We start from the raw sequence: 224,224 nt of genomic DNA, 5'->3' as shown, positions 1-224,224 counted from the left end.
GCATCAGCTGAATGAGCGCGAACGTTCCCGCCAACCAGAGCGCCGCAAGTCCGGCTTCGGCGATCATTGCGCGACGCTATCCGACTTGTGCATCTTGCCCGCGACCTGCGGCGGCATGTAGCGCTCGTCATGCTTGGCGAGCAGATTGTCGGCGGTGAAGCTGCCGTCGGGGTTGAACCGCCCTTCGGCGACCACGCCGGAGTCTTCCTTGAAAAGGTCCGGAGTCACGCCGCGGAACGCTACCGGCACGGTCGCCTTGCCGTCGGTCACGGCGAAATTCACCGAGACGCCATCGGGTTGCCGCTTGAGCGATCCCGCTGCGACCATTCCGCCCAGCCGAACATGTCGGTCAAGCGGGGGCGGCTTTCCCGCCACGTCGCCGGGCGCATAGAAAAAGGCTGCCTGATCCCCCAGCGCCGAAAGCGCGAGGCCAGAGGCGCCGCCGATCGCCGCCAGCGCGAGCAACCCCAGAACGAGCCGTTGATGTTTGGGCTTCACGCGTCTCGCCTCAACGAACCCAGCGCCCGCTCGGCCCGGCGCATTGCCAGCCAGCTTGCCAGCGCCAGTCCGCCGGTGCCCAGCAGGGTCACGCCATAAGCGGCATAGACGAACAGCCAATGATTCATGTCGAGGCCATCCGCCGCATCCTTGCCTCGAGTTTCTGGGTTGCGATCGCCGCGCGCATGCGCATCAGTACGACGCCCGCGAACAGCAGGGTAAAGCCGCCCAGCGTGAAGAAGAGCGGCCACAACATCGTACGGTCGATCGACGAGCTGGTCAGCCCGATGCTCTGCCCCTGATGCAGCGTGTTCCACCAGACGACCGAATAGCGGATGATTGGCAGCAGCACCGATCCGGCTACGCCGAACAGCGCCGGCAGCCGACCGTCGCCGCCGCGCTCGGCATCGGCCCGGGCAAGCGCGATATAGGCGATGTAGATGAAGAAGAGCAGCAGCATGCTGGTCAGCCGCCCGTCCCATTCCCACCAGGTACCCCAGGTGGGGCGGCCCCAGATCGATCCGCTTATCAGGCAGATCGCGGCAAACACCGCGCCCGCAGGTGCGATCGCGCGCGCCGCGATGCTGGCCAGCGGATGCCGCCAGATCAGAAAGCCGAGGCTCGCCGCGGCGACGCCGCTCCAGCCGCCCATCCCCAGCCAGGCGGCGGGAACGTGGATGTAGAGGATGCGGACGCTTTCTTTCTGCAGATAATCCGCCGGAGTCTGCGTGAGCCCCGCCCAGGCGCCGAACAGCGCAAGCGCGACCCCCGCCCAGAACAAGAGGGGCGTAAGCGGCTGCGCGATCTTCAGGAAGCGCGCTGGATTGGCGAGTGCGTGAAGTGCGGCCACAGGCAGGTGATAGCGAGGTTTATCGGGGGAATCCATCGGCGCGATTGCCCGTCGGTTTCGGCATATCCCTTGGTCCGAACCGAAACATCAGTCCGCTCAGCGCTTTAGCGGTTGAAGGACGTCGGAATGTGAGCCACGGTCATTTCATCATGGAAACTGCAGATACCGTCTCGCCGGCCCCGGACTCACCGGCCTTCACGGGAAGCCCCGAGCATCTTCGGCTAGCGATCGAGGCGGCTCGCGTCGCCTTATGGTCCTGGAACGTTGAGGACGACAGTTTCGCGATGGACGAGCTGGCGTTCGATCTCTGGGGATTGAAGCAGTCTCCGCGCGTCGCGTTCGAAGAGCTTTCCGCGCACATCCACCCTGCCGACCGCGATCGCGTCCGCGCGGCCTTCGTCGCCACCCGGTCGGTCGCCGGACCCTATGAGATCGACTTTCGAATCATGCTCGGCGATGAAATCCGCTGGGTCTCGGCCCGGGGCCGTGGGGCGGACGACGGCATCATCGAGGGAATGATGTTCGGCATCTTCCTCGATGTAACCGGCCGGAAGCAGGCCGAGGAAGGCCATGAGCTTCTCGCGGGAGAAATGAGCCATCGCGTAAAAAATCTGCTCGCGGTCGCGGGCAGCCTCACCCAGCTCTCGTCACGTACCGCGCATACCATCACCGATATGACCAAGGAGCTCACCCAGCGCCTTTCGGCGCTCGATCGTGCGCACGACCTGGTCCGCCCGATTCCCGGCGAACAGGGCAAGGCTGCTCTGCTCGGCGATCTGATTACCGTGCTGCTGGCACCCTATGACGAGTCGGCGGCCTTTTCGGGGAGGATTCGCGTCGCAGTCCCGCGCATGGGCGTAGGAGAGAAAACCGCCAGCACGCTGGCGATGGTCTTCCACGAACTCGCGACAAACTCCGTCAAGCATGGCGCGCTTTCCTCGACCGACGGCATGCTCGACGTCTCGGCGAAGCTCGATGACGATTGCCTGCAACTGGTCTGGGCGGAGACCGGCGGTCCCGAAGTCGTCGGTCCTCCCCAACATCGCGGTTTCGGCCGCGAGATGATCGAACGCACCGTCGAGACTCAACTGCGCGGAAAATTGCGGTACGATTGGCAGGGGAGCGGGCTGGTCGCCACGCTCAGCATCCGCACGTCGTTGATGACCTTCTAGCCGAGGCGCGACTCGATAAGGCTCAGCCCCGTCCGATCAGCTTCTGGGCGAGCCTGTCGGCGACTTCGCTCTCTGGATCGCCGGTGCGAGCGCTCTCATCCCAGACTTCGATCAGACGATCGGGGATCCGGTTCACCCGCGCGTCCACTTCGGCGCGATCGCCTTGCCCGAGATATTCCAGCCCGACATTGATGATGCCGCCGGCGTTGATCACATAATCGGGCGCATAGAGGATGCCGCGATCGTGGAGCCGATGGCCATCCTGGCGGAGAGCGAGCTGATTGTTCGCCCCGCCGGCGACGACCTTGGCACGCAGCAGCGGAATAGACGTCTCGGTAAGGATCGCGCCCAGCGCGTTCGGGCTGAAGATATCGGTCTCAAGTGAGAGGATCGAATCGGCATCCACCGCCTCGGCTCCCAGCTCTGCTGCGAGCGCCTTGGCGCGTTCGGCATTGACGTCGGCCAGCACCAGCTTCGCACCGTCGGCCGCGAGCAGCCGGGCGAGCCCACCACCCACCGAGCCCACGCCCTGAATCGCGACGCGAACGCCAGCCATCGAATCGGCGCCCAGCCCGCGCCTCGCGGCCGCCTTGACGCCCAGATAGACGCCCCGCGCGGTCACCGGCCCGGGATCGCCGCCCGCACTGCCCGCCGCGACCGGCAGGCCTGAGACGTGGCGGGTCTGGGTCGCGACGACCTTCATCCGCTCCTCGGACATGCCGACATCCTCGGCAGTCACATATTTACCCTGGAGCGACTCGACAGCGCGGCCGAACGCCTCGAGCTGCGCCGTGCCGATCACTTCGCCCGGCTGCGATGCCAGCACCACGCCCTTGCCGCCCCCCATCGGCAGATTGGCCATGGCGTTCTTGTAGCTCATTCCGCGCGACAGCCGCAGCGCATCGGTGATCGCTGCATCGGATCCGGCATAATGCCAGAAGCGCACCCCGCCCGCCGCGGGACCCAATGCGGTCGAGTGCACGGCGATGATCGCGCGCAGGCCCGAGGCTCGGTCGGTGAAGAGGTGCACGCCCTCATGATCGTCGAAATCGGGGAATCCCCAGTCGATGGTCACGTTGCTTTTTCCACTTGGGGAGAATGGGGCGACCGACGGGACTTGAACCCGCAACTTCCGGCATCACAAGCCGGTGCTCTAACCAATTGAACTACGATCGCCACGAAGGATGCGCGCTTAGCGGGGCGCGTTTGCGAACGCAAGATAGTTGCCGAGCCTTATCCGCGCGATACGAGTACCGCCGCCTCGGGCGCGATGAGTCCATCGCGCGCCAGCGCCCGCGCCGCCGATGCGAAATTAGGCGCGCTGCGAAAGGCATGGCCCGAAAGCAGCGGCGCATCGGCGCCGTCATAGATCAGACGGCGCATCGCCGCGTCGATCTCCACCCCCTCGAACACCAGGACCCGGCCCTGCTCCCCGCTCCCGTCACACGCCCCGCATCCGGGCGCAGACCACAGGATCGCACCCGGATCGAGGCCGAGCAGCGCCGACATCGATCCGAACGCCTGCATCGGCCGCCTGCATTCGGCACACAGTCCCGGCGCGCTTCGCTGGGCGATCACAAGCCGCAGCGTGGCCGCCAACGCGAACCTGTCCCTCGCCTGCCGTCGCAGCGCCAGGATCGTCGTGATGACATCGCTTCCCTCGGCGCGGGCGACGACCCGTCTGCATTCGGCCGCATCGATCGCGCCCGGCGCATCGACGGTTCCCGGCTCGGCGTCGAGCTCGGACGCCAGCAACGCGATCGTCTCTTCGGCATGGGCGCCGGCCACTGCGATCAGCCCCGTGGGCCGGGTCGTCGCGCGGTCGATCGCGCTGCGCAGCGCGGCGGAGAAGCCATATGCCGAAAGCGGATCGGCAGGGGCGCGCTTGACCTCGGCTTCGACTTGCATTGCCTTCGACTGCGCGCGCAATGTGACGATTGCCTTGCGCTTTTGTTACATGCGCGAAACTGCAGCGCGATGCTGGCGCCGGGCGCGCGAATTTGGCAGATATGCGGGATGCAGACCGTCACCGCGCCAGCGCTTAATCTCGGCTCCGGCCATCCGTCCGAACCGGTGATCGAGCATATCCTCCGCCAGCCCGGCGTCCAGCGCGTCCCCAGCCCCAAAGTGGCGATGTTCATCGCCAAGAGTTTCTTCGAGCCCGAACTGTGCCTGCGGCTCATCGAGCAGATCGATTCGCAGCGCCGGCCCTCGACGATCGCCGATCCCAATGGCGATGATGCCTTCCGCACCAGCGAGACGTGCGACCTCGATCCCGATCTCGCGCTGGTGACCGAACTCAAGCGGCGGATCATCGTACTGACCGGCCTCGACCCCACCCATGGCGAACCGATGCAGGGCCAGCGCTACGAGATCGGCCAGGAATTCAAGGCGCACACCGACTATTTCGAGCCCAGCGGCCAGGATTTCGAAAGATATTGCAGCGTGTCCGGTCAACGGACCTGGACGGTGATGCTCTATCTCAACGATGTCGAGGCGGGCGGGGCCACCCGGTTCAAGGCGATCGACAAGATCGTCAAGCCGGAGACCGGCAAGCTGCTCGTCTGGAACAATCTCCGCTCCGAAGGCGCGCCCAACCCGTCGACGATCCACCACGCGATGAAGGTGCGGGCGGGCACCAAATATGTGATTACCCAGTGGTTCCGCGAGCGTCCCTGGAGCTGGTGACAAGGAAAGGGCCCCGGCGACGATTCGCCGGAGCCCATCCCCGCTTTTGGTCGCTCAGAAGGTCGCGCTCAGCCCTGCCGTGAAGGTCCGGCCGAGATCATAGGTGTTGGTGTCGCGGCGCACGCCGTTCGGGAAGATCTGGAATTCCTCGTAGCGGCGGCCGGTGAGGTTGCGTCCCTCCAGCTTGAGCTCGAGATCAACACCGAAGAGCTTGATGCCCTGCCGCGCGACGAGATCGAAGCGCCAGCCGGGATGCTCGACGAAGTTCGGCTCGACGATGCCGTCGCCCGATGGCGGCACCGGACCGCGGTTGGTTACCCGCTCGCTGGCATAGTTCACCAGGAAGGTCAGCTGAGAGAGCGAGTCGCGATCCTCCAGGCCCAGCTGGAAGTTGAACAGATGGTCCGACTGGCCGACCAGCGGATCGCCGTCCACGAACAAATTGTTGGCGCGAACATAGGTCGCCACCGCGCCCTGCAGCGGGCTCGGCACCAGCTCGTTGCCGACCCGCAATTCCGACTTGCTATAGGTATAGTTGGCCGAAAGCAGGATGCGCCGGCGCGCGAAGAAATTGCCGCCGATCGAGTCGAGGTCGAAATATTTCAGCGCGTCCACTTCGGCCCCGTAGAGCAAGGCGCTTGGCGCGTAGGAAAAGCCGACCTGTGGGGTGGTCGATCCGCCGGGGAAGAAGGCGACGGTCTCGATTGGATTGTCGATCTTCTTCATGAAGCCGGCCAGCGTCACGCGCTGCTCGCGGGCGAAGAACCACTCGGCGCGCGCCTCGAGGTTATAGAGCTGCGAGTCGTCGAGCAGCGGATTGCCGAAGAACTGCCGGGTCGTTTCGAAATCGGTGTAGAGCTGCGGCGCCAGCTCGCGAAACTGCGGGCGGGCAATCGTCTTCGATCCGTGGAAGCGCAGCTGGACGTCGGGGACCACGGTCCAGGTGATCGTGGCGGCCGGCAGCCAATAGCTGTTGGCAAGCCGCGTGTTGAGCAGCCCGCTGGTGTTCACCGTCTCCAGCCCGTCCTCGTAGCGCACGCCGACGGTGGCGCGGATTTCCGGGAAGGGCTCGAGCTCGATCTGGCCGTATCCCGCATGGACCCGCAGGCCCGCCGAATATTCGGCCGCGCCCGATGCGGCGGTGGTATTGCGCAACTCGATGCAGTTACCGGCATTGGTGTAGCCTGGAATGAAGCGCACGCAGCCGTTCAGGATCGTGTCGTCCGAGAGCAGATAGTCCGGGCGAAGCTGGCCCAGCACCAGCGGAAGCGAGGCGCCGCCCGGTCCGAAATATTGGAACTGGTAGCGCGACGAATCGCGGCTGGTGTCGCTGTAATAATAGCCAGCCGACAGCGCGACCGGGAAGGACAGGTTCAGCTTGTAGCTGAGATCGGCCTGTCCCGACTTGAGCGTCTCGTCGAGCTCGCTGAACGCCACCGTGGCGGGCGACGAGGTGCTGAGCGTGCTCACATAATCGTCGACGGGAGTCGCGAAGATCGATGCCAGATATTCGTAGCGGATCGAGCGTTCGTAGGGCGCGTTGCGCTTGGTGTTGGCATAGCTGCCGCGCAGGTCGACGCTCAGATCGTCGAAGCGGAATTCGCCCGCGAGCTGCGAATTGAACAGCTGCCGCTCGAACCAGGCGGTGCCCTGATCGAGGAACGGCTGCTTGCCGTTGATCACGTCGAAATTATTGCCCGCGCCGCCGGTGCCCAGGCTGGTCTGCTTGAGCGTGTCGTGGATGTAGACGTTGGTCCAGCGCACCTGATGCTCGCCGAATTCGGCGCCGAGGCCGAGCAGGCCGTTGACGATCACGCGATTGTCGGTGGTGACGGTGCGGAAATCGCGCGAGAGGCCGCCATCATTGTCGATCGCGAACTGCTGCGTCGCGTCGCGGGTGCGCCAGCTGTTGCTGAACCCGCCCGAGGCGATGAGCCCCAGCCGCACGCCGCCTGCGTCCACCGATCCGCCGAAGCTGGTATCGAAGCTGAGATTGGGCGGGATGAAAGTGTTCTGGAAGATCAGCGTCGTCTCGGCATTGGTCAGCCCGAGAATTGCGCCCGACGGCAGCACCGAGGTGCGGTTCTTGCCCGCGTCGCGGATGAAATCGGGAACCTTGCGCGTGCCCGAATCGTAGCCGAACCAGTCTTTCGAGCCGCCGTCGTGGACAAGGCCGCGATTGTCGGTTGTGATCGTGTCGGCGGAGATCGATGCGCCTACCTGGAAGAAGGCTTCCTTCGGCACCGCGCGGGTCGTGAGGTTGATCACGCCGCCGCCGAATTCGCCGGGATAGTTTACCGAATAGCTCTTCTGGACGAGCGACGAGGCGATGACGTTGGTCGGAAAGATGTCGAGCGGGACGACCCGGCGCAGCGGCTCGGGGCTCGGCAGCGGCGAGCCGTTGAGCAGCGAGGAAGAATAGCGATCGCCCAGGCCGCGAACATAAACGAAACCGTTGCCGACCACCGACAGGCCGGTCACCCGCCCGAGCGCGCCGGCGATGTCGCCTTCGCCGGTGCGGGCGATATCTTCAGACGATAGCACCGATACCACCTGCGGCGTCGCGCGAACGACGTTGGGCACGTTGCGACCGATGACGACGATGTCGTCGGTCCCTTCGAATTCGGCGCCGGGAGTGGAGGTCTCGACCTGCTCCTGCGGGGTTTCGGCGGACTGCTCCTGGGGCGTCGTCGGAGTTACAACCGAGCCTGCGGGCGGCACACCGCCCGAATTCGACTGGGCCAGCGCCGACGGGGCGATCAGTTGCGAGGATGCGAGGAGAAGGCTTCCGAAGGCGAGCTGGGTTCTCATGTCAAATTCCGGTCGATAAGTTCGGGACTGGCGAGCGCGGGGCGGCGAATCATCGCCGCCCCGCCACGTCCGCGTGTCAGTTCGGCACTGCAGTGCAGGCCGCGCTGGTCGTTCCGAAGTTCGCCCGGTTCGAGTTGCAGCTCCAACGCTGGTACCAGGTGTCGAAGTCGTTCGCGGTGCTGTCCGGCCCGATCGCGCCCACGAAGGTGGTGGGGACGAAGAAGGCTGCGAGTCCCGATGCCGGCTGCGGGTTGTAGTTCGCCGGATTGACGGCGGTCGTCGCCGTGGCGCCCGAACCGGCCAGGAAGGTGCCGGTCAGCGCCGCTGCTGCGGTGCCGTTGATATTGACGTTGTTGCCGGCCGCTTCGACGATCGCCTGCTGCTCGGCGCTGGTCACCGTCACGCTGTTGACTGCGGTCTGGGCATATTTGGTCGCGCCGCAGCCGAAGTAGATCGAGTTGAAGATCGGTGGGCCGAAGTCCTGCAGCGGACCAGCGGTTTCGGCAGCGCTCGGCGTGCTGGTCGAGGGCGTCGAGTCCGCGGGGCGGATCGTCGTCTTCTGGCCGTTCACGACTGCACCGGCGACCAGGTTGACGCAGGCCTGCGGCGTCGTGACGATGCCGTTGACCAGGCGCGTGTCCGCGCCGCCACGGATGCGAAGTGCGGCAACCGTATTGGCGTTGTTGCTGGTCTGGATGAAGGTGAAGTTTGCGATCTGCGCCCAGGTGCGCGGCAATGCATCTTCGCCGCCGTTCGAATCGGCTTCGATCATGTAATTGTCGGTCTGGGTGTTATTCGGCTTCTGCACGGCCAGCACGAACTGGATCAAGCCGCGATAGCCAACGTCATAATCGAGGCTGTCATCGTCCGCGCCGGTGATGACGATATTCTTCATGTTGGTACGGCCGCCGAAGATCTCGATGCCGTCGTCCGACGAATTGTGAACCTGGACATGATCGATCGTCGTGCCGTAGCCGGTGCCGCCCAGCGTCAGGCCCTGGAGCTCGACATTCTCGGCAAGCGCAGTGCCCGAATAACGGATCTGGACGTAACGGATCGAGCCGCTGTTGTCCGCCGGCGCATTGCCGCCGTACAGCGCGGTGCCGGTGCCCTCGACGACGTTCTCGCAGTTCGCGGCGCCGCCGGTGGTGCCCGCCAGGTTGCAGTTCGAAATCGGCGCACGGCCGGCAAGGATCAGGCCGCCCCACTGGCCCTGGGCCTCATCGGTCGCGGTACCGGCGACATTCTGCTGCGAGGTAAAGACGATCGGAAGCGCTTCGGTGCCTTCGGCGAGGATACGCGAGCCGCGGTTGACGACCATGAAGTCGTTATCGGCGTTGGTGGTGTTGGCATACAGCACCACGCCCGGCTGGACGGTCAGGATCGCGCTCTGGCCGCCCGGCGCCGTGCCGCCGCCGCCCAGATCGATGCCGACGTCGACGCGGCCGTTGATTTCATAGGCGACGCCCGGAAGCTTCGCGAGCGTGGTGTTGCCGGTGATCAGCGAAGGCAGGCGGCACCCGCGATAGCTGCCGACCACGCCCGCATCGGTGTAGCCCGACGGGCACGAAGCGGCCGGAACGCCGGGAGTGGGCGTCGCGCTGGTGGGCGTGGGCGTGGGCGCAGGAGCCGGCGCCGGGGCGGGAACGATAATGGCGCCGTCACCGGGCGAGGCGATGCTCGGCGAACCGTCGCAAGCCGACAGGGCAATGCCCGCGCAGCTGGTCATAAGGATAAGGCTGAGGCGGTTGAAGCTGGCCATAAAGTCTCCGTTCCGGCGGAATGCCGGTTTGCGCATGAGCGAGTTGTGACGGGATCGACTCGGTTCCCCCTGCCGATCTCGAGGGGTGCGCTACGGAGCTTGCGTGACTCGTCCGCGAGAGTTCGGAGACAGCCGCACGACAATTGAATGACGAATATGTGACGGAAGTGCCGCGACGCGGCGGGGCGCGGGCTCGCTTATGTCAGCCCGGGGGCAGCACAGCTCCGCCCAACGCGACAGAAAACAGCGCGATCAGGCGTTCGCGCAATTTCGCGTTATTTCCGTGGCACATGGGGTCCACGCCCATCGCGCTGCGAAGGATGCCGCTGCCCATCAATACCGCGAGCGACAGGCTTGCACGCATTTCGGCATCCTCGCCCTCCAGAAGATTCGCCATCGGTTCGAGCACATCTTCGTGGATCGCCTCGCGGACGATCTCGGATGCCATCGGGGACGAAGAGGATCGCAGCAAGATCAGCAACCGATCGACATGGGCCGACGGGTCCTCGCCATCTGCGCCGATGTCCTCGAGCAGCATCGACGCGAGATGATCCGCCAGCCCCACGCGATCGACACCCTCGAGCATCGGCTTCTTGTCGCCTCGCAATGCCTCGCGAAACAATTGCTCCTTGCCGCCGAAATATCGGCTGACCAGCGACGGATCGACGCCCGCATCGCCCGCAATCTCGCGCAGGCCGACATTTTCATAGCTTTCCCGCGCGAAATGCCGGCGTGCCGCGATCAGCATCGCCTGGCGCGTGGCGGCGGCGTTTCGGAGTCTTGGACTGTCGGGCATCGGTGGCGGCATTGCGCGCCCTCCCTACACGTTGAAGGCGCTTGGTCAACGTCCGTTGACTTATAAAGTCTACAGCCGTTGACAGACGTCGCGACCGGGCCTAGCCAACGCGCCGAACGGAAGATCGCCCCGCAGAGGCGGCTCTGGGGAGGATACCGGCCAGGCTCCGGACCAGGGACGCTGATATGATTTCGAAGCAAAGACAGAAGCTTGTTGCGGCCCTATTCGCCGTGCCACTCGCACTCTCGGGTTGCGGTGGACAGGCCGAATCACCTCCGCCCCAGGGCAATCCACCGGTCACGGTTGCGACCCCGCTCGTCCAGAATGTCGTCGATTGGGACGAATTCGTCGGGCGCTTCGAGGCGATCCAGAGCGTCGAAGTTCGCCCGCGCGCCTCCGGCTATCTGCTCGGCATCCATTTTCGCGACGGCCAGATGGTGAAGAAGGGCCAGCTTCTCTTCACCGTCGACCCGCGTCCCGCAGAAGCCGCGGTCGCCCAGGCAGTCGCCCAGGCTGCGCAGGCGCAGGCCACGCTCGCCAACGCCCGCACCGAACTCGCCCGTTCGCAGACGCTTGCCGCGTCGCGCGCCGCCAGCACCGAGGAAGTCGAAGCGCGCCAGGCCGCGCTGCGCTCGGGCCAGGCCCAGGTCGCCGCCGCGCAGGCCAACGTCCGTGCCCGCCGGCTCGATCTCGGCTTCACCCGCGTGACCGCGCCGATCAGCGGCCGCATCTCGGAACGGCGCGTCGACGTCGGCAATTCGGTCGCCGCCGATCAGACCGTACTGACGACGATCGTCTCGGTCAGCCCGCTCCACTTCAGCTTCAACGGCTCGGAAGCGCTGCTGCTCAAATATCAGCGGCAGGGCGAAGGCACCCAGATCGGCACGCCGGTTCGGATCAAGCTGGCCGACGAGCAAGCCTATTCGCACGACGGAACGCTCGATTTCATCGACAATGTCATCGATGCCGGCGCCGGCACGATCCGCGCCCGCGCGGTCGTCCCCAATGCCAGTGGCTTCCTGAAACCCGGCATGTTCGGCAATCTGCGGCTCGAGGCTTCGAACCCCTACCCCGCCCTGCTCGTGCCCGACACCGCGATCATCGCCGATGCCGCGCGCCAGGTCGTCTATGTCGTCGACAAGAGCGGAACCGTGGTCGCACGGCCGGTGCAGACCGGCCCGCTGCTCGGTAATCTGCGCGTCGTACGCAGCGGCATCACTCGCGAGGACCGCGTCATCATCAACGGCATCCAGCGCGCTCGCCCGGGTCAGAAGGTGACGCCCCAGAACGGCAAGATCACCGCTGCGCCCGCGGCGCCCGCGGGTCCGCCGACCAGTGCGGCGGCGCCCGCCTCGACCGCACGCCCGGCCGGCAACTGAGCTAGAGCCATGAACATCTCCAGCTTCTTCATCGAGCGTCCGATTTTCGCGGGCGTGATCGCGGTCTTCATCACGCTGATTGGCGCCTTCGCCTATCCGCTGCTGCCGCTGTCGCAATATCCGGAAATCGCCCCGCCGACGATCGCTATCACCGCCGCCTATCCGGGCGCGTCGGCCGAGACGATCGCCGAGACGGTCGCCGCACCGCTGGAGCAGGAAATCAACGGCGTCGAGAACATGCTCTATATGAGCTCGTCCTCGAGCCAGAGCGCCGCGCAGATCACCGTCACCTTCGCACCCGGCACCGATCTCGACGCCGCGCAGGTGCTCGTCCAGAACCGAGTCGCGCTGGCCGAGCCGCGCCTGCCCGAAGAGGTTCGTCAGGTCGGCGTTACCGTCAACAAGCAGGAATCCGGCTTCCTTCTCATCGTCGCGCTCACCTCGGCGGACGGCAGCCTCGATACCGATTATATCGGCAATTACGCCAACACCTCGGTTCGCGATCGACTGCTTCGCCTCGAAGGCGTCGGTAGCGTCATGGTCTTCGGCGGCGGCAATTATGCGATGCGCGTGTGGATCGATCCCGATCGCGCCGCCGCGCGCAACCTCACGGCCAGCGAGATCGTCGCCGCGCTGCGCACGCAGAACGTCCAGGTCGCCGGCGGCGCGCTGGGACAGACCCCTTCGGGCACCGCAAATCCTTCGTTCGAGGTGCCGGTCGACGTGCAGGGGCGGCTCACCAGCGTCGAGCAATTCTCCGACATCACGATCAAGAGCGATCCGGCAAGCGGCTCGATCACCCGGCTTCGCGACGTCGCCCGAGTCGAGCTGGGCAGCCAGGACTATGCCATTCGCGGCGCCTTCGACGGCAAGCCGGGCATCGCCCTCGCGATCGTCCAACAGCCCGGCGCCAACTCGCTGACCGCCGCGCAAGGCGTGCTCGACGAGATGAAGCTGATTGAGCGCGAGCTGCCGGCCGGCATCCAATATTCGATCCCCTACAATCCCACCGAATATGTCGGCGCCTCGGTCGAGGCGGTGCAGCACACCTTGCTCGAAGCGGTCGTGCTCGTCGTCCTTGTCGTGCTGATCTTCCTCCAGACCTGGCGCGCGGCGGTAATCCCGATCATCGCGATTCCGATCGCGCTGGTCGGCACCTTCGCGGTGCAGCTGGCGCTCGGCTACTCGATCAATTCGCTCTCGCTCTTCGCGCTCGTCCTCGCGGTTGGCATCGTCGTCGACGACGCGATCGTCGTGGTCGAGGCGGTCGAGAAGCATATCAGCGAGGGCCTCTCGCCGCGCGAGGCTGCGCACCGGACGATGAAGGAAGTCTCCGGCGCGCTGATTGCGATCGGGCTGGTGCTTGTATCGGTGTTCGTTCCGACGGCCCTGGTACCCGGCATTCCGGGCATCTTCTACCAGCAGTTCGCCGTCGCGATCGCCGCTGCCTCGGTCATCTCGCTGATCGTATCTCTGACGCTGTCGCCCGCGATGGCCGCCCTGCTGCTCAAGCCGCACCAGGAAAAGAGCGTCGATGACGGCCCCCGCTTCCTCCGTCCGGTCCGGGTCGGCGCGGACAAGTTCAACCGCGGGTTCGAATGGCTGTCGGATCGCTATGGCCGCTTCACGGCGCGGGTGATCCGCATGGGGCTGATCATGATGATCCTCTATGCGGTGCTGCTCGCGCTCACCGGCTGGCGGCTCACCGCGACGCCCACCGGCTTCATTCCCGAGCAGGATCAGGGCTTCCTGATCGGCGTCGTCCAGCTTCCGCCGGGTGCCTCGCTCGATCGCACCAGCGAAGTGATGAACCGCGCCTGGGACATCGCCAGCAAGACCAAGAGCGTGGTTGGCGGCGCCTCGTTTGCGGGGCTCGACGGCTCCAGCTTCTCGCAGGCCTCCAATGCCGGTGTGATGTTCCTCAAGCTTTCGGACTGGTCCGATCGCGGCAAGGAGGCCACTGCAACTGCGCTTGCCGGGCAACTCACCGGCGCGATCGGCGGCGCGATCGAAGGCGCGAACATCTTCATGATCTCCCCGCCCGCGGTCCAGGGCCTGGGCAACGGCTCGGGCTTCGTGATGATGCTGCAGGATCGCTCGGCGAATGCCGGCTATCGCGGCCTCGAAGGCGTCACCGGCGCCATGATGGGCGCGGCGATGCAGGAGGCCAAGGTCACCCAGGTCTTTTCGCTGTTCAACACCGGCACTCCGCGGATCCGGGCGGAAGTCGATCGTGATCGCGCGCAATTGCTCGGCGTTGAGCCAAACGCGGTGTTCGCGGCGGTGAGCACTTATATCGGCTCGACCTATGTCAACGACTTCAACCTGTTCGGCCGCACCTTCCGGGTGACCGCGCAGGCCGAGCCGGCAGCACGCGACGATCTTGCGGATCTCGGACGGCTCCAGGTTCGCTCGAGCAGCGGCCAGATGGTGCCGCTCGCCTCGGTCGCCACCTTCGTTCGGGACACCGCGCCCTCGCGCGTGGTCCGCTACAACCTGCTTCCCGCGGTCGAGCTTCAGGGTGCAGCCGCCCCGGGCGTGTCTTCGGGCGATGCGCTGGCCGCAATGGAGCAACTCGCGGCCAAGACGCTGCCGCAGGGCTATAGCTACGAATGGACCGGGCTCGCTTATCAGCAGAAGCAGGCGGGCAGCAGCTCGGCGCTGATTTTCGTGCTGGCGGTCGTGTTCGTGTTCCTGGTGCTCGCTGCGCAATATGAGGCGCTAACGCTGCCGCTCGCGGTGATCCTGATCGTGCCGATGTGCATTCTTGCGGCGCTGATCGGCGTCAATCTGCGAGGGATGGACAATAATATCCTCACCCAGGTCGGCCTCGTCGTGCTGATCGCGCTTGCCGCCAAGAATGCGATCCTGATCGTCGAGTTCGCCAAGCAGGGTGAGGAGCAGGGCATGAACCGCTTCGATGCGGCCGTGCATGCCGCACGATCGCGCCTGCGCCCGATCCTGATGACCAGCTTCGCCTTCATCTTCGGCGTGATCCCGCTGGCCATTGCCTCGGGACCTGGACAGGAAATGCGGCAGTCGCTCGGCACCGCGGTCAGCTTCGGCATGCTCGGCGTGACGGTGTTCGGGCTGATCTTCACGCCTATCTTCTATGTGCTGATGCGCGGCATCGGCGCGAAGAAGCGCGAGCGCGAGCATCCCCCCGAAACCGCACACCCGCCAGAAACCGCACACCCGATCGTGGTGGGAGACGCATGATGAAGCGCGCTATCGCCACTCTTGCCGGACTAGCCCTTTCCGGCTGCATGGTCGGCCCGGACTATGCCTCGCCCGCCGCGCGTCAGCCCGCGCAGACGCCCTTCGTCGGCGCGAACGACCCCGCCTTCGTCCCCGCCCCGCCGCCGGCCGAGTGGTGGAAGCTGTTCAATGCGCCGATCCTCGATCGGTTGGTTGCGGACGCGGTCGCGGCGAACACCGATCTGCGCGTCGCCGCGGCGAATCTGCGCCAGGCGCGAGCGGTTCTGCGCGAATCGCGCAACGCCCGCCTTCCCACCACAAACCTTTCGGCGAGCGGCAATTACGGCCAGCAGTCGGGCGCCGGCTTCGGCCAAAGCGGCCCGCTGTACCGCGGTGAAACCTATGACGCCGGGCTCGACGTGGGCTATCAGATCGACCTGTTCGGCCGCATCGCCCGCGCCATCGAGGCGAGCCGTGCCGACGTCGATGCGGTGGCGGCAACCTATGACCTCACCCGCATCACGGTGGTCGCCGAGACGATCCGCGCCTATGCAGAGGCCTGCAGCACCGGCAACCAGTTGAACGTCGCGCGCGAAAGCCTGCGCGTTCAGGAAGAGACGTTCGATCTCACCCGCCGCCTGTTCGAAGGCGGTCGCGGCACAGCGCTCGACACCAGCCGCGCCTCGGCCCTGCTCGAACAGACCCGCGCCGACATTCCGACGCTCGAGGCCACCCGCCGCGCCGCCCTCTTCCGCCTGGCAGTGCTCACCGGACGCCCGCCCGCGGAATTCCCGGCCGAAGTCGCCGCCTGCACCACGCCCCCCACCACGACGTCGCCGATCCCGGTCGGCGAAGGCACGACTCTGCTCGCGCGCCGCCCCGACGTGCGCGCCGCCGAACGGCGCCTTGCCGCCGCCACCGCGCGGATCGGCGTGGCCACCGCCGATCTCTATCCCAGCATCAGCCTCGGCGGATCGATCGGCTCCACCGCGACTTCGATCGGCGATCTCTTCTCCAATTCGGGCTTCCGCTTCGGGCTTGGGCCGCTGATCTCCTGGACTTTCCCCAACACAGGCCTCGCCCGCGCGCGCATCGCGCAGGCCGAAGCAGCGACCGAGGCCGCGCTGGCCCAGTTCGACGGCGCCTGGCTCGGCGCGCTGCAGGAGACCGAAACCGCGCTGACGCGCTACACTGCCGAGGGCAGCCGAGTCGCCACGCTGCTGCGTGCCCGCGACGCCAGCGCCGAGGCCGCCCGCATCGCCCGACTGCGTTATCAGGCAGGTGCCGAAACCTTCCAGATCGTGCTCGATGCGGAACGCTCGCTCGCGGCATCGGAAGCGTTGCTCGCCCAGTCGCGCGCGCAGTTTTCGGACCTGACGATCACCTTGTTCCTCGCGCTGGGCGGCGGCTGGGAAGCACAAGCGCCGCCCGCAAACTGAAGAACGGGATCAACTAGCTTTTGCTGCCGGACATCGCTCTACTTACCCGATGACCAGCGATGAACCGATCACCGAGGCCGCCAACGCCATCGCGCGCCTGATCGACCTCGAAATTCCTCCCGAATGCGCCGCTGGCGTCACGGCGGCGCTGACGGACCTGATCGAACGTTCGCGCGCGATCCGGAGCTTCGCGATCGACGCCGACCACGCGTCATGATTGCCGATATCGCCCAAGACGTCCGCACCGGCCGCCGCTCGGCCGTCGAAATCGTCCGCGAATCGCTGGCCCACATCGCGCGCGACAATCCGACCCTCAACGCCGCAACGCTGGTCCTGACCGACTCCGCCGTGGCGCAGGCCGAAGCGGTGGACGCAAAGGTCGCCCGCGGCGAAGACCCCGGCCCTCTCGCCGGCGTGCCCTTCGGGGTGAAGGACCTGTTCGACGTCCAGGGCCTGCCCACCACAGCTGGTGCCGCGATGCGCCGCGATGCCCCGCCCGCCACGCGCGATGCCGAAGCCGTGACCCGGCTCAAGGCGGCGGGTTCCATCCTCGTCGCGACGCTCAACATGGACGAGTTCGCTTATGGCTTCGCCACGATCAACGCCGCCTACGGCACCACCCGCAACCCGCACGGCTCGAATCGGCTAGCCGGCGGATCCTCGGGCGGCTCGGCAGCGGCGGTGGCGGCGGGGATGCTTCCCCTGACGCTCGGCAGCGACACCAACGGCTCGATCCGGGTCCCTGCGGCCCTCTGTGGGATATACGGCCTCAAGCCGAGCCATGGCGCGTTGCCGATGGGAGGGGTCTTCCCCTTCGTCGACAGTTTCGACGATATCGGCCCCTTTGCGACATCGGTCGCCGATCTCCGGCTGAGCTGGGAGGTGCTTGGCGGAAGCGCGGTCCGCAGCCGAGCGCCCATCCGCATCGCCCATCTCGGCGGCTGGTTCTCGGACGATGTCGACGCCGAATTGCTCGACGCGATCGATGCAATCGGCACGCACCTGGGCGGCATTCGCACGGTCGAGCTCCCCGAAGTCGCCCGCGCCCGCTCGGCCGCCTTCCTGATGACAGCAGTGGAGGGCGGCACCCGCCATCTCCCCGAACTGCGCCGCCGCGCGCTCGCGTTCGATCCCGCCACCCGCGACCGGCTGATCGCCGGCGCCCTGCTTCCGGCCTCGGCCTACCTCGCCGCCGAACGCTTCCGCGCCTGGTTCCGCGCCCAGGCAGCCCGGCTGTTCGAACAGCATGACGTGCTGATCGCGCCCGCGACAGGCGAAGTCGCCCCGCCTATCGACGACCCGATGATCCACGTCGCAGGCGCCCGCCTGCCCGCGCGCGCACATCTCGGCCGGTTCGCCCAGCCGCTGAGCTTCATCGGCCTCCCCGTGATCGCAGCACCGCTGCGCCGCCCGGGCAAGCTCCCGCTCGGCCTCCAGCTCGTCGGCAAGCCCGGTGGCGAAGCGCCGCTGTTCGACCTCGCAGCGACCCTTGAGGCCGATGGATTGATCGGCTTCACCCCGCCGACCTGCTAGCGCTTCCCCTCGGGCAAAGGCGCGCTATGGTGCAGTGCAAGATAGGGGGAGTCGGGCATGGCGGATGATGGGGTGCGCGCGACCGACACGGCACCTTCAGGCTTTCTCGAACGCCGCTTCGAGCTGACCGCGCGCGGCACCGATAGCCGCACCGAAATCCTCGCCGGCGCCACCACGTTCCTGACGATGGCCTATATCATCCTGGTAAACCCGGCGATTCTCGGCCAGGCCGGCATGCCCGTCGCCGCCGTCGCCGCTGCCACCTGCCTCGCCGCCGGCCTCGCCAGCATCATGATGGGATTCGCCGCCAACATGCCGCTCGCGCTTGCGCCGGGCATGGGCCTCAATGCCTATTTCAGCTTCAGCGTCGTCCAGGCGATGGGCATTCCGTGGCAGATTGCGCTCGCCTGCGTCTTCATCTCCGGCATCGCCTTTTTGCTGCTGACCTTCGCGGGCATCCGCCAGATGATCATTGCGGCAATTCCGCAGCATTTGTTCGCCGCGGTCGCCGGTGGGATCGGCCTGTTCATCGGCTTCATCGGGTTGAAGAATGCCGGCATCGTCGTCTCCGATCCGGCCACCTCGGTCGGCTTGGGCAATCTGCGCGAGCCCGCGGCGGCGCTGGCGCTGTTCGGCCTCGCTTTGGTCGGCGCGCTTTCGGTCTGGAAGGTGCGCGGTGCTATCCTGATCGGCATCCTCGCGACCACGCTTGTCGGCTGGGGGCTCGGCCTCGTCACCTTCACGCCCGAGCCCTATGATCTCACCGCGATCTCGCAGACCGCCTTCCAGCTGGATTTCGCCGGCGTCTTCGGGCTTTCCGGAAGCCATGGCCTCGGCCTGTTCGAGATCCTGTTCGTCTTCCTCTTCGTCGATCTGTTCGACAATATCGGCACGCTGGTTGGCGTCGCCAAGCGCGCGGGGCTGATCGGGCCCGACGGCCGCATCCCCAAGCTCAACCGCATCCTCTTCACCGATTCGATCGCGACGATGCTCGGCGCGCTCGCAGGCACCAGCACCGTCACCTCTTATGTCGAAAGCGCTGCCGGCGTGCAGGCGGGCGGGCGCACCGGGCTGACCGCGGTGGTCACCGGCATCTTGTTCCTGCTCGCGATGTTCGTCGCGCCTTACGCCCAGCTCGTGCCGCTCGCCGCCACCGCGCCGGCGCTGATCATCGTCGGCGCGCTGATGATGGCGCCGCTGGTCGACGTGCCCTGGGACGATCCCGAAGCTGCGCTGCCGGCGTTCCTCACCGTCGTCATGATCCCGCTGACCTTTTCGATCGCCAACGGCCTCGCCTTCGGCATCACGGCCTATGCGCTGCTCAAGCTGCTGCGCGGGAAGATCACGAAGACCGATTGGCTGCTGCTCCTCCTGGCGCTGCTCTTCGTCGCCCGCTTCATCTGGCTCTCGGGGGGCTGATGCTCCACAGCGTCCGATCATCGCGCGGCATGGTCACTGCCCCGCACCATCTGGCGGCGCAAGCGGGGCTCGATATCCTCAAGGACGGCGGCACCGCGCTGGAGGCCAGCGTGGCGGTCGCAGCCGCGCTGGCGGTGGTCTATCCGCACATGACCGGGATCGGCGGCGACGGCTTCTGGCTGATCCGCGAGTCCGATGGCCGGGTTCACGCCATCCACGGCTGCGGCGGTGCGGCGGCAAAGGCGAAGCTATCGCTCTACGCCGGCATGGAGGCGATCCCGACGCGCGGTCCGCTTGCGGCAAATACCGTGGCCGGCACGGTCTCCGCCTGGCAGGCTGCGCTCGAGGGAAGCGCCTTGCCGCTGTCCCGCATCCTCCGCGACGCGATCCATTTTGCCGAGGAAGGCGTTGCGATCACCCGAAGCGGGGCCGGGATCGTCGCCGCCAAGGGCTCGGAACTCCGCGCGCAACCCGGCGCATGGGCGACGACCTATGACCGACTTGCCGAGGGTGACCTCCTGCGCCAGCCCGCGCTTGCCGAAACGCTCCGCCGCATCGCCGAAGAGGGGCCCGCCAGCTTCTACACCGGCGCCCTCGCTGCCGATATCGCCGCCGACCTCGCCGGTCTGGGCAGCCCCGTCTCCGCCAATGATCTCGCCGCGCACCGCGCCGAGCGCCGCGCGCCGCTCCAAGTCGAGATCGACGGCGCTCGTCTCTACAACAGCGCCCCGCCCACCCAGGGCTTCGCGTCGCTGCTGATCCTTGCGCTGTTCGATCGCCTCGCCGCCCCAGCTGCGGAAAGCTTCGACCATGTCCACGGCCTCGTCGAGGCGACCAAACAGGCCTTCCTGCTCCGCGACGCGTTTGTCGGCGATCCGGCCTATATGCAGTTCGATTGCCAGGCGCTGCTCGACGACCCCGTCTTGCTCGACGAACTAGCCGCCCGCATCGATCCCGCCCGCGCGCTCCCCTGGCCCCAGCCCGCCTCGGCCGGCGACACTTGTTGGTTCGCCACCGCCGATGCGGAAGGCCGCGTGGTCAGCGCGATCCAGTCGACCTATTTCGAGTTCGGCTCGGGGCTCGTCCTTCCCCGCACCGGCATCACCTGGCAAAATCGCGGATCGAGCTTTCGCCTCGCGCTCGACGGATGGAACGCGCTCAAGCCCGGCCGCGAGCCGTTCCACACGCTCAACCCCGCGCTCGCCGCCTTCGCGGACGGCCGCACCCTGGCCTATGGCACGATGGGCGGCGAGGGCCAGCCGCAGACCCAGGCGGCGCTCTTCACGCGATATGCCCGCTATGGCGTGAACCTCCAGGAAGCGATCAGCCGCCCGCGCTGGCTGCTCGGCCGCACCTGGGGCGAGCAGAGCGTCACGCTCAAACTGGAGGACCGCTTCGATCCCGCGTTGGTCGCCCAGCTTCGCGCCGCCGGCCACGACGTCGAGATTCTCGCCCCCTTCACCGCGACGATGGGCCATGCCGGCGCGATCGTCCGCCACCCCGACGGAAGCCTCGAAGGCGCGACCGATCCGCGCAGCGACGGCCAGGTGGCGGCGTGGTAGGCGGCGTCCGCGCGGTCGCCCGCTGCGACGAGCTCGGCGTCGCGCCCTATAGCGACGCGCCCGACATGCTGTTTCGCGCCTATCTGACCCCCGCCTTCGCCGCCGCCCAGCGCGCGATCGCCGGCTGGATGCAGGAAGCGGGCATGCAGACCCGCATCGACGCCGCCGCAAACCTCATCGGCCGCTACGAGGGCACGGCGGACGGCCCCGCGCTCCTCATCGGCAGCCATATCGACAGCGTCCGCGATGCCGGCCGCTACGATGGCCCGCTCGGCGTGATGCTCGGCATTGAGGCGGTCGCCGCGCTCCACGCTTCGGGCAGGCGCCTCCCCTTCCCCATCGAAGTGATCGCGTTCGGCGACGAGGAAGGCTCGCGCTTCCCTGCCGCGATGCTGACCAGCCGCGCCGTGGCCGGAACGCTCGATCCGGCCATGCTCGAAGTGGAGGATGCCCGCGGGTTGTCGCTCGACGAGGCGCTCGCGCCGTTCGAACTTTCCACCCTCACTTTCGCCCAGGCCGCCCACGCCCCCGCGCTTGCTTATCTCGAGGCGCATATCGAGCAGGGCCCCGTCCTCGAATCCGAAGGGCTCGCGGTCGGCACCGTCACCGGCATCGCCGCCCAGCTCCGCTACGCCGTCATGGTCGCAGGCGTTGCAGGACATGCCGGCACGACGACGATGCCCCTCCGCCGCGACGCACTGACTGCCGCCGCCGAGATGGTCCTGGCGATCGAGCGCATCGCCCGCGACGACCTGTCCGACCTCGCCGCCACCGTCGGCTGCCTGAGCGTCCATCCGGGCGCACCGAACGTCGTGCCCGGTCGAGTCGACTTCACGATCGACATCCGCTCGGGCGATCCCATCCGCCGGGACCGTGCCGCAGAGCAAATCATCGACCGGATCGCCGACATTGCCGAACGGCGCGGCACGGACTTCGATATCCGTCGCATCCACGATCTCCCTGCCAGCCCCTGCGATCCCGCGCTGATGGACCTGCTCGATGCCGCCATCGCCGCGCAGGGCCAGCCACCCCGCCGCCTCGTCAGCGGCGCCGGGCATGACGCGATGGTCATGGCCGCGCTCTGCCCTACCGCGATGCTGTTCGTCCGCTGCCGCGGCGGCACCAGCCACAACCCCGCCGAACATGTCGATGGGGCCGATGCCGAAATCGCGCTACAGGTCATGATCGACTTCATCCTGCGCCTGGGAGACCATGTTGACGCCTGATTTGTTCGGCGAGATCGATCCGCCCCAGCGCCTGCTGATGGGCCCCGGCCCGGTCAACGCCCACCCCCGCGTGCTGCGCGCCATGTCGGCGGACCTGCTCGGCCAGTTCGATCCCGAGATGACGGGCTATATGGAGCAGGTCATGGCGCTCTATCGCCCGATCTTCGCCACGCAAAACCGCTGGACCTTCCTGATCGACGGCACCGCCCGCGCCGCGATCGAGGCATCGCTCGTCTCGCTGCTCACCGCCGGCGACACTTTGCTGGTGATCGACTTCGGCCGCTTCGGCTTGCTCCTGCGCGAGATTGGCGAGCGGATCGGCGCGAAGGTCGAAATGCTCTCGGTTCCCTGGGGCGAAACCGTACCGATGGACCGGATCGCCGCCGCGATCGAGCGTAGCGGCCCGCGCGTCGTCGCCACCGTCCATGGCGACACGTCGACGACGATGGCGCAGCCGCTCGAAGGCCTGGGCGAGCTCTGCCGCGCCGCGGGCGCCTTTTCCTATGTCGACGCCACCGCCACGCTGGGCGGAATGCCGATCGAAGCCGACATCTGGGGCGTCGACGTCGTCACCGGCGGTCTGCAGAAATGCCTCGGCGGCCCCTCAGGCTCCGCCCCCATCACCATCTCGGACCGCGCCGCCGAGCATATCTTCGCGCGCCGCCATGTCGAGCAGGGCATCGCCCGTGCCGATATCGCCAACGGCACCGGAAAACGTATCGCTTCCAATTACTTCGATCTCGCAATGGTGATGGACTATTGGTCCGAGAAGCGGCTTAATCACCATACCGAGGCGACGACGATGCTCTACGGCGCACGCGAATGCGCCCGGGTCGCCTTGGGAGAGGGTCTGGAGGCGCGTTTCGCGCGTCACGCGGCAGCCGGTCGCGCGGTGGTCGCGGGCGCCCGCGCACTGGGGCTCACCGTCTATGGCGACGATCGTTTCCGGATGACCAACGTCACCGGCATCCTGATCCCGCAGGGGGTGGACGGCGACGCCGTCCGCCGCCGCATGCGCGAGGATTTCGAGATCGAGATCGGCACCGCCTTCGGCCCGCTCACCGGCAAGATCTGGCGGATCGGCGCGATGGGCTACAATGCGATGAAGCATAAGGTGCTGATCACGCTGGGCGCGCTCGAGGCGGTGCTGCGCGCCGAGGGGTTTGCCTGCGAAGCGGGCGCGGGTGTGGACGCGGCGCTGCGGAGTTACGAGGCGTGAGCGGATCGGCACGTATCTCCCTCTCCCCTTGGGAGAGGGAAGGGGCCCGCCGCGCAGCGGTGGGAAGGGTGAGGACAGCTTCTCCTTCGACCCTCACCCTTCCGCAGCTTCGCTGCTCCCTCCCTCTCCCAATGGGAGAGGGAATTTGACTCGCGACCTGATTGGCTACGGCGCCACGCCTCCCTCCGCCAATTGGCCCAACGACGCTCGCATCGCCGTCAACTTCGTCATCAACTACGAGGAAGGCGCCGAAAACTCGGTTCTCAACGGCGACGAACGCTCCGAGGGCTTCCTGTCCGACATGGTCGGCGCCGCCACCCACCCGGCGCGCGCGATGGCGATGGAGAGCCTCTACGAATATGGCAGTCGCGCCGGCTTCTGGCGGCTCCACCGGATGTTCACTGCGCAGCGCGTGCCCGTCACGGTGTTCGGTGTCGCCGCGGCGATGGAGATGAACCCCGCCGCGGTCGAGGCAATGCTTGCGGCCGATTGGGAAGTGGCCAGCCACGGCTATCGCTGGATCGACTATCAGAGCGTCCCCGAGGACGTCGAACGCGCCCATATCGCCAAGGCGATCGAGATTCACACGCGCCTCACCGGCAGCCGCCCGCTCGGCTGGTATCAGGGCCGCACCTCGCCCAACACCGCCCGGCTGATCGCCGAGGAAGGCGGCTTCGTCTATGACGCGGACAGCTATGCCGACGACCTGCCTTATCATGCCGGCGGCCAGCTAATCGTGCCCTACAGCCTCGACGCCAACGACATGAAGTTCGCAGCACTCAACGGCTTCACCGAAGGCACCCAATTCTATCGCTACCTCGTCGACACGTTCGAGCAGCTCCGCGAGGAAGGCGGGCGGATGATGTCGGTCGGCCTCCACGGCCGCATCGCCGGCCGGCCGGGCCGCACGATCGCGGTCGCGCAATTTCTGGAGCATGTCATGGCGAGCGGCGACGCCTGGATCGCCCGCCGCATCGACATCGCCCGCCACTGGCTGCAGGTCCACCCGGCATGACGATCGACGATCCCCAGGCGCTCGCCGAAGTCACCGCAGCCTTCCACGACTATGAGCGCGCGCTGATGGCCGACGACATCCCCGCGATGGACCGTCTGTTCCACGCAGCCCCCACCACCGTGCGCTATGGCGTCGGCGAAGTCCTGTACGGCATCGACGAGATCCGCGAATTCCGCAAAGGCCGCGGCGGCTCGCCCCAACGCACCCTCGGCCGTGTCGCGATCACCACCTACGGCCCCGATTTCGCCACAGCCAACGCCGAGTTCTTCCGCGAAGGCAGCGACCGCCGCGGTCGCCAGAGCCAGAGCTGGGTGCGCTTCGCCGATGGCTGGAAGGTCGTCGCGGCGCATGTCTCGCTCGAAGGCAGCACGTCATGACGCTCCCGGGCCTCCCACCCCGGCGTAGGCCGGGGCCCAGCTGCAGCCATGTCCGTTGCAGCGTGCACACCGCAATCTCGAAAAACGTCGCAACTGGGCCCCGGCCTGCGCCGGGGTGCAATCCATGACCAGCCTGAACGACCGCGAAAATTTCATCGCCAGCTACGGCGCCTTGTTCGAGCATAGCCCCTGGGTCGTCCAGCGCGCCTCGGCGATGCTGCCGCTGCCGAGCCTCCATGCCGGGCTGATGAAGGTCGTCCATGACGCCACGCCCGAAGAGCAGCTGTCGCTGATCCGCGCCCACCCCGAACTGGCCGGCAAGGCCGCGGTCGACGGCACGCTGACCGACGCGTCCGCCGCCGAGCAGGCCAGCGCCGGCCTCGACCAGCTGACGCAAGAGGAGTTCGACCGCTTCCACGCGCTCAATCATGCCTATGCCGAGAAATTCGGCTTCCCCTTCATCCTCTGCGTGCGCCTGACCAACAAGGCGGGCATCCTCGCCGCGATGGAAAGCCGCCTGGGCAACGACCGCGATACCGAGATCGCCACCGCGATCGAGCAGATCGGCGAGATTGTCCGGCTGCGGCTGGAGCATGTCCTGTGAGCACCCTCTCCACCCACGTCCTCGACACTGCGCACGGCCGTCCCGCCGCCGGCATGGCGGTGGTGCTGATCGGCCCGGACGGCGAGATCGCCAGTGGCATCACCGACGCCGATGGCCGCTGCCCGGACCTTGCCCCTGGCCCACTCGCCCCAGGACGCTACGCGCTCCGCTTCGCCGTCGCCGCTTACTTTCGCGCCAGCGGCGTCACCCTTCCCGACCCGCCCTTCCTCGACGAAGTCACGGTCGATTTCGGCATCGCCGCCGACGGGGGCCACTATCATGTGCCGCTGCTTGTATCGCCCTTCGCTTATTCGACGTACCGGGGCAGCTGATGGGGGTGGACTGGCATGAATGGCTCAACCTCGCGATCCGCTGGCTGCATCTCACCGCCGGCATCGCCTGGATCGGTTCCTCTTTCTATTTCGTCTGGCTCGACAATCATTTGAAGCCGCCGGCCCAGGGCGATGCCTCGGGCGAAGTCTGGTCGGTCCATGGCGGCGGCTTCTACCATAATCAGAAATATCAGGTCGCGCCCAGCCAGATGCCGTCTGACCTTCACTGGTTCAAATGGGAGGCCTATTGGACCTGGATCAGCGGCTTCTCGCTGCTGGTGCTGGTTTATTATGTCGGCGCGCAAAGCTTCCTGATCGATCCCGCAAAGGCAGCGCTCAGCCCCGCCGAGGGCATCGCGATCGGCCTGGCCTCGATCGGCGTCGGCTGGCTGGTCTACGATCTGCTCTGCCGCTCGTCGCTCGGCGCGAACAACCAGATTCTCGGCATCTGCTGGTTCCTGTGTCTGGTGCTTGCTGCCTACGCCCTCAACAGCGTTTTCACCGCGCGCGGCGCCTATCTCCATATCGGCGCGATTATCGGGTCGGTGATGGTCGGCAACGTCTTCTTCGTCATCATCCCGAAGCAGAAAAAGGTCGTTGCCGATCTGATCGCCGGCGGCACCCCCGATCCGGCGCTCGGCAAGGCCGCCAAGCAGCGCTCCCTGCACAATAATTATATGACGCTGCCGGTGCTGTTCATCATGATCAGCCATCATTACCCGATGACCTATGGCGCCCAGCGGCCCTGGCTGGTTCTAGCGTTGCTCGGCCTTACCGGCGTCGCGATCCGGCACGTGTTCAACCTGCGCGGGCGCGGCCAGCCCGCCGGGCGCACAATGGTCCTCGCCGCCGCACTCGCACTTATCAGCGTCACCTATGTCTCGCTCGACAAGAGCCGAGTGCTGGCACCGGCGAACGCCGCCACCTACGCCCAGATCGCGCCGATCGTCGCCAAGCATTGCGCGGACTGCCACAGCGCCAGCCCCAGCCACCCCGAATTCCCCACCCCCCCGCTCGGCGTGGTGCTCGAATCCTACGAACAGGTCAGCGCCGCCTCCGCGCGGATCAAGGCGGTCGCGGTCGATTCGGAGATCATGCCGCTCGGCAACATTACCGGGATGACAGAGGCCGAACGCCAGCAGCTCGGCGGCTGGATCGACGCGGGGAATCCGCGATGATCCGCTTCCTGCTCGACGGCGACGTGATCGAAGTCGCCAACCCCGATCCGACCGGCACCCTCCTCGATCTGCTCCGCTACCGCCTGCGCCGCACCGGCACCAAGGAAGGTTGTGCGGAAGGCGATTGCGGTGCCTGCACGGTTCTGGTCGGCGATCTCGCAGACGAACAAATCCGCTGGCGCACGGTCAACGCCTGCATCCTCTTCCTCCCGATGATCGACGGGAAAGCGCTCAAGACCGTCGAAAGCCTGTCGCGCGGAGGCTCTCTGCATCCCGTGCAGCAGGCGCTGGCAGACGGCCACGGCTCGCAATGCGGTTTCTGTACGCCGGGTTTCGTCATGTCGCTCTACGCACGCAGCATCGGCGCCGAGGGTACGGACCTTCCCGTCGGCGACGTCATCGCCGGCAATCTGTGCCGCTGTACGGGCTACGGCCCGATCCTGGCGGCTGGCGAAGCCAATCCGCCGCAGCCCCCTGGCTCAGATCCCGAGACGATAGCGGCGCTCAAGGCTCTGAAAAGAAACGAGCCATTGTCGCTGACTTTCGCCGACCCGCTCAGCGGAACCACCCGCGGAGCCTATGTCCCGCAGGCGACGAGCGATCTCGCCACCTTCCAGCAAGCCAACCCCGACGCCCGGATCGTCGCAGGCGCGACCGACGTCGGCCTGTGGGTCACCAAGCAGCTCAGGGATCTCGACAAGCTCGTCTTCATCGGCGACCTCGCCGATCTCAAGATCGTCGAGGAGAGTACGGAAGGCCTGACCCTCGGCGCGAACGTCCGCTACACGGAAGCCTATGGCGCCCTCGCTCGGCTCCACCCCGATCTCGGCGAATTGCTGCGCCGGATCGGCGGGCTCCAGGTCCGCAACGCCGGGACGATCGGCGGCAATATCGCCAACGGCTCGCCGATCGGCGATATGCCCCCCGCGCTCATCGCGCTGGGCGCCAGCCTCACGCTGCGCCGCGGCCCCACCCGCCGCACGATCCCGCTCGAACATTATTTCCTGTCTTATGGAAAGCAGGACCGGGCCCCCGGCGAATGGATCGAGACGATCCACATTCCCCGCCCCGCGCCCGGCACGCTCGTGCGCATCGTCAAGCTTTCCAAGCGCTCCGACAGCGATATCTCCACGCTGTGCGGTGCGTTCGTCCTCCCGATGGAGGGCGGTCGGATCGGCGCGGCCCGCGTCGCCTTCGGCGGCATGGCCGGCATCCCCGCCCGCGCCCCGCACTGCGAGGCCGCGCTGACGGGCCAACCCTGGAGCGAAGCCATAATCGAGGCCGCAGCCCATGCGCTGGCGCAGGACTTCACCCCGCTCGACGATCTGCGCGGCTCGGCCGCCTATCGCCGCACCGCCGCCGCCAATATCCTGCGCCGCCTGTGGCTGGAGCAGGCGCATGTCTGACCGCCTGGGCGCCCCCCGCCACGACAGCGCCGACCTCCACGTCGCCGGCACCGCTTTCTATGTCGATGATCTGCCGGAGCCCCCCGGCCTGCTCCACTGCGCCTTCGGACATGCAAGCGACGGCCATGCCCGGATCCTGTCGCTCGATCTCGACGCAGTCCGCGCCGCGCCCGGCGTCGTCGCCGTGTTCACCGCCGCCGACATCCCCGGCGTCAACGACGTCAGCCCGGTCAAGGGGGACGACCGCCTGCTTGCCGAGGGCGAAATCCTCTACCCCGGCCAGCCGCTCTTCCTGGTCGCCGCGACCAGCACCCGCGCCGCCCGCCGCGCCGCGCGCCTTAGCAAGGTCGAGGTCGACCCCCTCCCCGCTCTGGTCACCATCGCCGACGCCCGCGCGGCGGACAACAGCATCGAGCCCACCCAGCGCATGGCCCGCGGCGATGCCGCCGCCGCGCTCGCCGCCGCGCCGCATCGCCTCTCGGGCAGCATCGAGATGGGCGGGCAGGAGCATTTCTACCTCGAGGGCCAGGCCGCGCTTGCCACCCCCGGCGAGCAGAACGAGCTGCACATTCTCAGTTCCACCCAGCATCCGAGCGAAATCCAGCACCTGATCGCCAAGCTGCTCGGCCGCAGCCATGCCGACATCACCGTCGAAGTCCGCCGCATGGGCGGCGCGTTCGGCGGCAAGGAGACGCAGGCGGCCGCCTTTGCCGCCGCCTGCGCGCTGGTTGCCGCCAGGACCGGCCGCCCCGCCAAGTTTCGCGCCGATCGCGACGACGATATGGTCGCCACCGGCAAGCGCCACGAATTCGCGATTCGCTATGACGTCGGCTTCGACGGCGAAGGCCGGATCGAAGGCATCCGCCTCGAACTCGCCTCTCGCTGCGGCGCCACCACCGATCTCTCCCCCGCGATCAACGATCGCGCGATGTTCCATGCCGACAACAGCTACTTCCTCCCCGCGGTCGAAATCGTCAGCCACCGGCTCAAGACCCACACCGTCTCCAACACCGCCTTCCGCGGCTTCGGCGGGCCGCAGGGGATGATGGGGATCGAGCGGGTGATGGACGCCATCGCCGACAAGCTGGGTCTCGATCCGCTCGCGGTACGCCAGGCCAATCTCTATGGCCCCGGCCGCGACGTCACCCCCTATCACATGCAGGTCGAGGACAATGTCGCCCCCGAACTGATTGCCGAACTCGCGGCAAGCGCCGGCTATGCCGAGCGCCGCAACGCGGTGGCCGCGTTCAACGCCACCAACCGCATCCACAAGAAGGGCCTCGCGCTCACCCCGGTGAAGTTCGGGATCAGCTTCACCACCACCCATCTCAACCAGGCCGGCGCGCTCGTCCTGGTCTATGCCGACGGCTCGATCCATTCGAACCATGGCGGCACCGAAATGGGCCAGGGCCTCCACATCAAGATCGCCCAGATCGTCGCAAACGTCTTCGCGGTGCCGGTCGAAACGGTGAAGGTCTCCGCCACCCGCACCGACAAGGTTCCCAATACCTCCGCCACCGCCGCCTCCTCGGGCGCGGACCTCAACGGCATGGCCGCACGCAACGCCGCGCTGGCGATCCGCGAGCGGCTCGAAGCCTTCGGCGCGCAGAAATATGGGACCGGGATCCGCTTCACCCCCGAGGGCGTGATCGCGGGCGACGAGACCATCCCCTTCCCCGATTTCTGCCGGATGGCGCACCTCAACCGCATCGCGCTCTCGGCCACCGGCTTCTACGCCACGCCGAAGATCCACTATGACCGCACCACGCACAGCGGCCGCCCCTTCCTCTATTTCGCCTATGGTGCTGCGCTCAGCGAAGTGATGATCGACACGCTGACCGGCGAGCATAGGGTGCTCGCGGTCGACATCCTCCACGACGTCGGCCGCTCGCTCAATGCGGCCATCGACCTTGGCCAGATCGAGGGCGGCTTCATCCAGGGCATGGGTTGGCTGACGACCGAGGAGCTGGTCTACGACGCGCGTGGCCGGCTGCTCACCCACGCCCCCTCGACCTACAAGATTCCCACCGCCAACGATCGCCCCGATCAGATGCGGATCGCGATCTGGGAAGCCGGGCGCAACGCCGAGGAGACGATCCACCGTTCCAAGGCCGTCGGCGAACCGCCCTTCATGCTCGCCATCTCGGTGTTCAGCGCGCTCACCCAGGCGGTGGCCGCCGCAGCGCCCGGCAAGGGTCTACCCGCGCTCGACGCCCCGGCAACGCCCGAACGCATCCTCGCCGCGATCGAAGAACTGCGCGCCCGTGACTGATTGGAGAGCGAACGCCCGCGAGGTGCTGGCCGAGGGCCCCGCGGCACTCGTCACGATCCTCGCCACCGAAGGCTCGGCCCCGCGCGGCGCCGGCGCCCGCATGCTGGTCACGCGCGAGACGCTGCGCGGCACGATCGGCGGCGGTGCGCTCGAACATCAGGTCACCGCGCAGGCGCGGGCAATCCTCGATCACCCCCCGGGAAGCTGGCGCATCCAGGATTATCCGCTCGGGCCGTTGCTCGGCCAATGCTGCGGCGGGCGCGTGCGGCTGATGGTCGAACGGCTGGCAAGCGTGCCTGCCGAAGGGCCGCACCTCGTCTCGCTCGGGGAAACCATCATCCGCAAGCCGCACAGCGGGGACAGCATGCCAAGGCTCGGGGCGCGGGGCCCGCTCCCCGGTCCGGGCGCCATCTTCCTCGACCCCGTCGAAACCGATTCGCGCCCCGTCCTCCTGTTCGGCGCGGGCCATGTCGCGACCGCCCTCGTCGAGCGGGCAGCCGGCCTCCCGCTCCGGACCGCCTGGTACGACAGTCGCGAGGCCCTCGCCCAACGCCAAGGCGTGGTCCTGGCCAGTGAGGAGGAATTGGTCGCCTGCGCGGGCGAAGCCGCTGCCGATACCGCCGTCCTGATCGTCACCCACGACCACGCGCTCGATTATCGCCTCGTCACCGCCGCACTGCGCAGCCCGGCGCTGTTCGTCGGCATGATCGGCTCACGGACCAAACGCGCCCGCTTCATCTCGCGACTGGCCGCCGATGGCGTCGATACCGCGCGGCTCACCTGCCCGATCGGCCTGCCCGGCATCGCCGGCAAGGAACCCGAAGTGATCGCGATCGCAGTGCTCGCGCAACTGCTCTCGCTCAGGAATGCCACATGAAAGCCTTTCGCGGCGAGATACTCAGCGTCCCCGAAGATCCGCTCCACGCCGGCCCCGCCGCGATCCGCCATTATCCGGACGGCTTGCTGGTGGTCGAAGACGGCCTCGTCATGGCCTGCGGCCCCTACGCCGAGCTGAGCAGCCGCTATGCCGAGGCCCCCGTCGAGGCACTGCCCGGCCTGATCGTCCCCGGCTTCGTCGACGCGCACGTCCATTATCCCCAGACCGAATGCATCGCCTCGCATGGCGCGCAATTGCTCGAATGGCTCGATCGCCACATCTTCCCCGCCGAACAGGCCTTTGCCGACCCGGCGCATGCCGCCGCGATCGCCGCCTTCTTCCTCGACGAACTGCTCCGCAACGGCACCACCAGCGCGCTCGTCTTCGCCACCGTCCATGCCGGCTCGGTCGACGCCCTGTTCAGGGCCGCGCTCGCGCGCGACATGCGGATCGTCTCGGGCAAGGTGCTGATGGACCAGGGCCCGCCGGGCCTCGCCGACAGCGTCGCGCAAGGCCGCGCCGAAACCGAGGCGCTGATCGCCCGCTGGCGCGGCCGCGGCCGGCTCGGCTACGCGGTCACCCCCCGCTTCGCCTTGACCTCCTCCGACGCCCAGCTTGCCGATGCGGGTAAGATCGTTGCGAGCCACACCGATGTGCTGATGCACACGCATCTTTCAGAGAATCTGGGCGAGATCGCCGCCGTCGAATCCCGCTTTCCCGATGCCCAGGACTATCTCGACGTCTATGATCGCTTCGGCCTGGTCGGCCCGCGCTCGGTCTTCGCGCACTGCGTCCATATGAGCGAACGCGCCTTGGGCCGCATGGCGGAGGCCGGCGCTGGTATCGCTTTCTGCCCGACCAGCAATCTCTTCCTCGGCTCGGGCCTGTTCGATCTCGCGCAGAGCGATCGCCACGGCCTGAAGATTGGGATAGGCACCGATGTCGGCGCAGGCACCAGCTTCTCGATCCTCCACACGCTCGGCGAGGCCTACAAGATCTGCCAGCTGCGCGGCGCGAGCCTCGATCCGTTTCGCGCGCTGCATCTCGCCACCGCCGGGGGTGCGCGCGTGATGGGCATCGCCGACCGCGTCGGCGGGCTGATGCCCGGCCAGGAAGCCGACTTCATCGTCCTCGATCCCGGCGCCACCCCCCTGTTCGCCCGCCGCACCGCAGGGGCAACGCTCCACGATCGCCTGTTCGCGCTGCAAATCCTCGGCGACGATCGCGCGATCGCGGCCACCTATCTCAAGGGCAAGCTCGCGCATCGCCGCGGCGCAGCTCCCGGAGTCCTTGCCTGATGCTGCGTCGTTTCCTCGCCGTCTTCGAGCCCTTCATCCTGATGCTGGTCGGCACCGTCCTGCTCGCGTCCTTTCTGCCTCCGCGGGGCGGCTGGGCACCCGTTTTCGATGTCGCCGCAGACGTGGGCATCGTCCTGCTCTTCTTCCTCCACGGCGCGAAGCTGTCACGCGAGGCGATCCTGGAGGGCGCCCGCAACTGGCGGCTCCATCTTGCCGTATTCGCGGCCACCTACATGCTCTTCCCGCTCCTCGGCCTCGCGATCACCGCGCTGCCGATCCTCGACAGCTCCATCCTCGCCGGGCTGCTCTTCCTGACCCTGCTCCCCTCGACCGTCCAATCCTCGATCGCCTTCACCTCGATCGCGCGCGGGAATGTCGCCGCCGCGGTTTGCAGCGCCTCCTTCTCCAACCTGATCGGCATCGTCCTGACGCCTGCGCTCGTCGCCTTGCTGATGCACAATATGGTCGGCGCCGCGCAGGGCGGCGTGTCGCTCGCCTCGGTCCAGACGATCCTGCTCCAGCTCCTGCTGCCCTTCGCTTTGGGCCATGCGCTGCGACCGCTGATCGGCGGCTGGGTGAGCCGGCACAAGCAACTCGTCACCGTGGTCGATCGCGGTTCGATCCTGCTCGTCGTCTACACCGCCTTCGGCGCGGCGGTGGTCGAGGGGCTGTGGCAGCGCGTCTCGGCGCCCGATCTCGCGATCCTGCTCGCAGTTTGCGTGGTGCTGCTGGCGATCGTCCTCGGCGCGACCTGGGGCGCCGCGAAGCTGCTCAAGCTGGATCGCAAGGACGCCATCGTCCTGCTCTTCTGCGGCTCGAAGAAGAGCCTGGCTTCAGGCGTGCCGATGGCGGGCGTCCTCTTCCCCGCCGCGACCGTGGGTATGATCATCCTGCCGGTGATGCTGTTCCACCAGATCCAGCTCATCGCCTGCGCAATTATCGCGCGCCGGCTCGCCAAGCACCCCGAGGGCTAGAGGCTTCTTCTTCGCGAAGACAGCTGCCACCGCCTTCGCCGGCGGTCAGCAACGCAGACGCAAAAGGCCCGCCAAGTCGAGGACTTGGCGGGCCTTTGATATGGTGGGCGCGGCAGGGATTGAACCTGCGACCCCACCCGTGTGAAGGGTGTGCTCTACCACTGAGCTACGCGCCCATCCGGGCCCGGTCGCAAGACCAGGGCCGAAACGGGAAGCGGGCCTTTAAGCGGAGCCGGAAACACTGTCCAGCCCCGTTTGCCGGCCCACGGGACCTTAGTTGACCGAGTCCTTCAGGCCCTTGCCGGCCTTGAACTTGGGCTGGTTCGATGCCTTGATCGTCATCTCTTCGCCGGTACGGGGGTTGCGGCCGGTCGACGCCTTGCGCTTGCTGACCGAGAAGGTGCCAAAGCCCACCAGGCGCACTTCGTCGCCCTTCTTGAGCGCGGTGGAGATCGCATCGAACACTGCCTCCACAGCCTTGCTGGCATCGCCCTTGCCGAGGCCGGAGGTGTCGGCGACCGTTCCGATCAGCTCTTGCTTGTTCATGCTGCTGGATTCCCCCTGATAGATTCATGCAATGGATTGAGTCGCGGCGGCAAGCCGAGCGCGCCAGTCAGCACGCGACCGCTATCGCTGTCAAACCCTTCGCCGGATTCGGACGAAAAGCATAGAGCAATCAATGGTGAACGGCATCCCCGATGCCCGGTACGTGCACCGGCGGCTGCGCCGCCAGCTCGTCGGCATCGGTCCAGTCGATTGCCGTGAGCGGGCCGGTCAGCGCAATCCGAAGCACTTCGTCGACATGCTTCACCGCGATGATCTCCAGCCCGTCGCGGATATTGGCCGGGATCTCGACGAGATCCTTTTCATTCTCCTCGGGGATCAGCACCGTCTTGATGCCGCCGCGCAGCGCCGCGAGCAGCTTCTCCTTGAGCCCGCCGATCGGCAGCACGCGTCCGCGAAGCGTCACTTCGCCGGTCATCGCGATATCCCGACGCACGGGGACGCCGGTCATCGTCGAGACGATCGCCGTGACCAGCCCGACGCCCGCCGACGGACCGTCCTTGGGCACAGCGCCCTCGGGCAGATGGACGTGGACGTCCTTGCGCTGGAACAGGCTCGGCTTGATGCCATAGGTCGGCGCGCGCGCCTTCACGAAGCTGAACGCGGTCTCGACCGATTCCTTCATCACGTCGCCCAGCGTGCCCGTAGTCTTGATCGCGCCCTTGCCCTGCACGGTGACGCTCTCGATCGTCAGCAATTCGCCGCCGACTTCGGTCCAGGCCAGCCCGGTCACCGCGCCGATCTGATGCTCTTCCTCGCTGATCCCGTAGCGATATTTCTTCACCCCGGCATATTCGTGGAGATTCTCGGGGGTGACGGTGACGCTGGTCTCCTTGCCTTCCAGTATCTTGCGGAGCGCCTTGCGCGCCAGCCGCGCGATCTCGCGCTCGAGCGTGCGGACGCCAGCCTCGCGCGTGTAGAATTGGATCAGCGCGCGCAGGCCCTCATGCGTCAGCGTGAACTCGGCCGGCTTCAGCCCGTGCGCCTCCACTTGCTTCTCGATCAGGTGCCGCTCGGCAATCTCGACCTTCTCGTCCTCGGTATAGCCTTCAAGCCGGATGATCTCCATCCGGTCGAGCAAGGGCTGCGGCAGGTTGAGCGTGTTCGCGGTGGTCACGAACATGATGTCCGACAGATCGACGTCGATCTCCAGATAATGGTCCTGGAACTTGCCGTTCTGCTCGGGGTCGAGCACTTCGAGCAACGCCGATGCCGGATCGCCGCGGAAATCCTGGCCGAGCTTGTCGATCTCATCGAGCAGGAACAGGGGATTGGACGTCCCCGCCTTGCGCAGGTTGGTCACGATCTTGCCAGGCAGCGAGCCGATATAGGTGCGGCGATGCCCGCGAATCTCGGCTTCGTCGCGCACGCCACCCAGCGACTGGCGGATGAACTCGCGCCCGGTCGCCTTGGCGATGCTCTTGCCCAGCGAGGTCTTGCCCACGCCCGGAGGCCCGACGAGGCACAGGATCGGCCCCTTCAGCTTGTTCGTGCGCGCCTGGACCGCGAGATATTCGATGATCCGGTCCTTGACCTTCTCCAGCGCATAATGATCGCCGTTGAGGACGGCCTCGGCTTCGACCAGATCCTTCTTGAGCTTCGATTTCTTGCCCCAAGGCAGCCCCAGCAGCACGTCGAGATAGTTGCGAACCACGGTCGCCTCGGCGCTCATCGGCGCCATGGTCTTGAGCTTCTTGAGCTCGGCGGTCGCTTTGGTCCGCGCTTCCTTCGAAAGCTTGAGCGTCGCGATCTTCTGGGTCAGCTCGGCGACCTCGTCGCCATCGCCCTCCTCGCCCTCATTCCCCAGCTCGCGCTGAATCGCCTTCAATTGCTCGTTGAGATAATATTCGCGCTGGGTCTTCTCCATCTGGCGCTTGACGCGGCTGCGGATCTTCTTCTCGACCTGCAGCACGCCCAGCTCGCCCTCCATGAAGGCGAACACCATCTCAAGCCGCTTCTGGGGATCCTTCTCGACGAGCAGGCTCTGCTTGTCGGCGACCTTGACCGCAATATTGGCGGCAACCGCGTCTGCCAGGCGTGACGCATCGTCCAGCTCGGCTAGCTGGACCGCGGTTTCAGCGGGCAGTTTGCGATTGAGCTTGGCATAATTTTCGAACTGGTCGACCACCGAACGCATCAGCGCCTGAACCTCGGTGCCCTCGATCTCGGCCTCCGCGACCGGGCTGATCGTCGCGGTCAGGAACGCGCCCTCTTCGTCGACCGATTCGAGCTGGCCGCGCTCCTTGCCGGAGACCAGCACGCGCACGGTGCCGTCGGGCAGCTTGAGCAGCTGCAACACCTCGGCGGTGACGCCGGTATCATACAGGTCCTCGCGGCCGGGATCGTCCTCGGCCGGATCGAGCTGGGCGACGAGGAAAATCTCCTTGTCGTCGGCCATCGCCGCTTCGAGCGCAGCAACCGATTTGTCGCGGCCGACGAACAGCGGCACGATCATGTGCGGGAATACAACGATGTCGCGAAGCGGCAGGACGGGATAAGACTGCTTCATGGATACTCCAGGGCGGCCCGATGGGGGCCGTGTCTCCGCCATATATGGGGTCAAGTGCGAGCGGCATCAATCGCTACGCAATTCCCCGGTATCGGTTTAGCGGAATTCCTCTGGCTTGCCGAAGCCGCAGCGGTGCGCCACGATCGCATCGACGCACGTTCCGCCGAACCGGCCCGATGGAGGCTCCCATACGCTCGCATCTCCTTCTCGCTGCCACTGTTCTCACGCTGGCCCTTCCTGCCCACGCGCAGATCCGGCCCGGAGAGCCGCCGCTGACGGCGCAGGCGGTGAGTTCCGGCGGCCCCCTCGATCCCGTTCAGCGGAAGCTGCGCTTCGACAGCGCCGATCTCGCGATCGAAGTCCTCCCCGACTCGCAATCGATAAAAGGGGTGGCGACGCTACGCTTCACCGCCAAGTCGCCGGTGAATAGCCTGGTCGTCGATCTCGACAACAACCTTCCGGTCTCCGCCGTCTCGATCGACGGAAAGCCGCTGCGCGCAGGCTCCTGGAGCAACCCCCAGGGCCGCATGACGATCGCACTCGGCAAGACCATAGCCGCAGGGCGCCAGGTCGTTGCCACCATAACCTATGCCGGCACCCCGCACGTCGCCGTCCGCGCACCTTGGGACGGCGGCTTCGTCTGGGCGAAGACCAAAGACGGCAAGCCCTGGGTCGCTACCGCGGTGCAGATGCAGGGCTGCGACCTGTTCTGGCCGTGCATCGATTACCCGACCTACGAGCCCGACAGCATCGATCTCCACATCACCGTGCCCAAGGGACTGAAAGCTCCCTCGAACGGCGTGTTCAAGGGCATACGCAGCCTGGCGGACGGCCGCACCATCTGGGATTGGCACGTCACCAATCCGACGATCTACGGCATCGCTCTCAATGTCGGTCCCTATGAGGAGATTTCGGGCACTTACAAAAGCCGCTTCGGCAACGAAATTCCGATGTTCTTCTGGCATCTCCCGGGGCACCCCGAAAAGGCAAAGGCGCTGTTCGCCGAATTCGCACCGACACTCGATTTCTTCGAAAGCGTGATCGGCCCCTACCCCTTCGCAGACCAGAAGCTCGGCGTGGTGGAAACCCCGCACAAGGGAATGGAGCACCAGACGATCAACGCCTACGGCAACAATTACGCCAAGACCCAGTGGGGCTTCGACGATCTCTTCCAGCATGAATTCGCGCATGAATGGTTCGCCAACCAGCTGACCGTGAGCAATTGGGACGATTTCTGGCTGCACGAGGGCACCGGCACCTACATGCAGCCGCTCTACGGCCGCTGGCGCGAGGGCGAAGGCGTCTACACCGCGATGATGCTGCAATCGCGCGCGGGCATTCGCGGCAGATCGGCGATCGTCACCGGCAAGCCGCAATCCGCGTCGGATGTCTATGAAGACAAGAATGGCCGCGGCGGCGATATCTATAACAAGGGCAGCTGGGTGCTGCACACGCTGCGCAACCTGATCGGCGACAAGGCCTTCTTCGAATCGCTGCGGCTGGCAATCTATGGCCGGGTCGATCCCAAGCCGGGCAATTTCAAGCCGCTGTTCCGCACCACCCCCGAATATATCGGCTTCGTAAAGCAGACGACCGGCACCGACTATCAATGGTTCTTCGACGTCTATCTCTATGAAGGCGGCCTCCCCGAGCTCATCCGGAAGCGCCAGGGCAACACGCTTTCGCTCAGCTGGAAGACACTGGGCAACAAACCCTTCCCGCTCCCCCTCGAAGTCTCGGTCGACGGCGTCGTCACCCGGCTGGCGATGACCGGCGGCAAGGACATGCTCACCGTGCCCGAGGGCGCGCATGTCGTGGTCGATCCCTGGTCGAAAATCCTGATGCAGTCGGACAATGTCGACGCCTTTCAGGCCTATCGCCTCGAGCAGATACGCCCGCGGCCATGAGGATCGCGCTCCTGCTCGCCTGCGCCGCCGCCACGCCGGCGGTCGCGCAGATCAAGCCGGGCGAGCCGCCGATCACCGCGCTCACCCAGGTCTCGGGCGGCCCGATCGATCCCGAGCGCGCGGCGCTCCGTCTCGAGCATGTCGATCTCGCGATCGAGGTACTGCCCGAGACGCAGACGCTGCAGGGCGTGGCGACGCTTACCCTGCGAACGTCGGCGCCGCAGACCCGCCTGCTGATCGATCTCGACAAGAACCTCCCCGTCCGAGCGATCAGCCTCGACGGGAAACTATTGCCCCCCACCAGTTGGTCGAACCCTGAGGGCCGCCTCGCTATCGCCCTGCTCCGCCCGTTGGCGGCAGGCGCCCGCGCTGTGTTGCGCATCACCTATGGCGGCACCCCTCACGTCGCGGTCCGCGCGCCGTGGGACGACGGCATCGTCTGGGCAAGGACACCCGACGGCAAGCCCTGGGTCGCGACCACGTCCGAAGGCTATGGCTGCGATCTCTTCTGGCCCTGCCTCGATTTCCCCGCCGGCGAGCCCGCCCGTGTCGATCTCCACATCACCGTGCCCAAGGGCCTGTCCGCCCCGTCCAACGGCCTGCTCGAGAAGGTCGACACCCTCCCCGACGGCCGCACGACCTGGCACTGGAAGGCGCGCAGCCCGAATCCCTATTCGGTCGCGCTCACCGTAGCGCCCTACAAGGAACTCACCGCCCCCCATACCAGCCGCTTCGGCCCAACCTTCCCGGTCAGCTACTGGTATCTCCCCGGCCGCGAGGTCCAGGCGCAGAAGCTGTTCGCCGAGTTCGTCCCGGCGCTCGATTTCTTCGAGCAGCTGATCGGCCCCTATCCCTGGTCGGACGAGAAGCTCGGCGTGGTCGAGACACCGCATCTCGGCATGGAGCATCAGACGATCAACGCCTATGGCAACAACTACAAGAAGACCCCCGCCGGCTTCGACGAGATCTTCCAGCACGAGCTCGCCCACGAATGGTTCGGCAATCAGATGTCGGCCGCCAATTGGGACGATTATTGGCTCCACGAAGGCTATGCCTCTTACATGCAGCCGCTCTACGGGCGCTGGCGCGAAGGCGAAGCGCGCTACGCGGTGATGCTCGATGAAATGCGCAACCAGATCGCCAATCGCGCGCCGATCGTCTCGGGCCGGATCAAGACAGAAGAGGAAGTCTATCAGGAAGAGCATGGCGGCCCGGCCAGCGACATCTACGTCAAGGGCGCGTGGGTGCTGCACACGCTGCGCGGCCTGATCGGCGATGCACACTTTTCGGAAGTCACCCGCCGCCTGGTCTATGGCCGGCCCGATCCGACACCCGGCAACTTCCAGCCACGCTTCAGCACGACCCCCGAATATGTCGCGATCGTAAACGAGGTCACCGGCAAGGACCTGACCTGGTTCTTCGACGTCTACCTCCGCGAGGCGGCGCTCCCCGAGCTGATCCAGACCCGCACGGGCAATCGCCTCACGCTGCGCTGGAAGGCGCCCGGCAACAGGCCCTTCCCGCTCCCGGTCGAGGTACAAGTGGACGGCAGGCTACAAAGCGTGTCGATGGCCGGCGGGATCGGCAGCATCGCGGTGCCCGCCGACGCGCACCTCGTCATCGACCCGGAGGCGCGCATCCTGAAGCGCAGCGAAGCGGTGGAAGCCTATCAAGCCGCGCTGTCACGGCAGGGCGGCTGAAGAGCGGGCGGCCCAAAGGGCCACCCGCGCGCACTTCAGGCCGCGCCGTTTCCGGCCTTTTCCTTCTTGGTATAGACGCGAACCGGGTCCTTGCGGCCCTCGACCACGTCCTTGTCGATCATAACCTCGTCGACGCTGTCCATGCCGGGCAGGTCAAACATCGTGTCGAGCAGGATGCCCTCCAAGATCGAGCGAAGCCCGCGCGCGCCCGTCTTGCGCTCGATCGCCCGCTTGGAGATCGAGACCAGGGCATCGTCGTTGAAGCCCAGCTTCACCTGCTCCATGTCGAACAGCTTCTGATACTGCTTCACCAGAGCGTTTTTCGGCTCGGTCAGGATCTTGATCAGCGCATCGACATCGAGATCCTCGAGCGTCGCGATCACCGGCAGACGACCGACGAACTCGGGTATGAGCCCGAACTTGAGCAGATCCTCCGGCTCCGTCTGGCGCAGCAATTCGCCTGTCCGCCGCTCTTCGGGGGCCGCGACATAGGCGCCGAAACCGATCGACTTGCCCTGCAGGCGATCGCCGATGATCTTCTCGAGGCCGGAAAACGCACCGCCACAGATGAACAGGATATTGGTCGTGTCCACCTGCAGGAATTCCTGCTGCGGATGCTTGCGGCCGCCCTGCGGAGGCACCGAAGCGGTGGTGCCCTCCATCAGCTTGAGCAGCGCCTGCTGCACGCCCTCGCCTGACACGTCGCGGGTGATCGAAGGGTTCTCGGCCTTGCGGCTGATCTTGTCGATCTCGTCGATATAGACGATCCCGCGCTGCGCCCGTTCGACATTATAGTCGGAGGCCTGGAGCAGCTTGAGGATGATGTTCTCGACATCCTCGCCGACATAACCAGCCTCCGTCAGCGTCGTCGCATCGGCCATCGTGAACGGCACGTCGAGGATGCGGGCCAGCGTCTGCGCGAGCAGGGTCTTGCCGCAGCCGGTCGGGCCCACGAGCAGGATGTTCGACTTGGCGAGCTCGACATCGGCGCCCTTGGCGCCATGGTTGAGCCGCTTGTAATGGTTGTGCACCGCCACCGAGAGCACGCGCTTCGCCTGCTTCTGGCCGATCACATAATCGTCGAGCACGTTGCAGATTTCCTGCGGCGTCGGCACGCCGCCATCCTTCTTGGAAACCAGGGCGGACTTGGTCTCTTCGCGGATGATGTCGTTGCAGAGCTCGACGCATTCGTCGCAGATGAAGACGGTCGGTCCGGCGATGAGCTTGCGGACTTCATGCTGCGACTTGCCGCAGAAGGAGCAATAGAGCGTGCTCTTGGAATCGCCGCCGCTGAGCTTGGTCATTCAATCCATCCTTTACGCGCCGGACGCGTAATCGCCACCCACCATCCTACACGCGGGTTTCTATCCGGCAAATCAAATTCGGACCCACGCTGCCGCATGCCCGCGCCGTTCGACGACTCTCCGCCGAACGGCATAGTCCAATAATCTTAAGCAGTCGCTGCCGCGCCGTCCTCGGACGGCTGGGGCCGCTTGTCATAGACCTCGTCGACCACGCCGAACGCCTTGGCCTCGTCCGCCTCGAAGAAGCTGTCGCGATCCATCACCTGCTCGATCCGCTCGATCGGCTGGCCGGTATATTTGGCGTAGAGCGCGTTCATCCGTGCGCGAATACGCAGGATTTCCTTCGCCTGAATCTCGATATCGCTCGCCATGCCCTGCGCCCCGCCCGATGGCTGGTGCAGCATGATGCGCGAATTGGTCAGCGCCACGCGAAGGCCCGGCTCGCCCGATGCGAGCAGGAAGCTGCCCATCGACGCTGCCTGGCCGATACACACCGTGCCGACGCGCGGACGGATATATTGCATCGTGTCGTGGATCGCCATGCCGGCCGTCACCACGCCGCCCGGCGAATTGATGTACATCCAGATATCCTTCTTCGGATTCTCGGACTCGAGGAAGAGCAGCTGGGCGGTGATCACCGAAGCCATATGGTCCTCGACGCCGCCGGTGACGAAGATGATGCGTTCGCGCAGCAGGCGCGAATAGATGTCGAAGCTGCGCTCGCCGCGGCTCGATTGCTCGATAACGATGGGAACGAGGCCGCCGGTGACGGGATCGATGGTCATCTGACCTTGAAGCGGATGCATGTGGGGGAGTCTCATCTTGTCGTTTTGCCCGGGACCATACATCGGCGCTCCGGCAAAGCCGCGCAAGGGGGTAGACCCAAAAGGCCGCTCCGCCCGGCGCGAGCGGCGGGGCGCCTGCCGTGAAGGGCGCCGCCATGGTTAACCCCGCGTCGAGATTTGCGGGCTACAGCACGCCGATGGCCGCTGTGAACCCATCGCGCGACGAACGCCGCTTCGTCTGGCTCGTGCTGTTCGGCGGGCTCGTGCTACGGCTCGTCTGGCTGGCAAAGGTGAACGGCCCGATCGACGGCTTTTACGGCACTACCGAGGCGACCAACCTGGCGATTGCCATCGCCCAGGGACGGGGCATCGCCGACCCCTATTTCTCGGGCTATGGTCCGACTGCACATCTGCTGCCGATCAGCGCGGCGATCGCGGCACTGCCGATCTGGCTGTTCGGCATCGGCAGCGCCTCGGCGATCCTGCTTCTAGGCTGGTCGCTACTCCAGACCGCCGCCGCATATCTTCTCCTCCACCGGCTGTTCCAGCGCCTGGACAGCGACGCGCGCGTAACCCGATGGGGGCTGGCGCTGCTGTGCCTCGCACCGCCGTTCGTGCCGCAGGAAGTGCTCGACTTCCGCTTTTGGGAGGGTGCCGGTGCGCTCTGCCTGGGCGCGGTGAATCTCCTGCTGATCCTGCGCTATGAGGAGGACGGGCGCTTCGGATGGCGACGCATGCTGCTCGCCGCCGCGCTGTCTGCCTTCACCTTCTTCTATTGCCCACCGGTCGGCCTCGCCGTCGATACCTGCTGGGCATGGTTCGCGCTGCGACGGCTCCCCTTCGCGCAATGGACTCGGTTTGCGGCGCTGGCGGCGGCGGCGCTGGCGCTGCTGCTCGTCCCCTGGGCGGCCCGCAACGCGCAGATGCTGGGTGAGCCGGTCCTGGTACGGAGCAATTTCGGGCTGGAGTTCGCGCTCGCCAACCACCCGGCGGCCGTATCCGGCACGGCGCAGGAACATATCTTCGCGAATCGTCTGCTCGAGATTCACCCGTACCAAAAGCTCGGCAAGGGGCAGCAGGCGCTTCGGGCGGCCGGCGGCGAGGTTGCGTATTTCCGGATGCTCGGCGCGCAGACATTGCGCTGGGTAGCCGACCACCTCGCCGACTTCGTCAGGCTCTCGCTGCGCCATCTGCGCGAATTCTTCTTTCCGCGAGCCTGGCAGATGTATTTTTCCGGCTGGGAGGGCATGCGCGACGCCCGCGCCTGGACGATTTCGCTGGTCAACCTGTTCGGGCTGATCGGGCTCGCCATCGGCCTCTATCGCCGCCGTCGCGGCTATATGCTGCTGGCGCTCTACGTCGCCACGATCGCGCTTCCTTATGCGCTGTTCCAGCCGATGCCGCGCTACATCTATCTCGTCTATGGCGTGCTCGCCTTCCTGGCGGTGGAGGCGCTCGTCAGCGGCTTCCGCTACATTAGCGGAAAGGGACCCGGCTGGCTCAGATAGGCCAGCCGCCGCATCTCGCGCCGCCCCCGCACGACGGTATCGAGGATCAGCCCGGTGAACAGGTTCAGGAACGCCAGGATCATCAGTCCGGTCACCAGGATCGCAGTCGGGAAACGCGGCACCAGTCCGGTCTGGGCATAGGTCACGACCAGCGGCACGCTTAGTCCCAGCGCGAGCAGCGCGAATAGCGCCGCGATCAACCCGAAGAACAGCATCGGCCGCTCGATCCGATAGAGCGTCAGGATCGTCCGCGCGATGCGAAAGCCGTCGCGATAGGTGCTGAGCTTGGATTCGGACCCCTCGGGCCGCGCGAAATAGCGTGTCTCCACTTCACCGACCGGCATCTTGAGTTCCAGCGCATGAACGCTGATCTCGGTCTCGATCTCGAACCCCGCGGACAGCACCGGAAAGCTCTTCACGAATCGTCGCGAAAAGACGCGATAGCCCGAGAAGATGTCGGTGAAGCTCCGCCCGAACAGCCGCGCGAGGATCCCGGTCATCACTCGATTGCCCAGCACATGCCCACGGCGATACGCCTCCACTGCCTCGTGGACGCGGGTACCGACGATCATGTCGAGCCCCTCCTCGCGCACCCGCTCGACCATCGCCGCCGCGGACGCCGGGTCATAGGTCGCATCGCCGTCGGCCATCACATAGACGTCGGCATCGACGTCGGCGAACATCCGCCGCACGACATTGCCCTTGCCCTGCATCCGCTCCTGGCGGACCACCGCGCCCGCATCGCGCGCGACTGCCATGGTACGGTCGCTGCTATTATTGTCGTAGACATAGATCGTCGCGCCGGGGAGCGCGTAGCGGAAGCCCGCGATCGTCTGTGCGATCGCCGCTTCCTCATTGTAGCAGGGAAGAAGGACTGCGATGCGTGGCGTGTCGGTCAACCTTACCCCCTGCCCGTCACCCCGGCCTTGTGCCGGGGTCCACCGGGCGGCTCGACGAAAATCTAGACCCTCTTGACGCGACTTTGCGGCACCGTTGACCCCGGCACAAGGCCGGGGTGACGGTACGGTAGGGTTCAGTCTGCCTTCTTCTTCGCAGCCGGCTTCTTGGCAGGCTTGGCAGGCGCTTCTTCCGCCGGGGCCGGGGCCTTCGCCGCGGGCGCCTTCTTGGTCGCCGCCTTCTTCACCGGCTCGGCCTGGACCAGTTCGTCGCCCGGCGCGGCGGGCTCGACATCGGCCGCCTCGACCTTCTTGGGCTTGGCAGCCTTCGCAGCCTTGGCCGGCTTCGCGGCTTCGGCAGGCGCCTCGGCCTCGTCGCTCGCAGCCGCCTTCTTGGCCTTCTTCGCCTTCGGCTTGTGGTCGTGATCATGGTCATGATCGTGAACATGCGTGCCCGAAGCGAAACCATCCTCGCTCTCGATTGCCGCTTCCAGCTCCTCGCGAGTCACGTCGCGATCGCTGATCTCTGCCTTGTCGAACAGATAGTCGACAACCTTGTCCTCGAACAACGGCGCGCGAAGCTGCGCAGCTGCCATCGGGTCCTGCTGGACATATTGGATGAAGCGCTGGCGGTCGTCGTTATTATACTGCTGCGCAGCCTGTGCGATCAGCCGGTTCATTTCCTGCTGGCTCACTTCGACGCCGTTGGCGGTGCCGATCTCGGAGAGCAACAGGCCCAGGCGCACGCGGCGCTCGGCGATCGCGACATAATCCGAACGCTCGGCTTCCAGCTCGGCCAGCGCGGCGGCGGGATCGGCCTCATGCTCGGTCTCGTGGACGAGCTGCTGCCAGATCTGCTCGAACTCGGCGTCCACCATCGAGGGGGGCACAGGGAAATCATGGCCCGCGGCGAGCTGGTCGAGCAGCTTGCGCTTCATGTAGGTGCGGGTCAGGCCGTTGAGCTGCTGCTCGATCTGGCCCTTGAGGAGGCCGGTAAGCTGCTCGAGGCTCTGCAGGCCCAGTGCCTTGGCGAAATCCTCGTCGATCTTGGTCTCGCCGGCGGTCTTCACGGCGGTGATCTTGAGCGCGAACTGTGCCGGCTTTCCGGCCAGATTCTTGGCGCCGTAATCGTCGGGGAAGGTGACGTCGATCGTCTTCTCGTCGCCTACCTTCACGCCGGTCAGCTGCTCTTCGAAGCCGGGGATCAGGCGGCCCGAGCCGATCTCGACCACCATGTCGGTGCCGGTGCCGCCGTCGAACGCGACGCCCTCGGACATGCCGGCGAAATCCATCGTCACCTGGTCGCCCTCGGCGGCCGCATGGCCCTCCGGAGCGTCGTCCCACGCCTTCTGCTGGCCGGCAAGCTGCTTGAGCTGCTCGTCGACCGCTTCGTCGGTGACGGGCACGGTCAGGCGCTCGAGCTTGAGCCCCTCGATCGACGGCGTCGGCACGTCCGGGAGCACTTCGAGCTCGACCTTGACCTCGGCGTCGCCGCCGATCGCATATTCGCCTTCGAGGCTCACCGACGGCGACATCGCCGGGCGCAGCTTTTGCTCGGCGATCAGCTTCTGCACGCCTTCCTGGATCGAATTGTTCAGCGCGTCCTGCGCCAGCGATTCGCCATGCATCTTGCGGATGAGGTTGGTGGGAACCTTGCCGGGGCGGAAACCGGGCATCTTGATCTGGGGCGCAACGCGCTTCACTTCGGCATCGACCTTCGCATCGATATCCTTGGCGGTGATCTTGAGCGTGTAGGCGCGCTTCAGGCCCTCGTTCAACGTCTCGACAGTCTGCATCGGTTCAAGCTTCCAAATAGAATGAGATCGCGGCGCCGGAACGCTGATCAAAGAGCGGCGGTGCTGGTGCGGGCGAAGGGACTCGAACCCCCACACCTTTCGATACCAGAACCTAAATCTGGCGCGTCTACCAGTTCCGCCACGCCCGCAGGGGCACCGCCGGTCGGCGGGCTCTATAGCAGCCGTGGGTCGCGGAGCAAGGGCGTCAGGCAACTTGGAGGGTGGATGCAGCGTTCAGCATGGAAAGAAGGAGAGTCCCATGCCCGTTGAACCCCCGATCCCCGCCGAACCGACCAGCCCACCCGCCGAGTTCCCCGGCTCGCCCGATCCGGGCCAGCCAACCAGCCCGCCGCCCGAGATCGACGTGCCCGCCCCCGATATCGACGTTCCAGCGCCCGGCCCCGGCGGAGAGCCCGTCACCTCACCCGGACAACCGATGGCCTGAGGCCCCTTAGCGCAACTGAACAAAAGGAAATCAAAATGAGCGACAGCGATCGCCGGGAAGACTCGCGTCCGGACATCCAGCAGGTGGTCGAGGCTCGTGCCGATGCCGCGAAGGCCGCCAAGGGCGGCGCCGATAGTTCGCCGCTGGAGCCCACGGGCGCCGAGGACGGCGTCAGCGGCACCGCGGGCGAAGTCAAGAATCAGGACGCCACCCAGCAATAGGACGGCCATGACGCATCTTTACCTCAATCTTTTCAACGGTATCGGACTTGCGCGGGATGAGGAAGGATGCGATTTCGCCACAATTGAGGCAGCGCGCGAGCAGGCACTGTTGGGGGTCCGATCGATTCTCAGCGAGGAACTAAGGCGCACTGGCATCATCGATCTTGGCGGCCGGGTCGAGATCGTCGATGGACAGGGTAGCCTGCTGCTGACAATAGCCTTTTGCGAAGCGATCGAGGTCAAACAGGGAAGTATATGAGTTCGTCCGGGGTAGACCTGATCGACCGCCTGCTCATGAAGTTGCGAGTCCGCGACGACATCAGCGCGGAAGAAGAAGCGGCGTTGCGCGGGGTGCTGGGCGAAGTCCAGACTTTCCCCGCCGATCATACCTTCGTTCGACCCAGACAGCATCTGAACGTCTCGACGCTGTTGCTCGAAGGCCTGATGTGTCGCTTCAAGGATTTGAGTGAAGGCCAGCGCCAGATCACCGAGATTCACGTTCCGGGCGACTTTGCCGATCTCCACAGCTTCACCCTCAAATATCTCGATCACGGCCTGATGACGCTCACGCCGTGCAAGTTCGCCTTTTCCGAGCATGAGAAGCTGAAGAAGCTGACCGCAGAGTATCCGCACCTCGCGCGGATGCTGTGGTTCTCGACCAATCTCGATGCGGCAATCCATCGCGAGTGGGAAGTGTCGCTAGGCCGCCGCACGGCGCTGGAGCGGACCGCCCACCTCTTCTGCGAGCTTCAGGTCCGGCTGGGCACCGTCGGCCTCGCCAGCGAACGGGAATATGCGCTGGCGATCACCCAGCTCGAGCTCGCCGAATGCCTGGGCCTCACCTCGGTGCACGTGAACCGCGTCCTCAAGGAATTGCGCGAGCGCAAGCTGGTCGAGTTCCGCAGCAGCAAGGTGCAGATCTTCGACTTGCCGGAGCTGCGTCGCCTGGCCGAGTTCGATCCCGCCTATCTCTATCTCGACAAGCAGCCGCGCTGAATCAGGGCGTCACCAGTCGCGCGGACAGCACCTTCACCGGGGCCGCGGGGACTTCGCCCTTGAAGCTGCCCTGGAGCGTCTTGGTCGGCGAAATCGCTCCGTCGAGTATCTTCACCACAACATCCATGCCTTCGACCACGCGGCCAAAGGCTGCATAGCCCAGATCGCTCGCCGAAGCGTCGAACGAAGGTTGCGCCCCCACGCTGATCGTGAATTCGCCGCGCGCCGTGCCCGGCGCCAGCCGCGGCATCGAGATCGCGCCATCGACATGGGTCACGCCGGTCTCGCTGGTCGGCTCGTGCTTGATCGGCGGATACATTCGCGCCGGCGCATTCTGCACGCCGAACTGCACGAAACCGAAGCGGTCCTGCACCTTGACCGTGCGATAGAAGAGAATCCCGTCAAGCCGCTTGGCGGCAACGTAGCGAAGGAAGTTGCGCGCGGTGATGGGCGCCTTGGCGGCTTCCACCTCGACGATGATGCGGCCGGCGGTGGTTTCGAGCGCGACGCGGGGATTCGGCGATGGCGTGGGCGCCGTCTGCGCCATCGCCGGCACGGCGAGCAGGCCCAATATCAGAACGAGCAGCCCGCGCATCACTCCACCTCCGAGATCAGTTCAACACCCTCTTCAGCAACTCGTTGACCACCGCCGGATTGGCCTTTCCGCCCATCGCCTTCATCGTCTGGCCGACGAAGAAGCCGAACAACGCTTCCTTGCCACCGCGATATTGTTCGAGCTGGTTGGGGTTCTTCGCCATCACCTCGGCGATCACAGCCTCGATCGCGCCGGTGTCGCTGGTCTGCTTCAGGCCGCGCTCCTCGACGATCTTGGATGCGCCGTCGCCGGTCTCGAGCATGATCTCGAATACCTGCTTGGCGAGCGGGCCGCTGAGCGTGCCGTCGGCCTGCAGCGCCAGCAATTCGGCGCCGCGCTCGGGGCTGACCGGGCTTTCGTCGAGGCTCTTGCCCAGCTTGTTCAGCGCGCCGAACAGATCGGAGATCAGCCAGTTGGCCGCCGGACGCGCGAGCTCGGAATTGCTCTTGCCGGCAACCCGCACGCTCTCCGCTAGCAGTGCCTCGAACCAGCGCGCCGTATCTGCATCGGCAGTCAACACCGCGGCATTGTACGCCGTCAGCCCCAGATCCTGTTCATAGCGCCGGCGCTTGGCGTCGGGCAACTCGGGCAGGCTCGCCTGGCACGCGTCGAGAAACGCATCGTCGAGGACCAGCGGCAGCAGATCGGGATCGGGAAAATAGCGGTAATCGTGCGCGTCTTCCTTCGAGCGCATCGAGCGGGTCTCGCCGCGATCGGGATCGAACAGCCGGGTTTCCTGGACGATGCGCCCGCCGGCCTCGATCACCGCGACCTGCCGCTTGGCCTCGATCTCGACCACCTGCATGACGAAGCGGACCGAATTGACGTTCTTGGTCTCGGTGCGGGTGCCGAATTCCTCGCCGGGCTTGCGCACCGAGACGTTGACGTCGGCGCGCATCGAGCCCTGGTCCATATTGCCGTCGCACGAGCCGACATAGCGGACGATCGAGCGCAGCTTCGCCAGATAGGCCCCCGCCTCGATCGGCGAGCGCATGTCGGGCTTGGAGACGATCTCCATCAGCGCGACGCCCGCGCGGTTGAGATCGACATAGGAGCGCGTCGGATGCTGATCGTGCATCAATTTGCCGGCATCCTGTTCGATATGGATGCGCTCGATGCCGATCGTCTTGACCTCCGCATCGGGATTTTTTTCGTCTAGGCTGACGCTGATCTCGCCCTCCCCCACGATCGGGTGGAAGAGCTGGCTGATCTGGTAGCCCTGCGGCAGATCGGCGTAGAAATAATTTTTCCGGTCGAACCGCGAATATTTGTTGATCACCGCGCCCAGCGCCATGCCGGTGCGCACCGCCTGGCGGATGCATTCCTCGTTCGGCGTCGGCAACATCCCCGGCATCGCAGCGTCGATCAGCGACACCTGGCTGTTGGGCTCGGCGCCGAACGCCGTCGAGGCGCCCGAGAAGAGCTTGGCGTTGGAAGTGACCTGGGCATGGACTTCCAGGCCGACTACGACCTCCCAGTCCCCGGTTTCGCCCTTGATGCGATATTCGCTCATCTTACCACCAAGCCTCCGGCCGTGCGACAAAGCCTGCCCGCTGCTCGATCGCGAGGCCTGCGTTGAGCACGCCCTGTTCGTCGAGCGGCTTGCCGATGATCTGCAGCCCCAGCGGCAGCCCGTTTTTGTCGAGCCCGCCCGGCACCGACATCGCCGGGAGCCCCGCGAGGCTCGACGGCACCGTGAACACGTCGTTCAGATACATCGCCAGCGGATCGGCCATCTTCTCGCCCAGCGCGAAGGCCGCGGAGGGCGCGGTCGGCGTCAGCAGCAGGTCGCACACCGTCCAGACATTCTCGAAATCCCGCGCGATCAGCGTCCGCACCTTCTGTGCCTGCGTGTAATAAGCGTCGTAGAAGCCCGCCGAGAGCACATAGGTGCCGATCAGGATCCGGCGCTTCACCTCGTCGCCGAAGCCCGCGGCGCGGGTCGCGGCATACATGTCCTGCAGGTTCGCGCCCTCGGGCAGGTCGCGCAGCCCGTAGCGCACGCCGTCATAGCGGGCGAGGTTGGACGAGGCTTCGGCAGGCGCGATGATGTAATAAGCCGGCAGCGCATATTTGGTGTGCGGCAGCGAGACCTCGACGATCTCGGCGCCCGCGTCCTTCACCCATTCGATGCCCTGCTGCCACAGCGCCACGATCTCGGGCGGGGTGCCGTCGAGCAGATATTCGGACGGAATGCCGATCTTCTTGCCGCGCAGATCACCCGAGAGATTCTCCTCCCACTTGGGCACCGGCAGCTCGAGCGAGGTCGAATCCTTTGGATCGAAGCCCGCCATATTCTCGAGCAGGATCGCGCAATCCTTGACGTCGCGCGCCATCGGCCCGGCCTGGTCGAGCGACGATGCAAAGGCGACGACGCCCCAGCGCGAGCAGCGGCCATAGGTCGGCTTGATCCCCGAAATGCCGGTGAAGGCCGCGGGCTGGCGGATCGATCCGCCGGTATCGGTGCCGGTAGCCCCCGGCACGATCCGCGCCGCGATCGCCGCCGAGCTGCCGCCCGAGGAGCCGCCGGGGGCGAGCGGGGCGTTATCCCCGCCGCCGCGCTGCCAGGGCGAGATCACGTTGCCGAAATAGGAGGTCTCGTTCGACGATCCCATCGCGAACTGGTCGAGGTTGAGCTTGCCGAGCATCCCCGCGCCCGCGTCCCACAATTTCTGCGAAACGGTCGATTCATAGACCGGCTTGAACCCCTCGAGGATATGGCTCGCCGCGGTCGTCTGCACGCCTTTGGTGCAGAACAGGTCCTTCATCCCGATCGGCACGCCCGCCAGCGGCTTGAGCACTTCGCCCGCCGCGCGCGCCGCATCGGCTTCCTTGGCGGCGGCGATGGCATGATCCGGCGTCTCGACGATGAACGCGTTCAGCGCCTTCGCCCGGCTCACCTTGACCACGAACGCATCGGCGACTTCGCGCGCCGAGAAGGTCCCCGCGCGGATGCCGTCGCGCAGCTGCGCGATGCCCAGATCGGTTACGTCGCTCATTCGACCACCTTCGGCACGGTGAAGAAGCCGTGCTCGCCCTGCGGCGCATTTTGCAGGATCGCGTCGCGCTGCTTGCCTTCGGTCACCACATCCTCGCGCAAGCGAAGCCTATTGGGGATCACCGCTGTCATCGGCTCGACGTTCGACGTGTCGACCTCGCCGAGCTGCTCGATCCAGCCGATGATGTTGTTGAGTTCGGGCACAAGCTTGTCGGCATCGGCATCGGTTATCGCGATGCGCGCCAGGCTCGCCACCTTCTTCACGGTTGCTGTATCTACGGACATGGGAGCGCGACTATCAGCCGCGCCCCTGCCCTTCAAGCACTGCTATTCGAACGGATCGCCCACCGGCACGCCGCCGACATAAAGCTGGCGGCGGCTGACCGCGCGCGTCTCCACTTGCCCCGCCGCATAGCCCTTGCGCTGTGCTTCGCCCTTCGCCTTGGTGTCGGCATCGCTCTGCGGCGAGCGGGTCGGCGCATCCCCGATCCATTTGCCCCCGACGAATCGCAATTGATCAGCGTTGTTACACAGCCAATTGCCGCCGTGCGCGAAGCAGCTGTCGCGCAGCACCGCCACCGTCGTCGGGTCGACAACGAGCACGGTGCAGCCGCTCTCGCTCGCGGTGCAACTCAGCGTCGCAAGCTGGTCCAGCACGCCCTCGGACAGCTTCGCACCGGCCGGCAGCACGCGGATCCGCCGCGCCACCTCTGCGCGCGACGGCACGCTCTCGGGAACATCCCAGCGGTTCCCCGCCTTCGCCACCTGCCCGGCACGCTCGCGAATTGCGACATTGCGCGAAGCCTGCAGCCGCTTGAGCGCCGCCTTGCCCGGTTCGCCGAAATCGAACGCCAGGGCGCGCCAGTCGAACTTCTCCGCCGTGACCCTGCCCGATTCGAGCCGCGCTACCTGATCCCGAGTCGAGATAGCGTTGAAGCTGATCAGCGGCGTCGCGAGCAAAAGCGCCACCCCGCACACCAGGAACGCCAGCGTCAGGTTCAAGGGACGCACCCGCGCCGCCCACGCACGCCGCCCGCGCACCAGCGCCGCCAGATAGGCAGCCCCCCACAGGCAGGCGATGCCGATGAACACCACCGCCCACAGCCGCTCGGGCGTATAGCCATATTGGCCGATACGCAGCTGGATCGCCACCGCGGCCAGCACCGCCAGCGGCAGGATCACCGCCGCCAGCCCCATCGCGCCATAGCGCAATGGGGGCGAACGCCGCTCCTGATCGGGCGCATTGCCGATCACCGCATTGGCCAGGATCAGCGCGCCTGCCACGCAGCACAGCAGGATCGGCGTCGTCGCGCTGGTCGCCTCCCACAAGGCATTCAGCCCGGTGAAGGGCAACGCGAGCACGAACAGGATCAGCCCGATCGCCAGCACCGGCGCCAATACCGCCAATACCATCGCGACTACCCGCTGGAGCAGCCGCACCACCCCGTCATGCTCGCGCAGCAGCCCCAGCGCCCCGCCGAATGCCAGCCCGATCAGCCCCCGCCAGAACCATTCTTTCTCGAGCAGCTCCTTCAGGAAGCTGATCTTGATCAGATCGAACAGCATCGCCAGCAGCCACGCCAGCGCGAAGGTGATGCCCACGAACAGGCAGCAGGCGCCGAACAGCACGACATTGGTCCAGGCATGATCGTGCACCGCCGGATAGGGAAAGCGCCGGGCGCCCTCGTCGCGCGCCGCCTGGAACAGTGGCGCCGCGATCGCCACCGCCATGAGCAGGCTCACCATCCGCCAGCCTTCGCCGACGCCCCAATCGTCGGGCGGGCCGTTCCAGGCGACGATCAGCGCGCCGATCCCTGCCACTGCCAGCGAGAACAGGACCGAAGCCCACCACAACCGCCGCTCGAGTGTGAACCCCGTCAGCACCGCCGCCAGCGTCACCGCGGTAAGCGACGCCGCCTGCAGCGTCGAGAGCGTGGACATATCCACGCCCAGGATCAGATGCGCCAGCAGCCCTGCCGCCAGCCCGATCGCCCCCAAAATGAGCGGCCGCTGCCCCCAGTCCCTCTCGGCCACTTCCATCGTCACCCGTTCGTCCGCATCCATCATCGATTCTCCCTTGGTCGGATGCACGGCTACTTCGGAGGAACCCCGCCCGCATGAGCAAAGGCTGAGCCTTTCCTGAGCATCTCGGATAGAGGGGTTCCCCGCGCCCAGCATCCCCCGCCGGCCCCAAGCCGTCAACGCGGTTGCATCGCGCGGGGCGCTGCGCCACGGGAGCCCGGTTCCAGCCGGAGTTTATGCGTGGCCCGCAAGTTTCTGTACTTCTTCGCGGCTCTGATCGTCCTCGTGATCGCCGGGGCTTTCGTCTATCGCTTCTATGCGGTCGATTTGATGCGGCGCTACATGGTGCCCTCCGCCGAAGTTGTCGCGCTCCCCCCGCCCGAGCCGCGCGCTTATGCCCGCGCCGACATGTGGATTGCCCGCCCCGACAAGCCCGGCAATCCGGCGCTCTGGCTGCCCGAAGGCTATCAGCCCGTCGCAGCTCCCCGGGCGGCAGTCTTCTTCGTCCACCCCACCTCGTTCCTCGATACCGCCACCTGGAACGCCCCGCTCGACAATGCCGACGCCAACAGCCGCGCCGAACTGTTCGTCCGCGGCCAGGCCAGCGCGTTCAGCGCCGCCGGCCAGATCTGGGCGCCGCGCTATCGCCAGGCGACCTTCGGCGCCTTCCTCACCAGCAAGGATAGCGCGCGTCAGGCGCTCGACTTCGCCTATCGCGATGTGCTCGCCGCATTCGACACTTTCGTCGCGGAAGCCGGCGATCGTCCGATCATCCTCGCCGGCCACAGCCAGGGCGCGCTCCACCTCTCTCGCCTGCTCGTCGATCGTATCGCCGGCAAGCCGATCGCGCGCTGGATCGTCGCGGCCTATGTCGTCGGCTGGCCGGTCTCGATCCCCGCCGATCTGCCGCGCATGGGCCTCCCCGCCTGCGCCACCCCCGATCAGGCCGGCTGCATCCTCTCGTGGCAGAGCTTCGGCGAGCCCGCCGATCCCGCGCTGATCGTCGATACCTTCGATGCGACCAAGGGTTTCAGCGGCCAGCCGCGCGCCGGCACCCCGATGGTCTGCACCAATCCGCTCACCGGCACCGCGAACGGGGAAGCAACCGCGACAGCCAATCTCGGCGCGCTGATTCCCGATCAGAGCTTCCAGACCGCGCGGATGGAAATCGGCACCGTCCCCGCCCGCTGCGAAGGCCGTGGCTTCCTCAACATCGGCGCGACGCCCCCGGATCTTGGCCAATATGTCCTGCCCGGCAACAATTATCATGTCTTCGACTACAGTCTGTTCTGGGCCAACACCCGTCGCGATGCCGAGCGGCGGCTTGCGGCATTCGCGCGGTGATCACCACCACCGCCGCCGCCTATCGCGCCGCCCTCCCCTCGGGCGGCCGCCTCCTCGGGCTCGACGTCGGCACCAAGACGCTCGGCACTGCGCTCTGCGACGCCGGCTGGAGCTTCGCCAGCCCGGCCCAGCTGATCCGCCGGAGCAAGTTCAGCAAGGACAAGGCTTCGCTCCTGGCGCTCATCGCCGCCCAATCGGTACGGGGCCTGGTCGTCGGCCTGCCCCTGAACCTGGACGGCACCGATTCCCCGCGCACCCAATCCACCCGCGCCTTCGCCCGCAATCTCGGCGATATCGGGCTGCCCATACTCCTCTGGGACGAGCGCTGGTCCACCGTCGCGGTCGAGCGCACGCTGATCGAGCAGGATTTCAGCCGCGCCCGCCGTGCCGAGATGGTCGACAACATGGCCGCCGCGCACATCCTCCAGGCGGCGATCGACGCGCTGGTGAACGCCTAGCGGATCGCCGCCAGCAGCGCCGTCTGGAAGGCTCTCGGATCCTCCACCTGCGGCGAATGGCCGAGCGCCGGCATCGGCACCAGCGTCGCGCTAGGGAAACGCTTCACTGCCTCTTCCGCCGCCTGCGGCACGGTCCGGACCTTGGCGCGCACCGCCTCCGGCGCACTATTGGCGCGAAACGCAGTCAGATCGCGCTGCCCGATGATGAGCGTCACCGGCACCCGAATTTGCCCCAACTCTGCCGCCACCGGCTGGGTCTGAATCATGTCCGAGAGCCGCGCCTGCGCATCGCGGACCACATTGCCATCGGCGCTCGCATATTGCCCTGCGAGCATCGCGACCCACCGATCATAATCGGGCCGCCACGCGCCATGATAATAGTTGCGCAGCTGATAGGCCTTGATCGATGCCGCGTCGGTCTTCGCTTCCTCCGCGCGCAGCGTCTCCAGATCGGCATAGGGCACGCCCTCGGCCAGCGTATCGTTGAGCCCCAGCGGGTTCACCAGGATCAGCCGCTCCACCCGCTCCGGAAACAGCAGCGCGAAGCGAATCGCCAGAATGCCCCCGGTCGAATGGCCGACCAGCGTCACCTTCCCCGCGCCCGCTTTGTCGAGCAGGTCGCGGGTCAGCGAAGCCAATGCGTGGAAACTATACTGATACCTCGCGGGCTTCGAAGATTTGCAAAAGCCAACCTGATCGGGCGCAATCACCCGAAAGCCGCCCAGCGCCACCCGTCGCGCTGTGGCCGCCCAGGTGTCGGCGCAAAAATTCTTGCCGTGCAGCAACACGACCGTCTTGCTGGTCTCCGCCGGCGGCCGGACGTCCAGATAGGCCATGCGGACCGGCCCGCCTTGCGATTGCGCGTCGAACCATCGCACCGGCAACGAATAATCGAAACGCTCGAGGTTGGCGCCAAGTGGCACGGTCTGCGCCTGCGCAGGGACGGCGGCAAAAGCAGCAGCCAGGATCAGGGTTCGCATCTCGATCGCCTTCCTTGTTTTGCGCTCCAACGGACGAAGCACCCCCCGGCTCCACATCTTGCGCCATTCCCCGCGCCCGTCTAACCCGCGCCTTTAATGCATGCATCCGATCACAGCCCCGCTGCCGTCCTACCGGGCAGCGCCGCTTTCCCGCACCGGCATCTCACCGGGATCGCGGGACTCCAGCCGCATGAAATCCTGTTCCTGCTCGACGAATCCGAACAATGGGTCGAGGCGAACCGCAGCCGCGCGAAGAGCGACAAGCGCCTCGAAGGTCTGACCCAGATCAACGCCTTCTTCGAGAACAGCACCCGGACGCTCCTCTCGTTCGAGATCGCCGGCAAGCGGCTCGGTGCCGATGTCGTCAACATGCACGCCGCGCAGTCGAGCGTGAAGAAGGGCGAGACGCTGATCGACACCGCGGTCACGCTCAATGCGATGCGCGCCGACGTGATCGTGATCCGCCACGGCAGCTCGGGCGCCGTCGACCTGATCGCGCAGAAGGTCGACTGCCCCGTCCTCAACGCGGGCGACGGCTGGCACGAGCATCCGACGCAAGCCTTGCTCGACGCACTCACCATCCGTCGCCGCCGCGGCAGCATCGCGGGCCAGCGCGTCGTCATCTGCGGCGACATTCTCCACAGCCGGGTCGCCCGTTCGAACATGCTCGCGCTCACGGCACTTGCGGCCGAGGTCCGCGTCGTCGCCCCCTCCACGCTGATGCCCGCGGCGATCGAGCGGATGTATGTCACCCCCTTCACCGATTTCGACGCTGCGCTCGAAGGCGCCGACGTCGTCATGATGCTCCGCGTCCAGAACGAGCGGATGTCGGGCGGCCACATCCCCTCCACTCGCGAATTCCATTTGCGCTACGGCCTCACCCCCGAGCGCCTCGCCCGCGCCAAGCCCGATGCGTTGGTCATGCACCCCGGCCCGATGAACCGCGGCGTGGAAATCGATTCGATCGTAGCCGATCACCCGACTCGCAGCGCGATCACCGAGCAGGTCGAAATGGGCGTCGCCGTCCGCATGGCCTGCCTCGACGTGCTGACGCGACGGTCGCGCGGCGTGGAGGGCTGGGCATGACACACAACCGTCACCCCGGCGAAGGCCGGGGCCCATCTCGGACAGAAGCCAAGCAACACAACAGCCATGGTTCGGGCGGCGCGGGGAGGAGATGGGCCCCCGCTTTCGCGGGGGTGACGACTTTGGGTTGCGAGGCTAGCCGATGACCGTCGCCTTTCTCAACGCCACCCTCATCTGCCCGGTCAACGGCGTCACCTCCGGCAGCCTGCTCGTCGACGGCGATACGATCACGGCCATCGGCACGCCGGAAATCCCGGCCGAAGCCCAGCGTATCGATCTTGCGGGGAAAATCCTCGCCCCCGCCCTCATCGATCTCGGCGTGTTCGCAGTCGATCGCCGCGCCTGCCGCTTCGGCGGCATCGCCCGCGTCGGGCTGATGCCCGATCAGACCCCGGTGCTCGACGATCCGGGCATCATCCGCCGCGCCGCTACCTCGGGCAAACCGGACCTCTGGGTCCATCCGATCGCCGCCGCCACCCGCGCGCTGGAAGGGCAGGATCTCGGCGAAATGGCGATCAACGCCTCGGCCGGCGCGCGCGCCGTCGCCACCGGGCGGCGCTGGATCGCCAGCTCGGGGGTGATGCGCAAGGTGCTGGTCTATGCCCGCGATTGCGACCTCACCGTCATCGCCCATGCCGAGGATAGCGGCCTCACCGCCGGCGCAGTCGCGACCGAAGGCGAGACCGCAACCCGCCTGGGCCTCGCCGCCGCCCCCGCCATCGCCGAAGCCCTCGCCATCGCCCGTGATCTCGCACTGGCCGAGGAAAGCGGCGCGCGCATCCACTTCCGCCAGGTCACCACCGCCGCCGGCTTCGATCTGATCCGCGCCGCCAAGCGCCGCGGCGTCGCGGTCACCTGCGGCATCACCCCCGCGCACTTCCTGCTGTCGGACATTGCGATGAGCGACTTCCGCACCTTCGCGCACCTCTCGCCGCCCCTGCGCGACGAAAGCGATCGCCAGGCCGCGCTCGCGGCGATCAAGGACGGCACGATCGACGTCATCGCCTCGGGCCACGATCCCCGCGGCCCGGAGGCCAAGCGCCTTCCCTTCGCCGATTCGGAACCCGGTATGTCGGGCGCGGAAACCCTGCTCTCGCTTGCGCTGACGCTGGTGCGCGACGAACTGGTCTCGTTCGAGCGCCTGTTCGCTTTGCTCGCGGCAAACCCTGCGAAGATCCTCGGACTGCAAACCGGCACGCTCGAGCCCGGCATGCCCGCCGATCTCGTCGTGGTCGATCCCGGCACCCCCTGGATCGTCGACACCGCCCGCATGGCCGCCCGCGCCGGCAACACCCCGTTCGACGGCCTCCCCGTCCAGGGCAAGGCGCTGCGGCTGTTCAAGGGCGGCGCGGAGGTCGTCTAGAGCATAGACTCATAAAAGCGGACCGGCATGATTCGACCCAATTGCTGTCGTTCGAACTGCGTGCGAGACCAACCCGATGAACGAGCCTACAGCCCCCCCGCTATTAAGCGAGGCTACCGCCTTCCGCGCGATGAAGGTGTTCATCGGAGCGTTCTGGGAACGCGGGGGTCGGGTGTCGGACGACCTAGCGATGCTGCTCGGGAGCTTGGATGTTGACCCTGCCCAGCGATGCGACTGGACCAACGCTGTCGATCGCGCCCTCAAGGATGGCAGCTAGCGACCCAGTAGCGGACACCGCGACAACTGCGGTATGGTGCTCTCCTATGAGAAAGATCACCCCGCGCGATTGGCTGGCTCTCGCTGTTCCTGCGGTAGGAATTTTGGTGCTGGCCGTGACCACCGTCAGGTCAAAGGGCTGGATCGTGGGACTTATCCTCACAGGGACCATGAGTGCCTTTATCGTCGGTTATTGGGTCTATTGCATCCGCAAGTATCCAGACGACACTTGGCGGGCTCGCCTTTGAGCACCCGCGGGCGGCGGCTATCCACCCAGAAGTGAACATTCACCTATCCTTAAGTCTTAGCTCGACGAGGCCGAGCCGCGGATCAGCCTTCTCCTCAGCGGTGAGGTTCATCCACCCCGTGTGTTCGTGCGCCACCGAACCCAGCAACACTGATCCATCGGAGCGATAGACCGCCAAGTCCTCCGGTAGCCTAGGCGCTTGAAAATGGTAGAGGCCCTTGGACTGAGCCAGCAGGTCAAGCAGACCAGCGCCCATTGAGAACTTCCAGAGCGGCACCGTCCCCTTTGCCCCACCACTGCCGGGCCAAGTGGTCACATTGTCGATCCCCAGCAGGTGTGGTTTTGCACCCGTTAGGAACCGCTCCCTCGCCTCTTGCCCCTTCTTGCTGTGCGGGAACTGGTCCACGAGCGAGCAGTAGCTTCCCACTGCGGCGGAGTAGTTCAATAGGGCTTCGAGTGCTAAGCCGCGAGGCTCCGAGGCCACCCAATATTCTCGTAACGACGGCAAAGTTTTCATCAGGACAGTAGGCCACAATAAATGTCCGCTTTCCACCCAATATCGGCCGTTTAGCGCTCGTGCCAATAGCGGTCGCTTATCGTTCACGACCTACGCGACTGTCTTTGCTTTGCCACGGCAACATGACAGAGTTCGCGCATGGTCAAAGCTACTCCCAAAATCGCGCTGGTCCTGGGCGGCGGCAATGCGCTCGGCAGCTATCAGGCCGGCGTCTATCAGGCGCTGCACGAACGCGAACGTGAGCCCGATTGGGTCGTCGGCGTCTCGGCAGGCGCCATCAACGGCGCGCTGATCGCAGGCAATAGCCGGGATGACCGAATCCCGCGGCTCACCGAATTCTGGCAGCCCGGCATGGCGGGCAGCGCCCTGCCCTGGTGGCCTTTCGGCGACGCCCTTCGCCGCAGCGCCGCGGCGATGCTGACGATGGGCGCGGGCCGCCCCGGCGTGTTCGGTCCGGTCGGCCCCCTGGGCTCCTGGTGGAATCCCGATTCGGCGGCGGCAGCGCCCAGCCTGTTCGATTCCAAGCCGCTCGCGGACACATTGGCGCGACTCGTCGACTTCGATCGGCTCAACCGCGCCGAGCCGCGCTTCACCGCCGGCTCGGTCGACCTGGAAACCGGCGAGGAGGTGTTTTTCGACACGTCGCAGGCGGCGCTCACGCCCGATCATGTCCGCGCCAGCGCCTCCCTGTTGCCCACCTTTCCGCCGGTTGAGGTGGAGGGGCGCGCCTTTGTCGATGGCGGCCTCTCGGCCAATCTGCCGCTCGATCCCGTCCTGGGCGAAGTTTCGAAGGCCCCGATGCTCTGCATCGCCGTCGACCTGCTGCCTCTCGACAATCGGCGCCCGCAGACGCTCGGCGAGGGCATCGCCCGCGCGCAGAATCTGATCTTCGCCGCGCAGACCCGCCGGACGATCGAACGCTGGCGCATGGCCTATGCGCATGATCCGGCCTATCGCGTCGCATCGGCGACGCTGGTGAAGCTCACATATTCGGATCAGGAGGCGGAAGTCGCAGGCAAGGCGATGGATTTCTCGCCCGAATCGGTGCGGCAGCGCTGGGACGCCGGCTATCGCGACGCCATCGCCGCGCTGGATCGCATCGCGAGCGGCGAATTCGAAGTGGGACGCCCGGGCCTTACCGTCTTCGAAGGCTAGCGAACCCCCGTCGAATTTAGCGCGACGCCACGCGGGTGTCGCCCTTCGCCCAGCTCGCCACCGCATCGCCGGCCTGCGCCCGCACGAAGCAGTTGCCGCCGCTCGATTTCACCTGACGGCACAGGCTGTCGGCATCGCTGCGTGCGAACCCGCCAACCGACAGGCGATAGAAGCGGCCTGCGCGGTTCGAGACATTCGCGCCCTGCGGCGTGCTGTCGTCGAGCGAGGGGACAAGCCGCGTGTGCCGGCGCCACGCATCGCGCGCGACGGCTGCGTTGGCATAGGCGCCGAGCTGGACATAATAGGTTCCACGAACGGGCTTGGACGAAGCCGCGCGCAGCGGCTTGTCGGCCGCCCGCACAGGCGCCGCAGCAACGCGAACCGGTGCCGCGCGGCGCGAGGCCGGGAGCAGCTGGACGATCTCTTCACGCGGCCCGAACACGATCTGCGCGCCGGTCCCGGCGACCTGCTGCGGTTCGGGAAGCGGCTCGGAAGTCGCCTCCACCGCTGCGGTCGGCTGGGGAGCGGCAACCGTAGAGCCCGGCATATAGGCATCTACCGATTCGGTCTGGGTCGCAGGTGCAACCGCCGCGACCGCCACGCCGGGCTGCTGCGAAAGCGCGAGCGCTACCGGCTGGCCGGCATCTTCGACCGGCACTACGTTGAGCAGCGACGCGACCTGGTCATAGGCGTTGGCGGGACGAGCGAACTTCGCCCATTCCATCACGCGTGCCTGGAGCTGGTCGGGGGCGACGTCCATCGCCGCGATCTCGCTCGCTTCCTTCCAGCGCCCGGCGAGCGCGAGGCTCAGCGCAAGGTTCTGGCGGGTCTTGGCGGTCGCGCTGGGATCGCGCGACGCCGGGGTCAGAATGTCGATCGCCGTCACGGGATCGCCGGCCAATGCGAAGGCCAGTCCGCGATCGCTCGCCGGAATCTGGTCGGCATGCGTCTGCAGCGTGCCGCGCGCGCCGGCCCAGTCGCCCTGGGCGATCTTGGCGAGCGTCAGGTTGAGCGCCACGCGCCCATCCTCGGGATTGAGGGTCAGCGATTCGCTCAGCGCCTGCGTCGCGGAGGCGAAGCGTCCGGCGAGCAGATAGGCCTGGCCCAGCAGCGCGCGATAGTCGGCATTCAGCGGATCGTTGGCCACTGCGGCTTCGGCGTGCTGCACGGCCTTCACGGCATTGCGCTTCGCCAGCGCCTTGCGTGCATTCTTGGCCTCGGACGCCGCCTTCTTGGCGCTCGGGCTTGCCGCGGCGAATGCCGAGACCGAAAAGCCCTGCGTCGCAACGCCGGAGACTGCGAGGCCACCGAACATCAGCGCCGTCAGGCCGAATTTGAGCATGTTGCGGTTCTTCATGGTGCTATCCTTCACCCACGATCCTTGGCCGGGTCGATCTGGCGCGCGAGCGCCTCGACCTCGGCGAGCGATTCCAGAAAGGCGTCGAGCGCCTGAGTCACGAGCATCTGTGCCGAACGGTGCGTCACCGCCGATGCCAGCCGCAGCCGCAAATGACGCTCGGCGTCGAGCCGCAGCGTGAACGCCGCCTTGCTCTTCTTCGCGAGCGGCGCGCTGGCCGGCTTGACGGATTCGACCTTGGCAGGCTCGGGCGTGACGGCAGCTGCCGCCTCAACCTTCGCTATCTGTTCGTCGAGCGCCTCGCGCTGGCGGAGCACCGCAGGCTTGGGCGCCTCCACGGGCATGTCGACCGGCGCCGGCGCCACATAGGGCGCTTCGTCACCCATGTCGTTCCAGCCGAGATCCTCGTGCGCCAACGGCGTCAGCCCGACGAAGCCCTGCGGGCGCATCGCCGGGCGAGCATGGCCCTTGCGGGCAAGCAGGCCGGAGGAGAGCGACGCGGCGGGTTTGGAATTACCGATCATCGCCATGGCTCAGCTCACCACACGGCGGCCGAAGCCGCCCGAGGGACGCACCGCGCCGAAATGTGCGCCGACGGTGGGGGTGGTGAAAACGGTACGGCGGAAATTCTTCTCGAGACGATCGCAGATATAGGACCACAAGGCGACGACTTCGCCCGCCGAGCGGCTCTTGGGATCGACTTCCATCACCGTCCGCCCGTCGATCATCGACGAGGCGAAATCGGTGCGGTGGTGGATCGTGATCGGCGCCACCGTGCCGTGCTGCGACAGCGCGACCGCTGCCTCGGAGGTGATCCGCGCCTTGGGCGTCGCGGCATTGACGACGAAGATCAGGGGCTTGCCGGCGCGATCGCACAGATCGACCGTGGCGCCCACCGCGCGCAAGTCGTGCGGGCTTGGGCGAGTCGGAATGACGATCAGCTCGGCGACCTGGATCACGCTCTGGATCGCCATGGTGATCGCCGGCGGTGTGTCGATCACGGCAAGCTTGAAGCCCTGCTGGCGCAGTATCTCGAGATCCGACGCAAGCCGCGCTACCGTAGTCTGCGCAAAAGCAGGCAGCTCGGTCGAGCGCTCGTTCCACCAGTCGGAAAGTGATCCCTGCGGATCGATATCGATCAGAACGACGGGACCGTGACCGGCCAGCTGTGCCTGCACCGCAAGGTGCCCGGACAGCGTGGTCTTTCCCGAACCACCTTTCTGCGATGCCATCGCCAGAACGCGCATGAACCCCCTCGACTTCGATAAGTGCAGCCTCTCAATTGGCATGAGGGGGGATAAGAAGGAGTTAACGCAGTTCGCGCCCAAGGCTGGGCCGATCGCGCCGGACGTAAGGATATCTTTGCCTTTCGGTGGTTAACTGGCATTTATCCAATGTTGTGGGGCGCGGGAGTTGCCGGGAATGAAGACCGTTTTGTTTGCCGCCGCCGCTGGTGCGCTGCTACTCGTGGCGCCGGCATGCGCACAGGAAGACCCGGTCAAGGCCGGGGTCGATGCCTATGAGCGGGGCGACTATGCCGCCGCGGTCGGCCGCTGGCGGGCCGCCGCCGCACAGGGCAGCGCCGATGCCCAGTTCAATCTCGGCCAGGCCTATAAGCTGGGGCGCGGCGTGCCGGTCGATCTCAAACAGGCCGAGGAATGGTATCGCAAGGCGGCGGTCCAGGGCCATGAGCAGGCGGAGGCCAATTACGGCCTGGCCCTGTTCGAAAATGGCCGGCGCGGCGATGCGGTGCAGTGGCTCCAGCGCGCCGTCGCCCGCGGCGATGCCCGCGCGCAATATATCCTCGGCATCATGCTGTTCAACGCCGATGCGGTGCAGAAGGATTGGGTCCGCGCCTACGCGCTGATGGTCCGCTCGTCGCAGTCGGGCCTCGATGCCGCGTCGAAGGCATTGGCGCAGATGGACCAGTTCATCCCACTGACCGATCGCCAGCAGGGGCTCAGCCTTGCCCGCAAATATGAAGCCGAATTCAATCGCGGCGGCATGCCGGTGCCGCCGGTGAATATCGTCGCCAACGAACGCACGGCGCCACCCATCGCTGCCGCACGCCCCGTCCCGCTTCCCAGAAGCGCACCGTCCAGCGCTCCCACCCGGCCTTCTCCCCCCGCGGCCGCTGCCCCCGTGCGCGACGGGGGCTGGCGCGTCCAGCTCGGCGCGTTCGGAGAACCTGGCAACGCACGCAAACTCTGGGGCCAGCTCGGCGGACGCTTTCCCGGCCGCCAGCCTTATTATGTGAAGAGCGGAAACCTCACGCGCTTGCTCGTCGGCCCGTACGGCTCGCGTGCAGAAGCGGCCGGTGCCTGCGGCAACGTGAAGCCTTGCGTGCCCACCCGCTGACTTAATTCGATCCGTCCGCGCAACAAATTCCGCACTGCAGCGTTGCGGCGGGATGATCAAAGTCACCATCGCCGCAGCCCTTGCGTCCAGCGCGCTGCTCACCAGCCTCCCGGCGCTCGCCCAGACCGCCGACGAGGATCGGGCGCGGGCGGAGCCGCGCAGCAGCGAAACCCGCGAGCCGCGCCGGATCCGGCTTGGCGCGGGCGCGCAGCTCACCCCCAGTTTCCCCGGCGCGAAGGACGTGAAGCTGCGCCCGTTCTGGGAGGTCTCGACAGCGCGCGGCGACGAACCCTTCGCATTCGAAGCGCCCGATGAGAGTTTCGGTCTCTCGTTGATTCGCAGCAACGGCTTCGAGGTCGGCCCCGCGATCAACATCGAGGGCAGCCGCCGCGTCGAAGAAACCGGCCCCGGCATCGACGAGGTCGGCTCGACGATCGAGGTCGGCGGCTTCGTCCAATATACGCTCGCGGACTCCGTCCGCATCCGTGCCGAGGCGCGCAAGGGTATCGGCGGGCATCGCGGCATCGTCGGCAATGTCGGGCTCGATTATGTGCTGCGCGACGGCGATCGCTATCTCTTCTCGATCGGGCCGCGCGTCTCTTATGGCGACGGTACCTATCAGCGCGCCTATTTCGGCCTTTCCCCGCGCGAGGCGGCAGCCAGCGGCCTTCCCGCCTATCGCCCCTCGAGCGGCATCAACGCCGTCGGTGCGGCAGCGGGCTTCATCTACCAGTTGAACGATCGCTGGGGCATTTTCAGCTATGCCAAATATGATCGTCTGGTCGACGACGCCGGTCGCTCGCCGATCGTCCGCCGCATCGGTTCGCGCGATCAGTTCTCCGGCGGGCTGGCGCTGACCTACAGCTTCACCACCACCGCATTCTAGGCTGCGACGTCAGTTGAGGTCCTGCCGGCGAAACACCGCGAACACCAGGCCCGCAAGACCGACGATCCAAGCCGCGAGCATGAGGAAAGAGCTCGTCTGCGAATAAGCGATGACGCCGTCTGCCAACCGTATCTGAAGCCCGACGCCCTCGTGCAGCCACCTGCCGAAATTCTCGAGATGATAGCCCGGTAGCAACCGATACAATGCGGACGGCCATTCGACGCCATAGGCGCTCAACAGCACGACGATCTTGCCGAAAAGCTGGTCGACGGTGATCAGCACCAGCGAGAGGATGAACGCCGCAAGCGTCGATCGCGTCAGCACCGCCGTCAGGCTGGCATAAGCGGCGGTCAGCAGCAGCGGCGCAATCCCCTCCACCAGCAGCGAGAAATGCCCGTCGAACAGCGCTCCGGCGGTGACCCCGGCCGGGATCGCCTGCCCCAGCATCGCCGACTTCACGACTTGCAGCACCAGCGCGATCGCCGCCGCCGCCCCCCAGGCGCAATAAAGGAGCCCCAGCACCGCCGCATATTTGGCCGCAATCAGCTTCCAGCGCGCCTGGTGCGGCACGATCAGCTTCCACGTGTTCCAGCCATATTCGCCCGCAAAGGCCAGCGCGACATAGGCGGCAACCAGATAGCGGCCGAAGCCGACCGCCGGCACGTACCAGACCATCGCCGTCTCGCCGATCCAGTCCGCCGCGTCGATCGGCCCGCCCGGTGCACCGCCCAGCCGCGCGGCCAGCGCCGCGAGCAGGAGCAGCAGCATCCCGATCGGATAGAGCCACACGAGCATCCAGGTGCCGCGATGCGGCAGCAGCTTGGTCCATTCCGCCGAGATCGCGCTACGCATCGCCGGTCTCCGTCTGGGTGATCGCAAGAAAGGCTTCTTCCAGCGTCCGCCGTTGCGGCGCCAGGCTGAAGACCTCGATCCGCGCGGCCACCAGCCGGCGCAGGATTTCGGGCGCATCGGCCTGCGCGGCGGTCACGCGCAACGCGGTCCCCGCAATCTCGCACGGCCAGTCCGCCGACAGCACCGCCCGCGCCGTCTCGAGCGGTGTCGCCACGATCCGCAGCGTCGCTTCCTCCTGCAGCAGCTCGTCCACCGTCGATTCGCGGATCAGCACCCCGCGGTCGATGATCGCCACCCGGTCGCACAACTGCTGGACCTCGTTGAGCAGATGGCTGGAGAGGAACACCGTCTTGCCACGCTCCTCGGCCAGCGAACGGATCAGCGCCCGCATCTCCTGGATGCCCGCGGCGTCCAGCCCGTTGGCGGGCTCGTCCAGGATCACCAGATCGGGATCGTTGAGCAGCGCCGCCGCGACCCCCAGCCGCTGCCGCATGCCGGTCGAATAGCCCTTCACCTTGCGCCGCGCATCGCGCTCGAGCCCCACCTGCGCGAGCAAGGGCTCGATCCGGCCGCGATCCGAACCCTGGGTCTTCGCCAGCACCTCAAGATTCCGGCGCCCCGAGAGAAACGGATAGAATGCCCCGCCGTCCACCAGCGAACCCACCTTGCCCAGCGGCTGACCATGCCGAAGGTCACGCCCGAACAAGCGGATGGCCCCCGAGGAGGGCGTGATCAGCCCCAGCAGCATCCGGATCGTCGTGCTCTTCCCCGCGCCATTCGCGCCCAGAAAGCCATAGACCTCGCCCGCCCCGACGGTCAGCGACACATCCTGCACCGCCCGCACCCCGGCGCGGCCGCCATAGGTCTTGGACAGGCCCGCAATCTCCAGGACCGGCTCGTCGCCGCGCATTCGCTCCATCGGTGCCACTCCCCCGCGACCGTCAGTGATTTACTTTACTGAAGCACCTGCCCGGCTCGCGCAATCCCTGTGCAGCTCGATCCAAGGTCCGCTGTCCCGGATCACCGCGGTAACTTGATGTAAGTCAATTTTGCCTAGACTTAGAGGGTGGGCAAAGACCGTCGCTTATCCGTCCCGGGGGGGAAATGATCGGACGATCGCAACGAGAGGCGGTGTTCACCGGAACGTTGTTCACGCTGCTGATCGCTTATACCGGGCTGACGCTCTGGCTCAGCGAAGTGGGGATGAGCGATTACCTGACGCTGCTCGCCACCTACCTCTGCCTGATAGCCCCCGTGTGGATTCTCGTTGCGCTGATCGCGCTTGCTTTGCTGTTCCACCGAAGGAACTCGCACGCTGAAAGGACGTCACTTCGAGCGTTGGTATTGATAGAGATCGAACTGCGACGGCAGCGAGACGGGTTCCTGTCGTTCCTCAGCCCGCCGCTGATCTTCGCGCTGCTGCTCGCCACCTTCAACCTGTTCAAACAACGTGTCCTGCCACAGGCGGGCTTCGGACTCGACCCGGCGCTGGCCGGGTTGGACCGGATGCTGTTCGCCGGGATCGATCCGTGGCGGATCACCCACGCCGTCCTGCCGTCGCCCTGGATAACGTTCGTGCTCGACTCCCTTTATCATGGCTGGTTTCTTCCGATGTCGGTGGGGGTCATGCTCTGCAGTTTCCTTCCGGCGACGGCCGACGCGCTGCGCTATCGCTATCTCATCAGCTTTTTCGCTGTCTGGATCCTGCTCGGTTCCGGTCTGGCGGCATTGCTGCCGGCGGCCGGGCCCTGCTTCCAGCCGACGGCGATCGGGCTCGCGCCGGGGTTCGAACCGCTGTTTGCGCGGCTCCAGGGGCAACAGAACTGGATTTCGAGCGAATGGCCGATGGCCGGCCTGTCCGCGTTGGAGTTCCAGCATGGCCTGTTGGAGCTTCACGACAGCCGTGGCGCGCTTGCGATCGGGGGTGGGATCTCGGCCATGCCATCCTTGCACAATGCGCTTGCGGCGCTTTTTGCGATGGCGGCATTCCAAATCGATCGCCGCGCCGGTTGGGTCATGACGATCTATGCCGCGCTAATCTGGATCGGCTCGATTCATCTTGGTTGGCATTATGCCGTCGACGGGCCGGTCGCAGTCGCCGCCACCGCGGCAATCTGGTGGGCCTCCGGACGCGTCGTCACGGCGCTGATCGCAGACGGGTCCGAGCGAGCGGAGATGGCCCACTGTTGAAAGCGAAAGGCTGTTGGCCGGCAGCGTTGCGTGCGCGGGTACGCCGGCCAGCCGCTCAATGCGTCACCCACTCCGCGCGCGCGATGCCCTGCGCATAGAGCAACGCGGTCAGGTCGCCATGGTCCACCCGAGCACCGGCCGCCGCGGCGACGATCGGCTTGGCGCGATAGGCGACCCCCAGCCCGGCACGGCGGATCATCGCCAGGTCGTTGGCGCCGTCGCCCACCGCCAGCGTCTCGCGCAGCTCCAGCCCGCGCTCGGCCGCAGCCCCCACCAACGTCGTCTCCTTGGTCGCACTGTCGACGATCGGCTTCTCGACCATGCCGTTAAGCCGCGCGTCGGCGATCACGAGCCGGTTCGCGATCACCCGCTCGAAACCGATCTCGGCCCCCACCGGATCGGCAAAGCGGGTGAAGCCGCCCGAGACCAGGATCGTCAGCGCCCCCCGCGCGCGCATCGTCCGCACCAGCGTCGCAGCCCCCGGCGACAGCCGTACCCGCTCGGCCAGGCAACGGTCGATCGCGCTTTCCTCGAGCCCCGCCAGCAGCGCGACCCGCGCATCGAGCGCCGCGGCGAAATCGAGTTCGCCGCGCATCGCCTGCTCCGTCACCGCGGCGATCTGATCCTTGATGCCCGCATAATCGGCCAGTTCGTCGATGCACTCGACGGTGATCATCGTCGAATCCATGTCGGCGATGAGCAGCTTCTTTTCCCGGCCCTGGTCGGGCTGGACGAAGATGTCGACAGCGGGAAATGCGCCCTCCAGCGCTTCCCGCGCCGCCTCGGGCTGCAAGGCGAACGGCAAATCGGCGGCCATGCCCTCTTCCAGCCAGCGCCACGACTCAGGCGCGCAATCGACGCCGGCGAGCCGGTCGGCGGCTTCGGAAAGCTGCCCCGCGGTCAGCCCTTCTGCTACAAGCGTCGCGATGAACATGCCTACCCCTGATCTCCCAACGGTGGCGCTCATCGCAGGGCCGACCGCGAGCGGCAAGTCCGCACTCGCGCTGGCGCTCGCCGAGAGGCACGAGGGCACGATCATCAATGCCGATTCGATGCAGGTCTATGCCGATCTGCGCATCCTCACCGCGCGCCCGAGCCCCGAGGAAGAGACTCGCGCGCCGCACCGCCTGTTCGGCCATATCGACGGCGCCGACCCCTACTCCGCCGCGCGCTGGGCCGCCGAAGCCCGCGCCGCCATCGCCGAGGCACATGCGCAGCATCGCCTGCCGATCCTGGTCGGCGGCACCGGCATGTATCTGCGCACCTTGCTCGACGGCATCGCCCCCGTCCCGGAGATCGACCCGCAGGTCCGCAAGACGGTCCGCACCCTCCCCCTCGCCGAAGCCTATGCCGAACTGTCGCGCACCGATCCCGAGGCGGCCGCCCGCCTCAACCCCGCCGACTCCACTCGCGTCGCCCGCGCGCTCGAAGTCGTCCGCTCGACCGGCCAGCCGATGGCCTATTGGCAGACCCGCCGCGTCGGCGGCATCGCCGAGGCGATCCGGCTCGTGCCGCTGATCCTCCTCCCCGATCGCGATTGGCTCGGCGCCCGCATCGATCGCCGCTTCGCCGAGATGGTCGAGCAGGCGCGCCCGGAGGCGAATGCGCTGCTCGCCCGCACCGACATTCCCCCCGACGCCCCCATCCTCCGCGCGATCGGCGTGCCCGAAATGCGCGCCCTGCTCGCAGGCGAAATCGACGCAGCGCTGGCGATCGAAGCCGGTGCGCTCGCCACCCGTCAATATGCCAAGCGCCAGGCAACTTGGTTCCGGCGCCAGCCTCCGGCCGAATGGCCGCGCGAAATACAGACAGAAACAAACGTTTTGAACGAGTATTTTGAAACTAAGTTACGTGTATAGCTATTGACACGTATTATTCGTGCGAGTAGCAGCGCGGCTCCAGCGGTGCTATGGCGCGTCGCGACATGGAGGCTGAAGTGACCGAGAAGAGCGGAGCAGACATACTGATCGAGGCGCTGACCGACCTCGGCGTGGAGGTCGTGTTCGGCTATCCCGGCGGCGCGGTGCTCCCCATATACGATGCGATCTTCAAGCAGAACCGCATCAAGCACATCCTCGTGCGCCACGAACAGGCCGCGACGCATGCCGCGGAGGGCTATGCCCGCTCGACCGGCAAGCCCGGCGTCGTCCTCGTGACCAGCGGCCCCGGCGCGACCAATGCCGTCACCGGCATCACCGATGCGCTGATGGATTCGATCCCGATGGTCGTCATCACCGGCCAGGTGCCGACGGCGCTGATCGGCACCGATGCCTTCCAGGAGGCCGACACGGTCGGCATCACCCGCCACTGCACCAAGCATAATTACCTCGTGAAGGACCCCGCCAAGCTCGGCGCGACGATCCATGAGGCGTTCCATATCGCCACCTCGGGCCGCCCCGGCCCGGTGGTCGTGGATATCCCCAAGGATGTCCAGGTCGCCACCGCGCGCTACGCGGCGCCCGGGCCGATCCAGCACAAGACCTATCGTCCGCAGACCGAGCCCGACGCGGCGAAGATCCAGGAAGCGGTCGACATGCTCGCCGCGGCCGAGCGTCCGATCTTCTATACCGGCGGCGGCATCATCAATTCGGGGCCCGAGGCCTCGCGGCTGCTGCGCGAACTCGTCGAGCTCACCGGCGCCCCTGTCACCTCGACGCTGATGGGCCTCGGCGCCCTGCCCGCTTCTTCGGACAAATGGCTCGGCATGCTCGGCATGCACGGCACCTACGAAGCCAATTGGGCGATGAACAAGGCCGATCTGATCATCGCACTGGGCGCGCGCTTCGACGATCGCGTCACCGGCCGGCTCGATGCCTTCGCGCCGCATGCGCGCAAAGTGCATGTCGATATCGATCGCTCGAGCGTGAACAAGAACGTCCGCGTCGATTTGGCCGTAATCGCCGATGTCGGCATCGCGCTCCAGCAGATGGTCGATAGCTGGAAGGCACGTCAGCACCCGAAACCAGACCTGTCCGAATGGTGGCGCCGGATCGAAGGCTGGCGCCAGACTCGCTGCCTCGATTTCGAGGACCGGCAGGACATGATCATGCCGCAGCGCGCGATCCGCGCGCTGTGGGAGGCGACGCATGCCCGCGCGCCGATCATCACCACCGAGGTCGGCCAACACCAGATGTGGGCCGCGCAGCATTTCGATTTCGAGGAGCCGAACAAGTGGCTCACCTCCGGCGGCCTAGGCACGATGGGCTACGGCCTGCCCGCCGCGATCGGCGCGCAGCTCGGGAACCCGGACGCGCTGGTGATCGACATCGCCGGCGAAGCCTCGATCCAGATGAACATCCAGGAACTGGCCACGGCGACGCAATATCGCCTGCCGGTCAAGATCTTCATCCTCAACAACGAATATATGGGCATGGTCCGCCAGTGGCAGGAGCTGACCTATTCGAGCCGCTATTCAGAGAGTTACAGCGATGCGCTGCCAGACTTTGTGAAGTTGGGCGAAGCCTATGGCTGGAAGGGCATCCGCATCGATCAGCGCGGCGATCTGGAGGACGGCATCCAGGCGATGCTCGACCATGACGGCCCGGTGATCGTCGACTGCCGCGTCGCCAAGCTCACCAATTGCTTCCCGATGATTCCGAGCGGAGCGGCCCATACCGAAATGATGCTCCAGTCCGCCGAAGTCTCCGGCGAAATGGACGACGAAGCCAAGGCGTTGGTGTGATGGGCTGTCATTTTTATCCTCCCCGGCACGGGGAGGGGGACCAGCCGAAGGCTGGTGGAGGGGGCTCTCCACCAGCGACGCCAATCGAGGCACGCCCCCTCCACCACCGCTTCGCGGCGGTCCCCCTCCCCGTCCCGGGGAGGATCTGAGAAGAGCCATGCACATCAAGGAAGAAACCCGCGAGCGGCACACGCTCGCCGTGATCGTCGACAACGAGCCGGGCATCCTCGCCCGGATCGCTGGCCTGTTCACCGCCCGCGGCTATAATATCGAGAGTCTGACGGTGAGCGAGATCACCGACGACAATGCGATCAGCCGCATCACCATCGTGACCTCGGCATCGGCCGAGGTGATGGAACAGATTACCGCGCAGCTGGAACGGCTGGTGCCGGTCCACCGCGTCACCGATCTCACCACCTTCGGGCCGCATGTCGAACGCGAGCTTGCGCTGGTCAAGGTCGCCGGCATCGGCGATCATCGGATCGAAGCGATGCGGCTTGCCGAAGTATATCGCGCCCGCGTCGTCGATGCGACGATCTCGAGCTTCATCTTCGAGGTCACCGGCGGGCCGGAAAAGCTCGACAAGTTCGTCGAACTGATGCGCGAAGTCGGCCTGGTCGAAGTCGCGCGCACCGGCATCGTCGCCATTTCACGGGGCCGGGAAGCCGCCTAAAAAACGCCACCGTCACCCCGGCGAAGGCCGGGGTCCAGAGTCACGGGCGATGTCCTGCTTGGCTCTGGATCCCGGCCTTCGCCGGGATGACGATCAGAAAGGGAAGAAGAATAATCATGCGTGTCTATTACGATCGCGACGCCGATCTCAACCTGATCACCGACAAGAAGATCGCCATCCTCGGCTATGGCAGCCAGGGCCATGCCCACGCCCAGAACCTCCGCGATTCCGGCGTTAAGGACGTCGCGATCGCGCTCCGTGAGGGCTCGGCCACCGCCAAGAAGGCGATCGACGCCGGCTTCGCGGTCAAGTCGAACAAGGAAGCCGCCGCCTGGGCCGACATCCTCATGATCCTCGCCCCCGACGAGCATCAGGCCGCAATCTATGCCGACGATCTCCACGCGAACCTGAAGCCCGGCGCGACGATCGCCTTCGCCCACGGCCTCAACGTCCATTTCGGCCTGATCGAGCCGCGCGCCGATATCGACGTGATCATGATCGCGCCCAAGGGCCCCGGCCACACCGTGCGCAGCGAATATGTCCGCGGCGGCGGCGTCCCCTGCCTGATCGCGATCCACCAGGACGTTTCCGGCAACGCGCACGACATCGGCCTGGCCTATGCGTCGGGCGTCGGCGGCGGCCGTTCCGGCATCATCGAGACCAATTTCCGCGAGGAATGCGAGACCGATCTCTTCGGCGAGCAGGCCGTGCTCTGCGGCGGCATCACCCACCTGATCCAGGCGGGCTTCGAAACGCTGGTCGAGGCCGGTTACGCCCCCGAAATGGCCTATTTCGAGTGCCTCCACGAGACCAAGCTGATCGTCGACCTGCTCTATGAGGGCGGCATCGCCAACATGCGCTATTCGATCTCGAACACCGCTGAATATGGCGACATCAAGACCGGCCCGCGCATCATCACGGACGAGACCAAGGCCGAGATGAAGCGCGTCCTGGCGGACATCCAGTCGGGCCGCTTCGTCAAGGATTTCGTCCTCGACAACCGCGCCGGCCAGCCCGAGCTCAAGGCCTCGCGCAAGACCGCGGCCGCGCATCCGATCGAGCAGGTCGGCACCGAGTTGCGCGCAATGATGCCCTGGATCGGCGCGAACAAGCTGGTCGACAAGGCAAAGAACTGATCTCCCGCCGCCGCCTTGGATCCCCGGGGCGGCGGCGCGGAAACCTTGCGTTTCGCACTGATCGTTTGACGCGGCCCGTCCGCGGCGCGACATCGGACCTTCGTAACAGGAGGATCCGCATGCGCATTCAGACCATCGCCTTTGCCGCCATATTGGCAGTCGCCACCCCCGTCATCGCGAACCAGGCTGCGCAGGTCCCTGGCGCCAAGGATGCGTCGAGGGTCACCGCCGGCACCTATGCGGTCGATCCCGGCCATACGCTGATCGGCTGGCGAGTCAGCCATTTCGGCTTCAACGATTATTTCGGCATCTTCGGCGAAGCCACCGGCACGTTGACGCTCGACCCGAAGAATCCCGGCGCCTCGCGCGTCGAGATCACCATCCCCGTGTCCAAGGTCACGACCGCCAGCGCCGGGCTGACCAAGCATCTCCTCAAGCCCGCCGAGGCCGGCAAGAAGCCCGATTTCTTCGGCGCGAACCCCGCCGACGCCCGCTTCGTATCGAAGCGCGTGACGGCCACGGGCGAGCGGGCGGCGATCGTCGGTGATCTGACGCTGAACGGCGTGACCCGCGAAGTCACGCTCGACGCGATGTTCAGCGGCGCCGGCGCGAATCCCTATTCCAAGAAGGAAACCGTCGGCTTCGAAGCGACCGCGAAGATCAAGCGCAGCGATTTCGGCGTCGCCTTCGCGATCCCCGCCGTGTCCGACGAAGTCGAGCTCGACATCACCGTCGCCTTCGAAAAGCAGTAAGCCACCTACCGGAAACGAAAGCGGCCGGGGATCACTCCCCGGCCGCTTTCTTTTTTCTGCTCGCTCAGAAGCCGAAGCGCAGCCGTGCGCCATAGAAGCGCGGCGTACCCGGATAGGCGGCGAAGTTGCCGGTCTGCTCGGGCACGGCAAAGCCGGTTACGTGAAAATATTGGTTGGTCGCATTCTCGACGAAGAATTCGCCGCGAATCTTGCCGTCGTCCGTCTGCAGGCCGATGCTGCCGTTCAGCAGCGCATATCCCGGATTGAACAGCACCGTCCGCCCCGTCGCCGGATCGGGATTGCTCGAGGGGATGTTGACTTCGCTGTTGTAGCGCATGTCGACATGGACCAGTCCGCGAATGCCGTTCGAGATCGTCGGCGTCCAGGTTCCGGCGATGGTGACGGTATGTTCGGGCTGGTTGTTGACCTGCTGGCCCTGCTGCCCCGCCAGCGGCGTTCCGGCGAAGGCGTTGCTCTGGTCATATTTCGCGCTGATGTAGCTGTAGCCGAGCTGGAAGGTCAGGTCGCGATGCGGCCGGATCGTCGATTCGAGTTCCGCGCCCTTGCTCACCGTCTTTGGCACGTTCTGGACGACGAAATTGTTGCCCGAGAAGACCAGCGACTGGAAGTTGTAGAACTTCTGGTAGAACAGGGCGACGTTGAAGGTGAATGCCCGCGACGGGCTGGCCTTCAGGCCAAGCTCGAACGCATCCACCGTTTCTGCACCGAAGTACAGATCCGAAGCCTGCGCGCCATTGCCCGGGCGCCCTGTCGCCGGATTCGCGATCAGCGCAGAATCGAACGTCGCCTGGTCGAGATTATAGCCGCCCGACTTGTAGCCATGATCGTAGCTGCCATAGGCCAGCAGCTTGCTCGAAAGCTTCAGCGCCAGCTTCGCGGTTCCGGTGATCTCGTTGTCGCTGAAGCTGTCGGTATAATTGCCGTTGAACTCTGAACTGACCGCGGGATTGCAGCTCAGCAGGAACAGGTTGCGATAGAGTTCCGAGCTCGCGCCGCTGATCAGCGCGCGATAGGTGGCGGCGCGCGGATCCGCGCTCGAGAAGAAGGCGCAGGCCGGCGTATTGTTGTTGATCGACGCCGTCAGCTTCTTCGACTCATGGTTCCATCGCGCACCAAGGGTCACCGAAACCATGTCGGAGACGTTGATGATATTGTGCGTGAAAAGCGCGATCGCGTCGGTCTTCACGTGGAAGACGTCGTCATTGTTGCCGACGCCTGCCGGATTGCCGGTGAGCGGCGAGTTCAGATAGCTGAACAATGCCGATCCCGGCGGCGCGATGTTGAGCAGCCGAACGGGAGGCAGGCCCGGCCCGGGAGGTGCCGCCACGATGGGGTTCTGCGCTAGCAGCACCTGCCCGAAGAGCGGCGCCGTATTCCCCAGCGTGCCGAAGAATTGCGCACCGGTGGGCAGCGCCGCCGAGCGCGTTGCCCCGTTCAGCACGGCGTCGACGTAGCGATTGGCATCGTTGCCGAAGCGGACCACGTCCTTGAGATCGTTGCGCTCGTTGAGATAGAAGCCGCCGATCAGCCAGTCGAGCTTGCCGCCCAAGGCCGAGCCCTGGAAACGAAGTTCCTGGGTGAAATCGCGGATCCGGGTGCGATAGCCGTCGCGATAGGCGCGATCGATTCCAGAGAAATCGATGTCCTGGTTGCGGGTCGCTTTCCAGTCGCGATAGGCGGTGATCGAGGTCATCTTCACGTCGCCGATGTCCCAGTTCAGCTCGCCGGAGATGCCCCAGTCCTTGACGCGTTCCGCATAGTCGCGGTTCGGCGAAATCGCCTGGCGACGCTCCAGCGGCACGGCACTGAAGTTCAGCGGATTCTGGACGAGAACGTTCTGCGAGTTGAGCAACGGGAAGTTGCGGGTCGTTCCGGGCGTGAAATAGAGCCCGTCGAGGCGCTGCGCCCCCGCAACGGCTTCGACCGCCTGCGCCGTCGCGCCGCGCACCGCGGAGATCGCGCCGCAGCACTGCTCATCGGTCTCGGAATAGTCGCCGATCAGGCGGAAGGTCACGTCGCCGCTGTCGATCAGCGCCTGTCCGCGGACATTCCAGCGATTGATATCGTTGATCGAGCGATCGCTGTTCACGTCTTCGATATAGCCGTCGCGCTTGCGATACCCCGCATCGACGCGCAGTGCGACCGAACGGCTGATCGGCCCGGTAATCGCGCCGCGGACGCCATAGGCGTTATAATTGCCGTAGGTTCCTTCGATATAGCCCTGGGTCTCGAACTGGGGCTGCGCGGTGAAGATGCTGAGCGCACCTGCGGAGGTGTTGCGGCCGAACAGCGTGCCCTGCGGGCCGCGCAGAACTTCGATCCGCTCGAGCTCGGGAAGCTCGGAGATCGCGACGCCGGCACGCGAACGGAACACCCCGTCGATGAACACGCCGACGGCGGGCTCGAAGCCGGGATTGTCGCCGCCGGTGGTGATGCCGCGAAGGTAGATTGTCGTGCCCGTCGCCGAGGACTGGCCGGTCGAGCTCTGCAGCGACGGCGCCAGTTGCTCGAGATCGCGGACATTGTCGACGCCGGCATTCTGGAGCAGTTCGGCACCGATCGCAGTGATCGCGATGGGCACTTGCTGCACGGTCTCGTTGCGGCGGGTGGCGGTGACGACGATGTCGTTGGCCGACTGATAATCCTCGTCGGCCGGTGCCGCCTCCGCAGCCGGGGTCGCATCCTGGGCGAACGCAGGCGCCGCAAGGAACAGTGACACTGCCGTCGCGGCTAGCAAATCGAGCTTCTTCATGGATCGGATCCCCTCCTGCGTGTCGCGCCGGTTGTTCCGGTCGCGGCGTTGCTTTTATTACGGGTGCAACTAACGCTGCATTTTTGTGGCCGTCAACGGTTTGAGGCGCGGAACTCCGCGGTTTCTTGCCCTTTTTCCCGGTGCGGTACAGACGGGCAACAGTGCGGCGGCAGGCAAAGCCAGCTTGCCGTAGCGTAAAGTTTGTTTCGAGTGGGAAGGACGGGCGGATGGCCGAAATCTACGACGGAGCGGAGGATGGCGACATCGTCGCCCCCCCGGCAAAATTGCCCGTCCCAGCCGACGTCGCCGAGGCGATCCGCACGCTGATCCGCTGGTCGGGCGACGATCCCGCGCGCGAAGGCCTGCTCGACACCCCCGAACGCGTCGCCCGCGCGTGGAAGGAATATTGCCAGGGCTATGCCGAGAACCCGGCGCATCATCTGTCGCGCGTGTTCGACGAGGTCGGCGGCTATGACGAGATTGTCCTGCTCAAGGATATCCCCTTCCAGTCGCATTGCGAGCACCATATGGCGCCGATCATCGGCAAGGCCTCGATCGCCTATCTGCCCAAGGACCATGTCGTCGGCATCTCGAAGCTCGCACGCGTGCTCCACGCCTTCGCCCGTCGCCTCCAGGTCCAGGAGCGGCTCACCGCGCAGGTTGCCGACTGCATCTGGGATCATCTCAAACCGCTCGGCGTCGCGGTGGTGATCGAGGCGAGCCATGCCTGCATGACCGCGCGGGGCGTGCGCACCCCCGGCGTCGGCATGGTCACCAGCCGGATGATGGGCGTATTCCGCGACGACGAGCGCAGCCGCCGCGAGGTTCTGGCGCTGATGGGCTATTGATGCGCGTCCTGGTGACCGGCGCCGCCCGGCGGATCGGCGCGGGCATCGCCCGCCGCCTGGCGCTGCGCGGCCACGACGTCGCGATCCATCACCATAATGCCGCCGACGAGGCGCAGGCGCTCGCCGCCGCGATCGGCGCGGCGGGCGGACGCGTCTGCGTCGTCGCAGGCGAGCTTGCCGATCCCGCCACCGCCCCTGCCCTGATCGCCGCCACGCGCGCGGGGTTGGGCGGTCCGATCACTGGCTTGGTCAACAACGCCTCCCAATTCGCGTTCGACGCGCTGCCGCTCACCGATTTCGCGCTGCTCGACCAGCATATGCGCGTGAACCTCGGCGCGCCGGTAGCGCTCGCCTCGGCGCTGGCGATGCAGAACGATCTCGAAGAAGGCGCGGTGGTCAATCTGCTCGACCAGAAGGTCGACAATCTCAACCCGGATTTCTTCACCTACACCTGCAGCAAGGCAGCCCTCGCCGCCGCCACCCAGATGATGGCGCAGGCGCTCGCCCCCCGCATCCGCGTGAACGCCGTCTCGCCGGGCCTCACCCTCCCCAGCCTCGATCAGAGCGAGGAGGAATTTTCCCGCCATTCCCGTGAAAACCTCCTCCAGCGCCCGGTCGCGCTCGACGATATCGCCGCGACGGTCGAGCATCTGCTCACGGCGCGCAGCATCACCGGGCAGAACATCTTCGTCGATTGCGGCCAGCGTTTCCTGCCCCGCGACGGCGACGTGATGTTCGAAGGCCGCGAGCGTCCCGATGCCTGATTATAGCATCCTCCTCGAAGGCCTCGAAGTCACGATGGGCCTCGGCATCCACGAACGGGAGCGCGCCGCGCCGCAGCGCGTGACGATCGGCGTCGCGATGACCTGCCGCTATCCCGAGCGTCCCGAGGACCGCATCGACGCGGTGGTCGATTACGACTTTCTGCGCGAGGAGATCCTTGCCTTCGCCGCCTCGCGCCATTTCGAGCTGCAGGAAAGCCTGTGCGATCGTATCGCCGCGCTTGCCCTGCGCGACCCGCGCGTCGTGAAGGTCCGGGTCCGCTCGACCAAGCTCGACATCTATCCCGACGCGACGATCGGCTGCGAGATCGTCCGCACGCGCGACTGACCCACCCTTTGCCCAAGGACACGATCATGGCCGAACCGCTCACCGGACTGGAACTGCGCTCGACGATCACCAACGATGCGCGGCTGCTCCTCGCACTCGAGCCCGTCACCCTCGATCCGCCCGGCGCGGACGAGGTCATCGTCCAGGTCGAGGCGACCCCGATCAATCCTTCCGACCTCGGTCTGCTGCTTGGACCGGCGGACAGGACGACGCTGGAGGCGGGCGGCACCGCCGATCGTCCCACCCTCACCGCCGCGGTCCCGCAGGCGCGGATGGGCGCGATGAAGCCGCGGCTCGATCAGTCCATGCCGGTGGGCAACGAAGGCGCGGGCACCGTCGTCCAGGCGGGCGCCAACGCCCAGGCATTGCTCGGCAAGCGCGTCGGGATGATCGGCGGCGGCATGTATGCCCAGTATCGCAAGCTTTCCGCCCGCGACTGTATCCCCCTCCCCGAGGGCGCGACCGCGGCGGACGGCGCCTCGATGTTCGTAAATCCGCTCACCGCTCTGGCCTTTGTCGAGACGATGCGCAGCGAAGGCCACACGGCGCTGGTCCACACCGCCGCCGCCTCCAACCTCGGCCAGATGCTCAACCGCATCTGCATCAAGGACGGCGTGCCGCTGGTGAATATCGTTCGCAGCGATGCCCAGGCCGCGATCCTGCGCGAGATCGGCGCGGAATATATCATCGACAGCAGCCGCCCGGATTTCCGCACGACGCTCACCGACGCCATCGCAGAGACCGGCGCGACGATCGCCTTCGACGCGATTGGCGGCGGCAAGCTGGCCAACGCAATCCTTCACGCGATGGAAGCCGCCGCCAGCCGCAACGCCACCGCCTATAGCCGCTACGGCTCGTCCACGTTCAAGCAGGTCTATATCTACGGCATGCTCGATACCGGCCCGACCGAACTCGATCGCGGCTATGGCTTCGCCTGGGCCGTCGGCGGCTTCCTGCTCACGCCCTTCCTGATGAAGGCCGGCGCGGAAGTCGGCGCCCGGATGCGCGCACGGGTCGCGGCGGAGCTGACCACGACCTTCGCCAGCAACTATACCCAGACGATCTCGCTCGCCGACGCACTCAAGCCCGAAATCGTCGCGGCCTATGCGAAGATGGCGACCGGCGAGAAATATCTGATCGACCCGAGCCGCTGATTATCTTAGCCCCTCCCCTTCAGGGGAGGGGCCTTGAGACGCTCAAGCCCGGTTCGCCGCGCTCAACACAGCCCGTACGCTCGCGGTGGCGATATCCGCGTCGATCCCGACCCCGAACACCGTCCGCCCGTCCGGTGTCCGGCACTCGACATAGGCCGCCGCCTGCGCATCGGCACCATGCCCGATCGCATGCTCGCTATAGTCCACCACATCCAGGCTCGGCCCGGTCGTCCCCGCCAGCGCGTCGATCACCCCCGAGATCAGCCCGTTGCCCTTCCCCGAGATAGACTGCTGCACGCCGTCCACCGCGATCCGCCCGACGAACAGCCGATTGCCCGCGGTGCCACTCTCTTCATAGTCGACCAGCACGATCCGCGCGTCCGCGCCCGGCAGATAGACCCGGTCGAACAGCGCGCCGATATCCCCCGCATTGAGCTCGCGGCTCGTCTCGTCGGCCAGCGCCTGCACGTGTCGGCTGAAATCGGCCTGCATCCGCTTGGGCAGCTTGAATCCGCGATCCTGCTCGAGCACCCAGGCGACGCCGCCCTTGCCCGACTGCGAGTTCACCCGGATCACCGCCTCATAATCGCGTCCCAGATCCTTGGGGTCGATCGGCAGATAGGGCACGTCCCAGATCTCGTCGTTGCGCGCTTCCTGCGCCGAAAAGCCCTTCTTGATCGCATCCTGGTGGCTGCCCGAAAAGGCAGTGAACACCAGTTCGCCGGCATAAGGATGCCGCGGATGCACCGGCAGCTGGTTGCAATATTCGACGGTATTGATGACCGCGTCGATGTCCGAAAAATCCAGTCCCGGATCAACGCCTTGCGTGTACATGTTCAGTGCGACTGTCACGAGATCGACATTGCCCGTCCGCTCGCCATTCCCGAACAGGCAGCCCTCGACCCGGTCCGCGCCCGCCAGCAATCCCAGCTCGGTCGCCGCCACCCCGGTGCCGCGATCGTTGTGCGTGTGCAGGCTGATCACCACGCTGTCGCGGTTGCGGATGTTGCGTCCGAACCATTCGATCTGGTCGGCATAGATGTTGGGCGTTGCCGCCTCGACCGTCGCCGGCAGGTTGAGGATTAGCGGGCGCTCGGGCGTGGGCCGCAGCACTTCCATCACTGCCTCGCAAACCTCGACCGAGAAATCGAGCTCGGCGGTCGAGAAGGTCTCGGGCGAATATTCGAAATGCCAGTCGGTGTCGGGCCGTTTGGCCGCCTCGTCGCGCATCACCTTGGCGCCCAGGATCGCGATCTCGCGCACTTCGTCGCGGCTCATCCCGAACACGATCCGCCGCCACGCCGGCGACACCGCGTTGTACAGATGCACGATCGCGGTCTTGGCACCTGCCAGCGACTGGAAGCTCGTCTCGATCAGGTCGCGCCGCGACTGGGTCAGCACCTGTACCGTCACATCGTCGGGAATGCGCCCGTCGCGCACCAGGCCCGAGATGAAATCGAATTCGGTCGCGCCGGCGCTGGGAAAGCCGACTTCGATTTCCTTCAGCCCCACCTTGCACAGCAATTCGAAGAAGCGGGTCTTCTTTTCGCCGTCCATCGGGTCGATCAGCGCCTGATTGCCGTCGCGCATGTCGGTCGAGAGCCAGCGCGGCGGCCGGGTGATCGTCTTCGACGGCCATTGCCGGTCGGGCAGGTCCACCTGGGGAAAGGCTCGGTATTTGACGCTCGGATCGCGCAACATGGCTGTGACTTCCTGTGGCTCGGCCGCGACGCCTAGGGGTGCGCGCCGCAGTGATCAATGATGCAAGTGAAATGGCCCTCAGGCGGCCGGCGCTGATGCGCACGGAAACGAACCGCCTAAGGGCGGCTAAGTCGTAGCGTCAGGAGGCCGAGCATGGTCACCCCCGCAGGATAGCGGGATGATCGATGTATGTCACGCGCTCTGATGAAAGTTAGTTTTTACGCGGGTTTAACCGGTACCGCTTAGACGCGGATTTCCAGCGACAGGATCCGGCATGCTTCAACTCGTCTATGTCAGCAGCGTTACCCCGGGTGCCGGTGCCACGGATCCCGCCGCGATCCTCGCCGTCTCGCGGGCCAATAATCGCCGCGATGCGATCACCGGCATGCTCTATGCCGACGGCGGACGCTTTCTCCAGGCGCTCGAAGGGCCGCCGGACAAGGTCGAAGCAGCCATCGACCGGATCAAGGCGGACAAGCGACATCGCTCGATCGTCATCCTCTCCAGCCGCGAAATCGAGACGCGCGAATTCGGCGAGTGGGAAATGGCGCACAGCACGCCCGGGGAAGACGCGGACAGCTTCATCGCCCGCATCGCCAAACTCGCCGCCAATGCCTCGCCCAACGTGCGCGCCACTTTCGAAGGCTTTGCGCAGGCCCGGCGCGGCGCCTGATCATTCCGCGGTGAGATTGTCCTCGCCGGCCGGAGGCGGTGTCTGCTCCGGGGGTGGCGGCGTCTCGGAAGCCTTCGGGCTCGGCGTGGCGACGATCTCGGCCATCGGCGGCTCCGCAGAATAGTTGGTGCCGGTGGTGCCGCCTCCGCCGCATGCGCCCAGCGCCAGCAATCCCGTCAAAACCCCAATCCGCACCCCCGCCCGCATCATCGCCTCCCTTGTTGGTGGCGCAGCGATAGCATGCACGGCCGCCGCCGTCTCCTACGCCGCCGCGCACCGCCGCTGCAACCAAATGGGCCAGCCTGCGCTTAGCCGGTCCAAGACAGGAGAAATCGCATGGCTGAGGACCTCGAAAAGGGCGACCGCGTGACATGGAAATCGCACGGCGGCACCGCGCATGGCGAAGTGCGCTCTAGACAGACGCGCGATACCACGATCAAAGGGCATCAGGTGCGTGCATCCGAGCACGAACCGCAGTACATCGTCGAAAGCGACAACGGTGGTAAGGCTTCGCACAAGCCGGCGGCGCTGACGAAGGAATAGCCCGGTTACGGGTACGAACAGGAGAACAAATATGGCCGAGACAAAAGCAGCAGGCGGCGCACGTGGCGGCATCGCCAAGCCGGTGACCCCGTCGCCGGAACTGGCCAAGATCACCGGCCCCGACGCCCTGCCGCGCAGCGAAGTCGTCAGCAAGATGTGGGCATATATCAAGAAGCACAACCTTCAGAACCCTGAAAACAAGCGGGAAATTCTGGCGGACGACACGCTCAAGCCGATCTTCGGCGTCGACAAGTGCACGATGTTCGAGATGAACAAGCTGCTCTCGAAGCATATGAAGTAAGCCGCTCGCCGGCGCAGGCCGGCGCGCTTGCCTTCACGCTGGGGCGGGTCTCGAAAGGGGCCCGCCCCATTCGTATGGGCCGCAGCGATCGGCTAGGGAATGCGGCGGGGAAACCCCGCGAATCACGCCTCGTCACGGGGCAAAGGAAGCCATCATGACCGAGCGTTTCGAACGCCACCGCCAGCCCTGGACGCAGGACGAGGTGCAAAAACTCCACACTTTGGCCAAGAAAGGCATGCCGCTGAAGTCGATCGCCAAGGCGATGACCCGCAGCGAGGAGTCGATCAAGGACCGCGCCAAGGCCGACGGTCTGTCGATCAGCAAGCTACGCTAGCGTGCCCCTGTTATCGTCATCCCCGCGCAGGCGGGGATCCAGAGCCACAAAGGACGTCGCTTCGTCATCCTGGATCCCCGCCTTCGCGGGGACGACGCTCTCGGGGTGACCCACGACGCCATCATCCTCGGCGCAGGCGCAGCCGGCCTGATGTGCGCCGCGGTCGCCGGCCAGCGCGGCCGCCGCGTGCTGCTGGTCGATCATGCCGATCGCCCGGGCAAGAAGATCCTCATCTCCGGCGGCGGCCGCTGCAACTTCACCAATCTGAACACCGCGCCCGACCGCTACATCTCCGCCAATCCCCATTTCGCCAAGTCGGCGCTGGGTCGCTACACGGCACAGGACTTCCTCGATCTTGTGCAACGCCATGGCATCGCCTGGCATGAAAAGACGCTGGGCCAGCTCTTCTGCGACGGTTCCGCCCGCCAGATCGTCGACCTGCTACTCGACGAATGCGCGAAGGGCGGCGTCGACATCTGGCTCGGCGAACCCGCGACGGTCGACCATGGCGACGCCCGCTACCGTATCCGCTGCGGCACCCGCACCGCGGAGGCGCCTGCGCTGGTCATCGCCACCGGCGGCCCCTCGATCCCCAAGATGGGCGCAACTGGCTTCGCCTACGATCTCGCCCGCCGTTTCGGCCTCAAGGTGGTGGAACCCCGCCCCGCTTTGGTCCCCCTCACTCTCAGCGGCGAACAGGCCCTGTTCACCGAACTCTCGGGTGTCGCCACCGACGTGGTCGCGCGTGCCGGCAAGGCCGCCTTCCCCGAAGCCGCATTGTTCACCCATCGCGGCCTCTCCGGCCCCGCCATCCTCCAGGTCTCCAGCTATTGGCGCCACGGCGATCCGGTCGCGATCGACTTTCTGCCGAAATCCGCGCCCGGCTGGCTCGCTTCGGCCAAGCGCAGCCGCCCGCGCACCACGCTGCGAAAATTGCTCGGCGAGGCCCTCCCCGATCGCCTAGCCGAAACCCTCGCGGCGCAGCTCGCTCCCCAAGGCGAGCTCCAGACCCTCTCAGATCGCACCCTCCAGGAGGCCGAACGCCGCCTCCACGACTGGCGCTTCCTCCCCAACGGCACCGAGGGTTTCGCCAAGGCCGAGGTCACGATCGGCGGCATCTCCACCGCCGATCTCTCCTCGCAGACGATGGAGGCGCGCAAAGTCCCCGGGCTCTACGCGATCGGCGAGGCGGTCGACGTCACCGGCTGGCTGGGCGGCTATAATTTTCAATGGGCCTGGGCGAGCGGCTGGGCAGCGGCGCAGGCGCTGTGAAAGCCCTCCCCTTCTATTAAAAGCGTTTAGCCGCCCTATCTAAGACGGCTGAACAACGGGACGACGATGATGGCCAAAACGGCATTGGTAGTGGGCGCGAGCGGTATCGTCGGCAGCGCCACGGCGGATCTGCTGATGCGCGAGGGCTGGACGGTGCACGGCCTCGCCCGCCGGCCGCTCGAACAAGCGGGCCTGCTCCCCGTCGCCGCAGATCTCCAGGATGCCGCCGCCACTGGGCATGCCCTCGCCAATCTCCGCCCCGACGCGGTCTTCATCACCACCTGGCTGCGGCAGGACAGCGAAGCCGAGAATATTCGGGTCAACTCGGCGATGGTCCGCAATCTGCTCAATGCGCTCCGCTCCGGCGGCAGCACCCGCCATGTGGCGCTGGTGACCGGGCTCAAACATTATCTCGGGCCGTTCGAAAGCTACGGCAAGGGCGCGCTCCCGCAGACCCCGTTCCGCGAGGAGCAGCCCCGCCTCGACATCGACAATTTCTATTATGCGCAGGAAGACGAGGTCTTCGCCGCCGCCACGCGCGACGGCTTCGGCTGGAGCGTCCACCGTCCGCACACCGTGATCGGCAAGGCGGTCGGCAATGCCATGAACATGGGCACGACGCTCGCGGTCTATGCCACGCTCTGCCGCGAACTCGGCCGCCCCTTCCGCTTCCCCGGCTCGGCCGCGCAGTGGGAGGGCCTCACCGACATGACCGACGCCCGGCTCCTGGCGAAGCATCTGCTCTGGGCCGCAACCACCCCCGCGGCGCGTGACGAGGCGTTCAACGTCGTCAACGGCGATGTCTTCCGCTGGAGCTGGATGTGGCAGCGCATCGCCGAATGGTTCGGCGTCGAGGCAGCTCCCTTCGACGGCACGGTGCAGCCGCTGGAGACCCAAATGGCCGGTGACGCCGGGCTCTGGTCGCGGATCGCCGAGCGCGAGGGGCTTACCGAACCCGATCTCGCCCGCCTGGCCTCGCCCTGGCACACCGATGCCGATCTCGGCCGCCCAATCGAAGTCGTGACCGACATGGGCAAGAGCCGCCGCCTGGGCTTCACCGCCTATCAGCCCACCGACGACGCCTTTTTCGATCTGTTCACCCAGCTGCGCGCAGACCGCCTCATTCCTTGAGCGGATCGCGCCAGCGCCGCCACGGCGTCAGCGGCCGATAGCGCGCGACTTCGGTAGGGCCGTCGCTCTCGGCTTCGATCAGCGCGCGGCGCTTCAGATGGCCGATCCCTGCCTGGACCGATCGCTTCGACAGCCCGGTCCGCGTTGCCAGATCGGAATGGCTCAATGCGCAGCGCTCGCCCGCGGCGGTGATCGCGAGATAGACGAGAAAGGCGGACGGCCGCCGGTCATGCCCGACCAAATCGGCCATCAACCGATCCACCACGTAAAGATCCAACTCTATGGTATCCATTGCTATAGCAGTTGATGCCATGATCGACGCGCGTCAAGGCGCCAACTAGCCTGCCCGCTCAGGAGGCTCCCATGATCACCAAACTCAAATTCGCATCGATCCCCACCCGCGATCAGGACTCCGCGGTGCGCTTCTGGACCGAAAAGGTCGGCTTCCGCGTGACGACCGATCAGCCGATGGGTCCCGGCAAGCGCTGGATCGAACTCGGCATCCCCGGCGCCGAGACCGCGATCGTGCTGTTCACCCCCGACGGGCACGAGGACCGTATCGGCACCTTCTTCAACGGCTCGTTCGCGTGCGATGACGTCGACTATACCTACAAGCAAATGTCCGAAAAGGGCGTGTCCTTCGAGGGCCCGCCCGAGAAGCAGCCCTGGGGCACCTTCGCGAAGTTCAAGGACGAGGACGGCAACCTGTTCGTGCTCTCGTCGCGCTGAGCCTCAACGCAGCTGGCTGTCCTTGCTGCCGCGGCGGTTGATCCCGGCCTGCACGATGCGGCTGTCGCGCCCGGCCTGACATTCCACGCAGGTCCGCGCGCTCGGCAGCGCCCGGCGGCGCGCCGCGGGGATTTCCTCGCCGCAGATCACGCAATCCTCGGTGCCTTCGCCGCTCGGCATGCGCGCGCGTGCCGTCAGCACCGCATCGGTGATCGTGTCGTCGATCTGGTCCTGTACCGCGCCATCCCGCGCCCAGCCGGTCGCCATCGCTAATTCCCTGTCTTATCAGCAGTTTGATATGGGAAGGCGGTTGCAGATTTCCAGTCCGTCGCGGTGCGGCGCATGGGGTCGCGCCATAGCCCGGAAGTGCCGGCGCACAACGGTGGCATGGACCGACCCGGACCGCGGTGCGAGAAGCGGACAGCTTGGCCGCGCAACATTCTGCTTGCCCTTGGGGCCCGCCGCGCCCATCTGCACGGTTCCATGCCATTCTCAAATCTTCCGCCGCTTCTCAGCGAAGCGCTCGCCGCGCGTGAATATTCCGCGCCCACCCCCGTGCAGGCTGCCGTCCTCGAGCCCGAGGCCCGGGGCCGCGATCTCATCGTCTCGGCGCAGACCGGCTCGGGCAAGACCGTCGCCTTCGGCCTCGCCATGGCGACCGAACTGCTCGACGAGGCGGGCAAGATTGTCCCCGCCCGCGCCCCGCTGGCGCTCATCATCGCCCCCACCCGCGAGCTCGCGCTCCAGGTCAGCCGCGAGCTGATCTGGCTCTATGGCAGGGCCGGCGGCCGCGTCGCCACCTGCGTCGGCGGCATGGATGCCTCGAAGGAGCGCCGCGCGCTCAGCCATGGCGCGCATCTCGTCGTCGGCACGCCGGGGCGCCTGCGCGACCATCTCGAGCGCGGCGCGCTCGATTTGTCGGACCTCAAGGCGGTCGTCCTCGACGAAGCCGACGAGATGCTCGACATGGGCTTCCGCGACGATCTCGAGACCATCCTCGATGCCTCGCCCGACGGCCGCCGCACCCTGCTCTTCTCGGCGACGATGCCCAAGCCGATCGTCTCGCTGGCCAAGCGCTACCAGAAGGATGCGCTGCGCATCGCCACGATCGGCGAGGATCGCGGCCATGGCGACATCGCCTATCAGTGCATCACCGTCTCGCCGAGCGACATCGAGCATGCCGTCATCAACCTGCTTCGCTTCCACGAAGCCGAGACGGCGATGCTGTTCTGCGCCACCCGCGACAATGTCCGCCACTTGCACGCGACCCTGGTCGAGCGCGGCTTTTCCGCCGTCGCACTCTCGGGCGAGCATAGCCAGAATGAGCGCAACCATGCGCTGCAGGCCCTGCGCGATCGCCGCGCCCGCGTCTGCGTCGCCACCGACGTCGCCTCGCGCGGCATCGATCTGCCGTCGCTCAGCCTCGTCGTCCATGTCGAGCTGCCGCGCGATGCCGAGACGCTCCAGCATCGCTCGGGCCGCACCGGCCGGGCGGGCAAGAAGGGCACCGCCGTGCTCATCGTCCCCTATCCGCGCCGCCGCCGCGTCGAATCCGTCCTGAAGGGCGCGCGCATCAACGCCGAGTGGATCGAGACGCCGACGCCGGAGATGATCCGCGCCAACGATCGCGAACGCCTGCTCGCCGCTTTGCTCGCCCCGGTGGAGACCGACGAGGAAGATATCGCCCTCGCCGAGCGCCTGCTCGCCGAGAAGAGCCCGCAGGACATCGCCGCCGCTTTGGTCCGCGCGCACCGCAATGCGATGCCGCAGCCCGAGGAGATGATCGAGCAGACCCCCGAGGCGCGTCGCGAGGCGCAGCAGGAGCGGCATCGCCCCGGCTTCGAGGACATCGTCTGGTTCCGCATGAACATCGGCCGCCGCCAGAATGCCGATGCGCGCTGGATCCTGCCGTTGATCTGCCGCCGCGGCCACGTCACCAAGAATGAGATCGGCGCGATCCGCATCGGCCAGAACGAGACGATGTTTCAGGTCCCCCGCGCCATCGCCACCAAGTTCCAGGCCTCGGTCGCCAAGACCGCCGAGCCTGACGAGGATGTCCGCATCGAGCAGTCGGCCAGCGGCCCAGAGCAGCAGGAAGGCCCTCGCCCGTCGCGCGGACCCCAGCAGCGCGGGCCCCACGGCGCCGGCCGCCCCACCCTGCGCCACCAGGCCAAGCCCTATCAGCGCAAGGGTCCGCCGCGGAAGTGAGCGGCGGCATCCGCATCCTGGTCGATGCCGACGCCTGCCCGGTCAAGGAAGAGATTTACAAGGTCGCCTTCCGCCACGACGTGCCGGTGACGATCGTCAGCAACAGCCATTTCCGCGTGCCGGTCCATCCGCTGATATCGAAGCAGGTGGTCAGCGCCGCGTTCGACGCCGCGGACGACTGGATTGCCGAGAATAGCGACGCCGCCGCGATCGTGATCACCGCGGACATCCTGCTGGCCGATCGCGCGCTCAAGAACGGCGCGCAGGTCCTTTCGCCCACCGGCAAGCCCTTCACCACCAGCTCGATCGGCGGCGCCATCGCTACGCGTGCGATCATGGCCGATCTGCGCGCCGGCGGCGACCAGCTAGGCGGCCCCGCCCCCTTCGCGAAGGCGGATCGCTCGCGCTTCCTCTCGGCGCTCGACGCGGCGTTGGTAGGGTTGAGACGGCGCTAGCCGGATGCGGCGACCCGGCCTGGCCGAGCCGCCGCCGAAGCTTATTCGTAGCGCGCCGAGGTAACGTCGGTGTCCGCATTGTAGAACAGCGTGATCGACGAGATCTTGCAAAGATCGATGTTGGTCCACACCGCAGTGGTCTTGTCGTCATAGACGGCCTTGAGGTCCCACTTGCACGTATCTTCCGACTTGCTGAAGTCGATGTCGACCGACGTGTTGGTCACCAGGGCGTCCTCGCCCATGACATCTTCTTCCCAATTGTCGCTGCTGTGCGGCGCGATGTAGATTTCGTTGATCGTATAGCCGGTACGATTGCTGACCTTCAGCGTCTCGTCGGCAGCCAGAGCCGGCGACGCGGCAACGAACAGCAGCGCGCAGGCTGCGAATATGGACTTCATGCGATTCCCCCCCTTTGGATGCCCGCGATCGGGCATGCGCCGCTATTGCCAGTTTTTCCAGGATTGCGACTGAAATATTTCCGGGCGGGGGCGGTGCAGGGTTCGCGCAACGACTGGCGACTTACCGAAGCCACAGTAGATTCGATAGCAGAGGTCGGCGAATGTCTATTTCGATTTACGAGCCTCCCGAAGAACGTCCTCCATGTCATAGATCAGCTGCCGACCCGCGAGGCTGTCATCGGTTTTATCCTCAGGATCGGCTTCGAAATGCGCCCGCATCCGATCGGCCATTTCAACGAGCTTTTCATACCGCTCTTCGCCAAGACGTTTGCGGATTGCATTCAGCCCCTCTTTCAATGCGAAGAATTCGGTATCGATGCTCTGTTGCGGAAAGTAGCCGGTCTTGTCGACAAATGTCGGCGATCCCAGCATCATAGAGCCCAAAAGATCCCAAATCTCACCAATCGTCTGCGGCACATATGGTTCATAAGGGCGCATCTCAGTTCCCCGGTCGCTTGATGATGTAACTGCTACCTTTGCCAAGCTGCGATGGGCGTACGATGGCTACGGCACGAGGGCTGAACTGGGCATCGAAAAAGCCCCGAACCTGGGGCGTCGCAAGCGTCTTAGCACTGAGCGATACATCGAATGCGACATCCGCCACTCGCGCGTCGGGAATGCGATACGTTCGATCCGTCCCGGCAGCGGAATACTCTCCTCCCGACCACACGGACATCTCCATCGCGATGTGTTTCTATACCAAGCTGATTGAATAGGTTTCGGAGCTGTCCACGAACGCGCCGGTCTATGAAATTGCCAAGCGCTTCATTCTCGGAAAGTTTGACCCTCAACCGACCTGCCCTCAACAAAGCTAGGCCCTCAACATAAGCCATGTCGGTATGACGTTGAAGGTAGCGCAGCGTTTCCACCTGGAGAGGCCCTGTATCCCCTCTAACACGATACAACGCTGTAGCTCGATCCCATCGCAAACCATTAAGGTAGTTATTTTAACCTTCGACAGTTTGCGGGAAGCCAAAGGATTGAAATCGATAATTTGGATCAACGTCACGGATTTGCTTGATGAGCGCAGTTGCCTGCTTCTTTGTGAGCTCTGCTCTCAACGCATTGGCCGGGCCAGTAAAATTGAAGAAACCATCTGCCACTGCAATGATGCTTCCTCCAGGCGTATTTCGCAGACCGGGAAAAACCTGCTCCAAAGTCATCGGATCGTGAAAGGCTCGGCTGTTTCCGCCTGACCCGGTACGGCCCTGGCCCGGTCCACCTGGCGCGTACGCGGGCACAGCGGCGGGGAACGCCTCTCGCGCGCCACCGGCATTCTCACGATTGAATCCATCATCCGCAGATAATGAGCGTCGTCGTGACATGATGACGCGGTCAAGCGAGCGCGGCCCGCCCGGCGCGAAAGTGAACTGTCCGTTCCGAGGATCGTGATACGGATTAAACTTATACTCTACGGACGACGGGTCGCAGAAGGGAGAGCGGCCGGTCCTGAGATATTTCTCAAATGCCGTCCGCTCCGGCCTGCGCCTAAGCGTATCCTGCACCGCCATCCGACCCCCCGAGTAGAAGAACGTATAGAGAACATAATTCTCCGCGAATGTCAATAATGCGCATCGATGCGCCTAATGAACCCGGTTGCCGCCCCAACCCCCTCCCCCTAAGCTCCAGCCTCCAACACCACCCCGAGGCTCCATGCGCACCAAGACGATCCTGCTCGCCGCCACCTTCGCCACCGCGCTCGCCGCCGCCCCCGCGCAGGCGCAGGCGCAGACGGTGCGTGCCGAATCCGTTCGCGGCCATGTTTCCTATCTTGCCGGCGAAACGCTACGCGGCCGTGGCAGCGCAACTCCCGATGAGGCGATGGCGGCGGCCTATGTCGCCTCGGTGTTTCGCGGCATCGGGCTTCAGACCGCGCCGGGGATGCAAGGCTATACCCAGCCGATCGACATCGTCAGCACGCGCCTGAACGGCACCCCGACGCTCGCCGCCAACGGGTCCCCCGTCGCCGCGCCCTTGCTGTTCGCCTCCTCGGGCGAATCGATCCGCGGCAAGCTGGCCGTGTTCGCCGGCACCGATCCGAAGCAGGTGCCCGCCGCCGACGTCGTCATCGCCACCGACAAAAGCGTCAATCCGCTCGCCTTCGCCGGCGGAGTCGACCCCGCCAAGACGAAACTGGTGATCATCCGCAAGACCGCGGCGGTGACCGACTATTATGCCCGCATCGGCGGCGCCCCACGCCTGCCCCGCGCCTTCAAGGACGCCCCCGCCCGCCCGCGCATCACCGTCGTCGCGCTCGACGATGCAGCGTTCGACGCGCTCGCCGCGCAGGACGGCGCCGAGGTGGCGCTCGACGTCCCCGTGGTCGTGCAGCCGATGGTCACCACCAACGCGATCGGCTTTCTGCCGGGCACCGATCCCAAGGCCGGCGTGCTGCTGATCAGCGCGCATCTCGATCATCTCGGCGTCCGCCCGGACGGCCAGGTGATGTATGGCGCCAACGACGATGCTTCGGGCACCGCGGCGGTGCTCGAACTCGCCGCCGCCCTCTCCGCGGCCAAGCGCATGCGCCGCGGCATCCTGTTCGTGGCCTATGGCAGTGAGGAAGCGGGCGGCTTCGGCGCGCGCTGGTTCGTCGATCATCCCCCCGTGCCGCTGACCGACATCGTCGCCAATCTCGAACTGGAAATGATCGGCGCGCAGGATCCCAAGCTCCCCGCGGGCACGATGATGATGACCGGCTATGAGCGCTCGACCTTCGGCGAGACGCTCAAGGCGCATGGCGCGCTGGTCACCGCCGATCCCTATCCCGAGCAGAACTTCTTCCGCCGCTCCGACAATTATGCGCTCGCGCTCAAGGGCGTCGTCGCGCACACCGTCTCGGGCTGGGCGACGATCCCGAGCTATCACACGCCCGACGACACCGTCGCCAATCTCGACATCCCCTTCATGGCGCGCGCGATCCAGTCGCTGGTCGCGCCGCTGCGCAGCCTGGCGAACAGCGATTCCCGTCCCGAATGGAAGGAAGGCGGAAAGCCGAGCGAATGAAGGGGGCCCTCGCCGCCGGGCCGAACCGCGACTATGCGATCGGCCTCGCCCGCGCATTTGGCGGCGCGATCATCTTCGGGCTGCCGCTGCTGATGACGATGGAGATGTGGTCGATGGGCCACGCGCTCGATCCGCTCCGCTTGCTGCTGTTCGTCGCGCTGAACTTCGTCGTGCTCGTGTTCCTCTCGCGCTTCGGCGGCTTCGAATATACCGCCAGCCTGTTCGAGGACGTGCTCGACGCGCTTGCCGCTTATGCCGTCGGCATCGTCGCGGCGACGGCGGTGCTCGCCTTGTTCGCCGTGATCGAGACCAAACAGCCGCTCCAGCATCTGGTCGGGCTGATCGCGATCCAGGCCGTCCCCGCCAGTTTCGGCGCGATGATCGCGCGCAAGCAGCTCAGCAGCGGCGATCCGGAGGAGGATGACGAACATGCCGCACGCGCGGCGGGCTATGCCGGCCAGCTCTTCCTGATGATGGCCGGCGCGCTGTTCCTCGCCTTCAACATGGCGCCGACAGAGGAGATGATCCTGATCGGCTACAAGATGACCGCCTGGCACAGCCTTGCGCTGATCCTGGTCTCGCTGCTCGCGCTCCACATCCTCGTGTTCGCCGCGGGCTTTTCGGGCCAGAAAAGCGCGCCCGAAGGCTATGGCGTCGGCCGCCGGCTCGTCGCCTTCACCATCCCCGGTTACGCCATCGCCCTGCTGGTGAGCGTCTATATCCTGTGGACCTTCGGGCGCACCGATGGCGTGGAACTGGCGGCGATCGCCGGCACCACGGTGGTGCTGGCATTCCCCGCATCGATCGGCGCCGCGATCGCGCGGCTGGTGGTTTAGCGACGATGGCAGACACCGCAGGCAAGCCGCAGACGCCGCTGCTCGAATGGATCGCCGCGGGCATCGGCCTGCTCCTGCTGCTCGCTCTGTTTGCGATCATCGGCCGAGAGGCCCTGTTCGAGGGCAGCAAGGCGCCGCCCGCGATCGAGGTCTCCACGGGCGGTATCACCCGCACCGCCACCGGCTATCTCGTCGCGTTCGAAGCGATCAACCGCGCGAACGGCACCGCGGCTTCGCTGCAGGTCGAAGGCACGCTCAGGCAAGGCGATACCACGATCGAGACCAGCAGTACGACGCTCGATTATGTCCCCGGCCATGGCAGCACCCGCGGCGGCCTCTATTTCACGCGCGATCCCCGCGCCCACGTGCTGGAACTGCGTCCGCTCGGCTTCCAGCAGCCCTGAGGCCTGCACGAACCAATTGCTAATGGTTCGCAATACCGTATAGGGCGCGGCATGCATCGCTCGACCGTCCGCGCCTGGTATCTCGTCCACAAATGGACGAGTCTGGTCTGCACGCTGTTCCTGCTGATGCTGTGCGTCACCGGGCTGCCATTGATCTTCCACGATGAGATCGACGCGCTGACCGAGCAGGCCCCGCCGCTCGCGCAAGGCGCGGTCGCCTCGTCGCAGGGCGGCCTCCCGCTCGATGCGATGGTCGCCAGGGCGCTCGCCGCCCGCCCGGGCGAGGTCCCGCTGTTCATGGCGTTCGACAATGCCAGCCCTTTGCTCACCGTCACCACCGGCGCCCGCCCCGACGTGGAGGAAAGCGGGATGACCGTACAGCTGTTCGATCGCGCGACCGGCGCCCCCACCGGCCAGGTCGACGAGAGCGGCGTGATGCCCTTCCTACTCCAGCTCCACACCGACCTGTTCCTGGGGCTATGGGGGATGCTTTTCCTCGGGCTGATGGGACTCCTCTTCTTCGCCGCGATCGTCTCGGGTGTGGTCCTCTACGCCCCCTTCATGCGCAAGCTCGACTTCGGCACGTTGCGCACGCGCCGCAGCCGCCGGCTCAAATGGCTCGATTATCACAACCTGCTGGGCATCGTCGCACTGGCCTGGGCGAGCGTGGTCGGGCTGACCGGGGTGATCAACACGCTGGCGACGCCGATCGTCCAGGCCTGGCAGATGGGCGAACTCGCCGAGATGACCCGCGCCTATCAGGGCAAGAGCGCGCTGCCCCCCGCCCGCTACGCCTCGCTCGACAAAGCGATGGCCGAAGCGCGCAAGGCGCGTCCGGGCACCAATCCGCGCTTCATCGCCTTCCCGGGCGGCAGCTTCAGCAGCAAGCATCATTATGCCGTCTTCCTCGAAGGCGACACGCCGCTGACCGAGAAGATGCTGACCCCGGCGCTGATCGACGCCGAGACCGGCCAGCTCACCGACGTCCGCCCGCTCCCCTGGTACGTCCAGGCACTGTTGCTCTCGCAGCCGCTCCATTTCGGCGATTATGGCGGCCTGCCGCTCAAGATCCTGTGGGCGCTGCTCGATCTCTTCACGATCGTCCTGCTCGGCTCGGGCCTCTATCTCTGGCTGGGCCGGCGCCGCACGACGCTCGATCAGCATGTCACCGAGGTCCGCTCCGGCGGCGCGATCGCCTTATGATCCGCTCGACCTTCGCGATTCCCCTGCTCCTCGCCGCGCTCAGCCTGTTCGGGCTGGTCAGCGCGCTGCTCGGCAACGGCCTCGCCGACCTGCTCTCCTGGATCACTCTCACCACACCGATCGCCGCCGTCGCCTGGGCGATGCGCGTCCAACGCCACTGACCGAAAGGCCCGACATGCTCCGCTTCACCCTCCGCCTGGCCGCCACCGCGTCGGCACTCGCACTGGCCGCGCCTGCCTTCGCGCAGGACGCTCCCCCGCCAGCCGACGACGAGATCCTCGTGACCGCGCAGCGCGAGAACCAGTCGCAGGTGGTCCGCGGCGGCAGCGCCGGCGTGCTGGGCGACAAGCCCGCCGAAGACCTGCCCTTCAGCATCAAGAGCTATAATGCCGCGCTCGTCCTCAACCAGCAGCCGCAGACGCTGGGCCAGCTGCTCGAAAATGATCCCTCGATCCGCACTTCCTACGGCTTCGGCAACGCCGCCGAGCAGTTCGTGATCCGCGGCTTCACGCTTTACGGCGACGATATCGGCCTCGACGGGCTGTACGGCCTCGCCCCCCGCCAGCTGATCGCCCCCGAACTCTACGAGCAGGTCCAGGTCCTCAACGGCGCGAGCGCCTTCCTCAACGGCGCCGCACCCGGCGGCACCGGCATCGGCGGCAGCGTCAACCTGATCCCCAAGCGCGCCGGCGACGTGCCGCTGACCCGCATCACCGCCAACTATGCCTCCAAATCGCATATCGGCGGCAGCTTCGACGTCGCGCGCCGCTTCGGCGACGGGCGCTGGGGGCTGCGCGTCAACGGTGCGCTGCGCAGCGGCGACGTGGCGGTCGACGACGAGTTCCGCCGGACCGCGGTGATCGGCGGCGCGCTCGACTACCGCAGCGATACGGTCCGCATGTCGCTCGATCTCGCTTATCAGCGCGTCGAGGTCCGCAATCTGCGCCCCAAGGTCATCATCGGCACCACTACGATCCCCGCCGTCCCCGGTGCCGATCATAATTATGGCCAGGCGTTCAGCTATTCGAACCTCCGCGACGTCTTCGGCATCGCCAAGGGCGAATGGGACGTGACCGACAATGCGATGCTCTACGCATCGTTCGGCGCGCGCGACGGCTCGGAGGACGGCATTTACGACGGGATCACCGTCACCAACGCGCTGACCGGCGCCGCCAGCGGCAATGCGCTCTACGTGCCGCGCACCGACAATAACGAAGCCGCGATGGTCGGGCTGCGCGTCAAGCTCGGCAGCGCCGCCATCACCCATGAGATCAATTTCGGCGGCGCCTATCTGTGGCAGGTCAACCGCAACGCCTATGACTTCCTCTACGGCCCCGGTTTCGCCGGCTACGCCACCAATCTCTACGATACCCCCGACGTTGCGTTGCCGAGCTCAACCCTCGTCGGCGGCGATCTGGACAACCCCTATCCGATCAGCCGCACCCGGCTGGGCAGCATGTTCGCATCAGACACGATCGGCCTGCTCGACGGCCGCGTGCTGCTCACCGCGGGTCTTCGCCTCCAGAAGATCAAGACCAGCAACTATTCCTATGCCGGCGGCGCGCTGGACACGCAGTATAGCGAGGAAGCGGTGACCCCCGTGCTCGGGCTGGTCGTCAAGCCGGTCCCCGGCCTGTCGCTGTTCGCCAACCGCATCGAAGGCCTGTCGCAGGGCCCGACTGCGCCGATCGACCCCAATCTGATCAATCCGGGCGAGGTCTTCGCGCCCTACAAATCCACCCAATATGAAGTCGGCGGCAAGCTCGCGATCGGCGCGCTGAACCTGAGCCTCGCCGCCTTCCAGACGACGCTGCCGACCGCCTTCGCCGCCCCCGACCCCGCCGCCCCCGGCTTCCTGCGCTTCGACGTCTATGGCGAACAGCGCAACCGCGGCCTCGAGTTCAGCGTCGACGGCGAGCTGACCACCGGCCTGCGCCTCATCGCCGGCGCCTCGCTCAACGATGCCAAGCTGCGCGACACCCCCGCCGGCGCCAACGACGGCAACAAGGCGGTCGGCGTGCCCGACTATCTGGTCAACGCCAATATCGAATGGGATACGCCCTTCCTGCCCGGCGCAACCCTCACCGGCCGCTTCGTCCAGACCGGCAAGCAACAGGTCAACGCCGCCAACACGCTCGAAATCTCCGAATGGACTCGCTTCGATCTCGGCGCCCGCTACGTCGCCCTGCTCGGCACCACCCCGCTGACGCTGCGCGTCAACGTCGATAATGTCGCCAACAAGCGCTATTGGGCCTCCGCCTACGACGCCTTCAACGCGGCCCTGCTCCAGGGCGCGCCGCGGACCTTCAAGCTCTCGGCCTCGCTGGATTTGTAAAAGCGCTTCCCTCTCCCGTCGGGAGTGCGAGGTCGGATCCTCGCACTGGTTGCGCAGACTTGAGCCAAATACCCACCCCGGCGCAGGCCGGGGCCCAGCTGCGAAGCGATTGAGATCGCAGGATGCCTTTGCCTGCGCACCGATACTGGGCCCCGGCCTGCGCCGTGGTGGGGAAATTCTAGCGCGCCGAATCTCGCTCTAGGCGCGTAAAATCCGCTCCATTGCCCGCCCCTTGGCAAGTTCGTCGATCATCTTGTCGAGCCGCCGGATCTCGCGCATCAGCGGCTCCTCCACCGCTTCCACCCGGACCCCGCACACCGTTCCGGTCACGAGATCGCGGGCGGGGTTCATATGCGGCGCATGCGCAAAGAATTCTTCGACCGTCTGCGCACTCGCCAGCACCGCCTCCAGCGAGGCGGGCGAATGCCCGGTCAGCCAGCAGAGGATCGTGTCGACGTCGGCCCGGCTCCGTCCCTTCTTCTCCGCCTTCGCGACATAAGCGGGGTACAGCCCCTTGAACGTCATCCCGTAGATGCGGTGAGTCATGCGCTCCCCTTCGCCGCCTTTGGTGACCCGGAGAGGATTCGAACCTCCGACCTCTCGATTAGGAATCGCTTGCTCTATCCTGCTGAGCTACCGGGCCACGCGAGCGCTGGTACGCACAGCCGGGCGGAGAATCAATTGCGGCGCTCCGGCGGGATCACCGGCAGCGGAAGCGGCGCGACCGGCACGCCCTCGTCGGCCAGCGCGCGCGCCTCATCCAGCGTCGCCTGGCCGTGGATCGGCGCGGCGGGAGTCTCGCCCAGATGCATCGCCCGCGCCTTGTCGGCAAAGGCGACGCCCACCCACTCGGATTTCTCCAGCAGCTTCGCCTGCGCCCCGGCCAGCGCCGCCATAGCCGCCTTCACGACCTCGGGCGGAGGCCCGTCGACGGGCGCGGGTGCCGGCACGACGCTCTGCCGATTGCCCTTCGTGCCGATATTGGGCGCCATCACCGCCTTGGCGACGTCGGCGTCGCCGCAGAAGGGACAGGAGATCAGCTGCCCCTCGCGCTGCGTCTCATAGGCGGCACTAGATCCGAACCAGCCCTCGAAGATATGCCCGCCACTGCATTTGAGGTCGAACGCGATCATAGCAGTTCCGCCGCGGGGATGGCACGGCGATGGCGCAGCACCGGGACCCGCTCCCGCGCCGCCTCCACCCGCGCTGGATCGATTTCAAAAAAGCCGATACCCGCCGCTTCGCCCTGATCGAGCAGCACCTCGCCCCAGGAATCAACCACCAGCGAATGGCCATAGGTCGCGCGGCCATCCTCGTGCACGCCGGTCTGCGCTGCGGCGATCACGAACGCCGCCGCCTCGATCGCCCGCGCGCGCAACAGCACGTGCCAGTGCGCCGCGCCCGTCTGTCGGGTGAAGGCCGCCGGCACCGCCAGGATCGTCGCCCCGGCATCGCTCAGCGTGCGGAAGAGGTCCGGGAAGCGCAGATCGTAACAGATCGACAGCCCCAGCACGCCCAGCGGCGTCTGGACGGCCACGGCATGCTCGCCGGGCGCATAGCTGTTCGATTCGCGCCAGCTTTCGCCGCTCGGCAAATCGACGTCGAACAGGTGGACCTTGTCGTAGCGCGCGCGGATTCCGCCGCTCGAGTCGATCACGAAGCCGCGGTTCGCCAGCTTCCCCGCGTCGCGGCGGACCGCCAGGCTGCCGATATGCACCCAGATGCCGTGCCGCGCCGCCGCCTCGCGCACCGCGGCCAGCACCCGATCCTCGTCCTCGTGCGCCAGCGAAGCCGCCCCCCGATCCCGATCGCGATCGAGCAGCCCCGACATTTCCGGCGTGAACAGCATCGCCGCCCCGCCCGCAGCCGCCTGTGCCACGCCCTCGACAAGCGTGCGCGCATTGGCCGCGGGATCGATCCCGCTCGTCATCTGGAGCAGGGCGGCGCGGGTCATGCCGCGATCAAAGGGTCCAGTCCGCCCTCGCGGTCCAGCGCGGCAAGATCGTCCGATCCGCCGATATGCTCGTCGTCGATGAAGACCTGCGGGACGGTGGAGCGGCCGTTCGAGCGCTCGAGCATTTCCTGCCGCTTCGGCCCGCCCATCGTGATGTCATATTCCTGATATTCGACGCCCTTTTCGCCGAGCAGTTTCAACGCCCGCGAACAATAAGGGCAGAATGCCTTCGTGTAGATTTCGATCTTTGCCATGCAATCCTCGTGCTGTGACGGGCGTGGGCTTGTCAATCCAGCGCCTCACCGGGAAGAACGCGCGCCCAGCACAGAAGGATCACTTTTGCCGCGCCGCCCCGCAGCAAGACGCGGGTGCATGCCGCCGCGGTGGCGCCGCTGGTGTGGACGTCGTCGACCAGCACCACGGTCCTTCCGCGCAGCTTCTCCGGGGCGCCCGGTGCCAGCGCAAAGGCGCCCGCTACCGCCTTTGCCCGCCCCCTCGGTCCCAGCCCGCGCAGGATCGGAGTCGCCTTCACCCGTCGTAGCAGCTCCGCGTCCGTCGCCACGCCGCTCGCCCTCGCCAGCGCCTGCGCGACGGACGCCGCCTGGTTGAACCCACGCGACCAGATCCGCCAGCGGTGCAGCGGCACCGGCACGAGCAGGTCCGCGTCCTGCGGCATCAGCCGCGCCATCGCCCGCGCCATCGTCTCGGCGCAGGCCAGCCGCCGCGCATATTTGAGCTTCAGGGCCACGCTGCGCGCCACGTCGCCATAGGCCACCGCCGCGCGCACCCCGGCATGGGGCGGCGGATCGGCCATACATTCGGCGCACAGCGCGCCCTCCCCCCGGTCATAGTCGAACGGCAGCTGGCAGCCTGCGCACCAGGGCGGCCCCAGAAAGCGCAGGCTTCCCCAACATTTCGCGCAGAAGCGATGGTCCGCCCCGGTGACTTCGCCGCAGCCGGGGCAGCGCGGCGGGAGCGCGAGGTCGGCGAGCCGGGCAAGAGGCGCGAGAAGAGCCACACAGCCTTGTCGCGGGCGCGCCGCCGCTGCACAAGCCGCTCCGTGTCCGACTCCGAGATCTTTGCCCGCGCCCGCCGCCGGCTTCGCCGCGACCGGGCCGCGCCCGGCTTTGGCGATTTCGCCTTCCTGCGCGATCATATGCTCGAAGGATTGCTCGAGCGGCTGGATGCCGTGAAGCGCGAGTTCCGCGACGTCCTCGATCTGGGCAGTTTCGCCGGCGATCTCGCCATCCCCGGCGCACGCATAGCCCATCTCGACGCAGGCTTCCGCTTCGCCAAGGCCGCCGGCGGCGTCCAGGCCGACGAGGATCGCATCCCCTTTGCCGACGCCTCCTTCGATCTGGTGATTGCCGCCGGCACGCTCGATCAGGTCAACGACGTCCCCGGCGCGCTCACCCTCACCCGCCGCGTGCTGCGCCCCGACGGCCTCTTTCTGGGCGCCTTTCTCGGCGCCGGGACGCTCGCCACGTTGCGCGGCGCCTTCCTTGCGGCAGAGACCGATCGCCCCGCCGCGCGCTTCCACCCCCAGATCGACGTCCGCTCGGCCGGCGATTTGCTGTCCCGCGCCGGCTTCGCATTGCCGGTCTCGGACGTGGAGACGCTCACCGTCCGCTATGCCGGCCTGCCCAATTTGCTCCGCGACCTGCGCGGCATGGCCGGCACCAATCTGCTCCGGGATGCCAGCCCGCTGCGCCGCGAGACGCTGTTCGCCGCCGCCCAGGCCTTTGCAGGGCGCGCCGACCCCGATGGCCGCGTCCCCGAACGTTTCGAGATCGTCTATCTGACCGGCTGGGCCCCGGACCCGTCGCAACCCAAGCCCGCCCGTCCCGGCAGCGCCACTTCCTCGCTGGCAGAGGCGCTCAAGCCGAAAGGCTGAGCCTCACCCCCTAAGCAGACGCTCCAGCGCCCCGATCAGCGGCGCATCCGCCGGCGGCATCGCCAGCCCGCGCAGCTCGGCCGGCGTTACCCAGCGCAGCGCGCTGGCATGCCGCGCCTCGGGCACTGCGTCCCACGCCCGCACGACATAAAGCATCAGCAGCAGGTGCCGCCCGCCAAGCCCCTCGCTGGCGAAGGCGAGCGGCGCCATCGCGGCGGGGTCGACATCGATCCCCAATTCCTCGTGGAGCTCCCGCGCCAGCGCCGCCTCGGGCGTTTCGCCGCCTTCGATTTTCCCGCCGGGGAACTCCCATAGCCCGGCCATCGGCTTACCCGCCGGCCGCTGCTGCACGAGAACGCGCCCACCACCGTCGACCAGCGCCGCGGCGACCACCAGCAACAAGGGAGACGTATCGATCAGCACTTCCTTAACTGCCCTTCATTACCCACGTCACACCATAGCGATGAAGTCTCTGCCGATGCGAAGCCTGTACCACGTCACTGCCAGGCTGCTCCGCGATCGGCGCGCTGCCACCGCCGTCGAATATGGCCTGATCCTGGCGCTGATCGTGATCAGCTTGATGATCGGCCTAATCGCGCTTGGCGACGCCAGCATGAATCTGTGGAGCAATATCAACGACAAGGTCACGGCCAGCGGGGGCTGAACATCGTTACTCGATCGTAACGCTGCGCCTTATCCGTTTCTTTACCTCCTCTGTCCTACGCTCCTCGTGCCGAACCGGTTTTCCGGGGAGGCCGGGTGAATGAAGCACAGTTGAAACGATGGAGACCGGTATGCAGAAGATTCGCACTTTCCTCAAGAATTCCAAGGGCGCCACCGCAATCGAGTATGGCCTGATCGCCGCGCTCATCGCAGTCGCCGCCATCGCCGCGATGCAGGGTCTGGGCAACCAGCTCAACAAGACCTTCACGAACGTCTCGTCGAACATGAAGAGCTAAGCCTCATCGACTTGAAAACGGATCGGGGCGGTGGAACCAAGGTTCCGCCGCCCTTTTTCGTGCATCCGCTCGGGCTGTTACTGAAGCCGGCCCATCGCCAGGAATTTCGCGCGCCGCGCCTGGCGCAGCCCGTCGGGCGAAAGCCCCTCCAGTTCGTCGAGCGCCTCCGCGATCGCATCGCCCAGCGACTCGATCGCAGCCGCGGGAGCCCGGTGCGCCCCGCCCAGCGGCTCGCGAACGATCCCGTCGATCACGCCCAATTCCTTCAGATGCTGCGCGGTGACCTTCATCGCCTCGGCCGCGTCCGACGCCTTGTCCGACGTCCGCCACAGGATCGATGCGCAGCCCTCGGGCGAGATCACCGAATAGACCGCATGCTCCATCATCAGCACCCGGTTGCCCGCCGCCAGCGCCACCGCGCCGCCCGAACCGCCCTCGCCCAGGATCGACGCCACCAGCGGCACCCCCAGGTTCAGGCACTGTTCGGTCGATCGCGCGATCGCCTCGGCCTGGCCACGCTCCTCGGCCTGGACACCGGGAAACGCGCCCGACGTATCGACCAAGGTCACCACCGGGATATGGAATTTGTCGGCCAGCCGCATCAGCCGGATCGCCTTGCGATAGCCCTCGGGCTTACCCATTCCGAAATTATGCTTGAGCCGACTCGCGGTGTCGTCGCCTTTCTCATGGCCGATCACCATCACCCGGCGCCCGCGAAAGCGCCCGAGCCCGCCGATGATCGCGGCGTCGTCGGCAAAGGCGCGGTCGCCGCCCAGCGGCATGAAATCCTCGATCAGCCCCGCGACATAATGTTTGAAATGCGGGCGCTCGGGATGCCGCGCGACCTGCGTCTTCTGCCAGGGGGTCAGCCGCGCATAGGTATCGAGCAGCAGCCGATCGGACTTGACCTGGAGCGGCTCGATCTCCGCATCGATATTGACCTCGCCGCCCTCGGCGGTGCGACGAAGCTCATCGATCCGGCTCTGCAGCTCGGCGATCGGTTTCTCGAAATCGAGGAAGGTTGCCATCGTTGCGCGGTTAGGACGCGCCGGCCTTTGCGTCAACGCGTGCGGCCTCAAGGAGAGTTGGATCACGCGAAGGCGCAAAGGCGCGAAGAAGATGTTCGCGCAACGACGCGACGACGCAACGATGTAGAGCTTGCCGCGCTAGCGGCCTTCCATCACGAACCGTTGCCGCTTGGCCTGAGGATCGAGCGGCGGCTGACACCGCCGGAGGCAGTGCCTTCGTCGCGTCGTTGCGTCGTTGCGCGAACCAACTCACTTCCGCGCCAGAGCCTCCCCCAGCGGGTGCCGGGAATTGACCAGCTCGACCAGCCGCTTGCTGTCGACATGCGTATAGATTTCGGTCGTCGCGATATCGGCATGCCCCAGCATCGCCTGCAGCGCGCGCAGATCGGCGCCGCCCTCCAGCAGATGCGTGGCGAAGGCGTGGCGCAGCACATGCGGGCTGATCCGATCGGGCGGGATCCCCGCCTCCGCCGCCAGCGCGCGGATGATCTGGTGCAGCCGCACCCGCGACAGATGCCCCTTGCCCGAGGGAAACAGCCAGGCCCGCCCGACGTCGACATGCGCCCGCCATGCCGCCACCGCCGCCCGCGCGCGATCCGATATCGGCACCAGCCGCTCGCGCCCGCCTTTGCCCTTCAGGATCAGATAGGGCCGATCGGGCGCGATCGCATTGCGCGGCAGCGACACCAATTCGGTCGCGCGCAGACCAGATCCGTAGAGCAGTTCGACCAGCGCGCTCAGCCGCAGATCGTTCGGATCCGCCGGCACCCGCGCCTGCCGGCGGGCGATCACCGCAAACAGCCGGTCGACATCGCCGGTGCTCAGCACTTTCGGCAGTCCCCGCGAAGAACCCGGCCGCGGCAGCGCCCCGCCCGGATCGTCGGACCGAAGTCCCTCGTCCGCCAGAAACGCGAAAAAGCGCCGCAGCGCCGCAGATTTCCGCGCCACCGTAGTGCGCGCCAGCGTCTGCCAGGCGGCCCCCAGCCGCTCGAGGTCGGCCGCGATAGCTTCGCCCAGACGCCCCTCGAGCAGTTCCGACGCCAGCCGCAGATCGGTGCCGTAGGCAGCGATCGTATTGCCCGCCGCGCCCGCCTCGGCGCGCATCATTTCCAGGAAACGCTCGATCAGCCCGCGGTCGTCGAGCGCGCTCAAGCGCCCGGGCTCATGCGCGCGTGACCGCCTCGACGGCGATCATCCGCGCATAATTGGTCATCCCCGCCGCGCGCATCGCCGCAACGATGTGGAACAACGCCTCGGGCGTCACCCGCTCCCAGCCGCTGGTCTGCATCCCCACCGCCGCCAGCAGCGCCACCGTCGCGCCATCGCCGCGAATCCCGGCTGCATCGATCGCGCGGGTCCAGTCGTTGAAGCCGCCGATCTGGACATCGACCGCCACCGCCCCGCGCTGCGCATCCGCCGTCTCCAGCCGTCCGAGCCCGGCCAGTCCGGCCAGCATCATCTGTGCCTTGCGCGGCGTCGTCGCCTCGCGGAACGTATCGAAATCGCCGAACGCCACCGGCGTCGTCGCCGGATCGGCCAGCGCCAGCAGCCCCCAGCCCATGCTTCCGCGCGGCACCACCGATCGCCATTCGAGCGCCGACGCCTCCAGCCCTGCGGAGAGCATCGACGCGATCAGCTTCTCGGGCTCTTCGACCTCGGCGTTCGCCGGGATCCACGATGCTGCCCGCGCGGTCAGGATCGATCGCGCATATTGCATCCGCGGCGACTGCGCGCCGCTCCACAATGTCCGGATCGCGGTCAGCCGATCCCCGGCTTCGCTGTCGGTATAGGCAGTGCGCAGGTCGCGCGCGATCGCCATCGGACCGTTGCCGCCTTCACCCGCCTGGTCGATCTCCGAATAGAGGTCGACCAGCCCGGCGTTCGAAAAGACGCCTGCGGTTGCCGCAAGCTCCGCAGCGGGCGCGCGCGCCGCGGGATCGATATAAGGCGAAAGCGCCTGCCAATAGCGCACCTGCGGACCGGCGGTCTGATAGAGCGAGGCGGGAACCTCGAGGCCGGTCGCCGTCGCCAGCCCCCAGCGCCACGACGTAAGCTGGCTCACCCCGTTCCACTCGATCGTCACCGCGCGCCGGCCCTGCGCGCCCGCACCGACGATCTTCTCCGCCAGCAGATTGTCGATATTGCCCGCGCCGGTTCCCCGCCGCGCCTGGCTGAGCAATTGCCCGGCCTCGTTGGGCTTCCCCGCCAGTCCCGCGCACATCGCCTTGGCGAGTGCCCAGCCGCGCTGCCCGATCGCCACCGATGCGGGCTCGGCGATCGGGCAGAGGCCTGCCGGATCGGCGGTCGCCAGCGAAACCTGCTCCGCGACCTGGAACAGTCGCGTCGTATAATTGTCGATATCGACGTCGCTCACCACCGCGCGCGCCGCGATCGCCTCGCCCATCCGCACCAGCAGCCAGGCGCGCTCGGCCGCGAAGTCCGCGCCGCCGATATTGGCCGGCGTATCGGTCGGCGACATCAGCGCGCGCCGCAGCACGATCGACGCCCAGCGCGACGCGACCGGCGCATCGAGCCGCCGCATCAGCGTCTGCAGATAGCGCCCGTCGGTCGCGCCGAACGCGTTCGCCGGGAAGGGCGTGTTGCCCGCCGCCAGCACGCCCACCCGCGCCAGCGAATGGCGGGCGAATTCGGGCAGCTCATATTTGGTCAGGTCGACTTCGGCGACATCCTGTTCGTTGCCAAGCGCTGCCTCGCTCACATTGGCCGGAATCGAATCGTCGGGGAGCAGGTCGGGCGCCGGGATCGGCTGCACGACTTCGCCCCCGCGCGTCGGCGCAGGGGTGGGCGCAGCGGTCGGCGCCGGATCGTCGAAACCGGGCGGCAGCAGCGATTCGGGCGTGTCCTGCCCCGATGCGGGCATGCCTATGCCCGCAACCAGCGCGACGCCCGCCAGCAGCGATGCCGCCAGCGCGATCCGCGAACGCTTAGTTGGTGAGGTTATCAAGCGGGACCGCCTTTTCCATGCGGACCGGCTCTTGCTCGGTGCTGCGGGTCGAAAGGAAGACGATTCCCCCGATCAGCAGCACGAGGAGGATGACGACGATTGTGATCAAGCGGGACATGGAACGGACCTGAATTAAGACTGCGCCGGCCTTTTGCCCGAGACCCTGCCTCGCTGTATAGCCCCCGCACGATGTTGCAAACGCATGCACCTATTTGGCCGTGGAAGGGCAAGCCGATCGTCCTGGTCGGGCTGATGGGTGTGGGCAAGACCACCGTCGGCCGCCGCCTCGCCCAGCGCATGCGCCTGCCCTTCGTCGATGCCGACCATGAGATCGAGGCTGCGGCGGGCCTGACCATAAGCGAAATCTTCGAGCGATTCGGCGAACCCCATTTTCGCGACGGCGAGCGGCGGGTCATCGCCCGGCTGATCGACGGCACCCCCAAGGTGATCGCCACCGGCGGCGGCGCCTTCCTGAACGAGGCGACCCGCGCGCTCATCCTCGATCAGGCGATCGCGATCTGGCTCGACGCCGAGCCCGCGGTGCTCGCCGAGCGCGTCGGCCGCCGCAACACCCGCCCTTTGCTCCGCGGCAAGGATCCCCACACCGTCCTCACCGAACTCGCCAAGGTGCGAAATCCCTTTTACGCGCTTGCCCCGGTTCGGGTGCAGAGCGTAGCCGCGCCGCACGACTTCACCGTCGAAGAGATATTGAAAGCCATCGCCCCGTGAAAAGCATCCCCGTCGCGCTCGGCGACCGCAGCTACGACGTTCGCATCGAAGCCGGGCTGCTCGCTTGCGCTGGCGAAGCACTCGCCCCGCTCGCCCGCGGCCGGGCGATGCCGATCGTCACCGACGAAAATCTCCGCCCGCATCTGGCGACGCTCCAGTCCAGCCTCGCCGCCGCCGGCATTGCCAGCGAGGCGATCCTCCTGCCCCCCGGCGAAGCGACCAAGAGCTGGCGCCAGCTCGAAGCGCTCACCGATCGCCTGCTCGAACTGGGCGTCGAGCGCAGCGACCATGTCATTGCGCTCGGCGGCGGGGTGATCGGCGATCTGGTCGGCTTCGCCACCAGCATCGTCAAGCGCGGCTGCAATTTCGTCCAGATACCCACCACGCTGCTCGCGCAGGTCGATTCCTCGGTCGGCGGCAAGACCGCGATCAACACGCGCGCCGGCAAGAATCTCATCGGCGCCTTCCACCAGCCGGCGCTGGTCCTGATCGACCCCGATCTGCTCGCCACGCTCGATCCCCGCCAGGTCCGCGCCGGCTATGCCGAAGTCGTCAAATATGGCCTGATCGACGATTTCGCCTTCTTCGAATATTGCGAAGCCAACGCCGCCGCCCTGCTCGCCGGCGATTCCGAAGCGCGCGCCTACGCCATCGCCCATTCGGTCGCCGCCAAGGCCCGCATCGTCGGCGAAGACGAGCGCGAGACCAGCGGCAAGCGCGCCCTCCTCAATCTCGGCCACACCTTCGGCCACGCGCTCGAGGCCGAAACCGACTTCTCCGACAAGCTCCTCCACGGCGAAGGCGTCGCCGCCGGCATGGCGCTGGCCTTCGCTTACTCCGCGCGACGGGGCCTCTGCCCCACCCAGGACTCGCAGCGCGTCGCCGCCCACCTCCGCAGCGTCGGCCTCCCCGACGGCCTAGCCGCCGCCGGCATCACCGCATCGGGCGCAGCGCTGGTCGAGCATATGCTCCACGACAAGAAAATGGCCGCCGGCACCCTCCCCTTCCTCCTCGCCCGCGGCATCGGCCAGACCTTCCTCGACAAGACGGTCGAACTTGCCGACGTCGCGGGATTCCTCGATGCGCAGTCGCGGTAACCTCTCTCGCCCGCAAGCAGAGCGGGATACGTCCGGAAATTGGGTGGTTTGCCGACCGGCGGCTTTCGGTGAGTTGAGGCCTATAGCGGACGCGCGGCAGTGCGCTATTGTCGGACCATGGACGACCCGCTGGCGGTGATTACTGATCTCTTGCATGATGAGCACGGCATCCCTGTGGCTAAGCTCAGCCCTACCGCGAGGCTTGGGCATGATTTAGGCGTAGATGGTGACGACGCATCGGACTTGTTCCAGCGGCTTCATGAACGCTTTGGAACAAACTTCTCGGCGCTCAATGAGCAATGGCCAGAGTTTTTTCACAACGAAGGCGGGACTCTTCGGGGCTTCCTTTTGGGCCTAGCGTTGATGGTTCCGTCTACAGCGCTAACCGTGTGGATCGCGACCGTCTTCGATCTCACGACCCATATAGGGGGGCTCGTCGGGGTGGTGACGTTCTTCGCATTGTGGCTCTGCGTTGGCTGGCTTTTGCCAGCAAAGCCGAAGCGCCATCTTACAATCGAAGGGCTGGCGCAGGTAATTCGAGATGGTGCGTGGCCGAACGATTCCACGAAGGTCCGCTAATAGGTATTCAGCGCAGGCGACCGAACGACTAGCGCTGGGTCGTTTCCTGCCCGTCCGCTTTCAGTCAGGGCTGTCGCGCGTCCCGATGTCCGAGATTGGGTGGCTAGCGGACATCGATCGGCTACACCGATGCAATGAGGCGCACTTTCATTCATCTCGCTTTCGCGTCGGCCCTTACGTCTGGATGCGCGGTCTCGCCGATCGAACGTGTCAAGATGGCTCCTCCCGCAGAAGAGTATGCAAGGCAACTTCGCGCAGCAATCTGGAGCGACCTTCAATCGAACGCGATGATCGGAAACGGAAACGAGCTCGCCGCTCGATGGGCAAATGCAGGTCGCGATGTCGACAATGCGCCTCAACAGCACATCCAAAACTTGCTTTGCAGCGGCGGCCCGACACTGCTTCGTTGTCAGTTCGGACTCTTGCGAGATGGCGGAGTCGCAACGTATCTCGGTGAAACCGCTCCAGACAGGTTGGCGTGTGTGGCGAGGTTTCGACGCTCTGCCCCCAACGACCTTTGGTCTATCCCCCGCTTGCCGCCGGGGCGTAGGGGTGGCCACAGCCGCATCACGATCCAGTGCCAGCCTGTGACTTGAACGTGCGCAAGCGGGTCGTTTCCGGTCTGGCGGCTTCGAGCGCGACGCGCTCAGAGCCAGATGGCTGAAAGTGGGTGGTTAAGCGACTGGCGGCTTGTAGCGAGGGACATGTGATAACCGCCACTATAGCAGCCTCAATTTGCCCGGGCCGTCTGCTGTCGAATAGAAGATTTCCACGCGACGGTTTTGCCGTTCGCTCACACCAGGCGGTGTGGCGATACGAGGTCGGCTCGCGCCATAGCCTTTCGATCCGACTGCCTCGATGCGCCATCCGTGCGTTCGTAGATAATGCCAGATCGCTCCGGTCCGTGTGCTCGCGAGGCTAGGGCTCTCGCGCGTGTCGGTATGCCCCACTAGCCACCCCATCGGCAACGAACATGCGCTCTCATTGGCTTTGATGACGAAGTCTAATGTGCGTTTCGCCTCTCGCGACAGCTCCGCCGAGTCCGATTAAAAAACACGATGTAAGGCCCCATCTGATGGCAATGTAGGGGCTCGTCTTGCGTAGGCGAGGAAGCACCTGAGCAGAGCGCCGCCAGCAACAATAAGGGCGACCGCCGCGTCGCTTGTCCATTCATCGGGATTATTGACATCGTGTGACCGCCCTTCACTTCGAGTGCATGCTGCGTTGTTGAACGAGCGTCTGCAATCAGGAAGCTGAAAGCTGGTCTGGAACGTCCACGTCTGGGTCCTTAGCTGCCTGTCCCACTGGCCTTCGGAGGTGCCCTGAAAGCCTTTCCTACAGCGCCGAAATGTGTCATGTTCCTTATATGTTCCTACGCTCGCCACGCCCACGCTTCGCCCTCGACGCAACAACGTTACCCAGCTGCGCAACGAAACATCACGATTCGCGGGAAAAGTGGGAAGCTAAGCGCTCCGAATCGCCGCGCCGCCGCACCCAGCGTCAGTTGCCGTTCAGCGGGGATGCGCATAGCAGTGCCCCTATGCGAACCCTTCACACCGCTCTTGCCGCCGTCTCGCTCCTTGCCATGACCGCCCCCGCCGCCGCCCAGCAGGTCGCGAAGCCCGCCCCGATCCTCACCACCCCCGAGGCAAAGGACGTCTGGACCCACGCCCGGCCCGAAATCGCCCGCGTCACCCATGTCGATCTCGACCTGACCGCCGATTTCGCCGCGAAGACGCTCACCGGCAAGGCCGCGCTCGATATCCTCGCCGCGCCCGGCGCGAAGGAAATCATCCTCGACGTCGACGATCTCGACATCGCCGCGATCACCGACGCCAAAGGCAAGCCGCTCCAATGGTCGCTGGGCGCCGACGATCCCGAGCTCGGCCAGGCCCTCACGGTCCAGCTCGGCACCGCCCGTCGCATCGAGATACGCTACACGACCAGGCCAGGCGCCACCGCGCTGCAATGGCTCCCGCCCGCGCTCACCGCCGGCAAGAAATCGCCCTATCTGTTCAGCCAGGGCCAGCCGATCAACAATCGCAGCTGGATCCCCACCCAGGACAGCCCCGGCATCCGCCAGACCTGGAGCGCCACGCTGCGCGTGCCGCAAAACCTCCGCGCGGTGATGAGCGGCGAGTATGTCGAGCCCCCCAGCCCCACCCCCGGCGTCTTCACCTATCGCATGGACAAGCCGGTCCCGCCCTATCTGATCGCCTTCGCGGTCGGCGATCTCGCCTTCAAGGCGACCGGCCCCCGCTCGGGCGTCTGGTCCGAGCCGAGCATGGTCGATGCCGCCGCGGACGAAGTCGCCGATGTCGAGAAGATGATCGACGCGGCGCAGGCGCTCTACGGCCCCTATCGCTGGGGCCGCTACGACATGCTGATCCTGCCCCCCAGCTTCCCGTTCGGCGGCATGGAAAACCCCACGCTCACTTTCCTCACCCCGACGATCATCACCGGCGACCGTTCGAACACCGATGTCGTCGCGCACGAGCTCGCGCACAGCTGGTCGGGCAATCTCGTCACCAACGCCACCTGGTCGGACAGCTGGCTCAACGAGGGGTTCACCACCTATTTCGAGAACCGCATCATGGAAGCGGTCTATGGCAAGGAGCGCGCCGCGCTCTACGCCGATCTCGATTGGGACGGGCTGGTCAAGGACATAAAGGAAGCAGGCGGCGACAATGCCCCCACCACCCGCCTCCACGGCGATCCCGGCGCGACCGCGGGCCAGCTCGATTATTTCAAGGGCTCGGTCTTCCTGCGCACGATCGAAGTCGCGGTCGGCCGCCCCGCTTTCGACGCCTATCTCCGCTCCTATTTTGATCGCCACGCCTTCCAGCCGCAGACCAGCGCGGGCTTCCTGGCAGACATCCGCAAGAACCTCATCAAAAGCGACAAGGCGCTCGAGGCGAAGCTCCAGCTCGATCGCTGGACCTATCAGCCCGGCCTCCCCGAAAACGCCGTTCACGTGACTTCGGCGACGCTGGCGCAGGTCGACGGTCTGCTTGCCGCGGTGAAAGCCGGCGGTCCGGTCTCGGCGGTGAACACCCAAGGCTGGGCCACCCAGCAATGGCTGCGCTTCCTCAACGGCCTCCCCCGCCAGCAGACCCCGGCGCGGCTCAAGGAGCTGGACGACACGCTCGGCCTGTCCGCCTCGTCGAACGCCTATGTCCGCTCGGCCTGGGCGGAACTCGCCATCGCCAATCGCTACGAACCCGCGCTCCCATCGATCCGCGCCTTCGCCACCAGCGTCGGCCGCGGCCTGCTGATCCGCCCGATCTACGAGGCGCTGATGGCCCAGGGCGACTGGGGCCGCCCGATCGCGCGCGACCTGTTCGAGAAAGCGCGCGGCACCTATCATCCCAGCACCGCTGCGCAGATCGAGAAGATCGTCACCGCGAAGTAGGCGCAGTCCCGCCCTATCCGTCACCCCGGCGAAGGCCGGGGCCCATTTCGGAGAGAAGCCGGGAAGGACAACAGCGGTGGTAGCCGAAGCGCGGGCGGGAGATGGGCCCCCGCCTTCGCGGGGGTGACGAAGAAGGGGGCTAGCGCTTCCCCCACGAAGCCCAAGCCAACCACAACCACCCCAGGATCAACCCCACGCCCCCGACCGGCGTCACCGCCCCGAGCCAGGTCGGCGCCCCAAGCCCCATCGCATATAACGTCCCCGCGAACACCGCCCCGCCGCCCACGAACAACCAGGCCGGCCCCCGCGCCTGCATCCGCACCGCAATCAGCGCCGCCACGGCATGGATCAGCTGATACTGCCCCCCGGTCCTGAGCCACTCCGCCGCCTGCCCCTCGGCGCCATGCGCGGCGAACGCACCCATCGCCACCGCCAACGCGCCGGACAGCGCGGCGAGCATCGAGACCAGTCTCATTGCTTCTCCAGGTCCGTTCCCGCAGCCGCCGCCTGCCCCGCCTGGGTAAAGATGCCGTCGATGCCTGCGCGCAGGTCGCCCGTCTCGCGCTGCACCTTCAGCCGCTCATAATCGCGCTGGCGATATTCGGCTTCGGTCTTGCCGATCTGGGTCTCGTCGACGCCCACTGCCTGCATCGCCCGCCGCGCCATCACGATCGCGCTCTCCAACAGCTCGCGCACCGCGCCAGCGATCGGCGCGCCCTTCATCTTCATCACCGAGCGCCGGTCATAGGCGCGTACGAAAATCGTCGCATCGGGGAAGCTGTGGTGGATGCCCTCGAGCCGCTCGGTATCGAGCCCGTCGCCATCCTGGCAGAACAGCAAAAGCTCGGCATGCTCGGCGCCGGCCTGGCGCAGCAGGTCGATTCGGGTGCCGTCGCCATAATAGACCTTCATCCCGAAATCGCCCGCGGTCTGGATCATCTCGACATCGGTATCGACGATCGTCACCGGAATGCCCTGCCCGATCAGCATCTGCGCCACCGTCTGCCCGAAACGGCCATAGCCGACGACGATCGCGTTGCTGCCGTCCTGGCGCGGCTCCTCAACCCCGTCGGTGCTCGGCGCGGGATCGGCGCGCAGCCGCTTGGTGAGCATCATCAGGAACGGCGTGGTCGCCATCGAAACCGTGACGATCGCGCCGAACAGGCTCGCCGCTTCGCTTTCGATCAGCAGGCCCGCCTGCGCCTGCGCGAACAGCACGAAGCCGAACTCGCCGCCCTGGCTGAGAATCAGGCCCATCGCGAAAGCCTGGCGCGGCTTGAGCCCGAACAGCACGCCCAGCCCCATGATCAAGGCAGTCTTGGTTGCGATCAGCGCCGCCGCCATCGCCGCCACGAAGAAAGGACGCTCGGCGATCGCGCCCAGGTCCAGCGTCATGCCGACCGCAAGGAAGAACAGCCCGAGCAGGATCGCGCGAAACGGCTCGACATCGGCCTCCAATTCATGCCGATAGGGCGAGTCCGCGAGCATCACCCCGGCGATGAACGCGCCCAGCGCCGCCGAGAGCCCCAGCGATTCCATCACCGCCGCGCTGGCGATCACCGCGAACAGCCCGGCGAAGACGAACATCTCGCGCTCGCCCAGATTGCCGATCAGCCGGAAGAAGGGCCGCAACAGATAGCGCCCCGCCAGCACCAGACCGACGATCGCCGCCACGGTGTAAAGCCCCAGCAGCCACCCCGGCGGCCCGCCGACATCGGCCGGATTGCGCGACATCGCCGCGACGATCGTGATCAGCGGCACCAGCGACAGATCCTGGAACAGCAGGATCGCGAAGGCGCGCTCGCCGAAATCGGTGCGCAGCCGCCCAGCCGATTGCAGCATCGGCAGAACCTGCGCGGTCGAGGAAAGCGCCAGCGGCAGCCCCAGGGCGAGCGCCGCCCCGAGCGAGAATTGCGTCGCGGTCCAGACGATCGCCGCCAGCGCGATGCCGCAGATCGTCACCTGCAGTAGCCCAAGCCCGAAGATGTCGCGCTTCATCCGCCACAAGCGGCTCGGGCTCAGTTCGAGCCCGACGAGGAACAGCAGCAAGGCGATGCCCAGTTCGGCGATGCCCAGCTTGCCCTCGGCGTCGCCGACCAGCCCCAGCACCTGCGGCCCGACCACCGCGCCCGCTACCAGGAAGCCCAACGTCGCACCGAGCCCGAGCCGGCGGAAGATCAGGACGAAGATCAGCGCAAATCCAAGCAGCGGCACGGCGTCGTGGAGGATCGAGACTTCGGCATGGTCTTCCATCAGCGCTCGCCCCCCGCCGCCGCTTCGGCCGCCGCCTCGAACGCCAGCCGTATCGAGGCATGTCGCCCGCGATGCGGCAGCGCCGGCGCGAAAATTTCGAGCCCCGGCCAGTCGGGCATGTCGCCCTCGCCCGCCAGCCAGGCCGCCAATGCATCGCGCGCCGCTGCCAGTTCGTCAGCGGAACGCCCGACGACATGCATCGCCATCAGCGAGGCCGAGGCCTGTCCCAGCGCGCAGGCCCGCACCAGCATTCCCACCGCGGCGACCCGCCCGTCCGCCATCTCGACATCCACCGTCACCCGGCTGCCGCACACCGGCGAACGCTTCTCCGAAGTCGCATCGGGCGCGGCCAGCCGCTCGTGATAGGGGATCGACGCGGCCAGCCGCAGGATCTGGGTGTTGTAGAGCGGCGCGTTCATCGCGTCAGACTTAAGGGTCCGCAGGCCGAAGTGCGACCCCTAATCCTCCCCTGTACGGGGAGGATACCTATTCCGCCTCCACCGAATTCCCCACCGGCTTGCGCACCCGGGTCCGCTCCCCGAACACCGGCTCGCCCTTGCGCCGCCGATCGACGAAATCCGCAATCGTCGCGCTGCCCGTGTCGAGCAACGGATAGGTGGAACTGCTCGTGATCCATTTGGGCCGCGTCGCGGGGCCCCCGCCGACGGTGTCGAACAGCAACACCAGCAGCAGGAAGGCGACGCTCACCAGCACCAGCCCCTTGAGCGCGCCGAAACCAAAGCCCAGTGCGCGGTCGATCGGCCCGAGGAAGCTCTCGCGCGTCCTGGAGCCGATCGCATTGGCGATCAGCCGGCCGCCGAAATAGGTCAGCCCCGCCAGGATCGCCAAGGCGAGCACCGCGCCGCCCTGCGCCGTCCCCACCAATCCGGCCAGATGATAGGCCGCGGAAGTGTGGAACAGCTTGATCACCACCACCACCAGCAGCCAGGCGAGCAACGCCAGAACCTCGGTCACGAACCCGCGCAGGAAGCCCAGCACGGCGGCGCCGCCGATCACGAGCAGCACGATGATGTCGAGTCCGGTCAAAGTCATGGAAAAGCCCTCCCGCACGCGCTATACACGTCTAACACACCTAACGAAACCACGACCGAGCACGGAGCCTGCCCCCGATGAAGAGTTCACACCGCCTCGCAATCGCCCTCGCCGCGGCCGCGATGCTCCCCGCTACGGTCCAGGCGATGCCCGTCCAGACTGCAGATGCCAGCGACGCCGCGCTCGTGGCACTGGCTCGCAGCTTTGTCGATGCGCAAGCCAATTTCGATCAGAAGCGGCTGTCGGATCTGACCACCGACGATTATGTCGAAATCTCGCCCGTCGGCGAAGTCGATCCGAAGGCCGAGTTCATCGGCTTCTATGCGCCCGACAAGAAGCGCGCCGTTCCCACCACCGCGCTCAGCGAACCGCTGGTGCGCCACTATGGCAACGCCGCCTCGATCATCGCGCGGCTGGGCTTCGACGTGCCGCTCCCCGACGGCACGAGCCGCAGCGTCGCGGTGCGGGTGACCTATCTGGCGATTCGTTCGGGGACGGATTGGAAGCTGGCCTCCGCCCACTATACGCCGGTTCGCACGCCCCCGGCTGCCGCCGCCACGCCGCGATAATCCAGCGGGGCGGTGCCGGTCACCGCCCCAGCAGATGATCCACGAACGCCCCCAAATTGCGAAACCCCGCCAGCTGGAGCCCGCCCGCGTCGGCCTGCGCGGCGGGCGCCAGCGCGCGCCCGAAACCCAACTTGGCCGCCTCGCGACAGCGCAGCGCGCCGTGCGCCACCGGCCGCACTTCACCCGATAGCGCGATCTCGCCAAACGCCACCGCATCCGCCGCCAGCGGCCGCTCGGCAAGCGCCGAGACCAGGGCCGCCGCCACCGCCAGGTCCGCCGCCGGATCCTGCACCCGGTAGCCGCCCGAAACGTTGAGATAGACTTCGCAGGCCGAAAAGCTCAGCCCGCAGCGCGCCTCCAGCACCGCCAGCACCATCGCCAGCCGCCCGCTGTCCCAGCCCACCACCGCGCGCCGCGGCGTCGCGCCCGACGCCAGCCGCACCGTCAGCGCCTGCACCTCGACCAGCACCGGCCTTGTCCCCTCCAGCGCCGGGAACACGATCGTGCCGGTCACGCTCTCGTCGCGCTGGGTCAGGAACAGCGACGAGGGATTGCCCACCTCCGCCAGCCCCTCGGTCTGCATCGCGAACACGCCGATCTCGTCGGTCCCGCCGAAGCGGTTCTTCACCGCACGCAGGATCCGATACTGGTGGCTCCGCTCGCCCTCGAAGGCCAAGACGGTGTCGACCATATGCTCGAGCACGCGCGGCCCGGCGATGCTGCCGTCCTTGGTGACATGCCCCACAAGCACCACCGCGGTCCCCCGCTCCTTGGCGAAGCGGATCAGCTCGCCCGCGCTCGCCCGCACCTGGCTCACCGTCCCCGGCGCGCCCTCGATCAGGTCCGAATGCATCGTCTGGATCGAATCGATGATCACCAGCGCGGGTGCCGGCCCCTCCCCCAGCGTCGTCAGAATATCGCGCACCGAAGTCGCCGCCGCGAGCCGCACCGGCGCATTGCCCAGCCCCAGCCGCCGCGCGCGCAGCCTTACCTGGTCCGCCGCTTCCTCGCCCGAGACATAGGCGACCGCTTCGCCGCGCAACGAGATCTTCGCCGCCGCCTGCAGCAGCAGGGTCGATTTGCCGATCCCCGGATCGCCGCCGATCAAAGTCGCCGATCCTTCCACGAACCCGCCCCCCAGCGCCCGATCAAGCTCGGCGATCCCCGTCGCCAGGCGATCGGGCAAGGCAATGTCGGTGTTGAGGTCCGACAACAGGATCGCGCGCCCGCCCGACTGGAGGTTGTGCCGCGCCATGAACGGCGTCACAGTCGCCCCGGCATCCTCGACCAGCGTGTTCCAGTCCGAACAATCGACGCACTGCCCCGCCCATTTGGACGAAACCGAGCCGCAGGCCTGGCAGACATAGCGCTTCTGGGGTTTTGCCATGCGCGCAGGCTAGCGCAAGAACAGGAAGGGAACAAGCCTAGCGCGCGGGCAGGACCCCGACCCGCCGCTCCAGCGCCGCCACCGCGCGCGGCGCCGCCGGATGGCCCATCGCGCTCGCCCGTCGCAGCAGTTCGAGCGCCCTGGCCGTGTCCTTCGCACCGCCTTCGCCCTTCAGCACCATCGCCGCCAGGTTGAACGCGCCGTCGGGATCGGCCGCCGCCGCGCCTTCCTCGAACCAGCGCCGCGCCACCGCATCGTCCTTCGCGACCAGCGTGCCTTCGTAGAAATAGGTGCCCATCGCCACCTTGGCCGCCGAGCTCCCGCGCAACGCCGCGTTCTTGTAGAAGCCGATCGCCAGCTGCGGATCGGCCTTCACCCCCTCGCCCAGGTCATAGGCCCGCCCCAGCGCATAGAGCGCGTCGACATGCTCGCTCGCCGCCGCCGCCTGATACCAGGCCAGCGCCTCCTTGCGGTCCTGCTTCACGCCCTCGCCGCGATAGAGCAGCTCCGCCAGCGCATATTGCGCGCCGGGATGGTTGAGCTTCGCCGCGCGTCGATAGAAAGCGACCGCCTTCCTGGCATCGCGCGGTGTCTCGATCCCCTCGAGATAGAGGTCGCCCAGCCGCTTGGTCGCCGGGATATGGCCGACGTCGCTCGCCCGATCGAACCATTTGCGCGCCTCGTCGCCATCCTTGGCGATCCCGGCAAAGCCGCGCAGATAGACATTGGCCAGGATCACCGCCGCCTCGCCCACCGCCGTATTCCGCTCGGGCTGCTTCGGATCGAAGACCGGCGTCTCGTTGATCGGATCGAACGGCGCGGTCGCCGCCTTCTTGAGCCACTTCACCCCTTCGACGGGGTCCGATTTTGCCCCCAGCCCCTGCAGATAGAGCTTGCCGACGAACAAGGCCGCCTCGTCTCCGCCCTCGCGAAACTGGAGCTTGTCCGCAGCCTTGCGAAACCAGTCGAGCGATTCGGCATAGCGCCCCTGGTCGAACAAGGCGAAGCCCATCGGCAGGGTCTGGTCGCGGCTCGCGATGAACGCACGTGCCGCGATATAGCGTCCCTGCGCTGCGGCCACCCGGAATTCCGGACTGGCGTGGGGCGGATAGCCTTCGGAGAGCCCGCTGCTCGCCGGGAAATAGCCAGTAATGCCGGAGCTCATTCCGCCGCCGCGCGTATAGGCGCTGCGGCACGCCGCCACCGCCGTATCCAGATTGCCCTGGTTGAGCGCATTCCCGGCGCTGTCGCCCGGCGTGACCTCGGAGAGTATTTCGCTGCCGCCGACGCTGCTCGAAGCCTCGTCGACCACACCGATGCGCTGACCGAAGCGCTGCCGCGAAAGCGCCGGCAGCGGCGATCCGGGCGCAACCCGCGGGGGCGCGCTATAATCGGGGTTTCGCGGCAGCCGCGTCGGGAGGAGGATCGACGGACCCAGCACGCCGTTCGCGGCCGCCGTCGCAAAAAGGGCGCGAAAATGGGTGTCGCGCGCCAGAGCCTCGCAGGTCGCCGAACGCGGCGCCTCGGCGCCCGGCATCCGCTGCCCGCGCACCGTGAGCTCCTGGTCGGACGCCGAGGGCCGGGTCTGCGCCGCCCCTTCCCCCGCCAGCAGGACACTCGCCAACAAGCCAGCCAAAATGACAGGATTCCGGTAAGCCAAGCCACCCTCCATCGCCTGCGACCGGGCAGAGCCTATCACGACTCCGCCAGACCGCAAATCCGGGGTGAATCCCCACCCCACGGGCGAGCGAAGCGCAATTTCATGGACCCCCCACCCCGCCGCCGCTAAGCCCCGCGCGCATGCAAGCGTCGGACCTTCGCGTCGCCATCTTCAGCGGCAATTACAATTATGTTCGCGATGGTGCGAACCAGGCGCTCAACATGCTCGTCGGCCATCTGCTGGCGCAGGGCGTCACCGTCCGCGTCTATTCGCCGACCACCGATACCCCGGCCTTCCCCCCCACCGGCGATCTCGTCAGCGTGCCCGCTTTGCCCGTGCCCGGCGGCCGCAGCGAATATAAGTTCGCCTGGCATCTGCCCGCCGAGACCCGCCGCAATCTGGAGGCGTTCGATCCGCATATCGTCCATGTCTCGGCGCCCGAAATCCTCGGCCATCGCGCGATCAGCTGGGCGCGGACGCGCGGCATCGCCACCTTCGCCTCGCTCCACACTCGCTTCGAGACCTATCCGGCTTATTACGGCATCGGCTTCCTCGCGCCGCTGATGATCCGCGGGCTCACCCGCTTCTACAACCGGGTCGATCAGGTCGTGACTCCGGGCCCTTCGACCGCCGAGCTTCTCCGTTCATGGGGGGTGACCAGCCCGATCGGCATCTGGTCGCGCGGGGTCGATCATGATCGCTTCAATCCCGCCCGGCGCAACCTCGAATGGCGCCGTTCGCTGGGCGTCGCCGACGATGCCTTCGCGGTCGGCTTCCTTGGCCGGCTGGTGCTGGAAAAGGGCCTCGATATCTTCGCCGACGTCTGCCAGGCGCTCCACGCGCGCGGCGTGCCGCACCGGGTGCTCGTGATCGGCGATGGCCCCGCGCGCGACTGGTTCGCCGAGCGCGTGCCCAACGCCGCCTTCGCCGGCTTCCAGCGCGGCGACGATCTCGGCCGCGCCGTCGCCTCGATGGACGTCCTGTTCAATCCCTCGATCACCGAAACCTTCGGCAACGTCACGCTCGAGGCGATGGCCTGCGCCGTCCCGGTCGTGGCGGCGCGCGCGACCGGCGCGGTCGACCTGATCGAAGACGGCGTCAACGGCTTCCTCGTCCCCCCGCGCGACGTCGACGCCTATGCCGACAGCATCGCGCGCCTCGCGCAGGATCCAACGCTTCACCGCGCGCAGGGCGATGCGGGTCGCCTGAGGGCGCAGGACTATGTCTGGCCGGCGATCAATCAGAAGGTGCTCGACGCCTATCTCGCGCTGATGGCGCGCCGCGGGCGCTGAACTCAGCGCTCCAACCGCCCGCGAACCGCGCTTCCGCCAAACACCACCTGCTTGCGCATCGCCGGCTTGAACAGGCCATAGATCATCGCCGCATCGGGCGTGCTGGCCGCATCGAGCGTGGCGAGATGCTCGGCCGGGATGGCAAGGTCGGTCGCGCCGATATTGTCGTGCAGTTGGCTGACCCGGCTCACCCCGATCAGCGCGGTATCCACCCCCGGCTGCGCCAGCACCCAGGCCAGCGCCACCCGTGCCGGCGTCTCGCCCATCGCCTCGGCCACGCCGCGCAATGCCTCCACGATCCGCCAGTTGCGATCGGTGAACAGCATGTCGCCAAAGGGATTGGCGCCATCCATCCGCTTGTCCCCCTCGCCGCGTGCCGCCCCGTCGCCGGCATCGCTCGGCAATCCGCCGTCGCGCGGCCCTGCGGCCTCCACCGTCGCGCGATCATATTTGCCGGTGAGCAGGCCATAAGCGAGCGGGCTCCACGGCATCATCCCCAGCCCCATGTCGAGTCCCAGCGGGATATGCTCGGATTCGGGCTCGCGGCTGACAAGCGAATAGAAATATTGCATCGCGATCGGACCGGGCAGCCCGCGCAGATGGGCCAGCGTCGCGAGCTTGGCGACATACCAGGCCGGCGCGTTCGAGAGCCCCCAATAGCGGATCTTTCCCGCCCGGACGAGCCCGGCCATCGTCTCGAGCAGCTCCTCCGCGGGGGTCACCGAATCCCAGACATGCACCCAATAGAGATCGATATAATCGGTCCCCAGCCGGCGCAGCGATCCCTCCAGCGCGGCATGGACATGCTTGGCGCCGTTGCCCCCGGCATGGGGGCCCTGCCCCGTGGCGAAGCCCGATTTGGTCGCCAGCACCAGCCGGGCGCGCATCCCACGATCGGCGATGATCCCGCCCACCATCTCTTCGCCCTGCCCGCCTGCATAGACGTCGGCGGTATCGACCAGATTGCCGCCAGCCTCGACATAAGCGTCGAACACAAGTTCGGCCGCTTTGCGCTCCATGCCCCAGCGCGCCATCCCGAAGGTCATGGTCCCCAGCGCAAGCGGACTGACGACAAGGCCCGAACGGCCCAGGGTGCGATAATCGGTGAGCGACATGATTTGGCTTTCGTGAGGATGTAGCCCCCCAAGAGACTGCTTGCCCGCCTGCGTCAAGGATTATATAGCGATCGTTATGAAACAAAGTGCAGCCATACCCCGCCGCCCCGGCAGGCCGTTATCCTTCGATCGCGACGCCGCAATCGACGCGGCGATGCGGCTATTCTGGCAACATGGCTATGAAGCGACCTCGGTGGCTCTGCTCACCCAGGCGATGGGGATCACTCCGCCCAGCCTTTATGCGGCGTTCGGCGACAAGGAGCGCTTGTTCCGCGAATCCGTCGCCCGCTACATGACCGGCGGGCGCGCGGTCGCGGAAATCATCGACGGCGCGCCCAGCGCCCGCGACGCCGCGCGCGACTTGCTGCGCACGGCCGCCATCGGCGACACCGGGGACGCCACCCCGCCGGGATGCCTGCTGGCGAGCTCGGTCGTTACCTGTTCGGCGGCGGCGGCGGATGTCCGCGAGGAATTGGCGGCGATGCGCCGCGAAATCGAAGCGCGGTTGCGCGCCCGGATCGAGCGCGATGTCGCGGCCGGCGCGCTCCCCGCCGCCAGCGACGCCGAAGCGCTCGCCGGCCATGTCATGGCGGTGATCCAGGGCATGTCGACGCTCGCCAAGGACGGCGCCGGCCGCGACAAGCTGCTTCGGCTGGTCGAGACGGCGATGGCCTGCTGGCCCGCCGCCTCGATGCCTCACTTCCAGTCGTAGGTCAGTTCGCCTTCGCGAAAGGCGAAGCGATCGAGGTGCCGCGCGACCGCACCCTTCAGCCCCTCCAGCTGCTCGGCGCTCGATGCGTCGATCCGCAGATCCAGCCCGGTTTCGGCGACGTTGAACGTCACCACCGCGTCTCCCGGATAGTCCGCGCCGCGCGCGTCCTTCGGGAAGATCACCGTGCCATTCTCGGGCGTGAATTCCACCTGCAGGTTGTGCTGCCAATGCTTGCAGAGCTGCTGGAGATAGCGGCTGGCATGTTCGGTCGGCACCACCGCCGATGCGGTTACGGTAGCAAGCGTCACTTGAGCCTCTCGATCTTGCGCGCCGCCTCGTCGAGGATATCGGCGATCTGGTGGAGCGCATCGGCCTCGACGCCCTCAGCGTGCAGCCGGTTCTGCAATACCGCGCGAAGATTGCCCATCGCGCGGCGGACCGGGCCGCCATCGGTCTGCGCCTGCATCGATGCGAGCTGGCAGAGCCGCGCGAACAAGGCTTCCACCTGCTCGGCATGCTCGGCGAGATGCGCCGAGCCGGCCTCGGTGATCGCGAACGACTTCTTCGCGCCCTCGGCCTTCGCCTCGGCGATCAAGTCCATGTCGTCGAGCATTGTTAGCGTCGGATAGACGACGCCGGGGCTCGGGGCATAGGCGCCGCCGCTGCGCGTCTCGATCTCGCGGATCAGGTCATAGCCGTGGCGCGGCTGCTCCTCGATCAGCTTGAGCAGGACGAGCCGGAGCTCGCTGCCGTCGAACATGCGGCGCCGTCCGCGGCCTCCCCCGCGACTGCCGTCGGGGCCTTCGCGCATGCCCCAACCGCTCATCGCCCAGCCGCGGCGGCCGAAGCTGCGCTCGGGCCCAGTATCGTGACGGCCGTGCCGCTTGTGATGATGAAAAAGCATTTCCGTAAACTCCAATAGGGTTTTGATGCGCTCAAGATATATCTTGATTGCGCCTTTGCAAGTGCGTTCGTGTGACCTTTTGTGACTTTCGCCGATCGACCCTATCTAGGTCCGATGCCCGACCTCTTCGCCACCGACGAACAACCCGCTCCGGCGAAGCCACCCCCCGGCGGCCCGCTCGCCGATCGCCTGCGCCCGCAGACGCTCGATCAGGTCGTCGGTCAGGAACATCTCACCGGCCCCGAAGGCGCGATCGGCCGGATGGTCGCGGCGGGCAAGCTCAGCTCGATCATCCTCTGGGGCCCGCCCGGCACCGGCAAGACCACGATCGCGCGCCTCCTGGCCGACGCCGTGGGCCTCCGCTTCGTCGCCATCTCGGCGGTCTTTTCAGGCGTGGCCGATCTCAAGAAGGTCTTCGCCGAGGCACGCGACCATGCCCGCATCGGCAAGCGTACCTTGCTGTTCGTGGACGAGATCCACCGCTTCAACCGCGCCCAGCAGGACGGCTTCCTGCCCTATGTCGAGGATGGCACCGTCACCCTCGTCGGCGCCACCACCGAGAATCCGAGCTTCGAGCTCAACGCCGCCTTGCTCAGCCGCGCCCAGGTCACGATCCTCCACCGCCTCGACCATACAGCCTTGTGCAAGCTGCTCGACCGCGCCGAGGAGCTCGAGGCCAAGCCCCTCCCCCTCACGCCCGAAGCCCGCGACGCCTTCGTCGCCAGCGCCGACGGCGACGGCCGCTTCCTGCTCAACCAGGCCGAGACGCTCTTCTCGGTGACCTTCCCCGCCCCGCTCGATTCCGCCGCGCTCGGCGATTTCCTCCAGCGCCGCGTCGCGGTCTACGACAAGGATCGCGAGGGCCATTACAACCTCATCTCCGCGCTCCACAAATCGATCCGCGGCAGCGATCCCCAGGCCGCGCTCTACTATCTCGCCCGCATGCTCACCGCCGGCGAGGAACCGCTCTACCTCCTTCGCCGCCTGACCCGCGCCGCGGTCGAGGATGTGGGCCTCGCCGATCCCCAGGCGCTGGTCCAGTGCATCGCCGCCAAGGACACCTACGATTTCCTCGGCTCTCCCGAAGGCGAACTGGCGATCGCCCAGGCCTGCCTCTATCTCGCCACCGCGCCCAAATCGAACGCGGCCTATGTCGCCCAGAAGGCCGCCTGGCGCAGCGCCAAGGAAACCGGCTCGCTGATGCCGCCGCAGAATATCCTCAACGCCCCTACCAAGCTGATGCGCGATATCGGCTACGGGAAGGGCTATGCCTATGACCATGATGCCGAGGACGGCTTCTCGGGCGCCAATTACTGGCCCGACGAGCTCCCGCCCCAGACCTTCTACACCCCCACCGACCGCGGCCAGGAGAAGCGCATCGCCGAACGCATGGCCTGGTGGGACGAGCGCCGCGGGACGCCGGGCGGTGAATGACTGGGAAGACGCGGTCGGCTACGCCCTTTCGCTGCCCGACGTTGCGATGGCATCGTGGTGGGGCGCCCTGTGCCCCAAGATCAACGCCAAGGGCTTCATGGCCCCCGGCCGCGAGGAAGGCAGCTTCGCGCTATCGGTGACCGCACCGGAGAAGCAAATCCTCCTCGAAACCGATCCCGAAACCTTCTGGCAGACCGCCCACTACGCCAACTACCCAATGCTCCTGGTCCGCTACGGCACCGAAGCCCGCGAACGGATCGAGCTCTACATCCAACGCGCCTGGTGGGACCGCGCCAAGAAGGCGCAGCGGCTGGCGGCGGGAATGGAACAGCGCCCGTGACGCAAAGCAATTCCTCCCCGAGCTGGTCTCGGGGAGGGGGACCATCCGAAGGAAGGTGGAGGGGCGGCGGTGCAACCGCCGTCTGCGCGGCGACCCCTCCACCACCGCTGCGCGACAGTCCCCCTCCCCCGGCAAGCTGTGGGAGGATTTAGGTGGACGATTTCACCGATTTCATCGCGATCGACTGGTCCGGCCAGGCGGTTGAACGCCCCAAGGGACTTGCGGTCGCCCACGCCCGCGCCGGCACCGCCGCGCCTGAGCTGATCGAGCGCAGCTGGTCCCGCCCCGACATCCTCGGCTGGCTCGAACAAATCGCCGCGAGCAAGACCCGCGCGCTGATCGGCCTCGACCTTTCCCCCGCTTTCCCTTTCGATGACGAAGGCGCCTACTTCCCCGGCTGGGAGGAGAGCCCGACCCACGGCCACGCGCTCTGGCGCTTGGTCGACCAGCTCAGCGAGCAAGACCCCCATCTCGCCGCCACCAGCTTCGTCACCCATCCGCATGCCCGCCGCCACTTCCGCCAGCGCGGCGATTGCGGCGACTTGTTTCCGCCCGGCCGCGGTCGCTTCCGCGTCTGCGAGCATGGCCAGGAGCAAATGCGCCTTTCGCCTTACAGCTGCTTCAACCTCGTCGGCGCGTCGCAGGTCGGCAAATCGAGCCTGACTGGCATGCGCGTGCTCAATCGTCTGCGCGGCACGCTCGGCCTCTGGCCCTTCGACCCGCTGCCCGAAACCGGTCCAATCCTCGTCGAGATCTATACCACCCTCGCCGCGCGGCTTGCGGGCATGCGCAAGGGCATTTCCAAGATTCGCGACCCCGAAACGCTCGACAGAATGCTCGCCGCCTTCGGCTCCGAACCCCATGCGCCCCTCACCCGCTACGACGATCACGCCACTGACGCGATGCTCTCCGCCGCCGGGCTTCGCGTTGCCGCCGAGCAGCGCGGACTCTGGACGCCATCGCGGCTCACGCCGGAGCTTGCGCGAACGGAGGGCTGGACCTTCGGCGTCCCCTGAGCCATGGGAACGCGCGGATGCCGGCTTAGCTCAGTTGGTAGAGCGCCAGTTTTGTAAACTGGATGTCGCGGGTTCGATTCCTGCAGCCGGCACCACTTCGAGCCGTCGTGATTCGGTCCTTGGGACTTTGATCGCGCAACGTTCGAGCGCTCCCAGAGAGTTGATCCCACCCCGCCCGCGTCTCCGATGGCTATTTACGCCCTGCAGAAGATCTCGTGGCCACGATCTGGGGTTCGACTTCGATCAGGTCGCGGCGCCGCAGAAGCGCCCCGTGCGCGGAGGGTAGGATGCCCGCGCTCGCACGGCCAAGGTCAGCCCGAACGGCCATCACGCGTCAGCGCCCGGACTCCGGAGTTCGCGCTCGGCCTGAGTGAAGCCATAAGCCGGGACGATCTCGCCGTCGCGATCGACGATCGCCTCCCACTGCGCGATCACCTCCCGCTAATTGCCGCCTGGTCCCGGGCTCTTCGTCCGGCGGCGGCAGGCGCGCGTCGTACGCAGGGGCCGCCCGCTGGTTCAGCTGCGCCTTCTACCGTCCGGTGCCAGTCTGACGGTTCGTCCCGCCTCGGCCGACGCATAAATTGCCTCGATCAGCCTGAGGTCGCGCAGACCCATCTCGCCGGGCGTCCGGATCGTCGCGCCGTCCCGAACCGCGTCAGTGAAGTTATTGAGCTGGCCTGCGAATTGAACGGCCGGGTCGCCAGGCGATAAGTCCCGGGTATTCTGTCCTTCGAGCCGCATCTTCTGGCCGGAATAGCTCGTCGCCGGGTCCATGATCAGCGCTCCCAGGGTCCCGCGGACATGGGCGAAGTTGGTGCCTGCGGAATCGTAGGATGTCACGAGCTGGGCGACTGCGCCCGAGGGAAACCGCCATTGCGACGATACATGCGCGAATATCTCTGCGAAGCGGGCATCGCCGGCCGGCCGGAACGTCGTCGCGCTGATGCTCTCCGGCATTTCGCCGGTGAGATACAGCGCCGATTGAAGCCCGTAGATCCCGAAATCCTCCAGCGGGCCACCGCCGGCCAACGCTCGACTCGTCCGCCAGTTCTCGCTCGGACTGGTCGGACCCATGCGATAGGATTGCTCGGTCCGCACGAGCCGGATCTCGCCCGCCGCTTTCTGTTGCATCAGCTTCATGGCTTCGAGGTTGTAGGGCTCGAAATGCGAGCGATAGGCGATCATCAGCTTGCGATCGGCGCGGCGGCTCGCGGCGATCATCCGCTCGCAATCTGCGCTGGAGAGGGCCATCGGCTTTTCGCACAGGACGTGCTTGCCCGCTGCAAAGGCGCGGATCGCCCACTCGGCGTGCAAGCCGGTCGGCAAGACGATATAGACCGCGTCGATACGGTCGTCCGAGGCGATCTTTTCGAACGCTTCGTAGGAATAGCGCGCGTCTTCCGCAACGCCGTAGGCGTCGCCGACCCGCCGCAGCTTCTCCGGGTTTCCCGAAACAATTGCCGCAATGTGCGCCCGCTCCGCCTGCTCGAAGCGCGGCATCATCTGATTGAGCGCATAGCCGCCAAGACCGACGATCGCGAAGCCGACGCTGTCCGAACGCTTGCGGCCCGGCGGGGCGGAAGGAAGCCGGACATTGCCCGGAAGGGGTTGGCCCATGGCACGTGCGCCCTCCCGCTGCTGGGCGAATGCTCCAGCATGGACGGACGCCACGGCGACCGACGCGGCTGCCAAGCCTCCGCCGGCTGCGATCAATCCTCGTCGCGTCATGACATTATCGACCATCACCGCTCTCCTGCTCGGACCCGAGGGGTATTTACGCTTCTACGGAATGTTCGATCAACCTATCCAGTCTTAGCCGTTCGCATAGCCTCCAACCCCTCAGCGCCGCACGTCCATTCCGCCCGCATGGAACGCGGCCAGATCGGCGCGGGTGAACAGGCTGGCGTCGCCCGGCAGCGAATGTTTGAGGCTGGTGAGCGCAAGCCCCGCCTCCGCCGCCGCCCGCGCGTCGCCGCCCTCCAGCAAGCCATGCAGCACCCCCGCGGCAAAGGCGTCCCCTGCCCCGAGCCGATCGACGATCCCCGCCACCAGCACCTCGGGCGTCTGATAGGCATCGTCCCGCATATCGACCCGCGCCGAAATACGATGGCTGTCGGCATCGTCGACATGCCGCGCGGTCGAGGCGATCAGTTGCAGGTTCGGAAAGGCCGCGAACGCCGCCTCTGCCGCCACCCGCCGCCGATCCGCGCCATCGCCGGAAAAGGTCTCGCCCAGCAGCAGCGAGATGTCGCGATGATTGCCGAACAAGATGTCGGCATGGCCGATGAGCTGGGTGAGCACGGTCCGCGGATCGCTGTCCCACGCGTCCCACAGCCGCGCGCGGTAATTGCCATCGAACGATACCTTCATGCCCCCCGAGCGCGCAAACTCGGCCGCGGCGATCGCCGCATTGGCTGAATTGGGCCCCAGCGCCGGGGTAATGCCCGAAAGGTGCAGCCGCCCGCATCCCGCCAGCGCAGACTCCAGATCCCAGGCGTCGGCCGCACGATCGGCGAACAGCGAATGCGAGCGATCGTAGATGACTTCGGAGGCGCGCAGCCCCGCCCCTGGCTGGAGGAAGTAAAGCCCTAGCCGCCCATCCTCGACTGCGATGCCCGAAACGTCCACGCCGCGCCGCCGCAGTTCGTCGACCACCGCGCGGCCCATCGGATTGTCCGGAACCGCAGTCACCATCCGCGTCGCATGGCCCAGGCAGGCCAGTCCGGTGGCGACATTCGCCTCCGCACCGCCGACATGGATCTGCAGCGCAGGCGTCTGAAACAGCAGTTCGCGCCCGGGGGGCGACAGCCGCAGCAAGACTTCGCCGAAAAAGGCGATCGGGCGCGTATCCATCTTCATCGTGCCAGCCACCCGCCATCGACCGCGAGGATATGGCCCTGGACATAGTCCGAGGCGCTGGAGGCGAGGAACACGGCAGCGCCGCCCAGGTCGCTGGGGTCGCCCCAGCGGGCGGCGGGGATGCGCTCCAGGATCTGGCGGTTGCGGGTCTCGTCCGCCTGCAATGCCTCGGTGTTGTTGGTGGCGATATAGCCGGGCGCGATCGCGTTGACGTTGATGCCCTTGGGTGCCCATTCGCAGGCGAGCAGCTTGGTGAGCCCCGCCACGCCCGACTTGGACGCCGTGTAAGAGGGCACGCGGATGCCGCCCTGGAAGCTTAGCATCGAGGCGATGTTGATGATCTTGCCCTTGCCTTGTCCCACCATGTGGCGGCCGGCGGCCTGGCAGAGGAAGAACAGGCTCTTCAGGTTGGTGTCGACCACCGCGTCCCAATCTTCCTCGCTGAAGTCGAGGCTGTCGTTGCGGCGGATGATGCCGGCATTGTTGACCAGGATGTGCAGGCCCCCGAGCTTGTCCACGCTTTCGTCCACAATCCTGCCCACAGGCTCGATCGTCGACAGGTCGGCCGAGATCATCTCGGCCCGCACGCCGAGCGCGCGGGCTTTCTCGACCGTCTCGGTCGCCGGCGAGCGGCCGACCGCGGCGATGCTGGCGCCGGCGGCGGCCAGCGCCAGCGCGATGCCCTGGCCGATGCCGGTGTTCGCACCGGTGACGATCGCGACCTTTCCGGTCAGGTCGAAGGGGTTGGTCATGCGGGTCAGGCCAGCTGGCAGATATCGAGCACGTTCATGTCGGTATAATCCTGATTCTCGCCGGCCATCGCCCAGATGAAGGCATAGGCCTTGGTGCCCGAGCCCATATGCACCGACCAGGGCGGCGAGATCACCGCTTCCTCATTGGCCATGACGATATGCCGCATCGCCTCGCCCTCGCCCATATAATGGAAGACGCGGTCGCTGGGGCCGTCGAGCTCGAAGTAGAAATAGATCTCGCTGCGCCGCTCGTGGATGTGCGGGGGCATCGTGTTCCACACGCTGCCCGGCTTGAGTACGGTCAAGCCCATCACCAGCTGGGCTGAATCGCACACGCCCGGGATCACCAGCTGGAAAATCGTCCGCTCGTTCGATTCCTCGAGGCTGCCGCGCTCGAGCGCATTGGCGTCGGCGATCGACAGTTTCCGCGTCTGGAACGCCTTATGCGCCGGGCACGACGCCAGATAGAAACGCGCGCCGTCCCCCGAAAACTGCACGTCCTTCGCGCCCATCGTCACATAGAGGCAATCCTTGTTGCCGAGCGTGAACGCCTCGCCGTCGACGGTCACAATGCCCTCGACCGACGACACATTGACCACCGCCAGCTCGCGCCGCTCGAGAAACGGATGCCCCGCCGCCGACGCCGGCTCGGTCTGGTCGGGCAGCTTCACGCTCCCCGAGCCCACCGCCACGCCGCCGATCACGAAGCGATCGGCATGCGTATAGTTGAGCACGCACTCGCCCTCGCGAAACAGCCCGTCGATCAGATAGCGATCGCGCAGCTCGTCGTTCGAGACGCACTCCATCATGTCCGGATGCGTGGCGTAATAAGTGCGGTCGAACATGGGTTACTCCGGATTTGGGATGGGGAAACTCAAAGCTTGTAGGCGCGCTTGACCAGGCCGTTCGTCAGTTCGTGGGCCAGTTTAACCGCTTCCCAGTCGAGCAGACGGCCCTCCGCGACCAGGCGAGCCAGGAAACCGCAATCGACTCGGCGCGCGACATCGTGGCGGGCCGGGATCGAGAGGAAGGCGCGGGTGTCGTCGTTGAAGCCGACCGTATTGTAGAAGCCGGCGGTCTCGGTGGTCATCTCGCGGAAGCGGCGCATGCCCTCCGGACTGTCGTGAAACCACCAGGAGGGCCCCAGCTTGAGGCAGGGATAATGGCCTGCCAAGGGGGCCAGTTCGCGCGAATAGACGGTTTCGTCGAGTGTGAAGAGGATGATCGAAAGCTCGGTGCTGGTGCCGAAACGATCGAGCAAGGGCTTGAGCCCCTGGACATAATCGGTGCGCATCGGGATGTCCGCGCCCTTGTCGCGCCCGTGGCTGGCGAACAGGCCGCCATTGTGATTGCGGAACGAGCCGGGGTGGATCTGCATGACCATCCCGTCCTCGACCGACATCGCCGCCATCTCGGTGAGCATCTGCGCGCGGAACTGCTCGGCGTCGGCGGGGGTCCAGGCGTCTGAGAGGATGGTGGCGAACAGCCGCTCGGCCTCTTCATGCGAGAGATTGGCGGTCGCCGCGGTCGGATGGCCATGGTCGGTCGCGGTCGCCCCCGCTGCCCGGAAATCGGCGCGGCGCTTGCGATGCGCGGCGAGATAGCCGTCCCACGAATAGACGTCCTCGCCGGTCTTGTCGGCGAAGATCCGCATCGCTCCGGCGAACTGTTCATGCTCGACGTCGATGACCGCGTCGGGACGATAGGTCGTCACGACGCGGCCGCCCCAGCCCGACTCCCGGATCGCGTGGTGCGGCGACAGATCGTCCTGCGGGCCTTCGGTGGTGGCGAGAAATTCGATGCCGAAGCGATCGAACAGGGCCCGCGGCTTGAACGCGTCGCTCGCCAACTTCTCGTTGATTCGGTCGTAATAAAGATCCGCGGTCGAGCCATCGAGCGCCTCGGCGAATCCGAATACCTCGACGAAGACATGGTCGAGCCACATCCGCGACGGCGTGCCGCGGAACAGATGGAAATTCTCCGCCAGCGTCCGCCACGCCGCGCGCGGATCGGTGGCGGGCATTCCGGCCAAGCTCGGCACGCAGAGATCGTCGAGCGCGATCCCCTGCGAATAGAGCATCCGATACAGATAATGATCGGGCGACAGCAGCAGCTCGGTAGCGTTCGACCAATTGGCGTTGGTCGAGAACCATTTGGGGTCCGTATGCCCATGCGGGCTTACGATCGGTAGCCGGGCGACTTCGCCGTAGAGCGTGCGCGCGATGGCACGCGCGCGCTCCTCGGGCGGGAAGAGCCGGTCCGGATCGAGCTTCAGCGGGCGATTCATGCGGGACGTGCCTCGATCTTGTCGTCGGTAACCGGCGCCAGCCGCGGGCTGAGCAGGTGGATGGCGAGCACCGCGAGGAAATAGACCGTGGTGCAGGCCGCGAAGATGATCGTGTAATTACCGTCCGTCGCATCGAGCACAAGGCCGGTCGACTTCGCCATGATCATTCCGCCGATGCCGCCCATGAAACCACCCAGGCCGATTACCGATCCCACCGCGCGCTTCGGGAACATGTCGGGCGGGATAGACAGAATCGTCGAGGAGAAGGCCTGGTGCCCGGCCAAGGCGACACCGATCAGCACGATCGCGAGCCACATATTCTGCATGCCGCTGACGAACAGCAAGGGCAGCACGCAGCAGCCGGCGCCGAGCATGGTGATCTTGCGCGCGAAATTGACGCTATAGCCCTTCTGAATGAGCTTCGACGAAGTCCAGCCACCGAGGATGCTGCCCGCGTCGGACAATAGGTACATGATGATCATCGGCAGCAGGACGACCTTGAGGTCGACATCATAAGTAGAGGCGAAATATTTGGGCAGCCAGAAGAGCATCAGAAACCAGACCGGATCGGTGAGGAACTTGCCGATCGCGAACGCCCATGCCTCACGCTTGGTGACGATCTTCGCCCAGCCGATACGTTCGATCTTTTCCGCCGGATCATGCTCGATCCAGGCGAGCTCGCCAGGAGTCACCTTCCCGCTTTCGCGCGGGTTGCTGTAAACCTTGAGCCAGAGCACCAGCAGGACCACGCCGACCAGGCCGGTATAGATAAAGGTCTCCCGCCAGCCGAGGCCGAGCCAGGTCATGAAGAACCACATCGTCGGCGCAGTGAGGATCACGCCGATCGTCGTGGCGCTGTTGACCCAGCCGATGGCATAGGCGCGCTCCTTTTGTGGAAACCATTCGCTGCTGGCGCGCACGACGGAAGGAAAGTGTCCCGCCTCGCCGAGCCCCAGAATGACGCGAGCAAGCATGAACGACAGTACCGACGAAGCCATGCCGTGTGCGACATGGCCGATTGTCCAAACCGTGATGGCAATCGAGTAGCCGATCCTGGGACCGAACCGGTCGATCAGCCAGCCCATGAGCAGGAAACCGAAGGCATAGGCCGCCTGGAACGCCGTTACGATGTTACCATAGTCGTTCTCGCTCCACTTCAGCTCGGCGCCAAGCGTGGGAGCGAGCAGGCCGAGCATGGTGCGATCGATATAGTTGACCGTGGTCGCCACGAAGAGCAGCCCCACGATCATCCAGCGGTAACGTCCCACACGCTCGGGGACGCCTGCAACCGGCGCCGCTCGCGTATCGCTCATTCAAGCTCTCCCTAGATTTGCCGCGTTATACAAAGGTCGCAGCCCTTCCCGGTCGTAACGGCAAGCATCGCAGGATGAAAGGCACGGCCGGACCGGACGGACGCGCGTCACGCCGCGCCGACGAAATTTCGGTCGAGCAGGCGCAGCGGCTTGCGGCCATGTTCGAGAATTCCCCGATTCGCCAGGCGCAGCGAGGCGCCGCGGCGGCCGCGGGTGAAATCGGCGAGGCCGAGCCATAGGAGCGCCTCTGCCGCGCGCACCGCGGGATCGCGGGCAATCCGGTCTAGGTCGGATTCGAACCCGGCGAAATAGGCCGGCACCCCCTGGAGCATATCGAGTTGCCCGCGGGCCGCCGCCAGGCTCCAGCGGCGGTGATGGATGCCTACGTCGACGAGCCCCCGCACGACGCGAAACAGCAGCCAGTGGATATGGCCCAACTCACCCAGCGGATTGCCCCGATAGGTGCCATGATCGGCCATCATCTGTTCGGCATGCACCGCCCAGCCTTCGGAGAACACCGGCAGATAGGCGATCCGCAGCGGGTGTGCGCCGGCCGCGGTTTCGATCGGCAGCTGGACCATATGTCCGGGCAGCGTCTCATGATGGACGACGCTTTCCAGGCTCCAGCGCGGGCGATCGGCGATGCGTTTGAGATCGACCAGATAGGCGCCCGAAGCCCCCGCGGCGGGCATGCGCCGATAGCCGCTCTTGCCCTCCGCCTCCTCGGTGCGGGTCATTCGGCGGACCGAGACGTCGCTGCTTGGTGGGAGCAGCGGCCCGACCAGGGCGCCAACCTGCGCACGTCCGGCATCGAGCCAGCGGTTCATGTCGGCGACGAGCGCATCGCGCCCCGAATCGCTGTCGGGATAATGGTGGCGACGGTCGGCGAACAACGCCTTATAGCGTGTGCCCACAGTGCCGCGGCCATGGCCCAGGCTGCGCATCAGCCGGTCGGCTCGTGCCGTCAGGCGCGCGGCTTCGCGAGCCAGTCGACCATGGGCCGTCCCGGGATCGCTCGGCGCGCCGATATGCCGTTCCAGAAGCAGGGCGTAGGCCTCATCGCCGGGAGCCGCGCCGGCCGGCAGGCGATAGGGTCCATCACGCTTTCCGCCGGGGACCAGATCGGCGAGTCGGGCGTCGATCTCGAGCGCGCGGACCACGGTAAGCAAGTCGATGCGCGCGGAAGACGACAGCGCGGCGGTATCGAAGGCGGCGAGGCGGGCAAGCCGCTGCGGATAGTCCGGCAGCGCGCCGAGCGAATCGAGCGCGATCTTCAACGCATCGTCGGCCGAAGTGCGGGCGAAGGCGGGTGCGGCGGCGGCAACGGCCGCAGCGCTCATCCCGCGCAGCATATCGCGCCGCAACAGACTCATTGCGGCGGGCCCCCGGTACCCACTTCTTCCCGGGCGTTCGCGAGAGCGGCGTTCAGGGACGTCGCTTCGGACATGACCTCTCCATCCCGGGCCCCGTCAGGAGGCGCTGATAGCGCAATCGACGCGCAGCCCGTCGCCGAACCGCGTAGCGACGCGATCGCCCACCTTGACCGGATGAACCCCGGTTACCGCGCCGCTCGATACCCACTGGCCCGGCTGGATCGCGATGCCGCGCGCCGCCAGCGCCTCGAGCAGGAAGCGTACCGCGCCGACGGGACCGTCGAGCATCGTCTCCGCGGTGGCCGCGCCGATCGGCTCACCATTGATGTCGAGCGCCACCGGCCAGCGGCGGATGTCCGCGCTGCGCCAGTCGGCGATCGCAGGGCCGATGACGAGGCCGTTATTATTGCCATAGTCGGAGACGGTGACGGTCGCGCCATGATCATTGATCCCGGCGAAGGGGGAGCTCGCAATCTCGATCCCGACATGGACCGCGTCGATCAGGTCGGCGGCCTCCGACTCGGTGAAGCGCAGCTTGCCGGTGGGCGGGGCCGCGCCGAAGCGCAGGAGGAACTCCGCCTCCGCGGCGCCGAAGCCATCCGCGAAGATCGGCATTTCGAGCCCGTCTCGGGCATCGACGATGGCATCGGTGAAGATCGGGCCGGCGAGGCGATCGACACCGTCGATCGGGGGATTGATCCGGCCGACCTTCCATCCGCCGATCGTGCGACCATCGATCGCAATCGCATGATCCTGCACTGCATAGGCTTCGGTTAGCGTAGCCGGGACCACCCCCGGAAAATCGGGCAGGCCGCGACTCTCGCGACGCGCGGCGACGAACGCCTCGGCGATAAGGCGCGTTTCATCGGATGTTCGAACGGATGCCACCAGGCTCCTTCCTCTCGCTATGCTCGTTTTGTCGTGGCTTAAGGGAAACCGGTGTCAATGGCAATTGCCGCCTGCGGGGATGGCGCCGCTTTTCAGCGCGGCGACGTCAGAGCGTGACGCCACGTTTCCAGAAGGCGATCTCGCGCTCGCCATTGCGCTCGGCTGCGGTCTCGGCGCCCGATGCGATCGCGACGATCCGATCGATCAGCGACTCCTCGGCGGCGTCGAAGCCCTCGGTCAGCACCTGTCCCGCGTCATAGTCGATCCAGCCGGGCTTGCGCGCGGCAAGTTCGCTGTTCGATGCGATCTTGAGCGTGGGCACCGGGAAGCCGAGCGGCGTCCCGCGGCCGGTGGTGAAGAGGATCATGGTCGCGCCCGCCGCCGCCAGCGCCGTGGACGAGACCGCGTCGTTGCCCGGGGCTTCGAGCAGGGTCAGCCCGGTCCGTCGGATGCGCGCGCCGTAGCGGATGACGTCCGAAAGCGTCGCGCTGCCAGCCTTCTGCACCGCGCCGAGCGACTTCTCGTCGAGCGTGGTGATGCCGCCGGCGACATTGCCCGGGGAGGGGTTTTCGGAAACCGGCTCGCCATGGCTCAGGAAATAGCTTTTGAAGTCGTTCACCACTGCGACGACCTGATCGAACACCGGCCGGCTTTCGGCGCGATCCATCAGCATCTGCTCGGCGCCGAAGATTTCGGGGATTTCGGTTACGATGACACTCCCGCCGGCGGCGGTGACGAGGTCGCTCATCCGCCCGACCAGCGGATTGGCGGTGAGCCCGGAAAAGCCGTCCGAGCCGCCGCATTTCACGCCGAGAACCAAGCGATCGAGCCCGACCGGCGTGCGCTTGGTGCGCGACGCGATCTCGGCAAGCTCGGCCACCGCGGCCAGGCTATCGGCCATCTCGTCGGCCGAATTCTGCGCTACCACGGTGCGGATGTGGACGCGCGCGCTCTCGGGCAGTTCCTCGAGCAGGCGTGAAAGCTGGTTCGATTCGCAGCCCAGCCCGATCAGCAGAACCCCGCCGGCATTGGGATGCGCGGCCAATGCTGCGAGCATACTGCGGGTTGCGTCGAGGTCGTCGCCGAGCTGCGAGCAGCCATAGGGATGCGCAAAGGCATGGACCCCGTCGACCTGGCCGACATGGCGCGGGGCCGCCTGCGCAGCAATGCGCTCGGCGGTGCGGCCGACGCAGCCGACGGTGGGAAGGACCCAGATCTCGTTGCGCGTGCCGACCCGGCCATCCTCGCGAACATAGCCCAGGAAGCTGCGCACATCGGCTGCGGCGGCGCGAGGCGAGCCGGCAGGTTCGTAGCGATAGTCGAGCGTGCCGCTCAGGCCGGTGGCGAGATTATGGCTGTGGACATGGTCGCCGGCGCGGATCGGCGCAGTGGCGCGGCCGATCGGAAAGCCGAACTTGCGGATCTCGGCGCCCACGGAGATGTCGCGCAGCGCAATCTTGTGGCCCTTGGGGATGTCGGCTCCGGCACGGATCGACTCTGCGCCGATCTCGACCGAATCACACGACCGCGCGGCCTCTAACAAAGTGGCGACGTCGTCGCTCGCGTGGATTTTTAGCGCAGGGATCATCAGGCACTTTCGCGGCCGGACCGGGTGCCGCCGCTTGGCTGGAATGTGGGTCGTATCTTCGCATCGCGCAACCGCTTCGGCGGCGGCAACGTTGCAAAGCCATCTGACACCGGTTACCCGGCATGGCAAGCGATCCGGTGCTGCTGCTAAGGGCAGCATTCGGCGATTCCCTTGGGAGAGACTGATGTTCGACCGCACCTATTACGCCACGCATCCGGACATGATGGAGTGCGTCTCGAACGACGAGCTGCGCGATCGCTATCTGATCGACGGGCTGTTTCGCGAGGGCGAGTGCGTGCTCAACTATACGCATGCCGATCGCTTCGTGATCGGCGGCGTGGCGGTGGGCTCGGGGAGCGTGAAGCTGCCCGACCAGACCGAGCCGGCGTCGGCGGCGGGGCATCCGTTTCTCGAGCGGCGCGAGCTGGCGGTGGTCAATGTGTCGTCGGTCGAGGGCATTGTGACCGTCGACGGCGAGGCGTTCACGCTCGGCAACAAGGATTGCCTCTATGTGACGATGGGCGCGAAGGACGTGCAGTTTTCGGGGGACGGCGCGCGTTTCTATCTGGCGTCGTGCCCGGCGCATAAGGCGTTCCAGACGCGGAAACTGTCGATCGCCGACGCCAATGCGCTCGAGCGCGGCAGCCTCGAGGAATCGAACGAGCGGACGATTTTCCAGCTGGTGATCCCGGGCGTGTGCGATTCAGCCCAGCTGGTGATGGGCTTGACCGTACTCAAGCCGGGCAGCGTGTGGAACACGATGCCCCCGCACATCCACGAGCGGCGCAGCGAGATCTATTTCTACTTCGAGCTCGACGGCCCCAGCGACCGCGTCTTCCATTATATGGGCGAGGGCGAGGCGATGCGGCATATCGTCATGGCCAATGAGGAAGCGGTGATCTCGCCGCCCTGGTCGGTGCATATGGGCTCGGGCACCAAGGCCTATGCCTTCATCTGGGCGATGGCCGGCGAGAATCAGGATTATACCGACATGAACGTGCTCGATATCTGCCAGCTGGCCTGACCCGCATGACCAACCCCTTCGACCTGACCGGAAAGGTCGCGATCGTCACCGGTGCGAACACCGGCATCGGCCAGGGCATCGCGCTGGCGCTGGCCGCCGCCGGCGCCAGCATCGCCGCGGTCGGCCGCTCGCCGGCGACCGAGACGGTCGAGAAAGCCCGCGCGCTCGGCGTGCGGGCCGAGATGATCTCGGCCGACCTGTCGACGATCGAGCCTGTGGGCAGGATTGTGGACGAAAGCGTGGACAAGCTCGGGGGCCTGCACATCCTGGTCAACAATGCCGGCATCATCCGCCGCAACGACAGCCTCGACTTCAGCGAGGAAGATTGGGACGCGGTGGTCGACACCAACCTGAAGAGCCTGTTCTTCCTCTGCCAGGCCGCCGGCCGCCACATGGTGGGACAAGGCAAGGGCAAGATCATCAACATCGCCTCGATGCTAAGCTTCCAGGGCGGCATCCGCGTGCCCTCTTACACGGCGTCCAAGTCGGGCGTGGCGGGGCTCACCAAGCTGCTCGCCTGCGAATGGGCACCCAAGGGCATCAACGTCAACGCGATCGCGCCCGGCTATATCGCCACCAACAACACCGAGGCATTGCAGGCGGACGAGACCCGCAACCGCCAGATCCTGGAGCGCATCCCCGCCGCCCGCTGGGGCGACCCCAGCGACCTGGGCGGCGCTGCCGTGTTCCTCGCCTCCTCGGCTTCCGACTACGTCCAGGGCCATATCCTCGCGGTCGACGGCGGGTGGCTCGCGCGGTGATCGATCGGCGGACGCTGATTGGCAGCTCCGCTGCATTGCTGGTCGCCACTCGTGCCTTCGGACAGGCCGAAGGGCCGGTTAGAACGTCGGCGGGCAGCTTCCAGGGCACCCTGGAGGGCGGCGTCCGCGCCTTTCGCGGCATTCGCTATGGCCGTGCCGAGCGCTTCCAGGCGCCCCGCCCCGTCCCCGCCGCCACCCTGCCCGCCGACGCGTTCGGCCCGGTCTCGCCGCAATCGGGCGACCGCTATGGGCCGCAGTCCGAAGACTGTTTGTTCCTCAACATCTGGACCGCCGACGCCGACCCCCGCGCCGCCAAGCCGGTGATGGTTTACATCCACGGCGGCGCTTATTCGAGCGGCAGCGTCACCGATCCGCTCAACGACGGGCAGGCGCTCGCCGCGCGCGGCGACGTAGTGGTGGTCACCGTAAACCACCGGCTCAACGCGTTCGGCTATCTCTATCTGGCGCGGCTCGACCCGCGCCTCGCCGACAGCGGCAATGCCGGCCAGCTCGACCAGATCCTCGCGCTGCGCTGGATCCGCGACAATATCACCGCATTCGGCGGCGATCCGTCTCGCGTGATGGTCTTCGGACAGTCGGGCGGCGGCGCCAAGATCGCCACGATGATGGCGATGCCCGCCGCCAAGGGGCTGTTCCACCGTGCTGCGACAATGAGCGGGCAGCAGGTCACCGCCTCCGGACCGCTCAACGCGACTGCACGCAGCCGCGCCTATCTCGCAAGGCTGGGGGTGCCGGAAACCAACCTGTCCGCCGTGCTCGAACTGCCCGCCGAGAAGCTGGTCGCCGCGCTCGACGCAACCGATCCCATCCTGGGCGGCGGTGTCTATTTCGGACCGGTCCTCGACATGCGCTGGCTCAGCCGCCACCCCTTCTGGCCCGATGTGCACCCGCAATCGCTGCACATCCCGATGATGCTGGGCAACACGCGGGACGAGACGCGCGGATTCATCGCGCCGGATTCGGCCAAGCTGCGCGGGCTCGGTTGGGATAATCTGGCCGAGCGGATGGCGCCAGAGCTGCGGATCGACGTGCTGCCCGAATGGGTGGTCGCCGAATATCGGGCGAAATTTCCCACCATGACGCCCATCGACCTTTTCTATGACGCCACAACCTGTGGACGCAGCTGGCGCGGGCAGGTGATCGAGGCGGAGGAGCGCGCAAAGGCCGGGGCCCCTGCCTGGGTGTACCAGCTCGATTTCGCGTCGCGGACCGAGCCGAATCGGGGCGCTTTCCACACGATGGACATCCCTCTGGTGTTCGGCACGCTGGGAGCGAGCGGCTCGCAGACCGGGACCGCGGCGGACGCCCGAGCGGCCTCCAAGGCGATGCAGGACAGTTTCGTGGCCTTCGCCAAGACCGGCGATCCCAACCACAGGGGCCTGCCCGCCTGGCCTCGCCACCGGCTCGACAGCCGCGCGACGATGATCTTTGACACGCGCGCGTGGATCGAGAACGATCCCCGGAAATGGCAGCGCGAGCTGTTCGCGCGCATACCCTATATTCAGCCCGGCACCTGAACCGGGCGCAAGACCGGAGAGAAGTGTCGATGAAGCTGGACCGCCGCGCTGCCCTGATCGCGGGCCTGACCCTGCCGCTAGCCGCAGGCGCGCAGACCGCGCCGCCGGGCGTCAGCGACAAGCCGGCCCCCGCCGGGCTCGCCGAGCCGGTCGAGACGATCGACCTCTGGCCAAAGGACGCGCCGGGTCGACCCGCCACGCTGCCGGTCGAGAAGATCGACCAGCGCAGCAGCGATCCGCTGGTCGCCGATCGATCGGTGAGCGGGATCGCCACGCCGCGGCTGGTCGCGTTTCGCCCGCGCATCGCGAACGGCGCATCGGTGCTGGTGATGCCCGGCGGCGGCTATAGCCGCATCGTCATCGATCATGAGGGCTACGATCTGGCGCGCTGGCTGGTGGCGCGCGGCTTCACCGCTTATGTGCTCTTCTATCGGCTGCCGGGCGAAGGCTGGGCGGCAGGCCCCGACGTTGCGCTTGCCGATGCACAGCGGGCGGTGCGGCTCATCAAGACGCGCGCCATCCGCGACGGGCTCGACCCGGGCCGCGTGGCGGCGATCGGCTTTTCGGCGGGCGGGCATCTCTGCGCCGATCTTGCCACCCGCTTTGCGGCCCGCACCTATGATCCGGTCGATCCGTCGGACAAGCTCATCGCACGCCCGACGGTGGCGGCCCCGATCTACCCGGTCATCTCGATGACGCTCCCGGTCGCGCACGGCGGATCGCGCGAGAAATTGATCGGGAAGCACGCCTCGGCGACGCTGGAGGCGGCGCATTCGCCCGATCGCAACGTGACGAAGGAGACCCCGCCCTGCTTCCTGGTCCATGCCGAGGATGACGGCGTCGTTCCCGTCGAGAACAGCCTGTTGTTCCGCGCCGCCTTGCGTGCCGCCGGGGTACCGGTGGAGACGCATCTGTTCACGCATGGCGGGCATGGCTTTGGCATCCGCAAGGCGGCGGGCAAGCCGGCGGAATTGTGGCCCGAGCTGTTCCTGAACTGGGCGCGGACGCAAGGCTTCGCCTGATACGAAAACGGCGCGGCCGGAGCCGCGCCGTTCGTTTGCCGGCAGGCGGGGCTTTCACCCCGGCGCCCTCACAACTTGAAGCGCGCACCCACCAGGATGGTGCGGCCGAAATGGTTATACTCGTAATTGCGCTGCGCATCCTGATCGGTGAAGCGCTCGCGATAGGCGTCGGTCAGGTTCGTTCCTTCCAGTGACAGCTCGATCTGGCTGGTCAGCTTGTAGCGGATCGACGCATCGACGTTGGTGATCGCCGCATAGCCTTCGAACACATTGCCGGTGCCGCTGTTCGCATCGTTATAGGGCCCGCGATAGCTGACCGAGGCACGCGCGCTGAAGCGGCTGTCTTCATAATAAAGCGTGCCGTTGAACGCCTTCTTGGAGAGGCCGAACAAGGTCGAGGTGCGCGTCGATCCCGGATTGCCGCCGAAGCCGCAGGCCGCGGCCGCAGTCGCACCCGGCACGCAGGCATTCACCGTCGGACCCGCGACGATATAGTCGGCGTCCGAATCGACAAAGGTGGCGTTCACGATCCCGCCGAAGTTCGAAAGGAAGCCGGGCAGGAAGCGGAACGGTGCCTGCAGCGAGAGCTCTACGCCGTTTAGCTCGGCGCCCGCGCCGTTTCCGATCGAGTTGATCGTCCACAGCTGGCCCTCGGGATTGATCGCGGCTGGCGAGCTGGGCGGGATGATCGAGACGGGAAGTCCGGTCGATGCAAAAGTGCCGCTACGCGTTTCCGAGGCCGGGAAGCTCTGGATTTCCTTGCGGAAGACCGCCACCGACGCGATCGAGCCCGGCGCGAAATACCATTCCACGCCGGCGTCGTAGGCGGTGGCCCGGAACGGCTCGAGGAACGGGTTGCCGTAGTTCACGCGATAGTTGAAGCCGTCGACCGACCCGCCGGGGGTCAGGTTGCCAAGCGTCGGCCGAGTCATGACCTTTGCGATCGCGGCGCGGATCACCAGATCGCGGTGCGGCGTGATCGCCAGGTTCACTGCGGGCAGGAAGTCCTCATAATCGCGCTTCACCGTCACGACCGCGCCGCTGGTCAGGCCCTGCGAGCTCTGGTCGGTGCGAACATAGCGGATGCCCGCGTTGACGGCGACGCCGACCGTGCCGAAATCGCGCCGCGCATCGAATTGGAGATAGCCGCCCTTTACTTCCTCGACGACGCCGCGGGTGTTGCCGGCGTCGATCGCGGTAGGCCGACTGTACAGATTGGTATAGGCGGCCGTGGCAGCCAGATCGGGGATCAGCCATTCGGTCGAGGTTCCGCTGGGCTGGCCGGCATTGCCGAGCTGGAAGAGCTCGGAGCGATCCGCCGTCACCGGGAGGCCATAGACCGCGGTCGGGCCGAATGCCGAAGAGGCCGAGCAGGTGACGGTGCCGAGCACGCGATCCAGCCCGCCATTGCCGCACACGACGGTATCGCGCGTGAAGGCTTCGGACTCGAATTCGAAGCGGCGATAAAGGCCGCCTGCCTTGATCTGGAAGCCTTCGGTGACGTCCCACTCGGTCCGCAGCTGTGCGGTGCGGAACTTGTTGGTCACGTTCGACGGACGGTCGCGGATCTCCGCGAGCTGGAAGTTCGCCGGATTGGTGACGCTGGTGCCGAACGTCAGGACCGGCCGATTCATGTCGCTATAGTCGTAGCGATAGCCCTGCGCGTCGCGATCGTCATAGACGAAGGTCGTCTCGATCGGAACGTTCGCGTTCGACTTCGAAATGCCGCCGAGCAGCGTGAAGCGGAAATTCTCGCCCACATCCTGATCCCAGCTACCGCCGATCTGATAGAATTCGGTCTCCGAACGCTTCAGGAAATGCTCTGTACGCACCCAGGCGTCGTTGAGCGTGGCGGCGATCAGATTGTTGTTGCCGTCGATCGTATAGTTGCTGACGTCGATCGATCGCTCGTTGGAACGCAGCAGAACCTCGCCCCATTTCTCTTCGCGATCTTCCTTGAATCGCGAGAAGAGCCCGTCGATCGAGATCTTGGTCGCGTCGGTGGGCGCCCATTGGATGCTGCCGGTGATGCCGAGCCGCTCGCGATCGTGGCGCACTTCGCCGTAGCGCGGAATCCGCGGATGGAAAGCGAGGCCGACCGCATCGCATGCCGCGCTCGGGCGATAATTGCCGCCCGCATTGGCGACGGGATTGCCGCCGGCATTTGCCGAATAGAAACAGGGCGCACCGTTGACCGAGTCGAACCGCGCCTGTGCCCAGCGGACGGTGTTGTTGCCCAGTTCGAGCGTATCGGTCTTCTGCCATGCCGCGGAGATCGAGGCGCCAAGCGTGCCGTCGGGTGACTTCCAGCCGATCAGCCCGGCGACGCGCGGTCCCCAATTCTCGCTGAGATCGTTATAGCTGCCCTGGCCCGAGGCGACGACGGTGAAGCCGGACTTGCCCGCGAGCGGATTACCGGTGTTGAGATCGACCACGGCGCCCAGCGAGCCTTCGTCGAGCGAAGCCTCGGCGGTCTTGTGGACGACGATCGAGGTGAACAGTTCGGATGCGAAGACGTTGAAATCGAACGCGCGATCGCGGTTGGAAGAGGCGCCGTCGTGCGAGGTCGCGACGGTTTCGAGCCCGTTGACGCGCACCCGCGTGAACTGCGAGCCCAGGCCGCGCACGGTGATCGCGCGCCCTTCGCCGCCGTCACGCTGGATCGAGATGCCGGGAATGCGCTGGAGCGATTCGGCCAGATTCTGATCGGGGAATTTGGCGATATCCTCGGCGACGATCGCATCGACCGAGGAGACCGAGTTGCGCTTCACGTTCAGCGCGGCTTCGAGCGACTGGCGAAAGCCGGAAACGACGATTTCCTCGCCGGTCTGGTCCTGCTCGGTCGCCGCCTGCGCATCGTTCGCGGCGGGCGGCGCGGTATCGCTGGTCTGGGCGGAGGCATTCGCCGCTGCGGTGAGCGCGAGTACCATCACTGCCGCGGATGCGCCGGTACGCCAGTCGAATCGGGAATTGCATGCTTTCATTCAAGCCTCCTCTGCCTAGTCGGTCGTCCCGCTCTTGTGGCGGATCCGGGTTGCAGGCGCCGTTCGGGCACCGATGATGCGCATCGCGGGCACTGATCCCGACTGAATGCGGCGTCGTCCCGCACACGCATCCAACGATTGGAAACCGGTGTCAACAGCCGGCGCCGATATCGCCCCGATTAGAATTGCTCGCTGTGTTCGTTCCGCAACAGGGCCCCTTTAAAGTGAATGTCCCAACATACGGGAACATTGAGCAAGGCCAAGCCGTCCCGATGGGTTACCGGTGTCAGATCAAAAAGGCAGACGACTTCATGCGCAGGCGGCTGCCGCGCGCGTCTGCTCGAGCGGTGCTTGCGTCCGCACGCCGTCTCGATCCCTTTCGATTCGCTCGAGCGCACAGGCGAGTTCGGGCTAGCCGGCCGCGAACGGGCAACGCCGCTGTCCAAAGGTGTCAGCCAGCGAGCATTTGGCGCCGACGCAGGGACAGGTTATGGGTTCGCGCGATGAAGCGAAGCACCCAGCCCACCATCAACGATGTCGCGCGGATGGCGGGAGTGTCGAAGAAAACCGTAAGTCGCGTCATCAATCAGTCTCCGCTGCTCAACGTCGAAACGCGCCGCAAGGTCGAGGAGGTCATCGCCGAGCTGGGATATGTGCCCAATCCGCAGGCGCGGGCCCTGGCGCTGCGCCGCAATTTCCTGATCGGGCTGATCCACGACAATCCGAACGCCCAGATGGTCCTCAACGTCCAGCAGGGTCTGCTCGAAGTGCTGCGCGACACCGAGTTCGAGCTGATCGTCCACCCGGTCGACCGCGGCTCGCCGACGATGCTGGCCGACGTGAACCAGTTCCTCGAGCGCCAGCGTCCGTTCGGGGTCATGATACTGCCGCCGATTTCCGAGAATGACCAGCTAGCCGCGCTATGCGCCGAAATCGGCTGTCGTTATGTGCGGATGGGCTCCGCGGTGCTCGACGAGCCGGGCCATATGGTCGCGTCCAACGATCGCGAGGCCGTGCGCGGCGCGGTCGAGCACCTCATCGCATCGGGCCATCGCCGCATCGGGCTGGTGCTCGGCCCGCATGGCTTCCGTTCGGCATTTGAGCGGCAAAAGGGCTATGAGGAAGCAATCGAGGCGGCGGGACTTCCGCTGCAGCGCACCCTGATCGTCCAGGGCGACTATCGCTTCGAGTCCGGAATGCGCGCGGCCGAGCAGCTGCTCGACCTCTCGCCCCGCCCCACCGCGGTCTTCTCGTCGAACGATGAAATGGCCGCCGGCGTGCTCCATGTTGCCCGCCAGCGCGGGCTGAACGTGCCGCAGGACTTATCGATCATCGGCTTCGACGATACGCCGATCGCGTCGCATATCTGGCCCCCGCTCACCACCGTGCGCTGGCCGATTGCGACGATGGCGCGCGCCGCCGCGCTAAAGCTGGTCAGCGGCGAAGGCGCCGATCGCCCCGGCGAGGACAGCGAGACGTCGCTGTTCGTCTCGACTCTTATCCGCCGTGCGTCGGTGGCCCCGCCGCCCGCATAAAAACCGAGTCGCTTCGGCGATTAGGGGCTTGAGATGTTGTATCATCGCCATTACGCAGCGCAGCATATCAGGGAGACTGAAATGTTGTACCGCGTAGCTATACTCCTGGCCAGCACCGGCTTGGCCGCCCCCGCTCTCGCCCAAAGCGCGCCGCCCCAGCCCCGCCAATCGAATGCGGTACACGGGGAGACCGACGAGGAGATCGTCATCACCGCGCCCTATGTCCGCGATCTCGACATTTTAGCGGGCAAGTCGGTGGTGGCCGGCGATGAGCTGGTTCAAGATATCCGCCCGCAGATCGGCGAGACGCTCACCCGCCAGCCCGGGGTCTCCGCCACTTCCTTCGGCCCCGGCGCCTCGCGTCCGGTGCTGCGCGGCTTTCAGGGTGAGCGCATCCGGGTGCTGACCGACGGCCTCGGCTCGCTCGACGTCTCCAACACGTCGGCCGATCATGCCGTCACGATCGATCCGCTCACTGCCGAGCGGATCGAAATCCTGCGCGGGCCGGCGGTGCTGCTGTTCGGCAGCCAGGCGATCGGCGGCGCGGTTAACGTGATCGATCGACGCATTCCGCGCGGCGTGCCGGAGAAGGGCTTCCACATCGACGCGATCGGCACCTATGGCTCCGCCGCCGAGGAGCGCAGCGCGGGTGCGGCGCTGGACGTGGCGCTGACGCCGAACATCGTGATCCACGGCGACGGCAGTTATCGCAAGAGCGGCGACCTGCGCGTCGGTGGCTATCTATTGTCTCCCGCTTTGCGCGACGAGCAGCGAACGATCGCGGCGGAGGAAGCATCCGAAGGTCACCTGGATCACGCCGCGGAGGCGATCGAGCTTGCCGAGGGACGCGGACGCCTGCCCAACAGTGCGACCGAAACCTATACGCTGGGCGGCGGCATCGCGCTGATCAACGAGGGCGGCAGCCTGGGCTTCTCCGCCGGTTACTATGACAGCAAATATGGCGTCGCCGAGCGTCCCGGCATGGGCTCGCATCATGAGGAGGAAGCCGGGCATGAGCATGGCGACGTGACGATCGGCATGCAGCAGTTCCGCGCCGACCTGCGCGCGCAGGTCAATGTCGGCGGCGCGTTCCTCGATCAGATCCGCCTCCGCGCCGGCTATGCCGATTATGAGCATACCGAGTTCGAAGGGGCCGAAGTCGGCACGGTCTTCAATTCGCAGGCATTCGAAGGCCGGCTCGAGCTGGTCCAGGCAGATCGTGGCGGCTGGCGCGGCGTGGTCGGGCTCCAGGGCTTCACCCGCGACTTCGATGCGGTTGGCGCGGAAGCCTTCGTGCCGCCCAACGTCACCGATCAATATGGCCTGTTCACGCTCCAGGAAATCGAGCTGGGCAGGATCGGGCTCGAAGCATCGGGCCGCTACGAGCATAGCGCGGTGCGTTCGGATCAGGTGCGGCTGGGGATCGAGGCGGATTCGCCGGTCGGCTCGGTTGCCCGCAATTTCGACATTCTCTCCGGCGCACTCGGACTGTCCTACGCGCTGGCATCCGACGTGAAGATCGGCATCACCGGATCGCGCGCAGTGCGGGCGCCTTCGGGCGAGGAGCTGTTCTCCAACGGCCCGCATATCGCCACCCAGGCCTATGAAGTCGGCAACCCGAACTTCAGCACCGAAAAGAGCTGGGGGCTGGAGCTCTATGCCCGCGGCAAGGCCGGACCGATCCGCTTCCAGCTCAGCGGCTACGCTACCTGGTTCGACGATTATATCTACGAGAATGAAACCGCGCTCGAGCGCGACGAGCTGCCCGTGTTCCAATATTACCAGACCAATGCGCGCTATTATGGGCTGGAGGGCGAGCTGTCCGCGACCTTGCTGCGCACCGAAGGCGGGATCGTCGTCGAGGGCCGGCTGGTCGGCGATTATGTGAACGCCGAGCTGGAAGATGGCAGCGCCGTCCCCCGCATCCCTCCCCTGCGCGTGCTCGGCGGCCTATCCGCCAAGGCCGGGCCGTTCGGCACCAGCGTCGAGGTCGAGCATGTCACGCGGCAGGATCGCGTCGCCGCGTTCGAGACCCCGACCGAGGACTTCACCCTCGTCAACGCCTCGCTCTCCTGGCATCCGTTCGGGAACCACCAGGAGACGGTGCTGATCCTGTCGGCGAACAATCTGTTCGACGTCGACGCGCGGCGGCATGCTTCCTTTACCAAAGATTTCGTGCCGCTTGCGGGCCGCGACATCAGGGTCGCGGCGCGGATCAGCTTTTAGGACGCGTCCCACCAGTTTAATCCGCCCCAGCGAAGGCCGGGGCCCAGTGCCGTCGAACTTGCGGCGGCGCACCACGATCAAGAGTGAGGGGCGACTGGGCCCCGGCCTGCGCCGGGGTGGGATACACGATATCCCTGCAGCACAGACGCTCTGGCGAAGGTTCGATTAGGTCATAGCGGCTGTCGACGGGACGGGTCCGCCGTGTAAAGGCAGGTGCGCCCCTCAGGACCGGACCGCCAGCTTGCTTCTCGTCGCCCTCTCCTTGCTGCCCTTCGCCGCGGCGCTCGCGCTCGGGCTGGCTGCGCGCGGAAACCGGTCGGCGCACAGCATGATCGCAGGCGCAGGCAGCGCAACTGGGCTCGCCTTGGTGCTGGCCGCGGCGCCAGGAGTGTTGGCCGGCGAGACCTTGGCCTGGAGCATCCCCTGGGTCCCGATGCTCGGGCTCGACGCAAGCCTGTTCCTCGATCCGCTCGGGCTGCTGTTCGCCGGGCTGATCCTCGGCATCGGCCTGCTGGTGGTGATCTACGCGCATTTCTACCTCGCCGCGCGCGAGCCGACCGGGCGCTTCTTCGGATTCCTGATGCTGTTCCAGGGCGCGATGCTCGGCATCGTCCTGTCCAACAACGTGCTACTGATGCTGGTCTTCTGGGAGCTGACCAGCCTCTCTTCCTTCCTGCTGATCGGCTTCTGGCGCGACAAGGCCGAGGCGCGGCAGGGCGCGCGAATGGCGCTGGCGGTCACCGGCGGTGGCGGGCTGATGCTGATCGCGGGGATGCTTCTGCTCGGCCAGGCCGCCGGATCCTATGAACTGACCACGATCCTGGGCCGTGGCGACGTGATCCAGGCCTCGCCGCTTTACCCGATCCTGCTCGTGCTGATCCTGCTCGGCTGCTTCACCAAATCGGCGCAGTTCCCGTTCCATTTCTGGCTGCCGCACGCGATGGCGGCGCCGACCCCGGTGAGCGCTTATCTCCATTCGGCGACGATGGTGAAGGCGGGCGTGTTCCTGCTCGCGCGGCTGTGGCCGGTGCTGGCGGGGACCGAATGGTGGTTCTACCTCGTCGCGACCACCGGGCTGGCGACAATGCTGTTCGGCGCGGCGGTGGCCTTGTTCCGGACCGATCTGAAGGCGATCCTCGCTTACTCCACGATCAGCCAGCTCGGCCTGCTCGTCATGCTGCTCGGCTTCTCGACCCGGATGGCGGTTGTCGCCTGCGTATTCCACATCCTCAACCACGCCACTTTCAAGGCGGCCTTGTTCATGAATGCCGGGATCGTCGATCATGAGACCGGCACGCGCGACATCCGCCGGCTCGGCGGGCTCGCGGCGTTGATGCCGATCACCGCCCTGCTCGGTACGCTTGCCGCCGCGTCGATGGCGGGGCTGCCGCCGCTCAATGGCTTCCTCTCTAAGGAGATGATGCTCGAGGAGAGCGCGCACGCGGTCTGGGCCGGGCAGCATTGGCTGGTCCCGCTGCTCGCCACCGTCGCTGCGACATTGTCGGTCGCTTACGCGCTGCGCTACGCCGTCTTCCTTTATTTCCGCCGCGCACCTGCCGATGCACCGTCGGGCGCGCATGATCCTTCGATCGGGATGTGGGCGCCCTCCGCGCTCCTGGTGCTTCTGGTCATCGCATTGGGACTGCTGCCGATGACGCTCGCCGGCCCGTCGGTCGCAGCGATTGCTTCGGCGGTGATCGGCGGGCCGGCGCCGGCTTTCTCGCTGGCGCTGTGGCACGGTTTCAATCCGGCGCTGGCGATGAGCGTGGCTGCGATCCTGCTCGGGGGGGCGACCCTGTGGTGCTTCGCCCCGATCGCGGCACGCCAGTCGCGCTTGCGGCTTCCGGACGCCAAGACATGGTTCGACGGCGCAATGGCGGCGGCGGATCGCGGCACGCGTCGCGCGATGCTCGCCATCCACACCCCCTCGCTCCAGCGATACCTGTTCGCATTGTTCGCCACCGCCATCCTGCTCGGCATCGACGCCCTTGTCCGCTTCGATATCGCTCCGGGCACCCGGCCGACCCTTCCGGCGCCCCCGGTCGCGATCCTTGCATGGGCCGTGCTGATCGCGGGCGTGGTTGCGGTGCTGGTCGCGCAACGCTGGCGCTTCCATGCGCTGATCTTCATCAGCGTGGTCGGGCTCGTCATCGCACTGGGCTTCGTCCACCTCTCCGCGCCCGATCTCGCGCTCACCCAGATTTCGGTCGAGGTCGTCACGATCCTGCTGATGCTGCTCGCGCTCAACCTGCTGCCCAAGATGCCGCCGGTGCTTTCGTCCAACCCCAAGCGCCTGCGCGACGCGATCCTGGCGCTGGCGGGCGGATCGCTGGTCGGCGGCGCGGCCTGGGCGATCATGACCCGCGCGCCCCGCGACCCGATCTCCGATTATCATTGGGCGAACAGCTATGCGGGGGGCGGCGGCACCAATGTCGTCAACGTGATCCTGGTCGATTTCCGCGCATTCGATACGCTGGGCGAGATCATCGTGCTCGGCATCGCCGGGCTGGCAATCTTTGCCCTGCTGAATACCGCATCGCGGGGTGCGGCGGGGGCCAGGCTGCGAGCCTGGCGCGACGACATGGTCCATTCGCCCGAGCGGCATCCGATGATGTTCGTCATCTCGACGCGCATCCTGCTGCCGCTGACGATGCTCGCGGGCATCTACATCTTCCTGCGCGGCCACAACCAGCCTGGCGGCGGCTTCATCGCGGCGCTGGTCTTCTCGATCGCATTCCTGTTGCAATATCTCGCCTCGGGATTCGACTGGACCGATCGGCGACGGAAAATCGGCGAGCATCGGCTGATCGCCTATGGCGTGCTGATCGCAGTGGCGACGGGTGCGGGATCCCTCCTCTTCGGCCGGCCCCTGTTCACCAGCGCCTACGGCTATTTTCACTTGCCGCTGATCGGCGAGTTCGAGCTCGCTACGGCATCCTTGTTCGACCTGGGGGTGGCGTCGGTGGTGGTCGGCGCAGTGATGATGGCGCTGGCGCAGCTCAGCCACGTCGCCCAGCGCGCCGCGCGCAGCCACGCCGCCGCGGTCGCCTCCGAGACGGAGGAGTCGGCATGAGCATGGAGCTCCTCGTCGCGAGCGCGATCGCGGTGCTGACCGCGGGTGGCATCTATCTTTGCCTGCGCGCACGCACCTTCCAGGTCGTGCTCGGGCTGACCTTTCTTTCCTATGCGATCAACGTCTTCCTGTTCGCGATGGGCCGGCTGGTGGTCGGCAGCCCGCCGATCTGGTCGAAGACGGCGACGACGTACACCGATCCCCTGCCCCAGGCGCTGGTGCTCACCGCGATCATCATAACTTTCGGGATGACCGCCTTGGTCGTGACGCTCGCACTGCGCAGCTATCTCGAAATCGGCTCGGATCAGGTCGACGGCGTCGCCGACACCGAGCGCGACGAAGACGAGGCGCATCGCGGATGACGCCCTTCCACCTCGCCATGCTGCCCGTCCTGATCCCGGCGATCGTCGCACCGCTGGCGCTGCTCGCGATGCGGCGGCGGCGGATCGTTGGCGTGGGCCTGTCGGTGGCGGGCTGCCTGGCGATGCTGGCGGTGGCGCTGGCCCTTTTCTTCACGGCGCAGGATGGCGCGGTCCGCGTCTACGCGCTCGGCGCCTGGCCCCCGCCCTTCGGGATCGTCCTGGTGGTCGATCGGCTGACGACGATCATGCTCGTGCTCGCCGCGATCCTGGCGACGCTGGTGATGCTCCACGCGGTGCTGACCGGGCTCGATCGCAAGGGATGGCATTTCCATCCGATGTTCCAGTTCCAGCTGCTCGGGCTCAACGGCGCCTTCCTCACCGGCGACCTCTTCAACCTGTTCGTTTTCTTCGAGGTGCTGTTGATCGCCTCTTACGGACTGATGCTGCACGGCCAGGGCGCCGCGCGGTTCAAGGCGGGGGTCCAATATGTCATCGTCAACGTCGTCGGTTCGACGCTGTTCCTGGTCGCGCTGGGCATGCTGTACGGGCTGACCGGCACGCTCAACATGGCCGATATGGCGGTCCGCGTCGCCACCTTGCCGCCCGGCGACCAGGGCCTGCTGCGCGCCGCTGCGCTGCTGCTTGTCGCGGTCTTCGCGCTGAAGGCCGCGCTGGCCCCGCTACATCTTTGGCTGCCGCGCAGCTATGCGGTGACCGCGCCCGCGGTCGCCGCTTTGTTTGCGATCATGACCAAGGTCGGGGTCTATTCGATCATCCGGGTCGTACCGTTGGTCTTCGGAGACGATGCAGGCGCCGCCGCCTGGGTGCCGGCGCCTTGGCTGTTGCCCGCCGCCTTGGTCTCGGCCTGGCTCGGCTTTGCCGGCATCTTCGTCGCGCGCGATGTCCGCGAGCAGGCGGCTTACGCCACCGTCGGCTCCACCTCCGTCCTGATCGTCGCGGTGTCGATGTGGACCCAAGATGCAATGGCCGCCGCGCTATATTATCTGCCGCATTCGATCCTGGCGGGCGCTTCGCTGTTCCTGATCGCCGATACGCTCGATCGGAGGCGCGGCACCTATGGCTGCAACGCGACCCCCTCTCCTCGCTTCCGCGACCAGGAGGGGCTGGCGGGACTGTTCATGCTCGCGGCGATCGCGCTCGCCGGCCTTCCGCCGCTGTCGGGCTTCATCGGCAAGCTGCTGATCCTGCGCACCAGCTTCGGCTATGATGCGACCCCCTGGATCTGGGCGACGATCCTCGGCACCACGCTGATCGGCATTATCGGTTTCGCCCGCACCGGCAGCGCGATCTTTTGGAAGGGCGCGTCCGAGCATGGCGACGCCGTCTGCCGCGATCGCTCGAAGCGTCGCGGCGATTTGATCGCCCCCGCGGCGCTGCTGACGCTGCTCGCCGCGCTGACCCTCGGCGCAGGCTGGGTCACCGCGCAGACGCAAGCCGCCGCCGCGCAGATCTTCGCGCCCGAACGCTATATCGAGGCGGTGCTGGGCAAGGGCGCGGTGCGATGATGCGCCGGCTCATCCCCCACCCCGCGCTGTCGGTCCTGCTGGCGATCGTATGGCTGCTGATGGCCAATTCGATCACCGTCGGGGGCATAGTGCTCGGGCTGATCTTCGGCATCCTGCTCCCGATCTTTACCGCCCCCTTCTGGCCGGACCGGCCGCGGGTGCGCTTCGGGCTGGCCGCACTCGGCTATGTCGCGATCGTCCTGTGGGACATCGTGATCGCCAATTTCCAGATCGCCTGGCTGATCCTGTTCCGCCGCAACCGCGATCTGCGTTCGCGCTGGCTCGTCATCCCGATCAGCCTGACGACGCCCGAGGCGATCACCGTCCTCGCCGGCACGATCAGCCTGACCCCGGGCACCGTCTCGTCGGACGTGTCCGCCGACGGACGCTTCCTGCTCGTCCACGCGCTCGATGTCGCGGACGAGGCAGCCGAAGTCGCCCGGATCAAGCAGCGTTACGAAAAGCGGCTGATGCAGGTATTCGCATGATCGCCGCAGCTCTCACCTTCGCTTTCGCCTGCGTCGGCCTCGCCTTCGCGCTCAACCTGTATCGGCTGTTCAAGGGCCCCTCGCCCGGCGATCGAATCATGGCGCTCGACACGATGGTGATCAACGCGATCGCGCTCATCGTGCTCAGCGGCATCGCCGGCGCGAACGATACCTATTTCGAAGCGGCCTTGCTTCTCGCGATGGTCGGCTTCGTCAGCACCGTGGCCTATTGCAAGTTCGTCCTGCGCGGCGACATCGTGGAGTAAAGGATGGAGTTGCTCATCCAGATCGCCATCTCGGCGCTCATTGTCCTCGGCGGCGCCTTCGCGCTCGTCGGCAGCTGGGGGATCGTGCGCCTGTCGAGCGTGATGGAGCGGCTGCACGGGCCGACCAAGGCGACCACCCTCGGGCTCGGCGCGATGCTGGTCGCGTCGGTTCTGTTCTTCCAGCTCGAGCGCGGCACCTGGTCGGCGCATGAGCTGCTGATCACCCTGTTCCTGTTCATCACCGCGCCGATCACCGCGAACATGATTGCCAAAGTCCATTTGCATCGGCGCCGGGCAGGCCTGTCCGACGAGCCCGAAAGCAGGGCCGGCGACCCGCCGCATCCGGGCGGGACAAGCGACTGGGCAACCTTCCAGAGCGCGCAGCCCCACACCCCGGCCGCAACCTCGGAGCAATAGCCCCTAACGCAGCATCCGAGCCGCGGCCAAAGCCCGCTCGCGTCCCTCGCGATGCTCGACGATCTTGGCGGGATAGCGGTTCACCGGGCCGGGATCGTGGATCGCGGCGCCCCGCACTCCGGCCAGCTCGGGCACCCAGGCGCGGATATAGTCCCCCGCATCGAACTTCTCGCTCTGGACGAGCGGCGCCATGATCCGGCTGAACATGTTGGCATCCACTCCGGTACCGGCGACCCACTGCCAGTTCACGCTGTTGTTGCCGTAGTCGGCATCGAGCAACGTGTCCCAATACCATTCCCAGCCGCGCCGCCAGTCGATGAGGAGATGCTTCACCAGGAAGGAGGCGGTGATCATCCGCACGCGATTGTGCATCCAGCCCGTCGCCCACAGCTGGCGCATCCCGGCATCGACGATCGGATAGCCGGTCCGCCCCTGCTGCCAGGCGCGCAGATCGGCCTCGGCTTCCGGGCCCTGGCGCCAGCCGAGCGCATCATATCTGCGGTTGCCGTTGGTCCGCGCATAATCGGACAGCGCCAGCGTCACCCCTTGGGTGAAATCGCGCCAGGCGAGCTCCTTGCGAAACTTTTCCGACTGCGCCTGGCCTTCCACGCCGTGCCAGACCGTCGCCGGCGATATCTCGCCGAAGTGGAGATGCGGCGACAGGCGCGACGTACCTTCCGAGCCGGGGAGGTTGCGATCCACTTCGTATTCGTCGACCCGATCGACGAAGTCGGACAGCCGCCGCGCCGCCTCGGCCTCACCCGGCACCATGTCGAAGCCGGTCGCCCAATCGGGCCTCGTCGGCCGCAGCGCCCAGCTGTCGAGCGAATCCGAATGCGGCCAGCGCTCGGGTGCGGCAAGACGGGTCGGCGCAGGCAGCGGCGGCGGGGGCGGCATCTGCATCTGCAGCGCGCGCCAGAAAGCCGAATAGATCCGATAGGGCTGGCCACCGCCGGTGACGATATGGCGCAGCGGTGCGAGATTGTTGCCGTCGTGGAGCGTCAGCCGGTCGCCCAGCGCTTCCTCGATCTTGCGCCACCAGGGCTCGGCATGGCGCAACGCATGAATGCCCGTCGCACCGACCTCCTCGGCAAGCCTTACCAGCTCGACATCGGCCCTGCCCCGCCGCAGCACCAGCCGCGATCCTACCGCCTCGAGGTCGACAGCCAGCCGCTCGAGCGACCCGTGCAGCCACCAGCGCTGCGCGCCGCCCATCCGGCAGCGCGGTCCCGGCGTCTCGTCGTCGAGAACAAAGACCGGGATCACGACCCCCGCCTCGGCGGCGGCGGCAAGAGCGGGCTGGTCCGCCAGGCGAAGATCCTGGCGCAGCCAGACGAGCGAGGTTTCGGTCATATCGGGGTCCGCTGTGAGTCAGAGAGAAGGATCATCGCGCCCAGCCCGGCGCGGCGGGTTCGAGCGTCTCGAGGAACGCGGCGGCGCTGGCCCGATGGGCCTCACGCACCTCCGGCTGCATCCGGTCCCAGTTCGCATACATCTGGACCATGCGGCGATTGCGCCGGAAGCGCCGCTCATGCCGCGCCAGGAAATCCCAATAGAGCGCGTTGAACGGGCAGGCATCGGGCCCCGTCTTCAGCTTCACATTGTAGCGGCACGGGCGGCAATGGTCCGACATGCGATCGATATAGGCGCCGCCGCCGGCATAGGGCTTGGTCGCCAGCCGCCCGCCATCGGCATGCTGGCTCATGCCCAGCACGTTGGGCAGTTCGACCCATTCATAGGCATCGGCATAGACCACCAGAAACCAGTCGGCGACGTCCTGCGGCCGCACGCCTACGAGCATCGCGAAATTGCCGAGCACCATCAGCCGCTGGATATGGTGGGCATAGCCATTGTCGCGGCTGTTGCGCACCGCCTCGGCCATGCAAAGCATCTCGGTCTCGCCGGTCCAGTAGAATTCGGGCAGCGGACGCACGGCCTCCAGCGCATTCGCCTGCGCTACCTCGGGCATTTCGAGCCAATAATAGCCCCGGACATATTCGCGCCAGCCGATGATCTGACGGATGAACCCTTCCGCGGCGTTGAGTGGCACGTCGCCGGCCGCATAGGCATCGGCGGCGGCCCGCGCCACCTCGAGCGGCGTCAGCAACCCCAGGTTCAGCGCCGGGCTCAGCCAGCTATGATAGAGCCAGTCCTGCCCGGTCACCATCGCATCCTGGTAAGTGCCGAAATCGGGCAGCGCGGTGCGCACGAAATGCGCCAGCGCGCGGCGCGCATCCGCCGCGGTCACCGGCAGCGCGAACCCTTCGAGCCTGCCGAAATGGCCCGCGAAGCGATCCGCCACCATCTCCATCACCTCCGCCGTCACTGCGTCGGGGGCGAAGCGCATCGGTTCGGGATAGTTGAGCCCGCGCTTGGGCGGCGCGCGATTCTCCTTGTCGAGAGTCCATTGCCCGTCCTCGGGCTTGCCCTCGGCGGTCATCAGCAGGCCGGTCTTGCGGCGCATGTCGCGATAGAAAAATTCCATCGTCAGTTCGCCCCGCGCCTGCGCCCAGGTCTGGAATTCGAGGATCCCGCAGATGAAGCGATCGTCGGGAAGCATGTCGACGGGCACGCCGAAGCGCGTCGCCCAGCCCTCGATCATGACCCTGACCCGCCATTCGCCCGGCTCGACGATGCGGATCCGCTCGGCTCGATGCCGCGCCACCGCGCGCGCGATCTCGCCCGTGAAGCTGCCGCTGTTCGCGGGATCGTCGAGCCGCACATAATCGACCGTCCAGCCGGCCGCGCGCAATTCCTCGGCGAAATGGCGCATCGCCGAGAGGATCAGCGCGATCTTGCGCTTGTGGTGCCGCACGTAGCTCGTCTCTTCGGCGACTTCCATCAGCAGCAGCACCGCATCGCCGGGCGCCACGTCGCGCAGCGACACGAGGTCGTGCGAAAGCTGGTCGCCCAGGATCGGGATGAGAAGGGTCATGCGGCTAGGCCAACGCCCGGATGCGCCCGCGGATGCGTGCCGATGCTAAAGCCCCATCTTGTCGAGCGCCGAAGCCAGTTCGACGTGGATATCGGCATCGTCCTTGGGCGTATGCCGGTTGAGCACGGTCTGGATGCGCTTCTGCGCCACTTCCAGCGTCTTGCGCCGCACTTCGCGGATCGCATTGGTCCGCCACGCCGGGCTCTGCCCGACCAGCGCCGCCCATTTGGCCTCCTCCGCGGACAGGATCGCCAGCGCCAATCTCAGGCCGTCGCGCTGGCCATGCGCATAGTCGTCGGACATCGATCTTCCCAAGCAATGGCTCCCCCACCCCCTGAACGAAGCGCGACCCGCTGGATAGCATCCCTAGCGCAGCATTTCGAATGGGGGAAATTGTTGCCGAAAGGAACCTAGGCAATCAGACCCTTTCGTGAATCTTGATTTCGCGCGCTCTAGCCCTTTATCTCGCGCTACAATTCATATCGAGGCACTCCGCTCTCATCGAATAGGGAGGGATATAGAATCGGCTTGTCCCGAAATGGCGCTGAACCACGCGGTCGCGCCGATCGAACGAATCTTCTTCGCGATCGATTTCGTCAGGATAGGTGAAGGAGGCGTTGAACTTTCCATAGCGTAAGACATATTCGACCTCCTCCCACCGATCATCGCTGTCCTGCGCCTCCCAGAGATCGAGCAAGGTATCACCAAGCTCCCTAAGGTCGGGGTCCCGATGGAACAGGGCCTCGAACACGGCGCTCCGCACCCTAGGATGCAAGAACGCGTCCAACATCGTGCGCGCAATTGAGCACTACAATGAGTTTGCGGGGCTTGGCGGGATGGAGGATGGCGCGTTCAACCGCATGCTTTCCCCTATGAGATGCAGACCGACGAGCAAGCGTCAGTCAAGGGTCGTATATTTGCCGAACTGCTCGCTGGGGAGAAGACGCGCCTAGCTTCGCAAACCGCGACTGTGGACCTACTCGAGTCGCAGGCTCACCGGGGGCGCCGTAAAATCACGCCGGAACTTGTCGAGCGCTTCGCAGTCGCGATCCGAGAAAGACGTCGCGGCCCCGACCCAACACTGCGCAAGGCGCACATCCCCCTGTTCGTATCCGAAGTTGCGCTCGACGCGGGCGAGATCAAAATTTCCGGATCAAAAGAGGCAATGGCACACGCCGTCAGCAGGATCCCTACTGACGGCAGTGTGGTGCCCAGTTTTGACCGGGAATGGTGCCCCATGCACCACCCGATCGGGCACTCAGATCATTGGGAAATTTTTATAGCTCGATAGGAGCCGACAATGACGCGCGCGCTATTTACAAACGCTGCACGTGAAGAGAACCGTTGGTTGTCGGTGCCGACTTCATTGCCACTCCGGAGTCTGCGGGGTGGCGGAGCCGCTGCTGAAGAATGCTTCAACCGATACAAATGACTGCACATGTGCGTGGAACGGCTGGAGCAGACGATGAAGTGCTGCGCGATTCGCGGGGTTGGTATCGATGATGACGATCGAGGGCTTGCCGTCAACTGGCGAACTACTACCAGCATCTCTCGTTAACGAGGGGACCGTCAGGAAGCGAGATGCCTCGTTATCGGCTACTGCCACATAGCCTCGACCTGGGATCGTTTTAATAAGTTCGCTGTCGCTCCCGAGCGTTCTTCGCAGGCATGCCATCTGGACGCGCAGGTTGGCATCCTCGACATAGGTCGAGGGCCACACATACTTCATGATCTCGTCCTTACTGACGATGCGACCTCGCGATTGCAGTAATATCATCAGTAAGTCGAAGGCGCGGCTGCCCAAGTCTACGGCAAGGCCCTCTCGTTCCAATGAGCGAGCCCTGGGAAAGACCAGAAATTGTCCGAAACGAAGCGGGCCATCCTGTGCTGAACTGCCTGGTGCTGCTTCTGCCTTGAGGTTCTGATCAATCCCCAGCCCGACCCTTCGTATCGCCCGTTCACGCATGCCTGGTCTCCCTGATGCCAGCGCACTAGAGGCGCGCGCCTATTGGGAATCCATCCCGGTCCGGTAGAGGTGAAGACTACACTCTAGTGCGTGCCCATCTGGTCGCGTCGCTGCCGGGTGCGCGCCGGATAGGGGCTTCCGCGAAGGCGAGTTGCGGGAGCACGCACCGAAAGGACTAGGATTGAATAATCCTTTCGGTGCGTTCGCAGCGCCACCACTGGCGCGACGGGCATGGGCGCCGCACAATGCGTCGAGAACCTAGGGGGGATGCATGATAGAAGCGGTCAGTTGCGGCCATGATGGTAATGCGGATCGGCGAGTCCGGCGTTCGGTATCCGACTCGATACGCCCTTTGCCGCGCGCGCCAGGACAGTCCCGAGATCCATCTCGGCAAGTCCGGGCAAAAGGAGCCTGAATCGTGTCTACGACGGTGCCTTCGCACCCCATCCGCATCCTGATCGTCGATGATCATCCCGTGCTCCGTATCGGGGTTAGCGCAATCATTGCGGGTCAGGCCGACATGACGGTTGTCGCCGAAGCGACCACCGGGGAAGAGGCGATCGAACAATATCGAAACGTGCGGCCCGACGTCACGCTGATGGATTTGCAGATGCCCGGCATGAACGGCATCGATGCGATCACCGCAATCCGCAGAGAATTCTCAAACGCGCGAATTATCGTGCTGACGACCTTTGCGGGAGACGCGCAGGCACTGCGTGCGCTTAAGGCCGGGGCGGTTGGTTACCTCCTGAAAGGAACGGTGCGTAAGGATCTGCTCGATACGATACGTGCCATTCATTCTGGGAGACGGCACATTCCGCCCGAGATCGCCCAAGAGATCGCCTTTCACGCCGCGGACGATACGCTGAGCGAACGTGAAATTGCAGTCCTGCGCCATGTTGCCGACGGCAAGGCGAACAAAGAGATCGCCTGGTTACTTGATATCTCTGAAGATACGGTCAAAACGCACATGCGCAGCCTCTTTTCGAAGCTCGACGTCGGTGACCGAACCCAGGCGGTCACCGTCGCGCTCAGGCGTGGTATCATCGAAATCTAGGGTCCACCGTGGGGGCGGTGCCCTTAGCGACCCCTTTGCGCACCGCTCGCCACATGCCGCGCCACTCGCGTGGTTGCAGCCACCGGAGGATTTCCATCCTGCCATCCCGGTATGCAGACCGTGCAGGCACGGTCATGACGATCTCGGTGCCATTGTCCGCCCGTCGGCCCAGCACGAGACGCCCGCCGATCCGCGCCGCGCGTTCTCGCATCCCCATGATACCGTAATGCCCCGTGGGACTGCCTCCATCGAGGATGGAGTGCGGAATGCCGACCCCGTCGTCCCGCACCACCAAAGCAAGTTTCCACGCCCCATAATCAAGCGTGATCTGGATCGTCTTCGCGCCGGCGTGTTGCAATGCGTTGCGAACCGCTTCCTGCATCACTCGCAATAATTCGTCGCTTACCAGATCGAAAAGCGGTCGCGGTGTTCCTTCGACGCGGACGGACAGACGCGGTGTCGCACCCGTCATGATCGCGGTCGCCCGCCGCTGCAAAGCCTCGGCAAAGTCTTGCCCAGCCGCCGCGCTGCGCAGTTCGAGAACCCGCTCGCGCCCCTCGGCTAGTGCCGCATCGGCGTAGTTCAGGCCTTCTTCGATCGAGCTGCGCAATGGACTGCCTGCGGGGAACCGATCGACGACGGACTGGAAAAACATCGTCACGCCTTGAAAGCTTTGCAGCAGGGTGTCGTGGAGCTCACGCGCAATCCGCTCGCGCTCCGCGATGCGCGTTTCCATCTGATGCCTGACGCGCCCAGCAACCTGCCGCAATCGCATTGTGTAGAGCAGGCGAGCTACGGCAATCCCGGGCAACAGACAAAGCAGTAGGAACCACCAAGTCTGGTAGAAGGCCGGTCTGATTTCCACGTCGAGTGTCGCGCCAGTCTGGTTCCATATGCCGTCATTGTTGGAGGCAATAACGCGGAAGCGATAACGGCCTGGACCGAGATTGGTGTAAAAAGCCTCCCTTCGGGCGCCTGGATCTACCCACGCCTTGTCTACCCCTTCGAGTTGATATCGGAAGCGCACCCTGCTCGGCACCGACAAGCTCGGCGCCGTGTAGCCGATCGCGAATATGGTGGTGCCGCTGGGCAGCGTGATGCTAACAGGATCGACATAGGTTTGTCCGCCGGCAGAGAGGGACCGCACCGTGACCGGCGGCGCGACAGCGTTTCGCCTCAGATTGGCGGGATCCACCCGCGCCACGCCCGAAGCCGTCAGGAACCAGATCCGCCCATCTCCCCCTTGGGCCACCTGCTGCCCCCGATAGCCGGCATGCTGCATCCCGGCTTTGAGCCCGTCATTGGCATCGAAGCGCTCATAGGGGAGGTCTGCCCCGGGATGACCGAATGCATAGTCGAGTTTCGCAGTTGATAAGCGCAGGATGCCGTTCGCTCCGATCGCCCAGGTTTCGCCATGCGGCGTCTGGACCAGTCCCCGTATCTTCAGCCAAGGATAGGTTTTGCGGGTATCGAGCGTCTGGACTTGATCCCCCCGCCAGCGCCCGAGGCGTTCATCCCCAGCAATGAATAATCCCGTCGGGGCGTCGGCGATGTCAAAAATGCGCCCTGTGCCGAGTGCCTGCTGCCGGATCGAGGATATCGTTCGCGCTCCGATTACCCGGACGTTTTTGGTGCCCCATTTCACGACCGGGTAGCCCTCGTGATTCAGCGCCATATCAAGGAAGGGGGAGTAATCGGCTACCGCCTTCGATGGCGCCACCCAGCGGCCGTCCCGGAGCCGCCCCCTGACGCCGCCATCCTGGGTGAGGAACCAAGTCCGCCCCTGCCGGTCTTCGCGGCAAGCCCAACTGGACATCGTGACGCCGGGCCCTCCGACGCTCCGGATAGAGCCATGCTGCAATCGGCCGAGATGTGAGTCCGAAGAAACCCATATCGATCCATCATGCGAGGGGCATACTGCATCGATCGGTTCGGGCCATTGCGCGGCAAGGCGGGGCTGCTTGCCCGGCGCGATCTCATAAATCTTGTCGCTTGCAACTACATAGACGGTTCCCCGCCCGTCCGATGTGAGCATATAGCCTTCGGGATTGAGTTCGATGGCCGGCTCGATCGTAACCGGCGTAGCGCGGAAGCTGTCCAATCCGAGTTGCGTACCGACCCAGATATTTCCTTCTCGATCTTCGAGCATTTGTTCGTTCACGTCCGAGGAAAGACCGTCCTTGGCCTCGAACGTGTCGATAGCCGATCCGGCGGGTGCGGCGCCGCCCAGGGGAATGCGGAAAATGCCGTTCGACCAGCTGCTGCCCCATAGGGCACCCATCCGATCGACCATCGGCGAGGCTCCCCTCAACCTGGCGACCGGCGGGTAGGCTATCGCCCTCGCCGGTTTCGCCATGGGGGACATCGCATCTCGAACTAGACGAGTGCCCTCGCGCCCGGAGAACCAAATATTGCCTTGGGCATCCTCCGCAAGGCCGCCATAGAAGCCGACATCCTCGTCCATAACGTGGAACCGCCTGCTGCCAGGACGGAGGAACATTAGCTTTCCGGGCGTCACCGTCCAGACTGCACCATTCCGGGCGATGAGTATGCTTGAGACATACGCTTTCGGAATGCCCCATTTTCCTCCGACCTGCTCAAAGCGGCCGCGCCAATAACGATACAACCCACCACCGCCGAGCTTGAGGTCGCTAAACCAGATTGCTCCATCTGGCCCTTCCCTCAAAGGCGAAAAGGCCTCGATCGCAGGGCCGGGCACTGCGTAAAGCTTCCCCTGGCGATACTGAAACAGCGTGCGGCCGAACGTCGCCCATATTGTGCCGGATCGGGTAACAATGACGCGGGATGCTGGGAGTGAATCCTTGTCCGGATCGGCGTGGCGCATTCGTTCGAAGGTCACGCCGTCGAACCGGTAAAGACCCTCTTGAGCCGCTAGCCACAGGTAGCCATCGGGCGATTGTGCGATGCTCGTAATCTTGGATGGCGCCCCCGCCTCGTGAGTCCAGCTGTTATGCTTATACTGCCGTATCCCATCAGCCTGCGCTACAGCGCGCGGCACATTGGCAATCAGCGCCAAGGGAATCAGCCAAAGGACCAACAAGCCGGACCGGGTCATGGTTCGGTTCGATCGCGCTTTTGCGTTCGACAGGAACCATCTCGTTTTGCCATTCCCTCCCCATCGGCGTTAAGCGAGCATCCAGCTATTCACTCGTTCTAAGCGGGCCGACGCCAAGCCCGCAAGTGGATGTAAGTTAGCTATTAGCGGACCATCTCACTATAACTGCAGCGACGTTCGGATGCCGACAACCGTAGCCCGACCGCGTTGTCGGGACGAGGCTGGGCCATCCACTCCCCGAGAGGGCGGGATAATCAGTTGAGCGTTGGGCTGAACGTAGAGGTTGGTGCCAAAGCGAAGTTGATAACTAGCTTCGATCGCAATCTCCGCCCGAGAGGCGCCGCCTCGGCGGCTGTCGGTCGAGTTGGAAAGGGCGGCAGCAGCAACCGCAAGACCGGCGACGTCGTGCGGCCGCGACGCAAATAGGCCCTCCATCGTCACTCCCGCGTCGAAATAGCGGTTGATCGTATTGAGGTCATTGGGCGACGCGGTGAGACGCGCAAAGCCATGGACCTTGCGTGCGCCGTGCTGCCATAACAGTGCGTCGCCGATTACGTAGAGCGCGCCGTTTCCATTGCGCGGGATCCCAGACGGGGATCGCACGTTCGCGAAGCGATCGAAGCTATGCCAACCGCCGATTGCGACACTCCAGATAGGGTCGTCGCCTCCGGCTGTTCGCGCCAATTCGGCGATCGCGAGTGGCTGCCCCCTGAACTCCCAGCCGGCGAGCCCGCGCAGATCGCGGCCCAGCGGATTCGCTGCGAACAACGCGGCGCGGATCGTCGTCTTGCCGCTGTCGCGCGTCGTGGCGAAGCGGATCCCGGGAACCGCGATTGGATATGCTGGGCCTCCTCCCGGCAAATCGACTGCGAAGCTGCCCGGCCAGCCGAAGGTCGAGTTGACGAAGAAGTTTGCCGTTGAACTGATTGCAAATTCCTGCCCGGCGGTGAATTGACCGACGCGCAGCGATGCGCTGTTTCCCAATTTCTGCTCGATCCACAGATTGAACAACCGCAGCGCAGGGGACGCTTCGATGCCGCTGACGGTCAGCAGATTCCCGACGCGGCTGGCGGAGAGACCTGTCCCGATTATCGAATGCACGCTGATGTGCGCAGTGGCTCCATTCCACCCGACAGCACGAGCCATATCCAGGTCGCCGGTGACCCCGACCCGCTGGAGATACGCGGCCCCGGTTCGCATCCCTCCCGAGACATCCGCATTGGCATCGCTGGTATAGGTGAGCGCTATGGCAAGGGTATCGGCAGATTGGAGCGCAGCTTCGCCGTTCTCGGCGTGATGCTGGGCCGCGGCTGCAGGCGGCACACTTTGGGCATCACTTCGCCCAGGCAGCGCCAAGGCAATTACCAAGATCATTGCTACGGCCAACCTTGAGCCGGAAAAATGCCAATAGCTGTGCGGGCCGGATTCCTGGTCGTTCATGTATGCAACGCCTATCCCTCCTGGCTCTCCGCTGGGAAATCGCGGCGGAGCAGCATTAGAATTTCGTCAAGGCGCCGGGCCACCGCGACATCGACCTTTTCGTGCAACCGCAGCATCTCGAGCTCGCACCGCAAATTGACCTCATAGTCGAGGCTCGCGGCAACCCTGTCTCGCTTGGACTGCCGGTTCTGGCTCATCATGATCACCGGCGCCTGGACGGCGGCAAGGGTCGAGAGCATCAGGTTTAGGAAGATATAGGGGTAGGGGTCGAAAGCCAGGCCCCAATGCTGAAGCACATCCGTGTTCAGCAACATCCAGCCAAGTAGCACCACCGAGAACGCAATGATGAAACCCCAGGAACCACCGACAGCAGCAACCCGGTCGGCGAGCCGGTCTCCGCGCGTGGCGGCCTCATCGGCGGCATCGCCAAGATGGGGCACCGATGGATGCCGAGCGCCATGCGTAGGAAGCCGCTCGCTGGTGCCGTGACGCATTCCTAGTGCTCGAAGGTTGGGGGGCGGGTTTGACGCTCGAGCGAATAGATGAACGATTCATACGACCGGCCGGTGGCGTGAAGCATCCCCATTTCGCAGGTTCGGTTGGCGGACAGATAGGCATCGGCCGGATCCTGGCTGAGCGATGCGAGTTCATCCCTGGTCGCCGAACGGACCAGTTCGGGATGCAGCAGACCCCTGTCCCCGGCCGTTCCGCAGCAACCGGCGCCGATCGGGATCTCGACTTCCTCGGCGACCGCTTGGGCGACATCCTTGAGCGCGTCGGTCAGGTTGAGGTGCGTCATCGAACAGGTCGGATGGAGCACGACGCGGCGCAACTTCTCCTCGACATTCAAGTTCGGTAGAAGCTCACGGCACCATTCGGTCGAATCGACGATGCGAACTTTCGCGAAGTTCGCGCGCTCGGCATCGCTCAGATATCCGGCGACATCCTCGATCAGCCCATGTGTGCACGATACGGCATCAACGACCACCGGCAGCGTGCCGTCGTCGGACCAGCGCCAGAACGCATCGGCGATGCGCGACGCCATATAGCCATGCGCCTTGTCGAAACCCTTCGAGCCAAAGGGAGTGGCGCAGCAAAGCCCGCGAACGTCGGGCGGAATCCATAACGGGCGCCCTGCGCGCTCCGAAACGCTCAGCAGCGCCTCGGGCAGGCTCATGGCGTCGCGGCAATCGGGGTCGCGACCGAAGATGCGATTTATGCACGCCGGAAAATACACCGCCGCCGCGTCCTCTTTCGCATTTTTCGGGAGCGCCTTGCCCGGTCGCGGCATCGGTCCCGGCACGGTGGGAATGAGGTCTGGCGATATCACTGCGCGCGCTGCGCCGCTGGCCCATCTCAACGGAGCGAGGCCTACCGTTTTCTGAGCAATCAAGGTGGCACCCAGCGCGACCCGGGAGACACGCTCGACCAGTGCCCAGCGGCGCGCCACGCCGAGAGCGATGGCCTCGCTGCGCTCGCTGCGTTCGAGGCGGCGATAGGAGCGCATCAAGCTGCCGGTATTGATTCCAATCGGGCAGCGCGTCGAACACATGCCGTCGCCGGCGCAGGTTTCGATCGCGTCATATTCATAGTCTTCTTGCAGCTGCGTCAGGACTGGAGATCGCGGTGCCTGGCGCGCCATTTCGCGGCGAATGACGATCCGCTGGCGCGGCGTAGTGGTGACGTTGCGGCTCGGGCAGACCGGCTCGCAGAACCCGCATTCGATGCATTGCGTGGCGTCCGAGGTCGCTTCGATCGACGGGATCGATTTGAGCGCCTTGAGATGCACGTCCTTGTCGCGGGTGAGGATCACGTTCGGCCCGAGCACGCCTTCGGGGTCGGCGAGCTGCTTGATCCGCCACATCATCGCGGTGGCCTTCTCGCCCCATTCGGCTTCGACGAACGGCGCCATGTTGATCCCGGTGCCATGCTCGGCCTTGAGCGAACCGTCATATTTGCGCCCGACGAGCTCGACGAGGTCCAGCATGAACGCCGAATAGCGCTGCCGGCTTTCTTCCTCGTCGAGCTTGGCGACGAGCATGAAGTGGAGGTTGCCGTGCGCGGCGTGGCCGGCGATCCCGGGCGGGAAGCCGTGCCGTTCGAGTAGCGCCTGGAGGTCATGGGCGGCAGCGGCGAGATTGTGCGGCGGAAAGCAGACATCCTCGGTCAGGAGCGTGGTTCCCGCAGGCCGCTGCTTGCCGACCAGGCCCAACAGCCCCTCGCGCACATGCCAGGCGAGTTCGACGGCTTCGGCGAGGCTGGTGAATTCGACCGGGCGAACCAGGTCGCCTGCCTCGAGGAAGCTGGTGACCTCGGCTTCCTTGGCCGCCAGTTCCTCCTCGGAATCGGCGCTGAACTCGACCAGCAAGGCCGCCGCCTTGGGATCCAGCTTCGCCCAATAACTGGGCGTTCCCGGAATGAATGCGCTCGCGGCGGTGAGCGCCGGCGCGACCATCAGCTCGACTGCGGACGCCCCCCGGGCCACGAGTTCGGGCACCTGCGTCACTGCGGCGTCGATGGTCGGGAACACCACGAACGCCACGCCGGAGATGCTGGGCAAAGGAACGGTGCGCAACGTCGCATCGGCGATGAACGCCAACGTGCCCTCCGACCCGACCAGCAGCCGCTTGAAGATCTGCAGCGGCGTCTCGCCATCCAGCAATGCGCACAAGCGATAGCCGTGGGTGTTGCGTATCGCATATTTGTGCCGCACCCGTTCGGCCAGGGCGGTGTCCGCGATCAATTCGGCGCGCAGGGCCATCAGGCCTTCGGCCAGTTCTGGCTCCAGCTCGGCGAAGCGCGCTTCAGCGCCGACCCGGCCAGTGTCGATGAGCGTCCCCGAGGGCAAGATGAAAGTGCAATCGGCCAGCGTGTGATACGCGTCTCGATCGAGCGTGCAGCGCATACCGCCGGCATTGTTGGCGATCACACCGCCGATGGTGCAGGCGCCGTGGCTGGCGGGATCGGGGCCGAGCTTGCGCTTGAAACGGGCGAGCCGCGCATTGGCATGACCCAGGATCGTTCCCGGCTTGGTGCGCAACAAATCGCCATCGGCCTCGACGCTGCACCCCTGCCAATGCGCGCGGACATCGATAAGGATATCGTCGCCCTGCGACTGGCCGTTGAGACTGGTCCCCGCCGCGCGGAACACCGCCTTGCGGCCATTGATACGGCAATAGCTGAGCAGCTTCATCATTTCGTCGGGCGTGCGAGGTTTCACGACGACGTTGGGCACATAGCGATAGGCGCTCGCATCCGACGCATAGCGCACGAGATCGATGAGCCGGTCGAGGACCTGATCGGCGCCCAGCAAATCGACCAGCGCATCGCGAAGCTCGGGCGGGCTGCCGTCAACCCGGTAGTCCGGCAGAGCATCCGCCATCGGCGGGCCCGCAGGGCGGCCAAGGCGCTTCGGATCCGCTTGGAAAAGCTTGTGCATGGCCTCAACGCCACAAATTGGTGCGGGCGAGGTCGATCAGTTGGTCTCCCCGCCCGTTCATGATGGCGCGCGCCATATAGAGCGTGAACCCCTTGGCCATCTCGAGATTGATCGAAGGCGGGATCGGAAGCTCCGTTCGGGTGACGACCGCGTCGATCAGCGCCGGGCCGTCATGCTCCAGCGCCCTGCGGATGCCGCTCTCGACATCGCCGGGATCCTCAATGCGAACGCCCATGATGCCGATCGCCTCCGCCATTGCTGCGAAGTTGGGATTGTCGAGATCGGTGCCGAAGGGCAGAAAGCCGGTCGAGCGCTGCTCGGTCTCGATGAAGCCAAGCGAGCCATTGTTGAACACGACGATCTTGGCGGGCAGGCCATATTGGCGGAAGGTCAGCAGATCGCCCATCAGCATGGTGAAGCCGCCATCCCCCGAAAGCGAGATCACCTGCCGCTTCGGAAATGCCACCTGCGCGCCGAGCGCCATCGGCATCGCGTTGGCCATCGAGCCATGCCAGAGCGACCCGACGAGCCGGCGCTTGCCGTTCATCGCAAGATAGCGCGCCGCCCATGCAACTGGCAGGCCGACGTCGAAGGTGAAGATCGCATCTTCCGAAGCGAGATCGCTCAACGCCTTTGCGATCTGCTGCGGGTGGATGCGGCCCGATCCCGGCTCGCCGGTGGCGAGAGCATCGAGCTCCTTGCGGGTTCGGCGATAATGCCCCACCGCTTGGTCGAGATGGGTGCTGTCGTCCTTCTCGGCGAGCTTGGGCAGCAATGCGCGGATCGTCTCGCGGACCTCGCCGACCAGACCCAGATCGAGCGAAACCCGCCGGCCCAATTGCCCTGGCCGGATATCGACCTGTGCGATCTTGACGCCGCTGCCCCTGGGATAGAATTGGCGGTAGGGAAAATCGGTGCCGAGCATGAGCAAAATGTCGGTGTCGGCCATCGCATAATAGCCTGACGCAAATCCGATCAGCCCGGTCGGGCCGACATCGTAGGGATTGTCATATTCGACGAATTCCTTGCCCTTGAGCGAATGGACGATCGGCGCCTTGAGGCGGCCGGCCAGTTCGATTAGTTCGGGATGCGCGCCGGCGCAGCCCGATCCGCACAGGATCGTGACCCGCCGGTCTTCGTTGAGCAACGCCGCCAGCGTATCGAGATCGCGTTCGGGGGGCACGACGATCGGCGGCCTGGGCAAAAGGCCGGCCGGCTTGGGTGGGGGGCTGTCGATTGCCGGCCGCAACGCGACGTCGCCGGGAATGACGATGACCGAAACGCCGCGCTCGCCGATCGCGGTGCGGATGCCGATCTCGAGGCACCGCGGCATCTGGGCGGGGTCCGAGACCAATTCGCAATAGTGGCTGCACTCGCGGAACAGCTCCTGCGGATGCGTCTCCTGGAAATAGCCCGAGCCGATCTCCGCGGAGGGAATATGCGCGGCAATCGCCAGAACCGGCACGCGCGAGCGCTGGCAATCGAACAGCCCGTTGATGAGATGAAGGTTGCCCGGCCCGCAGCTTCCCGCGCACACCGCGAGCTCGCCGGTCAGATGCGCATCGGCAGCGGCGGCGAAGGCAGCGACCTCCTCATGCCGGACATGCACCCATTCGATGCCGCCATGCTGACGCAGCGCCTCGGTAAGGCCGTTGAGGCTGTCACCGACGACGCCGTAGATGCGCTTGACCCCGGCGGCGGCGAGGGTCTCGATGAATTGATGGGCAACGGTGGTCATGGCGGAACCCCTCCGTGAAATCAGGCGCGATAATCGTTGAGGATGCGCAGGTCGGTGACCGAATAGGACATCGAGAAGCGATATCCGCGGCCGACCCGGATTGGCGCGATCAAGTGCATGTCCTCACCGGCAACTTCGGGGATCACGAGTTCCGCGCTGCCTGCCCACATATCGACGATGCTCGGATCGTCGGTGAGCGAGAGCGTCAGCTCATCCACGGCGGGCTCGTGCTGTTTGCCGGCTACGAGTTGCGGGAAGTAGCGGCGGATCGTCGTCGGGCGATTGAACACGGTAGTCGGGTCCGCGACCGCTTCCTCGAGCTGGATGCGCGCGGTGGCGAGGCGCTCGCCATGCGCGCCGAGGCTGGCGCCGAAGCGGCTGCCGGGTGCCAGTGGGGCGGCAGCGGCGCTCGGCGCGGCGAAGGTGCGGGTCTGGAAGACGCTGCCGAGCCTTTTGGGAAATCCCTGGATCCAGCCGCGCGCGAGCGCAGCGTCATTGTCGACGAAGATATAGGGGCAATACGCCACGCGCATGCCTTCATAGATCGCATCGATCAGCACGAATGCCTCGCGATACTGGTAGCGCGCAGGATCGGTCAGCTCGTCATTTTCCCCGGTGAACTGCCAATCGAGGAACCAGTAGAAACAGCGGCCGCCGGCGTCGGGATCGGCGATCATTCCGGGCGGCAGCAGCGCCGCGATCGCTTCGGGATCAGCCCAATATTCGATGGCGATACAATCGCTCGAATAATGCCAGGGTGGCGCCGGGTCTATCGACGACTTGCCCGTCGACGTTAGAGGAACGGCAAATCCCTTGAGCTGACTGATGGCGGTCACGTCGTCCTCCCTTCGATTAAGCTGAATCTATTCCTGATATTGGTATCTTCATTGATGGCTTGGGAACCGATACTTTGGTTTGCCGGGGGATCGGGTCGACCAATCAATAGCCTTCGTCCTCGGGGACTATCTTGCCCCAGAAGGTCAGGAAATTGACCGCGGCGTAGACGATGGTGAGAGGCAGCACGATGATCCCGGCGAACCAGAACATGAAGCTCAGACTGCTCGCCGGCGCAGCCGCCTGGAGATAGGTGATCGAGAAGGGAATCATGTAGGGCAGGAACGACGCCGCCAGCGAAGCGAACGCGGCGACATAGATGATCAACCCGCCGATCATCGGCAGGCTGTCCCGCCGTCGCTGCAAACCGAACACCAATACCGCACCCCCGGCTAGCCCAATCGCAGGAAGCACGGCCATTTCAGGCCTGGCGCTCCAGCGGTGCAGCACCGGCAAGTCGAGGCTCAGCGAATAGAATAAGAGTAGCGCAAGCGCAGCAGCGACGGCGGGCAGCAGCCACAGCGCCTGTGCCCGAGCACGATCCCGCAGCGCCCCCTCGGTCTTGCGGACCAGCCAGCACGCCGCGAGCAGGGCGTGGCCCAGGCACAAGGCGATGCCGCTGGTCACGGCGAACGGGTTGAGCCAGAAAAACGCTCCCCCGGTGAATTGCCCGCCATGGTTGGGCAATCCGACAACCAGCGCCCCGACCGCGCAGCCCTGAACAAAGGCGGCGACGATCGAGCCGACCCAAAAGCCTATATCCCACAGCCCTCTCGTCCGGTGGCTTTGCGCTCTGAACTCGAATGCCACGCCGCGCAGGATGAGACCGGCGAGCAGCAACATCAGCGGCAGGTAAAAGGCGCTTAACACCAGCGAATAGACCAGCGGGAAGGCAGCGAAGAGGATCGCCGCAGAGACGACCAGCCAGGTTTCGTTGCCGTCCCAGATCGGCGAAACGGTCTGCAACATCTGGCGGCGGCGATCTTCATCTCGCTCGAACCCGAACAGGATGCCGACGCCGAGATCGATCCCGTCGAGCAGGACATAGAGGAAGATCGTCAGCGCCAGCGCGGCGGTCCAGAACTCGGCCATGGCTTCACTCCTTCTCGAGCGAAGCGCCGGCGGCTTCGTCGCGGATCAGGGACAAGGGACGCTTGGGGTTGGCGGATCGCCGGTCGTGGCGGTGCGAGGCCGATGGGCCGCCGCGCAGCAGGCGGAAGATGAAGGTCATGCCCGCCAGGAAGATCGCGAGATAGATCACGGCGAACAACGCCAAGCTGAACGCGACTTCCGGCGCGGTCCGGAACGGCGTTACGGCGTCCGCGGTCCGTAACACCCCATAGACGACCCAGGGCTGGCGCCCGACCTCGGCGGTGAACCAGCCGGTCAACGTCGCGATGAAGCCGAGAGGGAAGCTGAGGAACACCACGCGCAGCAGCGAGCGCCGCTCGAACTGCCGGCCGCGCAGCATCAGCCAGCTGGCATACCAGGACAGGCCGAGCATGAAGAAGCCTATCCCGGCCATGATCCGGAATGCGAAGAACGGGATCGCGACCGGGGGCCGATCCGCGACCGGGAAACTGGTGAGGCCGACTTCCTTCGAATCGAGCGACATCGAGCCGATCAGGCTGCCGGCATAGGGCACCGCAATCTCGAAATGGTTTTTCTCGCGAGCCTCGTCGGGGATCGCGAACAATATCTCGGAGGCGGGTTGCTCATCGTGCCAGCGGCCTTCGATCGCGGCGAATTTGGCCGGCTGCCTGTCGTGGACATAGTCGCCGGTGAGGTGGCCAAAGAATATCTGAATCGGCACCAGGACCGCGGCAAGGCCGAGACCCATCCGCATCATCGCCTGCCCCTCGGCATGGTCGCGCCCGCGCAGCAGCAGCCAAGCACCGGTCGCGGCGACGCAGAACGCGCCGGTGACGTAGGATGCCAGCAGCATGTGCGGGAAGCGCACCCACACCACCGGACTGAAAATGATCGCATTCCAGTCGGTCGGCACGAAGATGCCGTTGGCGTCGATCGCATAGCCGGTCGGCCATTGCATCCAGCTGTTGTTGACCATGATCCAGAAGGCCGAGAGGCTGGTCGCTAGCGCCACCATCGCGCACGCCACCAGATAGAGCCACTCCGGCACGCGCTTCCGGCCGAACAGCATGATGCCGAAGAAGCTGGCCTCCAGTGCGAAGGCAGTGAAGCTCTCATAGCCGAGCAAGGGCCCCTGAATGGCGCCGGTGCGGCGCGACAATTCGCTCCAGTTGGTGCCGAACTGAAAGGCCAGGACGATCCCCGAGACGACGCCGAGCCCGAACGAGATGGCGAAGATCTTCAGCCAGAAATCGAACAGCACGCGGTAAAGCGGGCGCCCGGTGACCATCCGCAGCGCCTCCAGCAGCGTCAGCCAGGCGGCCAGGCCGATCGTGAAGGCGGGGAAGATGATGTGGAAAGAGACGGTGAAGGCGAACTGTATCCTCGCCAGCAGCAATGCGGAAATCTCCATCGGCGCCCTCGCTTTCGCGCGCCAATCTGGCCGGCATTATCGCAGCGGAACATCATACGGTCGTTTCGATCGGGTGGGTTCGATCCCCGCAAATCGAAACCAAGAGATGATGTGTGGCTGCGCTCGCAGGAATTAGATTGTCCCAAGCAAAATTCAGGAGGAATCGACCGATGCCGCTTTATACGATCGCAGTTGAAACCGGCCGCCTCGATCTCGCCGGGCGGCAGAAGCTGGCCGAAGCAATCACTGCGCTGCATGTCGAAATGTCCGGTGTCGATCCGGCCTGGGTCCATGTGATTTTCCAGGAATACGAGCGCGGATATGGCTTCAGCGCCGGCCGGCCGGCGGCGGCGGTATCGCTGACGTTGCTCATTCGAACCGGCCGCCCGCCTGATTACAAGCGGCGCATGCTGTCCCGGCTTTGGGAGCTGGTGCAGGCGGCGACTGCCGCCCCGACCGACCAGATCGTGATCGGGATCCAGGAAGTTCCAGCCAGCCAGGCCATGGAAATGGGCACGATCATGCCTGATGTCGCGGGAAGCTGACGGCCCCAGCCTATGGGGCGGAACGAGGCTTCACCACGCCGTCGGCGCTCCACCCGCCCCCCAGTGCCTGATACAGCGCGATCGCGGCAGTCAGGCGTTCGGCGCGAATCTGAACCAAAGCTAGATCGCTCGCCAGCAGGCCACGTTCGGCGTCGATCTGCTCGAGATAGGCCGAATAGCCGGAGCGATAGCGGGCAGTTGCAAACCCCAGCAAATCGGCGGTGGAGCGGCGCTGGCGCAGCACTTCCTGCTCTTGCAGACTATTGTAGGAAATAGCCGCAAGCGCGTCCTCGACTTCCCTGAACGCATTCAGCGCGGTCTGTCGATACGCAAAGGCAGCAGCATCGCGCCGCGCCGCCGCACCATCGGCCTGCGCGCGCAGACGGCCACCGTCGAACAGTGGCGCGAGAACCGACGCTCCCAGCGAAAAGACCCCGAACGGATTTTGCAACAACAGGCTCGACGCGACATACCCCCCCGCCCCGTTGAGCTGGATATCGGGCAGGAACGCCGCGCGCGCACTGTCGAGCGAACGGTCCGCCGCGACGATCTGATTTTCCGCAGCCGCTATATCCGGCCGGCGCCGGAGCAACGACGATGGCAGGAAGGAGCTCGCCGGCGGGAGCGCGAGCTGGTCAAGCGTTTGGCCACGCGGGATCGGCCCGGGATTGGCGCCGAGCAGGAGCGACAGGCCGTTCTCCTGGCGGCGGAGGGCCAGCTCGGTGGCGGGGATGAGTTGCGCGGTGGCATCATATTCTGCCTGTGCCTGGCGAAGCTCTATTGCCGGCGAATAGCCCGCCTCGGCGCGGCGACGTGCTAGACGCAGCGATGTCTCCCGTGCGGCGAGCGTATCGCGAAGCACCACCAGGCGTGCGTCCAGAGCGCGCAGCCCGACATATCCCGACGACACCGAGGCGGCGATCGCCAGGCGCACATTGTCCCGCGCCGCCTCGCTCGCCAGCAAGGATGCTCGCGCCGCGGCATCGGCGCTCCGCAGCCGCCCGAACAGGTCGATATCGTAGGAGATTCCGACCTGCCCCTGGCTGGCCCATTCATAGACCGGCTTGCCGAAGGGGCTGACGTGACGATCCCGCGCCCCGCCGGCCGCCAGCGCGATATTCGGCAAGCGCTGGGCGCCGGCGAGGCGGAACTGCGCGCGCGCCTCATCGACTCGCGCCGCGGCGATGCCGAGATCGGCATTGTCGGCGAGCGCGCGCTCGACGAGAGCGACCAGCGTGGGATCGCCGAACGACTGCCACCATGTAGAATCGACCTCCCCCATCGTCGCACCCTCGCTTCGCCACGCGGGCGGGGCGGAGATTTGCGCGGCAAGCGGCGCGGAGGGCCTTGGCCCGGCACAGGCGCTCACCGCCAGCAGCAATGCGATATTGGCCCGCTTCATCGTCCCGCCTCCACACGCGTTTCGACCGACATTCCCGGACGCAGCCGCTCGGCCAGCGCCTGGCCGCGATCCACCAATATCAGCACGCCGATCCGCTGCGGCACCTTGACGAAATTGCCCGTGGCATTGTCGGGCTTGAGGACCGCAAACTGCGATCCGGTTGCCGGAGCGAGTTGCGCGACGTACCCGGTGAGGGTGGCGCCACCGAGCGCATCGACGGTGAACCAGGCCTTCTGCCCGGCGCGGATGCGGTGGGTTTGCGCCTCCTTGTAATCGGCGACGATCCAGATGTCCGACGGGACCAGCGCGAAGAACTGCGTTCCGGGCGCGACGAACTGGCCGAGATGGACGGCGATCTCACCGAGCTGACCGTCCTCGGGGGCGCGGATCACGCTATGCTCGAGATCGATTTCGGCAAGGCGCAGCAAGGCGCGCGCGGCATCGACCTGCGCCTGGAGCCCGGCCCGCCCGACCTCGACGGTCTTGACGCCTTCGCGCGCCACCTGCCCGGTCGCCGAAACCTCCCGGACCTGCGCCTCGGCGGCGCGCAATGCCGCCAACGTCTGATCATATTCGCGCCGAGCGATTGAACCGTCCTGCACCAGCTCCTGGGCTCTTGCCATGTCGGCGCGGGCCTTGAGCAGCTGGGCTTGTGCGCCGCCCAATCCGGCGACTTGCACGGAGACCCCCGCCGTTTGGACTGCCTTGGCCTGGGTGCTGTTGGCAAGTGCGGCTTCGGCCGCTTCGACGTTGGCCCCGGCTTGGTCGACCCGCGCCCGATAGATGCCATCGTCGATCGTGACGAGAATCTGGCCCTTGCGAACCCGCTCATAGCTCTTGACGAGGACGCTGCTGACATAGCCGCTGACTTGCGGCGCGATCACCGTCACGCGCCCTTTGACATAGGCGTTGTTGGTGGATTCGGAGCCGCGCGCGAAAGGAGGCAAACCCCACACCGCCAGAACCGCCAGCAGCGCGGCCGATGCCAGCAGCACGGCCGCGACGACGAATATCGGGTTGCGCCGGGCCGGTCGCCAATAAGGCGGCGGGGTTTCGGGGGGCGCGCCGATGGCGGGGCTGGCTTCACTCATTGCGGCACTCCTTTGCGCGCCGACCTGCCCTTAGCGATGCGGAGCCGGACGATGACGATTGCGAGAAACAGGGCGGCCGATATCGCGACCAGCGACACGAGCATGAAGGCGTCGTTGAACCCAAGGACGGCGGCTTGCCCGGCCAAAGCGTCGCCCAAGAGGCCGGCGCCCTGCGCCGCGCGTTGAGCGGGATCCTGGATTACTCCGGCGAGGGCGCCCGCGCCCTGCTGGATGCGCGCCGCGACGATCGGATTCCCCACGGCGAGACCATCGGCCAGCGCGCCGGCATGGGATTTGGCCTGAACCACCTGATAGCTGCCGAGTAGTGCAGAGCCGGCCAGTCCGCCGATATTCTGGGTCATGCTGAACAGCACGACCAGGCTGACGAGGTGGTCGCTGCCCTTTTTGAGCATCTCCATCGCGCCATAGACCAGGGCGGGGCCGATGAAGAGCGTGGTGCCGAAGGCGATCATCGCCTGCGTCATGAGAATGTTGTCGGGGCGGGTGAGAGTGTTCGAGCCGCTGTCGAGCCAGGCGGCCAGCGCGATGATCAGGGCGGCCACCATCACCTGATATGGCTGAGTGCCGATACGGGTGGTCAGCGCGGCGACGGCGATGCCGAGGATCTGGCCGCCGAGAATCCACAGATACAGCGTATGGAACTGATCGTTATCGAGTCCGGCGAAGCTGAGCAGCCCAACTGCGCCGTAAGCCTGTTCGGAAAGCGCGAGCCGCACGACCACGGCGACGGCAGCAAAGGTCGCGATGACTTTGGTGCCATACCAGCGCAGTTGGAGCAGCGGATGGGCGCGTAGGGACTCGATCAGGAGTGCGCCGGCGTAACAGGGGACGCACGCAGCGAGCGCCCAGCCCAGCCAGGGCGTGTCCGACCACCATAGCAGCCGACCCTCGGCGAGGACGGTGCACAGGCACAGGTTCGCGACGAGGAACAAGGCGAAGGTGGCGCCGTCGAGGGGCTCGAACGCCTTGCTGCGCTCGCTGGGCGGCAATGGATAGCCAAGGATGATCGCGATCGCCGCCATCGCGATCGCCAGCTGCAGCAAGCCTAGCGAAAGCCATCCGTCCAGCGAAAACAGATCGACCGGAAACAGCCGCGCGAGCGGAGCGCCCAGCTGGACCGCGCCGATGCCTAGGATCAGTCCGAGCGGCTTCACTGCGGCAGGAAGGCTCTGCATGCAGTAATAGACCGACAGGGTGGTCAGGCCCGCAGCGCTCATACCGCTCGCTGCGGCGAGGACCAGCGCGGTCGAGAGGCCAGGGCGGAGCCAAAGCAGCACTGCCGCGAACGCGTAGCTCGATAGCAGCATCAGCGTTACCCGCGGGATGCCCAATTGGGTGCGCGCCTTTACCAGCACGAGGTTCGCGGAGGCGTTGAACGCGATGTAGACGCCGGTCAAAAGCGCGACCGAAGGCACATAGTCGGTCGCTGCGCCCGCGAGCACCGGTACGTTGGCGATCACCAGCCCGTTGCCCAGATTGACGATCACACCAAACAGAATTCCAGCGACCGCAAACAGGACGCGCCGCGCCGGCGGATGCAGCGGAGAATAAGGCGATCCGGGAAACAGCGGACGCTCTTCCGGCCGGAACGGACGCGGCACAGAAGCTGGCTGCAGGATAAATCGTTGCATGCATTCCTCGGTCGCAATTGCCGCCCACCGCAGCGCATTCGCGGTGAGGGCTTTTCGAAGTGCCGGGAGACTTCACCAATATGCCGCAAGACAACATCATACGATCGTTTTGCATAGTTTCGACTAGAGCGAGCGCCGGGAGATTACTTTCCGGCAAATCGGCGCACTAACTTCGACGAATGCGAGATAATGGCGCCGCTCTGTGTGAAATGACGCACGGTGAATGTCACAGCGGACGCCATTCCATCGCACCCTAAACCAATAGGTGATTATAAACCCCGCCTCTGAGTGGATAGGTTGGCGGAGCAGTAAAACAAAGGAGCTCAGCATGATGGTCGATCGCCGCACCTTTTCCGCCGCCCTCGTTGCCGGCGCCGCGACGGGTATCCTCTCAGGAACCGCGGTGGGGGCCACGCAGCGCCCGCCAAAGGCGCGAAACGTCGTGCTGGTCCATGGTCTGTTCGCCGATGGCTCGTCCTGGTCGGGAGTCATTCCGCGGCTTCAGGCGGCCGGCCTTAACGTCACCTCGGTGCAGAACCCGCTCGACAATTTTGCCGACGCCGTTGCGTCGGTCCAGCGCGTGCTCGACCATCAGGTCGGGCCGACCGTGCTGGGCGGTCATAGCTTTTCCGGAATGCTGGTGACCGAGGCGGGCGTCCATCCCAGCGTTTCGTCGCTCGTCTATATCGCCGCGCGCGCACCGGACGCGAACGAGAACTACACCGCATTGGCTGCGAAATTTCCGACACCGCCGGCATCGGCCGGCATCGTCTTCAACGGTGACTGGGGCAGCCTTACCGAAACTGCATTCTTGCAGGATTTCGCCAACGGGGTGCCCGAGGCTCAGGCCAAGGTGCTTTACGCCGTGCAGGGGCCGTTCAACCGCGTTCTGACCACCGTCAACACCAGCCAGGCGGCATGGCGCTCCAAGCCGAGCTTCTATGCCGTTTCGAAACAGGATCGGACGATCAACCCGGATCTCGAGCGTTTCATGGCCAAGCGAATGAAGGCCAAGACCATCGAGCTCGATTCTGGACATCTGTCCTTGGTCTCGCATCCAGACAGTGTCGCTCGGCTCATTCTCGAAGCGGCCGGATATTCGTGACGCCGGTCGTGCGACGAAGCCTATGCGCGTTTCAGACCATAGGGAAAGGAGGCTTCGGCCTCCTTTTTCTTGCCCGCGCCTTATTGTCGATCCGCAACGGCTACTCGTGGACACCTCGAAACTTGTACAGACCCAGGCTCTCCGCGGCACGGACGAGGTCGGCGACGCAGCGCATTTCCATCTTGCGCATCATATTTCCGCGATGGATCTTCACCGTTATTTCCTGCAGCCCCATTTCTCCGGCGATCTGCTTGTTGAGCAGGCCGGACACGACATATCGCATCACCTCCTTCTCGCGGGGGGTGAGCCCATCGTAAAGCGACCGGAGGGTGCCTAGCGCCTCATCCGCTCTACGACGGCGGCGGTCACGGTCGATCGCCTCAGCAACCACATCCAGCAACTCCTGGTCGCGGAAGGGTTTGGTGAGAAAATCCAGCGCTCCCGCCTTCATGGCCCGCACGCCCATGGCGATGTCGCCGTGCCCGGTCATGAAGATGACCGGCACAGTCGCGCCGATCCGCTTGAGATGTAACTGGAGGTCGAAGCCGCTCCCCCCTTGCAAGCGGATGTCTAGCAACAGGCAGGATGGGACGTTCGGAAGCCTGGCCTCGAGAAATTCGGCCGGCGAGGCGAACAACGCTGCCTCCTGCCCAACCGAACGGAAGAGGTTGGCAAGCCCGTCGCGCAGATCCTTGTCATCATCGACGACGATCGCAAGCGACGCGACGGGCTCCGGCGCCGCCATGGCCGCCAAGGCCGGTTGGGAGGCGCTCATGCTGCCAGTCCCTCTGGGCGGGCGGCGTTCAATCGCAAGGTGAGGCATGCGCCACGGCCATCGCTGTTATTTCGCGCATCGACGTGCCCGCCCATGCTGGCGACTATCGACCGGCATATCGCCAGGCCCATCCCCGTCCCCTGCGCCTTGGTGGTGAAGAACGGCTCGAACAATCGCGAGGAACAGGCGGCGGTGAAGCCGGGGCCGTTGTCCCGCACTTCGACGACCACTTGCCGCTCCCGACGCGCGGCTCGCGACGAGATGGTGAGCCGGCGCGGACCGTTGACGTCGGCCAATGCCTGGACTGCATTGATGACAAGATTCTGCAGAACCTGTTCGAGCTCGGTCCGCCCTGCGATTATTCGGGGGACTCTGTCCTTCAAGTTCAGTGCGACTTCGATCCCGTTTGCCGCAATCTCGCCTTCGACGCGCGACAAGATCGAGCCAAGAACTTGGTTGATGTCCGTCAGCACAGGAGCCGGTGCCGCCCCGCGAGCCAGCGCGCTCATGCTGGCGATGATGTCAGCAGCGCGGGTGCCATTGTCGAGCATCTGCTGCACCGATTGTCTCGCCGCCTCGACGTCCGGCACATCGCGATCGAACCATCGAAGGCAGGCCTGCCCGTGCGCAGTCATGGCGGAGAGCGGTTGATTGACTTCGTGCGCGATCGAAGCGGCGAGCTCGGCGGGGGTGACGCCACGCGCTGCCGACGCGGACTGTGATTTTTCCAGCATCAGCACCGCCGTCGCGCCCGCAAGGAACAGGACCGCCAGCATGTCCGGAATGCCTGTGGCCAATTCGAACCGAGCCAGGGCAGCGATGACTAGAAGAATGGCCGCCAGCGTAGCGGGGGACAGAGGCGCGGTTGCTGCAGGTCGGCGGGAGGCCTGAATCCCGGTCCTCCCCGACCCATCGAATTGCGCAGCGCGCTGGAATCGCTTGCTGCGAAGCGGCTGCTCATTCCGGAGCGACGTGAAAAGCGTGAAGGGCGGGGCACTGGGCGACCTTACAACGGACATCATTCCATCCTTTCCGTATGCCAGCGCACACGAATGTGGGTGAATTTGTCGTCCCTCATGATACTCGGCCACACTGTGGTATAGTTGAGGATCGGCGTCCCATCGCTATCATCGGCGGGCAGCAAAAGTCCGTCGATTGTTGCAAATTTCCGCAAATGCGCGAGGCGCGGGTTCGCCGCTCAGCTGGGAAAGAACCAGTAGATCACGAAGCCCAGCGTGAGCAGACTCAGGACCGTGCTGGCTATGACCGTCGATCCGACATCGTCGGAGACAGCCTTGTAGTTGATCCCGAACAGGATCCCGAAAAACCCGGACGGCATCGCCGCGAGCAGGATTGCGATGCGCGCCTGATCGGCGGGAACCATCAGCACCAGAGTCAGCGCCCATACAAAAGCCGGCTGGAGGAGGTTCGCGACAATAGTCCCGCCGGCGACAACTGGGTTCAACTTGAAGGGTTGCGACGACAGCACGAGGCCTGTGAGAAACAGCGCGACCCCGCCGGCGGATACGCCGATCAATTGCAGCGATGAGGTCAGCAACGGGCCGAGATCCACTCCCGAGGCCGATAGCAGCGTCCCCGCCACGGGGGCCAGCACAATGCGCTTGGTGAAAGCGCGCCAGATCGCCTGGGTGAGTTTCTGCGAAGTCGTCATGCCTTCCGACGGTTTGTTGAGTTCCAGGATGAGCAACGTCACCGGCGAGGGCAGGATCGATCCTGCCGCGATGGCCACGGCAACATGGACGGTGCCTGCGGTGCCGACCACGGCCTGGATGATCGGCAGGCCCGCGGCAGCATAATTGGGCAGCCCGACGGTCAATGCGCCGATCGCCGACTCCTGGCGCGTAACCCCGCGCCAGCGCGCAATTAGATACCAAGCCGCATAGGGCAGCATCATTCCAATTGCGAGCAGCACGACGATCGATTCCTCGCCGCGCATCTTCGCCCAGGGCGTAGTCGCCGTCGCCACGAACAGCGAAGCGGGCAGCGCATAATCCATCACCAGCGTGTTGAGTTCGCCGACATGGTGGTTGTCGATGCGTCCGCGCAGGCCGCCGATATAGCCGAGCGCAATGACGAAGAAGATCGGCACCAGCGCGTGTCCAATGATTTCGACCATCGCATTGTCTCCTTCGTTGGCTTCGAGAAAATCTTACGCGGCGTCGAACCACTGCCGCGCGCCGGCGACGGTGGTGAAGTCGTCGAGCGCGCGGACATCGATCCCCGGCCAGTTGGCGTGGACCATGTTCGCCAGCGCATCGCCCGGGCCAAGCTCAAGCACCCGCCGGGCACCGCGCTCGGCCAAAGCGGTGAGCAGTGCGTTCCAATCGACGGTGGACGCGAGCTGGTGCGCCAGGCCCGATATCGCGGCGCGATCGGCGGCGCGGATTGTTGTAGCGCAAGCGGCTCCGATCAGGAGCTTCGCGCCATCGCCGGCGCAGACGGGTTCGTCCCACAGCGCCTGTTCGAACGGCGCGACGGCAGCGGCAAGGCGGGGCGTATGCGAGGCGACCCCCACTGCGATCGGACGGGCGGCCACCGCTCCGCTTTCTACCGCGTCGGCGCAGCATGCCGCGACGTCCGGCCTTAAACCGCCGATGATGTAGAGCCCGCCGGGATTGCGGATGGCGATCGCGCACGCATGGCGCTCCAGAAGGCGCTCGAGAATCGTTTCGTCGAGGCCACGGACATAGCCCAGCCCCCCGGTCCCGGCATCCGCCACGTCCATCAGTTCGGCCCGGTGCGCGGTCAGGCGCAGGGCCTGATCGGCGGTCCAGAAGCCGGCGATGCTCCACGCAGCCATTTCTCCGACACTGTATCCGGCCACCATCGTTGGCGCTTGCGGGCGTAGCGCAGAAGCGGCGGCCAGCGCGCGCGCGATGCACAGGATCTGGCTCGTCCGATCCGCGATGAGCGCGCCCTCGCTTGTCCCGGCCAGCACATCGCGCGGATCCTGGCCGAGCAGTTTCGCGGCAGCATCGAGGACAGGCGCTGACTCGTCATTCGCCGCGAGACGATCGAACATCCCCCGGGTGATGAGTCCCTGCCCGGAGCAGAGCAGCGCGCGCATCATCGCTCCACACCCTGCACGAACAGCGCCATGGCCAGCAGATCGGCGCAGCCGCCCGGGCTAAGCCGACGCGCGACGAAATCCCGGTGAATCCCGATCGCGAAGCGTCGCCACGCGCAATTGCCGACACTGCCGATGTCAAGGAACCGTTGCGCCTCCCGCTGGGCGAAGGCGAGACCGTCCGGCCCGCCGCGATACAGAAGGTTGGTATCCTCCACCGAGGCGATCAGGCGCATGATCGCGTGAACCCGCGCCGCCTCGGCATCCCCCGGCGCCAGCGCCCTTCCCTCGTCAAGGGCCGGAATGGCTTTTTCGTACACCGAGGGGAAGCCCGCGGCTGCCTCAAGGCGAGCGCCGCCCGCGCCATGCTTGCGTGCCACCTCCGAGCCATGGCTGTGGAGGGGGACCGGCCCGCGAACAATGTCCGTCGCCCAAAGCGCGCCGACGATCTCGCCAAGCCGGGTTGTCCGGTATGATTGGCGGAAGCCGGCTGCCGCGCACAGCAGGCCCATGCCGAAGATTGCGCCGCGATGCGTGTTCACGCCGCCGGTGACGGCCAGCATCGCTGCCTCTCCTTCGATACCGATCATCCGCAATTGGCTCATCCGTGCGGCATTGGCACCCGCAACGGCCAGCCGCGCAAAATACGGTTCGAGCGCGGTAGCGCTACGGTGCAGGAGCAGATGATCCATGTCGTCGTGCGCGCCATTGTCGATGTGGCTGACCAGGCCGGGCTTGGGATAGGTTCGCACCTCCAGGTGAAGCGCGGCCACCGCCTGACGCGCGATCGCCTGCTCGTGCCGCTGCTCGGCGAGGAGACGCATCGCGGTCATGCGAATATCCGATCTCGCGGCAAGAGCTGGGGGCCGCCTGGCATCTTGACCAGCACGACCGGCTCATTCGCGTGCCACTCGCGCCACTGGATCCCGCCGCCATCGGGCGTGATGAGCTCGCCATCCAAGCTGACGAAGGCGTCGTGATCGATGCTTGCTATCGCGCTCGCCAGTCGATCCGCTTCGTCCGGGGAGCCGACAAACCAGAGGAGATCGAGATCCGATCCCGAGGTTACATAAGGCAAGCCGGTCAGGAATTCCCAGGCCAGGCTGCCAAAGCAGCGCGTATGCGGGTCGAGCAGCAGCAGCGACGAAATGCTGTGCAACCAGGGCGGCGGTGCCGCTGCCGCGGCGTGCGCCAGCAGCGGGGGCTTTTCAGTGTGGCTGACCGCCTGCGCGCCGAGCCGGAACGCATGACGGCCCTTGCCATTTGAGGGCGGGAGCGGGATGCCCAGCGCCAGCAGATCGTCTCGATCCTCACAATTGCGGCTGCGCGCGATGAGCGGCCAGCCACTCTCCGCCCAGCCCTGGATCAGTGCATCCTCATTGGGCGCTCCCCGCGCGGCGAGCATTTCGCTCCAGGCATCGGGCTCCACCCATACCATCTGGTGGCGGGCAAGATGGAGCCGCTGCTCAACCACCGGCGGTCGCCAGCTTGACGATCTCCGCGGCGATCGGTGCGGCCTTTTTCCGACCGCCGCGCGCAAATCCGAGCTGGGCGCGCGTATCGCCCGCATCGGGCTTGGCGAGCACCGCCGCCAGCTGTGGCCCGAGCGGCTGGGAAATATCCCAGATCTCGGCGATCGCGCCGGTCTGCGCCAGATTATCGAGCCCCGGTGCGAATACCGGCGTCGCCTTCGCGCGCTCCTCGAGGATTTCGAGCGGCAGCTTGGTGACTTTAGACATTGAAGGCAGATCCATCACCGCCGGATGCGCGCCGGGCAGCGCGACCAGGGTCTGGCACGAGAGCACGGTAGCGATGAACGCGCCCGCGGCGCTGCCGCCGTACAGCAGCCCGATTGTCCGATGCCCGGCGCCTTCGGCCAGCAGCAGCGACTTGGCGAGATGGGCGAGATATTCGCTCAGCCCCATCAGCTCGTCGCGGCGGCTCATCTTCTGGCTGCTCGAATCTACCAGGAACAGGATCGGGTAATCATCGGTCCCGCCGGCGATCTCGATCACCCGCGCCGCCAGGGCGATCGTATGATCGACGCCAAGTTCGACGCCGCCGGTAAAGCCGATCAGGTGGACCATTTCCCCATCGCCCAGGCTTGCTTCGCCGAACAGGATCGGCCCGTCGAGACCGGTTGCGGTGTGCGTTCCGAAGAGCGAGGCCAGGACTTCATCGAGCGTCATCGGAATTCTCCCGGTGCGAAGCGGCAATTTCGAGGAATTGATTCGTCGGCAGGCCCGGCACCGCTTGCGGATCGCCGATGCCGAGGGTCGCCCAGACATCGCTTCCGTCAGGACAGCGGCCGAAACGCTCGAGCCGACGCGCCAGGCGCGCCTGTTCGGCGGCCACGACCGTCTCGTCGATCCGGGCAGGTCGCCTCAGCGCCGCGATGGCCGCCTTGCGAAACGCGGAGATTTCGTCGTCGACGAACAAATCGGCGCCGCCGATCAGATAGCGATGCTTGCCGCCCATCGTTCGCCACACCAGCGCACGATCGCGCGAATCGAACTCTTCGACGCCCTTGTTGGTCTCGATGACCTCGGGCCCCGAAACGCTGATCCGACCCTGTTCGGAGACGGCCAGTGCCGAGCAGCATCCGGCGATGATACTTCCGCCGCCATAGCAACCGGCGCGACCGCCGATCAGCCCGACGACGCGAACCCCCGCGCGGCGCGCGTCGATCAGCGCGCGAATTATCTCGGAGATCGAAAGCTCGCCGGCATTGGCTTCCTGCAAGCGGACGCCGCCGGTGTCGAAGGCGATCACCACGTCGCGGCACAACTGCGCGGCGGCGTGGAGCAGGCCGGTAAGCTTGGCGCCGTGCACCTCGCCGAACGCGCCTCCCATGAAGCGACCTTCCTGCGCGGCAATGAGCACGGGCCGGCCATCGAGACTGGCCGCCCCCACGATGATACCATCGTCGAACTGCACCGGCAGATCGAACAATGCGAGATGCGGCGAGACCTGGCGCGTTTCCGGACCGAGAAACTCGACGAAGCTTCCGGGATCGACGATCCCGGCAAGGCGCTGGCGCGCACCCGCTTCGAACCAGCTATGGTGTTCCTGGATTTTGGCTAGCGCGTTCATGCTTCAGTCTCCTCGATCAGGCGGACGCCCTGGGCGAGACGCAGCGCCACGGTGTCTGGCCGGGCGCCGCCGTCGTTGATCGAAATGCGCAGACCGCCTGCGGCGCGATGCGCGATGAAATCCGCAGTCACCGCCTCCCACAGCGGCTTGAACCCGCGCGCTGCCGTGTCGATTTCGATCGAACAGCGATCGGGCGGCAAAACGCGCTCGAGCAATATTTCGAGATTACCAGAGGCGACGACGCCGACCAGCGCCTGCTTGCGGGTTCCTGCGGCGGGTTCAGGCGCCGCGAGGTCGAAACAAAGGGTCTCCATCGACCTGCCTCCTTACCAGTTGCGGAATTTGCTGGGCGGCGCGTAAAGCCCCCCGGATGCGAGCATGAGATCCTTGATCGAGCGCGCCGCGAGCAGGCTGCGATCGGCGTCGAGCGGATCGATGCCGAGGTCCTCGGGCCGCTGGATCACTTTGCGAGCGCGCAGCGCCTCGACCATCTTGTGATTGCGGCCGCGACCGATATCGGTGAAGCCGGCGACGCCGCGGATCGCCTGCTCGCGCTCATCGGCAGTGCGACAGAGCAGGAGGTTGGCGATGCCCTCCCCGGTGACGATGTGCGTCGTGTCGTCCGCATAAACCATCACCGGCGCGAGCGGCAGTTTCAGCTTTTCGGCGAGCTCCAGCGCAGAGAGCTTTTCGACGAACAGCGGTGCGTTCGCCTCGCCGAACGTCTCGCCGATCTGGACGACCAGCTTTCGCCCGCGCCGCAGCGGCGCCGGCCCGTCAGGGTCGGCCTCCGCCCCCGCTTTGAGCCAGGGCGGACTCGGATGTCGACGCCCACGCGGATCCGAGCCCATGTTGGGCGCGCCGCCAAAGCCGGCAACCCGGCTCTCGGTGACCGTCGAGCTATGACCGTTGAGGTCGATCTGAAGTGTCGAGCCGATGAACATGTCGCAGGCGTAAAGCCCTGCCGTCTGGCAGAAGGCACGATGCGAACGCAGCGACCCGTCCGGTCCGGTAAAGAAGATGTCGGAGCGGGCACGGATGTAATCTTCCATCCCGACTTCGGACCCGAAGCTGTGGATCTGTTCCACCCAGCCCGCCTCGATCGCGGGGATCATTGTCGGGTGCGGATTTAGCGCGAAATGCGTGCAGATCTTGCCGCGCAGTCCCAGCTTCTCGCCGAAAGTGGGCAGCAGCAACTCGATTGCGGCGGTGTTGAACCCGATGCCGTGGTTGAGCCGCCTGACCCCATAGGGCGCATACAGTCCCTTGATCGCGATCATCGCGGTGAGAATCTGCGCTTCGGTGATCGCGCCGGGATCGCGGGTGAAGAGCGGCTCTACATAGAAATGGCGGCCTGCATCGACGACGAAATGAACCAGATCGCCAGGGATGTCGACGCGCGGCAACTTGTCGACGATCTCGCCCACTTGGGCGATGACCAGGCCGTTACCATAGCTGGTCGCCTCGACGACCGTCGGCGTATCTTCAGTGTTCGGGCCGGTGTAAAGATTACCGTCGCGATCGGCGCTGACCGCAGCGATCAACGCGACATTGGGCGTGAGATCGATGAAATAGCGCGCGAACAGCTCGAGATATGTGTGGACCGCGCCCAGTTCGATCTTGCCACCGAACAACAGGCTGGCGACGCGCGCCGATTGCGGTCCCGAATAAGAAAAATCCAGTCGCTTCGCGATGCCCTTCTCGAATAGGTCCAGATGTTCGGGCAGGACGATTCCGGACTGGACGATGTGCAGATCGTGGACAATCGAGGGATCGACCGCCGCCAGCCCTTCCGCCAACAGATCGGCCTGTTTCTGGTTGTCGCCTTCGAGGCACACCCGGTCTTTGGATCGAATGACGGCTTCGAGAAGCGCGGTGAGGTTCGCCGGAGCGACGACCTTGCCGTCAGCGAACCGCGACCCGGCCTGGATGCGATCGGCGCGTGCCTTTTGTCTGCTATCCCATTCTTTCATGCTCAGGCTCCTTGCGACGGACATGGAAGCGATCCGGCGAGATCATGAGCAGAAGCTAGGCGCATTGAGCATGCGCTCACATTTATACGGTGGTTTAATGCCGTATCGGCATTAAGACTTTGAAATACCGCCATTATATCCGCGGTTCCGCTCTTGGCGCCGTACACCCATTCTTTGGCATGATTGCCGCGAAGCGCCCGCGGCGAGATCATGTCGGTGTCGCGGTTATCGGGATTTCCCCCTCCCTCCGACACGGCGACGGGTCTCTGGTGTCCCCCTATGGCCAGAGCGTAACTAGGCCCGGGAAGTTCAGGCTTCCCGGGCCGCTTGTTGGCCCACGACTGCGGTTGCCGGAGGAAGGCCAGCGCCGGCAATTGCCAATCTACAGCCAAGCATTCGCGGGAAGGACTTTGGCGGCGATAAAGCCAAGCGATTGGCCCCTTCTGTCTCCGCCGCGCGGGGGGAAACAATTTTCGGCCACGGCGGTCCCGGCCCGGCGCTACGCCTGTACATCATCTCAAAATCAGTATTGATGGCCGCTCTGTCGCGCATGAACCGATATGCATGCAATAGCATCCATCTTCGGACCGAATATCTTGACTTCACGTGGCTGGTCCCGAGAATCCCCTCTCCCGGTAAACCAAGGTATATCATACGACTGTATTGATGATCCGCGGCCGGCGGTGCGCCTATAATGACAATGATCCAAACCTATTCTTTAAGGATCATGGAGGACATCATGAACAGGATTATCGCAATCGCAATCGCAACGTCCGCGTCGGTATTGGCTATCGGCCAAGCATCGGCCCAGGACCAGCCGTTTTCCGGCGCCCGCGTGGGCGTCGAAGGTGGTTGGTCGCGCCTTGGCGGCGGGGACCATCGGGGCAGCGACGGTTTCACCTACGGCGCCTCGCTGGGCTATGACGTGGCCAGCGGCCCGGTGCGCTTTGGACCCGAGGTCAAGGTATCGGATTCGACTCAAAAGCACTGCCGGCTCCATCCGGTTGGCGGCCCCACGGCGCGGATCTGCCAGCGCTCGGACCGCGACCTCTATGTCGGCCTTCGCCTTGGTTATGTCGCGTCACCGCAGCTGCTGGTCTTCGGCTTGGGCGGATACACCAATGCGCGGTTTTCGGACCGATATCGCGACCTGACGGTTGGACCGGTGCGCAATCTCGACGTCGCGCGCGACATTGGCGGCTTTCGGCTCGGCGGCGGCGCCGAATATGCCGTCACCTCGCAAATCTATCTGACCGGAGCGTACCAATATTCGGGCTGGAAGCACAAGGCTTGGCGCCGTCATGTCCACCAGAACCAGGTGCTGGCTGGCGTCGGCTACCGCTTCTGATCATCGAACTCGCGACCCGGAACGCGGGGCCAGCGCTCCCGACAAGGAGGCGCCGGCCCCGCTGGAAAGAGGAGACAGTTATGCACATCGCCATTCTGATCGCCGCGTCGGCCGCCCTCGCGGTGTCCGCCACCCAATCCAAAGCACAAGATGCCAGTCCTGGGACCCAGGTGTTCACCGATCCCGACGGATTCGAAGCTAGGGAAACGCCGGGTGGCTACGAACCCGCCAAGCCGATGTTGCCTGCCAACATTGCCCCGGGCACGCACATAGTCTTCGTTCCCCAGGCGCTCACGCCGACCGAGGCATATCCACCGCCGCCGCCGCGCTCCTATCCGCTGTGCAACGCCAAGCGGCGGGACAACTGCCGCCAGCGCTGATGCGGCCCTGCAGTCAATCAACCACCAGCCAGACTGGAGCCTATCATGAAGACTATCACTACCAGCCTTTCGCTGTTCGCCTGCCTGATTGGCGCGGTATCAGCCGCCGCGCAATCGACGACCTCCGCGCGCAATGGCGTCATCACGACGACGCGCATTGAACGCAACGGCAAGCAGATCGAAAAGGTCACCTGCCGCGAATTCCTGGCGCTGCGCGAAGATTTCAGGCCGCAGGCGATCTCCTATGCCATCGGATACGACAAGGCGAAGAAGCCGGAGGATGCGGTGCTCGACGTGGCGGGCATCGCCCGACTCGTGCCGGTAATCCAGAAGACCTGCCGGACGACGCCCCAACTCACGCTCTTGCAGCGTATCCGCGCGGATCTACGCCGGCTTTGACCACGGATCGCAGCCGAAGCGCGATGCGCGGCCCAGTTCGGCATCTTTCGCTGAGATGGGCCGGGCCGTCATTGGCCATGAAGTCGATCAGCCGCATATGGTAGCATTCGCGACCATATGCGGCTGTTTGCGTCTATTCGGGCAGCTTTGCATTCGACGGCCCGAAGCCGCCAGGCCCTTCCTCAGCCTTGCTGGAAGACCCAAGTGACTCAAGAAGGTCGTATGCCAGCCGCCCAAGCACAAGCGCGTCACCCCTTCATTCCTCATGACCATACTTTGGAATGATCATACCAACGGCTGAATAGCGCTCGTCTGCCGCATCGCCGACCATGCCGTCGAAGCAGACGAAGGAAAAGCGATGACGACTTCAGCATGGCGTAACACCCTCGGGACGGTCCTACTCGTCACGGCACCCGCGGCCGTATTGGCGAGTTGCACGGCGACCCTCGAACCCGCCGCAGACGCGCTCCCCGCCGCCGGGGGCGGCGCCACCGCCAGTGCTGGCGGCGTCCAAATCGTTACGATGACTCCGGATTTTCCAGGCGTTGTGGACATCGAAAACGCGGTCACGCCGGTTAAGGTCGACATCACCAACCACGGCTCCAGCACGGTGCTGATCCGCTACAGCGATTTCAAGCTGGTCGGGGCGGACGGCACTGTCTACCCGGCCCTACCCCTGCGCAAGATCGACGCCACGGCAACGGCGCCGGTTCCCGGATATGACCGGATCAGCTCCCCTCTATTCCTCCACCGCGGATTTCGCGTCGCGCCTTATTACGGCGGCATCTATCCGGGCATCGCGCCCTTCGGCGGGCCGTTCCGCTATGGCTATGGCCGCTACGGTTGGGACGATTATGACGCGGCGTTTTCCGGTATTACCACCGTCAAGCTGCCGACGCCGACGATGTCGCGCAACGTGCTGCCCGAAGGGGTCCTCGATCCCGGCGGCTCGCTGCAGGGCTGGCTGTATTTCAAGCATGTCGGCAACCAGAAGGGCGATATCAGCTTCGACGCGTCATTGGTGTCGGTGACCGGGGCAAACCTTGGATCGCTCACCATTCCCTACACCTTCGCCAAGTGACCGAGGGCGCCAGCCTGGCCGTTCGCACTCGGAGTGCGCTCGGTTGGGCGCGGCGGTTATCGGCTGCTGCCTTGATGACCGCGGCGCCCGCCTATGCGCAACAGGATGCTGAAAACCTCTCCCCGGATCCCGACAATGTCAGGATCTTCGTCGCAGGTGCGGCCGTGCCGAGCTATGTCGGCGGAAAAGACTATAAGATAATTCCGGCGATCCAGTTACGCGGCACCGTCGCGGGATTCAATTTCGAGACAGTCGGCACCGCGACCGAAGTGGATGTGGTGCGTGACAACGGCAAGTCGATCGAATTCCAGCTGGGGCCGTTGATCGGCGTCAATCTCGATCGGACTACGCGCCTGCATGGCCGCAGCAACGCTCGCGTCAACGCCCTCGGCAAGCGCAAACGCGCGGTCGAGATCGGTGGCTACGCGGGCGTTGCCAAGACCGGAGTGGCGACCAGCGCCTATGACGTGCTGGCCTTCGGCATCTCATGGCAAAAGGATGTCGCCGGCGCGCATCGCAGCTACATCGTCACGCCGTCGCTCGAATATGGCACGCCGCTCAGCAAGCGGACCTATCTGGATGTGCGGTTCACCGCCGACATTGTCGGCGACAAATACGCCGCATATTATTTCGATGTGTCGCCCGCGGGCAGCGTGGCGAGCGGGCTTCCGCGTTTTGCCGCGAAAGGCGGGTTGCAGGATATCGGGGTCGTTTTGACCGGGCTGCAGTCGCTGTCTGGCGATCTGCGGCGCGGATGGTCCCTCGTCGGAATGGGCGGCTATACGCGATTAGTGGGAGACACGAAGCGCTCGCCGATCGTCGCGATCGCCGGGAGCAGCGGGCAATGGACTGGCGCGCTTGGTGTCAGCTATGTCTTCAAATGAGGAACTTCCAGTCCAGCGTTCATCCCAAGCCTCGCGCGCTTGGCGCGGCGTCGGTCCGGAGTAGCAATCCATGCCAATGCGATCGGCAACGCAAAATATCCGGCTGGCGCTGCGCCCTTGGCTGGCCGTCATGGCGGCGTTCGGCCTGAGCTTCGCCTTTGTCGGCTTTCTCGCATTCATCGGCTATTTCGGGGGGCCGGTGTTTTCGCTAACCCCCGCGAACACGCATCGTGATGCAGCTGCGCCCGGCTTGGCGGCCGTATTTCTGTCGGGAGACATGGGATTTCGAGTCGGCATGGGCCCGCAGATCGCCAACCGGCTTGCCGATAACGGCATCCCGGTGATCGGCGTGAACTCCCTCGTCTTCTTCCGCAACCGGCGCTCTCCGGCCGAAAACCGAGCGCTCATTGCCGAAGCGACCCGCCGTGCACTCGCGCTGCCGGGTATCGACCGGGTGGCACTGATTGGGCAATCCTTCGGCGCCGACATGCTTCAGGCCGGCCTCCCCGGACTGAACGAGGCATCGCGCAAGCATGTCACGCTGGTCGCCTTAGTCGTGCCGGGAGACACCGTGATCTACCGTGCTTCCCCGCAAGCAATGCTCAGCCTGAACGAGCCGGAGACCCCCGCACTGCCTACCGCCCGCCGACTCGATTGGGTGCCGGCGGTCTGCATTCAGGGGAAGCTCGAGCGCAGCAGCCTGTGCCCGCAATTGCATCAGACCAATGTCTGGCATGTAGAGCTTCCCGGCGGGCATATGCTTGACCGGGACGCCGGAGCGGTCGGCACCGTGTTGCTGCGTGCAATCGCCTGCGCAGTGCGCGACGTAACCTGCGTTTCAGGCTTTGCGGACTGAAGGGTGCGAGACCATGAACCGGGCAATAAGCGTCGCGCTGGCAATGGCGATTGTCCCCCTTCCGGGGATCGCGGCCCCCACTAATCCGGTTACGGGGTTATGGATAAATCCGCGTCGCAGCGTCGCGGTCGAAATCCTGCCTTGTGCCAACAAAGTGTGCGGGCGGGTGATATGGGCCAGCCGCGACGCGGCGGAAGATGCGCGCAAGCACGGAGTCGATAGGCTAATCGGCACCGAGTTGCTGGAAAACTACAGCCTCCAGAGCGATGGCAGCTGGGCCGGCCGGGTGTTCGTGCCTGACCGTGGTGCGCGCTTCGCCTCGACAATGACCGCAATCGGCTCAAACACGTTGCGGATCAAGGGATGCATGCTGGGCAGGCTACTCTGCAAGGCTCAGATCTGGCAGCGTATCAGCGAAGCGCCGGGGACCTGATTCATGGCATGGCTGGCGCGGTACCGCGCTCCTCTCACCGCTGCCATCATCGTCGCGATCGCCGCATTGGCGCTCACTACGCTGCACCACCTCACTCAAACCGTGAGTCTGCACGCCGCGCGCGTTGCATTCCGCGCCATCCCTTCCGGCAATATCGCGCTGGCACTGGCGCTCACTGCAGTGAGCTATCTCGCGCTGACATTTTACGATGTGCTTGCACTTAGGATCATCCGCCATCCCTTGGCGTGGCGCACAGCAGCACTCGCTTCCTTCTCGAGCTATGCGCTCAGCCACAATCTCGGATTTTCGGCGCTGACTGGCGGTTCGGCGCGCTACCGCGTCTATCATGCCGCCGGTCTCGATGCCGCCGATGTCGCTCGGATCGTCGTCATTGCCGGGACAACCTTTTCGCTGGGGATCCTGGTAGTGGCGGGCACCGGCTTGCTATTGTCCTCCGGTCCGCTGACCATCGGCGGCCTGAGTTTGTCGCCCATTGCGGTTCTGGTCGCCGGTTGCTCGATGATGGCAGCGGTCTTTGCGCTGCCCCTGGCTTCGGCTCTCGGCCTTCGCGGTATCGGCTTTCGACAGTGGAGCGTGCCGGTCCCGACACCAGGTCAGGCGATTGCCCAGATCGGCGTGTCGATCCTAGATCTCGGGGCTGCCAGCGGTGCGCTGTTCGTGCTGCTCCCAGGGGCGGACGCCGCAATGCTGCCGGCCTTCATGCTCGCTTATTCGCTGGCGCTGCTCGTGTCGCTAGTCAGCCATGTGCCGGGCGGAATCGGCGTTTTCGAAGCCACGATACTCGCAATCGTTCCGGGCGACCGCGCCGCCTTGCTGGCATCGCTCTTCGCATATCGCGCAATCTATTATCTATTGCCGCTCGGGCTAGCGGTGATGCTGTTCACGGTGCGTGAGGGCCGTCAGCTGCGCAATAGCGCCGCGCTGCGGATCGCAGACGCCCAAGCCGTTGCGACGAGCCTTGCGCCGTTGCTGCTCAGCGCGCTCACTTTCGTCGGCGGCGTGCTCCTGCTGCTCTCGGGCGCGCTCCCGCCTCTCCCGGAGCGGCTGTCGGAACTACGGAATGTCGTGCCGCTTCCCTTCGTCGAAGCTTCGCACATCGCCGCCAGCCTTGTAGGGACGGCGTTATTGATCCTTGCTCCCGGCCTGTATCGCCGGCTCGACGGCGCCTGGCTGGCAGTTCGCGCACTGTTGATCGCCGGCGCCCTGTTCTCGCTGGCAAAGGGCCTGGACATCGAGGAGGCGATCGTCCTTCTGGGCATTGCCGGGATGCTCCAATGGACCCGCCCGGCTTTCTACAGGCACACTGCGCTGACCAGCGCGCCGCTTTCGCCAAGCTGGCTGGGCGGCATTGCGATAGCGTTCGGGCTGTCGATCTGGCTCGGCCTGTTCGCCTATCGCCACGTCGATTATCAAGACTCGCTTTGGTGGGAATTCGCCTGGTCGGGCAATGCGCCGCGTTTTCTGCGCGCGATGGTGGCGGCGGCGGTCGTGCTGGTCGCAGCGTGTATCTGGCGGTTATTGGCGCCGGCCGAGCCCGCGCCGACAGGCGGCGCCATCGACCCCGAGATACTCGCACGTGCCTTGGCATCTGCCGACCGGACCGACGCGATGCTGGCGCTGACCGGGGACAAGCGCTTTCTCAACAGTGACGATCGCGACGCATTTCTCATGTATCAGGTCAAGGGCAGGAGCTGGATCGTGATGGGCGATCCGGTCGGGCCGCGCGACCGCTGGCCTGAACTGCTATGGTCGATCCGAACGATGGCGGACGCCGCGCAAGGGCGCCTGCTCCTCTATCAGATCAGCGACGCGGTGCTGCCACTCGCGATCGAGCTCGGCCTGCACATCATCAAGTGCGGAGAGGAGGCCCAGGTATCGCTCGCCGGCTTCACGCTCGAGGGCTCCGCGGCGAGCGGGCTGCGTCAGGCGGAGCGGCGGCTGGCCCGCGGAGGCGCCCGCTTCGAAGTCATCCCCGCATCGCAAACGTGCGAGATCCTGCCCGAGCTCAGGTCAATCTCCGACCAATGGCTGGCAAGCAAAGGCCATCAGGAAAAAAGCTTCAGCCTGGGTCGGTTCGATCCCGCCTATCTCGCCCAGTTCGACATCGCAGTCGTGCGCCAGAATGACCGCGCCGTCGCTTTTGCCAATATCTGGGCTACACCCGACAAATCGGAACTTTCGCTCGATCTGATGCGCCATCGCGATGACTCGCCATCGGGCACGATGGATTTCCTGTTCGTCCATCTCATGCTGTGGGGACAAAGCAGGGGATATCGGCGTTTCTCGCTCGGTGCGGCGCCATTGTCGGGCATCGATCCTCGCCGGCTCTCGCCCCTGTGGGCAAAGGCCGCCTCGCTGCTGTTCAACCATGGCGAGCGATTTTACGGCTTCCGGGGCCTGCGTGCCTATAAGGCCAAATTCTCCCCGCACTGGGCGCCGCGGTTTATCGCCGGCCCCGGCGGCCTTTCCCTGATCCACGGCATCGCTGATATCGGCGCGCTGATCGCGGAGCCGAGGGCTTAGGCGCGTTGGCCCTGCCATGACTTCCCATTCAGTGGCGCCGCGATCAGCGCCATGGAAACGCCCGTCGTCGCCAGCGGCAGCAAGGGCGTCATATCCGGCCAAAGCATGCCGGTCGCGACGGCGACCACCGCCCCGAACGGCAATGCCAGGAGCGGCAGCCAGCGTATGCTTCGCCACGATATGGTTCGCTCCACGATATCCTGGATGACGTCGGTCAGCGTGCCGGTGAGATACGTCGTCGTCGCGCCACGCGGGACACCGTCGCGCTTGGCGGCCACTGTCTGGAACGCCATTGCCGCCGCCGATGCGGCAATCATGCCGATATGCACACCGCGGGAAAGTGGTGCGAACCACCAGAGCAACGTGACCAGCATCAGGAACCCGGCCGACATGCTCAGCGCGATGAGCATGGCAACGCCCGGGACGGCCACCTGCGCCGACCGCCGCGTGATGCGGAACCCAAGGAACAGCGCCGCCGCAAAGCTGCACAGTGCCGTCGCGGCGCCGGCAAGGGTCCCCAGATAGTCGGGCCGAGTCACGATCGCGGCGAGCACCGCATTACCGGTCATGTTGGCCGTGAATATGCCTCCCAGGGCGGTAAAGGCAAAGGCGTCCGCCGCCCCCGTCCCGAACGACAGGAGCGGCAGGATCAGCCCAGCATGGCGAAGCGGCGCGCCGCCGGTCACACCACCGGGTCCACGGGATTGACCCGCTCGACGATCAGCGGATCCACCGGCGTCACCGGCCAGGCAGGCGCCGCCTCCGGGGCGATTCCGAACGTCGCCGCCAGCACGTCAGGTGCGATGGAGGTGGTCGAGGCACGATAGCCGATATCGCCCGGCGTCGGCTGATCGAAGAACACCAGGAAATGGATCTCCTCGTCGCTCAACACCTCGATCTGGTGCGGATAGGAGCGCGGGATGAAATAGACGTCGCCCGGCTCGAGTTCATAGGTATCGACGCTGCCGTCGGGATCGAGGATCGACATGCGCGCACGCCCCTGATGGACATAGCCCATCTCGGCGGTGTTCGGGTGCCAATGCGGCTCGCGCATCCCGTTTTCCTTCACTACCACCGAATACATCGACAGATCTTTGAGCGCCGGCCAGAACTGCAGACGCGCCACGCGGGCGCTGCCGTAGGGCAAGTTGACGGGCGGTGATTCACCGGCAATCCCGAACTTGTGGGGATCGGGCAGCGCTGCGGAGGGCTCCACCCGCGGCGGCGCCTCGCGGCGCACCAGCACGGCGGATCCGGTGTCGCGATTGAGCGACGCAAAGTCGCTCGCAGGCAGCGTATAGGTGTTGCCGAGCACGGCGTCGGTCATCGCGCCGAACGCGGCGTGGAGCGAGAATTCCTCCGGCCGTTCGTGGCCAAATACGATGATCAACTCGGCATCACCGTCGCCGATATTCTCGATCGTGTGCAGCGACCCGACCGGGACGTGGAACATTTCGCCGGCCGCGATCGTGAACGATCCGAACAAGTCGGCATTGTCGAGCACCGACACCAGCAGCTCGCCCGACACGCAATAAGCAAGTTCGTTGGCATTGGCATACCAATGCGGCTCACGGATCGTGCCGGCGGTCAGTACCAGCCGCTGCATCGACATGCGCTGGAGCAGCGAGAAGTGATCGGCCGTGACTGCGCGCGCCGAGCCCAGCGCGCCTTCATAGACGGGCGCGGCGTGCAGCAGCGAGCGGACGTGACGGGATGCGGTCATGACAGGGTTCCTCTCGGCGGGTGGGTTGGCCTGTCCAGAGTGTCTACGGCGCCTGCGGCAGCCCGCCATTCATACGAGGATATGCCGAGGTATACGAAACCATGGTGTAGATTGGCCCCCGCGACCCAGCCCGTATCTAACGACATCGAGCCGCCCCCGGCGGGCCAGATCGAGCAGGAGCGCGCGATGACGGAAAAGAAGCTATCGGTTGCCGAGCAGTTCCTGGGCACTCCCACCGATCTCGGCAGCGCCGCGACCCGCGACATCTCTGCCGGACTGGCGGGCCTCCTTGCCGATGTGTTCGCGCTCTACCTCAAGACCAAGAACTTCCATTGGCACATGAGCGGGTCGAACTTCCGCGACTATCATCTGCTGCTCGATGAACAGGGCGAGCAGCTTTTCGCGATGACCGATACGATCGCCGAACGTGCCCGCAAGATCGGCGGAACCACGATCCGCTCAATCGGGGACATCGCCGCCCGCCAGCGGATCCCCGACAATAATCAGGACTATACCGACCCGCAGGCCATGCTTGTTGAGTTACATAACGACAATAAGCAGCTCGTCGCCGAAATGCGGCTCGTCCACGTATTGAGCGACACCTATTCGGACGTCGCGACTGCCAGCCTGCTCGAAATCTGGATCGACGAGACCGAGCGTCGCGGCTGGTTTCTCTATGAGAGCTGCCGTTCCTCAGCGGCGCGCTGAGGATAGGCCGCGGCGGCGCGTCCTCGCCCCCCGGAGGCGCCGCCGCGAAAATATCATCTTTTCGCGAGGTGCGGCAAATTGGCCAAATGTGTCGCCATTCCTACCGCCACGGGCCTTGCCATCTGGCTGTGGAGCGTCCTCGCGCACCAACTGCACGATCCCATCTTCGCCGCGATCCTGGTCGGTGCGTGCCTGCTTCAGTCGACCGCATTCCGTCCGTCGCGCCATCTTCGCGGATGAAAGATATCTCATTTCGACATCCGCAGCCTCTCCGAATCGGTGGACGCTTCAGCTTAATCATTGCTTTGCGATAGGGCCTCGAACACGGCGCTGCGCGCGGTGGGCGATGAAAGAACGCATCCCAAATCGTGCAATTGGGCACTGCAATGAGTTTGCGCGGCTTGGCGGGAAGGAGGATGGCGCGTTCATAGGCCAGATAGCCTTGCACCCGCTGTAGCCTGAACGTGCCTGCAGATCGGCGGCGCAAGAGTGACCGATCAGCTTGCTCGACGTCCCCGGGCCAGGCCTGCTGTCGAGCCCACCGGCGAGATAGACGATATCGACCTTTCGATAGCGTCCGCGCGCTTCGGACGCGCCACGACCGAGGTTCGCCCCCAGTCCACAAACACCATATTTCCATCGGTCATAGCCCGGACGGTGTCGGCAGCGGGCATCTCCATCGCCAAGGTGCACTTCCCAGGAGAGCTTGGTGCTGTGCCGCGAACGGAAGGGTCCGATGCCCCCTTCCCGCAAGCCGGGCCACTCGGCGCGCCGCGTCGAAATACAGCCAGATGCCGGGATCGGAGACGACGAAGCGGACGCCTAGGCGCTCGGGCGGCTCGCTGCAAACCCCACATAATGCTGCACCATTTGAACCCCAGCCGAGAATCCTGCCAGCGTTATACTCTTCAGCGACGGCCATTTGCGATATAAATCCGCAACAAGCGCATCCGTAGCCGCAAACGATGAAATGGGCGCCGCATTGAACGACAGGTCGCCCGACATCCAACCTGCACCGGTCCAAACCGCGTCGCTTGGACGTGCCGGCGCTTCCGTCGGCGTCCCACATTTTTTCGCTTCTTCGGGGAGGTCCAGTTGTTGGCCCGGCTGGAGCGCGCTGGTGTCGAATTGGTGTCGATCACCCAGAGGTTCAACGACGACTCTCTCGAAAAGATCATGCCGATCATGCTCGCCCTGTTTGATGAGTATCTCGCCGTCGATGCTGGCAGCCGCATCAGGCGGGCGATGCGTGCGAATGCTGAGCGGACCTTCCACAATGGTGTCGTTTGAGGCTGCCGCATCGCGGCGCGCTTCGAGAGCGCCGCGAGTTCGCTGACCTCTGCCAAAACCGCCGACTGCTGCTCGGAGCCTGCCAGTAACCGCCCGCAGTTTAGCCTACTTGAAAACGCGATCAGCGGACACCTTGATCCGACGGCCAACTTCTATCGGACACAAAAATGCTCAAGAAGACAGTCGAACAGGTCGTCGGATACGTTCGGGTCTCGACCGACGATCAAGCGGAGCACCGGACTAGCATAGACAGCCAGGGGGCACTCATCCGCGCCGATGCTCAAGCAAAGGGGCAAAACCTCGTCACGATCTTTTCGAGCCCGGCCTCTCTGGCCGGGAAGAAGGACGACCAGGGTTTATCCGCATGCCCGCCTTTATCGAGGATCCCGCCAATCGCATCGCAGAGATCAAGATCTGGTCCCTGTCGCGGCTTGCTCGTAACCTCGAACTTCAGGTGCAGACGTTTGCGCGTCTGAAACGCACGAAGGTCAGGCTGCTGTCGCTAACCCAGTCGTTCAGCGATGACCCGTCCGGAAATCTCATGCGTAACCTGCTGGCAATGTTCGACGAACATTTCGCGTTGGAGTCTGCCAAACACACTAAGCGCACGATGCGCGGGAATGTCGAGGAAGGATTCTACAACGGCGGACCGGTGCCGTTTGGATATGAAAGCCGCACGGTCGAGATGAGGGGTAACAAAGAGAAGAAGAAGCTGTTCGTTGTCGAAAGTGAGGCAAGCATCGTCCGCACGATGTTTCGCTTGGCAACCATCGGCGATGGTCATGGCCCCCTAGGTGCCCGCGGTATTGGCGAGTGGCTTCGCGATCGAGGCTATCGGTTCCGCAACCGCCAATTCAATAATAGCAATGTCGGCGGAATTCTCGTTCGCGAACGTTACCTAGGGCGCTATTTCGACAAGACCGTAATCGACGAGGGAAAGCCCAGGTCCGAAGCAGATTGGACCGACGCCGACCCGGCATTGCGTAAGGGCTATATCCGGCTTTTCGTGTCCGAAGTTACGATCGATGCCAAGGAGATCAGAATTTCCGGGTCAAACGAGGCACTGGCACACGCCGTCAGCAGGATGCCTGCTGACGGCGGTGGGGTGCCCAGCTTTGACCGGGCGTGGTGCCCCTGGCCGGACTCGAACCAGCACGCCTTGCGGCACTCGATTTTGAGTCGAGCGCGTCTACCAATTTCACCACAGGGGCAGCGGAGGTTTCGCTAGACGAAGCGCAGGCGGGCTGCAAGTCGGTCTAGCTCCGCGGCGACTGGCGTCGATAGCTCAACGCCTCGGCGACATGGATGCGCCCTACCCCCTCCGTCCCCGCCAGATCGGCGATCGTCCGCGCCACCCGCAGCACCCTTGTATAGCCGCGCGCCGACAGCCGCATCGCCTCCGCCGCCTGCGCGAGCAGCTTGCGGCCGGGCTCGTCGGGGGTGCAGTGCGCGGCGAGCAGCTCGCCCTCGGCCTCGGCATTGGTGCGCGCCGGAACGCCGCGATAGCGCGCCGCCTGCACCTCCCGCGCCGCCGCAACCCGCGCGCCGACCTGCGCCGAACCCTCGGCGGGTGGCGGCAGCACCAGGTCCGCCGCGGTCACCGGCTGGACCTCGACGTGCAGGTCGATCCGATCGAGCAGCGGCCCCGAAACCTTCGCCTGATAGTCCGCAGCACAGCGCGGCGCCCGCGCGCAGGCCAAAGCCGGATCGCCCAGATGCCCGCAGCGGCACGGGTTCATCGCCGCGATCAGCTGCACCCGCGCCGGAAAGGTCACATGCGCATTGGCGCGCGCGACGCTCACCGTGCCGGTCTCGAGCGGCTGGCGCAGCGAATCGAGCACCGCGCGCTGGAATTCGGGCAGCTCGTCCAGAAACAACACCCCCAGATGTGCCAGGCTAACTTCGCCCGGTTTAACCTTGAGGCCGCCGCCGGTCAGCGCGGCCATCGATGCCGAATGGTGCGGACTGCGGAACGGCCGCGCGCGCGTGAGCCGCCCACCCGCCATCGTCCCCGCGACCGACGCGACCATCGAGACTTCGAGCGCCTCGGCCGCATCCAGCGGCGGCAATATCCCCGGCAGGCACGAAGCAAGCAGCGATTTTCCCGCCCCCGGCGGCCCGACCATGATGGGGTGTGGCCCATCGGTCGCGTTCAACGTGATCTAAGCTGCGCATCTCATCGCCAAGATAGTGTGGCCGTATCACCTTCCGCTTCGCCTCCCAGCCGTGATGAGATCGAACCACCTGTCATATGCGGGTGCGGATCCGGTTTGGCTGCGCTGCTCTTCGCGAGCGAGCGTGCGGAGCGCGCGTTCGAAGGCTTCCTCGTCGAGCTTGTCTAGGTGCTCTGTAAGCATTGTCACCAGTACGTCGCGCCGGCTCGTCCCGGTTCCCTTCAGGCCGAGCGCGGTGCCTGCGGCCTTGAGATTCGACATGGCGGGGAATGAACGCTTGGCGATCAGCGCGTCGCGCAGCTCGCCTATCGTGTCGGCGTGGGGCCCCCCGAACCTTGGCTCGAGCTCCAGTTCGGCAGGTTTCGATATCGCTGCTTTCTTCGCACGGGCCTTGGAGGACAACTTGGCAGCGGTGGACTTTGCCTTCGCGCGACCGCGGGCAGGCGCGGGGGAGGGCGTTTTCTCCGCAAGAAGGCGGATGGCGTTGGCGAGGGCGGGTGATCCGCCCCGTGTCTCGAGCTCCGCGATCAGCGGCTGCCAGTCGGTCATGCGATACTTGACGAATAGCGCTGCGACCTCTCGGATGAGGGCTTCGGTCTTGTGGCTCACAGGCCTATGCTCCCTAGGAACTCATCGCCCACGCGCTCCAGCTCCTCCTTGCGGCTCGAACGGGCGTTGTCGGTCAAGAAGATCGGTTTACCCTGCCGGGCGCCGGCCGGGTAGCTGTCGGAGTGGTTTATCTCGTTCTGCAGAACAGGGATGGCGTTGCGACCGGCGGTATCGCGGACAAAGCGTCTGCTGCGGCCGTGCTCGACCCGGTCGCTGACATCGTTGAATACGATGCCTGCGATCTGCGGGGGCGTTTCGTTCCGGTGGGTGTTCTCGAATTCGACGATCGACTTCAGAAGTAGGGGAAGTCCGATCGCGGACAGGAATTCGGGCTTCACGGGGACGAGGATCCAGTCCGCGGCGAAGTAGGTCGCGGTGGACAGGATGGATTCGGTCGGGGCGCAGTCGATGATAATGAGGTCGTAGCTGTCGCGAACCTCCTCCAGCGCGTCGCGAAGGACATGCGCGCGCTCGAGTGCGAGCCGCATGCTCCATGCCAGGTCCAGACTTGCGGGGACTAGGTGAAGGCATGACTGGTCGTTCCAGTTGTGGACCTCGTGGATGAGTCCGCGGATGTCCACGGGGCCATCACCGGGTTCGTGGCGGAATAGCATCTCGATCGTCGGGTCGTCGTCTGCTATCAACTTCTCGTATCCCTCGACGCCGAGGATGTACTGGCTGAGGTTGAACTGCGGATCGAGATCAACCAGCAGGACGCGAAGTCCCCTGTTGTACGATGCGTGCCAGCCGATGTTGGCCGTGAGCGTGGATTTCCCGACGCCGCCCTTCATGTTCATCAGCGCAGCGATCGCCGCGGGATGACGGTCCTCCGCCGGCGCGCTGGGCACGACTGCCTCTTGGCGCACGGCGATGTCTTGAGACATCGCCCAATCGATCACCGCCTCGCGCGTCCACACAGGGCCGGCCTTCAGGGTCGCCGTCGGCGCCGGAAAACCGCCTTTGCGGCCTCGCCAGTTCGATACGACCTGCTTGGAGACGCCGAGCATCTCCGCGATCTCCGCAACCCCGACCAATTCCAACCGCTGAACTCCTTGCGTTACCAATGTATGAATTTCTTCAATGGCGTACACAATACCATTTGACAGCGTGCGTGCAATGGTAGATTTATAACGCTGTCCGAAGCGGCGATGCCGTTCGATGTCGTCGCTCTGGATGGGGTGGCCCCGGGGGAGGCGTACCTGCCCCGGGGTCCGTTGCCGCTACGTGAGCATGCGGCTGCTGTGAGAAGTGTAGTAGGCATGATATGGCTGAAAGTCAAGAATTTGCGGCGCTGACGCCGGCGACGATCACTGCCGTCGAATCCGCGCTCTCCCAGCCGCGCTTGACACCCTATCTCGCAGGCCACGGCAATCGCGAGTACGCGCTTCGCCTGTACCTCTGGAACGGCCGTCTGTCTAAGGCCTTCCTATTCCCACTCGGCATCTGCGAGATCGCGACGCGCAACGCCGTCAATAGCGCCCTGTCGATGGCCTACAGCTCTGATTGGGTGCTTGCCCCACCGTTCCAACTGAACCAGTTCTCCGCGCAGTCACACTCGCGCGCGCTCGATCGCCTGAACCGCTTCGCGGCAAGGCATAACTTGCCGCCTCCGGGTCCGAATGACCTGATCGCAGCGCTGACGTTCGATTTCTGGTCGAATCTGTTCCGTGAAGACTACGACCACGTTTGGCCGGCTAACGTGCTGGCGACGGCGTTCCCGAACCTGCCTGCGGGTATGGGGCGTAAGGACGTCCAGCGGCGGGCGGCGGAGGTCAACGACCTGCGCAACCGGATCGCGCATCACGAGCCTATCCACGATCGCCAAGACCACGGGGCGCGGCTAAACGTGATCCTCGACCTCATCGGTCTCATTTCGCAGCCTGTACGCGACTTTACGCGCCGTCATTCGACGGTGATGACGGTGGCGCGCGTTCCGCCGACACGATACTCGAGCTTTCCGGGACGACCGCTCGCGCAGATGAACCTGCGGACCCCTCCGCTGGTGTTGGCGGACGATCAGTTAGACAATGTCATTCGCGCGATGCGTGCTGCACGGCCCGAACTGGCGCTGATCGAAACATATGACGGTGCAGGGCCGGCTGCCCTCACGACGACCGGTGCCTTGGCGCTTACCGCCGACCGCGCCGCCATGATAGGAGGGATGGTCGATCTGTCCGAGCTGACGGCACGCGACGTGGTCGAGGCCTATCCGGTGTCGCTGGCGGAGATCGACGTAAGGGCGAGCAGCGGCGACGTTATGGCGCTGTTCTTTCCTCCCGATGCGACGGCATCGCGACCGACTGCGATCCTTGTACGGTCGGCGACGGGGAAGGTGGTGGGAGCGATTCTTAGGCCTGAAGTTCGCCTTTGATGCGGGGTGGAAGGGGGCAACGGAAGCATCGGCTCGGTTCGTCATTCATCTCCCTTCGCTTGAGGAACGAACCTGATCGTGCTTGCCGAGATGCGCACAACACGCTCGCGAAGATCCCGAGACATACGGTACACCATCGCCGCTGGCCCTCTGGCCAGCGTCAGTAAACCAGGTCAAGATTGCATTACGCTACGAAAAATCCATCAAACTAAAATGAGGGTGTAGCTATATCAAACCTGATCATGTTATGCCCGCCGGCCGCGGCGATCTCCAGCGCGCGCTTGGCCGTCTCCTGCCCCTTCACCTGCGCAAGATCCGGCCCGATGCCCACTTCCTCCGCCTCGCCCGGCGGCGCTGCCGGCAGCAACTGGTTGCCCTTGAAGTGATTGAGCAACCCGATCAGGTCGGGCGCGGCCACCACTTCGACCGACCCCGCCCAGGCCGCCTCGGGTCCCTGCGCCACCGGACAGACCAGCCCCTTCCCCACTTCGGACGCATGCAAGGCCGCCAGCAGCACCCCGGGCGAAGGCGCGATCCGCCCGTCGAGCCCGAGCTCGCCGACCACGACATAGCCCGCCAGCGTCTCGGCGTCGGCCACCCCCATCGCCCCGAGCAGCGCCAGCGCGATCGGCAGGTCGAAGTGCGAACCCTCCTTGGGGATGTCCGCGGGCGACAGGTTCAGGATGATGCGCTTGGGCGGCAGCGCCAGCCCGATCGCGGCGATCGCCCCGCGCACCCGCTCGCGGCTCTCCGCCACCGCCTTGTCGGGCAGCCCCACCACGACGAAGCTCGGCAGCCCGGCGACGAGGTTGCACTGCACCTCCACCGCGCGCGCTTCCAGCCCCAGATAGGCAACCGTCGAAACGCTCGCGACCAAATCAGCCTCCCCCGAAGCGAGCCCAAGCATAGCGGATTCTGTCCGAAGTGGAACGGTTCGCAGCCGTAATGGAGGAAGCTGCCCTGTCTTGCGCGGCCAACACACGCTCCCCACATGATTTTCATGTCGCGCCCGCGCAGAAAGAGCCCGATCGTCCGCCTGGTCCTGATGGCGACCGGCTTCCTGCTCATCGCCGCGACGCCGCTGGTCGGGATCATCCCCGGCCCGGGCGGGATCTTCGTCTTCGCCGCGGGGCTCGTGCTGGTGCTGCAGAACTCGAACTGGGCGCGCAAGCATTTCGCCCGGCTCAAGCGCCGCTGGCCGCGATTCGGCCATTATGCCGACCGTGCGCTGCGCCGCCGCAGCTTCCGCCGCCGCCGCGAACGTGCGAAGGAAGCGGAGATAGCCCGCGCCGAGGCGGTCACGCTCGGCTTCAAGCCGTAAGCGCTGCGTTGACTTGGCCAGCGACTGCCCTTATGGGCTCCCGACACGCGGCCGCCCTTGTGGTGGCCCTTTTACGTTCTAGAATCTCGAGGATGAGCGATGAAGCGGACTTTTCAGCCGAGCAATCTGGTGCGTGCGCGCCGGCACGGCTTCCGCACGCGGATGGCGACTCCGGGCGGCCGCAAGGTCATCCGCGCCCGTCGTGCCCGCGGCCGCAACAAGCTGTCGGCGTAACTGCCGTAGCCGTTAAGCGGCTGACGCAACGCAAGGACTATCTCGCGACCAATGCGGGGAAGCGGGCGCCCATGCCCGGCTTCGTCCTGCTCGTCCGCGCGCGTGCCGACGACGATCCGACGATGCGGATCGGGCTCACCGTCTCCAAGAAAGTCGGCAACGCCGTCGTCCGCAACCGGATGAAACGGCGCCTGCGTGCGCTTACCCGCGAAATACTGCCCGAAGCGGGGCAGCCCGGCGCCGATCATGTCCTGATCGGCCGCAACGGCGGCATCGAGCGGCCCTATGGCGAATTGCGGACCGAGCTGACCAAGGCCCTGGCGAAGGTGCGGCGGTGACAAGCACTCCCGTCACCCCCGCGAAAGCGGGGCCCCATTTCCTGCAGATGCACCCAGCGAAACCGCCGTTGAGCATTTGGCGCGCTCCGGAGATGGGCCCCCGCTTTCGCGGGGGTGACGAAAGCGAGCGTCGGACGTGATCGCCCGCTTCCTCATCCTCCTCGCGCGCGGCTGGCAGATCGGCCCGTCCGCGATCCTGCCGCCCAGCTGCCGTTTCGCGCCGAGTTGTTCGGCCTATGCAATCGAGGCGCTTGGCCGCTATGGGGCGATCAAGGGGAGCTGGCTGGCCGCAAGGCGCATCCTGCGCTGCCATCCATGGGGCGGGCATGGGTACGATCCCGTGCCATGACTGACCTTTCCGGGGAATATCGGTGAAAGAAGACCAAAAGAATTTCGTGATCTTCGCAATATTGGCCGCGCTGATCCTGTTCGGCTGGCCGACGATCATGCAGTGGGTCTTCCCGCAGCAGGCGCCCGCCCCGGTCAAGATCGAGGGCGGCAAGACCATCCCCGTGCCGAACCCCGCCGCCGATCCGGCGCTCGATTCGCCGACCGCGATGCGCGATCGCGCGGCGGTGCTGGCCTCGACCCCGCGCGTGCTGATCGATACGCCGAAGATGCGCGGCACGATCAACCTCAAGGGTGCGCGGATCGACGATCTCGTCCTCCCCAAATATGACGAGACGATCGCCAAGGATTCGCCGCCGATCCGCTTGCTCTCGCCCTCGGGCGCGAAGGGCGCCTATTTCGCCGAGTTCGGCTGGCAGGGCGCCGGCGTCCAGGCCCCCGGCCGCGATACGGTCTGGCAGGCCAGCGGCGCGCGGCTGACCCCGACCACCCCGGTCACCCTCACTTCGACCAGCCCCACCGGCCAGATCTTCCGGATCGAGTTGTCCGTGGATGCGGACTATATGTTCAACATCCGCCAGACGGTGGCGAACGTCGGCACTGCGCCGGTCTCGGTCACGCCCTATGCCCTGGTTTCGCGCGCCGAAAAGTCGGTCGATGTCGATCAGTGGGCCGCGCATGTCGGCCCGATCGCGGTCTATGACGGCGCCGCGGACTATATCAATTACAGCGATGTCGAGAAGGCGGCCGAGTCCTTCACGACGACCGGCGGCTGGGTCGGCTACACCGATCACTACTGGCTGACCGCGATCGTCCCGGATCAGCGCATCCCCGCGCAGATCCAGCAGCGCGGCGCCGCCGGCAAGGCCTATCAGGCCGATTATCAGCTCGCACAGCCGCTCAATATTCCGGTCGGCAAGAAGGTCACTTATTCGAGCCACTTCTTCGCCGGTGCGAAGGAAGTGAAGCTGCTCGAGGAATATCAGGACAAGCTCGGCATCGTGCAGTTCGACCGCGCGATCGATTGGGGCTGGTTCGGCATCATCGAGCTTCCGATTTTCTACTATCTCGACTGGCTGTTCCGCCTGGTCGGCAATTTCGGCATCGCGATCATCCTGCTGACGATCACGATCCGCGGACTGCTCTTCCCGATCGCGCAGAAGCAGTTCGCCTCGATGGCGGCGATGCGCGTGCTCCAGCCCAAGATGAAGGCGCTGCAGGAGCGGCACAAGGACGACAAGCCGCGCCAGCAGCAGGAGATCATGAAGCTCTACAAGGAAGAGAAGGTGAACCCGCTCGCGGGCTGCCTGCCGATCCTGCTCCAGATCCCGATCATGTTCGCGCTGTACAAGGTGCTGCTGCTCACGATCGAGATGCGCCACCAGCCCTTCGTCCTGTGGATCAAGGATCTGAGCGCGCCCGATCCGCTGCTCGTGCTCAACCTGTTCGGCCTGCTCGATTTCACCCCGCCCTCCTTCCTGGCGATCGGCGTGATCCCGATCCTGCTCGGCCTGTCGATGTACTTCCAGTTCAAGCTGAACCCCGCGCCGATGGACGACATGCAGAAGCAGATCTTCGCGATCATGCCCTGGATGCTGATGTTCCTGATGGCGCCCTTCGCGGTCGGCCTTCAGGTCTACTGGATCACGTCGAACGTGCTGACGATGGCGCAGCAATGGTGGCTGTATCGCAAGCATCCGGGGATGAAGGTGGCGATGCCCAAGAAGGAGCCGGCGGCGAAGTGACCGAATTCAGCGAAGACGCGATCGAAGCCGCGCGGAAAGCCTTTGCGGGGCCGGTCGCCTTCCTGAAGTCGGCCCCCTCGCTCGAATTCCTGCCCGGCGCGATCGTGCCCGAAGTCGCCTTCGCCGGCCGCTCGAACGTCGGCAAATCGTCGCTGCTCAACGCGCTGGCGGGCCGCAATGCGCTCGCCCGCACGTCGAACACGCCGGGCCGCACCCAGGAACTCAATTTCTTCGACATCGGCCAGCCACTCGCCTTCCGCCTCGTCGACATGCCCGGCTACGGCTTCGCCAAGGCGCCCAAGGACATGCAGCGCAAGTGGCGCTATCTGGTGAACGATTTCCTGCGCGGCCGCGACGTGCTCAAGCGCGCGCTCGTCCTCATCGATTCGCGCCACGGCATCAAGGATGTCGATCGCGAGATCCTCGACATGCTCGACAATGCCGCGGTCAGCTACCGCGTCGTCCTGACCAAGGCCGACAAGATCAAGGCCAGCCTGCTCGCCGAGATGACGCGCCAGACCGAGGAGGAAGCCCGCAAGCGCCCCGCCGCGCATCCCGACATCCTCGTCACTTCGAGCGAGAAAGGCATGGGCATCCCCGAGCTGCGGGCCGCCGTGCTGGAAGCGATCGGCTGAGTTGGGGCAAGCCGACGCCCTGCTCTTCTCCTACGGCACGCTCCAGCTCGAATCGGTCCAGCTGCGCCAGTTCGGCCGCCGCCTCGACGGCAGCGACGACGTCCTCCACGGCTATGGGGTGATCGAGATCACCATCCGCGATCCCGACGTCCTCGAAGCCAGCGGCATCGAAACCCATCTCGCCTTGGTCCCCGACGCCAACGCCCCGCCTCTCCCCGGCAAGGTGTTCCACCTGACCGCCCAAGAGCTCGCCGCGGCCGACATTTACGAGAGCGAGAATTACCGTCGGGTCGAGGCGGCGCTCGCATCCGGCGCCCGCGCTTGGGTCTATCTCAAAGCCTAAGCCTCGACTCACGCCCCCCGACTTGGCAAGGACGCGCCATGCTCAAGCTCATCATCGGCAACAAGGCCTATAGCTCCTGGTCGCTGCGCGGCTGGCTCGCCTGCAAGCAGTCCAGGCTGCCGTTCGAGGAAGTCGTCGTCCCGCTCTACAATGCCGAGTGGGACAAGCGCCGCGAAGGCGCGGAATTCGGCCCCTCGTCCGGAAAGGTGCCGATCCTGTGGGACGACGATGCGGTGGTGTGGGACAGCCTGGCGATCGTCGAGTATCTCAACGACAAGACCGGCAACACGCTTTTCTGGCCCGAGGGTGAAGCCGCCCGCGCGATGGCGCGCTCGATGGCGGCGGAAATGCATTCGAGCTTCCTCGCGCTGCGCCGCAAGCACAGCATGAACATCCGCCAAGTCTATCCGCCCCAGCCGACCGACGCCGACGTTCTCCAGGATCTGAGCCGGATCATGGAGCTCTGGGCGCAGGCCCGCGCCCGTTATGGCGGCGAGGGCGAATATCTGTTCGGCGAGTTCGGCGCGGTCGACATCATGTACGCGCCGGTCGTCACCCGGATCGTGACCTATTCGCTCCCCGTCCCCCGCTTCGCGCAGTCCTATATGCTCGCCGTCCTCCAGCACCCCTTCATGCAGGACTGGATCGCCGCCGCGCAGGAAGAGGATTGGGTGATCGAGCAGTTCGAGATGCCGGCGACCGACTGAGCCTAAGGCAGCCGTGTGGTCGGATACGGCGTCCCGTCCTTATGCGCATAGCCCTCAGGCCCGAACGTCATGTCGATGTCTGGATACGCGCCGGCGTCCAACGCCTTGTCGCCCGCGCTCACCGCGATGAAGACACAATCCACCGCCCCGCGATTCTGCAGATGGTGCCCGTTGCGCACGCCCTTCGGAAACGCCGCGCAATCCCCCGCGCGCATCACATGCTCGCCCGAATCGTCGATCAGCACTGCCTCGCCGGCAAGCATCACCACGAACTCGTCCTCGGCCGCATGCCAATGCCGCTGCGACGACCAGGCGCCGGGCTTCAGCGTCACATGGCTCACCCCCATCTCGCTGAGCCCGGAAGGCGGCGCCAGCCGGCGATACCAGCGGCCCGCCACCGCCTTGTCGAATGGATCGGGATAGCCCGTCGCATTGGTCTGCGGGATTGTATCGAGATCGAGCTTGGGCAATGCCACCTCCCATGGATGTCGACAGCCTTTTGCCCGAACCGGTCTCCCTCACCAAGGCGCTGATCGCCGCCGAAAGCGTCACGCCCGCGCGCGGCGCGGTGTTCGACGTGCTGGAGGCCGCGCTCCGCCCGCTCGGCTTCGCGGTCGAGCGCTTCGTCGAAGGCGAGGCCCCCGACGGCCCGGTCGAGAATCTCCTCGCCACCCGCGACGGCTCCGGCCCGCATTTCGCCTTCGCCGGTCATCTCGATGTCGTCCCCCCCGGTCCCGGCTGGACCAGCGGTGCCTTCGCGCCCGAAGTGCGCGGCGGGCTGCTCTACGGCCGCGGCGCGGTCGACATGAAGGGTGCGATCGCCGCCTTCGTCGCCGCCGCGGCACGCGTGCCGCAGGGCCGGCTCAGCCTGATCATCACCGGCGACGAGGAGGGCCCCGCCACCTTCGGCACCCCGGCGCTGATCGAGCGCATGGCCGAGCGCGGCATCCGCCCCGATCTGTGCCTGGTCGGCGAACCCACCTCGGCGCAGCGGCTGGGCGATACGATCAAGATCGGCCGGCGCGGCTCGGTGGTGGTGTGGATCGAAATCCCCGGCCGCCAGGGTCACGTCGCCTACCCGCATCTCGCCGACAATCCGATCCCCCGGCTCGTCCGCGCGCTCGCCGAGATCGACGCCATCCGCCTCGACGAAGGCAATGCCTGGTTCCAGGCCTCCAATATCGAGGTCACCGATCTCACGGTCGGCAATCCCGCCACCAACGTCATCCCCGGCCTCGCCAGCGCACGGCTGAGCATCCGCTTCAACGACATGCATAGCGGCCAGGATCTGATCGCTCGCATGCAGGCGATCGTCGAGCGCCATGCGCCAGAAGCGCGCGTCGTTGGTCGCGTGTTCGGCGAAGCCTTCCTCACCCCCCCAGGCGCCTTCTCCACGTTGGTCTCCGGCGCAATCGAAGCCCGGCTCGGCATCACCCCCGAGCTATCCACCAGCGGCGGCACCTCCGATGCCCGCTTTCTGGTCAGGCTCTGCCCGGTGGTCGAATTCGGCCTGATCAACGCGACGATGCACAAGCTCGACGAAGCCGTGGCGGTCGAGGATCTGGTGGCGCTGGCCGATCTCTACGCGGAAGTGATTCGGCGCGTGTCGAGCAGCTGACGGTCAGACCGCGAGCCGTCGCGGCTCCACGCCGCGCGCCCAGGTCAGGAACGCCGCTTCCACCATCGGCTCGGCGATCGAATAGCCCTGCAGAACATCGCAACCGATTACCCGCAGCACCATCGCCTGCGCCTCGTTCTCTATCCCTTCTGCAACCGCCTCGCAGCCGAGGCCGTGGGCCAGCCCGATCACCGCCTGCGCGATCGCGCGGGCAGCGGGCTCGACGGCAACATGCTCGATCAGGCTGCGGTCCAGCTTGATGCGGTCGATCGGCAACTGGCGCAGCCGCTTGAGGTTCGAATATCCGGTGCCGAAATCGTCGATGGCGACGCTCGCCCCGTCGGCGCGCAGCGCGGCGATCGCCTCGATCACGTCCTCGGAGCAATGCATCGCCAGCGTCTCGGTGATCTCCAGCTCGAGCAGATTGGCCGGCGCAGACGCCGCGTGCATCGCCTCGCGCAGCTTGCGGAAAAAGCCGGCATGATCGATCTGGCGCTGGCTGATATTGACCGCAAGCCGCTGCCGGATGCCCAGCTTGCCCCAGCGCGAGATCGTCTCGGCGACGCTCACCACCACCCATTCGCCGATCTCGACGATCAGCCCGGTCTCTTCGGCGCGCTGGATAAAGGCCATCGGCATGCGCATGCCCTGGGGATGTTTCCAGCGCAGCAACGCCTCGGCGCCGACGATGCTGCCGTCCTTGGCGCAAACCTGCGGCTGAAAGACCAGCCCGAACTCGTCATGGTCGATCGCCTCGCGCAGATCATGCTCGAGTTGGGCGCGGTCCGCGATCTGCGTCGCCAGCGCTTCGCTGAAATGCTCGGCGCGTCCGCGTCCGGTTGCCTTGGCGTGATACATCGCCGCGTCGGCGGCACGCATCAGGTCGTGCAGCGCGGTGCCATGTTCGGGCCGCATCGCGATGCCGATCGAGGCCCCGATCGAGATTTCCTGGTCGGCCAGGTCGAACGGCTCGGAAAGCGCATATAGCACGCCGCGCCCGATCCGGTCGGCGTCGCGCACGCTGCGTATCTCGGGAAAGAACATCGTGAACTCGTCACCCGCCAGCCGCCCGATCAGCGGCGGCTTGGCGCCGACGCCGGCCGCAAAGCGGTCCGCCACTGCGCGCAGGCGATTGGCCACCATCCCCAGCAGCAGATCGCCGGTGGCATGGCCCATCGTGTCATTGACCGTCTTGAACCGGTCGAGATCGATGAAATAAAGCACGGCGCTCGCGTCGGCGGGCATTTCGACAAGCATATGCTCGGCGGTGCGCCGGAAATTGGTGCGGTTTGGCAAGCCGGTGACGGGATCGAACATCGCCAGCCGCTGGACGCTTTCCAGATTGGCATGGAGCTGACGGAACAGCCCCTCCATCGCATGCGACAGCTGTGGCACGCATTCGCTCACCTCGGGCGGAATTTCGCTCTCCAGATCGCCGTTCGAGGCACGCTGCAGCCGGGCGATCGCGGCGTCGATCGCCCCCGCGGTCGATGCGATCGTGCGCTCGGCGGAAGCCCAGCACAACACGCCGCAGACGATCGCGGCGATCAGCGCGCGCGCGGCCGATTCGACGGTGATATCCTGAGGTGTCGAGGCCGCGGCCACCGCGAGGATGAACGCTACAGCGCCAGCGCACATTGCAAACGCAATGGCTCGGCTCTTGAGCGAAAATCCCTCCACGTCTGCGCTGTTCCCCTCGATTCAGCGCAAAGACTGCCCCATATAGGTTAAGAATTTGGCGGCGCGCGGGGCCGCCGCAAGACAATGTACAGCGCGCCGCTGCCGCCGTGCCGCGGGTGCGCCCCGCGCACCGCCGCTATCCGATCCGAATGGCGCGACGACGCCAGCCAGTCCCCCACCGCCGCCCGGATCGCCCCGCGCGCATGGGGACGCTCGGATTCGGGCCGCGGCGGCTTGCCGGTGACGAGCAGCAACACCCGATCCCCGCGCTGCACCGCATGGTCCAGCCCGCGATCGAGCCGATCGTAAGCCGAGGAGAGCGTATGCCCATGCAGGTCCACGGTGGACTCGGGCGCCACCAACCCCCGCGAGAGCCGACGATCCCAGGAGCCGTCCAGGGTATTACTCCCCTCCCTGCTCGCAGGCGGGGGCTGGGGATGGGTGCGCGCGTCTGCGCGCTTCAAAGACTCTTTCTTCGGTTTCGCTGCAGGCGGAGCCGGGGGCATCGAGCCCCCGCCGCCAGCCCCACCCCCAACCCCTCCATTGACAGGGAGGGGAGCGCTAGGTGGCAAGGCTCTCGCTGCAGCGACCACCTTCGCCGGCGCCAGCGGTTTTACGGTGGCAATCACCCGCTTCCAAAGCGCCGCTTCCTCCGGCGTCAGGCTGCGCTTCACGGCGCCGGGGCGGGCACCGCCGTCTGCAGCCGCGCCACCACCCCGCGTGGCAGCAGCAGCCAGGCCGCGCCGCGCGCCGACATCCCGCCCGCAATCGCACGCGCATCGTCGCCCGCGCCCCAGAAGGTGTCGAAGCGGTTCGATCCCTTGATCGCCCCGCCGGTATCCTGCGCGATCCACAGGCCGGTGGCGTCGGTACGGTCCATCGACAGGAAGGCCGGCGCGCCAAGCGGCACGAACTTGGGATCCACCGCGACGCTGCCCCAGCCGGTCACCGGCAGCCCCATCGCGCCCAGCGGCCCCGCGCCGGTCAATTCCTTGAAGAAGACGAAGCTCTTATTCTCGCGCATGATCGCGCGGCCTTCCTCGGGGTTCTGGCGCAGATAGGCCATGATCCCCTGCATCGAAGCCTGCCCCGCCGCGAGCAGCCCGCGATCGCGCATCAGCTTGCCGATGCCGGTATAGTCGCGGCCGTTCTGCCCGGCATAGCCGATCCGCATCACATCGCCGTCGGGCAGCCGCAGCCGCCCCGAACCCTGGACCTGGAGGAAGAAGATCTCGACCGGATCGGCGGCATAGCCGATCACCGGCGCGCGCCCCTTGAGTGCGCCCTCGTCGATCTGGCCGCGGTCGAAATAGGGCACGAACGCCTTGCCCTCGACGCGGCCGCGGATCCGCTTGCCCTTCATTTCGTCGGAAAAGAGGCCGAGATCGACTTCGACCAGGTCGCTCGGCGGGCCATAGATCGGCACTTCGTATCCGGGCCGCCGATCGCGCGAACCGTGGATTTCGGGCTCGTAATAGCCGGTCGCGAACGCCTTGCCGTCGGCGATCTGCGCCGCCTCGAAATAGCGCATGAAGAAGCTCCGCGCATCGCGCTCCGGCCAGCTCGCGGCGGCGCGGCACGATTCCGCCCAGTCGCTGCCCTGCGTCAGCCCGCTCGTATCGGTCCGGCGCTGGAGCGACCCGCAGCTGATGCGGTATGCGAGCAACGCACGCGCGGCGCTTTCGTCGGTGATCGGCAGGCTGTCGATCGGCGGACCCGCGATCACGCCCGCAAGCGCCGCGGTCGTCACGCCGGCGGGCGTCGCCGGCGCCGGGATCGGCTGCAACGGCGTGGCCGCAGTCGGCTGGCGCACGGGAATGTTCGGCTGGGGGGCGGCAGCCCGACTCGGCGCACGCGTCTCGCGCACCGGCGCCGGTCCGGAGCCGGCGGATTCGGGCACGATTCCGCCCGAGCACGCGCTCAAAAGAGCCGCAAGCGCGACTGCCCCCCACAATCGCATCAAACTACCCCTCAGGCTTCGTCGGTTTCGATCAGCTTCCAGTTCGGATCGTCGCTGCGCAGCTTGCGCGCGAAGGTCCACACGTCGTGCGTCTCGATCGCATCGCTGGTCGACCCGGCGACCAGCGTGCCGTCCTGATCGCGCGTAACCGACGCGATGTCGGCGTCGAAGCGCACCGTGATCCGCGCCTGTTTGCCCTCGACCGATGCGTCGGAAATGACCGCGCGCTCGATCGACACCAGCCGGTTCTCCAACACATGCCCGGCCTCGCGCCGCGCGGCGATCGCCTCGGCGAAGCCGCTGCGGACATCGTCCTCGACCAGCCAGCTCAGCGTCTCTTCGTCGCCCTTCCAATAGGCTTCGAGGATCATCCGGTAGGCCGACTTCGCGCCCTCGACGAATTGCCCGACATCGAAGCTCGAATCCGCGGCGACCACGGCGCGCAGCCCGCTCTCGGCGCCTGCCTCGATCGGACGGTCGGCGCTATCGCGCACTTCGGGCGTCACGTCGATCGTGCGCGGCACTGCGGCCATGCCCACCCGTTCCTCGGCAGGCTTCGGCAACGCCTGCTCATGCCCGGTGCGCTTGCCGAGCACCGAGTAGAGTCGAAGCGCCAGGAAACCGGCGACCATCGCGAACAGGATTACGTAGAGCACTGAGCCTCCGAAGCCACTATCACCAGCCTACATAGGCTTTCGCGCGCCGGGTTTCAAATGGCGCCGCCTGGCGCCGATTGAACTGCCGTCGTGCCCCTGCTAACCGGCCACCCGAACCCAACGCGTCGCAAACGCGAAACTATCCGGCAATGAGGAAATATCGATGGACGAGATCGACACGGGCGCCGCTTCGGCCGAGCCCGCAGCCAATGGCGAAGACACCGGTCCCGCAGTCGGCGTGCTGTCGCAATATGTGAAGGATCTGTCGTTCGAGAATCCGAACGCGCCGGCAATCTATCAGCAGCAGGCAGCCCCCGCGATCGACGTCCAGTTCAACATCGGCTCGGGCCAGGTCGGCGAGGACGTCTATGAAGTCGTCCTCAAGATCGAGATCAAGGCGCAGGCCGAAGAGCAGACCGCCTTCCTGGTCGACCTGTCCTATGCCGGCCTGTTCGCGCTCCGCAACGTGCCTGCCGAGCAGATGGAAGCGTTCCTCCTCGGCGAAGCGCCGCGCATCCTCTTCCCCTTCGCCCGCCGCGTCATCTCCGACACCGTGCGCGACGGCGGCTTCCCGCCCCTGATGCTCGAGCCGATCGACTTCACCGGCATCTACGTCCAGCAGCGCGCCCAGGCGGCGCTCGAGCAGCAGGGCGAGCCTGTCGGCCACGCCTGACCTAGTCTCGGGGGATCGGGCATCGTGACACCTGACCGTCACCCCCGCGAACGCGGGGGCCCATCTCCCGGAGGCTCGACAAAGACGACAGCCGTAATCCCTCCTGGCTTCTGCACGAGATGGGTCCCCGCTATCGCGGGGATGACGATAGCGGCATGAAACTCGCCCGTACCCTCGGCTCGGTCGGCGGCCTCACCCTCGCCAGCCGCGTCCTCGCGCTCGTCCGCGATTCGCTCCAGGCAACCTTCGTCGGCGCGGGCTTCGCCTCCGACGCCTTCCTCGTCGCCTTCCGCCTCCCCAACATGTTCCGCGCCTTCTTCGCCGAGGGCGCTTTCGCCTCGGCCTTCATCCCCATGTTCAACCGCAAGGTCGGCGAACATGGCGGCGATCTCGCCCCCGGCCTCGCCTTCGCCGAGCGCGCGCTGGCGGTACTGTTCGCCTTCCTCCTGCTCTTCACCGCGGTGATGCTCGCCGCCGCCTGGCCGATCACCTTCGCGCTCTCGGGCGGCTTCGCGAAGCAGAACCCCACCCCCGATCAGTTCGCCTTCGCGGTCAGCCTGTCGCGGATCACCATCCCCTATCTGCTGCTGATCAGCCTCGCCTCCTTGCTCGGCGGGCTGCTCAACTCGCTCGAGAAATTCTGGATCAACGCCGCGGCGCCCATCCTGCTCAACGTCGCGATGGTCGGCGCCCTGCTCTTCTTCCACGGCGACCCTTATGAGACCGCGCGCGCCCAGGCGATCGCGGTGCCCGTCGGCGGCCTGCTCCAGCTCGGCTGGCTCGCTTTCGCCTGCCGCCGCGCCGGCCTTTCGCTCAAACTGCGCATGCCGCGGCTCGATCCCGAAGTCCGCCGCCTGATGAAGCTGATCCTCCCCGCCGCCGCCGGCGCGGGCGCGGTCCAGATCAACCTGCTCATCTCGACAGCACTCGCCGGCGCGCTGCTGGCCGAGGGTTCGATCTCCTACATCTATTATGCCGATCGGCTCAACCAGTTGCCCCTCGGCATCATCGGCATCGGCCTCGGCACGATCCTCCTCCCCACCGTCTCGCGGCTGCTGGGCGCGGGCAAGGAGGCCGAGGCGATGGAGACCCAGAATCGCGGCATCGAGCTCGCGCTCTTCCTCACCCTCCCCGCCACGATCGCCTTCCTGGTCGCATCCGAACCGATCGTCCGCGGTCTCTTCCAGCACGGCCAGTTCACCGCCGAGGACACCATCCGCTGCGCCTGGGCGCTCTCGGCCTTCTCGGTCGGCCTGCCCGCTTATGTGCTGATCAAGGTGCTCACCCCCGGCTTCTACGCCCGCGAGGATACGCGCACCCCGGTCCGCTTCGCCACCATCTCGGTCGGGGTGAACCTGGTCCTCAATCTCGCGCTGATCCCGCTGATCGCGCATGTCGGCCCGCCCCTCGCCACCGCGATCGCCGCCGCGGTCAACGTCACCCTGCTCTATCTAGCCCTCGCCAAGCGCGGCCATTTCGTCGCGGACGCCCAGCTGCGCCATCGCATCCCCCGCCTGCTGCTGGCCGCGATCCTGATGGGCGCCGCGCTCTACGGGCTCGAACATCTGCTCGATCCCTATCTCACCGGCAGCTTCCTGATGCGGCTCGCGGCGCTCGCATTGCTGGTCGGGACCGGCGGGGCGATCTATGTCGTGGCCTGTTTCGTCACCCGCGCCTATCGCCTCAGCGACCTCAAGGCGCTGCTGCGCCGCCGCGCGCCGGCAAACCCCAAGGAATGAACATGCGAGTCGTCTCCGGAATCCAGACCACCGGCAATCTCCACCTCGGCAATTATCTCGGCGCGATCAAGCAATGGGTGGCGATGCAGGAGCAGGGGGAGTGCCTGTTCTTTCTCGCGGACCTCCACGCGCTCACCGGCAACGTGTCCCCCCGGGAACTCGCCAATTCGACGATCGAGATGGCCGCCATGCTAATGGCCGCGGGGATCGACGATCGCGCGATCCTGTTCAACCAGGCACGCGTCCCCGCCCATGCCGAATTGTGCTGGATCCTCCAGGGCACCGCCCGGATGGGCTGGCTCAACCGCATGACCCAGTGGAAGGACAAGGCCGGCAAGAACCGCGAAGGCGCGAGCGTAGGCCTGTTCACCTACCCGGTGCTCCAGGCCGCCGACGTGCTGGTCTACCAGGCGACGCACGTTCCGGTCGGCGAGGACCAGAAGCAGCATCTCGAACTCGCCCGCGACATCGCGACCAAGTTCAACACCGATTTCGAGGTCGATCTCTTCCCGCTGCCCGAGCCGTTGATCAGCCAGGCCGCGCCGCGGATCATGAGCCTGCGCGACGGCACCGCGAAAATGTCCAAGTCCGACCCCTCGGACATGAGCCGCATCAACCTGATCGACGATGACGACACCATCGCCGCCAAGTTCAAGAAGTCCAAGTCGGACGCCGATCTGCTTCCCGACAGCTTCGATGCGCTTGCCGAGCGTCCCGAGGCGCGCAATCTCGTGACGATCTTCGCCGCGCTGTCCGAACGCACCCCGCAATCGGTGGTCGAGGAATTTGCCGGCAAGGGCTTCGGCGCGCTGAAGCCTGCGCTCGCCGACCTCGCCGTGTCGGTGCTCGCCCCGGTCCGCGACCGGCTGACCCGCCTCCTAGACGATCGCGCCGAAGTCGGCGCCCAGCTCGCCAGGGGCGCCGCCCGCGCCAACGCCCTCGCCGCCCCCACCCTGCTCGCGGCGCAGAAGGCGGTCGGGCTGCAGGTGTAGAACATCCACCCTCACCCTACCGGCGCCTTCGGGGGCGGGAAGGGTCAGGGTGGGCAGGAAAACAAGGAGAGGGAATGATGCAGATACTCAGGTTCGCCGCAATTCCAGCCCTGCTCGGACTGGCCCCCCTGCCCCAAACCGCCCCCGACCCGCGCCGCCCCACCCCCACCTTCGACAGCGTCGCCCCGAAGCTCCCCGCACTGCGCCGCCCCTCGGTCCTGATCTTCAGCAAGACCAACGGCTATCGCCACGCCAGCATCCCCGACGCCGTCGGTGCGGTCACCCGCCTCGCCAAGGCGCGTGGCTGGAGCGTCTATGCCACCGAGAATGCCGCATTGTTCAATCCGGCCCAGCTCGCTCGCTTCGACCTGATCGTCTTCGCCAGCGCCAGCGGCGACATGCTCACGCCCGCCCAGCGCGACGCCTTCCGCGCCTATATTGCCCGCGGCCGCGGCTTCGTCGGCCTCCACGCCGCCGGCGACGGCAGCCACCCGGCCTGGTATCAGGCGTTGCTGGGCTATGGCGGCTATGCCGGGCATCCGAACGGCGCCGACCAGTTCCAGACCGCCGACCTGATCGTCGAAGACCGCAGCCACCCCGCCACCCGCCACTTGCCCCCGCGCTGGCGCTGGACCGAGGAATATTACGCCTACGGCCAGCCCGTCCGCCCCGACGCCCGCATCCTCGCCCGCCTGGACGAGACCGGCATGCGGCTCGAGCCCAGGCACCGCATGGGCGACCGCCACGCGCTGATCTGGTGGCGCTGCGAGGGGAAGGCCCGGATCTTCTACTCGGCGCTAGGCCACAATCCCGAAACCTGGCGCGACCCGGCCCACCTCAAGCTGGTCGACGGCGCAATGGCCTGGGCTGCGCGGAAGACGGGGAAGGGCTGCGGGTAAGCGCCCAAAAAATCCCTCTCCCTTCCTTGACTTCTCCCCTCCCTGAAAGGGAGGGGTTGGGGGTGGGTTGGCGAGCGCAGCGAGCCATCCTAAGCTCTCGATATGGGGCACCGCATCGATCCCGAACTGACCCGGCGGGCACGCGAACTGCGCAACAATCCGACACCAGCGGAGCTTGCGGTCTGGCGCCGGATTTCGCGCTACCGACCGTCCTTCACACGCCAAGTGATCGTCGCGCCCTTCATCATCGACCTTGCCTGCCGCACCGCGAAGTTCGGCGTCGAGTTCGATGGCAGCCAGCATCTCGAAAGCATCGCCGCCGATGATCGCCGCACGCGCTTTCTCGAAGGCTTGGGCTGGCAGATTATCCGAATGTGGAATTCAGAGGTCCTGGCCAATCCCGACGGTGCCGTTCTGCACATTCTGTCGGGAGCCGCCGAGTGCCTCGGCGGCACCCACCCCCAACCCCTCCCTTCCAGGGAGGGGAGAGCCCGTAACCCGCGACGGTGACCGTTCACCCGAATTGCTGTCGCCGGAATCCCCCCACTTGCAATGTAGGACTTCATCGGCTCCACTCGTCAGCCGCAGCGCCAGGCGCCGCCGCTCTTTGACTCGTCCGATCCCAGCCAACACCCCACGCAACAACATTGCCGAACCCAGCAATTTACTTCCACAAAACACGCGAAAAGTGGGAATCCAAGCACAACAGCGCCCAACAATTTCCAGGGTGGAGGCGTGACCAGTCAGCGTTGCCCCGCTCTCGTCTCCTCCACCCCGCCGCACACCCCGTGGGGGTGCGAATCCGTCATCAGCCCTCCAGCGTGCGCATCAGGCTGCGTACCGCGCCGTCGATCTCGACATCCTTGCCGCGCAGATCCTCGATCCGCTTGACCGCGTGGATCACCGTCGAATGGTCGCGATTGCCGAACTTGCGGCCGATCTCGGGCAGCGAGCGAGTCGTCAGCCGCTTGGCGAGATACATGGCAATCTGGCGCGGGCGGGCGATCGCCACGGCGCGGCGCTCGGAGATCAGGTCGATCTGCTTGACTTCGAAATGCGCCGAGACCGCGCGCTGGATCTCGTCGATCGTGATCCGGCGCTGCGCGCTGCGCAGCACTTCGCCCAGCGTCACCGTCGCGAAGTCGATCGTGATCGTCTCGTTCGACAGATTGGCATAGGCCACCAGCCGGTTGAGCGCGCCTTCCAGCTCGCGCACGTTCGACGTGATCCGCGCCGCGAGCAGGTCGATCACCTCGGCGGGCATGTCCACCGCGGGCATGTCCTCCAGCTTGCGCTCGACGATCGCGCGGCGCAGCTCGAGCTCGGCGGGCTTGATGTCGGCCACCAGCCCCGAGCCGAGCCGTCCGGCCAGCCGCGGCTCGAAGCCTTCGAGTGCCTGCGGGGCACGATCGGCGGCGATCACCAGCCGTTTGCCCGACGACATGAACTCGTTGACCGTGTGGAAAAACTCCTCCTGCGTCGCATCCTTGCCGCCGATGAACTGGAGGTCGTCGATCATCAGCAGGTCGACCGAGCGCAGCCGGGTCTTGAACGCATGCGTGTCCTTGTTGCGCAGCGCCTGGACGAAATCGAACATGAAGCGCTCGGCGGTGACGTAGATCGCGGTCGCCTGCGGATTGGCCTCGAGGAACGCCTGGCCCAGCGCGTGCATCAGATGCGTCTTGCCCTGGCCGGTGCCCGAATGGAGATAGAGCGGGCTGAACCGCGGCGGGCCGGGCTCGGCCACCGCCATCGCCGCGTTGCAGGCGACGCGGTTGGTCGTGTCGATCACGAATCGATCGAAGGTGAAGCGCGGATCGAACAAGGGTCGCTCGCCGGGCGTAATCGCCGGAGCGGTGGGCTCGGCCGTGAGCACGCGCTTGGGCTCCTCGCTCAGCGTCTCGATCGTGACGCTCTGCACGTCGGGCAGCACCGCGCGGAATTCGAGCAGCATCCGCTCGGAATAATGGTTGCGCACCCACTGCGTCATGAAGGCGGAAGGCAGCCCCAGCCGCACGGCGTCGACGGTCGAATCCTCGATCAGAACGACAGGCTTCAGCCACTGGTCGAACAGGCGCTGGCCCGCCGAGCGGCGCAGATTGCCCCGCACATGCGTCCACGCCTTGGTGACTGCCTCCATATCGATCCGCTCCAACATCTTCGCCTGGCTCACGCACGTCTCTCCCCGGCGAGAATCGAGTGACTCTCGCGCGTCATACCATCCAGACCCAAAGGCTCTCCGCGGCCGGACTATGCCCCCGGACTGGCGCGCA

At 65.9% G+C, this 224,224-nt stretch carries 216 protein-coding genes, 6 tRNA genes and 3 pseudogenes (1 of these 225 cut by a window edge); 117 read left to right on the top strand and 108 right to left on the bottom strand.

Features of this window, described 5'->3' with window-relative positions:
- The 4 genes in view from OKW87_RS01125 to ccmC are tightly spaced (each overlapping or abutting the next) and all read right to left on the bottom strand, a layout consistent with a single transcriptional unit that may run on beyond the window.
- On the bottom strand, positions 1-67 hold the 5' end (the start) of the coding sequence (locus tag OKW87_RS01125; protein WP_265541573.1) for a heme lyase CcmF/NrfE family subunit. 1,859 nt of this gene lie to the left of the window's left edge; 67 of the gene's 1,926 nt are visible here — the first part of the coding sequence; it begins with the start codon at positions 65-67; its stop codon lies off the left edge, out of view.
- The gene (gene ccmE / locus OKW87_RS01120) at positions 64-498 is read right to left on the bottom strand and encodes a cytochrome c maturation protein CcmE (RefSeq protein WP_265541572.1); all 435 of its coding nucleotides are present in this window, start codon (positions 496-498) and stop codon (positions 64-66) included. Before ccmE ends, OKW87_RS01125 begins: the two co-directional genes overlap by 4 nt.
- Positions 495-626 (bottom strand): heme exporter protein CcmD, encoded by a 132-nt coding sequence (locus tag OKW87_RS01115; RefSeq protein WP_265541571.1) that lies wholly within the window; start codon positions 624-626, stop codon positions 495-497. The genes ccmE and OKW87_RS01115 overlap by 4 nt, the downstream gene beginning before the upstream one ends.
- Positions 623-1,348, bottom strand: coding sequence for a heme ABC transporter permease CcmC (gene ccmC, locus OKW87_RS01110; protein WP_265541570.1), 726 nt, complete (start codon positions 1,346-1,348; stop codon positions 623-625). The genes OKW87_RS01115 and ccmC overlap by 4 nt, the downstream gene beginning before the upstream one ends.
- Positions 1,349-1,476: 128 nt before the next feature.
- Between ccmC and OKW87_RS01105 the strand changes: the two genes are divergently transcribed.
- A complete protein-coding gene (locus tag OKW87_RS01105; protein ID WP_265541569.1) occupies positions 1,477-2,520 on the top strand; it encodes a sensor histidine kinase in 1,044 nt (347 codons plus the stop codon).
- A gap of 22 nt (positions 2,521-2,542) precedes the next feature.
- Here OKW87_RS01105 and OKW87_RS01100 read toward each other — a convergent pair whose 3' ends face one another.
- The 3 genes from OKW87_RS01100 to OKW87_RS01090 form a co-directional block, all read right to left on the bottom strand.
- On the bottom strand, positions 2,543-3,595 hold the full coding sequence (locus OKW87_RS01100) for a Leu/Phe/Val dehydrogenase (RefSeq protein WP_265541568.1): 1,053 nt from the start codon (positions 3,593-3,595) through the stop codon (positions 2,543-2,545).
- A 24-nt stretch (positions 3,596-3,619) separates the two neighbouring features.
- Positions 3,620-3,696, bottom strand: a tRNA-His gene (locus OKW87_RS01095).
- 57 nt (positions 3,697-3,753) lie between these two features.
- The gene (locus tag OKW87_RS01090; protein ID WP_265541567.1) at positions 3,754-4,428 is read right to left on the bottom strand and encodes an ATPase, T2SS/T4P/T4SS family; all 675 of its coding nucleotides are present in this window, start codon (positions 4,426-4,428) and stop codon (positions 3,754-3,756) included.
- Positions 4,429-4,536: 108 nt separating this feature from the next.
- Between OKW87_RS01090 and OKW87_RS01085 the strand changes: the two genes are divergently transcribed.
- Positions 4,537-5,208, top strand: a complete 672-nt coding sequence (locus tag OKW87_RS01085) for a prolyl hydroxylase family protein (protein WP_265541565.1) — start codon at positions 4,537-4,539, stop codon at positions 5,206-5,208.
- A gap of 54 nt (positions 5,209-5,262) precedes the next feature.
- Here the strand turns inward: OKW87_RS01085 and OKW87_RS01080 are convergent, their stop codons facing one another.
- The 3 genes from OKW87_RS01080 to OKW87_RS01070 all read right to left on the bottom strand — a co-directional run bounded on the left by OKW87_RS01080 (position 5,263) and on the right by OKW87_RS01070 (position 10,589).
- Positions 5,263-8,019: a TonB-dependent receptor plug domain-containing protein gene (locus tag OKW87_RS01080; RefSeq protein ID WP_265541563.1), complete on the bottom strand. Its 2,757-nt coding sequence runs from the start codon at positions 8,017-8,019 to the stop codon at positions 5,263-5,265.
- 76 nt (positions 8,020-8,095) lie between these two features.
- Complete coding sequence (locus tag OKW87_RS01075; protein ID WP_265541562.1) at positions 8,096-9,781, bottom strand: hypothetical protein; 1,686 nt, start codon at positions 9,779-9,781, stop codon at positions 8,096-8,098.
- Between the two features lie 202 nt (positions 9,782-9,983).
- A complete protein-coding gene (locus OKW87_RS01070; protein WP_265541561.1) occupies positions 9,984-10,589 on the bottom strand; it encodes a TetR/AcrR family transcriptional regulator in 606 nt (201 codons plus the stop codon).
- A gap of 218 nt (positions 10,590-10,807) precedes the next feature.
- On the opposite strand from OKW87_RS01070, the gene OKW87_RS01065 reads away from it, so the two are divergent.
- From OKW87_RS01065 to OKW87_RS00975, 19 genes are all read left to right on the top strand, one after another.
- A complete protein-coding gene (locus tag OKW87_RS01065) occupies positions 10,808-11,956 on the top strand; it encodes an efflux RND transporter periplasmic adaptor subunit (protein ID WP_265541559.1) in 1,149 nt (382 codons plus the stop codon).
- A 9-nt stretch (positions 11,957-11,965) separates the two neighbouring features.
- Positions 11,966-15,175, top strand: coding sequence for an efflux RND transporter permease subunit (locus tag OKW87_RS01060; protein ID WP_265541557.1), 3,210 nt, complete (start codon positions 11,966-11,968; stop codon positions 15,173-15,175).
- Positions 15,175-16,593 carry an efflux transporter outer membrane subunit gene (locus tag OKW87_RS01055; RefSeq protein ID WP_322740320.1) on the top strand — a complete coding sequence of 473 codons (1,419 nt, stop codon included), beginning with the start codon at positions 15,175-15,177 and terminating at the stop codon, positions 16,591-16,593. Before OKW87_RS01060 ends, OKW87_RS01055 begins: the two co-directional genes overlap by 1 nt.
- A 49-nt stretch (positions 16,594-16,642) precedes the next feature.
- Positions 16,643-16,810 carry a hypothetical protein gene (locus tag OKW87_RS01050; protein ID WP_265541555.1) on the top strand — a complete coding sequence of 56 codons (168 nt, stop codon included), beginning with the start codon at positions 16,643-16,645 and terminating at the stop codon, positions 16,808-16,810.
- The gene (locus tag OKW87_RS01045) at positions 16,807-18,126 is read left to right on the top strand and encodes an AtzE family amidohydrolase (RefSeq protein WP_265541554.1); all 1,320 of its coding nucleotides are present in this window, start codon (positions 16,807-16,809) and stop codon (positions 18,124-18,126) included. The genes OKW87_RS01050 and OKW87_RS01045 overlap by 4 nt, the downstream gene beginning before the upstream one ends.
- A gap of 57 nt (positions 18,127-18,183) precedes the next feature.
- Positions 18,184-19,545: an NCS2 family permease gene (locus OKW87_RS01040; RefSeq protein WP_265541553.1), complete on the top strand. Its 1,362-nt coding sequence runs from the start codon at positions 18,184-18,186 to the stop codon at positions 19,543-19,545.
- Positions 19,545-21,107 (top strand): gamma-glutamyltransferase family protein, encoded by a 1,563-nt coding sequence (locus OKW87_RS01035; RefSeq protein WP_265541552.1) that lies wholly within the window; start codon positions 19,545-19,547, stop codon positions 21,105-21,107. Before OKW87_RS01040 ends, OKW87_RS01035 begins: the two co-directional genes overlap by 1 nt.
- Positions 21,101-22,333 (top strand): allantoate amidohydrolase, encoded by a 1,233-nt coding sequence (locus tag OKW87_RS01030; protein WP_265541551.1) that lies wholly within the window; start codon positions 21,101-21,103, stop codon positions 22,331-22,333. The genes OKW87_RS01035 and OKW87_RS01030 overlap by 7 nt, the downstream gene beginning before the upstream one ends.
- Positions 22,320-23,552, top strand: coding sequence for a pyridoxal-phosphate-dependent aminotransferase family protein (locus OKW87_RS01025; RefSeq protein WP_265541550.1), 1,233 nt, complete (start codon positions 22,320-22,322; stop codon positions 23,550-23,552). The genes OKW87_RS01030 and OKW87_RS01025 overlap by 14 nt, the downstream gene beginning before the upstream one ends.
- A gap of 145 nt (positions 23,553-23,697) precedes the next feature.
- Entirely contained in the window at positions 23,698-24,567 is an 870-nt protein-coding gene (gene puuE / locus OKW87_RS01020; protein WP_265541548.1) for an allantoinase PuuE, read from the top strand.
- Complete coding sequence (gene hpxZ / locus OKW87_RS01015) at positions 24,564-24,944, top strand: oxalurate catabolism protein HpxZ (protein ID WP_265541545.1); 381 nt, start codon at positions 24,564-24,566, stop codon at positions 24,942-24,944. The genes puuE and hpxZ overlap by 4 nt, the downstream gene beginning before the upstream one ends.
- A 124-nt stretch (positions 24,945-25,068) precedes the next feature.
- The gene (uraD, locus tag OKW87_RS01010; RefSeq protein WP_265541544.1) at positions 25,069-25,548 is read left to right on the top strand and encodes a 2-oxo-4-hydroxy-4-carboxy-5-ureidoimidazoline decarboxylase; all 480 of its coding nucleotides are present in this window, start codon (positions 25,069-25,071) and stop codon (positions 25,546-25,548) included.
- On the top strand, positions 25,545-25,880 hold the full coding sequence (gene uraH, locus OKW87_RS01005; RefSeq protein WP_265541542.1) for a hydroxyisourate hydrolase: 336 nt from the start codon (positions 25,545-25,547) through the stop codon (positions 25,878-25,880). Before uraD ends, uraH begins: the two co-directional genes overlap by 4 nt.
- Entirely contained in the window at positions 25,880-27,058 is a 1,179-nt protein-coding gene (locus OKW87_RS01000) for a urate hydroxylase PuuD (protein ID WP_265541540.1), read from the top strand. Before uraH ends, OKW87_RS01000 begins: the two co-directional genes overlap by 1 nt.
- Complete coding sequence (gene xdhA, locus OKW87_RS00995) at positions 27,055-28,464, top strand: xanthine dehydrogenase small subunit (protein WP_265541539.1); 1,410 nt, start codon at positions 27,055-27,057, stop codon at positions 28,462-28,464. The genes OKW87_RS01000 and xdhA overlap by 4 nt, the downstream gene beginning before the upstream one ends.
- On the top strand, positions 28,457-30,736 hold the full coding sequence (gene xdhB / locus OKW87_RS00990; protein WP_265541538.1) for a xanthine dehydrogenase molybdopterin binding subunit: 2,280 nt from the start codon (positions 28,457-28,459) through the stop codon (positions 30,734-30,736). The genes xdhA and xdhB overlap by 8 nt, the downstream gene beginning before the upstream one ends.
- Complete coding sequence (gene xdhC, locus OKW87_RS00985) at positions 30,729-31,613, top strand: xanthine dehydrogenase accessory protein XdhC (RefSeq protein ID WP_265541536.1); 885 nt, start codon at positions 30,729-30,731, stop codon at positions 31,611-31,613. The genes xdhB and xdhC overlap by 8 nt, the downstream gene beginning before the upstream one ends.
- Entirely contained in the window at positions 31,610-32,911 is a 1,302-nt protein-coding gene (gene guaD, locus OKW87_RS00980; protein WP_265541534.1) for a guanine deaminase, read from the top strand. The genes xdhC and guaD overlap by 4 nt, the downstream gene beginning before the upstream one ends.
- Positions 32,911-33,885, top strand: a complete 975-nt coding sequence (locus OKW87_RS00975) for a bile acid:sodium symporter family protein (protein WP_265541532.1) — start codon at positions 32,911-32,913, stop codon at positions 33,883-33,885. Before guaD ends, OKW87_RS00975 begins: the two co-directional genes overlap by 1 nt.
- A 101-nt stretch (positions 33,886-33,986) precedes the next feature.
- Here the strand turns inward: OKW87_RS00975 and OKW87_RS00970 are convergent.
- The 3 genes from OKW87_RS00970 to lon all read right to left on the bottom strand — a co-directional run bounded on the left by OKW87_RS00970 (position 33,987) and on the right by lon (position 36,958).
- Positions 33,987-34,061, bottom strand: a tRNA-Val gene (locus OKW87_RS00970).
- Between the two features lie 97 nt (positions 34,062-34,158).
- Complete coding sequence (locus tag OKW87_RS00965; protein WP_265541530.1) at positions 34,159-34,431, bottom strand: HU family DNA-binding protein; 273 nt, start codon at positions 34,429-34,431, stop codon at positions 34,159-34,161.
- A gap of 130 nt (positions 34,432-34,561) precedes the next feature.
- A complete protein-coding gene (lon, locus tag OKW87_RS00960) occupies positions 34,562-36,958 on the bottom strand; it encodes an endopeptidase La (protein ID WP_265541529.1) in 2,397 nt (798 codons plus the stop codon).
- A gap of 176 nt (positions 36,959-37,134) precedes the next feature.
- Here lon and OKW87_RS00955 point away from each other — a divergent pair, with 176 nt between their 5' ends.
- The gene (locus tag OKW87_RS00955; RefSeq protein WP_265541527.1) at positions 37,135-38,865 is read left to right on the top strand and encodes a M1 family metallopeptidase; all 1,731 of its coding nucleotides are present in this window, start codon (positions 37,135-37,137) and stop codon (positions 38,863-38,865) included.
- The gene (locus tag OKW87_RS00950; protein ID WP_265541526.1) at positions 38,862-40,565 is read left to right on the top strand and encodes a M1 family metallopeptidase; all 1,704 of its coding nucleotides are present in this window, start codon (positions 38,862-38,864) and stop codon (positions 40,563-40,565) included. Before OKW87_RS00955 ends, OKW87_RS00950 begins: the two co-directional genes overlap by 4 nt.
- A gap of 35 nt (positions 40,566-40,600) precedes the next feature.
- Here OKW87_RS00950 and clpX read toward each other — a convergent pair whose 3' ends face one another.
- Positions 40,601-41,869: an ATP-dependent Clp protease ATP-binding subunit ClpX gene (gene clpX / locus OKW87_RS00945; RefSeq protein ID WP_265541524.1), complete on the bottom strand. Its 1,269-nt coding sequence runs from the start codon at positions 41,867-41,869 to the stop codon at positions 40,601-40,603.
- A 146-nt stretch (positions 41,870-42,015) separates the two neighbouring features.
- On the bottom strand, positions 42,016-42,654 hold the full coding sequence (locus OKW87_RS00940; RefSeq protein WP_265541523.1) for an ATP-dependent Clp protease proteolytic subunit: 639 nt from the start codon (positions 42,652-42,654) through the stop codon (positions 42,016-42,018).
- A gap of 155 nt (positions 42,655-42,809) precedes the next feature.
- On the opposite strand from OKW87_RS00940, the gene OKW87_RS00935 reads away from it, so the two are divergent.
- A complete protein-coding gene (locus tag OKW87_RS00935; RefSeq protein WP_265541522.1) occupies positions 42,810-44,162 on the top strand; it encodes a hypothetical protein in 1,353 nt (450 codons plus the stop codon).
- Here the strand turns inward: OKW87_RS00935 and OKW87_RS00930 are convergent.
- The 3 genes from OKW87_RS00930 to OKW87_RS00920 form a co-directional block, all read right to left on the bottom strand.
- Positions 44,126-45,061: a glycosyltransferase family 2 protein gene (locus OKW87_RS00930; RefSeq protein ID WP_265541521.1), complete on the bottom strand. Its 936-nt coding sequence runs from the start codon at positions 45,059-45,061 to the stop codon at positions 44,126-44,128. The genes OKW87_RS00935 and OKW87_RS00930 overlap by 37 nt on opposite strands.
- Before the next feature lie 134 nt (positions 45,062-45,195).
- Positions 45,196-46,854 (bottom strand): trigger factor, encoded by a 1,659-nt coding sequence (gene tig / locus OKW87_RS00925; RefSeq protein ID WP_265541519.1) that lies wholly within the window; start codon positions 46,852-46,854, stop codon positions 45,196-45,198.
- Between the two features lie 64 nt (positions 46,855-46,918).
- Positions 46,919-47,003 (bottom strand) — tRNA-Leu (locus OKW87_RS00920).
- A 110-nt stretch (positions 47,004-47,113) separates the two neighbouring features.
- Here OKW87_RS00920 and OKW87_RS00915 point away from each other — a divergent pair.
- Genes OKW87_RS00915 through OKW87_RS00900 form a run of 4 tightly spaced genes read left to right on the top strand, consistent with a single transcriptional unit; the run spans position 47,114 to position 48,516 of the window.
- Complete coding sequence (locus OKW87_RS00915) at positions 47,114-47,299, top strand: hypothetical protein (RefSeq protein ID WP_265541517.1); 186 nt, start codon at positions 47,114-47,116, stop codon at positions 47,297-47,299.
- A gap of 35 nt (positions 47,300-47,334) precedes the next feature.
- Entirely contained in the window at positions 47,335-47,520 is a 186-nt protein-coding gene (locus OKW87_RS00910; RefSeq protein WP_265541516.1) for a hypothetical protein, read from the top strand.
- 7 nt (positions 47,521-47,527) lie between these two features.
- Positions 47,528-47,779, top strand: coding sequence for a DUF6894 family protein (locus OKW87_RS00905; protein ID WP_265541515.1), 252 nt, complete (start codon positions 47,528-47,530; stop codon positions 47,777-47,779).
- Entirely contained in the window at positions 47,776-48,516 is a 741-nt protein-coding gene (locus OKW87_RS00900) for a Crp/Fnr family transcriptional regulator (protein WP_265541514.1), read from the top strand. Before OKW87_RS00905 ends, OKW87_RS00900 begins: the two co-directional genes overlap by 4 nt.
- Before the next feature lies 1 nt (position 48,517).
- On the opposite strand, the gene OKW87_RS00895 is transcribed toward OKW87_RS00900, so the two are convergent.
- Genes OKW87_RS00895 through OKW87_RS00875 form a run of 5 tightly spaced genes read right to left on the bottom strand, consistent with a single transcriptional unit; the run spans position 48,518 to position 54,173 of the window.
- On the bottom strand, positions 48,518-49,114 hold the full coding sequence (locus OKW87_RS00895) for a peptidylprolyl isomerase (protein ID WP_265541513.1): 597 nt from the start codon (positions 49,112-49,114) through the stop codon (positions 48,518-48,520).
- Between the two features lie 13 nt (positions 49,115-49,127).
- Positions 49,128-50,624: an Asp-tRNA(Asn)/Glu-tRNA(Gln) amidotransferase subunit GatB gene (gatB, locus tag OKW87_RS00890; RefSeq protein ID WP_265541512.1), complete on the bottom strand. Its 1,497-nt coding sequence runs from the start codon at positions 50,622-50,624 to the stop codon at positions 49,128-49,130.
- Between the two features lies 1 nt (position 50,625).
- A complete protein-coding gene (gatA, locus tag OKW87_RS00885; RefSeq protein WP_265541511.1) occupies positions 50,626-52,110 on the bottom strand; it encodes an Asp-tRNA(Asn)/Glu-tRNA(Gln) amidotransferase subunit GatA in 1,485 nt (494 codons plus the stop codon).
- Positions 52,107-52,394 carry an Asp-tRNA(Asn)/Glu-tRNA(Gln) amidotransferase subunit GatC gene (gene gatC, locus OKW87_RS00880; RefSeq protein WP_265541510.1) on the bottom strand — a complete coding sequence of 96 codons (288 nt, stop codon included), beginning with the start codon at positions 52,392-52,394 and terminating at the stop codon, positions 52,107-52,109. The genes gatA and gatC overlap by 4 nt, the downstream gene beginning before the upstream one ends.
- A 42-nt stretch (positions 52,395-52,436) precedes the next feature.
- A complete protein-coding gene (locus tag OKW87_RS00875; protein WP_265541509.1) occupies positions 52,437-54,173 on the bottom strand; it encodes a DUF4153 domain-containing protein in 1,737 nt (578 codons plus the stop codon).
- Between the two features lie 198 nt (positions 54,174-54,371).
- Between OKW87_RS00875 and OKW87_RS00870 the strand changes: the two genes are divergently transcribed.
- Together OKW87_RS00870 and ruvX are read left to right on the top strand one after the other, a co-directional pair.
- Positions 54,372-55,475 (top strand): DUF3089 domain-containing protein, encoded by a 1,104-nt coding sequence (locus OKW87_RS00870; RefSeq protein WP_265541508.1) that lies wholly within the window; start codon positions 54,372-54,374, stop codon positions 55,473-55,475.
- Entirely contained in the window at positions 55,472-55,933 is a 462-nt protein-coding gene (ruvX, locus tag OKW87_RS00865; RefSeq protein WP_265541507.1) for a Holliday junction resolvase RuvX, read from the top strand. The genes OKW87_RS00870 and ruvX overlap by 4 nt, the downstream gene beginning before the upstream one ends.
- Here ruvX and OKW87_RS00860 read toward each other — a convergent pair.
- Positions 55,930-56,913 carry an alpha/beta fold hydrolase gene (locus OKW87_RS00860; RefSeq protein WP_265541506.1) on the bottom strand — a complete coding sequence of 328 codons (984 nt, stop codon included), beginning with the start codon at positions 56,911-56,913 and terminating at the stop codon, positions 55,930-55,932. The two genes, ruvX and OKW87_RS00860, sit on opposite strands and share 4 nt — an antisense overlap.
- A gap of 96 nt (positions 56,914-57,009) precedes the next feature.
- Between OKW87_RS00860 and OKW87_RS00855 the strand changes: the two genes are divergently transcribed.
- From OKW87_RS00855 to OKW87_RS00845, 3 genes are all read left to right on the top strand, one after another.
- The gene (locus tag OKW87_RS00855) at positions 57,010-57,999 is read left to right on the top strand and encodes an aspartate carbamoyltransferase catalytic subunit (RefSeq protein ID WP_265541505.1); all 990 of its coding nucleotides are present in this window, start codon (positions 57,010-57,012) and stop codon (positions 57,997-57,999) included.
- 142 nt (positions 58,000-58,141) lie between these two features.
- A complete protein-coding gene (locus OKW87_RS00850) occupies positions 58,142-59,362 on the top strand; it encodes a dihydroorotase (RefSeq protein WP_265541504.1) in 1,221 nt (406 codons plus the stop codon).
- A 323-nt stretch (positions 59,363-59,685) separates the two neighbouring features.
- The gene (locus OKW87_RS00845; protein WP_265541503.1) at positions 59,686-59,886 is read left to right on the top strand and encodes a hypothetical protein; all 201 of its coding nucleotides are present in this window, start codon (positions 59,686-59,688) and stop codon (positions 59,884-59,886) included.
- A 39-nt stretch (positions 59,887-59,925) separates the two neighbouring features.
- On the opposite strand, the gene OKW87_RS00840 is transcribed toward OKW87_RS00845, so the two are convergent.
- Positions 59,926-60,330, bottom strand: a complete 405-nt coding sequence (locus OKW87_RS00840; RefSeq protein ID WP_265541502.1) for a hypothetical protein — start codon at positions 60,328-60,330, stop codon at positions 59,926-59,928.
- A 210-nt stretch (positions 60,331-60,540) separates the two neighbouring features.
- Between OKW87_RS00840 and OKW87_RS00835 the strand changes: the two genes are divergently transcribed.
- The gene (locus OKW87_RS00835; RefSeq protein WP_265541501.1) at positions 60,541-61,557 is read left to right on the top strand and encodes a patatin-like phospholipase family protein; all 1,017 of its coding nucleotides are present in this window, start codon (positions 60,541-60,543) and stop codon (positions 61,555-61,557) included.
- A gap of 16 nt (positions 61,558-61,573) precedes the next feature.
- Here OKW87_RS00835 and OKW87_RS00830 read toward each other — a convergent pair whose 3' ends face one another.
- Genes OKW87_RS00830 through OKW87_RS00820 form a run of 3 tightly spaced genes read right to left on the bottom strand, consistent with a single transcriptional unit; the run spans position 61,574 to position 64,161 of the window.
- Complete coding sequence (locus OKW87_RS00830; protein ID WP_265541500.1) at positions 61,574-62,914, bottom strand: SPOR domain-containing protein; 1,341 nt, start codon at positions 62,912-62,914, stop codon at positions 61,574-61,576.
- Positions 62,915-62,925: 11 nt separating this feature from the next.
- The gene (locus tag OKW87_RS00825) at positions 62,926-63,435 is read right to left on the bottom strand and encodes a hypothetical protein (protein WP_265544184.1); all 510 of its coding nucleotides are present in this window, start codon (positions 63,433-63,435) and stop codon (positions 62,926-62,928) included.
- Between the two features lie 12 nt (positions 63,436-63,447).
- Positions 63,448-64,161 carry a ParA family protein gene (locus OKW87_RS00820; protein ID WP_265541499.1) on the bottom strand — a complete coding sequence of 238 codons (714 nt, stop codon included), beginning with the start codon at positions 64,159-64,161 and terminating at the stop codon, positions 63,448-63,450.
- Between the two features lie 175 nt (positions 64,162-64,336).
- Here OKW87_RS00820 and OKW87_RS00815 point away from each other — a divergent pair, with 175 nt between their 5' ends.
- A complete protein-coding gene (locus OKW87_RS00815) occupies positions 64,337-65,272 on the top strand; it encodes an SPOR domain-containing protein (protein WP_265541498.1) in 936 nt (311 codons plus the stop codon).
- A gap of 52 nt (positions 65,273-65,324) precedes the next feature.
- Positions 65,325-66,158, top strand: a complete 834-nt coding sequence (locus tag OKW87_RS00810) for a MipA/OmpV family protein (RefSeq protein ID WP_265541497.1) — start codon at positions 65,325-65,327, stop codon at positions 66,156-66,158.
- A gap of 9 nt (positions 66,159-66,167) precedes the next feature.
- Here the strand turns inward: OKW87_RS00810 and OKW87_RS00805 are convergent, their stop codons facing one another.
- Both OKW87_RS00805 and OKW87_RS00800 read right to left on the bottom strand, forming a co-directional pair.
- Positions 66,168-67,010, bottom strand: a complete 843-nt coding sequence (locus tag OKW87_RS00805) for a hypothetical protein (protein ID WP_265541496.1) — start codon at positions 67,008-67,010, stop codon at positions 66,168-66,170.
- The gene (locus tag OKW87_RS00800) at positions 67,003-67,929 is read right to left on the bottom strand and encodes an ABC transporter ATP-binding protein (RefSeq protein ID WP_265541495.1); all 927 of its coding nucleotides are present in this window, start codon (positions 67,927-67,929) and stop codon (positions 67,003-67,005) included. The genes OKW87_RS00805 and OKW87_RS00800 overlap by 8 nt, the downstream gene beginning before the upstream one ends.
- Before the next feature lie 185 nt (positions 67,930-68,114).
- Between OKW87_RS00800 and OKW87_RS00795 the strand changes: the two genes are divergently transcribed.
- Positions 68,115-69,200: a phosphatase PAP2 family protein gene (locus OKW87_RS00795; RefSeq protein WP_265541494.1), complete on the top strand. Its 1,086-nt coding sequence runs from the start codon at positions 68,115-68,117 to the stop codon at positions 69,198-69,200.
- Between the two features lie 55 nt (positions 69,201-69,255).
- Here the strand turns inward: OKW87_RS00795 and serB are convergent, their stop codons facing one another.
- Positions 69,256-70,134, bottom strand: a complete 879-nt coding sequence (serB, locus tag OKW87_RS00790) for a phosphoserine phosphatase SerB (RefSeq protein WP_265541493.1) — start codon at positions 70,132-70,134, stop codon at positions 69,256-69,258.
- On the opposite strand from serB, the gene miaA reads away from it, so the two are divergent.
- From miaA to OKW87_RS00765, 5 genes are all read left to right on the top strand, one after another.
- Positions 70,127-71,059: a tRNA (adenosine(37)-N6)-dimethylallyltransferase MiaA gene (gene miaA, locus OKW87_RS00785; protein ID WP_265541492.1), complete on the top strand. Its 933-nt coding sequence runs from the start codon at positions 70,127-70,129 to the stop codon at positions 71,057-71,059. The genes serB and miaA overlap by 8 nt on opposite strands.
- Before the next feature lie 65 nt (positions 71,060-71,124).
- Positions 71,125-72,882 carry an acetolactate synthase 3 large subunit gene (locus tag OKW87_RS00780; protein ID WP_265544182.1) on the top strand — a complete coding sequence of 586 codons (1,758 nt, stop codon included), beginning with the start codon at positions 71,125-71,127 and terminating at the stop codon, positions 72,880-72,882.
- A 157-nt stretch (positions 72,883-73,039) separates the two neighbouring features.
- Positions 73,040-73,555 carry an acetolactate synthase small subunit gene (gene ilvN / locus OKW87_RS00775; protein ID WP_265541491.1) on the top strand — a complete coding sequence of 172 codons (516 nt, stop codon included), beginning with the start codon at positions 73,040-73,042 and terminating at the stop codon, positions 73,553-73,555.
- Between the two features lie 116 nt (positions 73,556-73,671).
- Positions 73,672-74,691, top strand: coding sequence for a ketol-acid reductoisomerase (gene ilvC / locus OKW87_RS00770; RefSeq protein ID WP_265541490.1), 1,020 nt, complete (start codon positions 73,672-73,674; stop codon positions 74,689-74,691).
- A 119-nt stretch (positions 74,692-74,810) separates the two neighbouring features.
- Entirely contained in the window at positions 74,811-75,443 is a 633-nt protein-coding gene (locus OKW87_RS00765) for a YceI family protein (RefSeq protein WP_265541489.1), read from the top strand.
- Positions 75,444-75,507: 64 nt separating this feature from the next.
- Here the strand turns inward: OKW87_RS00765 and OKW87_RS00760 are convergent, their stop codons facing one another.
- A complete protein-coding gene (locus tag OKW87_RS00760; protein ID WP_265541488.1) occupies positions 75,508-78,216 on the bottom strand; it encodes a TonB-dependent receptor in 2,709 nt (902 codons plus the stop codon).
- Between the two features lie 227 nt (positions 78,217-78,443).
- On the opposite strand from OKW87_RS00760, the gene folE reads away from it, so the two are divergent.
- Genes folE through OKW87_RS00740 form a run of 4 tightly spaced genes read left to right on the top strand, consistent with a single transcriptional unit; the run spans position 78,444 to position 81,328 of the window.
- Entirely contained in the window at positions 78,444-79,064 is a 621-nt protein-coding gene (folE, locus tag OKW87_RS00755; protein WP_265541487.1) for a GTP cyclohydrolase I FolE, read from the top strand.
- Positions 79,064-79,828 (top strand): SDR family oxidoreductase, encoded by a 765-nt coding sequence (locus OKW87_RS00750; protein WP_265541486.1) that lies wholly within the window; start codon positions 79,064-79,066, stop codon positions 79,826-79,828. Before folE ends, OKW87_RS00750 begins: the two co-directional genes overlap by 1 nt.
- Positions 79,821-80,174, top strand: a complete 354-nt coding sequence (locus OKW87_RS00745; protein ID WP_265541485.1) for a dihydroneopterin aldolase — start codon at positions 79,821-79,823, stop codon at positions 80,172-80,174. Before OKW87_RS00750 ends, OKW87_RS00745 begins: the two co-directional genes overlap by 8 nt.
- A 26-nt stretch (positions 80,175-80,200) precedes the next feature.
- Positions 80,201-81,328, top strand: coding sequence for a zinc-binding dehydrogenase (locus OKW87_RS00740; RefSeq protein WP_265541484.1), 1,128 nt, complete (start codon positions 80,201-80,203; stop codon positions 81,326-81,328).
- 42 nt (positions 81,329-81,370) lie between these two features.
- Here OKW87_RS00740 and leuA read toward each other — a convergent pair whose 3' ends face one another.
- Positions 81,371-83,029 carry a 2-isopropylmalate synthase gene (leuA, locus tag OKW87_RS00735; RefSeq protein WP_265541483.1) on the bottom strand — a complete coding sequence of 553 codons (1,659 nt, stop codon included), beginning with the start codon at positions 83,027-83,029 and terminating at the stop codon, positions 81,371-81,373.
- Positions 83,030-83,303: 274 nt separating this feature from the next.
- Here leuA and OKW87_RS00730 point away from each other — a divergent pair, with 274 nt between their 5' ends.
- On the top strand, positions 83,304-83,702 hold the full coding sequence (locus OKW87_RS00730; RefSeq protein ID WP_265541482.1) for a BLUF domain-containing protein: 399 nt from the start codon (positions 83,304-83,306) through the stop codon (positions 83,700-83,702).
- Here OKW87_RS00730 and OKW87_RS00725 read toward each other — a convergent pair whose 3' ends face one another.
- The gene (locus tag OKW87_RS00725; protein WP_265541481.1) at positions 83,703-83,882 is read right to left on the bottom strand and encodes a hypothetical protein; all 180 of its coding nucleotides are present in this window, start codon (positions 83,880-83,882) and stop codon (positions 83,703-83,705) included. It lies immediately after the preceding gene.
- Between the two features lie 156 nt (positions 83,883-84,038).
- On the opposite strand from OKW87_RS00725, the gene OKW87_RS00720 reads away from it, so the two are divergent.
- The 5 genes from OKW87_RS00720 (at position 84,039) to OKW87_RS00700 (ending at position 87,283) form a co-directional block, all read left to right on the top strand.
- Positions 84,039-84,245, top strand: a complete 207-nt coding sequence (locus OKW87_RS00720) for a DUF2945 domain-containing protein (RefSeq protein ID WP_265541480.1) — start codon at positions 84,039-84,041, stop codon at positions 84,243-84,245.
- A 31-nt stretch (positions 84,246-84,276) separates the two neighbouring features.
- Complete coding sequence (locus tag OKW87_RS00715; RefSeq protein ID WP_265541479.1) at positions 84,277-84,546, top strand: SWIB/MDM2 domain-containing protein; 270 nt, start codon at positions 84,277-84,279, stop codon at positions 84,544-84,546.
- A 154-nt stretch (positions 84,547-84,700) separates the two neighbouring features.
- The gene (locus tag OKW87_RS00710; RefSeq protein ID WP_265541478.1) at positions 84,701-84,880 is read left to right on the top strand and encodes a hypothetical protein; all 180 of its coding nucleotides are present in this window, start codon (positions 84,701-84,703) and stop codon (positions 84,878-84,880) included.
- Between the two features lie 105 nt (positions 84,881-84,985).
- The gene (locus OKW87_RS00705; protein ID WP_265541477.1) at positions 84,986-86,152 is read left to right on the top strand and encodes an NAD(P)/FAD-dependent oxidoreductase; all 1,167 of its coding nucleotides are present in this window, start codon (positions 84,986-84,988) and stop codon (positions 86,150-86,152) included.
- 69 nt (positions 86,153-86,221) lie between these two features.
- Positions 86,222-87,283, top strand: coding sequence for an SDR family oxidoreductase (locus OKW87_RS00700; protein WP_265541476.1), 1,062 nt, complete (start codon positions 86,222-86,224; stop codon positions 87,281-87,283).
- On the opposite strand, the gene OKW87_RS00695 is transcribed toward OKW87_RS00700, so the two are convergent.
- Positions 87,273-87,533 carry a hypothetical protein gene (locus OKW87_RS00695; RefSeq protein WP_265541475.1) on the bottom strand — a complete coding sequence of 87 codons (261 nt, stop codon included), beginning with the start codon at positions 87,531-87,533 and terminating at the stop codon, positions 87,273-87,275. The genes OKW87_RS00700 and OKW87_RS00695 overlap by 11 nt on opposite strands.
- Before the next feature lie 113 nt (positions 87,534-87,646).
- Here OKW87_RS00695 and OKW87_RS00690 point away from each other — a divergent pair, with 113 nt between their 5' ends.
- Positions 87,647-88,012 carry a VOC family protein gene (locus OKW87_RS00690; RefSeq protein ID WP_265541474.1) on the top strand — a complete coding sequence of 122 codons (366 nt, stop codon included), beginning with the start codon at positions 87,647-87,649 and terminating at the stop codon, positions 88,010-88,012.
- 3 nt (positions 88,013-88,015) lie between these two features.
- On the opposite strand, the gene OKW87_RS00685 is transcribed toward OKW87_RS00690, so the two are convergent.
- The gene (locus tag OKW87_RS00685) at positions 88,016-88,279 is read right to left on the bottom strand and encodes a DksA/TraR family C4-type zinc finger protein (RefSeq protein ID WP_265541473.1); all 264 of its coding nucleotides are present in this window, start codon (positions 88,277-88,279) and stop codon (positions 88,016-88,018) included.
- Between the two features lie 216 nt (positions 88,280-88,495).
- Between OKW87_RS00685 and OKW87_RS00680 the strand changes: the two genes are divergently transcribed.
- Positions 88,496-90,220, top strand: coding sequence for a DEAD/DEAH box helicase (locus tag OKW87_RS00680; protein ID WP_265541472.1), 1,725 nt, complete (start codon positions 88,496-88,498; stop codon positions 90,218-90,220).
- Between the two features lie 8 nt (positions 90,221-90,228).
- The gene (locus OKW87_RS00675) at positions 90,229-90,675 is read left to right on the top strand and encodes a YaiI/YqxD family protein (protein WP_265544180.1); all 447 of its coding nucleotides are present in this window, start codon (positions 90,229-90,231) and stop codon (positions 90,673-90,675) included.
- A gap of 41 nt (positions 90,676-90,716) precedes the next feature.
- Here OKW87_RS00675 and OKW87_RS00670 read toward each other — a convergent pair whose 3' ends face one another.
- The 3 genes from OKW87_RS00670 to OKW87_RS00660 form a co-directional block, all read right to left on the bottom strand.
- On the bottom strand, positions 90,717-91,073 hold the full coding sequence (locus OKW87_RS00670; RefSeq protein WP_265541471.1) for an argininosuccinate lyase: 357 nt from the start codon (positions 91,071-91,073) through the stop codon (positions 90,717-90,719).
- 165 nt (positions 91,074-91,238) lie between these two features.
- Complete coding sequence (locus tag OKW87_RS00665) at positions 91,239-91,571, bottom strand: hypothetical protein (protein WP_265541470.1); 333 nt, start codon at positions 91,569-91,571, stop codon at positions 91,239-91,241.
- A gap of 509 nt (positions 91,572-92,080) precedes the next feature.
- A complete protein-coding gene (locus OKW87_RS00660) occupies positions 92,081-92,644 on the bottom strand; it encodes a hypothetical protein (RefSeq protein ID WP_265541469.1) in 564 nt (187 codons plus the stop codon).
- A 142-nt stretch (positions 92,645-92,786) separates the two neighbouring features.
- On the opposite strand from OKW87_RS00660, the gene OKW87_RS00655 reads away from it, so the two are divergent.
- From OKW87_RS00655 to OKW87_RS00630, 6 genes are read left to right on the top strand one after another with little or no spacing between them, the layout of a single operon-like run.
- A complete protein-coding gene (locus OKW87_RS00655) occupies positions 92,787-94,139 on the top strand; it encodes a M28 family metallopeptidase (RefSeq protein ID WP_265541468.1) in 1,353 nt (450 codons plus the stop codon).
- Positions 94,136-94,975 (top strand): TIGR02587 family membrane protein, encoded by an 840-nt coding sequence (locus tag OKW87_RS00650; RefSeq protein ID WP_265541467.1) that lies wholly within the window; start codon positions 94,136-94,138, stop codon positions 94,973-94,975. The genes OKW87_RS00655 and OKW87_RS00650 overlap by 4 nt, the downstream gene beginning before the upstream one ends.
- 5 nt (positions 94,976-94,980) lie before the next feature.
- Positions 94,981-95,379, top strand: a complete 399-nt coding sequence (locus OKW87_RS00645) for a hypothetical protein (protein WP_265541466.1) — start codon at positions 94,981-94,983, stop codon at positions 95,377-95,379.
- A 51-nt stretch (positions 95,380-95,430) separates the two neighbouring features.
- Positions 95,431-96,582, top strand: coding sequence for a PepSY-associated TM helix domain-containing protein (locus OKW87_RS00640; protein WP_265541465.1), 1,152 nt, complete (start codon positions 95,431-95,433; stop codon positions 96,580-96,582).
- Positions 96,579-96,743, top strand: coding sequence for a hypothetical protein (locus OKW87_RS00635; RefSeq protein ID WP_265541464.1), 165 nt, complete (start codon positions 96,579-96,581; stop codon positions 96,741-96,743). The genes OKW87_RS00640 and OKW87_RS00635 overlap by 4 nt, the downstream gene beginning before the upstream one ends.
- A gap of 14 nt (positions 96,744-96,757) precedes the next feature.
- On the top strand, positions 96,758-98,917 hold the full coding sequence (locus OKW87_RS00630) for a TonB-dependent receptor (protein ID WP_265541463.1): 2,160 nt from the start codon (positions 96,758-96,760) through the stop codon (positions 98,915-98,917).
- A gap of 198 nt (positions 98,918-99,115) precedes the next feature.
- Here the strand turns inward: OKW87_RS00630 and OKW87_RS00625 are convergent, their stop codons facing one another.
- The 6 genes from OKW87_RS00625 to OKW87_RS00600 form a co-directional block, all read right to left on the bottom strand.
- Positions 99,116-99,463, bottom strand: a complete 348-nt coding sequence (locus OKW87_RS00625; RefSeq protein ID WP_265541462.1) for a DUF2200 domain-containing protein — start codon at positions 99,461-99,463, stop codon at positions 99,116-99,118.
- A 20-nt stretch (positions 99,464-99,483) separates the two neighbouring features.
- Positions 99,484-99,560: transfer RNA gene (locus tag OKW87_RS00620), tRNA-Arg, on the bottom strand.
- A 34-nt stretch (positions 99,561-99,594) separates the two neighbouring features.
- Positions 99,595-100,050 (bottom strand): DUF1178 family protein, encoded by a 456-nt coding sequence (locus OKW87_RS00615; protein ID WP_265541461.1) that lies wholly within the window; start codon positions 100,048-100,050, stop codon positions 99,595-99,597.
- On the bottom strand, positions 100,047-100,871 hold the full coding sequence (locus OKW87_RS00610; protein ID WP_265541460.1) for a carbon-nitrogen hydrolase family protein: 825 nt from the start codon (positions 100,869-100,871) through the stop codon (positions 100,047-100,049). Before OKW87_RS00610 ends, OKW87_RS00615 begins: the two co-directional genes overlap by 4 nt.
- Positions 100,868-101,125, bottom strand: a complete 258-nt coding sequence (gene grxC, locus OKW87_RS00605) for a glutaredoxin 3 (RefSeq protein ID WP_265541459.1) — start codon at positions 101,123-101,125, stop codon at positions 100,868-100,870. The genes OKW87_RS00610 and grxC overlap by 4 nt, the downstream gene beginning before the upstream one ends.
- 32 nt (positions 101,126-101,157) lie before the next feature.
- Complete coding sequence (locus OKW87_RS00600; RefSeq protein WP_265541458.1) at positions 101,158-101,889, bottom strand: ComF family protein; 732 nt, start codon at positions 101,887-101,889, stop codon at positions 101,158-101,160.
- Positions 101,890-101,931: 42 nt separating this feature from the next.
- On the opposite strand from OKW87_RS00600, the gene OKW87_RS00595 reads away from it, so the two are divergent.
- Complete coding sequence (locus OKW87_RS00595; protein WP_265541457.1) at positions 101,932-102,765, top strand: class I SAM-dependent methyltransferase; 834 nt, start codon at positions 101,932-101,934, stop codon at positions 102,763-102,765.
- Positions 102,766-102,768: 3 nt separating this feature from the next.
- On the opposite strand, the gene OKW87_RS00590 is transcribed toward OKW87_RS00595, so the two are convergent.
- The gene (locus tag OKW87_RS00590; RefSeq protein WP_265544179.1) at positions 102,769-103,182 is read right to left on the bottom strand and encodes a (deoxy)nucleoside triphosphate pyrophosphohydrolase; all 414 of its coding nucleotides are present in this window, start codon (positions 103,180-103,182) and stop codon (positions 102,769-102,771) included.
- Positions 103,183-103,243: 61 nt separating this feature from the next.
- Here OKW87_RS00590 and OKW87_RS00585 point away from each other — a divergent pair, with 61 nt between their 5' ends.
- Positions 103,244-103,429 (top strand): Flp family type IVb pilin, encoded by a 186-nt coding sequence (locus OKW87_RS00585; RefSeq protein ID WP_265541456.1) that lies wholly within the window; start codon positions 103,244-103,246, stop codon positions 103,427-103,429.
- 130 nt (positions 103,430-103,559) lie between these two features.
- Positions 103,560-103,724, top strand: a complete 165-nt coding sequence (locus OKW87_RS00580) for a Flp family type IVb pilin (protein ID WP_265541455.1) — start codon at positions 103,560-103,562, stop codon at positions 103,722-103,724.
- A 77-nt stretch (positions 103,725-103,801) separates the two neighbouring features.
- On the opposite strand, the gene OKW87_RS00575 is transcribed toward OKW87_RS00580, so the two are convergent.
- From OKW87_RS00575 to OKW87_RS00560, 4 genes are all read right to left on the bottom strand, one after another.
- Positions 103,802-104,752, bottom strand: coding sequence for an acetyl-CoA carboxylase carboxyltransferase subunit alpha (locus tag OKW87_RS00575; RefSeq protein WP_265541454.1), 951 nt, complete (start codon positions 104,750-104,752; stop codon positions 103,802-103,804).
- A 249-nt stretch (positions 104,753-105,001) separates the two neighbouring features.
- Complete coding sequence (locus OKW87_RS00570) at positions 105,002-105,904, bottom strand: tyrosine-type recombinase/integrase (RefSeq protein ID WP_265541453.1); 903 nt, start codon at positions 105,902-105,904, stop codon at positions 105,002-105,004.
- A gap of 10 nt (positions 105,905-105,914) precedes the next feature.
- Positions 105,915-107,717: a hypothetical protein gene (locus OKW87_RS00565; protein WP_265541452.1), complete on the bottom strand. Its 1,803-nt coding sequence runs from the start codon at positions 107,715-107,717 to the stop codon at positions 105,915-105,917.
- Complete coding sequence (locus OKW87_RS00560) at positions 107,698-107,835, bottom strand: hypothetical protein (RefSeq protein ID WP_265541451.1); 138 nt, start codon at positions 107,833-107,835, stop codon at positions 107,698-107,700. The genes OKW87_RS00565 and OKW87_RS00560 overlap by 20 nt, the downstream gene beginning before the upstream one ends.
- A 71-nt stretch (positions 107,836-107,906) precedes the next feature.
- Here OKW87_RS00560 and OKW87_RS00555 point away from each other — a divergent pair, with 71 nt between their 5' ends.
- From OKW87_RS00555 to OKW87_RS00540, 4 genes are all read left to right on the top strand, one after another.
- A complete protein-coding gene (locus OKW87_RS00555; protein ID WP_265541450.1) occupies positions 107,907-108,446 on the top strand; it encodes a shikimate kinase in 540 nt (179 codons plus the stop codon).
- Positions 108,443-109,543, top strand: coding sequence for a 3-dehydroquinate synthase (aroB, locus tag OKW87_RS00550; protein ID WP_265541449.1), 1,101 nt, complete (start codon positions 108,443-108,445; stop codon positions 109,541-109,543). Before OKW87_RS00555 ends, aroB begins: the two co-directional genes overlap by 4 nt.
- A gap of 117 nt (positions 109,544-109,660) precedes the next feature.
- Entirely contained in the window at positions 109,661-110,122 is a 462-nt protein-coding gene (locus tag OKW87_RS00545) for an acyl carrier protein (protein WP_265541448.1), read from the top strand.
- 1,585 nt (positions 110,123-111,707) lie between these two features.
- On the top strand, positions 111,708-113,534 hold the full coding sequence (locus tag OKW87_RS00540; RefSeq protein ID WP_265541447.1) for a M1 family metallopeptidase: 1,827 nt from the start codon (positions 111,708-111,710) through the stop codon (positions 113,532-113,534).
- A gap of 139 nt (positions 113,535-113,673) precedes the next feature.
- On the opposite strand, the gene OKW87_RS00535 is transcribed toward OKW87_RS00540, so the two are convergent.
- The 4 genes from OKW87_RS00535 to OKW87_RS00520 form a co-directional block, all read right to left on the bottom strand.
- On the bottom strand, positions 113,674-114,009 hold the full coding sequence (locus tag OKW87_RS00535) for a DUF423 domain-containing protein (protein WP_265541446.1): 336 nt from the start codon (positions 114,007-114,009) through the stop codon (positions 113,674-113,676).
- Positions 114,006-115,787 carry a cation:proton antiporter domain-containing protein gene (locus OKW87_RS00530; RefSeq protein ID WP_265541445.1) on the bottom strand — a complete coding sequence of 594 codons (1,782 nt, stop codon included), beginning with the start codon at positions 115,785-115,787 and terminating at the stop codon, positions 114,006-114,008. The genes OKW87_RS00535 and OKW87_RS00530 overlap by 4 nt, the downstream gene beginning before the upstream one ends.
- Complete coding sequence (locus OKW87_RS00525; protein ID WP_265541444.1) at positions 115,787-116,206, bottom strand: iron-sulfur cluster assembly scaffold protein; 420 nt, start codon at positions 116,204-116,206, stop codon at positions 115,787-115,789. Before OKW87_RS00525 ends, OKW87_RS00530 begins: the two co-directional genes overlap by 1 nt.
- 67 nt (positions 116,207-116,273) lie before the next feature.
- The gene (locus OKW87_RS00520) at positions 116,274-116,840 is read right to left on the bottom strand and encodes a CvpA family protein (protein ID WP_265541443.1); all 567 of its coding nucleotides are present in this window, start codon (positions 116,838-116,840) and stop codon (positions 116,274-116,276) included.
- A 77-nt stretch (positions 116,841-116,917) separates the two neighbouring features.
- On the opposite strand from OKW87_RS00520, the gene OKW87_RS00515 reads away from it, so the two are divergent.
- Entirely contained in the window at positions 116,918-117,409 is a 492-nt protein-coding gene (locus OKW87_RS00515) for a nuclear transport factor 2 family protein (RefSeq protein ID WP_265541442.1), read from the top strand.
- 19 nt (positions 117,410-117,428) lie between these two features.
- Here OKW87_RS00515 and radA read toward each other — a convergent pair whose 3' ends face one another.
- Both radA and OKW87_RS00505 read right to left on the bottom strand, forming a co-directional pair.
- The gene (radA, locus tag OKW87_RS00510; protein ID WP_265541441.1) at positions 117,429-118,796 is read right to left on the bottom strand and encodes a DNA repair protein RadA; all 1,368 of its coding nucleotides are present in this window, start codon (positions 118,794-118,796) and stop codon (positions 117,429-117,431) included.
- Positions 118,797-118,833: 37 nt separating this feature from the next.
- The gene (locus OKW87_RS00505; protein WP_265541440.1) at positions 118,834-120,420 is read right to left on the bottom strand and encodes an SEL1-like repeat protein; all 1,587 of its coding nucleotides are present in this window, start codon (positions 120,418-120,420) and stop codon (positions 118,834-118,836) included.
- 176 nt (positions 120,421-120,596) lie between these two features.
- On the opposite strand from OKW87_RS00505, the gene OKW87_RS00500 reads away from it, so the two are divergent.
- Entirely contained in the window at positions 120,597-121,748 is a 1,152-nt protein-coding gene (locus OKW87_RS00500; protein ID WP_265541439.1) for a glycosyltransferase family 4 protein, read from the top strand.
- 2 nt (positions 121,749-121,750) lie between these two features.
- Here OKW87_RS00500 and OKW87_RS00495 read toward each other — a convergent pair whose 3' ends face one another.
- The gene (locus OKW87_RS00495) at positions 121,751-122,863 is read right to left on the bottom strand and encodes an aldo/keto reductase (RefSeq protein WP_265541438.1); all 1,113 of its coding nucleotides are present in this window, start codon (positions 122,861-122,863) and stop codon (positions 121,751-121,753) included.
- Positions 122,864-122,939: 76 nt separating this feature from the next.
- On the opposite strand from OKW87_RS00495, the gene OKW87_RS00490 reads away from it, so the two are divergent.
- Entirely contained in the window at positions 122,940-123,575 is a 636-nt protein-coding gene (locus OKW87_RS00490; protein ID WP_265541437.1) for a TetR/AcrR family transcriptional regulator, read from the top strand.
- Here the strand turns inward: OKW87_RS00490 and OKW87_RS00485 are convergent.
- The gene (locus OKW87_RS00485; RefSeq protein WP_265541436.1) at positions 123,560-123,883 is read right to left on the bottom strand and encodes a DUF2218 domain-containing protein; all 324 of its coding nucleotides are present in this window, start codon (positions 123,881-123,883) and stop codon (positions 123,560-123,562) included. The two genes, OKW87_RS00490 and OKW87_RS00485, sit on opposite strands and share 16 nt — an antisense overlap.
- Positions 123,880-124,479, bottom strand: a complete 600-nt coding sequence (locus OKW87_RS00480) for a PadR family transcriptional regulator (protein WP_443025064.1) — start codon at positions 124,477-124,479, stop codon at positions 123,880-123,882. Before OKW87_RS00480 ends, OKW87_RS00485 begins: the two co-directional genes overlap by 4 nt.
- 114 nt (positions 124,480-124,593) lie before the next feature.
- Between OKW87_RS00480 and OKW87_RS00475 the strand changes: the two genes are divergently transcribed.
- From OKW87_RS00475 to OKW87_RS00460, 4 genes are all read left to right on the top strand, one after another.
- Positions 124,594-125,913, top strand: coding sequence for a replication-associated recombination protein A (locus OKW87_RS00475; RefSeq protein WP_265541435.1), 1,320 nt, complete (start codon positions 124,594-124,596; stop codon positions 125,911-125,913).
- Positions 125,906-126,253, top strand: coding sequence for a hypothetical protein (locus OKW87_RS00470; protein WP_265541434.1), 348 nt, complete (start codon positions 125,906-125,908; stop codon positions 126,251-126,253). The genes OKW87_RS00475 and OKW87_RS00470 overlap by 8 nt, the downstream gene beginning before the upstream one ends.
- A 152-nt stretch (positions 126,254-126,405) precedes the next feature.
- Entirely contained in the window at positions 126,406-127,269 is an 864-nt protein-coding gene (locus tag OKW87_RS00465; protein ID WP_265541433.1) for a hypothetical protein, read from the top strand.
- A 19-nt stretch (positions 127,270-127,288) separates the two neighbouring features.
- Positions 127,289-127,364, top strand: a tRNA-Thr gene (locus OKW87_RS00460).
- 421 nt (positions 127,365-127,785) lie between these two features.
- Here the strand turns inward: OKW87_RS00460 and OKW87_RS00455 are convergent.
- The 9 genes from OKW87_RS00455 to OKW87_RS00415 form a co-directional block, all read right to left on the bottom strand.
- Positions 127,786-128,886 carry a Gfo/Idh/MocA family protein gene (locus OKW87_RS00455; protein WP_265541432.1) on the bottom strand — a complete coding sequence of 367 codons (1,101 nt, stop codon included), beginning with the start codon at positions 128,884-128,886 and terminating at the stop codon, positions 127,786-127,788.
- Between the two features lie 222 nt (positions 128,887-129,108).
- Positions 129,109-130,128, bottom strand: a complete 1,020-nt coding sequence (locus OKW87_RS00450; protein ID WP_443025063.1) for a sugar kinase — start codon at positions 130,126-130,128, stop codon at positions 129,109-129,111.
- Positions 130,125-130,880, bottom strand: a complete 756-nt coding sequence (kduD, locus tag OKW87_RS00445) for a 2-dehydro-3-deoxy-D-gluconate 5-dehydrogenase KduD (RefSeq protein ID WP_265541425.1) — start codon at positions 130,878-130,880, stop codon at positions 130,125-130,127. The genes OKW87_RS00450 and kduD (OKW87_RS00445) overlap by 4 nt, the downstream gene beginning before the upstream one ends.
- Before the next feature lie 5 nt (positions 130,881-130,885).
- Positions 130,886-131,725, bottom strand: coding sequence for a 5-dehydro-4-deoxy-D-glucuronate isomerase (kduI, locus tag OKW87_RS00440; RefSeq protein ID WP_265541426.1), 840 nt, complete (start codon positions 131,723-131,725; stop codon positions 130,886-130,888).
- Positions 131,726-131,754: 29 nt separating this feature from the next.
- Positions 131,755-133,167 (bottom strand): glucuronate isomerase, encoded by a 1,413-nt coding sequence (gene uxaC / locus OKW87_RS00435; RefSeq protein WP_265541431.1) that lies wholly within the window; start codon positions 133,165-133,167, stop codon positions 131,755-131,757.
- Positions 133,164-134,480 carry an MFS transporter gene (locus OKW87_RS00430; protein WP_265541430.1) on the bottom strand — a complete coding sequence of 439 codons (1,317 nt, stop codon included), beginning with the start codon at positions 134,478-134,480 and terminating at the stop codon, positions 133,164-133,166. Before OKW87_RS00430 ends, uxaC begins: the two co-directional genes overlap by 4 nt.
- Positions 134,481-134,587: 107 nt before the next feature.
- Positions 134,588-135,853: a DUF885 family protein gene (locus OKW87_RS00425; RefSeq protein ID WP_265541429.1), complete on the bottom strand. Its 1,266-nt coding sequence runs from the start codon at positions 135,851-135,853 to the stop codon at positions 134,588-134,590.
- Between the two features lie 96 nt (positions 135,854-135,949).
- Positions 135,950-136,741 carry a 2-keto-4-pentenoate hydratase gene (locus OKW87_RS00420; RefSeq protein ID WP_265541428.1) on the bottom strand — a complete coding sequence of 264 codons (792 nt, stop codon included), beginning with the start codon at positions 136,739-136,741 and terminating at the stop codon, positions 135,950-135,952.
- A 106-nt stretch (positions 136,742-136,847) separates the two neighbouring features.
- Positions 136,848-138,329 (bottom strand): UxaA family hydrolase, encoded by a 1,482-nt coding sequence (locus tag OKW87_RS00415; protein WP_265541427.1) that lies wholly within the window; start codon positions 138,327-138,329, stop codon positions 136,848-136,850.
- 184 nt (positions 138,330-138,513) lie between these two features.
- Between OKW87_RS00415 and kduI (OKW87_RS00410) the strand changes: the two genes are divergently transcribed.
- From kduI (OKW87_RS00410) to OKW87_RS00395, 4 genes are read left to right on the top strand one after another with little or no spacing between them, the layout of a single operon-like run.
- Positions 138,514-139,353 carry a 5-dehydro-4-deoxy-D-glucuronate isomerase gene (gene kduI / locus OKW87_RS00410; RefSeq protein WP_265541426.1) on the top strand — a complete coding sequence of 280 codons (840 nt, stop codon included), beginning with the start codon at positions 138,514-138,516 and terminating at the stop codon, positions 139,351-139,353.
- Between the two features lie 5 nt (positions 139,354-139,358).
- Positions 139,359-140,114 (top strand): 2-dehydro-3-deoxy-D-gluconate 5-dehydrogenase KduD, encoded by a 756-nt coding sequence (kduD, locus tag OKW87_RS00405; protein WP_265541425.1) that lies wholly within the window; start codon positions 139,359-139,361, stop codon positions 140,112-140,114.
- The gene (locus tag OKW87_RS00400) at positions 140,099-141,652 is read left to right on the top strand and encodes a carboxylesterase/lipase family protein (protein WP_265541424.1); all 1,554 of its coding nucleotides are present in this window, start codon (positions 140,099-140,101) and stop codon (positions 141,650-141,652) included. The genes kduD (OKW87_RS00405) and OKW87_RS00400 overlap by 16 nt, the downstream gene beginning before the upstream one ends.
- A 29-nt stretch (positions 141,653-141,681) precedes the next feature.
- Entirely contained in the window at positions 141,682-142,674 is a 993-nt protein-coding gene (locus tag OKW87_RS00395) for an alpha/beta hydrolase (RefSeq protein ID WP_265541423.1), read from the top strand.
- A 68-nt stretch (positions 142,675-142,742) separates the two neighbouring features.
- On the opposite strand, the gene OKW87_RS00390 is transcribed toward OKW87_RS00395, so the two are convergent.
- A complete protein-coding gene (locus OKW87_RS00390) occupies positions 142,743-145,658 on the bottom strand; it encodes a TonB-dependent receptor (RefSeq protein ID WP_265541422.1) in 2,916 nt (971 codons plus the stop codon).
- Between the two features lie 503 nt (positions 145,659-146,161).
- On the opposite strand from OKW87_RS00390, the gene OKW87_RS00385 reads away from it, so the two are divergent.
- From OKW87_RS00385 to OKW87_RS00350, 8 genes are all read left to right on the top strand, one after another.
- Positions 146,162-147,193, top strand: coding sequence for a LacI family DNA-binding transcriptional regulator (locus tag OKW87_RS00385; RefSeq protein ID WP_265541421.1), 1,032 nt, complete (start codon positions 146,162-146,164; stop codon positions 147,191-147,193).
- A gap of 81 nt (positions 147,194-147,274) precedes the next feature.
- Positions 147,275-149,419, top strand: a complete 2,145-nt coding sequence (locus OKW87_RS00380) for a TonB-dependent receptor (RefSeq protein ID WP_265541420.1) — start codon at positions 147,275-147,277, stop codon at positions 149,417-149,419.
- 241 nt (positions 149,420-149,660) lie between these two features.
- Positions 149,661-152,492, top strand: a complete 2,832-nt coding sequence (locus OKW87_RS00375; protein WP_265541419.1) for a monovalent cation/H+ antiporter subunit A — start codon at positions 149,661-149,663, stop codon at positions 152,490-152,492.
- Positions 152,489-152,854, top strand: coding sequence for a Na+/H+ antiporter subunit C (locus tag OKW87_RS00370; protein WP_265541418.1), 366 nt, complete (start codon positions 152,489-152,491; stop codon positions 152,852-152,854). The genes OKW87_RS00375 and OKW87_RS00370 overlap by 4 nt, the downstream gene beginning before the upstream one ends.
- Positions 152,851-154,380: a monovalent cation/H+ antiporter subunit D gene (locus tag OKW87_RS00365; RefSeq protein ID WP_265541417.1), complete on the top strand. Its 1,530-nt coding sequence runs from the start codon at positions 152,851-152,853 to the stop codon at positions 154,378-154,380. Before OKW87_RS00370 ends, OKW87_RS00365 begins: the two co-directional genes overlap by 4 nt.
- The gene (locus tag OKW87_RS00360; protein WP_265541416.1) at positions 154,380-154,868 is read left to right on the top strand and encodes a Na+/H+ antiporter subunit E; all 489 of its coding nucleotides are present in this window, start codon (positions 154,380-154,382) and stop codon (positions 154,866-154,868) included. Before OKW87_RS00365 ends, OKW87_RS00360 begins: the two co-directional genes overlap by 1 nt.
- Positions 154,865-155,134, top strand: a complete 270-nt coding sequence (locus tag OKW87_RS00355) for a K+/H+ antiporter subunit F (RefSeq protein WP_265541415.1) — start codon at positions 154,865-154,867, stop codon at positions 155,132-155,134. The genes OKW87_RS00360 and OKW87_RS00355 overlap by 4 nt, the downstream gene beginning before the upstream one ends.
- A 3-nt stretch (positions 155,135-155,137) precedes the next feature.
- Positions 155,138-155,551, top strand: coding sequence for a Na+/H+ antiporter subunit G (locus OKW87_RS00350; RefSeq protein WP_265541414.1), 414 nt, complete (start codon positions 155,138-155,140; stop codon positions 155,549-155,551).
- 3 nt (positions 155,552-155,554) lie between these two features.
- Here OKW87_RS00350 and OKW87_RS00345 read toward each other — a convergent pair whose 3' ends face one another.
- From OKW87_RS00345 to OKW87_RS00330, 4 genes are all read right to left on the bottom strand, one after another.
- On the bottom strand, positions 155,555-156,904 hold the full coding sequence (locus OKW87_RS00345) for a cryptochrome/photolyase family protein (protein WP_265541413.1): 1,350 nt from the start codon (positions 156,902-156,904) through the stop codon (positions 155,555-155,557).
- Positions 156,905-156,935: 31 nt separating this feature from the next.
- A complete protein-coding gene (locus tag OKW87_RS00340) occupies positions 156,936-158,486 on the bottom strand; it encodes a cryptochrome/photolyase family protein (RefSeq protein WP_265541412.1) in 1,551 nt (516 codons plus the stop codon).
- Positions 158,487-158,531: 45 nt separating this feature from the next.
- Positions 158,532-158,789 carry a hypothetical protein gene (locus OKW87_RS00335; RefSeq protein WP_265541411.1) on the bottom strand — a complete coding sequence of 86 codons (258 nt, stop codon included), beginning with the start codon at positions 158,787-158,789 and terminating at the stop codon, positions 158,532-158,534.
- A gap of 157 nt (positions 158,790-158,946) precedes the next feature.
- Positions 158,947-159,237 carry a hypothetical protein gene (locus tag OKW87_RS00330; RefSeq protein WP_265541410.1) on the bottom strand — a complete coding sequence of 97 codons (291 nt, stop codon included), beginning with the start codon at positions 159,235-159,237 and terminating at the stop codon, positions 158,947-158,949.
- 126 nt (positions 159,238-159,363) lie between these two features.
- Between OKW87_RS00330 and OKW87_RS00325 the strand changes: the two genes are divergently transcribed.
- Positions 159,364-159,777: a hypothetical protein gene (locus tag OKW87_RS00325; RefSeq protein WP_265541409.1), complete on the top strand. Its 414-nt coding sequence runs from the start codon at positions 159,364-159,366 to the stop codon at positions 159,775-159,777.
- A 72-nt stretch (positions 159,778-159,849) separates the two neighbouring features.
- Here the strand turns inward: OKW87_RS00325 and OKW87_RS00320 are convergent, their stop codons facing one another.
- A complete protein-coding gene (locus OKW87_RS00320) occupies positions 159,850-160,452 on the bottom strand; it encodes a winged helix-turn-helix domain-containing protein (RefSeq protein ID WP_265541408.1) in 603 nt (200 codons plus the stop codon).
- A 418-nt stretch (positions 160,453-160,870) separates the two neighbouring features.
- On the opposite strand from OKW87_RS00320, the gene OKW87_RS00315 reads away from it, so the two are divergent.
- Entirely contained in the window at positions 160,871-161,509 is a 639-nt protein-coding gene (locus tag OKW87_RS00315; RefSeq protein WP_265541407.1) for a response regulator, read from the top strand.
- On the opposite strand, the gene OKW87_RS00310 is transcribed toward OKW87_RS00315, so the two are convergent.
- From OKW87_RS00310 to OKW87_RS00275, 8 genes are all read right to left on the bottom strand, one after another.
- Positions 161,496-164,585, bottom strand: a complete 3,090-nt coding sequence (locus tag OKW87_RS00310) for a sensor histidine kinase (RefSeq protein ID WP_265541406.1) — start codon at positions 164,583-164,585, stop codon at positions 161,496-161,498. The two genes, OKW87_RS00315 and OKW87_RS00310, sit on opposite strands and share 14 nt — an antisense overlap.
- Before the next feature lie 159 nt (positions 164,586-164,744).
- Positions 164,745-166,025 (bottom strand): carbohydrate porin, encoded by a 1,281-nt coding sequence (locus OKW87_RS00305; protein ID WP_265541405.1) that lies wholly within the window; start codon positions 166,023-166,025, stop codon positions 164,745-164,747.
- An 11-nt stretch (positions 166,026-166,036) separates the two neighbouring features.
- Positions 166,037-166,519, bottom strand: coding sequence for a DUF1003 domain-containing protein (locus OKW87_RS00300; protein ID WP_265541404.1), 483 nt, complete (start codon positions 166,517-166,519; stop codon positions 166,037-166,039).
- 2 nt (positions 166,520-166,521) lie between these two features.
- Complete coding sequence (locus OKW87_RS00295; protein WP_265541403.1) at positions 166,522-169,464, bottom strand: FAD-binding and (Fe-S)-binding domain-containing protein; 2,943 nt, start codon at positions 169,462-169,464, stop codon at positions 166,522-166,524.
- 4 nt (positions 169,465-169,468) lie between these two features.
- The gene (gene poxB / locus OKW87_RS00290) at positions 169,469-171,202 is read right to left on the bottom strand and encodes a ubiquinone-dependent pyruvate dehydrogenase (RefSeq protein ID WP_265541402.1); all 1,734 of its coding nucleotides are present in this window, start codon (positions 171,200-171,202) and stop codon (positions 169,469-169,471) included.
- A gap of 20 nt (positions 171,203-171,222) precedes the next feature.
- Positions 171,223-172,038, bottom strand: coding sequence for an acetoacetate decarboxylase family protein (locus tag OKW87_RS00285; RefSeq protein ID WP_265541401.1), 816 nt, complete (start codon positions 172,036-172,038; stop codon positions 171,223-171,225).
- Positions 172,039-172,141: 103 nt separating this feature from the next.
- On the bottom strand, positions 172,142-173,128 hold the full coding sequence (cydB, locus tag OKW87_RS00280; protein WP_265541400.1) for a cytochrome d ubiquinol oxidase subunit II: 987 nt from the start codon (positions 173,126-173,128) through the stop codon (positions 172,142-172,144).
- A 4-nt stretch (positions 173,129-173,132) separates the two neighbouring features.
- Positions 173,133-174,539 carry a cytochrome ubiquinol oxidase subunit I gene (locus tag OKW87_RS00275; RefSeq protein ID WP_265541399.1) on the bottom strand — a complete coding sequence of 469 codons (1,407 nt, stop codon included), beginning with the start codon at positions 174,537-174,539 and terminating at the stop codon, positions 173,133-173,135.
- A gap of 113 nt (positions 174,540-174,652) precedes the next feature.
- Between OKW87_RS00275 and OKW87_RS00270 the strand changes: the two genes are divergently transcribed.
- Positions 174,653-175,084 carry a tautomerase family protein gene (locus tag OKW87_RS00270; protein WP_265541398.1) on the top strand — a complete coding sequence of 144 codons (432 nt, stop codon included), beginning with the start codon at positions 174,653-174,655 and terminating at the stop codon, positions 175,082-175,084.
- A gap of 10 nt (positions 175,085-175,094) precedes the next feature.
- On the opposite strand, the gene OKW87_RS00265 is transcribed toward OKW87_RS00270, so the two are convergent.
- Genes OKW87_RS00265 through OKW87_RS00255 form a run of 3 tightly spaced genes read right to left on the bottom strand, consistent with a single transcriptional unit; the run spans position 175,095 to position 179,229 of the window.
- Positions 175,095-176,486 carry an efflux transporter outer membrane subunit gene (locus OKW87_RS00265; protein ID WP_265541397.1) on the bottom strand — a complete coding sequence of 464 codons (1,392 nt, stop codon included), beginning with the start codon at positions 176,484-176,486 and terminating at the stop codon, positions 175,095-175,097.
- Positions 176,483-177,577: an HlyD family secretion protein gene (locus OKW87_RS00260; RefSeq protein ID WP_265541396.1), complete on the bottom strand. Its 1,095-nt coding sequence runs from the start codon at positions 177,575-177,577 to the stop codon at positions 176,483-176,485. Before OKW87_RS00260 ends, OKW87_RS00265 begins: the two co-directional genes overlap by 4 nt.
- The gene (locus OKW87_RS00255; protein WP_265541395.1) at positions 177,574-179,229 is read right to left on the bottom strand and encodes an MFS transporter; all 1,656 of its coding nucleotides are present in this window, start codon (positions 179,227-179,229) and stop codon (positions 177,574-177,576) included. The genes OKW87_RS00260 and OKW87_RS00255 overlap by 4 nt, the downstream gene beginning before the upstream one ends.
- A 331-nt stretch (positions 179,230-179,560) precedes the next feature.
- Between OKW87_RS00255 and OKW87_RS00250 the strand changes: the two genes are divergently transcribed.
- Positions 179,561-180,334 (top strand): alpha/beta fold hydrolase, encoded by a 774-nt coding sequence (locus OKW87_RS00250; protein ID WP_265541394.1) that lies wholly within the window; start codon positions 179,561-179,563, stop codon positions 180,332-180,334.
- Positions 180,335-180,434: 100 nt separating this feature from the next.
- Here the strand turns inward: OKW87_RS00250 and OKW87_RS00245 are convergent, their stop codons facing one another.
- The 10 genes from OKW87_RS00245 to mdcA form a co-directional block, all read right to left on the bottom strand.
- A complete protein-coding gene (locus OKW87_RS00245; RefSeq protein ID WP_265541393.1) occupies positions 180,435-181,109 on the bottom strand; it encodes a response regulator transcription factor in 675 nt (224 codons plus the stop codon).
- Positions 181,106-181,885 carry a sensor histidine kinase gene (locus OKW87_RS00240; protein WP_265541392.1) on the bottom strand — a complete coding sequence of 260 codons (780 nt, stop codon included), beginning with the start codon at positions 181,883-181,885 and terminating at the stop codon, positions 181,106-181,108. Before OKW87_RS00240 ends, OKW87_RS00245 begins: the two co-directional genes overlap by 4 nt.
- Before the next feature lie 422 nt (positions 181,886-182,307).
- The gene (locus OKW87_RS00235) at positions 182,308-183,246 is read right to left on the bottom strand and encodes an AEC family transporter (RefSeq protein ID WP_265541391.1); all 939 of its coding nucleotides are present in this window, start codon (positions 183,244-183,246) and stop codon (positions 182,308-182,310) included.
- A gap of 33 nt (positions 183,247-183,279) precedes the next feature.
- The gene (locus tag OKW87_RS00230) at positions 183,280-184,197 is read right to left on the bottom strand and encodes an ACP S-malonyltransferase (protein ID WP_265541390.1); all 918 of its coding nucleotides are present in this window, start codon (positions 184,195-184,197) and stop codon (positions 183,280-183,282) included.
- A complete protein-coding gene (mdcB, locus tag OKW87_RS00225; protein WP_265541389.1) occupies positions 184,197-185,030 on the bottom strand; it encodes a triphosphoribosyl-dephospho-CoA synthase MdcB in 834 nt (277 codons plus the stop codon). The genes OKW87_RS00230 and mdcB overlap by 1 nt, the downstream gene beginning before the upstream one ends.
- Positions 185,027-185,671, bottom strand: coding sequence for a malonate decarboxylase holo-[acyl-carrier-protein] synthase (gene mdcG, locus OKW87_RS00220; RefSeq protein WP_265541388.1), 645 nt, complete (start codon positions 185,669-185,671; stop codon positions 185,027-185,029). The genes mdcB and mdcG overlap by 4 nt, the downstream gene beginning before the upstream one ends.
- On the bottom strand, positions 185,664-186,386 hold the full coding sequence (locus OKW87_RS00215; RefSeq protein WP_265541387.1) for a biotin-independent malonate decarboxylase subunit gamma: 723 nt from the start codon (positions 186,384-186,386) through the stop codon (positions 185,664-185,666). Before OKW87_RS00215 ends, mdcG begins: the two co-directional genes overlap by 8 nt.
- Complete coding sequence (locus OKW87_RS00210; RefSeq protein WP_265541386.1) at positions 186,373-187,290, bottom strand: biotin-independent malonate decarboxylase subunit beta; 918 nt, start codon at positions 187,288-187,290, stop codon at positions 186,373-186,375. The genes OKW87_RS00215 and OKW87_RS00210 overlap by 14 nt, the downstream gene beginning before the upstream one ends.
- Entirely contained in the window at positions 187,287-187,604 is a 318-nt protein-coding gene (mdcC, locus tag OKW87_RS00205) for a malonate decarboxylase acyl carrier protein (RefSeq protein ID WP_265541385.1), read from the bottom strand. Before mdcC ends, OKW87_RS00210 begins: the two co-directional genes overlap by 4 nt.
- 12 nt (positions 187,605-187,616) lie before the next feature.
- Complete coding sequence (gene mdcA, locus OKW87_RS00200) at positions 187,617-189,263, bottom strand: malonate decarboxylase subunit alpha (protein ID WP_265541384.1); 1,647 nt, start codon at positions 189,261-189,263, stop codon at positions 187,617-187,619.
- Between the two features lie 700 nt (positions 189,264-189,963).
- Here mdcA and OKW87_RS00195 point away from each other — a divergent pair.
- The 8 genes from OKW87_RS00195 to mprF all read left to right on the top strand — a co-directional run bounded on the left by OKW87_RS00195 (position 189,964) and on the right by mprF (position 197,188).
- Positions 189,964-190,611, top strand: a complete 648-nt coding sequence (locus OKW87_RS00195) for an outer membrane protein (RefSeq protein ID WP_265541383.1) — start codon at positions 189,964-189,966, stop codon at positions 190,609-190,611.
- 80 nt (positions 190,612-190,691) lie between these two features.
- Positions 190,692-190,991 carry a hypothetical protein gene (locus tag OKW87_RS00190; RefSeq protein ID WP_265541382.1) on the top strand — a complete coding sequence of 100 codons (300 nt, stop codon included), beginning with the start codon at positions 190,692-190,694 and terminating at the stop codon, positions 190,989-190,991.
- Between the two features lie 45 nt (positions 190,992-191,036).
- Positions 191,037-191,390: an HdeA/HdeB family chaperone gene (locus OKW87_RS00185; protein ID WP_265541381.1), complete on the top strand. Its 354-nt coding sequence runs from the start codon at positions 191,037-191,039 to the stop codon at positions 191,388-191,390.
- A gap of 358 nt (positions 191,391-191,748) precedes the next feature.
- Positions 191,749-192,471: a hypothetical protein gene (locus OKW87_RS00180; protein ID WP_265541380.1), complete on the top strand. Its 723-nt coding sequence runs from the start codon at positions 191,749-191,751 to the stop codon at positions 192,469-192,471.
- Between the two features lie 74 nt (positions 192,472-192,545).
- Positions 192,546-193,355 carry a MipA/OmpV family protein gene (locus OKW87_RS00175; RefSeq protein WP_265541379.1) on the top strand — a complete coding sequence of 270 codons (810 nt, stop codon included), beginning with the start codon at positions 192,546-192,548 and terminating at the stop codon, positions 193,353-193,355.
- A 76-nt stretch (positions 193,356-193,431) separates the two neighbouring features.
- Positions 193,432-194,211 (top strand): AcvB/VirJ family lysyl-phosphatidylglycerol hydrolase, encoded by a 780-nt coding sequence (locus OKW87_RS00170; protein ID WP_265541378.1) that lies wholly within the window; start codon positions 193,432-193,434, stop codon positions 194,209-194,211.
- A 43-nt stretch (positions 194,212-194,254) separates the two neighbouring features.
- Entirely contained in the window at positions 194,255-194,644 is a 390-nt protein-coding gene (locus OKW87_RS00165; protein ID WP_265541377.1) for a DUF2147 domain-containing protein, read from the top strand.
- 3 nt (positions 194,645-194,647) lie between these two features.
- The gene (gene mprF, locus OKW87_RS00160) at positions 194,648-197,188 is read left to right on the top strand and encodes a bifunctional lysylphosphatidylglycerol flippase/synthetase MprF (RefSeq protein WP_265541376.1); all 2,541 of its coding nucleotides are present in this window, start codon (positions 194,648-194,650) and stop codon (positions 197,186-197,188) included.
- Here the strand turns inward: mprF and OKW87_RS00155 are convergent.
- Both OKW87_RS00155 and OKW87_RS00150 read right to left on the bottom strand, forming a co-directional pair.
- Positions 197,185-197,874, bottom strand: a complete 690-nt coding sequence (locus OKW87_RS00155; RefSeq protein WP_265541375.1) for a YoaK family protein — start codon at positions 197,872-197,874, stop codon at positions 197,185-197,187. The genes mprF and OKW87_RS00155 overlap by 4 nt on opposite strands.
- The gene (locus tag OKW87_RS00150; RefSeq protein WP_265541374.1) at positions 197,871-198,911 is read right to left on the bottom strand and encodes a cupin domain-containing protein; all 1,041 of its coding nucleotides are present in this window, start codon (positions 198,909-198,911) and stop codon (positions 197,871-197,873) included. The genes OKW87_RS00155 and OKW87_RS00150 overlap by 4 nt, the downstream gene beginning before the upstream one ends.
- A 186-nt stretch (positions 198,912-199,097) precedes the next feature.
- Here OKW87_RS00150 and OKW87_RS00145 point away from each other — a divergent pair, with 186 nt between their 5' ends.
- The 3 genes and pseudogenes from OKW87_RS00145 to OKW87_RS17500 all read left to right on the top strand — a co-directional run.
- A complete protein-coding gene (locus OKW87_RS00145) occupies positions 199,098-199,619 on the top strand; it encodes a Dps family protein (protein WP_265541373.1) in 522 nt (173 codons plus the stop codon).
- Between the two features lie 1,095 nt (positions 199,620-200,714).
- Positions 200,715-200,909 (top strand): hypothetical protein, encoded by a 195-nt coding sequence (locus tag OKW87_RS00140; RefSeq protein WP_265541372.1) that lies wholly within the window; start codon positions 200,715-200,717, stop codon positions 200,907-200,909.
- Positions 200,910-201,273: 364 nt separating this feature from the next.
- A pseudogene (locus OKW87_RS17500) lies at positions 201,274-201,774 on the top strand (recombinase family protein); the annotation flags it as partial.
- A 261-nt stretch (positions 201,775-202,035) separates the two neighbouring features.
- Here the strand turns inward: OKW87_RS17500 and OKW87_RS00130 are convergent.
- The 4 genes and pseudogenes from OKW87_RS00130 to OKW87_RS00115 all read right to left on the bottom strand — a co-directional run bounded on the left by OKW87_RS00130 (position 202,036) and on the right by OKW87_RS00115 (position 204,732).
- Positions 202,036-202,120: transfer RNA gene (locus OKW87_RS00130), tRNA-Leu, on the bottom strand.
- A 45-nt stretch (positions 202,121-202,165) separates the two neighbouring features.
- Positions 202,166-203,041, bottom strand: a pseudogene (locus OKW87_RS00125) (YifB family Mg chelatase-like AAA ATPase); the annotation flags it as partial.
- A 69-nt stretch (positions 203,042-203,110) separates the two neighbouring features.
- Entirely contained in the window at positions 203,111-203,692 is a 582-nt protein-coding gene (locus OKW87_RS00120) for a hypothetical protein (RefSeq protein WP_265541370.1), read from the bottom strand.
- The gene (locus OKW87_RS00115; protein WP_265541369.1) at positions 203,689-204,732 is read right to left on the bottom strand and encodes an AAA family ATPase; all 1,044 of its coding nucleotides are present in this window, start codon (positions 204,730-204,732) and stop codon (positions 203,689-203,691) included. Before OKW87_RS00115 ends, OKW87_RS00120 begins: the two co-directional genes overlap by 4 nt.
- 224 nt (positions 204,733-204,956) lie before the next feature.
- Here OKW87_RS00115 and OKW87_RS00110 point away from each other — a divergent pair, with 224 nt between their 5' ends.
- Positions 204,957-206,063 carry an Abi family protein gene (locus tag OKW87_RS00110; protein ID WP_265541368.1) on the top strand — a complete coding sequence of 369 codons (1,107 nt, stop codon included), beginning with the start codon at positions 204,957-204,959 and terminating at the stop codon, positions 206,061-206,063.
- 238 nt (positions 206,064-206,301) lie between these two features.
- On the opposite strand, the pseudogene OKW87_RS00105 reads toward OKW87_RS00110, so the two are convergent.
- A pseudogene (locus tag OKW87_RS00105) lies at positions 206,302-206,940 on the bottom strand (magnesium chelatase domain-containing protein); the annotation flags it as partial.
- Between the two features lie 123 nt (positions 206,941-207,063).
- Here OKW87_RS00105 and OKW87_RS00100 point away from each other — a divergent pair.
- From OKW87_RS00100 to OKW87_RS00065, 8 genes are all read left to right on the top strand, one after another.
- Positions 207,064-207,384, top strand: coding sequence for a hypothetical protein (locus OKW87_RS00100; protein WP_265541367.1), 321 nt, complete (start codon positions 207,064-207,066; stop codon positions 207,382-207,384).
- Positions 207,385-207,483: 99 nt separating this feature from the next.
- Positions 207,484-207,618 (top strand): 50S ribosomal protein L34, encoded by a 135-nt coding sequence (gene rpmH, locus OKW87_RS00095; protein WP_213979878.1) that lies wholly within the window; start codon positions 207,484-207,486, stop codon positions 207,616-207,618.
- A 20-nt stretch (positions 207,619-207,638) separates the two neighbouring features.
- Positions 207,639-207,956 carry a ribonuclease P protein component gene (gene rnpA / locus OKW87_RS00090; RefSeq protein WP_265544172.1) on the top strand — a complete coding sequence of 106 codons (318 nt, stop codon included), beginning with the start codon at positions 207,639-207,641 and terminating at the stop codon, positions 207,954-207,956.
- Between the two features lie 136 nt (positions 207,957-208,092).
- On the top strand, positions 208,093-208,305 hold the full coding sequence (yidD, locus tag OKW87_RS00085; protein WP_265541366.1) for a membrane protein insertion efficiency factor YidD: 213 nt from the start codon (positions 208,093-208,095) through the stop codon (positions 208,303-208,305).
- Between the two features lie 22 nt (positions 208,306-208,327).
- Positions 208,328-210,049 (top strand): membrane protein insertase YidC, encoded by a 1,722-nt coding sequence (gene yidC / locus OKW87_RS00080; protein ID WP_265541365.1) that lies wholly within the window; start codon positions 208,328-208,330, stop codon positions 210,047-210,049.
- Complete coding sequence (yihA, locus tag OKW87_RS00075) at positions 210,046-210,684, top strand: ribosome biogenesis GTP-binding protein YihA/YsxC (RefSeq protein ID WP_265541364.1); 639 nt, start codon at positions 210,046-210,048, stop codon at positions 210,682-210,684. Before yidC ends, yihA begins: the two co-directional genes overlap by 4 nt.
- Position 210,685: 1 nt before the next feature.
- The gene (locus tag OKW87_RS00070) at positions 210,686-211,027 is read left to right on the top strand and encodes a gamma-glutamylcyclotransferase family protein (RefSeq protein ID WP_265541363.1); all 342 of its coding nucleotides are present in this window, start codon (positions 210,686-210,688) and stop codon (positions 211,025-211,027) included.
- Between the two features lie 38 nt (positions 211,028-211,065).
- On the top strand, positions 211,066-211,734 hold the full coding sequence (locus OKW87_RS00065) for a glutathione S-transferase family protein (RefSeq protein WP_265541362.1): 669 nt from the start codon (positions 211,066-211,068) through the stop codon (positions 211,732-211,734).
- A gap of 2 nt (positions 211,735-211,736) precedes the next feature.
- Here the strand turns inward: OKW87_RS00065 and OKW87_RS00060 are convergent, their stop codons facing one another.
- Positions 211,737-212,204, bottom strand: coding sequence for a cupin domain-containing protein (locus OKW87_RS00060; RefSeq protein WP_265541361.1), 468 nt, complete (start codon positions 212,202-212,204; stop codon positions 211,737-211,739).
- A gap of 11 nt (positions 212,205-212,215) precedes the next feature.
- On the opposite strand from OKW87_RS00060, the gene dapE reads away from it, so the two are divergent.
- Positions 212,216-213,352: a succinyl-diaminopimelate desuccinylase gene (dapE, locus tag OKW87_RS00055; protein WP_265541360.1), complete on the top strand. Its 1,137-nt coding sequence runs from the start codon at positions 212,216-212,218 to the stop codon at positions 213,350-213,352.
- A 3-nt stretch (positions 213,353-213,355) separates the two neighbouring features.
- Here the strand turns inward: dapE and OKW87_RS00050 are convergent, their stop codons facing one another.
- The 4 genes from OKW87_RS00050 to OKW87_RS00035 all read right to left on the bottom strand — a co-directional run bounded on the left by OKW87_RS00050 (position 213,356) and on the right by OKW87_RS00035 (position 217,624).
- Positions 213,356-214,990: a putative bifunctional diguanylate cyclase/phosphodiesterase gene (locus OKW87_RS00050; protein ID WP_265541359.1), complete on the bottom strand. Its 1,635-nt coding sequence runs from the start codon at positions 214,988-214,990 to the stop codon at positions 213,356-213,358.
- Positions 214,991-215,079: 89 nt separating this feature from the next.
- Complete coding sequence (locus OKW87_RS00045; RefSeq protein ID WP_443025111.1) at positions 215,080-215,658, bottom strand: Smr/MutS family protein; 579 nt, start codon at positions 215,656-215,658, stop codon at positions 215,080-215,082.
- Positions 215,659-215,702: 44 nt separating this feature from the next.
- Positions 215,703-216,992, bottom strand: a complete 1,290-nt coding sequence (mltA, locus tag OKW87_RS00040; RefSeq protein WP_265541357.1) for a murein transglycosylase A — start codon at positions 216,990-216,992, stop codon at positions 215,703-215,705.
- Positions 216,993-217,003: 11 nt separating this feature from the next.
- Positions 217,004-217,624: a Tim44/TimA family putative adaptor protein gene (locus OKW87_RS00035; protein ID WP_443025110.1), complete on the bottom strand. Its 621-nt coding sequence runs from the start codon at positions 217,622-217,624 to the stop codon at positions 217,004-217,006.
- Between the two features lie 187 nt (positions 217,625-217,811).
- On the opposite strand from OKW87_RS00035, the gene secB reads away from it, so the two are divergent.
- The 5 genes from secB (at position 217,812) to OKW87_RS00010 (ending at position 222,461) form a co-directional block, all read left to right on the top strand.
- A complete protein-coding gene (gene secB, locus OKW87_RS00030) occupies positions 217,812-218,321 on the top strand; it encodes a protein-export chaperone SecB (RefSeq protein ID WP_265541355.1) in 510 nt (169 codons plus the stop codon).
- Positions 218,322-218,476: 155 nt separating this feature from the next.
- Positions 218,477-220,060, top strand: coding sequence for a murein biosynthesis integral membrane protein MurJ (gene murJ, locus OKW87_RS00025; RefSeq protein WP_265541354.1), 1,584 nt, complete (start codon positions 218,477-218,479; stop codon positions 220,058-220,060).
- A 2-nt stretch (positions 220,061-220,062) separates the two neighbouring features.
- Positions 220,063-221,052: a tryptophan--tRNA ligase gene (gene trpS / locus OKW87_RS00020; protein ID WP_265541353.1), complete on the top strand. Its 990-nt coding sequence runs from the start codon at positions 220,063-220,065 to the stop codon at positions 221,050-221,052.
- Between the two features lie 77 nt (positions 221,053-221,129).
- Complete coding sequence (locus tag OKW87_RS00015) at positions 221,130-221,951, top strand: ThuA domain-containing protein (RefSeq protein WP_265541352.1); 822 nt, start codon at positions 221,130-221,132, stop codon at positions 221,949-221,951.
- A 102-nt stretch (positions 221,952-222,053) separates the two neighbouring features.
- The gene (locus tag OKW87_RS00010) at positions 222,054-222,461 is read left to right on the top strand and encodes an endonuclease domain-containing protein (protein WP_265541351.1); all 408 of its coding nucleotides are present in this window, start codon (positions 222,054-222,056) and stop codon (positions 222,459-222,461) included.
- Between the two features lie 298 nt (positions 222,462-222,759).
- On the opposite strand, the gene dnaA is transcribed toward OKW87_RS00010, so the two are convergent.
- Positions 222,760-224,109 (bottom strand): chromosomal replication initiator protein DnaA, encoded by a 1,350-nt coding sequence (gene dnaA / locus OKW87_RS00005; protein WP_265544171.1) that lies wholly within the window; start codon positions 224,107-224,109, stop codon positions 222,760-222,762.
- Positions 224,110-224,224 lie beyond the last annotated feature (115 nt).

It is taken from the genome of Sphingomonas sp. M1-B02, from assembly GCF_026167525.1.
GTDB lineage: Bacteria > Pseudomonadota > Alphaproteobacteria > Sphingomonadales > Sphingomonadaceae > Sphingomonas.
The sequence above is the reverse complement of the archived record's forward strand: the minus strand, read 5'-3'. Positions and strand labels throughout refer to the sequence as shown.

Bases quoted from the DNA above. Each gene is read 5' to 3' on its own strand.
- OKW87_RS00625 (WP_265541462.1), bottom strand. From the start codon at position 99,463: ATGACTCACCGCATCTACGGGATGACGTTCAAGGGGCTGTACCCCGCT.
- OKW87_RS00855 (WP_265541505.1), top strand. From the start codon at position 57,010: ATGCATGCATCCGATCACAGCCCCGCTGCCGTCCTACCGGGCAGCGCC.
- folE (WP_265541487.1), top strand. From the start codon at position 78,444: ATGGCCGAAATCTACGACGGAGCGGAGGATGGCGACATCGTCGCCCCC.
- OKW87_RS00740 (WP_265541484.1), top strand. From the start codon at position 80,201: ATGGCCGAACCGCTCACCGGACTGGAACTGCGCTCGACGATCACCAAC.
- OKW87_RS00660 (WP_265541469.1), bottom strand. From the start codon at position 92,644: ATGGCGGTGCAGGATACGCTTAGGCGCAGGCCGGAGCGGACGGCATTT.
- OKW87_RS00560 (WP_265541451.1), bottom strand. From the start codon at position 107,835: ATGTCCCGCTTGATCACAATCGTCGTCATCCTCCTCGTGCTGCTGATC.
- OKW87_RS01070 (WP_265541561.1), bottom strand. From the start codon at position 10,589: ATGCCGCCACCGATGCCCGACAGTCCAAGACTCCGAAACGCCGCCGCC.
- OKW87_RS00370 (WP_265541418.1), top strand. From the start codon at position 152,489: ATGAGCATGGAGCTCCTCGTCGCGAGCGCGATCGCGGTGCTGACCGCG.
- OKW87_RS00780 (WP_265544182.1), top strand. From the start codon at position 71,125: ATGGAGGCTGAAGTGACCGAGAAGAGCGGAGCAGACATACTGATCGAG.
- OKW87_RS00610 (WP_265541460.1), bottom strand. From the start codon at position 100,871: ATGACCCGCGCCGCCCTGCTCCAGATGACGAGCGGGATCGATCCCGCG.
- OKW87_RS00150 (WP_265541374.1), bottom strand. From the start codon at position 198,911: ATGACCGCATCCCGTCACGTCCGCTCGCTGCTGCACGCCGCGCCCGTC.
- OKW87_RS00575 (WP_265541454.1), bottom strand. From the start codon at position 104,752: ATGGCAACCTTCCTCGATTTCGAGAAACCGATCGCCGAGCTGCAGAGC.
- OKW87_RS00490 (WP_265541437.1), top strand. From the start codon at position 122,940: ATGAAACAAAGTGCAGCCATACCCCGCCGCCCCGGCAGGCCGTTATCC.
- OKW87_RS00935 (WP_265541522.1), top strand. From the start codon at position 42,810: ATGGTTAACCCCGCGTCGAGATTTGCGGGCTACAGCACGCCGATGGCC.
- OKW87_RS00530 (WP_265541445.1), bottom strand. From the start codon at position 115,787: ATGGAAGACCATGCCGAAGTCTCGATCCTCCACGACGCCGTGCCGCTG.
- OKW87_RS00900 (WP_265541514.1), top strand. From the start codon at position 47,776: ATGAGTTCGTCCGGGGTAGACCTGATCGACCGCCTGCTCATGAAGTTG.
- mdcB (WP_265541389.1), bottom strand. From the start codon at position 185,030: ATGACCGCGATGCGTCTCCTCGCCGAGCAGCGGCACGAGCAGGCGATC.
- OKW87_RS00360 (WP_265541416.1), top strand. From the start codon at position 154,380: ATGCGCCGGCTCATCCCCCACCCCGCGCTGTCGGTCCTGCTGGCGATC.
- poxB (WP_265541402.1), bottom strand. From the start codon at position 171,202: ATGACCACCGTTGCCCATCAATTCATCGAGACCCTCGCCGCCGCCGGG.
- OKW87_RS00340 (WP_265541412.1), bottom strand. From the start codon at position 158,486: ATGACCCTTCTCATCCCGATCCTGGGCGACCAGCTTTCGCACGACCTC.
- OKW87_RS00955 (WP_265541527.1), top strand. From the start codon at position 37,135: ATGGAGGCTCCCATACGCTCGCATCTCCTTCTCGCTGCCACTGTTCTC.
- OKW87_RS00350 (WP_265541414.1), top strand. From the start codon at position 155,138: ATGGAGTTGCTCATCCAGATCGCCATCTCGGCGCTCATTGTCCTCGGC.
- OKW87_RS00390 (WP_265541422.1), bottom strand. From the start codon at position 145,658: ATGAAAGCATGCAATTCCCGATTCGACTGGCGTACCGGCGCATCCGCG.
- lon (WP_265541529.1), bottom strand. From the start codon at position 36,958: ATGAAGCAGTCTTATCCCGTCCTGCCGCTTCGCGACATCGTTGTATTC.
- dnaA (WP_265544171.1), bottom strand. From the start codon at position 224,109: ATGTTGGAGCGGATCGATATGGAGGCAGTCACCAAGGCGTGGACGCAT.
- OKW87_RS00815 (WP_265541498.1), top strand. From the start codon at position 64,337: ATGAAGACCGTTTTGTTTGCCGCCGCCGCTGGTGCGCTGCTACTCGTG.
- OKW87_RS00260 (WP_265541396.1), bottom strand. From the start codon at position 177,577: ATGAGTGAAGCCAGCCCCGCCATCGGCGCGCCCCCCGAAACCCCGCCG.
- OKW87_RS00300 (WP_265541404.1), bottom strand. From the start codon at position 166,519: ATGCGTCACGGCACCAGCGAGCGGCTTCCTACGCATGGCGCTCGGCAT.
- OKW87_RS00615 (WP_265541461.1), bottom strand. From the start codon at position 100,050: ATGATCGCGTTCGACCTCAAATGCAGTGGCGGGCATATCTTCGAGGGC.
- OKW87_RS00850 (WP_265541504.1), top strand. From the start codon at position 58,142: ATGACCGTCGCCTTTCTCAACGCCACCCTCATCTGCCCGGTCAACGGC.
- OKW87_RS00210 (WP_265541386.1), bottom strand. From the start codon at position 187,290: ATGAACGCGCTAGCCAAAATCCAGGAACACCATAGCTGGTTCGAAGCG.
- OKW87_RS00495 (WP_265541438.1), bottom strand. From the start codon at position 122,863: ATGTCGCTCACCGATTATCGCACCCTGGGCCGTTCGGGCCTTGTCGTC.
- OKW87_RS00180 (WP_265541380.1), top strand. From the start codon at position 191,749: ATGACGACTTCAGCATGGCGTAACACCCTCGGGACGGTCCTACTCGTC.
- OKW87_RS00345 (WP_265541413.1), bottom strand. From the start codon at position 156,904: ATGACCGAAACCTCGCTCGTCTGGCTGCGCCAGGATCTTCGCCTGGCG.
- OKW87_RS00710 (WP_265541478.1), top strand. From the start codon at position 84,701: ATGACCGAGCGTTTCGAACGCCACCGCCAGCCCTGGACGCAGGACGAG.
- OKW87_RS00905 (WP_265541515.1), top strand. From the start codon at position 47,528: ATGACGCATCTTTACCTCAATCTTTTCAACGGTATCGGACTTGCGCGG.
- OKW87_RS00255 (WP_265541395.1), bottom strand. From the start codon at position 179,229: ATGCAACGATTTATCCTGCAGCCAGCTTCTGTGCCGCGTCCGTTCCGG.
- OKW87_RS00430 (WP_265541430.1), bottom strand. From the start codon at position 134,480: ATGAGCGATACGCGAGCGGCGCCGGTTGCAGGCGTCCCCGAGCGTGTG.
- OKW87_RS00295 (WP_265541403.1), bottom strand. From the start codon at position 169,464: ATGCACAAGCTTTTCCAAGCGGATCCGAAGCGCCTTGGCCGCCCTGCG.
- OKW87_RS00015 (WP_265541352.1), top strand. From the start codon at position 221,130: ATGCAGATACTCAGGTTCGCCGCAATTCCAGCCCTGCTCGGACTGGCC.
- OKW87_RS00305 (WP_265541405.1), bottom strand. From the start codon at position 166,025: ATGAACGACCAGGAATCCGGCCCGCACAGCTATTGGCATTTTTCCGGC.
- OKW87_RS00820 (WP_265541499.1), bottom strand. From the start codon at position 64,161: ATGCGCGTTCTGGCGATGGCATCGCAGAAAGGTGGTTCGGGAAAGACC.
- OKW87_RS00680 (WP_265541472.1), top strand. From the start codon at position 88,496: ATGCCATTCTCAAATCTTCCGCCGCTTCTCAGCGAAGCGCTCGCCGCG.
- leuA (WP_265541483.1), bottom strand. From the start codon at position 83,029: ATGTTGCGCGATCCGAGCGTCAAATACCGAGCCTTTCCCCAGGTGGAC.
- OKW87_RS00320 (WP_265541408.1), bottom strand. From the start codon at position 160,452: ATGCGTGAACGGGCGATACGAAGGGTCGGGCTGGGGATTGATCAGAAC.
- OKW87_RS00035 (WP_443025110.1), bottom strand. From the start codon at position 217,624: ATGGTCGCCGGTTTCCTGGCGCTTCGACTCTACTCGGTGCTCGGCAAG.
- OKW87_RS01080 (WP_265541563.1), bottom strand. From the start codon at position 8,019: ATGAGAACCCAGCTCGCCTTCGGAAGCCTTCTCCTCGCATCCTCGCAA.
- uxaC (WP_265541431.1), bottom strand. From the start codon at position 133,167: ATGAATCGCCCGCTGAAGCTCGATCCGGACCGGCTCTTCCCGCCCGAG.
- OKW87_RS00385 (WP_265541421.1), top strand. From the start codon at position 146,162: ATGAAGCGAAGCACCCAGCCCACCATCAACGATGTCGCGCGGATGGCG.
- OKW87_RS00545 (WP_265541448.1), top strand. From the start codon at position 109,661: ATGGACGACCCGCTGGCGGTGATTACTGATCTCTTGCATGATGAGCAC.
- OKW87_RS00690 (WP_265541474.1), top strand. From the start codon at position 87,647: ATGATCACCAAACTCAAATTCGCATCGATCCCCACCCGCGATCAGGAC.
- OKW87_RS01090 (WP_265541567.1), bottom strand. From the start codon at position 4,428: ATGCAAGTCGAAGCCGAGGTCAAGCGCGCCCCTGCCGATCCGCTTTCG.
- murJ (WP_265541354.1), top strand. From the start codon at position 218,477: ATGAAACTCGCCCGTACCCTCGGCTCGGTCGGCGGCCTCACCCTCGCC.
- OKW87_RS00195 (WP_265541383.1), top strand. From the start codon at position 189,964: ATGATCCAAACCTATTCTTTAAGGATCATGGAGGACATCATGAACAGG.
- OKW87_RS00335 (WP_265541411.1), bottom strand. From the start codon at position 158,789: ATGTCCGACGACTATGCGCATGGCCAGCGCGACGGCCTGAGATTGGCG.
- OKW87_RS00425 (WP_265541429.1), bottom strand. From the start codon at position 135,853: ATGAGTCTGTTGCGGCGCGATATGCTGCGCGGGATGAGCGCTGCGGCC.
- OKW87_RS00250 (WP_265541394.1), top strand. From the start codon at position 179,561: ATGGTCGATCGCCGCACCTTTTCCGCCGCCCTCGTTGCCGGCGCCGCG.
- kduI (WP_265541426.1), bottom strand. From the start codon at position 131,725: ATGTTCGACCGCACTTATTACGCCACGCATCCGGACATGATGGAGTGC.
- OKW87_RS01045 (WP_265541554.1), top strand. From the start codon at position 16,807: ATGATTGCCGATATCGCCCAAGACGTCCGCACCGGCCGCCGCTCGGCC.
- OKW87_RS00715 (WP_265541479.1), top strand. From the start codon at position 84,277: ATGGCCGAGACAAAAGCAGCAGGCGGCGCACGTGGCGGCATCGCCAAG.
- OKW87_RS00555 (WP_265541450.1), top strand. From the start codon at position 107,907: ATGTTGCAAACGCATGCACCTATTTGGCCGTGGAAGGGCAAGCCGATC.
- miaA (WP_265541492.1), top strand. From the start codon at position 70,127: ATGAACATGCCTACCCCTGATCTCCCAACGGTGGCGCTCATCGCAGGG.
- gatA (WP_265541511.1), bottom strand. From the start codon at position 52,110: ATGAGCGACGTAACCGATCTGGGCATCGCGCAGCTGCGCGACGGCATC.
- mdcA (WP_265541384.1), bottom strand. From the start codon at position 189,263: ATGAAAGAATGGGATAGCAGACAAAAGGCACGCGCCGATCGCATCCAG.
- OKW87_RS00170 (WP_265541378.1), top strand. From the start codon at position 193,432: ATGCGATCGGCAACGCAAAATATCCGGCTGGCGCTGCGCCCTTGGCTG.
- OKW87_RS00655 (WP_265541468.1), top strand. From the start codon at position 92,787: ATGCGCACCAAGACGATCCTGCTCGCCGCCACCTTCGCCACCGCGCTC.
- OKW87_RS00515 (WP_265541442.1), top strand. From the start codon at position 116,918: ATGAAGAGTTCACACCGCCTCGCAATCGCCCTCGCCGCGGCCGCGATG.
- OKW87_RS00720 (WP_265541480.1), top strand. From the start codon at position 84,039: ATGGCTGAGGACCTCGAAAAGGGCGACCGCGTGACATGGAAATCGCAC.
- OKW87_RS01055 (WP_322740320.1), top strand. From the start codon at position 15,175: ATGAAGCGCGCTATCGCCACTCTTGCCGGACTAGCCCTTTCCGGCTGC.
- kduD (WP_265541425.1), top strand. From the start codon at position 139,359: ATGACCAACCCCTTCGACCTGACCGGAAAGGTCGCGATCGTCACCGGT.
- OKW87_RS01035 (WP_265541552.1), top strand. From the start codon at position 19,545: ATGCTCCACAGCGTCCGATCATCGCGCGGCATGGTCACTGCCCCGCAC.
- serB (WP_265541493.1), bottom strand. From the start codon at position 70,134: ATGTTCATCGCGACGCTTGTAGCAGAAGGGCTGACCGCGGGGCAGCTT.
- OKW87_RS00975 (WP_265541532.1), top strand. From the start codon at position 32,911: ATGCTGCGTCGTTTCCTCGCCGTCTTCGAGCCCTTCATCCTGATGCTG.
- OKW87_RS00475 (WP_265541435.1), top strand. From the start codon at position 124,594: ATGCCCGACCTCTTCGCCACCGACGAACAACCCGCTCCGGCGAAGCCA.
- OKW87_RS00215 (WP_265541387.1), bottom strand. From the start codon at position 186,386: ATGACGCTCGATGAAGTCCTGGCCTCGCTCTTCGGAACGCACACCGCA.
- OKW87_RS00520 (WP_265541443.1), bottom strand. From the start codon at position 116,840: ATGACTTTGACCGGACTCGACATCATCGTGCTGCTCGTGATCGGCGGC.
- OKW87_RS00165 (WP_265541377.1), top strand. From the start codon at position 194,255: ATGGCGATTGTCCCCCTTCCGGGGATCGCGGCCCCCACTAATCCGGTT.
- OKW87_RS00685 (WP_265541473.1), bottom strand. From the start codon at position 88,279: ATGGCGACCGGCTGGGCGCGGGATGGCGCGGTACAGGACCAGATCGAC.
- OKW87_RS00145 (WP_265541373.1), top strand. From the start codon at position 199,098: ATGACGGAAAAGAAGCTATCGGTTGCCGAGCAGTTCCTGGGCACTCCC.
- OKW87_RS01085 (WP_265541565.1), top strand. From the start codon at position 4,537: ATGCAGACCGTCACCGCGCCAGCGCTTAATCTCGGCTCCGGCCATCCG.
- OKW87_RS00580 (WP_265541455.1), top strand. From the start codon at position 103,560: ATGCAGAAGATTCGCACTTTCCTCAAGAATTCCAAGGGCGCCACCGCA.
- OKW87_RS00940 (WP_265541523.1), bottom strand. From the start codon at position 42,654: ATGACCATCGATCCCGTCACCGGCGGCCTCGTTCCCATCGTTATCGAG.
- OKW87_RS00810 (WP_265541497.1), top strand. From the start codon at position 65,325: ATGATCAAAGTCACCATCGCCGCAGCCCTTGCGTCCAGCGCGCTGCTC.
- OKW87_RS00415 (WP_265541427.1), bottom strand. From the start codon at position 138,329: ATGATCCCTGCGCTAAAAATCCACGCGAGCGACGACGTCGCCACTTTG.
- OKW87_RS00480 (WP_443025064.1), bottom strand. From the start codon at position 124,479: ATGCTTTTTCATCATCACAAGCGGCACGGCCGTCACGATACTGGGCCC.
- OKW87_RS00845 (WP_265541503.1), top strand. From the start codon at position 59,686: ATGAGAAAGATCACCCCGCGCGATTGGCTGGCTCTCGCTGTTCCTGCG.
- OKW87_RS01050 (WP_265541555.1), top strand. From the start codon at position 16,643: ATGACCAGCGATGAACCGATCACCGAGGCCGCCAACGCCATCGCGCGC.
- OKW87_RS00110 (WP_265541368.1), top strand. From the start codon at position 204,957: ATGGCTGAAAGTCAAGAATTTGCGGCGCTGACGCCGGCGACGATCACT.
- OKW87_RS00950 (WP_265541526.1), top strand. From the start codon at position 38,862: ATGAGGATCGCGCTCCTGCTCGCCTGCGCCGCCGCCACGCCGGCGGTC.
- OKW87_RS00645 (WP_265541466.1), top strand. From the start codon at position 94,981: ATGGCAGACACCGCAGGCAAGCCGCAGACGCCGCTGCTCGAATGGATC.
- OKW87_RS00325 (WP_265541409.1), top strand. From the start codon at position 159,364: ATGCAGACCGACGAGCAAGCGTCAGTCAAGGGTCGTATATTTGCCGAA.
- OKW87_RS00695 (WP_265541475.1), bottom strand. From the start codon at position 87,533: ATGGCCGATTTGGTCGGGCATGACCGGCGGCCGTCCGCCTTTCTCGTC.
- OKW87_RS01040 (WP_265541553.1), top strand. From the start codon at position 18,184: ATGGCGGATGATGGGGTGCGCGCGACCGACACGGCACCTTCAGGCTTT.
- OKW87_RS00910 (WP_265541516.1), top strand. From the start codon at position 47,335: ATGAGCGACAGCGATCGCCGGGAAGACTCGCGTCCGGACATCCAGCAG.
- OKW87_RS00245 (WP_265541393.1), bottom strand. From the start codon at position 181,109: ATGAGCGCCTCCCAACCGGCCTTGGCGGCCATGGCGGCGCCGGAGCCC.
- OKW87_RS00065 (WP_265541362.1), top strand. From the start codon at position 211,066: ATGCTCAAGCTCATCATCGGCAACAAGGCCTATAGCTCCTGGTCGCTG.
- mprF (WP_265541376.1), top strand. From the start codon at position 194,648: ATGGCATGGCTGGCGCGGTACCGCGCTCCTCTCACCGCTGCCATCATC.
- OKW87_RS00745 (WP_265541485.1), top strand. From the start codon at position 79,821: ATGCCTGATTATAGCATCCTCCTCGAAGGCCTCGAAGTCACGATGGGC.
- OKW87_RS00585 (WP_265541456.1), top strand. From the start codon at position 103,244: ATGCGAAGCCTGTACCACGTCACTGCCAGGCTGCTCCGCGATCGGCGC.
- OKW87_RS01025 (WP_265541550.1), top strand. From the start codon at position 22,320: ATGTTGACGCCTGATTTGTTCGGCGAGATCGATCCGCCCCAGCGCCTG.
- OKW87_RS00380 (WP_265541420.1), top strand. From the start codon at position 147,275: ATGTTGTACCGCGTAGCTATACTCCTGGCCAGCACCGGCTTGGCCGCC.
- OKW87_RS00965 (WP_265541530.1), bottom strand. From the start codon at position 34,431: ATGAACAAGCAAGAGCTGATCGGAACGGTCGCCGACACCTCCGGCCTC.
- OKW87_RS00190 (WP_265541382.1), top strand. From the start codon at position 190,692: ATGCACATCGCCATTCTGATCGCCGCGTCGGCCGCCCTCGCGGTGTCC.
- guaD (WP_265541534.1), top strand. From the start codon at position 31,610: ATGAAAGCCTTTCGCGGCGAGATACTCAGCGTCCCCGAAGATCCGCTC.
- OKW87_RS00175 (WP_265541379.1), top strand. From the start codon at position 192,546: ATGACCGCGGCGCCCGCCTATGCGCAACAGGATGCTGAAAACCTCTCC.
- hpxZ (WP_265541545.1), top strand. From the start codon at position 24,564: ATGACGATCGACGATCCCCAGGCGCTCGCCGAAGTCACCGCAGCCTTC.
- OKW87_RS00800 (WP_265541495.1), bottom strand. From the start codon at position 67,929: ATGGAGCGAATGCGCGGCGACGAGCCGGTCCTGGAGATTGCGGGCCTG.
- OKW87_RS00185 (WP_265541381.1), top strand. From the start codon at position 191,037: ATGAAGACTATCACTACCAGCCTTTCGCTGTTCGCCTGCCTGATTGGC.
- grxC (WP_265541459.1), bottom strand. From the start codon at position 101,125: ATGGCAAAGATCGAAATCTACACGAAGGCATTCTGCCCTTATTGTTCG.
- tig (WP_265541519.1), bottom strand. From the start codon at position 46,854: ATGCAGACTGTCGAGACGTTGAACGAGGGCCTGAAGCGCGCCTACACG.
- OKW87_RS00365 (WP_265541417.1), top strand. From the start codon at position 152,851: ATGACGCCCTTCCACCTCGCCATGCTGCCCGTCCTGATCCCGGCGATC.
- OKW87_RS00500 (WP_265541439.1), top strand. From the start codon at position 120,597: ATGCAAGCGTCGGACCTTCGCGTCGCCATCTTCAGCGGCAATTACAAT.
- mdcC (WP_265541385.1), bottom strand. From the start codon at position 187,604: ATGGAGACCCTTTGTTTCGACCTCGCGGCGCCTGAACCCGCCGCAGGA.
- OKW87_RS00875 (WP_265541509.1), bottom strand. From the start codon at position 54,173: ATGGATGCGGACGAACGGGTGACGATGGAAGTGGCCGAGAGGGACTGG.
- gatC (WP_265541510.1), bottom strand. From the start codon at position 52,394: ATGTCCGTAGATACAGCAACCGTGAAGAAGGTGGCGAGCCTGGCGCGC.
- OKW87_RS00395 (WP_265541423.1), top strand. From the start codon at position 141,682: ATGAAGCTGGACCGCCGCGCTGCCCTGATCGCGGGCCTGACCCTGCCG.
- OKW87_RS00700 (WP_265541476.1), top strand. From the start codon at position 86,222: ATGGCCAAAACGGCATTGGTAGTGGGCGCGAGCGGTATCGTCGGCAGC.
- cydB (WP_265541400.1), bottom strand. From the start codon at position 173,128: ATGGCCGAGTTCTGGACCGCCGCGCTGGCGCTGACGATCTTCCTCTAT.
- OKW87_RS00355 (WP_265541415.1), top strand. From the start codon at position 154,865: ATGATCGCCGCAGCTCTCACCTTCGCTTTCGCCTGCGTCGGCCTCGCC.
- OKW87_RS01060 (WP_265541557.1), top strand. From the start codon at position 11,966: ATGAACATCTCCAGCTTCTTCATCGAGCGTCCGATTTTCGCGGGCGTG.
- radA (WP_265541441.1), bottom strand. From the start codon at position 118,796: ATGGCAAAACCCCAGAAGCGCTATGTCTGCCAGGCCTGCGGCTCGGTT.
- rpmH (WP_213979878.1), top strand. From the start codon at position 207,484: ATGAAGCGGACTTTTCAGCCGAGCAATCTGGTGCGTGCGCGCCGGCAC.
- OKW87_RS00730 (WP_265541482.1), top strand. From the start codon at position 83,304: ATGCTTCAACTCGTCTATGTCAGCAGCGTTACCCCGGGTGCCGGTGCC.
- OKW87_RS00455 (WP_265541432.1), bottom strand. From the start codon at position 128,886: ATGGGCCAACCCCTTCCGGGCAATGTCCGGCTTCCTTCCGCCCCGCCG.
- trpS (WP_265541353.1), top strand. From the start codon at position 220,063: ATGCGAGTCGTCTCCGGAATCCAGACCACCGGCAATCTCCACCTCGGC.
- OKW87_RS00240 (WP_265541392.1), bottom strand. From the start codon at position 181,885: ATGCTGGCGGTCCTGTTCCTTGCGGGCGCGACGGCGGTGCTGATGCTG.
- OKW87_RS01115 (WP_265541571.1), bottom strand. From the start codon at position 626: ATGAATCATTGGCTGTTCGTCTATGCCGCTTATGGCGTGACCCTGCTG.
- OKW87_RS00650 (WP_265541467.1), top strand. From the start codon at position 94,136: ATGAAGGGGGCCCTCGCCGCCGGGCCGAACCGCGACTATGCGATCGGC.
- OKW87_RS00635 (WP_265541464.1), top strand. From the start codon at position 96,579: ATGATCCGCTCGACCTTCGCGATTCCCCTGCTCCTCGCCGCGCTCAGC.
- OKW87_RS00230 (WP_265541390.1), bottom strand. From the start codon at position 184,197: ATGCGCGCGCTGCTCTGCTCCGGGCAGGGACTCATCACCCGGGGGATG.
- mltA (WP_265541357.1), bottom strand. From the start codon at position 216,992: ATGCGATTGTGGGGGGCAGTCGCGCTTGCGGCTCTTTTGAGCGCGTGC.
- OKW87_RS00860 (WP_265541506.1), bottom strand. From the start codon at position 56,913: ATGCGAACCCTGATCCTGGCTGCTGCTTTTGCCGCCGTCCCTGCGCAG.
- OKW87_RS01075 (WP_265541562.1), bottom strand. From the start codon at position 9,781: ATGGCCAGCTTCAACCGCCTCAGCCTTATCCTTATGACCAGCTGCGCG.
- OKW87_RS00665 (WP_265541470.1), bottom strand. From the start codon at position 91,571: ATGCGCCCTTATGAACCATATGTGCCGCAGACGATTGGTGAGATTTGG.
- OKW87_RS00915 (WP_265541517.1), top strand. From the start codon at position 47,114: ATGCCCGTTGAACCCCCGATCCCCGCCGAACCGACCAGCCCACCCGCC.
- OKW87_RS00010 (WP_265541351.1), top strand. From the start codon at position 222,054: ATGGGGCACCGCATCGATCCCGAACTGACCCGGCGGGCACGCGAACTG.
- OKW87_RS01000 (WP_265541540.1), top strand. From the start codon at position 25,880: ATGGGGGTGGACTGGCATGAATGGCTCAACCTCGCGATCCGCTGGCTG.
- OKW87_RS00100 (WP_265541367.1), top strand. From the start codon at position 207,064: ATGTCGCGCCCGCGCAGAAAGAGCCCGATCGTCCGCCTGGTCCTGATG.
- OKW87_RS00275 (WP_265541399.1), bottom strand. From the start codon at position 174,539: ATGGAGATTTCCGCATTGCTGCTGGCGAGGATACAGTTCGCCTTCACC.
- dapE (WP_265541360.1), top strand. From the start codon at position 212,216: ATGGATGTCGACAGCCTTTTGCCCGAACCGGTCTCCCTCACCAAGGCG.
- OKW87_RS00540 (WP_265541447.1), top strand. From the start codon at position 111,708: ATGACCGCCCCCGCCGCCGCCCAGCAGGTCGCGAAGCCCGCCCCGATC.
- OKW87_RS00525 (WP_265541444.1), bottom strand. From the start codon at position 116,206: ATGAACGCGCCGCTCTACAACACCCAGATCCTGCGGCTGGCCGCGTCG.
- kduD (WP_265541425.1), bottom strand. From the start codon at position 130,880: ATGACCAACCCCTTCGACCTGACCGGAAAGGTCGCGATCGTCACCGGT.
- OKW87_RS00265 (WP_265541397.1), bottom strand. From the start codon at position 176,486: ATGAAGCGGGCCAATATCGCATTGCTGCTGGCGGTGAGCGCCTGTGCC.
- OKW87_RS00630 (WP_265541463.1), top strand. From the start codon at position 96,758: ATGCTCCGCTTCACCCTCCGCCTGGCCGCCACCGCGTCGGCACTCGCA.
- ilvN (WP_265541491.1), top strand. From the start codon at position 73,040: ATGCACATCAAGGAAGAAACCCGCGAGCGGCACACGCTCGCCGTGATC.
- uraD (WP_265541544.1), top strand. From the start codon at position 25,069: ATGACCAGCCTGAACGACCGCGAAAATTTCATCGCCAGCTACGGCGCC.
- OKW87_RS00795 (WP_265541494.1), top strand. From the start codon at position 68,115: ATGATCGGACGATCGCAACGAGAGGCGGTGTTCACCGGAACGTTGTTC.
- OKW87_RS00830 (WP_265541500.1), bottom strand. From the start codon at position 62,914: ATGAAGAACCGCAACATGCTCAAATTCGGCCTGACGGCGCTGATGTTC.
- OKW87_RS00535 (WP_265541446.1), bottom strand. From the start codon at position 114,009: ATGAGACTGGTCTCGATGCTCGCCGCGCTGTCCGGCGCGTTGGCGGTG.
- OKW87_RS00640 (WP_265541465.1), top strand. From the start codon at position 95,431: ATGCATCGCTCGACCGTCCGCGCCTGGTATCTCGTCCACAAATGGACG.
- gatB (WP_265541512.1), bottom strand. From the start codon at position 50,624: ATGAGCGAATATCGCATCAAGGGCGAAACCGGGGACTGGGAGGTCGTA.
- OKW87_RS00310 (WP_265541406.1), bottom strand. From the start codon at position 164,585: ATGACCCGGTCCGGCTTGTTGGTCCTTTGGCTGATTCCCTTGGCGCTG.
- kduI (WP_265541426.1), top strand. From the start codon at position 138,514: ATGTTCGACCGCACCTATTACGCCACGCATCCGGACATGATGGAGTGC.
- xdhA (WP_265541539.1), top strand. From the start codon at position 27,055: ATGATCCGCTTCCTGCTCGACGGCGACGTGATCGAAGTCGCCAACCCC.
- OKW87_RS00050 (WP_265541359.1), bottom strand. From the start codon at position 214,990: ATGTGCGCTGGCGCTGTAGCGTTCATCCTCGCGGTGGCCGCGGCCTCG.
- clpX (WP_265541524.1), bottom strand. From the start codon at position 41,869: ATGACCAAGCTCAGCGGCGGCGATTCCAAGAGCACGCTCTATTGCTCC.
- OKW87_RS00760 (WP_265541488.1), bottom strand. From the start codon at position 78,216: ATGAAGAAGCTCGATTTGCTAGCCGCGACGGCAGTGTCACTGTTCCTT.
- xdhB (WP_265541538.1), top strand. From the start codon at position 28,457: ATGTCTGACCGCCTGGGCGCCCCCCGCCACGACAGCGCCGACCTCCAC.
- OKW87_RS00670 (WP_265541471.1), bottom strand. From the start codon at position 91,073: ATGAAGTCCATATTCGCAGCCTGCGCGCTGCTGTTCGTTGCCGCGTCG.
- OKW87_RS00765 (WP_265541489.1), top strand. From the start codon at position 74,811: ATGCGCATTCAGACCATCGCCTTTGCCGCCATATTGGCAGTCGCCACC.
- secB (WP_265541355.1), top strand. From the start codon at position 217,812: ATGGACGAGATCGACACGGGCGCCGCTTCGGCCGAGCCCGCAGCCAAT.
- ilvC (WP_265541490.1), top strand. From the start codon at position 73,672: ATGCGTGTCTATTACGATCGCGACGCCGATCTCAACCTGATCACCGAC.
- OKW87_RS00750 (WP_265541486.1), top strand. From the start codon at position 79,064: ATGCGCGTCCTGGTGACCGGCGCCGCCCGGCGGATCGGCGCGGGCATC.
- OKW87_RS00835 (WP_265541501.1), top strand. From the start codon at position 60,541: ATGGTCAAAGCTACTCCCAAAATCGCGCTGGTCCTGGGCGGCGGCAAT.
- OKW87_RS00805 (WP_265541496.1), bottom strand. From the start codon at position 67,010: ATGCGTAGCGCGATCTCGGCGGAATGGACCAAGCTGCTGCCGCATCGC.
- OKW87_RS00235 (WP_265541391.1), bottom strand. From the start codon at position 183,246: ATGGTCGAAATCATTGGACACGCGCTGGTGCCGATCTTCTTCGTCATT.
- OKW87_RS00450 (WP_443025063.1), bottom strand. From the start codon at position 130,128: ATGAAGATGGATACGCGCCCGATCGCCTTTTTCGGCGAAGTCTTGCTG.